Raw genomic sequence first — 216,666 nt, forward strand, 5'->3', positions numbered from 1 at the left:
GCCTGCATGTTTCTTTCACTCACCCTCTGTGTTATACTGGCTTTACCTTAAATTTTTATTGAGAACTCATTCCCGTGAGTTCTTTTTTATTCCCCTGCGACAAAACGCGTGCCATGTCGCTCTAGAAACTTCTCATTACATTCCTCACAAATGAGACTCCCTTCAAATTCGTAATACGTCATACCGAAATACAATTCACCATCACAATCGCTACAATAGTGTTCAAAGTCTTGTCTAGGGGAATCGTGTAAGTTGCCTATGGTGTTTGGGTTTTCTAGCATTCAGCTAACCTCCTCTGAAAGCGTAATATAATGCACCCTCTCCACAACATCGGCATTCACGCCTATATTTCTCAAGCGGTGAACAATTCCTTGAATACGCGCACGTTCCTCATCATGTTTCTCTTTCGCACGATACAGTGCTACCAACTCCCTTCGGGCTAACCGGGCTTCTTTGATCCAGATGCAAAACTGATAGGGATCATTCTTTTGTAGTGCTTCTACTTGTTTTTGTTCGCAGTGTTGTAAGAATTCATCTAGTATTTGTTTCTTTTGTAGGTCTTTTTTTAGAACTGCTTGGTTCATACTACACACTCTCTCCTTTTTCTTTTCAAGATGTAACAGCATTGCCTATGCCTACTACACCTTTTTACAACAAACGTTCCAATTCAGTTAACTTTTTGCATAAAACTCTTCCAGACATGTAGCAAATGCCTTAAACAATTGTGGGATTTTATCTAATGAGTAGTCATTACTGTTGAGCCATACACTAAGTGTTACATCCCCTTCCCTTACCGATAAATTATTATTTCCATATTTCGCGATTAAGGTATTCACCTGCCCTTTCTCACTTACTTCCGGCTCATGATACTCCACTTCATATGGCAAGATAGTAAGTGCAGTTGCCTCACTATTTTCCGGGGCAAACAGCTCGTCCACCGTTGTCTTAAAATATACTGCTAGTTTCTGTGCTTCTTTTAGGGTAAAATCACTCTTACCATGCTCCTTAGCAAAATATGCTCTCGGTGAAATGCGAATCAAATTTGCCGCTGCCACTTGTGTCATACGTTGCTCTTTTCTGGCTATGTATAGGTTTTTGTGCATGGGTATCACCCCTTTTAAAAGTAGTTTCTAGATTCTATGTATAGTTACCTATGTTAACTATAAGGTTAAAAAAAATCAATAAACAACTCATCTATAGAAACTTTAAAGATACTTGAAATCCCCAATAATTTCGCAGTTGTGGGTTGCAGTTTACCATTTTCCATCAGGTTTACTAGAGAATGACTGCAATTTAATAACTCTCCTAATTCTCTCTGTGAAAACCCTTTATTTTTTCTTAATAAATAAAGCTTCTTACCATCAAATTTTCTCATCTTCATCCCCCCTTAGTTACCTCTGCTAACATCATATGATAAAATGGTTTCTTCTGCAAATCTTTTTTTATGTACTTTAATAGTTTTGCTTAAAAAACGTTGCTTCATTTACTTATTTTAGTTATTATAATCATAGAAATGTTTAATTCAGTTAACCGGAGGGTGTTAGTAATGGTAACATTAGGAGACCGTATAAAATTTATTCGCACAAAACAAAATATATCACAACAAGAATTAGCGGATGCTTTACATGTTAATCGTTCTGCAATATCCTTATATGAAACTAATAGAAAAAGTCCTTCGAGAGAAAATACCTATAAAATAGCTACCGTATTAGGTGTGTCGATAGATTATTTATTAGGTTTACAAACCGAACCTTCTTTTCAATCTGAAAGGATTAATTCTGAAACTGCCCAACTTATGAAGCGTCTTGATAATATGCCATCCGAAACAAAGCAAACGATTATAAATTTAATTGATGACTTACTTAAAATACACGAAAAATAAACCATGATTATTGAGTATTAATCATGGTTTTAATTTTATTGACCATATTTATAAACTCTTCATCCTCACTAAAAATTTGTTCCAGTACTAACATCGTTTTAATTTTTTCTTCTACGTTTTGCCATTCCTGTTGAATTTTTCCCCCGTTTACTTTATTCATATTATCTAATCTCCTCTATAAACGATTATCTCAACACCTACTGTAAATTAGCCCCTTTTCTATAATTTTATTACTAATCCTTATACATGTGTCAAGATTAGCCAAAAATCGATTTTAATTTTTTTCGCAAAAACCATTGACAAACTAAAAAAAGAGCTACTTAGCAAATTTATCTAAGTAGCTCTTTTTTTAGTTTATCCACCAGGTTTAATATCCACATAAGAAGATACGTTAATGCCCTTCATTGCGAATCCTTGATTAGTAACAAACGGCATTGCCATTAAAGTCATCATTAGCGACATTATCAATATTGATTTCTTCAAAGCCCTTCCCCCCTACCTCATATTGATAATCCATCATCCATTCAATTATAGCAGAATCTTCTCCCCGCTTATATAACTCTCTTGCACTTAAACTAGAAAAAAAGTAATTGCCTTGACTAAAGAATTGCTTTAGACAATTATGCAAACTTTTATTAGAATTATCTCTCATTGCCTTAAACAATACAATAAAATCTTCGTTTTCTTTTTGATAGAACCTCGAAGCCAATCTTTCTATTCCGTCCAAATTATTAGTTGACTGATTATTTTCTAATTCATAGTATAATTCAACCAATTTCAAATTATAAAGTGCCTCAGTTTCTAATATTTTCTCTCCAATAGCTTTTGATAATTCATAGCTTTCTTTTAATAGCGACAAACATTTCTGTTTATCTTCAAGTAAATAAGACATACCCATTAAATATGTTGCATCAGAAACAGTTTTTGAGCAAAAATTTGAACCTTTTAACACAGCAGCATACTTTCTTGTCAAATCACGATTATTTAATCGTAAGTATACAGGCGCTAAAATCTCATACACTCTGTGAAAGTAACAATGCAAAATAAAATCTTTCCGGCCACCACTTAGATGCTTCAAACTTTGTTCTACTTCTCTGCCCAGTCCAATCATCATAGGAAAATCTTTAGAAAAATAATAATTATAACATTTCATTATATCCATTAGTATCCGCAAACAACAATCGGTTGGTTGTCGTAGTGTTTGTAGGCTGTTAATCAATGATTTACCACCAATCTCATTTACTATATATTTATACAAGATTTCATATACATCTACATACTCCTTAATGCTCCCCCGGTCATCTCGATACTTCTCGATCAGCTTTTTTAACAATTCAATATCCCTAGTAATTGCTGCATATTCAAAGCTTTGTTTAATTAATTCTGTTGTATCAACTTTTAAACAAAAATTACTCATAGTCATTCTAAAGTTCTGATCAGGAAAGCTTAATACTTTTGCCAACTTTAAAAGACCACCAAAATTAATGGTTCCATTTTTCTTAAATTTGGACATGTACTGCGCGCTTACTCCAATAGCCTCAGCAACACTCGCATATGTTAACTCAGGTCTATTGTCAATTAATTCGCAAACTTCAACATGTAGCGACTTCAAAGTAATCTTCCCTCCATCCGGTATAACATAAAAAGCCCTCAGCTTTAACTTTCTCAACCCAGGACACATTCTAAATTTACTAGGTGTGTGTTACACTGACGAGGAACTCGTATGATGCAAATGTTTGTCCTAAAGTAGCTAGGATGAACGGTGTGAGCGGTTTTGTCACGATCACCTCTTACACACGCTCTGCGAGTTTTTATGTTTGAATTTATTTTGTTTTTTATGATTATTCTGTCTAATTGACTAACAGAACCCCCTATACTGTATACAAGATTAATGTTATCACGAACCTATATTCTCTTCCAACCCCTTACAACTTGATAAATATATGTCTCGAGATATTTGTTCTATTTCCATAAAAATATCTTGGAACATTTTCCATTTTCAATGAATATTGGTTCATTTTTATTATATTCTACCGAAATCAAATCCAGAAGCCAGCCATTTTTTGATGATTGTACCCAACCAATTTTGATTCTAATTACAATATTGCAATGAATAAATTCTTATTTTTCTCAATATGTGTCAACCTATTTTTATGGTATTATAATTTTATCCTTACTTGTATCATCCTGATTGGTGTCCCTAACCAATCTCCCCACTAGTCCTAGTGGGGAATTTTATTTTTGGAGTATTTTCGGATTTAAATATGCTATACTGTTTTAAACGGCAATTTTATTTTCATATAGATAATATGTTATTAAAATTAAAGTGGTTCAAGTCAAAGAAAAGGCTCTCAATTTATTTTGGGAGCCTTTTCTTTTGGTAACAAACAAGTTATAATCTACTCAATAAATTGAATTATCAATCTTTATATACGCGGGAGGACTTTTTTATGGTGATCTATAAGGATAAAGAACGAGGAACCTATTTCTTTGTTGTCAGAGTCCGTCAATTTGATGGTACTCAAAAGCAAGTAAAGCGTCGTGGGTTTAAAACGAAAAAGGAAGCACGTGAAGCGGAAGCGAAGATGTTAGTTGAAAAAGAGACGAACTCTAGCTTGACGTTTGCACAAGTGGCGGATAGTTATTTTGATTGGTATTGTCAGAGGAGGAAACAGTCTTCGATTAATGTAATTAAAAATATTATCTATACACATTTACTTAATGAGTTTGGAAAACTGAAAATAGATTTAATTACTGCTAAACACGTTATGAATTATCAAAATAAAATTATTCATACATATTCAGCAGCTACTTTAAAAAGAATCCATACCATACTTTCTTCCATATTTAATTTTTCTATCAAATTCTATGGTTTAACCCAAAATCCAGCTAGAATAGCAGGAAACTTTGAACTCGAATCAAATAAAAGAATGAATTTTTGGGAATTTGAAGAATTTAAACAATTCATTTCTACTGTAGACAATCTACTTTATAAATCTTTCTTTTCAACACTGTACTACAGCGGAGCCAGAAAAGGAGAACTTTTGGCTTTAACTTGGGAAGATGTTAATTTTGAGGAAAAAACAATTGATATAAACAAAACAGATTATAACAGACAGATTACAAAGCCTAAAACAAAAACATCCAATCGAATTATTATGTTACCAACACATGTCATTCATTTGTTGAAAGATCTTAAAAATCATGCTACTGTAAACACACCAATAAAAAATGATTATGTTGTGTTTGGAGAGTTCTATAATAGTATAGCAACAACAACGCTAGATAAAAAATATTCACAGTATATAGAGAAATCAAAAGTCAAAAAAATTCTACTCCATGAATTCAGGCATTCTCATGCATCCTATCTGATTAACAAAGGAGTAAGTCCCCTTGTAGTAGCTCAGAGATTAGGTCATTCAAATGTAGCGACAACATTAAATACTTATAGTCATTTGTATCCATCTAAACAAGCTGAGGCGGTTGCATTTATGGAAAAAGATTTTTCGTAATCTTTACCAATTCGCTACCACCGCCATCAAAACACCTGTTGTTACTTAATTGGCAGAGAAGTTTATCTTCTCCCCTCTTATCTGCCAGAAAGTTTTACTTTCTGCTGGAATTAGCACCGTGCCTTTTGGCGTAATAAACGCCCCATTTCACAATGGTATTACGGTCGGTTGCTGGGCTTCATCGGGCCAAATCCCTCCACCTGCTCTTGATAAGAGTTGTATAATTTTTTGAATTTTTAACTTTATGTTGAAGACTATACCAAGAATAAAAATCACTTGTCAACATTTTATTTGTATAATTCTGGACGGCGATCCGCAAAAACTGGAATTCCTTTACGTACTTCTTTAATTTTCTCGAATTCAAGCTCTCCAAATAAAATTGATTCCTCTTCATTCGCCTCTACTACAACTTCACCCCAAGGGTCCACAATTAAAGAATGACCCGCAAATACATTATTTGGATCCTTTCCCGCTCTATTACATGCAACAACATAACACTGATTTTCAACTGCTCTTGCTTGCAATAGCAAACGCCAATGTGCTAAACGAACTAATGGCCATTCTGCTACAACAAATAATACTTTTGCCCCTTTAGCAGTATGGACACGCATCCACTCTGGAAAACGAATATCATAACAAATTGTTCCAGCGCATTCAACATCATCCAGCTTAAATTCGCCCGTACCATTACCGGCTATTAAATATTTATGTTCATCCATAAGCTGAAATAAATGTACTTTACTATATTCGTTGACTAGCTGTCCTTCATTATTTACAACATACATCGTATTTGTAACGCCTTGCTCTGTTTGCTTTGCTATAGAACCACCAACAATATGTACATCATATTGCTTCGCCCATTCTATTAACTTTTCTTTCGTTTCCACTCCATCCCTATCTGCAATTTCAGAAAGTCTCGTTAAATCATATCCTGTTGTCCATAGTTCTGGTAAGACGATAACATCTGGCCTTTCCTTCATAGCTTCGCTTATTTTATTTTTAGCATTCTCAATATTTTTTTCTACATCTCCAAAAACAATATCCATTTGAATACATGCGACTTTCATTTTTTCAGCCCCATTCTTATTTTTTTCTTTACAAAATACTGGAAAGATTATATCATTTGTCACTAGAATTGTAACAACTTTCAAAAGAGGTGGAAAGTATGAAATTATTTCAACCTTCTGAGATAGTAACATCATTGCCAACACAATTTTTCGCTTCACTTGTTGCAAAAGTTAACAAAGTCGTTGCAGCTGGTCACGATGTTATTAATCTAGGTCAAGGTAATCCAGATCAACCAACACCGCAGCATATCGTAAAAGCTTTACAAGATGCTGCCGAAAAGACCATTCATCATAAATATCCGCCATTTCGCGGACATGAAAGCTTAAAGGAAGCCGTGACTACATTCTATAAACGTGAATACGGCGTCGAATTAAACCCAAAAACTGAAGTTGCTATTTTGTTTGGTGGGAAGGCTGGACTAGTAGAATTACCAATTTGTTTTACAAATCCTGGTGATACAATTCTCGTTCCGGATCCAGGCTATCCAGATTATTTATCTGGGGTTGCCTTAGCAAAGGCACACTTTGAAACCATGCCGCTTATTGCAGAAAATCATTTTTTACCGGATTATAAAAAAATTGACGACTCTATCGCTGAACGGGCAAAGTTAATGTTTTTAAACTATCCAAATAACCCTACAGGTGCTACTGCATCAAAAGATTTTTTTGATACAACCATTCATTTTGCTAATAAACATAATATATTAGTTGTTCACGATTTCGCTTACGGTGCTATCGGATTTGATGGTCAAAAACCTGTTAGTTTCTTGCAAGCAGATGGTGCGAAAGATATAGGAATTGAAATTTACACGTTATCAAAAACTTTCAATATGGCTGGCTGGCGTATTGCTTTTGCAGTTGGAAATGAAAGTGTCATCGAAACCATTAACCTATTGCAAGATCATATGTATGTTAGTATTTTTGGTGCAATTCAAGATGCTGCTCGCGAAGCACTATTAAGTTCACAGTCTTGTGTAGTAGATCTTGTAAATAGTTACGAATCTCGGAGAAACGCTCTTATTTCAGCTTGTCACTCAATTGGTTGGAATGTAGACATTCCAACCGGATCATTCTTTGCATGGCTTCCTGTACCAGAAGGTTATACATCCGAGCAATTTTCTGATATTTTACTAGAAAAAGCACACGTTGCAGTTGCTCCTGGTGTTGGATTTGGTGAACATGGCGAAGGGTATGTCCGTGTTGGTCTCTTGCATACAGAAGATAGATTACGAGAAGCCATTAATCGAATTGATAAATTAAATTTTTTTCAAAAAGTAATTGACAACATGAAAAATATCTGACAAAATTCAGTTATCTTAAAAATTTAAACATTTCTAAATACTTCTTATCAAGAGCAGGTGGAGGGACGAGCCCGACGAAACCCGGCAACCGATCTACAATCGTAGACACGGTGCTAATTCTCGCAGCATTATGCTGACAGATAAGGAGCTGGTTGTAAAAAAACCTCTCCTTAGCTGAGAGGTTTTTTTATTTAACTAGGAGGTTATAACAATGAGCGGAATTATAGCGACGTATTTAATCCATGATGATTCACATAACTTAGAAAAAAAGGCTGAGCAAATTGCACTTGGTTTAACAATTGGCTCTTGGACTCATTTGCCACAATTATTGCAAGAACAATTAAAGCAACATAAAGGCAACGTCATTCATATTGAGGAATTAGCTGAACATGAACATACGAATTCGTATTTACGTAAAAAAGTAAAACGCGGAATTATTAAAATCGAATATCCGTTATTAAACTTCAGTCCAGATTTACCAGCAATTTTAACGACTACATTTGGAAAGCTATCCCTTGATGGCGAAGTAAAATTAATTGACTTAACTTTTTCAGAAGAATTGAAAGAACATTTTCCTGGTCCAAAATTCGGGATAGATGGGATTCGAAACCTTTTACAAGTGCATGATCGTCCCCTTTTAATGAGTATTTTTAAAGGAATGATTGGACGAAATATTGGGTATTTAAAAACGCAATTACGTGATCAAGCAAGTGGTGGTGTAGATATAGTAAAAGATGATGAAATATTATTTGAAAATGCATTAACACCACTTACGAAACGCATTGTATCTGGAAAAGAAGTTTTACAATCCGTATATGAAACATACGGACATAAAACGTTATATGCCGTAAATTTAACAGGACGAACTTTTGATTTAAAAGAAAATGCGAAACGTGCAGTGCAAGCTGGAGCTGATATTCTATTATTTAACGTATTTGCTTACGGACTAGATGTACTGCAATCACTTGCAGAAGATGATGAAATCCCAGTTCCTATTATGGCACACCCTGCTGTAAGTGGTGCTTATTCAGCATCTAAGTTATATGGAATTTCATCTCCATTATTACTCGGAAAGCTACTACGCTATGCTGGGGCTGACTTTTCATTATTCCCATCTCCATACGGAAGTGTTGCGCTAGAAAAAGAGGAAGCTCTTGCTATCTCAAAATATTTAACTGAAGACGATGCATTTTTCAAGAAGAGCTTTTCTGTTCCATCTGCTGGTATTCACCCTGGTTTCGTTCCCTTTATTGTACGAGATTTCGGTAAAGATGTTGTTATTAATGCTGGCGGCGGGATACTTGGACATCCAAATGGGGCGCAAGGCGGTGGTAAAGCATTCCGTACTGCAATTGAGGCTACTTTGCAAAATAAACCACTCCATGAAGTAGATGACATAAATTTGCATAGTGCACTACAAATATGGGGAAATCCCTCTCATGAGGTGAAATTATGAGTATTCAAGTATTTTGTGATTTCGATGGCACGATTACAAATAATGATAACATTATGTCCATTATGGAAAAATTCGCACCACCAGAAGCTGAAGAAGTAAAGAATAGAATTTTATCACAAGAGCTATCTATTCAAGAAGGTGTTTCTCAATTATTTCGATTAATACCTACTCATCTGCACGATGAAATTATTCAATTTTTAATAGAAACTGCTGAACTTCGTAATGGTTTTCATGAATTTATACAATTTGTAAATGAAAATAACATTTCTTTTTACGTTATATCAGGTGGAATGGATTTCTTCGTCTATCCACTCTTACAAGGACTCATTCCAAAAGAGCAAATTTACTGTAATGAAACAGATTTTTCAAATGAATACATTACGGTGAATTGGCCTCATCCTTGTGATCATCATTGTCAAAATCATTGCGGATTATGTAAATCATCTCTCATCCGTAAATTGAGTGATACGAATGACTTCCATATTGTGATTGGAGATTCAATTACTGATTTACAAGCTGCGAAACAAGCAGATAAAGTATTTGCTCGTGACTTCCTTATTACAAAGTGTGCAGAGAATTATATTGCTTATACACCGTTTGAAACATTCCATGATATTCAAAATGAATTAAAACATTTGTTGGAGGTGAAATCATGAAACAACTTTTTCGTCAATGGTATGACTTAAGCGAGATAAAAAAAGAATTAACAACTCGAAATTGGTTCCCAGCAACAAGTGGTAATATTTCTATAAAAGTTAGTCATGAGCCACTTACTTTTCTCATTACAGCAAGCGGTAAAGATAAAACAAAAACCACTCCAGATGATTTTCTATTAGTAGATCATGTAGGAGTTCCTGTTTTAGAGACTGAATTACGCCCTTCAGCAGAAACAATATTGCATACACATATTTATAACAATACGAATGCCGGGTGCGTACTTCATGTTCATACAACTGATAATAATGTCATCACAAATTTATATAGTGATGCAGTTACCCTTCAAAATCAAGAAATTATTAAAGCTCTCGATATTTGGGAAGAAGGTGCAACAATTCACATTCCTATTATCGAAAACCATGCCCATATCCCAACGCTTGGAGAAAACTTTCGAAAGCATATACAAGGTGATTCGGGAGCGGTATTAATCCGTAACCACGGTATTACCGTATGGGGCCGAGATAGCTTTGATGCAAAGAAGAGATTAGAAGCTTATGAGTTTTTATTCCAATTTCATATAAAACTACTATCAATTCAAGGAGGCGTTTCTAATGGCGCAAATTCGTATTCATGAAGTAAATACTCGTATTGAAAATGAAGTGGAAGTATCTAAATTTCTACAAGAGGAAGGCGTTTTATATGAGAAATGGAATATTTCTAAACTTCCTACTCATTTAAATGAAAATTATTCTTTAACAGATGAAAACAAAGCTGAAATATTAGCTGTTTTTTCAAAAGAAATCGCTGATGTTTCAGCACGTCGAGGTTATAAAGCACATGATGTAATTTCACTTTCAAATAGCACACCTAACCTTGACGAATTATTAATTAATTTCCAAAAAGAACATCATCATACAGACGACGAAGTCCGCTTTATCGTCAGTGGTCATGGCATTTTCGCTATTGAAGGCAAAGATGGGAAATTCTTTGATGTTGAACTTGAGCCAGGCGATCTAATATCTGTTCCAGAAAATGCAAGACATTATTTCACCTTGCAAGATGATCGTCAAGTTGTAGCTATTCGTATTTTTGTGACAACTGAAGGCTGGGTTCCAATCTATTAAGGTAGTTAGTTGAATAAAAGGACTTGGATCCCCTTTTCCAAACTTTTATTCACTCTACATATATACATCCTCCTATGGAACAGGCTTATTTCACTTTTGAAATAAGCCTGATTTTTTATTTACTCAAAAGTACCATTTCATCACAAATTTAACGCCTTGATTTTTCAAGTGTATTTTTTGAACATTTATTGAACATTTATTGAAATTTTTCTGAAAATTCTGTTTTGCATGTGATATACTACAATTAACTAAGAAGGAAAATAATATCGCAAACAGAGGGGGATAATCATGAGCTTACTTATCGCACTTATACTTGGAGTTACATGTGGGGCATTTCCTGTTATTTTAGGAGCTATTATGGAAGAGTTAGAAATTGGTGTTTTAGGATTTGTCGCATCTTGTGTAAGCGCTTTATTATTTGGTTTATTCGGCGCTATTCCTGTTTCAATTCTGTGTGCTTTTTATATAATACGCCATGCTCGTACAAAACAATTTGGTCCTAATCACATCGCACAAATTATCCCATTCCCAGTTGAACGATGTCGCCGAGCTTCTAACTTATAATGACTAAATAAATAAAAGTCCTCAAATGAGGACTTTTATTTATTTTCTTCTAGAAATTGAAACAATTCTTGTAGATGTAGGGCATCTTCACCATAGCTAACAGATACATGAAATATACCGTCAATCTCAGCTTGCATATAAAGATCCACTCCATCACGATCATATTTCAATGCCAAATAAAACTCCATTTCTTCTAACATCTTTTTAGAGGTTCGAATTACATAATGCCCCTTCTCATCTCTTCCATATTCAAAGTCTGGTTCAAAATCATATTTTTGTTTAAAAGCTTCTTTTTGTTTTTCATTAATTTGCATACAAGTAGCTCGCTGTACAGTATCAATCATCTCATCAAACTTTTGAAGGTCCACCTCGTTTACCCCCTTATATATTTTTTATATAATACTTGTGTTCCACTATTTTCTTCGCCATCCTTAATTAACTCTTCATACAATTCTTTCGCCAAACTTAAGCCTGGGACTGGTAATTGTAATTTTTCTGCTTCCTCTAAAGCAATCTTCATATCTTTCATAAAATGCTTTACATAAAATCCTGGCTCAAAGTCTCCTTTTAACATTCGAGGAGCTAAATTACTTAATGACCAACTACCTGCTGCCCCTGTTGAAATACTCTCTAACACTTTATCTGGATTCAATCCAGCCTTCTTCGCGTAAGCAACAGCCTCACATACTCCAATCATATTGGAAGCAATCGCAATTTGATTGCACATTTTTGTATGTTGTCCACTCCCAGCTGGTCCTTGTAATTGAATGTTTGTTCCTAACTTTTCAAGTAAAGGTAAGCATCTATCATATATTTCTTTCTCTCCACCTACCATAATTGCGAGTTTTGCTTCTTTCGCACCAACATCCCCTCCTGAGACAGGTGCATCTAACGTATATATATTTTTGCTTTTTGCAACTTCATTAATACGTTTTGCTAAAGTAGGTGTAGATGTCGTAAAGTCAATTGCTATCGTACCTTCTTTTGCATGTTCTATAATTCCTTCTATACCAAAATACACTTCTTCTACATCATGTGGATATCCAACCATTGTCATTACAATATCAACTTGCTTCACTAACTCTTTTGGCGTATCACACCATTGTGCACCATCTTGCACTAAAGAATCTGTTTTTGCTTTCGTTCTATTATATACATATACTTTATGACCATCTTGCATTAAGTGATAAACCATACTTTTTCCCATTACGCCAATACCAATGAAACCTATTGATAAAGTTTTATGTTCCATTTTCTCATCCCCTTTGTTCTAATAAATCATTTACCATCTTTCGGAACTCTTTATTAAAGTCATCATCCATACTATTTTTTACATTTGAAAATAACATAACAAAAATTCCTTTTTCTTTATTAAAATTATTGAAAGTGTTCCAACCAGATAATACACCATGATTATGAAAATAATCTGGATATATATAAAAACTAAATGCATATTTCCGTTCTGCTGAAGGCGAAAACATTGCTTGTATACTTTGTTCAGAAAGAAGTTTTCCATTTATAATTGCTTCGTCTAACTTCTTCATATCTCCAACTGTCGTATACATCTCACCACAACCATATAGCCAATTCATGCCTAACTTCTGCGCTGGTACAAGCTCTTGATTTTTTTTCACATAACCCTTTGTAAAATTTTTATCTCCAGGTACCATATTTCCCATACCGGATTCATGCATATCTGCTTTTACAAATATATTTTCTTTTATGTAATCTCCTAAAGGTTTTTTCGAGATATGTTCTATTATATAAGCAAGAACCATATAATTATAATCTGTATATCTCCAACCTGTTCCTGCAGGAAATTCTAAATTTTGACGTCCAATCCAATTAACTAACTGTAAACGGGAAGCAGCATTCACATTTCCTTTCGCATGTTCAGGTAAACCAGAGGTATGGGTTAACAAATGATATAGTGTAATATTTTTATTCTCCGGAAATGAAGGAATATATTTATTTACATTATCTTGAATATTCAATTTACCTTGTTCTTGCAACTGTAAAATAGATGTGGCAACAACTGTTTTCGTAATAGAACCAATACGATATTTTGTTTGAGGCGTATTTTCTATTTTATTTTGAACATCAGCATACCCATATCCTTTATTCAATATAACACGCTCTTTATCTGTTACCAAAACTGTTCCATTAAATTGCTTTCCGACTAAATATTGATCTAATTTTTGAGATATGCTAGCATAATCAATTTGTTGCTCTTCTTTTTCTTCTATATTCCCTTGTACTTCTGATTCAATAGTAGGATTCACTTTAGTTGTTAATACAGTGTTTTCCTTTATATTGGGGCTAACAAGAAAATAGTATACTCCGCCGCCAACTATAGCAGACAGTGAAGCCATCACCATTACTTTTTTTATCATATTGATCCTCCATAATTCCTTCACTAAAAATTGTCCCCCTATTCTATTATCAAACAATAAAAAAAAATCGCAACAATTTGTTGCGAAAAATTACATTTTTTCTTTTCTATACACACATACTTGATTCTTCCCATTTTTTTTCGCTTCATATAATGCAATGTCCGCTCGTTGCATTAATTCTTCTCTTGTAGTTCCTTGTTCATATAACGCAACTCCAAAGCTAGCTGTTAGCTTCGAAATTCCAGTGAATTGCTTTGTTTCAATGAAGAATCGTAATGACTCCGCAACTTGAAATGCTTCCTTTTCTACTGTATTTGTCACTAATATAATGAATTCTTCTCCTCCCCATCTTGCAAATACATGTTGTTGCTCCACTTTAGATTTCATAAGCTCTGCAAGTTGTATTAATGCCAAATCACCAAAATCATGACCATATGTGTCATTAACCGTTTTAAAATTATCTATATCAAATAAAATGATAGCTATTTTCTCATCACTACGTATTACCTTTTCCCACTCTACCTCTAGTATTTGTTGAAACTTTAAACGATTATAAATCTCTGTCAATGAATCTACCATAGCAAGTCTTTCTTGCTCTTGATAGATTTCATCTAATTCTGTAATTTCCGTGCACTTTACAATAAATCTTGATAAATCTTCTGGCAATGGTGTCGCACGTAATAAAAAAGTGGATACTACCCCTTCATAATTTAGCATCTTAATTCTTCTACCACTTGATAAAGTATCGTCTAACCATGTGATATCATGCGTCGTCGAATAGTATCCACTTTCTCTAATAAAATGTTCAGCAAATACTAAATGTTGCTCACGATAGGCAAACAGATTTTCATATCCAAAAAAAGCTAAAAAATTTGTATTACAATCAACAATCTCATCATCTTCTACTATAAATAATAGATCATTTTGAAAATCAAACATCGTTTGAAGCAATTCCTGCTGCAAACCGACTTGCCTTACTAAAGAAAGTTGATACAAACTCTTATTCACTTCCTCTAACACTGCTTGCGGAGTTACAGGAGCTATTACAATATTACGTATTCCTAATGCAAGTACATCTGTGAATTCTTTTGTTATTTGTTGATCCCAAATGACAATGAATGTACTGTGCGGAGTATACATATTCTTTATATATTTTATTTGAGAATAATCTGTTACATACGTAATGATAATGTGTGGTTTCGTTCTTTGAAATAATAGTTCGCCCTCTTCAAAACTATTTGCTATAAACATACATTTTGGATGGATATTTTCTACCGTTTGTTGATGCTTACATCCATTTTCTATATAAAGGACATTTAACTGCAGATCTTGTAACACATTTTGGAAAACCGTATTCTCTAATAAAAAATGTAGTATGTTCATCACTAGTCTTCACTCACTTCATATATCTTGTTCTACTGAATTCCTCACAAACTTTTTTAAAAGACTGTTCTCCAATAAACTTTAATTTGTGAGAGATACATATTAACAAGCTAATTGAGAATGTTATCTTCGCTTTTCACTCTATAAATTCCTTTTTTAGTGTATGATTGTAGGAATTGTATCGTTTGTATGAATGCCCTAGCTTATTTTTAAAACTTGACAATTAAAATAAAGATATTATATTCTTAAATTCGATAACTTACAAAATGTAAGTAGTGTATATTATTTTTTTGAAAATAATTCGATATACAATTTGGAGGATATACAATGACAAACGACAACTTTTTTAACGTTCTATATGAACGCACATCTACACGTGCATTCAACCCAAATAAAGAAATCTCATCTACAGAATTACATGAGATTTTAAAAGCCGCAGCACAAGCACCTTCCGCTTGGAACTTGCAACACTGGAAATTCCTTGTTTTTCAAGGTGAAGATGTACAAAAACGATTACACCCAATAGCTTATAACCAGCAACAAATTCTTGATGCTTCTGCAGTAGTCGCTATTTTAGGTGATTTAGAAGCTTATAAAAATGTTGAGCCAGTATATGGTCCAATTGTAGAACAAGGATTTATGAAAGAAGAAGCAAAAGAACGCTTAGCTAAAAATATTGAATCTGCATATGCTCGTGAACAATTCCCAAGAGATGCTGCCTTTTCAAATGCATCTTTAGCAGCAATGCAACTTATGCTTGCAGCTAAAGCAACTGGTTGGGATACTTGTGCTATTGGTGGCTTCAATCCACAAGCACTGACAGACGAATTTAACGTTTCATCTCGTTACGTTCCAATTATGCTTATTACAATTGGTGAATCAACTTTAAAAGGACACCCTGCACCTCGTATGAGCGTAGAGCAAGTGAGTGAGTGGGCAAAATAATAAAAAACGAAGGTAACTACATTGCCTTCGTTTTTTTATTCCCTGTCATACTTTTGTAATATTACTACAAATCATTCGACATTTATGATAAGGGAAAAGTATATTCTATTCCCTTATCATAAATAAACTTGACGTTTTGTGTCGAATTTTGTTTAGGTGTTGAAATATACCCGTGTATTTTTGTTACAATTGTGATACAATGATAACAAATAGATAACAAGAGAGGGATTTTCATTGAGTTCATACGGAAGCTTTATCGCACTTTTATGTTACATAGTAACTGTACTGCTTCTATATTTTATTGGTGATGCCGCAAACATCTCCATTTTACAATTCCCAAAAGAAGAAGCATTCCAATTAGAATCAGAAAAACATACTGCACGATCCATTGTACCACTACTCCTAGCTCTTCCTGTATATATCATCGTTTTATATAAAAGTAAAAAAGTGTAAAGGCTACCTATTTCATTTATTTCGGTGGTTTTTACATTTTTTTGTTATATTTCCCCTATTTTAAACATCATTCCATACTAAACACCCAGCTAGTCATTTAAAATGAGAAAATCCCCTAGAAAAAATTCCACTCTCTGTCCAGTCACTCACTACCGAACTTACATAGATTATAAGTGTGAAGGGGGTGATGAGGATTATGTTTGGATCATTTGGATGCTGTGATAACTTTAGAGACTGTCATCATCATGAAAGAGAGTGCAGACATCATGAGAAAGAGAAAGAGAGAGAAGTAGTTAGACCACAACAACCAGCTGTATGTAACGTACTTGCTAGCATTTCAGTTGGAACAGAACTTTCTCTTTTAAGCATTAGAGGTAATGGCACTTTCAACAATGTAATTTTTGAAGGTTTCGCTAACGGTGTTGCTCTTTTCTCTGCTTTAGCTCGTAATAACAAAGACGACAAAGATAACAATAAAGACGATAAGAACAATCAAAATCGAAATACTTTTACTGGTATTTTACGTGTATGCCCAACTGATATCGTTGCTATCGCTATCTAATTCCGTTCCTTATCCTCTATAGTAAGAAAATAAGATTTATTTTTCTCATAGAAAAAACCTGAGACCGATTTCAAATCGACTCAGGTTTTTTTATTGGTTATATGCTTTTAACTAGTTCAACAACTTCTTCAGCAGTTGACATCATTAATGCTTTTTCTGCTAATGTTTCCATTTCTGCTTTTGACAACTTGCTTAGTTGTGTTCTTGCAGGAAGAATAGATGTTGCACTCATACTGAACTCATCTAAACCTAATCCTAATAATAATGGGATAGCAAGTGAATCGCCTGCCATCTCACCACACATACCAGCCCATTTGCCTTCTTTATGAGCAGCATCGATAACCATTTTTACAAGACGTAAAATAGATGGGTTATATGGTTGGTATAAGTATGATACTTGTTCGTTCATACGGTCTGCAGCCATTGTGTATTGGATTAAATCATTTGTTCCGATAGAGAAGAAGTCAACTTCTTTCGCGAATTGATCTGCTAATACTGCTGAAGCTGGGATTTCAACCATCATACCAACTTCAATAGAATCAGAAACAGTTGTACCCGCTTCTACAAGTTTCGCTTTCTCTTCTAATAAAATTGCTTTTGCTTGACGGAACTCATCAAGAGTTGCAATCATTGGGAACATAATTTTTAAGTTACCGTATACGCTAGCACGAAGTAATGCACGAAGTTGTGTACGGAACACATCTTGCTCATCAAGACATAAGCGAATTGCACGGTATCCTAAGAATGGGTTCATTTCTTTTGGTAAATGTAAGTATGGAAGCTCTTTATCTCCACCGATGTCAAGTGTACGAACAACGACTGGTTGACCTTCTTTTACACCTTCAAGAACTGCTTTATACGCTTCGAACTGCTCTTCTTCTGTTGGAAGATTGTCACGACCCATGTATAAGAATTCTGTACGGTATAAGCCAACGCCTTCTCCGCCATTATCGATAATACCTTGTACATCATTTGGTGTTCCGATATTTGCAACAAGCTCAACGTGATGTCCATCACTTGTTACAGTAGCTTGGTCTTTTAATTTTGCCCATTCAGTTTTTTGCTCTTCAAATTTCGCTTTCTTTTCTTCAAACGAACGAAGAGTTTCTTCTGATGGGTTTACAATTACTTCTCCATCTAAACCGTCAATGATAACGATATCGCCGTTTTGGATTTTCTCCATAACAACTTTCGTACCAACAACAGCTGGAATTTCCATAGAACGAGCCATAATTGCAGAGTGAGATGTACGTCCACCGATATCAGTAGTGAAACCTTTTGCATACTTACGGTTTAACTGAGCTGTATCAGATGGTGTTAAATCTTCAGCAATAATGATTACCTCTTCAGAAATTGTACCAGGATTTGAGAAGTTAATTCCTAGTAAATGTGCAAGAACGCGTTTTGTTACGTCACGAATGTCCGCAGCACGTTCTTTCATATATTCATTATCCATGTTTTCAAACATAGAAATAAACATTGATGCAACTTCATCCATTGCAAATTCAGCATTTACTTTTTCGCTATTTACTTTATCTTTTACTGGGTTTACTAGTTCTGGATCATTTAACACTAATAAATGTGCTTCAAAGATCGCAGCTTTGTCAGCACCTAGCTCAGCAAATGCGTGGTCCTTAATAGCTTCTAATTCAGTTTTTGCTTTCTCAAGCGCAGCGTCTAAGCGTGCAATTTCTGCAGCTTCGTTTGTAATTGATTTCTTTTCGATGTTAAATTCAGGATTTTCAAGTCTGAAAGCCTTTGCAATAGCAATCCCACTTGATGCAGCGATCCCTTGAATGTTAAGAGTCATTATTCTCCTAATCCTTCGTTTTTCATAGTTTCTTCGATAGCTGCTAGTGCTTGAGCTGCATCATCACCATTTGCAGTGATTTTAATTTCTGCGTTTTGTTGAATGCCTAAAGACATAACGCCCATGATTGATTTTAAGTTAACGTTCTTTCCGTTATACTCTAAGTTAATGTCAGAACCGAATTTGCTTGCAGTGTTTACAAGTAGAGTTGCTGGACGAGCATGAATTCCTGAGTCGCTAGTTACTTTAAAGATTTTTTCCATGATTATTTATCTCCTTTAAATTACAGTTTTTTTTAGTTGTATAGACGTGAGTACTACATCATCTATTGTATATAATAGGCGATGTTCGGTCAACCACATCGCCTATTATAATTATAAACATTTTGCGTCAAATTCCTACTGAATGTCAATAATAGCGGTTTCGCCCTTCTTAACATTTCCATCTTTTTTCAATTCGACTTGTTGCCCTTGTTGTAAGTTTGTAAATACAATTGGTGTAATGATAGATGGTGCATTTTCTTTTACAAATGCAAGATCTACTTTTAATAATGGTTGGCCTTGCTTCACTTTATCACCTTGTGCTACAAGTGCCTCGAATCCTTCACCATTTAATTTTACAGTATCAATACCAAAGTGGATTAAAATTTCTTTTCCGCCTTCAGATTGAATACCAATCGCATGTTTTGTAGGGAATACATTGACAATTTCACCGTTAACTGGAGAAACTACTGTTCCTTCAGTTGGCTCAATTGCAAATCCGTCTCCCATCATTTTTCCTGAGAATACTTGGTCAGGCACTTCTGTAATTGGTAAGATTTTCCCTTCGATTGGTGATACAATTGTTTCATTTTCATCAACTTTTTGAGGAGTTTCTTCCACTTTTACAGGTTCTTCTTTTTCAACATGAGGTGTACGACCTGACATTATATCATGAATTTGTGATTTTAACGTGTCAGATTTCGGTCCGAAAATAGCTTGAATGTTATTTCCAACTTCAAGTACACCAGCTGCTCCAAGTTCTTTTAAGCGGTCTTTGTTTACATTCTTTTGTTCGTTAACTTGAACACGTAAACGAGTAATACAAGCATCTAAAGAAGCAATGTTTTCTTTACCACCAAGTGCTACTAATACTTCACGAGGAAGTTCGCCTGCCTCTGTTTTTCCTGCACCGTCATTCGCATTTGCCTCTTCACGACCAGGTGTTTTTAGATTCCATTTACGGATTGCAAAGCGGAATCCGAAGTAGTAAATAACTGCTAGTACAAGACCAACAATAATTACCCACCACCATGCTGTACGGCCTGGTAATACACCGAATAATAGGAAGTCAATTAAACCACCAGAGAATGTCATACCAATTTTAACACCTAAAATTTGCATTGTCATAAATGATAGACCAGCAAATACAGCGTGAATTCCGAATAATACTGGCGCTACGAATAAGAATGAAAATTCAAGTGGCTCTGTAATACCTGTTAAGAAAGATGTTAATGCTGCAGAACCTAAAATACCTGCTGCTAATTTTTTATTTTCTGGACGTGCTTCATGGTACATTGCTAAAGCTGCTGCTGGAAGACCGAACATCATGAACGGATACTTACCAGTTGTAAATGTACCTGCTGTTAATTCTACACCGTCTTTTAACTGTGCCATAAAGATTTTTTGGTCACCACGGATTAATTCGCCAGCTGCATTTGTATACTGACCGAATTCGAACCAGAACGGTGAATAGAAAATGTGATGTAGTCCAAATGGAATTAATGAACGTTCAATTAAACCGAATATAAATGCTGCGATTGTTCTATTTGCATCAATCATTTGATGTGAGAACGTGTTTAAGCCACCTTGAATGTATGGCCAAACGAAGCACATGATAATACCTACTATTAAAGAGAATGTTGCAGTTGCGATCGGTACGAAACGCTTACCTGCAAAGAAACCTAAGTATGATGGTAATTCAATGTTGAAGTATTTATTATAGCAATATGCCGCTACTATACCGACGATAATACCACCAAATACCCCTGTTTGTAGCGTTGGAATACCTAATACGTTTGCATACGCTGGATCTGCAAATCCAATTTTTACTGGGTCTGCTCCAGAACTTGTTACTTTCACTAGCTTATCTACTTCTAAGAACACACTCATCGTTTTGTTCATAATTAAGTAGCCGACGAATGCTGCTAAACCAGCTACTCCATCTCCACCAGCTAAACCAATTGCTACCCCAACTGCGAATAATAATGCAAGGTTAGCGAAAATAATATCACCAGATTGTTCCATAATTTTTGCAACCATTACGAACCAATCTGCCTTTAAAGCAGGAATAACATTTGTTAACTGTGGATTTTGAAATGCATTACCAAATCCAAGTAAAATACCTGCTGCCGGTAAAATCGCTACTGGAAGCATTAACGCTTTTCCGACTTTTTGAAGAACACCAAAGATCTTCTTAAACATGGAAACCCTTCCTCTCTTATCTATATTGATACCTTCCGACAAACGCCAAAAAGACATGAGGAAAAAAAGATAGAACGATAGCTATACAAAGGGTAGTATATCCCTTTCTCTAGCTTACATTCCTTACTTTTCTCCACTCATGCCTGATCGAATCAGTAACACGTGTCAAAAATAGGTTTACGTATAAGTTCACTATAATTAAGGCAAACGTTTTCGTTACTCACCTTAATGTGTTTGTCGAAATTTGTATAACTTTGCAATAGTTATTATACATAACTATTGTAAGCGATTCAATCATTTTTTTTAACGTTTTCATTTTAGACAAAAATATATGACTTATTACACATGCTCTGCCTTGACTAAGCGTTGCAAGTGCATCGTTAAATAAATACTTTCAGCTTCATATACAGGTAGTTGCAACTCTTTTTGCATGACCTTAACTAGCTTCCAAGCTACGTTATAGCAAACTGGATACTCCGCCTTTAATAAATCGGCAAAACTTTGCGATTCTTCTACTTTTTCTCCCTTTTTCACCCTCTCAATAGCATATTGAAGATGACGAATAAGGCGTAAATAATGAATGCTCTCTTGATCTAATGTAATTTCTAAGTTTGTCTCAATTAAAGATACAAGTTGTGCAATGAGACGGGAGTTTTGATTAACTGAAGATAAATCAGAATTTGTAAGCGAACTGTAAATGTGAAGTGCAATAAAACCAATTTCTCCTTCTGGCAATGTAATTTGCAAACGAGAATTTAAAAGTTCTACAACACCTTCCGCAATTTCATATTCCTCTGGATAGAGCATTTTTGTTTCAACTAAAAAAGGATTATCAATTGTAAGTCCTTGTTTTAACCTTTTAATTGCAAATGAAATATGATCTGTTAACGCAATATGAATATGTTCATTTAGTGGAGATTTCGCTTTTTCTTGAATGTACAGCATAATATCGTTCATCAATTCAATTAATTTTTCACTAACATGCGGCACTAATAATTTATATTGTTCACGATCACGTTCATTTTTTAAGACAAACATTTTTTCGATTTGTTCTTGCTCCAATACATCTTTCGCTTTTTTCCCAAATCCAATTCCTTTACCAATCACTACTACTTCCTCGTGTTCAGGATGGCTAGCAATGATGACATTATTATTTAAAACTTTTTTAATTTCTAGATAATTATTCATATAACACCACCCTCGTACTTAAATAGCCTACTTTTATGTTACAGAATATTCTTCTTTGTCGTCAATGTAAAACATCTGCCATTTAATAAAAATTCATTTTTTAGACATGTTTATATATGATGCGTATAATGTAAGAGCACCTGTACATAGAAAGGAGATAACAGCATGATTAAAATGTTTGTAAGTGATATCGATGGTACAATGATGCAACACGGAGGTCTTATTGATGAACAAGATGTTGCGGCACTACGCAGCCTCGCCGAGCAAAATGTTATTCTTTGCTTCGCTTCCGGAAGACTTGATAATGAAATTGCAGACTTAATGAAAGCTGTAAATACAAATTTTCATCGTATTAGTGTAAATGGTGTTTTTGTATATACACATGAAAATAAACAACTATTATCTGCAACTTTTGATTCCAGCATACTTCCCGATTTGTTAGCTATGACGAATGAAAATCCTTATTTCCGTTATGTAAGTGATGAGCATAATTATTACATTGAAGAGAAAACACCTTTTATTCAAGAACTTGAACAACAAGTAACAATGACTTCTGTTGAAGAACCAAACTTACTACAGAAGATTGATGATACAATTTTCCCAAATAAAATTTCCGTCGGTGGAACAAAGGAGAGCTTACAACTCCTTCAAAAAAAAATTGATGAAAAATTCCACGGGAAAGTTAGCACTTTCATCTCAGCAGAACAATGTTTAGATGTAATGCCACCGAATGTTAGTAAAGGCTCTGCCATTTCTGTTTTATTAAATGAGTTTCAAATAAAACCTGAGGAAATTGCTTGTATAGGGGATTCTTACAATGATATTCCTATGTTTTCTTTAACTCCTCACAGTTTTGCTATGTCGCAAGCAGATGATGCAGTAAAAAAACACGCTCACTATGTAGTAAATCACGTCAAAGATGCTGTTAACCACGTAATTGCTCATAATAAAAATACGACTCATTCCTTATAAGGATGAGTCGTATTTTTATTTCTTTACATGTTATCCATTTTCATTTCGACTGTACTTCACAAACTGAAATATACTATTTGTTACGTGCGATATTCGTAATAAATTTATAACGATCTCCACGATAAATACATTTCACGTACTCTAGCGGTATCTCACCTTCTGAATATGACCATTGACGCATTACAAGTACAGGCGCCTTTTTAGGAATATGCAGATGTTCAGCTTCATTTTCCGTCGCAACAGAAGCTTCAATTGACTGAGTAGCGCTAACAAGTTTAAAGCCCAGTTTTTTCTCTAAATGTTCATATAAAGATTGTTGCAATATCTCTTCGTTAATATCTTTTACAAGAGCTGGCGACAAATATGTCGTCTCAAAAGCAATCGGTTCATCATCAGCTAAGCGAATACGCCTCACTTCATAAACCGATTCCCCCTCCTGTATTCTCAACCGGTCTGCTATTTTAGCAGTAGCTGGAACTAGGCGGAAACTAAGTAATTGACTACTTGGGTTCATTCCACGAGAAATCATATCTTCTGTGAAGCCCGTCATTCCTTGCAATTTTTGTTCCACTTTCGGAAGTTGGACAAATGTTCCAATTCCACGCTTCCGATATAAATAGCCTTGTTCCACTAAATTATTAATCGCCTGTCTGATTGTCATACGACTCACTTCGAACTTATCACAAAGTTCATTCTCAGATGGGATTTTATCTCCCGGCTTCCATTCGCCGTCCTCAATTAGCTGTTTCACCCACTCTTGAATCTGATAATAGATCGGAAATGGTGAATACTTGTCGATGTTCATCAGCAATCGCCTCACTGCATAAAGATAGAGCTTCTTGATCTGCGATTACGGTTACATTCGGATGACGTTGTAAAACTGTAGCCGGACACTCTTCACTATATTCACCTTGCAATAATTCTTTAACAGCTTCTGCCTTTTTAGAACCCATAGCAACAAGTAGAACTTGTTTCGCTTTCATAATGCTTCCAATTCCCATTGTAATCGCATGAGTTGGCACATCTTCTTCTTTTTCGAAGAAGCGAAGGTTTGCTTGGCGTGTAGATTCTGTTAATTCAACAATGTTCGTTGGAGAATTAAACGGTGTTCCTGGCTCATTAAATCCGATGTGACCGTTTTCACCGATTCCAAGAATCTGTAGGTCAACTGGGTTAGCAGTTAGAATGCCCTCGTAACGTTTGCACTCTTCCTCTAAATCACTTGCCATCCCGTTTGGTACATAAGTTTGTTTAAATGGAAGATGATCAAACAACTGTTCTTGCATGAAATAGTGATAGCTGTTTTTATCTTCATGTGGTAAATTTACGTACTCATCTAAGTTTACAGTGGTTACACGGCTTGTATCAAGTTTATTTTTTCGCATTTCTGCATAAATACCTAATGGAGAGCTTCCTGTAGCCATTCCTAATGTTGGATTTTCTTTTGTTTTTACAACTTCTTCAATTAATTTATAACCTGCTTCGGCTAGTTCTTCTGGAGTTTTTACAACAAGAATATTCATTTAATTACTTCCCTTCCTTCATATGAATTCCTAAACGAACCGTATCATATACATGTAAATCTTCATTCATCACAACAAAGTCTGCATCTTTTCCTACTGCTAATGCACCTTTATTATTTAATCCAAACTCTTCTGCTTGGTTAACTGATGTCATCAGTACTGCATCTTCGATTGAACAACCCGTAAATTCAATTACATTTCGGAAAGCTTGATCCATTTTTAGAATACTACCAGCTAACGTTCCATCTTCTAATCGAGCACTACCATCTTTTACATGTACTGGCTGTCCGCCAAGCTCATATAATCCATCTTCAAGACCTTTTGCGCGCATTGCGTCAGTAATAACACTTACTTTTTTCGGTCCTTTTAACTTATATGCTAATTTCACCATATCAGGGTGAATATGAATACCATCTGTAATTACTTCAACCATTACATCTGGATTTAATAACACATGACCAACAACTCCTGGTTCACGGTGATGTAATCCACGCATTTGATTGTATAAATGTGTCGCATGTGTAATCTTTCTATTTTTTAGTTGCGCATCAATTGCATCTGTATGCCCCATTGTGCCCACTACACCAGTTTCAGCAAGATATTGTTCAAACTCTAATGCTCCCTCTTCTTCTGGTGCATATGTTACTAATTTAATTAAATTCCCACTTGCTTCTTGCCATTGTTTAAATTGCTCAATATTTGCAGGAACGATATGTTCAAGTGGTTGTGCACCTGCACGTTTCTTTGAAACATAAGGTCCTTCTAAGTGAATATATTCGAAATGCGCTCCTTTTTCTTTTGCTTCTTTCGCAGCAGTTAGCGCTGCTTCAATTGCCTCTGGAGCTTGTGTCATTGTTGTCGGGAAGTAAGTTGTAACCCCTTCTTTTAACATTTCTTTACCTAGAGTTACTAACCCATCGCTATTTGCATCCATCGCATCAATATCGTATCCACCATGAATATGAACATCGATCATACCTGGAATTACAATCTTCCCTGTAGCATCAAAAACAGTTTCATTTTCTTGTGGTACATATTGAGCCATCAAACCAATTTCTTTAATGGTTTCTGCGTAACGGATAAATCCGTTTTCCACTATTTCTTGACCTGTGTAAATTTTGGCATTGATGACAATTTGCGTTTTCATTTTCATCGATCCTTTCCCATGAAATACCTACTTGTTATTATTACCTTATTCGCCTAGTTCCATCTTAATATATGCACGAGTAGTTGTCTATACATTCTAATGAAATTTCCTTTTTATTCAACAAAAAAGGAAATTTCTTACGTCCCTTATAATTATAATATATATTATTCATTTTTCCAAAAAGGGACAGTATCCACCCCTAATATAGAAATCACTTCAACAATGGCATTAACCCGCTAGACTCTAACATAACATGTTCACCATCTGTTTCTATTTCTACTGTACGTTTATTCGTTCTATATACCATTATACCGTGCCTTTTTAAGCGTTTTACTACACTTTGATGAGGATGTCCATACGGATTACTACTCCCGTAAGACAGAATAGCAAACTGCGGTTCCACTTTTTTTATAAACGTTTCACTTGTTGAAGTATACGAGCCGTGATGCCCCACTTTTAAAACATCTGCATGTACATCAAATTGTTTTAATATTTCATGTTCTGTCCGTACATCCGCGTCACCCATTAATAAAAAATCCGCTTTTCCATATCGCACCTTTAAAACAATTGAGGATTCATTATTTTCATCTTTTGATTTCCCATTGTTTAATACTTGTATAGAAACATGTGGATCCAGCGGTATATATTGCCCTTCCTTTACTGAAACGAAAGGTATCCCTCTTTTTTTAATATTATTCCGATATGTATGATAAGTAAGAGAACTATATGTTTTTCCGCTATCTAATATAAGCGATACCGGCATTTGCTCTACAATTGGAATTAGCCCCCCTATATGATCCATATCAGGATGAGTACTGACAATTACATCTAAATGATTAATCCCTTTCTCAATTAATTTCTGAATAATAACCTCTCCTGCTTCATAAGGTCCTCCATCAATTAACATTGTTTGTCCGTTTGGCATTATGATAAGTGTTGCATCACCTTGCCCCACTTTTAAAAAGCTCACTTTCATTTTACTAAGATGTTGCCGATGCATATGTAAAGGAGACGTAGTATGAATAGACATCATATACCTTTTAGCTGATGCGCTATTTAAAGAAAAACATAATAAAACAGAAACTAATAATAGAATAATCCGCATACCTCTCATAACTCGTCTCCTTTTTTCATTTAGTATGGCACTGTAAATAATTGATATACAAAAAAAAGCTTAGCAAAATGCTAAGCTTTTATTTCGATATCTCTTGTAAGGAACCGAAGAATAAATCCGCTTCATTCATTTGTTCATTCTCTTCAGAAAGCGGCGGTAAATCATCTAATGTTTTCAATCCAAATGTGTCCAAAAATTCTTTTGTTGTTCCGTATAAAATAGGACGCCCTGGTCCTTCTGCTCTTCCCATTTCTTTTATAAGTAAATGTGAAACCAACGTTTGTAACGCCTTATCGGTTTTAACTCCTCTAATCTCTTCCATTTCAGTCCTTGTGATTGGTTGACGATATGCAACAATCGCTAACGTTTCAAGGGCAGCTTGTGAGAGTGAAGCTGCTGTTGGTGTATCTATTAATTTTTGATAATATGAAGCATGTTCTTTCTTTGTAGCAAAACGATATACTTTTGCATACTGTACAATTTGCAAACCACGGTTTGCACCTTCACATTCTTGTTGCATTTCTTCTAAAATATTAATTACTTCATTCATTTCAATTTCAAGAACTTTCGCTATTTGTTCTGGATAAATCCCTTCATCACCAGAAACAAATAAAAGGCCTTCAATAATTGACTTTTGTTCTTTCCTATCCATTTCACGAGCTCCTTCCTTCTATTTTCCCATAAAAATACACATCAAAAAACCGAATCACAATCAATGCGTTCGGTTCAATATTTCTTCTCTTGTTCCAAACGATACATTAAAACATAGCATGAGATAAAGTGTTTCTATCCCAATTTCATATACTTGCTCTATGCAGATTTATTAGAGCTTGATACGAAAATTTCATCAAAATTATGTTCTTGCTCAATTATGATTTGTTGATTTTTCATAAGTTCCAGAACTGCTAAAAATGTTACAACCATTATTTCACGTTCATCATCAACAAACAAATCATGAAAACTTTGGCGACCACCCTTTATTTTTAACTGCTTTAAAATATCAGTCATTCGCTGTTCAATTGGTATTTCTTGACGAGTAATACGTGTTGTTACAGGTTTTTTTGCCTTTTTACGGCGCATTAATTTTTGAAATGCCGCTAGCATATCATATAACGTAACATCAAGAGGCAAGCTTGTCTCTTCTTCTTGTTGCAACGATGTAAAGTCAATTGGTGGACGTGTATATAGCTGTGCTCTTTCTTGTTCTCTTTCTTTTAACTCAGTAGCAACTTGCTTATATTTCTTATATTCAATTAACCTCTCCATCAATTCTTGACGAGGATCATCTATAAAATCATCACCGTTATCAAGTACATCTTCTTCATGTTTCGGCAACAACATTTTACTTTTAATTTGTAATAACGTTGCGGCCATTACTAAATACTCACTTGCAACATCTAATTGCAGTTCTTTCATCGTATGCACATAAGATAAATATTGCTCTGTAATATCTGCTACAGGAATATTATATATATCAATTTCATAACGATGTATTAAATGTAACAATAGATCTAAAGGCCCTTCAAAAGCCTCTACTTTAAAATTATATTGCACAAAGCATCCCACCACATTTTTTCTATAACAACATAAGTATAGAGCATACTCATGTTCTATCCAACCTTTTTAAGAAATTTAATTAAAAATAGACCGATGCCTATGTCATCATGCCCACCACTTCATATGATAAAAGTGTAGTAAGAACAATGTAGGAGGTCAAAAAACTATGGGTCACGTTGATTGTGGTTTTAGCGGTGGGTTCGCATTACTTGTTGTACTGTTTATTTTGCTAATTATTGTAGGAGCAGCTTGCTTCTGCTAATATGAACAATAACGGCTAGGGGGAAATCTCCTAGTCGTTTATTGTTCATATTTCTATGATACACTTATATGTATAACCGTTAGATAGGGGCGAGAAAACATGTATCCTACCGAATACATACAATTTTTAATTCATTTCCAAGGAGATTACGACTATTTTGAATGCCACGAAATACTAGAAGAGTACTGGAAGACAAAACCAAGAGGAAATCGTGATCATTACTTAGTTGGTCTCATTCAAATTGCAGTTTCTTTATACCACCAAAGACGTGCTAACTGGAATGGTTCCACAAAAATGATGAAAAGCGCAATCACAATTTTAGAAAAAAGCGGTGTGTCTTTACAACGTTTAGGAATTAATCAAGTACAACTTCTTTCCTTGCTCAATGAAAGATTGCAATCTATCCATAAAAAAGAACGTTTTGTACCTTTATTTTTACCCTTATCAGATCCATTGTTAGAGAAGCAGTGCATAGAGTTATGCAAAAAACAAAACCTCTCTTGGAAAGACTTGAATGCTATTCCAAGTGAATATATTATACACAAGCACACTTTGCGTGATCGCACAGAGGTCATTACTGAACGAAACGAACAATTACAAAAAAGAAAGCAGAGATAATAAACTACTTATCCCTGCTTTCACGAATGTATATTTTGTTCTAGCCCTTTACATTTTTCGCAAAAATTTGCTGTTTGCTCATTTCCGCAAATTGTAAACTCAAGAAATTTACTCTTTAACTCTTGAACCATCTTCGTTCCAATCCCCACATGACGGTGAGACGGATTTACACTTAAATGCTGAATTTCTAATACTTGATTCTCTTTTTTTACAATCCCCATTATTCCAACAAAATCTTCATTTTCTTTCCACAAATACAATTGCCAATCATCTTTTGCTTCATATTCTTTCATTGTCAATTGTAATGTTTTCAAATCTTTTTCAGTTGGCATAAACGAAAGAAGCCCCATTGCGATTTTTTCATAACTTTTTTTAAAACGAATTAACATAACCCTTATCCCTTCTCACAAAAGTTACAAACTAGTAATCCCCTCAATCACTCTTTTCATATCACATTCATTTTACAATATTTTCAACAGAGTGAGAAGAGTCTAAAACAACTTGATAATCATACAAAGCGAAAAGAAGAAAGTCAAATCTATGTTTCAGCACTATTCCTTTAATAAATAGAGTGAAAAAAAGAAAATTTTATATAGAATGAAAAGAAACATATCATTCAACATCACTTCATTCATAGTTACCCTAAAGCAGCACAATTCTAGCAAAATTAATATAACAAAAAGTATTTGTGGAAACATATAATGTAATGTATTCTATGTAATTTGTTAAAGGTTTGTTCTCACAAGCAATATATTTTAGCAACAATACTACTTGTATGATGCTGTAGAAGAAGTACTCAATCTCATTAAAAATAAAAAAGAGAGCAAAAGCTCTCTTTTCCCTTACCTTATTCTTCCCAAACTTTAACTTCTTTCATTACATCGCCTTGACGCATTTTTAATACTGTTTCAATACCGCTTGTTGCTTTACCAAATACAGTATGAACGCCATCTAAATGTGGCTGTGGCTCATGAACAACAAAGAATTGGCTACCGCCTGTGTTACGGCCAGCGTGAGCCATAGAAAGTGATCCTACAAGGTGTTTATGAGGGTTTCCATCAGTTTCACATGGAATAGAGTAACCTGGACCACCAGCACCTGTACCTGTTGGGTCTCCACCTTGGCTTACGAAGCCAGGAATAACACGGTGGAATGTAACACCGTCATAAAATCCTTGCTCTGCTAATTTTTTAAAGTTTTCTACTGTTTTTGGCGCTTCTTCTGGGAAAAATTCCAATTCGATTTTTTCACCGTTTTCCATTAATATGTATCCTAAAGTTTTCATATGTATATGTCTCCTTTCAACTATCTCAGCATTATATTACCACATTCATGACTAGAAACAAAAAGAATCCGACAATCTAGATACTTCTTTTTTAAAATGTGGAAAAAGCTAGGTGACAAATAAGAAATATATACTATAATAACTTTGTTGCCCGAAAATTTTAGAAAGAGAAAGGGAGCGGTTTTTCGTGAAAACGAAATTATTAGCTCTGCTATTAGCTGTAACGGTATTTATGATGCCAACAGCTTCATTTGCAGACATCATCGAGGGAGAATCAATTGTTACACTAGGAGAGAACTTATCCGAACAACAAAAACAAGATCTGTTAAAAGAAATGAAAGCACCGAAAGATGCTACAATTATTACTGTATCTAATGCGGAAGAACATAAATTTCTAGAAGGCATTGTTCCAAAAGCACAAATTGGTACGAGAGCAATTTCTTCTTCTATGATTACATACACAAAACCAGGATCTGGTCTTATTGTGCGATCAAAGAACATTAACTGGGTAACAGATGCAATGTACACTAACGCTTTGATTACAGCAGGTGTAAAAGATGCAGAAATTCAAATTACTGCACCTTTTAAAGTTTCAGGAACTGCAGCTTTAACTGGATTAATGAAAGCATATGAAACTGCGTCCAATAAACCAATTCCGGAAGAAGTTAAAAAAGTAGCGAATGAAGAAATGGTACAAACAGCCCAGCTTGGTGATAAAATTGGTGAAGAAAAAGCAGTTCAACTTGTTGCAAAAATTAAAGAAGAAATTGCAAAAGAACAGCCAAAAACAACAGAAGATTTACGTTCATTAATTAAAAAAATTGCTGATCAACTCGGCATTACATTAACAGATGAACAATTAGATAACCTAGTAGCGTTATTTGATAAAATGAAGAATCTTAATATCGATTGGAATCAAGTTGGTAGTCAATTAAACAAAGCAAAAGAACACGTTTCTGCCTTTTTAGGATCTGAAGAAGGACAAAGTTTTCTAGATAAAGTGAAAGATTTCTTCTCAAGTATCATTGATTTTGTTAAATCTTTATTCAAGTAAAAAAGAAGCCCGCCAGTGACGGGCTTCTTTTTTATACAAGTAACGGTAATTTCATAACAGCCTCTTCAACCGAACGCACTATATGATTTGCTTTCTCCTTTACATATGGATGGGCATGATGAAGAGTAAATGAATGCGGGGTTACTTCAAACATAGAAATATCATTGAAGGAATCTCCAATACAAGCAACTTCATTTGCTTCAATTTGCAAATGGTCCATTAGTCGCTTTAGAGCACTCCCCTTACTCACGCCTCTTGGCATAATATCAACATAGCGTTTACCTGATATAAAAACTTCCGCTTCGCCTTGAAACATATCTCGTAGCTCTTGATCTAACGTCACAATTTTCTCTTCTTCTCCAAAAACAAACAATTTTGCAGGGTGTACAGTCTTACCAAACTCTTCTTCTAACGCTTCAATTTCAGCGATATGCACGCCCATATACGCTTCAAAATTATGGTGATGTTCATTTTTCCTTTTTGTATATCGTTGCTCATTTGCACAAACAATATCCGCTAGTCCTTTTTTATGTATATATCGATATATTTCCTGGGCAACCGTATTTTCAAAACTCGATTCATGAAATAAATTCCCATCTGGAAGTAACATTGTCGCTCCATTTAAGCCAGTTGTGTAATATGGGAATGAAAACCTTTTTACAACTTCATCAATTCTGTGTGTAAAGCGGCCAGAGGCAAAACAAATATTTGTCCCTTTCTCAGCTAACCAACACAGCGCACGTTCATCTTCTTTTTGCATATGATTCACATCGTAAACGAGCGTGTCATCTAAATCACTTACAAATAATTTAATCATGTCCTCTTCCCCTTCCATACACAATATCTACTCTAAGTGTACACAAAAAATGTTTGATTTTTGTTAAAAAACAATAAATTTTTACTAAAAAAATAAACGGGTGTATAATCCCGTTTATTTTTGTCTTTTTACATTTTGAGGTCTTACAATACTTGGTCGTACTTTTAAACTAGACATCGTTGGGCGGAGTAAAATTTTTGTTAACGCGCCCCAATCAAATGGTAAAAACGGCCATAAATAAGGTGTTTGTAAACTTTTTATAGACGTTAAAAATAAAATTAATATCGTCATACCAATTACAAATCCCATCTCATGGAAGAGACCTGTTAAAATAATAACAAACAATTTCCCAACCTTATTTCCTAATCCTAATTCATAACTCGGTGTTGCATATGCACCAATCATCGAAACCGCTACATACAAAATTACTTCTGGCACAAACAAACCTACATCAATTGCAATTTGACCAATTAATATGGCGGAAATCAACCCTGCTGCAGACGATAATGGGGTTGGAGTATGAATAGCAGCCATCCTTAAAAACTCAAGTCCGACCTCTGCCATTAACACCTGTAATAGGATTGGTAAATGCGTCATCTTAGTCGGTCCAATAAAAGCAAGATTTGCTGGTAAAAGAGTTGGATCAAATACAAACACTAACCAAAATGGTAATAAAAATAACGAGAATATAACACCTAAAAAGCGCACCCAGCGTAAAAATGTACCGACAGCTGGATTTTGTCTAAACTCTTCTGCATGCTGTAAATGGTGAAAATATGTTGTCGGTGTAATCATGGCACTTGGCGATGTGTCAACAAGTACTAACACATGTCCTTCTAGTAGATGATTTGCTGCTACATCTGGCCTTTCTGTATATCGAATAAGCGGGAATGGGTTATAGCTTTGCTTTACAACAAATTCTTCTACTGTTTTATCCGCCATCGTAATTCCATCTACATCAATGTTATTTAATTCTTGTTTTATAATCTTTACTAAATCTGGATTTGCAACATCTTGAACGTATGTAATACAAATATCCGTTTGTGATCTATCTCCTACTCGAACCATTTCATTTCGAAGTCGTGGATCTCGAATTCTCCTACGAATTAACGCTGTATTTACAACGATATTTTCAACAAATCCATCCCTCGCACCGCGTACTACCTTTTCGGTATCTGGTTCTGTCGGTGTTCGCCCTGGATAACTACGAACATCAATCGCGAACGCTTCCGTTTCACCTTCCACAAATATCACAATGAGCCCTGATAATACTTGGAGCATTACCTCATCCATCGTTTTCACTTTGCTTACTTGTTGATGGATTAAGCGATTCTCTAAAAGCTTCACTGTATCTTCTTCTACATCCCTTATCTCATTTGTATCCACCGCTTCTTCTAAAATAGGGATAATATAATTTGTATCACAAAGTCCGTTTACAAATAACACACCGATTTCTTTATTCAAAATTTGAAATTTACGAATGCCAACATCGTATGTAACGCCTAGTCCAACTGTCTGCTTTAAATAATTTTCATTATCACTTATGAAAGTTGATATAGGGATATCCACTTTTTTAGGCTTCGTCATAAAAACCACTCCTTTCCAAAATTAATTGAATCGCTTTTCTAGTAATAGGTGATCCCCTCTCCCATTCATCATTCCCGCACATCTTACCAATGTCACCGACTCCAACGATGACAGGAACATTCAAGTCATCTAAACAATAAATTGTATCTCCGCTAATTCTGCCAATTTCACCATCTGGAAGTCCAAATTTATCAACACCGTATTCGGTTAAATTTCCGTTCCGATCTACACTTACATCTACACGTGCCCATTCCCAATGATGCGTATTAGACGCTACCGCTAAAATACCGAGCACATCAATTTGTTTATGGGTAGCTACATATTTTAAAGCCTTTTCACCAGATCCTTCTCCAATAAATCCACTGTCATCAAACATGACAAATACAGGGTCATATGGCGTTTGCATAATAAGCTCAACAACTTTTTTCCCTGTCAATTTGGTTGGATTACTTTGTGATGCTGAAATACACCTTCCCCCAAATTCCTTTGTTAAAAGCTCAATTGTCCGCTTTGCATATTCATCTCCATCTGTGACCAAAACAACCCTTCGTCTCATTTGATTTATCCTTTCGGTTTACATATAAGTGCTATAAAAAACGAAAACAATATCGCTGCGGAAATGCCCGCAGACGTTAAACTAAACATGCCAATACCAATTCCTAAATATCCATGTTTTTCTGCTGCATGCATTGCTCCGTGCAATAGTGAATGTCCAAAACTTGTAATAGGGACTGTTGCTCCAGCACCTGCAAACTTTATTAGTTTATCGTACAATCCAAATCCATCTAAAATTGCTCCGATGACTACAAAAGTTGCCATTAAATGAGCTGGTGTTAACTTTGCGAAATCTAACAATAGTTGCCCAATTACACAAATAGCTCCACCTACAAGAAATGCATATATAAAATCCACAATTCACTCTCCTTTAACTCTCTCAAATACGACACCATGTGCAATTGTTGGAATCGTTTCTTTCTGTTGCATCATTATCGGGCTTAATAATGCGCCAGTGGCAACGACAAAAATTCGTTGTAAATTCCCTTTTTGCATCTCGTGTAATAAATGGCCATATGTGACAACTGCTGAACAAGCGCAACCACTACCACCTGCAAATACTTCTTCTTGACTTGATTCATAAATCATTAATCCGCAATCATTGTATATATGTCCAAGATCGTAACCTTCCTCAAGTATAAGTTGTTTTGCAATCGGTGTCCCAACAGCTGATAAATCACCCGTAACAATCAAATCATAGTCATCGGCACTTCTTCTTAAATCTTCAAAATGCTGTTGAATTGTATGAGCTGCTGCTGGAGCCATCGCTGCCCCCATATCCAAAGGATTTGTGATTCCTAAATCTTGCACTTTTCCGATTGTAGCCGCCGTAATTTTAATTGCACTTTTTTCATTGCTAATTAATATAGATCCTGCACCAGTCACAGTTGAATTTGCTGTCCCTGGTTTTTGCCCACCGTACTCTGTTGGATAGCGAAATTGTCTTTCAGCCGTTGCATTATGACTACTTACTGTAGCTAAGACACGATTTGCAAATCCACCGTCTATAAAAGCTGAGCCAACTGCTAAAGTCTCCATAGACGTCGCACAGGCGCTAAACATTCCTAAAAAAGGAATGCCCCACTGACGCGCAACATAATTTGCTGTCACTGTTTGATTTAATAAATCTCCCGCTAAAAAGAAATCAATTTGCGATGTTTTTATATTCCCTTTTTGCACTGCTTGTTGAATTGAGTCTGACATTAATCTTCGTTCGGCGAGCTCCCAATTTTCCTCTCCACAATGCAAGTCATCATATGAAATATCAAAATCTTTTCCAAGAGGGCCCTCAGCTTCTTTCGGACCGACAGCAGTACCCGTTGCATTCACATATATATCGTTTTGAAATACCCACGTTTGTTTTCCGGTCAACCTCATACTAGCCCCTCCTTTAAGACATAAAAATTTTAAAGGTATACCTTATTAACCCAATGATATATGCACCAACAACCCCAAATACAATCACACTTCCTGCCAGTTTAAACATATTTGTCGCAATCCCTAGAACAATCCCTTCACTCTTATGTTCTAAAGCAGCGCTTGCCATAGAATTTGCAAATCCTGTTACCGGTACCGCTGATCCTGCTCCAGCAAATTGACCGATTTTATCATATACACCACACCCCGTTAAAATCGCGGATAATAAAACAAGCGTTGCAACAGTTGGGTTTCCTGCCTCTTGTTCACTGAAGTGAAAATAATGTATATAAAATTTCATCAATACTTCTCCAACTGTACAAATGAGTCCACCTACAAGAAATGCTTTGATACAATTTAGTAAATAGTTTGGCTTTGGATGATACTCCTTCACTTTATTTATGTAATCATCCTTCAACTTCTGACTTGTCATTTATATATTGCCTCCTACTTTACGAAATAAATCCAGTGAAACAACGACCCTATTACTTTCCCAAGTACAAGAGCAACGAGTAAAACAATAATCTTCCCCTCTACCCCTACTCGTTTAGCTAAAATAGGTAGAACATTTAACACCTCTGTTAATGCCGCAGCGAGCATTCCAATGAACGTACCACAAAATAGCCCTAATATAACGAGCCAATATTGCGACGTTTGAAGTGTAATGTTTTTCAAACTGCACCAAGCCCCTGTTAAAGTACCTGCAATGACTGCCCACTCAAAATATTGAATATGCTTTCCACTTCTCGTTAATTGGGCTAAACGGGGGATTATACCAAGTACAGCTAAAAATGCGACATATCCACTACCTACCGCTATCCCTCCAGCTAAACCAATTAAAATAACAAACCCAGACTCAATCATCGGCAAGTTGTTTCATATTATCCTTGTTTTCATTAACGATTACATACTGATCAAGTGACTGTTGGTATTGAAACATCTCAACTTCTAACGGACTCGGCTCTTCATTAATTCGTTTTTGAAATACATGATTAAAGAATAGAACCATCCCTAAACCAAGACCTAAAGAATAAGGAATTTGAAATAAAAGTGGTTGTGCATTGAATTCTCCAGTAATCATGTAATATAACCGTTGATGTACTTGTTGCATACTTACATCTTCATGGAAATAAATGATTGCAAGGGCCGCTCCAATGAACAGTAACAGCCATACAAGCCCGAAAAAAATTGGGTGTGCCTTCTTTTTTTCATATATAATTTCAACAAGAGTTTGTCCGGAACCGAGTAAATTAATTTGTACGTGAGATGCTTTCTGTTGAATAATCTCAATTACTTTCATAACATCAATTACAACATGCGTCTTATCATGCGCTGTTATTTTGTAAACTATCTCATTTTGTAACAACTCAACTACGGAAGAATCTCCGGCAAGTTGAGCAACATCGCCCAGCTTTACTTCATAAGTAGGAGAAACTTTTAAACGATTGCGCATTTTAATATAAATCGTTTGTTCCAACTTTCATTCACCCCTTCACTCTTCCTCGTAGTTGTAGTATGGTTATTGAATTTTTTTCTAATACAATTTTTTCATAAAAAAACATCTGCACCATTTTGGTACAGATGTTTTTTACTTATGCCTTTTTCTTAAATAAGTTTGCAATACTTAATGCAAGCCCTCCCCAAATGACTACTATTCCAATAACCATCATCATAATCGCTGATCCACTCATTATGAAACACCTCGATCTTTCCATTCTTTTTCAAGCTTGGCAGAATCCGAATGAATTTGTGCATCCCATTTTTTCAGGCCAATGATTATTGCAACTATGAGGAATGCTGCTGCTATCGACCAACCATACGTTACAACAAACTCAGTCGGATAATCTCCGTAGTTCTTTTTAATATTTTGGATTGTACCATCAATTAGCATATAGCCTAACATAAGCGGAGTAATAACGAGTAAACTCACTCTCCAAAACGTTCCTAATTTAATATCAGATACAAAGTTTGCATGATTTTGATAAACTGGTAAACGGCGTAAAATGAGCCCTATCGTAACTACTTCCGCAAGTGCAATTGTAATTAATCCGAAATTATTAGCGAAATAGTCGACAACATCTAAGAACATAAGTCCACCACGTGTTGCAAAAACAAGAGAAACTAACACGAGAAGGGTTCCCATAATTCCAATAGTTTTTTCCCGACTTAAACTGAATTTTTCAGATACAGCGGCAAAGCATACTTCCGCGAGTGAAATAAGTGATGTAATTCCAGCAACCGTTAACGATAAGAAAAATAAAACACCAAACAACGGTGACATCGGCAATTCATTAATAATTTTGGGAAATACTACGAACGCAAGCCCAACGCCAGCACTTGCTACTTTATCAACCGGTACTCCCATATTATTTGCCATAAATCCAAGAGCTGCAAAGACCCCAATACCTGCTAATAATTCAAATCCTGAGTTTGCAAATCCAGTAATAAAGGCATTATTTGTTGTATCCGAGTTTTTCGGTAAATAACTAGAATACGTAATCATAATTCCAAATGCTAAAGATAAACTAAAGAATATTTGACCGTAAGCAGCAAGCCATACTTTCCCATCAAAAATACGACTCCAATCTGGTTTAAAGAATGCATCTAGTCCTTGCATAGCACCTTCCATCGTCACTGCACGAACAACGATAATAAGGAACATAACAACTAATAAAGGAATAAATATACGGTTAACAACTTCGATTCCTTTTTTAACTCCTTTAAATGCAACGCCAAGCACAATAATCCAAACGAGAGCTAACGGAATTAATACTTCTGGTACAAGTCCTCCAAATTGTCCTGGCTTATCTGCAACATGTAAGTACTCTTTAAATAAAAATGATTGCGTGTCTTTTCCCCATGCTCCAGTAATTGCAAAGTATGTATACGATATAGACCAAGCAATAATCACTGCATAATATGTTGAAACGATAAATGTTACGCACATTTGCCACCATCCAATAAATTCTGCACGCGGGCTAATACGGAAAAATGTAAGTGGTGCTGAGCCACGATGACGATGACCAAGGGCAAACTCAAACGCTAACAATGAAATACCAGTCGTTAATAATGCAAATAAATACGGTAAAAAGAATGCTCCTCCTCCATTTTCATACGCTGTATAAGGAAAACGCCATATGTTTCCTAATCCAACGGCAGATCCGACCGCTGCGAAAATAAAGCCAGCCCTCGTTCCCCATTGTTGCCTCGTTTCCATGTTTCCTTCCCCCTTTATGACAAGTTCATACTTGGATTATATTTTAAATTGACTAAATTATCAATAAATTCTGTTAATTTTTGCGAAAATTAACATCTCTCTCCTATTAACGGCATAAAAAGATCGAATAGACAATTATTCATCTATTCGATCTTTCATCTGTTTTAATATTTTCTTTTCAAGTCTTGAAACTTGTACTTGCGAAATGCCTATGCGCTCGGCTACTTCTGACTGTGTTTGATCTTTATAGTAACGCAAGTATACAATTAAGCGCTCTCGTTCATCTAGTTCTCTAATCGCTTCTTTTAAAGCAATTTTATCGAACCATTTCGTTTCAGATTGATCTGCAATTTGATCTAAAATAGTGATTGGATCTCCATCGTTTTCATATACAGTTTCATGTATAGATGAAGGGGCCCGGCTCGCTTCTTGTGCTAGAACAACTTCCTCTGGCGTTAGTTCTAGTGCCTCTGCCACTTCATTAATCGTTGGAGCCCTTCCGAATTCTTTGGAAAGCTCATCTCTCATCTTTCGAATTTTGTTTCCTGTTTCTTTTAAAGACCTACTAACTTTCACTGATCCATCATCGCGTAAGAAACGTTGTATTTCACCAATAATCATTGGAACTGCATATGTTGAAAATTTCACGTCGAAAGATAAATCAAATTTATCTACCGATTTCAAGAGCCCAATACATCCAATTTGAAATAGGTCGTCTGGTTCGTATCCTCGATTAAGAAACCGCTGTACAACCGACCAAACGAGGCGCATATTACTTTGAACGATTGTATCTCTCGCTTGTTGATCTCCATCTTGACTTTTTTGAATTAACGCTTTTAGCTCGTGGTCCTTTAACTGAGGTTTCTTCTTCTCATTTTTGACCTCTATGTCCATAGGCTATTCTCCTTAATTGCATAGAGCGTTACTATTTGATAAGTATTTTGTCAAATGGATTGTTGTCCCGAAAGATTCGTTTGAAATAACTTCTACTTCATCCATAAAATTTTCCATGATAGTAAATCCCATTCCGGAACGCTCTAATTCAGGTTTAGTTGTAAAAAGGGGTTGTCTCGCTTCATCTAAGTTAAAGATTCCAATCCCTTCATCTCGAATCGTGAGTTTCACCATTGCTTCTTCCAAAATTACAGAAATATAAACAATACCTTCTGCATTTCCTTCGTATCCATGAATAATTGCATTTGTAACCGCTTCTGACACAACTGTTTTAATCTCCGTTAATTCTTCCATCGTTGGATCTAGTTGTGCAATGAAAGCCGCCACTGTAACGCGAGCGAATGATTCATTTTGACTTAATGCTGAAAATTGAAGGTTCATTTCATTTCTCATCTATGCCACCCCCAACGTCGCGAGCGCGTGCGCTTCACTTTCTTCTAAGCGAACGATTTTGAATAAGCCCGACATTTCAAATAAACGCTTAACAGGCGGTGAAATTGCACAAACAACCATTTCTCCACCTAATCCCTTTACGTGTTTATATCGGCCTAATATAACACCTAGACCAGAACTATCCATAAACGATAAGTTCTCTAGGCTCAAAACAATATGATGAACACCATGTGTCTCAATCATATCTGTTACTTTCGTTCGCAACTCTTCAGCCGTATGATGATCTAATTCACCCTCTAGTCTCACACATAGGACGTCACGTTTTACTTCTAATTGCATGGAAAGACTCACACGATTTCCTCCTTATGCTCAAACTTTACTTATTCACATACATAAAGATTTTCGTGATATAAAATAAGAATCCTTCCTGCTGACAAAAGAAGAACTATTTCGTCATAAAGTGAAACCTTTCAGCATTATTCACTTACATACGAATAGAAAAGCGGCAAAATATTTGCCGCTATTTTGATGTTGAAAACATCCCAAAACTTCTTTTAAATAACTCCCACCAGCTCGCTGCAGCAACATCTTCTTTTGCTATAATTGTTTGTTTTAATAAAACATCTTTATCTTTTTTTATAACAAGGGTGCCAAGCGCGTCACCTTTTTTAATCGGTGCTTTTACTTTCTTTTCAGCAATTACTTCTTGTTTTACCTTGTCCATATTCTCGCCCTTCTTCATAAGAAGAGAAACATTATCTGACGCAACTAAATCTACTTTTTCTTTTTTCCCTTTTCCTACTTGAACTGTCTTAATTTTTTCGCCGCGCGTATACAATTTCTTTGTCATATATTGTCCAAATGCATAGTCAAGAAGCTTTGTCACTTGGTTGTTCCGTTCTTTTGATGTTGGTGCTCCCATGACAACTGAAATGACACGCATACCATTTTTTTCAGCCGATGCTGTTAAACAATATTTCGCTTCTGTCGTAAAACCTGTTTTTACTCCATCTACGCCAGGATAAAAACGTACTAGTTTATTCGTATTAACGAGCCAAAACTTTTTATCCGTATCTTCACGTAAATAATCTTCGTACTTACCTGTGTATTTACGAATAAGTGGATACTTCATCAATTCTCTCGCCATTATAGCCATATCATTTGCTGTCGAATAATGGTCTTTGGCCGGAAGACCTGTTGGGTTTTGAAAATGTGTATTTTTCAGCCCTAAATCTTTCGCCTTTTTGTTCATCATATTTACAAATCCTTCTTCTGAACCTGCGATGTGCTCGGCTACTGCAACAGATGCGTCATTTCCAGATGCAATTGCAATACCCTTTAACATCTCATTTACAGTCATCTCTTCCCCAGGTTCTAAAAAGATTTGCGATCCACCCATTGAAGCTGCATGTTCGCTTGCTCTAACTTTATCGGTCAGTTTTAGTTTTCCTTTTTCAACTTGTTCCATAATTAAAAGCATTGTCATAATCTTTGTCATACTAGCAGGTGGTAATTTTTCATTTGGGTTTTTATCAAATAAAACTTTACCTGTATCTTGCTCAATTACGATTGCTGACGACGCTTGTTCCGCTAACTTCGGCGTTGTTTCTTCTGTTTTCTCCTGCTTCGTTTTTTCAGATTGCGCAAAACTCACTGAAGTTCCAGAAAGCAATAACATGAAACAAACAAGTATTCCAAAAACTCGCTTCATGACTAACCCTCCATTCTATATCAGACCTATTTTTTCCAATTCTCCTTTTTTTAATACCAATTTTTTCTATTATTTTCAGTTGACAAATACATTCGCCCCTTATATTGTATTAAGTGTATTACGCATAGTAGTACACTTAATACATATGAGGAAGGAGACATTGCTCTTGCATATTCAACTTGACCCAAGAAGCAACACTCCGATATGGGAACAAATTGTTCAAAATATAAAAGAACTCGTATTGAAAAACATGTTGGCTCCAAGTGATAAACTTCCTTCTGTACGCGAACTCGCTTCTTTACTCGTTATAAATCCAAATACAGTGAGTAAAGCGTATCAAGAGTTAGAGCGACAAGGAATTATTGAAACGTTACGAGGAAAAGGAACATTTGTATCCCAATCGATTACCCCAACATTAGACGAAAGGAAAATCGCTATGGTTGAAAAGCAATTTCATCAATTACTATTAGAAGCCTCTTATCTTGGTATTACGAAAGATAAAATTCATGATTGGATAGATTCATACTATAAAGAGATTGGAGGGAATACGGATGTTGAAAGTGACAAGCTTGAAGAAAACAATTGATAATCAAACAATTTTAGACGATGTTTCTTTCACATTACAAAAAGGTAGTATCGTCGGATTACTTGGAAGAAATGGTGCGGGGAAAACAACTTTATTACGAACGATGGTCGGCATTTTAGACCCAGATGAGGGAACTGTTACATATGAGGATATCGACATTCATAAGAATCCTGAAACGAAACAAAAAATCGTATATGTCCCGGATTCTACTAACATACTGAACGGTTATACAGTAAAAGAAATCGTGAAGTTTTATAAAGCAGTTTATACCGCATTTGATGAACCATATTTCTACGAACTACTAGAACGTTTCAACTTACCAAACAAACGAATTCGTAGTTATTCAAAAGGAATGAAGGCACTGCTTGCCATCATTTTAGCTGTTGCTGCACAGGCAGAATATATTATTTTAGATGAACCAACAAACGGACTTGATCCTATCGTTAAAAGACAGATTTTACAGTTTCTCGTTGGAGAAGTTGCAGAAAAAGAGATTACCATTTTCATATCTACCCATCATTTAGATGAAGTTGAACAAATTGCAGATACAATCATCATATTAAAAGGACATACCGTATCTTCTATTACATCACTAGACGATGCAAAATCACAATTTGCTAAAATTCAAGTTGCTTATGAACGATCATTACCTCAAAAACTAGAAAACTTAAGCAATATTAAAATATTAAATCAAACGGGAAAAGTATATACGATTTTAATTGAAGGAAATGTAGCTGTAACGCTTGAGAAGTTTTATAAAGAACAACCTATACTCATTGAAGAATTAACAATGTCACTTGAAGATGTCTTCGTTACGACACTGGAGGAGGATGGGTATGTTTCATAAAGCGTTGTGGATGTGGAATTGGAAGTGCGGGAAATATGCTGCGTTGCTTTTTCTCTTCAGTTCACTTTATTGTTTATCTTTTGAATACTATCAAACAGCAGAAGAACAACAGTCTCTCTTTCTCCATCCAGAAAGATTGGGTGAAGAAAAATTCTACTATCATTATTCTTTTTATTCCTCTAATAGCTTTTGGTTAGGTGTTATTACAATTATCCTAGCCTGTATATTAATTGGCTGGGAGCGAAGTAATCAAAATGGAAATTCACTTATGACGTTTCCATTTAAAAGACGTGATATGTTCTTGTCGAAATGGGTTTTCGGTGGATTTTTCATTGTACTATCACTTCTAATCAATTGGGGTCTTATGTATTTTATTTATAAATCTACGATTCACTTTGAATATCAATCTTTCGAACCGTTTCATCGATATTTCCTGTATGCAATTTTTACATATATAGCGATCTATACTGTCTCTTTATGTATCGGTACATTTACTGGCAGTATTATTTCACAAAGCATCTTTAGCATTACTTTTTGCATCATGGGAATGGGAATCTTTTCACTCTTACTTCTTTTCTTTACAGCTCACACTGAGGCAATACAGGGGAATACAAGTTATACGAATTTCAAAAACGTTTATGAATTCAATAGAAAAACCAACATTTCAAGCGCTATATTAAACTTTTCAATTAGTTATAATTACCATCCTACTGCCCAATCAGATGAAGATCATGGAAAAGTAATACAAAGGGGACCCACCTTTCATAGTTACTACTCTGCAAAAGTAATACTTGTTCCTATCTTCTATACTATTTCCAGCTTACTAATTGGTATGTTTCTTTATGCACGATCACCTAATGAACATAATAAGAAAATTTTCCTTTTCCCAAAATACAACTCAATTTGGATATGGGGTACTACCTTTTATGTTGCATTAATAGGTGGGCAAATGTTAAAGCGTTTTGATTTATTATTTAGTTACTATGTTGGGTTCTTTTTATTTGGAATCGTCACTTATTTTATATTATCACGTCTTACAAACTATAAAGTTCTTTAAAGGAGAGATCCTATGTTTCAAAAAGCATTATGGGTGCATACCTACAAGCAAAGTAAATATATTGTTTGGCTATTTTGGTTAGTAAGTTTTTATGTACTATCATATAAATACTATTTAGCATCTGCCGAGCAACTAAAATATTTTCATGAAAATAATGAATGGAAATATATATACCGATACAATTATCACCTTTCACTTCCCGATGCTATCATAGTTCAAGGAACACTCCTTATTGCATTAGCCTGTATCCTTATTGGATGGGAGCGTCAAAATCAATCCAGTGACATTCTATGGTCTATGCCATTTAAACGGAAACATCTCTTCATGACAAAATGGCTTTTTGGTGTGTGTAATATTGTAGCTATCGTTATATTGAATTGGGGACTTTTTGCTATTATGAAAAAGACAACTTTTCATAATAAGTATCAAATATTTTCACCATTTCATACCTACTTCTTATACATGGTTATCGTCTTAATTGCTATCTATACAGTTGCATTATGCATAGGAACAATTGCTGGTAATATGATTTCACAAGGATTCTTCAGTGTCGCTATACTTGGATTCCCTTTTATTTTGCCGACTCTAATTGCCGGCGCTATTTCTATTCATACGGTTGGACTTATTTCTAATCATCCCGTCTATACGGAGGAGAATGTAGATCGTTACGGTTCAGTAATAGAAAAAGCGAGTATTTTAGCGCCCATTCGTGGATTCAATATTAATTTTAATTACGATCCTCAACGTGCTTATACTGATGAACAAGGCGTACGTCATGATGAACCTAATTTTACGTATATTCCTTCAGCAACGAAACTTATCGGTCCAATCGCAAATATACTTATTCTATTACCTTTAGGAATGTACTTATATACAAGATCACCTAATGAACAAAATGGAAACTTTCTATTATATCCGAAGCTCAAAACACTATGTATGATATGTTGTGTAATCTTTATTGGAATGTTTGGAGGAATGGCAGCGGGAGGAAGTCGTTCTATCGTAAATTATTATATTGGTTTTATAGGGACCAGTACGATAGTCTACCTACTATTATCTCGCTTATTAAAATTTAAATTTTCTTGGCGTGTGAAATAACCTCCTTTAAAAGGAGGTTATTTCACATTTTCTCTCCTATCCCCATACACCATCTCTTCTTTCATCCCAAATCCATCACCATTTTGCACAATTTGCTCTGTCGGGGCAACTATACTTTCAGCAATTTTCCATTCCCCACGCTCTTTTACGAATACTTGTAGAAAATAATTCATGCCATCTAGTTGATATGCATTTTCTTTTTTCACATTATAGTGAATCGCAATGTAGTACACTTGAATATTTTCTTTTCCTATTTTTGATACGTATTGCGATAATCTCGGTATATAGAGGGTCGCTTTCTGAAAAGATAGTTGCTTCGCTTTAACAAGCGATGAACTTGTTACATTACGTAATGTGTCCCGATTACGAATATTATCGCTATGGTGGAATAATACTGCGTTTTGCATAGAACGAACCCATAATTTCGAATATAAGACTGTATTATCGTTTTCGATGTACTTCACTTCTTTTCGCACCACTTGGATAGGCGTATCTGCGTACGTGAATGTTTGAAAACAGAAAAAACTACCAAATAAAATGGTAAGTGCAGCAATATATTTCATAATCTTTCCTCCGATCTTTTAATTAAAGTATCGGAGTTTCAAAATATTTTTATTCAAAAGAAAAAGGATAGGAATGCTTTCGCTTCCTATCCTCATTTATTATAATACGCGGCCAAATAGTTCTAAGACCATTTCTATTTCTTGGTCGCTCCAACCTTTAAATCTCTCTTTATAATATTCTTTACGCACAGCTTCAAGTTTTTCAGTTACTTCTCTTCCGTGCTCTGTAATTTCTAAGTACACGATTCGACGATCTGAATTAGAACGTTTTCTTTCTACTAATCCTTTTCGTACGAGACGATCTGTAACAGCTGTAATATGACTGGAGGTTACGTTTACTTCACTCGCAATTTGCGAAGCCATCTGTGGACTGTTTAAAAATAACGCACGTAATACAGAAAATTCATTATATGGCATATGTTCTGCAAAACGTGTATTAATATCATTTTGTAATAAACGTATCATTTTTCGAAATGATGCAGATAAATCTAAAATCAGCGTTTCTCTTTTTTCGTTCAATAGCCTCGTCCCTTTTTTATCATATTTACACATATTATAATCTATAAATACCTATGTTGTATATGCTTTCTTTCCTCAACATTCTCATTTATGTAACTTTTTTCATATAAATTTCTTTTTTGTTCACACATATACATATAAAAAGGATGGTGATGGAAAATGCAGGGTGGAATGAATCCTTATTTACACAACGTACGCACTGCTAATACTGGTAAAGAAGCTACTATTACTGTACAAGGAGAAGGTGTTGTAAAAGCAAAACCGAATGTTGTTATATTAACACTCGGCATTCGAACAGATGATAAAAATGTAAAACAGGCTCAAGAAGAAAATGCAGTGCAATCCAAACAATTGCTGGATGCACTTAAACAGCTTGGTATTGCCGATAAAGATATAGAGACGATTTCTTATACAATTACTCCTCAATACGAATATGTAAATGATAAAGCATTGCTACAAGGATACCGTGTAGAGCATTTGTATGAAATTACCGTTTTAAATGTACAAAAAGCTGGGGAAGTATATGATATAGCCGTTTCAAATGGCGCAAATGTAGCAAAAGGGTTACGTTTCCGAGTATCTCATCCAAATAAATATTATGAGCAAGCTCTCATTCAAGCTCTGCACCAGGCAGTAGAAAAAGCTCGTGCTATTGCGAGTACATATAATTTAAATATTAATCCTGTTCCCCTCTCATTCGTTGAAGAATCTGCCCAATTACCAAGGGAGGTTACGTCTTATGCTACTTTACATGCGCAAGCAGCTCCACCTATTCAATCGGGAGAATTAGAAATTATTTCAACAATACGGGCAATTTTTACGTATTTATAAATAATTTCATTTATAAGTAAACGTTATCATTTTCCTTGTTGTAAAAACATGATGTTCTGATATAATAAAGGACGGTGAGCTCTTACGAAAGAGATATCACGGGTGGGAGAGGGATATGAAAAAGAAGGTTTAACATGAAAGGAATACTTGAAAGAACATTTAAATTAGGTTTACACGAAACATCACCAAAACAAGAAGTTTTAGCTGGAGTTACGTCATTTTTCACGATCGTATATATTATGATTGTAAATGCGTCAATTTTATCCGATGCTGGCATTCCTCTTGAAGCTGGAATTTTAGCAACTGTTTTCAGTTCATTTGTCGGATGTCTACTCATGGCATTTTGGGCAAATGCACCTGCTATTCTTGTCCCTGGTATGGGTGTAAATGCATTCTTCACGTACACAGCTGTGCATACGCTTGGACTAACTTGGCAAGAAGCATTGGCTGCTGTCTTTATCTCTGGTATTATTTTTGCAATTGCCGCTTTTACACCAATCGCTCGCGTGCTATCAGTATCAATTCCAAAGTCATTAAAGGAAGCGATTACTGTCGGCATCGGATTATTTTTAGCGTTTATCGGATTGCAAAAAGGTGGTTTAGTCGTTTCGAACCCAAATACTGCTGTTGCAATGGGTAAATTAAGTAACCCTGTCGTTCTTGCGACCGTGCTTACTCTTATCGTTGCACTTGTACTATTTATTCGTAACGTACGTGGAAACTTTTTATGGACGATTGCAATAGGAACTGGTATTGCATGGCTATTTGGCCTTGTTGATACAAGTCAAATCGGAAATAGTTCATTCTCATTCGCTAATTACGGCGATGTCTTTGGAGCTATGTCATTTGGCAAACTTTCTTCCTTACCGTTTTGGATTGCAACATTCTCCTTAAGCATGGTGCTTATTTTTGAGAACATGGGACTTCTGCACGGTTTATTAGAAGATGACCGTAAATTCCCACGTGCTTACCAAGCCAATGCAATTTCAGCAATGACATGTGGTCTATTTGGCACAAGCCCTACCGTATCAACAGTAGAGAGTGCCGCAGGTATTACTGCAGGCGGAAAGACAGGTCTGACGTCTATCGTTACGGGGTTGTTATTCTTTGCATCATTGTTTGCACTTCCGTTTGTCAAACTAATTCCTGATAGTGCCATTGCACCAATCTTAATTATTATTGGCGGCCTGATGATTACAAGCATTCAGCAAATTCCTCTGAACGATTTTTCAGAAGGATTTCCAGCGTTCTTAATTATCGTCATGATCCCGCTCACATATAGTATCGCTGATGGCATTGCGTTCGGATTTATTGCTTACCCTATCTTAAAAGTTGCTCTTGGAAAGCGTAAAGAAGTCGCACCATCTATGTATATCATTACATGCTTATTCTTAGCTATGTTTGTATTACATGCTATTGGTTAAGAAAAAACACCGGGGAAATCCTCGGTGTTTTTTACTTAAACCATCCTTTTTTATAAAACCAGGCCATCATTCCGCCGCCAATTAATGCCATTAGAAGAAGACAAATAAAATAACTATATTGTCCACCAAGCTCTGGCATATGCGTAAAGTTCATTCCATATACTCCCGCAATAAATGTTAATGGCATGAAAATAGTCGAGAATACAGTTAATGTTTTCATAATGTTATTCATATGATGTGAGTTTAATGAAAAATAACTATCCCGAATATCCGCCGTTAACTCTCGACTTGCCTCAATCATTTCCGTAAGTTTAAGTAAATGATCATGTATATCTTTAAAATAAATCTCATGATCACTTATACCGTAAAAACGAGTGGAATTCAAAATACGATACAATAAATCACGCATTGGAATAATTGTACGTCTTAACTTAGATAAATCTGCCCTAATATCAAATACTTCTTCTAGCACGGCTCCTGCTGTCTCACCTGTTAAATTATCATCAATCGCATTTAAATGGTCTTCAATGTAATATACAGGTGCGAAATAATCATCTACAATTTGATCAGTGATCGTATGTGCTACATGTAAAGGCCCTTTCTTAATCCGCCTCTTCTCACCAAGTGTTTTCCATACTCTTTCAATTGCATTATTATGAGAAAAATGGAAAGAAACAATATAGCGATCACTAACAAACAAATCAATTTCATGTGGTTCTAGCCCATCTTCTCCAAACGCGTGAAGAACTAAAAAGTTATATCCATCATAAAAATCAACTTTTGGCCTCTGTACATATTCTAGACAGTCTTCAATTGCAAGGGGATGGAACTTAAAATGGTCTTGCAAAATATATGTATACTCTTCTTTCGTTGGCTTATATAAATCTAGCCAATACCATACAATATGGTCTTTCTTTGTTTCTTCTAGAGAAACATCATATAATACTTCATCTGTTTTTGTTACTGCACAAATTCTAATCATAATTTCACCCATTATTATTATAAACAAAAAATAGTAAAAAAAGCCAAGGAGAAATCTCCTCAGCTTTTTTTTATTACTTCGTTACGATACCGTGTACTAAAGTTGGTGCATCTACGTGTTCTTTAGAGATCTTCATGTTCTCATAAATTTTCGCTTTTACATCTTCAAGATTTTCGCGGTTTGCGTAAATTGTAACAAGGGATTCACCTTGCTTCACGCCATCGCCTACTTTTTTGCGCAGCATTAGACCAACTGCTAAATCAATTTCAGACTCTTTCGTTGCACGTCCTGCTCCTAAAAGCATTGCTGCTGTTCCGATTTCGTCTGCAACGATTTCTGATACATATCCGTCTTCTTTCGCTTCCACTTCAATTTTAAATTGTGCTTGTGGCAATTTAGAAGGGTCATCAACAACAGATGCGTCGCCGCCTTGCGCTGATAAGAACGTTTTAAATGATTCTAGCGCTTTTCCGTTGTTCATTACTTCAATTAGCTTTTCACGTGCATCTTCTAAAGATGAAGCTTGTCCAGCAAGGTACACCATTTGACTTCCAAGTGTTAAACATAGCTCTTCTAAATCTTTCGGCCCTTTACCTTGTAATGTATCAATTGCTTCTTGTACTTCTAATGCGTTACCGATAGCTTCACCGAGTGGTTGACTCATATCAGAAATAACTGCCATCGTATTACGACCAACGTTATTACCGATGCGTACCATTGCTTCTGCTAAACGTTTTGCATCTTCATCCGTTTTCATAAATGCACCTGCTCCAGTTTTTACATCAAGAACAATTGCATCTGCACCAGCAGCAATTTTTTTACTCATAATCGAACTTGCAATAAGCGGAATTGAGTTTACTGTTGCTGTTACATCACGAAGTGCATATAACTTTTTATCAGCAGGTGTTAAGTTACCACTTTGGCCGATAACAGCGATTTTGTTTTCATTTACAAGACGCATGAATTCATCGTTTTCAATTTCCACATGGAATCCTGGAACTGCTTCTAATTTATCAATTGTACCACCAGTATGTCCTAAACCGCGTCCAGACATTTTCGCTACTGGTACACCTAAAGCAGCTACTAATGGACCTAATACAAGTGTCGTTGTATCACCAACACCACCTGTCGAATGCTTATCTACTTTTACACCTTCAATAGCTGATAAGTCGATTGTATCACCGCTATTTACCATTGCCATCGTTAAATCAGCACGCTCTTGATCGTTCATATCTTGGAAGAAAATTGCCATTGCAAGTGAACTTACTTGATAATCAGGAATATCACCATTTGTATATCCTTCAACAATAAAGTTAATTTCTTCTGTCGTTAATGCATGTCCGTCACGTTTTTTTGCAATTAGGTCCACCATTCTCATTGTGAAGTCACCCCTTCATTTGTTTTACGATTGCTTTTACTAATGCTAAGAAGTTAGCTTTAACACGTTCTGTCGTTTCAATTACTTCATCGTGGTGAAGTGGCTGATCTAAAATACCAGCTGCCATATTTGAAATACAAGAAATACCTAATACTTTCATACCAGCATGACGCGCTACAATTACTTCAGGTACTGTTGACATACCAACTGCATCTCCGCCAAGTGTACGAAGCATACGAATTTCAGCAGGTGTTTCATATACAGGACCTGTCATTCCTACGTATACACCTTCTTGTACTTTAATATTTAAGTCTGCTGCAACTTGTTTCGCCATTTCGCGAAGTTCTACTGTATATGATGTAGACATATCAGGGAAACGTACGCCCATTTCAGAATCATTCGGTCCGATTAATGGATTCGTACCCATGAAGTTAATGTGGTCTGAAATTAACATAAGATCGCCTGGCTCAAATGATGTATTTACACCACCAGCTGCGTTTGTTACAACTACTGTTTCTACACCTAGTTCTTTCATAACACGAACTGGGAATGTTACTTTTTGCATGTCGTATCCTTCATAGAAGTGGAAACGTCCTTGCATTGCTACTACTGTTACACCTTGAAGTGTACCAAATACTAGTTGACCTGCATGGCCTTCTACAGTTGATACTGGGAATTCAGGGATTTCACTGTAAGGTACTGTTACTGCGTTCTCAATTTCGTCTGCTAATACACCTAGTCCTGATCCAAGGATTAGTCCTACTTGTGGTGTCTCTTGAAATTTCTCTTTTAAGTATGAAGCTGATTTTGTAATAAGTTCACGATTCATTTGTTTATCCCCCTATTTCTTTAGCTCGTTTAAGAAGCTTGTTCCGTATTCTGGCATTTTCACACCGAAGTTTTCTGCTACTGTTGCACCAATATCAGCAAATGTTTGACGAAGTGGTAACTCTTGTCCGCCTTCTTTCATGCTTGGGCTATATGCTAATAATGGTACATATTCACGTGTATGGTCAGTACCAGGGTGAATTGGATCATTACCGTGGTCTGCTGTAATTAATAATAGATCATCTTCTTTTAGTTTTGCGAATACTTCTGGAAGACGTGCATCATATTCTTGCAGAGCTTCTCCGTATCCTTGTGGATCACGGCGGTGGCCGAATAATGCATCAAAGTCAACTAAGTTTAAGAAGCTAAGACCTGTAAAGTCCATATTTAATGTATCTACAAGCTTATCCATTCCATCCATGTTAGACTTCGTACGAAGTGATTCAGTTACCCCTTCGCCATCATAAATATCAGAGATTTTACCGATAGCAATTACATCGTAGTCACTATCTTTTAATTCATTCATTACTGTACGACCGAATGGTTTTAATGCATAGTCATGACGGTTTGGTGTACGTGTAAAGTTTCCAGGTTCACCAACGAATGGACGAGCAATAACACGACCTACCATGTATTTCTCATCTAATGTTAATTCACGTGCAATTTTACAAATTTTATATAATTCATCAAGTGGCACTACTTCTTCGTGTGCTGCAATTTGCAATACGCTATCAGCAGAAGTATAAACGATTAAAGAGCCTGTTTCCATTTGCTCTTGACCAAGTTCATCAAGAATCTCAGTTCCAGAAGCTGGCTTATTACCGATAATTTTACGGCCTGTTTTTTCTTCTAATTCATCAAGTAATTCTTTCGGGAATCCTTCTGGGAACACTTGGAATGGTGTATCAATGTAAAGGCCCATGATTTCCCAGTGACCTGTCATTGTATCTTTACCAGTAGATTTCTCTTGCATTTTTGTGTAATATCCAAGTGGTTTCTCTACTTTAGAGATACCTTTCATTTCTCGAATGTTACCAAGACCTAATTTCACCATGTTAGGCATTTGTAACCCATTCATATGTTCAGCAATGTGACCAATTGTGTCAGATCCTAAATCACCAAATTGCTCAGCATCTGGTGCTTCACCGATTCCCACAGAGTCCATTACGACTAGGAATATACGTTTATATTTATTCATAACTGCGACCTCCTATAAGTTCAGTTCTACTTCTTGTAGTATGTTCAAAACGCTATAAAGTGAAACTGTTATCCAAAAGAATTCTCATTGTCAAACAGTACTTCTTTAAATCATTTTCTAACCTATTTCGTTTACTTGAAACGATTCAAAAACATTTCTAGTTTTTTCTAAGTCAGATGTCAGACATCTGATACTGATATCATAACATGTTTACGCTTTCTTTTTAATACATTTTCGTAGAATTTCTCATTTTCTTCACACTTCTATTGTAATCCATTCTGCAACGAAGTGCTAATTTTTTTATGATTTATTTCTTCATATTAAAAATAAAAAGTAGCTCTAAAGAGCTACTTTTTATTTTACTTCTATTGTTTCTTCTTTATGTTCATGCAATTCGCCTTTTCTTACATGTACTTTCACTTTGTAAGCACCGTTCTCTTTGAAAGTATGTTTCGTTTCATACTCTCCTTTATTCCCTTCTTTCGCTGGAATAAATTCGTGTTTTTCAACACCATCTTTCCAAATCTCTAGTTGTACTTCAGCACCAGTTAATGCTTCTTCTTTTTGCTTTAAATGAACTTTCATTGTAGATTCAGCATTTGCCTTTATGTCTCCAGCCATAAGATGGATCATTGTGTCACTTTTATGATCTCCATGTCCTGCACTGTGATCACTATTTTCTTTTTTCGCATCTTCTACTTTCGCATTTCCTACAGCAACTTTCACTTCTGGCATAACGTGCATTTCACGTGCATTTGTATGAGGAATAATATGATATACTCCATCAGTTTCAAATGTTTTCTCGACTGCATAAACACCTTTTCCTTTATGCTTACCATCTAACATCTCGTGTTTCTCGTCGCCATCTTTCCAAATTTCAAACTTTACGTCATCAGCATCCGTTACTCTTTCTTTTCCTTGTGTAACAAGTGCTTGTACTTCTGTTTTTTCACCTGGTTTAATTTCTTTCGGATTTGTTTGGACTGCTACTTTTATAGCTTCAAGTTTCTGTTCTTTTTTCGGTTCTTCTTTGTTTGTATTACAGCCAGCCAACGCTAGCATCGCGATAAATAAAGTTATAATCAGTTTTTTCATCATCATTTCCTCCTTTATACTTTATTTAGTATAGAGGAAATACATTGTAATATTCCAGTCTTCTGCTGAAAACAATATACGAAATGTTTGTGAAGTTTCTGTGAAACGCTCTTCCCCTCTTAATCTATGAAAAAAAGAGCATAGTAACTATGCTCTCGGATGAAACTGTTTATATACATCTTTTAATCTAGTTTTTGAAACGTGCGTATAGATTTGCGTCGTTGAAATATCTGCATGTCCAAGCATTTCTTGTACAGCACGTAAATCTGCTCCATTTTCTAATAAGTGCGTAGCAAACGAGTGACGCAACGTATGAGGTGTAAGCTCTTTTTCAATATTTGCTTCTTTCGCTAATCGTTTTAATATTTTCCAAAATCCTTGTCTTGATAATCGATTACCATGATGGTTTAAAAAGAGTGCATCTACTACTTTTTTCCCCATTAATTCTCTTCTTCCTTTTTCAATATACTTTTGAATCGCTTCCGTTGCTAAACTTCCTAGTGGAATAATTCTTTCTTTATTCCCTTTCCCTATGCAACGAACAAATCCCATCGTTAAATGTACATCTTCTAAATTGAGTGCAATCAATTCTGAAACACGAAGTCCTGTCGCATACAGTAACTCTAGCATCGCCTTATCACGAATCCCAAAAGCACTTGTCATTTTTGGTGTTTGAAGTAACGCCTCTACTTCATCAACTGATAATACTTTTGGTAATTTCCGTTCCCCTTGTGGCGTTTCAATATGTACGGATGGGTCGTGTTCTACCGCTCGTTCACGAAGTAAAAATTGGTGGAACGAACGAATTGATGCGATATGACGCGCCAATGTTTTCGAAGATTTTCCGTTTTCTTTTAAATACTGCAAAAAGTTAACAATGTGTAAACGGGTGACTTCATGAAAAGTTTTCGTCTGTTCCACATTTTGCAAATACTTTACGTAGCTTTTTAAATCCCGTTCATAAGATACTACTGTATTCTTTGCTAATCCTTTTTCGACAACCATATAATGAATAAAATCTTTTAATTGATCTTCCACTCTACACTACTCCCCATTTTCATAGAAAAACATCATTCTATTTACGAAAGCATCCTTTGCCGGTTCTTCATTCCCTGATACTTTTTCTACAGTCTCTTCTTTAGGTTTTTCATAACGATGATAGCTTTCATATTCTTCATTTATCCATAGTATAGCGAAATAAAACAAAATCGTACAACTTGTAAATAATAAAAATACTTTTATTCCATCAAAAGTTAATTTTAAAGCTCGGCGCATTGTAAATTCCTCCAAAATATAAGTTATTACAACATATGCCAAGCTTTCACCAATTTATACCTTATTCAAATAAAAAACCTCTTCCTAGATAAATAGGAAAAGGTTATTTTTCATCCGTTTCATTTTCTTGACAGTTTTTACAAATCCCATGGAATGTTAAACGATGATCTTTCACCTTAAAGCTCCAGTCTCGTTCTACTTTCCTTTCCACTTCACCAAGTAAATCTTCTTGTATTTCTTGTACAGCACCACATTGTGTACAAATCAAATGATGGTGGAAACGCTGCGCACCTTCTTGGCGTAAGTCATAGCGTGAAACACCGTCTCCGAAGTTAATCTTATCGACAACTTTTAACTCAGATAATAGTTCTAAAGTTCGATAGACGGTTGCTAATCCGATCTCTGGCGACTTTTCTTTTACAAGGAGGTAAACATCTTCTGCGCTTAAATGATCTTCTTCATTTTCTAGCAGCACACGAACTGTTGCTTCACGTTGCGGTGTTAATTTGTAGCTCGCTGCATGTAATTGCTTCTTAATTCGTTCAATTCTTTCTTCCATTCGGTACTACTCCCTCCTCGCCACTCTTACACCATTATATCAGAAGAAGGGCTTCTGTCAAAAGAAAAAACAATAAAAACAAATTGATAATTATTCTCAAAAAGTATTTATTTTTTATTAATAGCCTCAACGACTTCTTTCATTAAAACTGGTGATGCGTAAGCCTCCACACTAGAAGCAAGTGCTAACACCACTCCAATTACGAGAAAGAAGCATGTATAACGGATTAATAATGGTAATAGTGGCTCGGTTATTTTTCTAATAAATTGATGCCTAATCATCCGTAAAGAAAAACTTGCAGCAATGGTTGTCATAACGAGAAAGACTGGAATGATAATTAAATTTTGTGGCAAAACAGATACAAATGCTAATAATAGTCCATTCCATCCATGCTGACTTACTAAAAAACCAACTGTAAATCCAACGACAACTCCTTTTACAAATAATAAAATAAAAATAAGTGGTAATCCAATAATTGAAATTCCTAAAATCCAAATAAATCCGATGTATTTTAATTGCGAAAAGTAACTTTCTCGAAACATTTCGCCCGCAATGGCAAATTCTCCTTTAGAGACTTGTCCAAAAAAACGTTGTAAATAAAATGATAAATCTTGTTTTTGATTGATTTGTAAACTATTCACGAGAATGGCTCCGAATATTACTCCCATCAATAATAAAACAGCGTTAAATATATATAATGAAGAGTTTTCCTGTATGTGAGACATTACACGGTCTTGCCAATTTTTTCGCCACATTTTTCTTCCCTCCGTTCACACTCTTATTAAAAATGTATGAAAGAAAGAAAAAAGTATGACGAATTAACATTGAAATTCCGCTCTACTTTGCTAAACTAAAAAGTAGAGAATAGGAGGGATTTCTCTTGAAACCATTATTATTAGATTTTCCAACATTATTTCAAACTGAACGCTTGCAAGTTCGTAAACCATTTCCAGGTGATGGTGCAGAAGTATATGAAGCAATCCAAGCTTCTCTAGAAGACTTAGTACCGTGGATACCAATTAACGCTGAAACAGAAGAGAGTGCTGAAGAAATTGTTCGCGAAGCTCACGGACAGTTTTTACTTCGTGAAACACTTGATTTTCACTTATACGATAAAGTATCTGGTACATTCATCGGAGCAATTACACTAAAGCCTGAAAACTGGGATATTCCAAAGTTTTCACTTCACTTCTGGCTACATAGTGCCTATACAAAACAAGGCTATATGACCGAAGCTGTTAAAGGTGCAATTCAGTTCGCCTTTGATAAACTAGGCGCTAGAAGAATTGAAATTCGTACTGATGCAACAAATATAAATGCATGTAGCTTAGCAGAACGTCTAGAATTCATTCTAGAAGGGACAATGGAAAATGATTTCCTAGCACCAGATGGTAGCTTACGTGATGCACGTGTATATGCAAAAATCAATTAAAAAACACTCGCCTTTGGCGAGTGTTTATTTTTGTAGTTGTAAATATTGTACTGCAAACATCGTCTTCGCATCATGAATACGAAGATCTTTCATAAGAGTAATCGCTTCTTCTAACGATACTTCCATTAATTCCACAAACTCATCTTCATCTAACTCAGCTTTATTTTCTTTTCTTGTCAAACCTGTCGCTTTATATACATATAAAATTTCATCTGCGAATCCTGGAGATGTATAGAAAGAAGTAATGAGCTCCATATTTTCACATACATATCCTGTTTCCTCTTCTAATTCACGAACTGCTGTTACCTCAGGTTTTTCACCAGGTTCTAACTTGCCAGCCGGAATTTCTATAATCGCCTTTTCAAGTGCTTTACGATACTGCTCAACAAGCACAATTTTCCCCTCATCAGTAATAGCAATAATAGCAACTGCACCAGGGTGATTTACAATTTCACGTTTACTCATTGCTCCATTTGGTAATACTACATCATCAACACGAACTTTTATAACTCTACCATCAAAAATTGGCTCAGTTTTTACTGTTCTCTCTGCAAGATTACTCATACTACTTCATCTCCCTGTTCTATTTCCTATTCTTTCCTCATACATTTTACCACATTGAAAGGAGCGTGATAGAAATGAAAGTTTATATTTTACCAAATCGCGTCACTTTAGTCGGAAAAGCATGGCAAATTCGCCATAAGCTAAAGCAATATAGCAAAGAGTATACAACTGTACAAGAGTGGATTACAGCAAATAAAGTGAAACATTAATCATGCTTTTACGGGCAGTTAATGCGAAGCGGAAAGTAAACGTTTGTCAACCTCTTTTCCCTCTCGTACAATAAAGGTAAGGAGGTTGACCTATGAAAAAACGTCAATTAGGAAACTCAGATTTGTTTGTTACAGAAATGGGCCTTGGCTGTATGTCTCTCGGTACATCTGAAACAGAAGCTATGCATATTATCGATGAAGCTATCAATTTAGGAATTAATTTTTTTGATACAGCAGATTTATATGATTACGGATTAAATGAAGAATTTGTTGGAAAAGCCTTGAAGGGAAGAAGAGACCAAATTGTACTTACAACGAAGGTTGGAAATCGTTGGACAGAAGAAAAAAATGGCTGGTCTTGGGATCCTTCTAAAGCTTACATAAAGACTGAAGTAAAGGAAAGTTTACGTAGACTTCAAACTGATTATATTGACCTTTACCAACTTCATGGCGGAACAATTGAAGATCCAATAGATGAAACAATTGAAGCTTTTGAAGAATTGAAAAAGGAAGGTATTATTCGCCATTACGGTATTTCTTCTATACGCCCAAATGTCGTTCGTGAATATGCAAAACGCTCAAACATCGTTAGTGTACTAATGGAATATAACCTTTTAAATCGTCGTCCAGAAGAATGGTTCCCCCTTCTAAATGAACACCAAATTAGCGTCATTGCCCGCGGGCCACTTGCAAAAGGAATTTTAACTGACAATAATGCAAGAAAGATAGAAAGAGTAAAGGAAAAGGATTATCTCTCTTATTCTTACGATGAATTACATGCAACTCTAGCAAGTGTAAAAGAAATGATTGGAGAACGCTCTTTAACAGGAACAGCTATTCAATATTGCTTACATAATAAGACTGTTGCAGCTGTTATACCTGGTGCAAGCTCGCTTCAACAATTACAGGAAAATATACGAGCTAGCCAACAGTTACCTTTAACAAAAGAAGAATATATACAACTTCAAAAGATTGTTAAATATGACACATATGCTTTGCATCGTTAAAAATATCGAATTACCGATAAAACAGAAGACTGCCTCCAGTATTAGGAGACAGTCTTTTTTATAACGTATCATATTTATCAGGATTCGTTCCTACATGTAAATCACGATTCAACGTGTTAATTTGACGTATCTCTTCTTCATTTAGTGCAAAATCAAAAATAGTAAAGTTTTCTTTAATGCGAGATGGTGTAACAGATTTAGGAATCGTCACAATCCCGCTTTGAATATCCCACCTTAATATAACTTGCGCAGGTGTTTTTTCATATTTAGTAGCAATAGCCTGAATAATCGGGTGCTGAAATACTTCTCCGCCTCTCATTAATGGACTCCATGCTTCCATTTGAATCTGCTCACCTTGACAGAAATTACGCAACTCAAATTGCGTCAACATCGGATGAAGTTCCACTTGGTTTACCATCGGCTTCACTTTGCAATTTGGTAATAATAGTTCTAAATGATGTTTATGAAAATTAGAAACACCAATCGCACGCACTTTACCTTCTTCATACAATTTCTCTAAAGCTCGGTACGTATCAACATACTTCCCTCTTACCGGCCAATGTATTAAATATAAATCTACATAGTCCATTTGTAATTTTTTCAAACTCTTTTCAAACGCCTCGAGTGTCTCCTCATATCCTTGATCGTCGTTCCATACTTTTGTTGTAATAAATATATCTTCTCTTGGAATTCCTGATTCACGTATCGCCTCTCCGACACCGCTTTCATTTTCATATACAGTTGCTGTATCAATCGAACGGTATCCAACTTCTAACGCTGTTTTTACTGCTTGCTTTACTTCGTCTCCTTCTTTCGCTTTATATACGCCTAGACCAATCATCGGCATTTTCACGCCATTATGAAGTGTAGTTGTTGGAATATGCACAGTCGTCTCCCTTTCATTGTTACATTTTTTATAAGCCACAATTTTATTTCAACAAGATTCATCCCAAAAGTCAAAACATACGTACAGTTTACATAACACTTTTATATAGCTAAAAAATAGCGTGAACTCATTCATTCACGTTATTTTTTCTCCATTCTTTCGCTTTTTCATCCACATTGCGCACAAACTCATTTTTTCCTTCCGTATATAACGCGCCATCATATGTATACTTTTCGGCTAATTCTTTCTTTAAGGTTGCATATGCCTCTGCTTCTTCACAATGAGCCATCATATAATCACGAAATGCTAAATGCCTTACTATCTCTGGATTTCCTTTTTCAAACACGTGTAAATGATACGAGCGTTTTTCTTCAGTTCCATGAATAAAATATCGGCGTCTTGAAATACCATTTTCCCCTTTTACGATGTAACCAAGCTCTATAAATCGTTCATTCCACCCATCTACTCTTTCGATATTTTCTACTTCCATGATCATATCAATAATAGGTTTAGCTGCCAGTCCGGGAACTGACGTACTTCCAATATGATGAATTTTTACCGTTTCTGGCATCGCTGATTTTAATCTTTTAGCCTCCATTTGAAATTTTTCACTCCAATGGTTTTCATGTGGAACAACGACAATTTTTCTCATTCTAACTCCCCTTTTCTTACAAGCTCGTCAAAAAATGACCAGTGGTATTGCACTGATCATTTTTTATTATTTAAAGTCTTTCCAAGTAAGGTTACTTTCACTTAGCAGTTCTTCAAATGATTTATTCTTTTCACGTTCTTTTTGTTCTTGGCGCTTTCTTTCCAGTTCAGCTGCCTCTTTTTCCTCTTCCCTCACTTGCAACTCTTTCTTCTTACTCTTTAATTGTTGCATGAGTGAATCATTTAATTGATCGCCTAATGTAAGTGTTTCTTTCTTTGGTTGATTCACTTGTGATTGTCTTTGCATTTGTCTTTGTTTCTTTTTCTTCATGCTACTCACCTTTTACTTTTTTCTCCATTATAGTAGATACACAATGAAATCGACAATAAAAAAGGGTCTTTACTCTATTATTCACTTTTTGTAAATATGTTAATTTTTCGAAAAGACTAAATTTTTATGTAACTATAATCCTATTAATCTATTAAAATTATGTCGTATGATGTCAGATTATAAAAAAAGGAGAATTATATTATGTGGAAAAAAATTATTCCTGCCGTTGCTGTTTTAAGCACCATTACTTTTTCAAGCGTATTTGCCGCTCCCCCATCTCAGAATCCAGCTGAACAAAACCGCTACATAGACGTACAAATGCTTGGTATTAATGATCTCCATGGACAACTAGATACTGTTAAAAAAATCAATAATAAAGAAGCTGGTGGCGCTGATTACTTAGCTACTTATTTAAAAGAACATAAAAAACAAAACCCTAATACACTTCTTGTACATGCTGGTGATATCGTCGGAGCTAGTCCACCAGTTTCAGCATTATTACAAGATGAACCGACGATTGAATTTTTAAATGATTTAAAATTTGATGTTGGTACAATCGGAAACCATGAATTTGATGAAGGCATTGATGAAATGAAACGCCTCATTTACGGTGGATATCATGAAAAAACAGGGAATTTCAAAGGGGCTAACTTCCCCTATGTAGCTGCTAACTTCTATAACAAATCAACTGGCCGCTTATTTTTACCACCATTTACTGTAAAAATGGTAGATGGTGTTCCTGTTGGATTCATTGGTGTTGTTACAACTGATACACCAAATGTTGTTATGCCTACGATGCTTAAAAATGTACAAATTACTGATGAAGTAGAAGCAATTAATAAATCAACACAACAATTAAAACGCCTCGGCGTTAAATCGATCGTCGTTCTTGCTCATGTCGGTGGAACAACCGATGAGTCTGGGGTAACAAATGGCGATCTTACTCGAATTGCAAATGAAACAGACCCAGAAGTTGATGTTATTTTCGGTGGACATAGTCATACGTATGTAAATGGTACAGTAAATAATAAACTAATTGTCCAAGCAAATTCATACGGAACGGCTTTCTCAGACGTGGATGTAACAATTGATCGTAAAACAAAGGATATTGTAAAGAAAAAAGCTGAAGTTGTTACAACGTATCATGAAGGTGTAGAACCTGATAAACAAGTAAAGAAAAAACTAGATCAATATAAAGAAAAAATCGCACCACTTGTAAATGAAGTGGTCGGAAAATCTACAGCACCTATCGACCGTAAACAAAATGATGCTGGTGAGTCCACTCTTGGAAATTTAGTTGCCGATGCTCAGCGTCAAACGATGCAAACTCAAATCGCCCTCATGAATCCTGGTGGCATTCGTAATGACTTAGATGCTGGTGATATTACGTGGGGTGAGTTATACGGCATTCAACCTTTTGGAAATCAATTGATTAAAGTAGATTTAACAGGTCAAGACATTCGCGATATTTTAAATCAGCAATGGCAAAAAGGAACAACAAGAATGCTTCAAATTTCAGGTATTCAATATACGTGGGATGCAAATAAAACAAACGGTGAAAAAGTTACAAATATACGTTTAACAAACGGAGAAGAATTATCTCCATCTAAAACGTATAGCGTAGTTGCAAATGCCTTCTTAGCTTCTGGCGGTGACGGATTCGTATCATTTAAAAATGGTAAAAATGCAGAAACTGGTCCAAACGACTTTGAAGCGTTAGTCGATTACGTAAAACAATTAAAAGAACCAATTCAGCCAGTTATTGATGGAAGAATTCAAAAAGTAAATTAAGTGTTTCTCTAATAATAAATTTTATTTTTCACGCCATAAAGGATTTGTACTGATCCTCTATTTTATACGTAATATACATCATAAAAAGGATACTCGTTCTTCCAATGAACATAGTATCCTTTTCTTTAGTTATCAAAATGTGATGTTTTGTCAACTTCATATTGCTGTAAAAATTGTTGCAACGCCTCTTCTACAAGTTTAGACTTTTGAATTCCTTTCGATTCTGATATAAGGTCCAATCTTGCTAATATTTCTGTATTAATAGAAAAGGTTCGTCTCTTTTTCTCTGTACTCTTACTCATAATTGGTGCAATTACTTCGCCTCTTTTTCTTAGTAACTCATAAATGCTTTGTAATTGCTCGTAAATTAATAATTGATAATCTGTTTTCTCATATTGAAGGGCGGTCGCTTCTTGGAGTTGTAAGTGACGTGGTTCTTCTCCATCTCCTACAAAAATACGTTTCTTCTGCTCTCCATCATATTCGTATCCAATCAATCTTAATTTCTTCGATAATGTATACGGGCTTATTTCAAGACGTTTTGCTATAATAGCGATGGATTCACGTCTGTTTAAACCATCTATAATTTCTCCAATCGTCACAATTTCCCTCCTCCCGTGTTGAAATGACACTAGTATGGTATGTTACAATGATTTTCTAACAGTATATGCAAAATGAATAGCCTGTGCGATTCATACGATTTCACAAAAGGAGGTTTTCAATATGCTTTTTCGTAGCTACACCCCTCAGTTCTATAACGAAAACAAACAACTCATTCCTAATAGTATCGCTACGATAGAAAGCGTTATGATAAATAATCGAAAACAAACTCTCCTTATGCGTGGACAAAACGTAGAGCAACCTATTTTATTATGCTGTCACGGCGGACCTGGGATGGCACAAATCGGATTTATTCGCCATTTTCAAAAAGAATTAGAGAAGCAATTTATTGTTATTAATTGGGATCAGCGCGGGGCTGGTAAATCCTTTTCAATGAAAGATTTCGGAGCAAATTTCACAATTGAACAATTCGTTTCCGATGCAAAAGAAGTGATTCAATATGTACTTAAAAGGTTCAACAAACAAAAACTATTTCTCGCTGGTCATTCTTGGGGAAGTATTATTGGGCTTAACATAGCACATCAATATCCAAAGTATATCGAGGCTTACATCGGTATTGGGCAAATTGTACATATGAAACAAAATGAAGAATTGCTATATCAACATTTAATTCATTCTGCAAAAAAACATGATCATAAAAAAGCATTAGCTTCCCTTTTAAAATTAGGCAAACCACCATTTTTAGATACGAGACGTCTCATTATTCAAAGAAAGTGGCTTGGCACATTTGGAGGCGCAATCCAAAACGGATCTTCCTTTTCTTTCATACGAAAAGGTTTCTTTTCTCCTGAGTATACGCTATTAGATTGGTTCAAGTTTCTCGCAGGAAATTTAAAATCTGGCGTTTTATGGGAAGAAATGCTGACAATCGATTTCTTTTCTTCTATCTCAAGTTTATCTATCCCAGTTTATTTTTGTTCTGGTCGCTATGATTATCAAACTCCTTATGCACTCGTTCAGGAATATTGCGATATTATTGAAGCGCCTATAAAAAAGATGATTTGGTTCCCAAATTCAGCACATTCTCCTGATTTAGAAGAACCAGAATTATTCGCTAATTCTTTGCAATCAATTAAACAAGAGCTAGCTTTTCAGCATTAGTAACAAAAGGCTCTTTTACATTTCATAGAAAACATTTTATAATAATATGTCGCAAGTATGTATAAACATCGCAAAATGTTTCATATTTACTTGTCTTAACAGAATAAAAATTTAGGGAGATTACATTTATTATGAACGCTGTACTCGTCGCAGTAGCAATTATGCTATTGCTTAGTTTGTTACGTGTCCAGGTCATTGTCGCCATCATTGTTGGAGCTTTAACAGGCGGAATTATCGGCGGACTCGGTATTTCAGAAACGATTAACACTTTTACAACTGGTCTTGGAAACAGTGCTCCAATCGCTTTAAGTTATGCAATGCTTGGTGGTTTCGCTATTTCCCTTTCCAAAACAGGACTTCCAGATGCTATGATTCAAACTGCATTAAAATGGATTGGCAATGAACAAGACACGAAAAAACAAGTTTATTCTAAAATACTTATTTTATTCATTATTTTAACGATGGCTTGTTTCTCACAAAATGTGATTCCTGTTCACATTGCTTTCATCCCCATCTTAATTCCAGCACTTTTAAAAGTATTAAATGAGCTGAAAGTGGATCGCAGACTTGTCACATGTATTATTACATTTGGATTGATTACTCCTTATATGTGGATCCCTGCAGGATTCGGAAAAATTTATCATGACGTATTACAAACCAACGCTGCGCAAAGCGGCCTTACATTTGATGTCACACTTATTCCAAAAGCAATGACTATTCCAGCAATTGGTATGATTATTGGATTATGTGTAGCGGTATTCATTACGTACCGAAAACCTCGTACGTATGAAACAGAACAAATTCATACTACCGAAAATGAAATCGTTCCCTATACAAAACGTAGCATTACTTTCGGGTTATTATCTATCATTGCTACATTAACTGTTCAATTAACAACAGAATCAATGATTTTTGGTGCTTTAGCAGGTATTATCGTCTTATCGGTTAGTGGCAGTCTACCACTTAAAGAAGCAGATGCGATATTAACAAGCGGAATGCGTATGATGTCCTTTATTGGCTTTGTTATGATTGCTGCCGCTGGATTCGGCGCTGTTCTTCGAAAAACAGGACATGTTGAATCTCTGGTGCAAACGAGTGCACATATAATCGGAAATAACAAACCACTCGCTGCATTTCTTATGCTCGTTATTGGACTTCTCGTTACAATGGGAATTGGTTCATCCTTTTCAACCATCCCTATCTTAACAACCATTTTTGTACCTCTTTGCATTCAGCTTGGATTTAGTCCAATGGCCACAATTGCAATTATCGGTACAGCCGGAGCACTAGGTGACGCAGGATCTCCAGCATCGGATAGTACCCTTGGACCAACATCCGGTTTAAATGCTGATGGTCAGCACCATCATATATGGGATACATGTGTACCCACTTTTCTACATTACAATATACCGTTACTTATATTTGGCTTTATTGCCGCAATTACATTATAAAAAGGTGCGTATAAAACGCACCTTTTACTTTTTTATTTTTCCTTTTAATTGTTGAAAAGCTAATTTTCCATTATCTTTGACATAGCTTTCAATTGCCGGTAGTGATGAACCTATCCATTCATACTCTATGCTCCCATTAGGTCCAACAATTTTTAATTTATCTGGTATATGTATATTTAGAAATCTCGCTGACCGAATTAACTCAATAGCAATCTGATCACTTGAGGTTACAATTCCATCTATATACGGATTGTTTTGCAATAATGTAATAAATTGTTTATTTGTATACCCTTGTACACATTCTTCTCGATAAGAGATTCCTTCATCCCAAACAGCGTCTAAAAACCCTGCTATATAATCTTCCATTTCTTCACTTTCTTCTCCCTCACCGAAATATGCAAGAAAGTGACACCCTTTCTCTTTTAATAAAGAAACAGCTCTCTGTCCACTTTCATAATAATTTCTATGTGATTGTTGCTCATCGATCACAACAAACGGAAATGGAATTTCTCCTACACTTTTAAAAACTGCTCTCGTCAAAATAACACCTGCAATGTTATTTTGCTTCAGCATATGTATGTATCTATCTTTATTCTCTATATTACAAATAATGATTTGATAGCCTTCTTTATATGCTATTTCCTCAATACAATGTAGCAAAGTGATGTTTGATTGGTTACATAAATTATCTACAAGTAATGCAATTATCGTTGAATTCTCTTTAAATAGTGGCTTCGCTGCACTGTTTGGCCTATAACGTAATTCTTCAATTGCTTCCTTTACTTGTTTTACTGTGTCCTCATGAACGTATCCTTTTTCATTAATAACTCGTGAAACGGTTGCGACTGAAACACCTGCCAATTTTGCAACATCACGTATAGTTGCCACATCGTCACCCCTTAATATGGTAATAGATTACAATTTTACGGTAACCTAAATTACACTATCCGTCAAGATTAATAACTCACATTTCTGAAAATTGTTACATCATTTGACTAAATGATACTCCAACTGAATTTCATGTAAAATTGGGATATTATCATATCCAATACGTGGAATTTCTTTCTTTATTTTTCGTGCCTTCTCTACCGCATTCACATATAAATTAGTCATTACAAAATTACGTTTTTGGTAAAATCGTAACGCATTCATATTATCATTTGTTGTAATAAGCCAAACCTCTCTGCACCGCTCTTCTTCTGCAACTTGTAATACACAATCCACAAGTTTCGTCCCTATTCCTTTTCTTTCTTCAAAGCTATCTAGCGATACAATTTCACACATATTTCCGGTCACTTCATACGTTATAATTCCGATTATTCTGTCATCTGAGAGCGCAACAAATCCTGGCAACTCTTCTAACTGATGTCCCTTACCACGTGAAACCATCAATGAACTTCCCCAGTTCTTACACATGAACATTCGGATTGTTTCTTTCATCGCTGGCGTAATTTTTTGTATATGCAGCATTTCCTATTTCTCCCCTTTTATATCATTGTGATACAATATAAGTGTATCACATGTAACGGTATTTGGAGGATGAGGTAAAGTATGAAACGTTTTTTTGCAGCATTGTTTACTATACTAGGTGCAATAACTGCCCTTGGGATTTTCTTTACAAATAAAGTGATGTACTTAAAGAAAAAAACAGAGGAAGAAGTACTCGAAAGAGAAACGAAAAAACATTTTCGTATAGAGGATTTTGATGCTCTTCATAAAGAAGAAATTCATATCCCTTCACAATTCGGATACGACCTTCACGGATATTACATTCCTGCTGGTCATTCCAATAAGTTTATGGTTTTTTGCCACGGTGTAACTGTAAATAAAATAAACTCTGTAAAATATGCAAACTTATTCTTAAAAAGGGGATATAATGTCCTCATTTACGATCATCGTCGTCATGGTAAAACTGGCGGAAAAACAACAAGCTATGGATACTATGAAAAGCATGATTTGAAATCCGTAGTTGACTGGCTAAAAAACCGTTTTGGAACCAATATTACACTTGGTATTCATGGTGAATCTATGGGAGCCGCAACAATTCTTCAATACGCAGGACTTGTAGAAGATGGCGCTGATTTCTATATTGCAGATTGTCCTTTCTCTGATTTTCACGGACAATTACAGCACCGTTTAAAGGTTGAATTCCATTTACCAAAATGGCCTTTATTACCTTTAGCAAACGCATTTTTAAAAGTTCGTGACGGTTATACAATTCGTGAAGTTTCACCAATCGACTGTATAAAAAACATTAACAATCCCGTTCTCTTTATTCATAGTAAAGATGACGACTATATTTTAGCTGATATGACAAAAGCGTTATATGAAGCGAAAGAAAATAATAAGCAACTTTATATTGCAGAACACGGTGCACACGCTTGCTCTTATAACGAAAATAAAGAAGAGTACGAAGCAGCCATCGATCAATTTTTAAACACATATGTGAAAGAAACAAAAAACAGGCTTGCATAAGCCTGTTTTTTTATTGCGCTAAAACGTCTGTAACTTGTTCCATATTTTCAGAAATCCATTGCATTGCATCATCTAACGTTGGAAATTCTGTCGTTTGAAATGTTACTTCATCTTGAAGTAACCAAACATCCTTTACCTCTTGCCCTACACCTGCAATGGACCAATGTAACAAACTATATGGATGATTATCATTCAAAAATGATGCCCACGTGCGCTCATTTGCAATGTTTCGTAATGTATGTAATTGTTTATCCATCTCTCGTCACCTTACTCTAGTCAGTTATGAAAACTATTATAACACTCTCTTCTTTCTCAAACAAAGTGCTCTTTTTTCCCCGCTATTTGCGGGCAGTAAAACTCCCACCTCAAAATTCAGCTGAAACAAAGAAGTTAGGCGGGAGATTAACTGCCCCTAAAAGTCCGATTGGTTCAAATAATAATTAGTGGGGGATGCCTCCCCCACTAATTAAAGTTTCACTTTATATTGCCAAGCACTTCCCTTGATTATATGATGAAATTAAGCGTTTGGGAAGGAGGGATAACGTTGGCAAAAGTACAAATTAAAGTAAATGATAATGGCTCTTTTCGCGTTACAGGGGACGTGGAATTAGTCGACTCACAAGGGAATGTATTCCCAGCAAAACCGGCATTTTCTTTATGCCGTTGTGGTTTATCAAAAAATATGCCTTATTGCGACGCTTCGCATAAAGGTAAATTCGAGTCTGTTGTTAGAGCACCAGAGGCAGAATAATTTTACATGTGACATGCACATTTTTTTGTGCATGTTTTTTCTTTTTAGCAACTCCGTTATATCCCTTCTCCTTACAACATTTCTAATACTTTTATTTCCATTCCAGCCTGCATATATTTTCACACAATTCTTCACATTCGAATATTTTTTACTAGCCTTTTATTTTTTTTGTGCTATAATTTGAGCAAACAGCATCCTTCGGGGTCGGGTGAAATTCCCAACCGGCGGTGATGAAGTGAAAACTTCTAAGTCCGTGACCCGTTTTCAACTCGAAAACGGTGGATCTAGTGAAACTCTAGGGCCGACAGTATAGTCTGGATGGGAGAAGGATATGTTTCTAGTTTTTTATATAGTGAATACACTTTTATTTCAGTATGCATATTTATAAAGATTCATTTTGATTCTTTATATATGTTTAATTTTCTATACTTATTTTTTATACTGAAATAAAAAGAGACAACTAGCGTTTAAAAATTCGATATTTTGCTAGGTTTTTTCCTTATGCAGAAATATCAATTATCGTTAGGTTTCTTTCCTATGCTTTCGTATTCAAACTATATTTCTAGAAATCACGTCTCCCAAACCCCAAGGATATTAAATCCTTGGGGTTTTTTGATTTTTTTAGGAGAGGTGAAGAAAATGACAGATCAAGAATATATGAGGATTGCCCTGCAGTTAGCAGAAGGAACATCAGGACAAACAAGTCCAAATCCTATGGTTGGTGCTGTTGTTGTAAAAGATGGAAACATCGTTGGTATGGGGGCTCATTTACGGGCTGGTGAAGAACACGCAGAAGTTCATGCCCTTCAAATGGCTAGTCAGAACGCCAAAGACGCTACCGTTTATGTAACACTGGAACCGTGTAGCCACTTTGGAAAAACACCACCTTGTTGTGAATTGCTCATCGAAAAAGGAGTTAAGCGTGTTGTAATTGCTACTCTCGATTGTAATCCGCTCGTTTCTGGTAACGGAAAAAGAAGATTAGAGGAAGCTAGAATTGAAGTAACTACCGGTGTTCTTGAAGCAGAAGCAGTTTTATTAAATCGCTACTTTTTTCACTACATGAAAACGAAACGCCCTTTTGTAACAATCAAAACAGCGATGAGCTTAGATGGAAAAACAGCAACTGTAACTGGTGAAAGTAAGTGGATTACAGGTGAAGAAGCACGTGCTGATGTTCACCAATATCGCCATACACATGATGCAATTCTTGTTGGAGTGAATACAGTTATAGCTGATAATCCTCATTTAACAACAAGAATTCCAAATGGTGGGAAACATCCTATTCGCGTTGTTTTAGATACCCATTTACGAACACCACCATCTTCTCATGTTATAACAGATGGTTTAGCACCGACATGGATTATTGTCGGTAAGGATGTAAAGAAAGAGAAGATATCTTCTTATGAATCTAAAAATATAGCTATATTCCAAATGGAAACGAAGCATATAGAAATCGAGGACCTTCTTTCCTTTCTTGGAGAAAAACAAATTCTTTCTCTATTCGTTGAAGGTGGCCAATCGATTCATGCAAGTTTCTTAAAAACAAACAATTTTAATGAAATTGTAACCTATATAAGCCCGAAATTAATTGGTGGGAAAGATGCTCCTACTTTATTTGGAGGAAATGGTTTTTCAAAATTACAAGATGCGCTTTCCTTGAAAATTCAAGAGATGAAACAAATTGGTGATGATATAAAAATCGTTGCGAATGCCCGAAACGAGGTGACGGAATGTTTACAGGAATTGTAGAAGAATTAGGAACGATAGCAAACATGCAACAAAGCGGAGAAGCGATGAAATTAACGATTCATGCAAAGAAAATTTTATCAGATGTTCACTTAGGTGATAGTATCGCGGTTAACGGTATTTGCTTAACTGTAACAAGCTTTACAACTACTTCATTTACAGTTGATGCAATGCCTGAAACGATGCAGTCGACATCACTTCGCATGCTTAAACCGCACTCTAAAGTAAATTTAGAGCGAGCAATGGCTGCAAACGGACGATTCGGTGGACATTTCGTTTCAGGACATATTGATGGCATCGGAACGATTTTAAATAAAAAACAACATTACAATGCCGTCTATTACAAAGTAGCAATTTCTGATGAACTGCTGCGCTATTGTTTGCATAAAGGATCCATTGCTGTTGATGGAACGAGTTTAACGATATTTGATATAGACGAATCTTCCATAACGATTTCACTCATCCCGCACACAGTAAGCGAATCTGTCATTGGAGAAAAAAATGCCGGAGATATCGTAAACATTGAGTGTGACATGATTGGTAAATATATCGAACGCTTTATTACTAAACCTACAAAACGAGTAGGTTCAATGACTGAAAGCTTTTTACAAGAAAACGGATTTCTATAAGGGGGAAGCACAATGTTTCATCGTATTGAAGAAGCTCTAGAAGATTTAAAACAAGGTAAAGTCGTTATCGTATGTGATGATGAAAACCGAGAAAATGAAGGCGATTTTATTGCTTTAGCAGAGTACATTACACCAGAAACAATTAATTTTATGATTACACATGGCCGTGGTCTCGTTTGTGTACCGATTACAGCAGGGTACGCAGAACGTCTACAATTAGAACCAATGGTATCTCATAATACAGATTCACATCATACTGCGTTTACAGTGAGCATTGACCATGTTTCTACAACAACAGGGATTAGCGCTCACGAACGTGCAACTACGATACAAGAATTGTTAAACCCCGCATCAAAAGGCGCTGATTTCAATCGACCTGGACATATCTTTCCATTAATTGCGAAAGAAGGCGGTGTCCTGCGTCGTGCAGGTCATACAGAAGCTGCTGTTGATTTAGCGAAGCTATGCGGTGCCGAACCAGCTGGAGTTATTTGCGAGATTATAAATGAGGACGGCACGATGGCACGTGTACCTGATTTAATAGAATGCGCAAAACAATTTGATATAAAAATGATTACAATAGAAGATTTAATTGCTTACCGCCGCCATCATGAAACACTTGTGACGAGAGAGGTGGAAATTACATTACCTACAGATTTCGGTACTTTCCACGCAATTGGCTATTCTAACTCATTAGATACGAAAGAACATATCGCACTTGTAAAAGGTGATATTTCAATAGGTGAACCGGTACTTGTGCGTGTTCATTCTGAATGCTTAACAGGAGATGTATTCGGTTCACATCGCTGCGATTGCGGACCACAACTCCATGCAGCACTTGCTCAAATTGAGCGTGAAGGAAACGGTGTTCTTCTTTATATGAGACAAGAAGGAAGAGGCATTGGGCTTCTTAATAAGCTTCGTGCTTATAAATTACAAGAAGAAGGATTCGATACTGTAGAAGCAAATGAAAAACTCGGCTTCCCTGCTGATCTTCGTGATTACGGTATCGGAGCACAAATATTAAAAGATTTAGGTTTACAAAGTTTACGATTATTAACGAATAACCCAAGAAAAATTGCTGGCTTACAAGGTTACGATTTAGAAGTAGTCGAGCGTGTACCGTTGCAAATGCCAGCAAAAGAAGAGAATAAATCGTATTTACAAACGAAAGTAAACAAATTAGGACACTTACTAAACTTATAATTAAAGGAGAGATTTATTATGGTATTCGAAGGTCATTTAGTTGGTACAGGATTAAAAGTTGGAGTTGTTGTTGGACGTTTTAACGAATTTATTACAAGTAAGTTACTTGGCGGCGCTTTAGACGGATTAAAGCGTCACGGTGTAGAAGAAAATGATATTGATGTTGCTTGGGTTCCTGGTGCATTTGAAATTCCTTTAATCGCTAAAAAGATGGCTAGTAGCGGAAAGTATGATGCTGTTATTACATTAGGTACTGTAATCCGAGGTGCTACAACTCACTACGATTACGTTTGTAATGAAGTAGCAAAAGGTGTTGCGTCTTTATCACTACAAATGGACATCCCAGTTATTTTCGGCGTATTAACGACAGAAACAATTGAACAAGCGATTGAACGCGCAGGTACGAAAGCTGGTAATAAAGGATATGAATCAGCTGTTGCTGCAATTGAAATGGCTCACTTATCAAAACAATGGGCATAAAAAAAGAGGCTTCGGCCTCTTTTTATTTTTTCACCTTTTTTTGTACATCTTTTATTAATTCATTCATCGTTTTTCCTTCTGTTTTTATATGAAGAGCTTGTGCTGTTCTCCATACATTCTCTCTTTTTTTCGCTTCTTCTATAATAGTAATTTCTTTTCTAACTTCCTTTAAATCTTTTCCTTCCGTTTTCAATCCAAAATGTTCAGCTTTCGTTCGAAAGTGTTGTTCGATTCTTTGTTGCATCTCTTTTTGTTCAGGATTTTCAGCAGCCTTAACTGGATCAGAACTTATTGCTTTTATTAAAATTAAACAAGTCATAATCGCTAATATGTATTTGTACATGTAAAATCCCCCAACCCAATATAAATTACATATTTACTATGTACAACTAGGGCTTGGAAAATTCGTCCACAAAAATTCTTTTTTCCGCTCAAAAACCAATAATATCAAGCGTTCACAACTATTTATTACATTTTATTTACAAAAAAAGCAAACCCTTTTACAAGTTTGCTTTTTCATCTATCTTATAATGCACACTCTTCAATCTCAAATCCTAAATCTGCAATCATACCCCAGTCTGCAGTCGGCTCTTGTCCAGCTGTCGTTAAGTAGTCCCCGACAAAAATAGAATTTGCTGCAAATAAACCGATTGGCTGTACAGAACGTAAATTGATTTCACGTCCTCCTGAAATACGAATTTCTTTTGTCGGGTTTACAAAACGCATCATTGCCAGTACTTTTAAACATTCTACTGGCGTTAACTCTTTTTGCCCTTCAAGAGGTGTTCCCTTTACAGCAACAAGGAAATTACAAGGGATAGAATCTGCATCTATACGTTGTAATTCAAATGCAATTTCAGCACGCTCTTCAATTGTTTCTCCCATGCCAAAAATCGCTCCAGAGCATGGAGAAATGCCCGCTTGTTTCGCTTTTTGAACTGTATCAACACGATCATCATACGTATGAGTTGAACAAATACTATCGTAATTATTTTCATGTGTATTTAAGTTGTGGTTATAACGATGCACGCCCGCTTCCGCTAAACGTCCTGCTTGATCTTCATTTAAGAAACCTAAACAACAACAAATCTTCAAGTCTGTCGTTTCACGAATTTCCTTAACTGCTCCAATTACGTGATTTACCTCTTTATCCGTCGGACGACGACCAGACGCTACAATACAATATGTACCTGCTTTACGGCGTATTGCTTCATGTGCCCCTTCTACAATCTTCTCCTGCGTTAACCATGCATATTTATCAATCGGTGCTTCTGAAATAATAGACTGTGAGCAATATCCACAATCTTCAGGACATAATCCAGATTTCGTATTAATAATCATATTCAATTTTACTTTCTTACCAAAGTGATGATGACGAATGATGTAAGCTGCATTCATAATTTCTAGAACTTCTGTATCATCAGCTTCTAATATCGCTATTGCATCTTCTTTCGTAATCATCTTCTCTTCCACTACGTCGTATGCAAGTTTTTTCCAATCCCTTTTTGTTTGTACTTGTTTCATTTCATCTCTTCCCCTCTTTTGTTATATGCATAAATAAAGCATGATACGTTGCCATTATCCCTTCATTTCCCGTGAAGTCTCTTTCGTATATGCGCAGCATCGCACGAAAGAGTGAGGGACTTTGACAATATGATCCTTCATTGCTATTAGTCGCTCCTACTTTTCGAATAGAATGTAGAAATTCCTTAACTTCTGTAAAACTCTCTATGTAACATGTTTCAGAAACATGCACATCCCCTGTTTCTATCTTGCATATATGAAGCAACTGATCTTTCGAATAAAAACGTTGACCAATGGATGTTTCATTTTTTATATTTCTTTCTTCTTTCGCACGTTGGAACGAAGCATGCAATTCTTGAAATGTTTCATGTCCAAACGTTGAAAAGAGTAATATCCCATCTATAGACAAATGTTGAAATAAATTTCTTAACACTTGTTGTAAATTATTTAACCATTGAAATGTAGCATTTGAAATAATGACATCATATGATTCTTCTAATCGTAATCGCTCAATATCTTCACAGTGAAACGTTACATTTTTTACATTTTGTCTAGTTTGCGCAATTGCAATCATACTTTCAGCAAAATCAACTGCTGTAATATGTGCTTTCGGAAATAACTTTGATAATTGCTCTGTTACATACCCCGTCCCGCACCCCAGTTCTAAAATACGTATTGATGCCGTTTCACTATATCGTTCCTTTAAGATTGAAAGTAATGAATGTGCCATCTTTTTTTGTACATTTGCATATCGATCGTAAGATACGGCTGCCCCATTAAACCGTTTTTGTAGTAACGTTTTGTTGATCATGTCGTATCCCCTCTATAAATTGAATTATCTCATTTGCGCAATATTCAAAATTCGTCACACATAACGCATGCCCTGCATCACTTACTACTTTCAGCTCGCTGCTGCTATTCTCCGTCATACTACGTGCCGCAGACAATGGGCATATTACATCCTGTTCTCCGTGAATAAGTAGTATAGGTACTTTAATTTCTTTTAGTTCTTCTCTCATATCTGTTTCTATTAAATAATCCAAACCTAGTTGTAAAGACTGAATAGAATCACCTTTAAAACGGTTTACAATGTCTTCAAAGTTTTTATTCTCTTTTAGCTCATCTTTCGTAAACATATTTTCATAAAACCGCTTGAGCGTATCTTCTTTCCTTCTCGCCAAATTCCTTTTCAGCCGTTCTACATGCAAAGCATTCCATCCGTTACTGTAGTCGCTCGTATTTGTAAATTTAGCAGTACCACCAATTAATACGATGCCTTTTGCCTGAATCTTTTTATAAGCTTCAACTGCTGCTAACGCTCCTAGTGACCATCCAACTAAAATTACGTTGTCATTATGCGCTACATCTACAATTCGTTCCGCAAATTCACTTCGTTCTTTCACATTACGCCAATCTATGCTTTGAACAGGGTATCCTTTAAAATACGGAAATACTAAATCCCAAATATTCTCTTCCATTCCCCATCCTGGGATAAAAATAATCTTTAGCTCGTTCATACGAAAATCTCCTCTTCTTTCGCAATGTGAATAATTCGGTCAATAGCCCATTTTAAATCATCTATTGTATGTTGCGATGTAACTGCAAAGCGAATTCGAGAGCTATGAACCGGCACAGTTGGCGGACGAATTGCAATAGCCGCAATCCCTGCCTCTTGCAACCTTTTACTAAATCGTAAAGCATGTTCATTTGAACCGACTACAATCGGTACAATATGAGTTGAACTATTCCCAATATCAAAACCAGCATCCCTTAATTTAGTTCTGAAGTATTCTCCGTTTGCTATAAGGTTCTCTCTTCTTTCATTATCTTCTTTTACAATTTCAATTGCTTTTTGCACTGCTCCTAACGTACTTGGTGGTAAAGCTGTAGTAAAAATAAAGCTTCTCATCATATTTTGTAAATACTCTATATAAATTTCATCACCTGTCAAATACGCACCATAACACCCTAAAGCCTTGCTAAACGTCCCCATATGTATATCAATTTTTTGAGCAAGATTTTTTTCTATATGAGATAACCCAGCTCCGCCGATTCCATATATTCCACTCGCATGTGCTTCATCGACTATAATGATTGCCCCGTATTTCTCTTTCAGCTGTACTAAATCTCTCAAATAAGCAGTATCACCATCCATACTAAAAATGGTATCAGTTACGATTAATTTCCGCTTTTCAGGTGACGCTGTTTTCAACAGCTTCTCTAAATGATCCAAATCATTATGACGATACCTTTTATGCTCTGCCCCGCTTAATATGATTCCATCAACAATACTTGCGTGATTTAACTTATCACTAAAAACAATATCGTGCCGAGAGGCTAAAGAAGATATGGCACCTATATTTGCCGTATACCCACTATTTACAATTAAAGCTCTTTCAGTACCTTTCCAGTCACATATGCTTCTCTCAACCTCTTCATATAATGGATGATTTCCTACAACGAGACGAGAGGCAGTCGCTCCAGTTCCACATCTTTTTGTACAGGCAATAGCAGCTTCTTTTAACCTTTCATCTCCAGCTAACCCTAAATAATTATTTGACGCTAAATTTAACATCCTTTTTTTATCTCGAATAAGCCAAGTCTCTTCTGCCTTCTCTGTTACATATAAATTTCGATACTGCCCTTGCTCATGTAATTGTTGTAATTTAGATTGAAGATGCGCCCGCCACGTTTGATTCATTTTGGATAAACTCCTCTAATTTTGAAATCATAATATGTTCTTTTGCAGATTCCAATACTTCTTCTTTCGTAAACTCACCTTCAAAGAATGGTAATAATCCTAAAACTGGTACCCCGCTCAGCTCTTCAATCATCTCTTTATTTTCTTGCACTCTTTCCATTTCACATTCTTTGCAACCTGATAAAATGACACCCGCTACGGTTAAGCCATGCGCCTTTGCGTAAGCAATCGTTAACACTGTATGATTTACTGTTCCTAATGTAGGACGAGCTACTACAATAAGAGGCAACTGTAATTCTTTTGCAAAATCAATTACTAAAGCATCTTCTGTATATGGGACAGCAAGCCCACCTGCTCCTTCTACAAATAAGCTATTAAACTCTTTTAATAGTTCATTATAGCAATCAGTAATTTCTTTTAACTTTACTACTCTTCCAGCTCTTTTCATGGCAAGTCTCGGAGCAAGTGGTTCTTCAATAGAATAAGGGCAAATTTCATTTTCTTGTGTCGGTACACCTGATAGTACTTTTAACCTTGCCGCATCTCCCTCAGGGTTTGATGCAACATGCCCACTTTGTAACGGTTTATATACCCCTACGTTATATCCTAATTCTCTAAATACACCTGCTATAGCACCTGCAACTACTGTTTTTCCAACTTCAGTATCAGTTGCTGTTATGAAAAAACCACTCATTATTCTCCCTCCGTAACATCTGAGATTGCCTTATATAAAATGCGTAACATATCATCAATCTCTTCAAAAGTAGAAGCAAGTGGTGGCATAAATACAATCGTGTTACCTAGCGGTCGTAAAATCATACCCAGCTCTCTTGAGCGTTTACATACTTGAACACCGACTCTTTCTGTCCAGTCAAACGCTTCTTTCGTTTCCTTATTCTTCACAAGCTCAATACCAACCATTAATCCGCACTGACGAATATCACCTACATGTTTATATGCAAAGAGCTTTTCTAATTGCGCTGTCACATAATCCGTTTTACGTGTCACGTCTTCTATTAAATTTGTTTTTTCATATAGTTCTAGATTCGCGATTGCTACGGCACACCCTAACGGATTACCTGTGTAGCTATGTCCATGGAAAAATGTTTTTTGTTCTTCATATTCTCCTAAGAAGGCATTATATATTTCATCTGTTGTTACCGTAACTGCAATTGGTAAATATCCACCTGTTAAACCTTTCCCAGCAGTTAAAATGTCTGGCGTCACATTTTCATGTTCACAAGCAAACATTTTCCCTGTACGCCCAAATCCAGTCGCTACCTCATCTGTAATAAATAATACATTGTACTTAGTACATAAATCGCGCAGTCCTTTTAAATATCCTTTTGGCATTGTAATCATCCCGCCAGCACCTTGCATTAATGGCTCTACAATGATGGCAGCTACTTCTTCATGCTTTTCTTTCAACAATTCTTCCATTTCTTCTAAATGGCTTTTTACAATTTCCTCCTTATTATTTCCGTAAGGAGAACGATATGTATATGGATACGGCATTTTAATCGCATCAAATAAGAGCGAACTATACACTTGGTGAAACAAGTCTATTGCTCCTACCGAAACAGCTCCAATTGTATCACCGTGATATGCTTCTTTTAATGTAACGAATCTTTGTTTCTTTCGTTTCCCTTTATGCTGCCAATATTGGAAAGCCATCTTAATTGCAATTTCAACAGCGGTAGAACCTGAATCAGAATAGAATACCTTCTTCAATCCATCTGGTACAACCTCAATAATTTTTTCTGCTAATAAAATAGATGGAACGTTAGCAAGTCCTAACATAGTAGAATGAGCAATTTTATTTAATTGCTCACGAATTGCTTCATCTAATTCCGGTACTTGATGTCCGTGAACATTTAACCATATAGATGAAACACCATCCCAATATTCATTACCATTTACATCGTATAGCTTTCTTCCCTCTCCACGTTCAATAATGACAGGATCTTCTTCTAAATAATCTTTCATTTGTGTAAATGGGTGCCATACGTAAGCTTTATTTTTCTCCGCTAATTCTTCATATGTATAAGATGATTTTTCAATCGTTCTACTATTTATTGTCACAATTGTCACCCCTAATGTTAACTTGTTTATAAATATAGTTAACATTAAATCCGAATGACTGTCAATTATTTTAAAATCAAATAGTTCTTAAAAAAGAACAACTTATCATACGATAAGTTGTTCTACTTTCCATGCTGTATCTTTCCAATTTCTAAAATAATTTCTTCATCTTTTTTTCCCTCTGTATCGATTCCAAGTTGCTTAGCGTGCTCAATTAATAAATCATGACGCTTCTCAAACCTAGCGGTATTCACTTCTTTCGTAACCTCTTCTTTTGTTTTCCCCTCAGTAGAAACTCCTAGTTTTTCTGCTGCTTTTTCCATTGATTTCTTCTCTTCTATTTCTTTTACTTTCTTCACTTCTGACTGTTGTATTTGCTTTTGTTTCAACTGCTCTGATTCAGCCGCAAAAGCTGTGTAAATTCCAGCACTTCCTCCAATAACTAATAAAGTGGTAAAAAGAATTATTTTTTTCTTCACTCTTTCCTCCCCCTTTCAAATTCATTATAACGTACATTTTTACAGCGTTAAAAACAATTCTCCTTTATTTCCCTAAAAAAATAGTTAATATTTTTATTGACATGTAAGATGAAAATATGATAAAAATTTAACTAACATCATATGAATCGGCGTTGATAGGATTTAGTAGTATTTCGATTTCTGATTTCAGAGAGCTGGTGGTCGGTGCGAACCAGTACAGAGCGAATTATGAATTACCCCCTGGAGCTTCTTTTACGAAACGTGAGGAGTAGTGAAAGACGGTTATAGACCGTTATGTCTAAAGAGTGGTGAAACGACACTGTTTCACAATTTAGGGTGGTACCGCGAATTTTTCGTCCCTGCATATATTGCAGGGGCGTTTTTTATTTTATAAGTGCATATCATATGACCCTTTATTTTGTGACGCATTCATTTCACAAGCTAGGGTGGTACCGCGATTTCTTCGTCCCTGCATAATTATATGCAGGGACGTTTTTTTATCCAATCATTTCCGTATCATATAGAAGGACTAACAATTACCGGTAATTTGTCACAAAATTCTAAATTTTAGAAGGAAATATACAATATTGGCGAATTTTATATAAAAAAGAGCTATTTTACATTACTTAGGAGGGGAAAACAATGGTTTCAAAAATTGAGTCTGTTCTTTTAACAATTTTTATCTTTTTCTGTATTGGTTTTAGTGTTATTCAATTAGAAGTTTCACCACACATCCCAATTTTATTTGGTATCGTTCTTTTATTAGCATTTGGATTCCTGAAGAGAATCTCTTGGTCTACTATGGAGAAAGGGATGATTAGTAGTATTTCAGCTGGTATTCCATCTATATTTATTTTCTTACTTGTAGGCGTATTAATTAGCGTTTGGATCGCAGCTGGAACTATTCCGACTTTAATGGTATACGGCTTCCAGCTTGTATCTCCAAAAATTTTCGTTCCAACTGTTTTTGTTGTTTGTGCAATTGTTGGAACGAGTATCGGTAGTGCTTTTACAACTGCTGCAACTGTAGGACTTGCTTTTATGGGAATGGGTACTGCCCTTGGATACGATCCAGCTCTTATTGCTGGTGCAATTATTTCTGGTGCATTCTTCGGAGATAAAATGTCTCCTTTATCTGATACAACAAACTTAGCGCCTGCTGTAACAGGTGTAGATTTATTTGAACATATTCGTAACATGCTTTGGACAACAGTGCCAGCTTTCATTATTGCATTTATCGCATTTTTCATTTTAGGAAGCGGATCTGGTGGAAACGTTGATTTCTCAGCATTTATTAATACACTAGAAAAAAATGCAACGATTTCTATCGTTACACTTATTCCTATTTTATTACTGTTCCTATTCGCATTTAAAAAGGTACCCGCAGTTCCAACATTACTTGCAGGAATTGTGGTAGGAATTATTATTCTCTTTATTTTTAAACCTAGCACTTCTTTAGCTGATTTAATGAAAATTATGCAAGACGGTTACGTTTCTAAAACTGGTATCAAAGATATTGATAGCTTATTATCTCGCGGTGGCCTGCAAAGTATGATGATGTCAATTGCTCTTATTTTCCTAGCTCTTTGTATGGGAGGATTATTACAAGGAATGGGCATTATAGCGCAGCTGATGAATATTATCTCTAGCTTCGTAAAAACTAGTACACGCTTAATTATTTCTACTGCTTCAACTGCAATTGGTGTAAACTTCTTACTTGGTGAGCAGTACTTATCCATCGTTTTAACAGGACAAGCATTCGCTAATAAATACGATGAAGTCGGTTTAGAACGTCGTAATTTATCACGAGTATTAGAAGATGCTGGTACAGTAATTAATCCACTCGTACCATGGGGTGTCAGTGGCGTATTCTTAACAAACGTTCTTAGCGTTCCAACATTCGATTACTTGCCATACGCAATCTTCTGTTTAGCGTGTCCAGTCGTAACCATTATCGTCGGCTTTACTGGATTCGGCCTTTCATGGAAAAAAGAAAAAGCAGTACCAGTTTCATAATATAACAAAAAGGATTACCAAATCGGTAATCCTTTTTATATTTCTCGACTATCTATTCGCTTTCTTTCTTCTAAATAACATAAGTAATCCCGCTCCAACAAACGCAAGACCAGCTCCAATTGTAGAAGCAATACTTGCACCTGTTTTCGGTAAATCACGTTCATCTTTTTCAGCTTCTTTATTTTCACTTACAGTTGTTGTTGTTTCTTTTGTATTTTGATCATCTGTTGTAGTTTGTCCAGATCCGGTATTATTTCCATCTTGCTTTGGTTCATTACCATTATTACCTTCTTCTGTTGGTGGTGTTGGGTTTTCTCCATTACCTGTTGGCGGTGTCGTCGGATTTTCTCCACCACCTGTTGGCGGTGTCGTTGGATTTCCTTCACCAGTTTCTTTATCATCATTCTTCTTCGTTATATCAATTGCATATTTCGCAAATTCATTTTCAGATGGTCCAACATATGAAATCTTTCCATCTTTCTTTATATACTTTTGTGCATTTGGTGAAGAATCAAATGTTGTATTTAATTTATCTGCAACAATCGGTTTAAATGTCCAATTTTGATCAGCTGCTGGATCAATATCTTTTATTTTTTGCATATACTTCACAATGATTTGACGTGTTTCATCTTGTGATTGGTATACAACTTCCCCTTTACTTACACCTGGGAACGTTTGGCTACTTCCACGATAGTTATTTGTAGCGACGATAAACTCTTGCTTGTCAGCTACTAGCTTACCTTCATATGTCATATTTACAATACGATTAGCATTTGCATTTACAACTTTTCCATCTTTATCGTATTTCGCCGGTTGTGTTACATCAATTTCGTATTTTAAGCCATCTAAAATATCGAAGTTATATGTAGGATAGCCTATATTTACTAACGGCTGTTCTTCTGTTTTCTTTGGATCAATTTGATTAAACTGACCTGCAGACATTTCAAGCCATTCTTTCACTTGTGCCCCATTTACTTTTACAGCATATAACGTATTTGGATACACGTATAAATCTGCAACGTTTTTAATTGCTAACGTTCCAGCTGGAATATCAGTATAATATGTCGCACCGTTTCGGCCACCTGCTTTAAATGGTGCTCCTGCAGATAAAACTGGAATATCTTTAATCTTTTCGTATTCTGGTTTTTTAAGTTCTTGTTCTACATACCATTTTTGCGCATTTGTCACAATTTGTACGGAAGGATCATCTTGTACTAATGAAAAATAACTATTAATTGGTGCTTTCGTTTCACCTACATGTGTATTTACATATTCGATTGTCTTTTCATGTTCATCTTTAATTTCATTAACTAATTTTTGATCAGATTCTACTAATGGATTACCTTTACTATCAGCAATCGGACGAAGTTGCGGCTTAGACTGATCTTTTTGCACTTCCCATTTTCCGTTTACCTTTTTCAATTGCATATCAATAATACCTAAGTTACTACCAAAAACACCCGGCATTACAACTGGAACACCATTAAATACATCCTTCACTTCAGTATGTGAATGTCCCATTAATACTGCATTTACGCCAGGAACTTCTGTCGCTAAATAAAACGATGAATTTTCCATTCCTTCGTTGTATCCACTCTTATCAACACCTGAATGCGCTAGTGCAACTATAATATCCGCACCTTGCGCCTTCATTTCCGGAACTAATTTTTTCGCTGTTTGCACAATATCTTTTGCTTTTACTTGTCCTTCTAAATTCGCTTTATCCCAATTCATAATTTGTGGTGGAACAAATCCCATTACACCAATTTTCACTATTTGTTTTTGGCCTGCTTCATCCACTACTTCTTTCTCTAAAATATGATATGGTCTATCAAAGTAATGCTCGTCATTCTCATCATTACCATCATGGTCATCTCTGTAGACATTCGAGTTAATAACCGGAATTTTTGTTTTACTAGTCACTTGCTTTAAATAATCTAAACCGTAGTTAAATTCATGATTCCCAAGAGAGATGACGTCATACTTCATTAAATTCATTACACGATATAATGGATGTGTATAACTAGGATCCACACGATTCTTCGGATCTTTTATTTTATTCGCTACGTAATCCCCAAGCGGTGTCCCTTGTAATGCATCCCCATCATCAAATAGGACAGAGTTCTTCACTTCTTCACGTGCTTTGTTAACGAGTGTTGCCGTTTGTACGAGACCTACTTTATTATCTGTTTTCGTTTGATAATAATCGTAATTCATTAAGTTAACGTGAATATCTGATGTTTCTAGAATTCGTAATTTAACTGTACTCTCCCCAGTGTTCTCATCTGCATGAGCTGTTGCTGGCATTACTTGCGGTGCTATAACACCAATCGCAAGAGTTGCTCCAGCTAGCATTTTTTTTGACTTTTTCACAAAAAATCCCCCTTATACAATTACCAGAAATAATGAAATGAATCCCTATCTGTCTCTAACCACATACCTTTTTTCTTCTATTAGTGACACAATTTTCATTTCACCCTGCGCTAACGAGTAGTCCCCTTAAACGCCCGATTGATGAAGACTAACAATTAATAGGAAATAAAGCTCCCACTAATTAAAGTTTCACCTTATCTGACATTATCATATATAAAGTTCTTTCCTATCGTCAATATTTTTTGACAAACTTCAACAAATTTTCTGTAAAGTTATTATAAACTTTTCATAAACATATAATATGCCCTTACATTGCTAATACTGCTGAATATGATACAATTACCAATTACAAGGAGGATGAATTTATGAAAAAAGTCATCTTAACAATTGTTTGTCTCCTCCTTCTGATCATTTCTTATTCTTATTTTGAAAAGAACGACGAGACAAAACCAAATGAATCTGAAGAAAAAACAGAAAAAACATCTACTCCAAGTTGGATTGATAAGCAAACAAACGATTCCTTTTATCATCTCGTACTAGGTGATTCGCTCGCCAAAGGATATGGATCAACACAAGGTGGATTTGCTGAATTAGCCTCTAAACAAATAGAAGCACAAATTCATAAACCAATTACTGTAGAAAACCTTGGGATAAACGGTCTTACAACAGATCGTCTCGCTAAAAAAGTTCAATCAGAAGATGTAAAGCAAAAAATTAGAGCAGCAAATATCATTACAATTAATATTGGGGGAAATAATTTATTTCGCTTAAATCGTGATGTCGGTGTTATAGACGGTATTAAAATGTTAAATAAAGAAAAAGCTCATTTTGAAGCGGATGTAAAAAATATTGTAAAGACAGTCCGAGATCAAAATCCGGATGCTTTACTCATTCTTTCTGAACTCTATAACCCGTTACAACTCGATGATTCCATCGCAAGTTATGCAGATATGTTTTTAGACGGCTGGAATGAATCCGTTTATTCCATTGCAAAAGTGAATCAACCATCTATCGTTTTGCCAATTCGTAAATTAATATCGAATGATAAAAAAGAATTGCTCTTTGACCAAGTACACCCAAATGATAAAGGCTATACGATTATTGCCGATTCATTTACAAAAAAAGTATTGGCCTACAAATATTAAAATTCCCATGAAACAATTCTATTTTTATAACATGTCTTTTTTGTTACAATGAGAGTGGAAGGGGGCCTTTATATGGAATCACGCGAGTGGGAACGTATTGTTGATCATCTTCTTTCGCTAGTGCCTCTTTTTTATCGCAAATTTATGCTTCCTGGAGAATTCTCTTCTCAAAGACATATGCCGCCATCACATACACAAGTATTACTGCTTTTGCATGAAAACGGCACATTAGCAGTTTCCGAAATCGGCAAGCGGCTAGCGATTTCACGGCCTAACATGACACCTCTATTAAACAAACTTATTCAAGAAGAACTAATAGAGCGTCATTATAGCGAAAAAGATCGACGGGTCATTTTAATTTCCCTAACAGCTGAAGGGAAATTATTAGTAAATCAGTATCAGCAATTCATTTTAGACAAACTAAAAGAAAATTTCCAAACATTATCTGAGGAAGAGCGCGAAAAGCTCATTCATTCTCTTCAAACCATTCAAAATTTAATTTTGAAAACAAACGTATAAAGCTGCTTCTAAATAGAAGCAGCTTTATGATTCGTAATAGTTACCATAGTATACATTGGAATATGGCCATGTTGTTAAATATGGTTTTTTTTCCTGTGTAGGCTGTTGTTGTGGTATTTGTGGTATTTGTGATAATTGCTGTAATTGTTGTTGCCGATATAATTCGTATTGTCTACTCGTATCATAAACCGGATAATAATTTACATATGGATATACTTGAGGTACGTAATAATAATACATTATCCTCTCCTCCTTTTTCTTAAACATATTCAAAGGAGAAAATGGATGTGACATTGTTTATAATTGTACAAGTGGTTCTCTCACTCGTTTCTTCCTTTTCTTCAAGCGTAACTTACGGTTCTTTTCGTATAAATAATGCACAACGAAATACGAAATGAGACCAAACACAACTCCTAAAATCGTCATTCCAATTAATACATACACTTCACTTTGTAATAAGCTCTTTAATATCGTAAAAATGTGACTTGAAAACAAGTCCGATATCGTAAATGGTTCATGATGAATTTTCTGTACATGAAATGGATAAATCATTTTTCCTAGCGCATACGCAAGCGGAAATAAAAATACTGGGAGAAACGATATTTTCCCAATAATATTGCCAATAACTGCCGCAGGAAAAGATCCCTTTGCTAACCTGACGATTGGATAAAATATTACATATACGAGCGATGCCGTATAAATGACTAACATTTCTAAGCCGAATCCTATAGCAAACCCTAACGATACTTTCTTTGCGCCTTCTGGCGATCGAAGCAACTTATAATATTGAAACTTTAATATTCTCCACATCCGCTGAAAAAACGAATATGTTTTCTTAGTTGTTTTCACCCTCATCATCTCTTTAACTATATTTTTATATGTAGTATGTCCTTACACACTCTGAAAAACAAATTTAGTTTTCTCTTTTATTATAAATGATATCGAAATGGTTAACTAAATATACATATGACATTTTAATATAAAAAAACCTCCCTTTTAGGAAGGCTCTTCTACATTTTTAAATAAACTCACTAATAACGCTTTTTGAGCATGCAATCGATTACCAGCTTGCTCAAAGACGATAGAATGTGGTCCATCTATAATTTCTCCTGTTACTTCTTCTTCACGATGGGCAGGTAAACAGTGTAAGAAACGATATGTTTGCTTCGCATGCTTAGCAAGTTCGTTATTGATTTGGTATGGCTGAAATAAAGTACATTTCTCTTCTTCGCCCTCTTGCCCCATGCTCATCCAAACGTCAGTATAAATGAAATCAGCTTCATTCACCGCTAATTCAGGATCATGCAAAACTTCAATTTCAGCTCCTGTTTCCTTGGCAATCGCTAACGCTTTTTTTACAATCTCTTCATTCGGTTCATATCCTACAGGCGTTGCAACAGTCATATGCATTCCGACTTTTGCACTCGCTAGCAACAATGAATGACATACATTATTTCCGTCACCTACGTAAGCCAATTTTATTCCTTTAAATGTATTTGTTTCTTCATATATCGTCATGAGGTCTGCCAATGCTTGACAAGGATGATGATCATCCGTTAAACCGTTAATAACAGGAATACTTGATTCTTTTGCAAGCTCTTCTACATCCGCGTGGGAGAATGTACGTATCATGATCCCGTCAATATACTGCGATAATACTTTCGCAGTATCTGAAACGGTTTCTCCTCTCCCCATTTGCATCTCTTTCCCACTTAAAAACATACCATGTCCCCCGAGCTGTACCATTCCCGCTTCAAAAGATACGCGAGTACGAGTTGAATGCTTATCAAAAATAAGCCCTAATATTTTGTCTTGTAATAAAGGCTCTTGCTTATTCTTTTTTAAATATATAGCGAACTCAATTATAGAAATAATTTCTTCTTTCGTTAATTCTTCTAGTGTTAAAAGATCTTTCGTATTTAATTTCGGTACTTGTACAGTTGACATGAAACTTCCCCCTTATATGATTGATACGTTTTTTGTACAAACTACTTTTTTTATTATATATACTGCCTGTTCTAACTCTTCATTCGTGACAATGAGTGGCGGTAATAGTCTTATAACATTAGGGCCTGCTTGTAATACGAGAAGTCCTTCGTTTTCTAGTTGTTCTATAAAACTTGCAACTTCATGCTTACACTCAATCCCAATCATAAGCCCCTTACCACGTATATTTTGAATACATTCGACATGCTGTAATTCCTCTTGCAACTTCTCTAATACGTACTCGCCTTTTTCTTGTACTTCTTTTAAAAACGATGGTTTTTTACTCACTTGCAATACTTCTTTCGCTGCAGCCATCGCGATGTAATTCCCGCCAAAAGTTGAACCGTGTGATCCTGCAGTAAACGACGTTCCGAGCTCTTTCCCGCCAATCATCGCTCCGACAGGAATCCCATTCCCAAGTGCCTTTGCAACGGTAACGATATCAGGCTCTATTCCCACTTGTTCATAAGCAAATAGTGTTCCAGTTCTTCCTATCCCCGTTTGTACTTCGTCTATAATAAATAAGGAACCAAACTTATTACATAATGTTTCAATCTCTTTCAAAAAAGATAGATCAGCAGGTATTACTCCTCCCTCTCCTTGAACTACTTCTACCATTACCGCCGCAACTTCTTCATTCATTACTTCCTCTAATGCTTTAATATCGTTAAAAGGGATATGTAAAAAAGATGGAAGTAATGGACCAAATCCTTCTTTTACCTTATCTTGGCCTGTTGCACTCATCGTTCCAAATGTTCTACCGTGAAAAGACTGCTGGCATGTTACGACGAGAGATTTTCCAGTATGCTTACGTGCTAACTTTAAAGCCGCTTCATTTGCCTCTGCCCCACTATTACAGAAAAACACATAATCTAATGCTCTATTTTCTGTTAATAATGACGCAACTTCTTCTTGTAAGCTGTTTGTAAACAGGTTAGATATATGCCATATATCATCAAGTTGCTCTTGTACACCTTTGAGAACAGTAGGGTGACAATGTCCTAAATTACATACGCCAATTCCTGATGTGAAATCTAAATATTCCTTACCGTTATTATCAATAACTTTCGTTCCAGTTCCCTTTACAAACTCAATAGTTCTTCTGCCATACGTTTGAAAAAGATGACTCGTCATGCAATACTCACGCCTTTCGTTACCGTCGTTCCAATACACTCTCCCGTAACCTCAGTAAAATCTTTTGTACCATTCACAATACTTATCTTTTGCACTCCCATTTTTAATGATGCTAGTGCCGCCTGTACTTTCGGAATCATCCCACCTGTAATAACACCTGTTTCTATAAAAGTAGCAATTTCAGATTCATCCGTTTCCTTTACCAAATTCCCTTCATGTAATATTCCATCTACATCCGTAATAAAAATCAGCTCTTTTGCCCCTAACGCAGCCGCAATCCCAGCTGCAGCATTGTCCGCATTTATGTTATAAATTTCATTACCATTTACCCCGATTGGAGCAATAACAGGAATATACCCCATATTTATTAATCCTTTTAATAAGGCTGTTTCTACATAACTTACTTCTCCCACATATCCTATCTCCTCGCTGACAGGTTGAACTTGAAGTAAATTGCCGTCACACCCTGAACAACCTACAGCAAGTAAATTATGCTTTTGTAAATTCATTACGAATTTTTTATTCGTACTTCCGCATAGCACCATTTGAACAACATCCATAACTTCTTTTGGTGTTATCCGTAATCCATCTCTTTTTTCTACGTTGATGTTACAATCTTTTAATTTGGCATCAATTTCTGGTCCACCACCATGAACAATCACTACTTTATACTTCTGTTGCAATTTCTTTATACATTCAAAAAACACATCATTTAATTGATTCAACATACTACCGCCGCATTTCACTACAATATAATCGCTCATCTTCTCTCTCCTTATGTACGATAACAAGCATTTATTTTCACATATTCATAGCTTAAGTCACAGCCCCAAGCTGATCCTGTCTCTTCACCTAAGTGTAAGTACACATTAATGACTATTTCATCTTCTTGTAATCTCTCTTTCATTTCTTCTTCAGAAAATATTTGAGGCTCACTATTTTTTAATACCGATATAGATTGAAGAGTAATGTCAATTGTGTTCGGATTAATAACTACTTCACTTTGTCCAATACTGCTAATAATTCGCCCCCAGTTTGGGTCTTCACCATGTATTGCTGTTTTCACAAGACTCGAACCGACTATTTGCTTTGCAATTTTTTTTGCCTCTTCATTCGTTTGAGCTCCTAGCACATTTACTTCTATTAACTTCGTAGCGCCTTCACCATCTTGCGCAATTTTTTTTGCTAAATCTTCACATACCTTCTGTAAAGTACATACGAAAGTTTCCCAATCTGTATGTTCCATATTTATCGGGCTTGTTTCTGATAATCCACTTGCCATAACGATGACCATATCATTCGTAGAAGTATCTCCATCTACCGTAATTTGATTAAATGTATGATTCGTAATTTGGGATAATGCTGTTTGCAATACGTCACGCTCTATATGAGCATCTGTCGTAATAAAACTAAGCATCGTTGCCATATTCGGATGAATCATCCCTGAACCTTTTGCAACACCCGCAATCGCCACTTTCTTCCCATCAATAATCATTTCATAGCAAGTTTCTTTCGTGATAAGATCCGTCGTTAAAATTGCTTCAGAAAAAGAATATGCTTCACTTTCTTCCTTCGTCGGTATAAGAGTTGCAATCCCCTTTCGGATTATATCCATCGGCAGTGGAACACCAATTACACCTGTTGAAGCTACTGCAACGTAATTTTCTTTCACTCCAAAATGTTCCGCCCCTAACGCGCGCATCTCGTATGCGTCTTGTAATCCTTGCATTCCAGTACAAGCATTTGCATTTCCACTATTAACGATAATTGCTTGTAACTTCCCTTCTGCCGTTATACTATCCTTCGTTACTTGCAAAGGGGCTGCTTGTATTTGATTCGTTGTATACACAGCGGCACATGATGCTGGTACGTCACAAACGATTGCCCCTAAATCCTTTTTCTCCTTTTTCAGACCATTTACAGTACCAATTGCCGAAAAGCCTTTCGGCGTTACAATTGAACCATTTTCTAATTTTGTAATAGACGCTACTTTAATCATCATGTCCCCCTTATAGATAAAGCGGCATATGTTGTAAACCTGTTGTCTCTTCTAGTCCCGCTATTATGTTTGCATTTTGAATCGCTTGCCCAGCCGCGCCTTTCATCATATTGTCTATAACAGAAACGACCGTAACTCTTTCAGTTCTTTCATCGTAAGCTATGCCAATATCACAATAATTTGAGCCTCTCACTTCTTTTGGACTTGGAAATTTCCCTTGCGTACAAATTCGGATGAAAGGCGATTGTTCATACGTTTCTTCATACAATTTTTGAAGTTGCTTTATTTCCATCTTTTGTTTTACTTTTGCATAAAGTGTAATCATAATTCCTCGTGATATCGGTATTAAATGTGTGCTAAATGTAATTGGCTGTGATTCACTATTCCATTCTGTAAGCATTTGCTCAATCTCTGGAACGTGCTGATGCTGGTTTACTTTATAGATATGTAAGTTATCGTATAGCTCAGGAAAATGAGTCATTGTTGTTGGTGTTTTTCCTGCTCCTGATACCCCTGATTTCGCATCAATAATAATCGAATCTTCTTCAATCATGCTACTACGTATTAACGGCGCTATCGCTAGCAATGTGGCTGTAGCAAAACATCCTGGGTTTGCAATTAAATTTGCCTTTTGAATCCCAGTCCTTTTCCATTCACTTAACCCATACACTGCTTTTCTAAGAATTTCTTCTTTCGCTGCTGGCCTTTTATACCACAGTTCATATGACGAAGGATCTATCATACGAAAGTCTCCAGATAGGTCAATTACTTTTAAACCTTCTGCTAATAACTTGGGAGTTAACTCCGCCGATACTCCTGCTGGGGTTGCTAGAAATACGATTTCTGCTTCTTTTCCTATCGTCTCCACATCAATTTCTTGTAACGTATGAAAAAGGACATTTCGAAGATGCGGATATACATTTGTTATACACTCACCAACTTGTGAAAAAGAATGGAGAGATGCTATCGAAAAATATGGATGTTGTTCTAATAAACGAATTAACTCAATGCCCCCATATCCAGTGGCTCCAATAATTGCGACTTTCATAAGTTCCTCCTCATATCGATTCTTTAAATTAAGTATGATTATAATATTGTATATTTATAGAGTCAATTAAATATTTATAAATTTTTAAATCTAAAAAAACTTAATTTTATTAGAAAAATAATATACTCAACCGAATTTTTATACAAAAATAGTGCATAGTAGTTTTTTTATTTCACTTCAAGTACAATAAAACAATACATACGTACATACAGGCGGGGAAAAATATGAACGAAAAATTAATTGAGAAAATGATTATAAAAAGTTTTCAACAATATCAATGCAGTCCAATATCAAAAGAAGATCAGAAAATGCTAGTGAAACATATTCAAACGGTGACTCATTCAAATATTGAAATTGATTTATACGAGGAAATTGAGGATATTGTTTATGATTATGTAACTGGAAAACAATAAAAAATAGGAGATTTCCATATGGAAATCTCCTATTTTTTACTTAATGATTTACCTGCTACACGTTCAAATAAACCTGGGAATAAAGCATAAAGTTTCGGGCCAATTCCCATCCACTTCGGTAAGTTTACTTCACGTTTTTTCGTGTGCATCGACTTTACGATTTGTTCTGCTACGTATGTTGGTTTTAACATGTAACGTCCCATATTCTTTACATATGTACCAGATTGATCCGCTATTTCAAAAAAGTTTGTATCTATCGGACCTGGATTAATTGCTGTAACATAAATATCTGTATTCGCTAATTCCATGCGTAAACTATTCGTAAATCCTAATACGGCATGTTTCGTTGCTGCATAAGCACTCGATTTCGGAGTTGCAATTTTTCCAGCAAGTGAAGCAATATTAATAATATGCCCTTCATTCTTGTTTACCATATAAGGTAGTACCGCTTTCGTACATGCTACTAATCCAAATACATTTACTTGGAACATATCTTTTACTTCACCCATTGACGCATCTTCAAACGTTTTAAAAATACCAAATCCCGCATTGTTTACTAATATATCAATACGTCCCACTTCTTGTAATACCTTTGAAAAAACAGACTGTACTTCCATCTCTTCACTTACATCTAATACATAATAATAGCAAGGCGTATTATAAGTTTCTTTAATTTTGTCTACTAACGCTTGTAGTTTCTCTTCTGTTCGAGCCATTAATACTGGAGTCGCTCCCTGTGCTGCAACTTGCATTGCAACTTGCTCACCAATCCCACTAGAAGCACCTGTAATGACGATTACTTTATTTTGTAAACGTCCTGTCATTGCTGTCACCTACTTTGCATAATAAATCAATTGTTGCGATGACTCATCAATCATCACTTGTTGATTATATGCTAAATAGTCCAATTGTCCAACCGTTTCTGAAATAGTAAGTGGTAATTGTTCTTTATATAATACCGGAAATAGTTTTACACATACTTCAAATGCTGTCATTGGTTTTTCCTTTAATAACTCAAGTACTTTAAAAGCACGTGTTTCTTGCTTTTGTAATCTCGTTTCAATAAGTTGTTTCACATTTAGAACATCTTCCCCATGCCCTGATAAAATGCGTGAAATATTCATTTCGCTTAAACGCTGTAATGTTTGATTATATTGTAGTAATGGGCGTGCCCGTTCTGTTTGCCCTTCATATGGTGGTTCTAGTATTGGATTCGAAGAAATATGACTAATGAGAGCATCGCCACCAATTAATATTCCATCAGATTCTCTATATAAAGAAATATGAGTAGAAGCATGACCTGGTGTTTCAAGCACTGTAAATCCAGGCAAAGAATTAATACGATCTCCTTCTCTCACAGTATGCGCTAACGATCTATTACAAGAATATTTAAGTGTCCTCGTCGTCAATAACGACTCGTCTTTCAAAAATGCTACTGGCACACCAAACTGTAAGGCCGTCTCTCTAAAAAATTCATGATACCGCTTTAAAAACTCTGGATTTTGTGTGATCCAAGGCTCATTCCAAGGATGTCCAATAATATTCGTCTTCTCAGAAAATATATTTAAAAGTCCACAATGATCTGCATGATGATGCGTAATGACTACTGTTTCAATATCTTCTATCGTATGTCCTAATGCACCTAATTGACTTTCTAACGCATTTCTTGCCTCTTCTGTATTCGTCCCTGTATCAATTAATGTTAATGTCTCCCCCTCAACTAAAAACACATTCACAGTTTCCACTGCAAATGGTACAGGAATCTCCATTCGGTGAATCGCCGTCATGCTTAGCCCCCCTGTCTCTTTCCGGTTCAAAAATGAATACTTCTTCAGTTTACAACTTCTATATATATTTGTCATTATTTTCAGATAAAAAGAGGTGTTTCCTATAAAAAAACGAATGTATGTACATTTATAAGAATTTCTAACCAAAATTAAAGGAGGAACATCATGTCTATTCAAAACATTTCCTTTCTCGGTGCAGGCTCTATTGCTGAAGCTATTATTGGTGGCTTGTTACATGCAAATGTTGTTAAATGTGAACAAATTACTGTAAGTAATCGTTCTAACGAGACAAGATTACAAGAGCTACATAAAAAATACGGTGTCAAAGGTACTCATAATAAAAAAGAATTACTTACTGATGCAAATATTCTTTTTCTAGCAATGAAACCAAAGGATGTTGCAGAGGCGCTTATCCCTTTTAAAGAATACATAAATAATAACGTGCTTATTATTTCATTACTAGCAGGTGTTTCTACTCACTCAATTAGAAAACTACTTCAAAAAGACGTTCCAATTATTCGTGCAATGCCAAATACATCCGCAGCCATTTTAAAATCAGCTACCGCTATCTCCCCTTCGAAACATGCAACAGCGGAACATATTCGCACTGCAACATCTTTATTTGAAACGATTGGTCTCGTCTCTGTTGTAGAGGAAGAAGATATGCATGCTGTCACTGCATTATCCGGAAGTGGACCTGCTTATATTTATTACGTAGTGGAAGCTATGGAAGAAGCTGCAAAAAAAATTGGTTTAAAAGAAGATGTTGCAAAATCACTTATTCTTCAAACGATGATTGGTGCTGCTGAAATGCTAAAAGCAAGTGACAAACACCCTTCTATTTTGCGAAAGGAAATTACTTCTCCTGGCGGAACTACCGAAGCAGGTATTGAAGTATTACAAGAACATAAATTTCAACAAGCACTTATTTCTTGTATTACACAGGCAACGGAACGATCACATAATCTTGGAAAAACATTAGAACAACTAACAAAAGAAAAATAAAAAAAGGAGCTCAAGTTTATTTGAGCTCCTTTTTCTATAATTACACTTAGTTATTGTTCTTCCCAAAAATCTCTTCTTGCAGGCGACGACCAGTCGGCGTTGCTGCAAGTCCACCTTCCGCTGTTTCACGAAGTGCTACTGGCATCGTTTGTCCGATTCTAAACATTGCCTCAATTACTTCATCACATGGAATTGTACTCGTTACACCAGCTAATGCTAAATCTGCTGAAATCATCGCATTTGCAGCTCCTGCTGCATTACGTTTTACACAAGGTACTTCTACAAGTCCTGCAACAGGATCACACACTAAACCAAGCATGTTCTTTAATGAAATTGCCATCGCTGTAGCTGCTTGATCTTGTGTTCCACCAGCCATCTCAACTGCAGCTGCAGCCGCCATTCCACTTGCTGAACCAACTTCAGCTTGGCATCCTCCTGCAGCACCAGAAATACAAGCGTTATTCGCAACAACCATACCGAAAGCTCCTGCTGTAAATAAGAATTCAATCATTTCTTCACGTGTAGGCTGCAATTTTTCTCTTAGCGCAAATAGTACACCTGGCACTGTTCCAGCAGACCCTGCTGTTGGTGTTGCACAAATAATTCCCATCGCTGCGTTTACTTCATTTGTTGCAACAGCTTTGCTTACTGCATCCAAAATCGTATCTCCAGATAAGCCTTTTCCACTCTTCATATACGCTTGAACTTTTACAGCATCTCCACCAGTTAAACCAGTTGGTGATTTCACGCCGCGAATACCACGTTCTACTGCTTGTTCCATCACGACTAAGTTCTTTTCCATACCAGCAATTACTTCTTCACGTGAAATACTTCTTGTTTCCATTTCACATTGAATCATAATTTCTGCGATTTTTACATTTTGTTCTTTAGCTTGCGCCACTAGTTCCGCTGCGTTCCGAAACATGGTGTGTCCCCCCTGCAATTAATCCATAATAGTTACTTGACAAATATTTTGTTGCGCTTTTATTTCTTCAATCACTTCATCTGCTAATAATTCATCTGTTTCAATAACCATAAGCGCTCTTCTTCCTTTTTCTTTACGAGAAACACTCATTGTACTAATGTTAATCTCGTTTGTAGCAAGGATTGAAGCTACTGCTGCAATAGCACCAAAGCGATCGTTATTTACAATAAGTAGTGCTGGACTTGTGCCTGATAATTGAAGATCGAATCCGTTTAATTCTACAACTTCAATTTTACCGCCACCAATTGAGCAAGCAACAACTTCAATTTCTTCTTCACCTTTATACAAACGAATTTTCGCTGTATTTGGGTGAGGTGCATTGGCATCTTCTTCAATGAATTCCACTTCAATTCCGCGCTCTTTTGCTATTTCTAGCGCCTCTGGAATACGTAAGTCATCTGTTTCAAATCCTAATATTCCACCGATTAGTGCTACATCCGTACCATGCCCTCGATACGTCTTTGCAAATGATCCATATAACGAAATGCTTACTCTTTCTGGTTCATGACGAAACAGCTGGCGAGCAACTTGCCCCATTCTTGCCGCGCCTGCTGTATGTGAACTTGATGGTCCAATCATAACTGGACCGATAATATCAAATACTGAGCGATACTTCATCATAACTCCCCCTAAACCTCTATGCAAAAATTTATTCTACTATTCTATTAACCTGCTACATCTGTCGCTTTTCCAGTTGTACCACGAATTTGTTCTGCTGTATGAATTGGATAATTTTTAAATAAAAGTAATCCAATATAACCTGAAATAATACCAGTTATAATAATACATAAGAATCTTAGCATTATTTTCATTAAAAAATGATATAAGATAATCCACAATAAAGTCTGGTAGCAATCCAAAGTTTAACACAGAAGCCATTGCAAGGATAGCATAAACAAGCGATATCTTTCCTATTATAATTCTCATGTTACTCTCTCATGGTTTAGTCAACTTCACTTGTTACGATAATAACTAAAAAGCATGTGACTTATCATAAATTATAATCTGCCCTCATTATAGCTTGTTTTTTATAAAACGCTTACTTTTGTTGAATTTTAAAAGTTCTGAATAAAAGTCCATTCCTGCTATTTGTATCACTTGTATGTCATCTGACTTATATAACAGTTTTTCTAAATAATCATTATTTCGTATTTTTATCGTATATATTCAAACCATTCTAATTTTCTGTATCATCCAAGTATAAGTATAAAATAATAACAGTTTTATTTTTAAATTTTTTTAGACATAAAAAAATGGCAACCCACCGTTACCATTTTTTACAAAATTATTATTTTTCTACTGGGAATGATTTCAAATCTGTCGCTATTTCTGTATTAGAAAACAACTCTCTTGCCTCTTTCAATAATTCCTTATATGTATCTCCTTGATAGCGAGAACTAATGTGAGTTAAGATTAATCGCTTCGCATTTGCCTGAAGTGCAATGCTCGCAGCTTGCTTAGATGTGGAATGAAAATAATCATGCGCTTGTTGCTCATCTTCTGCTGCGAAAGTCGCTTCATGGACAAGTACATCTGCATCTTGCGCAAGCTCCCTACTTGCTTCGCAATATCGCGTATCACCTAAGATAGTAATAATTCTTCCTTTTTGAGGTGGGCCGATAAACTCATTTCCATTTAATATCGTGCCATCCTCTAATTCAACTACTTCTCCATCCTTTAAACGTTTAAAGATTGGACCTGGTTTCACACCCATCTCAAGCAACTTATCAACTAAAAGAGCACCTTGTATATCTTTCTCTACAATACGATATCCAAAACATTCTATACCGTGTGACAATCTTTTCGTTTCTACATAAAATTCATTATCTTCAAATACGGTACCTTCTTCTGTTATCTCCACAACTTCAAGTGGATATTTCACATGTGTCGTACTTACCGATAATGCCACTTCAATAAATTGTTTAATTCCTTTCGGTCCATACACCGTTAAAGGCGTAGTTCCTCCTTGAAATGAACGGCTACCTAATAAACCAGGCAATCCAAAAATATGATCGCCATGTAAATGCGTAATAAATATTTTTTCAATGCGGCGCGGACGTACAGATGTATGTAATATTTGATGTTGCGTGGCCTCGCCACAATCAAATAACCAAGTTTGTCCTCGTTCTTCTAACAATTGTAAAGCAATTGCTGAAACGTTCCTTCCTTTTGAAGGAACACCTGCACCAGTTCCTAAAAATACAAATTCCACTTTCTTTCCTCCAGCTCTAAATATACTCTATCTCTCATCTTACGGAATGTTATTTCAAATGGCAAATTGAATTTACATAACCAATCATCTAGACAACTATATAGCACGAACGTTATACTCAAAAAATTTAGCGATCGTTCGTGTTTTGTGTTAAAATGATTATACTACATTTTAAGGGAGCGTTTTATTATGAAAGAAGTATTTCGTTTACAAACTGATTTTTCATCTTCATTTGATCGCTGGGTAAGTTCTTTCGTGTCTGATCACCCAGCACAATTAGAATGGACAACTTTAAAGGAATTAATCCATGAATATACAACATCACATACAAATGATACGTTACCAGCATATATTTCTTCAGCTTTAACATATTACGCCCAACGCGTTTCAACTACAAACAGTTCAGAGATTGTTATTTTTGAAAACCCTACAATCTCGTAATCTATAATAAAAAAGCACTGGTTACAGTGCTTTTTTATTTATACTTATTTAGCAAATGATTATATTCCGTCCAAAAGTCTGTATACATACTTTGATCAAACTCATCTAAAATTATCTTTTCACTTGATTTATTGAATAATTCTTTTGCTTGTAGCGCAAAAGAAACAATTTGTTTTCTATATTCATTTTCATTTACTTCTATATGAAGCCCTTCATAGTATATAGCCTTTTGATCAGTAGAAATAACTTTGACAAAATCCTTTAAAACCACATTTTCACCTATATGGTTTATAGTCCAATGAATTAAAATTGGGCATCCTAACATGAGCATAGTGCCACATCCGTGCAAAATAAGCCCCTCTTCATTTTCAATATCACAAATATATTCTTTATCTAAAGTTCGTAACAGAGCTAAAGCTGATTCACTTATTCCCCATTCCTCATCCATACCTGTTTGTGTAATAATCGTTCCATCCACATTTAAATAAATTTCCCCGTGAGAACATAAATCTTCCTGCTCATTAAACAACCACTTTTGATTCTCAATATTTATAATAAAATTTTGTGGTACCATTACAAATTCCCCTTTTATAAAAATATTTATTTTCCACATTATTTATAATTAATATCATGTATTCCATCCCATATATCTATTATAAATCCATTTAATATTTTAAAAACACAGATAAAAAAGATATTGACACTACGATTTTACAGTGCTAACATTCAACATGTAATTGAATATGGTCTCTGTTAGGTGAGGCTCCTGTATAGAGAAACGCTGCTGCCCAAAAATGTCGAGAGACGCCAATGGGTCAACAGGAACGGTCGGATTAAGGCCCTTCTTAATGTAGCTGGTTATAAAAACCTATGCTATACAGTGCTAAAACTCAACGAGGGAGAGGTGCATGTATTTTGTCATACACAAAAACTGTTTTTATTTATGTCTACTAGCAGTCTTTGTTGTGGACTCTTTTAACTGCGAATTCAGACCTTTACTCGTTTTGAGTAAAGGTCTTTTTACGTCTATATGCACCTTACTATGAAACAAACATAGCATATTCAGAAACTACTAAATTGTACGGAGGTGAGGAACAGTTGGCAATTGATGATTCGGCCCAGATACCCATACGTTTTACATTCATATTTCATCATGTAGGTAGGAAAGAAACTGTTCCTCACCATTTCAAATAGTTAGTTAGGTAACAGATTGTTTCCTCCTTCATGACAGAGGAGGAACTACCGATGTTTAATTTACAAAGACAAGAAACAAAGCATGCTTATGAGCAAGATAGCATGAAAACAAATAACGAATTATTAGTGGAGGTTGCAACACAAGATGTAATCTCTGCGTTAAAACTTCTAGAAACAACACAAGATGGATTATCTAAACAAGAAGTGGCTCGTAGACTTTCTTTATACGGTCCGAACGAAATAGCTCATAATAAAATGGCGCCGTGGTACATTCAATTTCTGCTGGCATTTAAAAATCCATTTATTTTCGTTTTATTAGCTCTTGGAGCACTCTCCTTTTTCACAGATGACATACAAGGAACAATTGTCGTATCTGCAATGGTCCTACTTAGTGCAACGATTCGGTTTTCCCAAGAATTTCGTTCTCAAAAAGCTGCCGATAAGTTAAAGGCTATGGTTCGAACAACTGCGAGCGTATTTAGAATAAATGGATTTGTACATGAAACAAAAAATGTAACGAATTTAAATCGAAATTACACAACAGAAATTCCAATTGAAGAGCTTGTACCTGGCGATATTATTTCCCTTTCAGCTGGTGATATCGTTCCAGCTGATGTGCGTGTTGTATCCGCTAAAGATTTATTTGTTAATCAATCTTCTTTGACAGGGGAAGCACTTCCTATAGAAAAATACGAACACTGCTACCATACAGAAAATAAGCATATCTTACCGAAAAACATGAAAAAAAATTACAATCCACTCGATATGGAAAACCTTTGCTTCATGGGAACAAATATTGTAAGTGGTAGCGCAAAAGCTGTTGTCATCTCAACAAGTACCGATACGTATTTCGGCTCTTTAGCAAATAAGGTAATCGGAAAGCGTGTAGAAACAAGCTTTGATAAAGGTGTAAACAAAGTAAGCTGGCTCTTAATTACATTCATGCTTATTATGGCGCCTATCGTCCTTCTCATTAACGGATTCACAAAGGGAGATTGGCAAGAAGCTTTCTTCTTCGCTATTGCCGTTGCTGTTGGTCTTACACCTGAAATGTTACCAATGATTGTAACTGCTAATTTAGCTAAAGGTGCCGTTAACATGTCTAAACAAAAAGTAATTGTAAAACAGCTAAATTCTATTCAAAACTTAGGTGCTATGAACATTCTTTGTACAGATAAAACCGGAACTTTAACAGAAGATAAAGTTGTCCTTGTTCGTCACTTAGATTCTAGTGGAAATAAATGCAATCGTGTCTTGCAATTTGCCTATTTAAATAGTTTCTATCAAACTGGATTGAAAAACTTAATAGATAAAGCTGTTATTAAGCATACAGAGGAAAACAATACATTTGACCCATCAGCTTTTCAAAAGCTAGATGAAATTCCATTCGATTTCGCCCGCCGGCGTATGTCAGTCATCGTAAAAGATATTTCAGGTGAACATACAATGGTTTGTAAAGGTGCCGTAGAAGAAATTTTATCAATTTGCAACTACACTGAAGTGGATAAAAAAATCGTTACACTCACTGAGGAAATACGCTCAAATGTCAAAAAACTAAGCGAGACATTGAATAGTGAAGGTATGCGGGTTATTGCTGTGGCTTATAAAAAAGATAGAAACATAAATGATAAAGAGTACGCAGTAAAAGACGAAACTGATATGATTCTCGCTGGATATATCGGCTTTTTAGATCCACCGAAACCATCTGCAGCAGCTGCAATTCAAGCATTACAAAAGCATGGTGTACAAGTAAAAATTTTAACTGGCGATAACGAAATTGTTACACGAAAAGTTTGTAAAGAAGTTGGATTAGATATCGGCGAACCAATCCTCGGTTACGAGATTGATTCTTTACCAGATAAAGCATTAGCAAAACTTGCTGAAGAAACGACTGTATTTGCGAAGCTTAATCCAATGCAAAAATCTCGCATTATACACGCATTACAAGGAAACAGACACACTGTAGGTTACATGGGAGACGGCATTAACGATGCTGTAGCATTACGTGAAGCTGATGTCGGAATATCTGTTGATACTGCTACTGATATTGCGAAAGAAGCTTCTGATATTATTCTACTCGAAAAAAGTTTAACTATATTAGAAGCCGGGATTGTAGAAGGACGTACTACATTCGGAAATATTTTAAAATATATTAAGATGACAGCTAGCTCTAACTTCGGTAATGTGTTTAGCGTGTTAGTAGCAAGTGCTTTCATTCCTTTTTTACCGATGCTTGCCATTCATCTTTTAATTCAAAACTTACTTTATGATATTTCACAACTTTCTATTCCATGGGACAAAATGGATAAAGAGTTTCTAGAAAAACCCCGAAAATGGGATACTGCAAACTTACGAAACTTCATTATTTGTATCGGCCCAATTAGTTCCATATTTGATATTATCACATACGTAGTCATGTGGAATGTATTTGGCGCAAATACACCGAGCGAGCAATCATTATTCCAGTCCGGTTGGTTTGTGGTTGGATTGTTAACTCAAACTTTAATTGTTCACATGATACGAACACAGAAGATTCCATTTATTCAAAGCACTGCATCAACACCCGTCGTTTTATTAACCGCTCTTATTATGGCAATCGGGATTTATATTCCATTCTCACCACTTGGTGCAGCCGTTGGTTTACAAGCATTGCCACTTAGCTACTTCCCTTGGTTAGTAGGAATACTATTAGGCTACGCTTTTTTAACACAATTCCTGAAAAAGCTTTATATTAAAAAGTTTCATAGCTGGTTGTAAAAATAAGAATGAGTGGGTATTCCCCGCTCATTCTAAAAGACATAACACATATTTATATATGGAGGTGACCATGATGGTATGGTACGACATTATATTCAGATTAGTTATAGCAATTATTGTAGGAGCTTGCATCGGAATGGAAAGACAATGGAGACATCGAATGGCTGGGTTACGGACAAATGCTCTCGTATCACTTGGTGCCTGTATATTTGTTTTATTATCCGTCATGCTTGATCATGATGCTAGCCCCTCACGCATTGCTGCTCAAGTCGTTAGTGGCATTGGTTTTTTAGGGGGTGGCGTTATTATCCGCGATGGTTTTAGTATTAGAGGGCTAAATACGGCAGCTACTTTATGGTGTGCAGCTGCTGTCGGTACTCTTACAGGCGCCGGTTTCCTCGTTGCAGCTATATTAGGTGCAGCCGGCGTGTTACTAGCAAATATACTTCTTCGCCCAATTGCTCTTTTTATGAATAAAAAATCAAAAGAAGAATCACCTGAACAAACGAACTACTTACTTTCCCTTACTTGTTCAGAAGAAACTGAAGCACATATTCGTTTTTTACTTATGCATATGGTAAGTACAGAAGGGCTCAGTTTAAAAGAGTTGTATAGTGAAGATGTAGATTCTAATCAAAAAGTTTGTATACAGGCTATATTACATTGCAAGACAAATGCAGCTATCTTAATTGAAAAAATAGTAAGTAGAATGCTATTAGAATCTGGCGTTACTGGAGCTGGATGGAAGACTTCTTTAGATTTAGAAGCGAGTTAAATAGGAAAGGTGTCATGATTTTTACTACTTCATGACACCTTCTACATAAATTTATTTTCTAACTTTTGTTGAAACGACTTCTCTTGCTTACGTAGTAGTTGACTACCTCGTTGTAAAAGCAGTGTTCCATACTTATCATTAATTTGATCAATGACAGCAAGTAGCGGTTCTTTTTTTGCATCCTCTTCAAATGAAAACAAATCTAATTGTTTCACCGATTCTGTCTTCCACTCTATTTCAGTAGCTGTAACACCTAGTAAACGAACGGAATCACCATCCCAATGTTGCTTCCATAAACGGGATGCTGCTTGAAAAATATCGCGTTCTTCCCAAATCGCATTTTTCAATTGCTTACTCCGTGTTACTGTTCGTCTATCATGGTATTTAATCATAATTTGAATATTATAGCTGACAAGGGTTCGCTTTTGTAACCTTTTACTCACTGACTTTGATAAACGTTCTAACATATCAAGTAATTCTTTCTCTTCATCCATATCCTTTGAAAAAGTCATCGAGTTACCGACACTTTTATGCTGTCCCATTTGACTCGGATCCACTTCCCTATCATCCATACCTTTTGCACGCCTTTGCAAATCAACACCGTGCTTGCCAATTTTAGCGCGAATGATATGCTCGTCTCCCTTTGCCAACTGTTCAATTGTCTGTATATGAATATCATTTAATTTTTCAGCTGTTTTCTCACCAATTCCATGCATTGCTCCAACTGGACGTGGCCAAATCAGTTCTGGAATATCGCGTTTTCGAAGCACGGTAATACCAAGTGGTTTTTTCATATCTGAAGCGGTCTTTGCTAGGAAAAGATTTGGAGCGATTCCAATACTACACGGAAGCTGCAACTCTGTTAATAGTGCTTGTTGAATCATCTTTGCTATTTCAAGAGGAGAACCAAGTGCGTAGCAATCTGTAATATCTAAATATCCTTCATCTATTGAGACTGGTTGTATCTTTTCTGTAAAACGGGAAAGGACTTGAAACATTTGAAATGAAGCTTCGCGATATAATGTGAAATTAGGACGCCTTACAACTAATTGCGGGCATAACCTTTTCGCTTCCCAAAGGGGCATCGTCGTACGTATTCCGTATTCTCTCGCCTCATAACTACATGTTATGATAATTCCTTTTCTCTCTTTTTCATTTCCAGCAACCGCTAATGGCTTTCCTTGTAATGATGGATCATGAGCAATTTCAACAGATGCGAAAAAGCAATTCATATCTACATGTAAAATTACACGACCATTTTTCGGATACATTTCTCGCATAGTACTCACTCCCTAATCAGAACGTTCGTTCTTTTATTATATCAAATTTTGCACAATAGTTATAATAATTACTTGTTCTTTTTTATAATCCATATAAAGAGGATACACATGTGAAAGAGGCTGATTATGGTGAAATTAACTATATGTTCCTTGTAGTTATATTAATCATCATAATTATTTACTCCTTCCAATTTTCAACATGAATACGTTTGGATTTTTCTCTCGTCTAATATTATATACTGCTATGATTTTTCTTGTATTGGCTTATACGCCTTGTAAAAACAATCGAATCAAAATAAAAAGCGTGTAAATCACAATTGATTTACACGCTTTTTCTATTCTATTACTTCGCTACTTCTTCAATAATTGCAACAACTAATTCTGCTGTTTTTGCTAACTCTTCAACAGGAATCTTCTCGTTTGTTGTATGAATTTCTTCATAACCAACTGCCAAGTTAACTGTTGGGATACCGTGTCCTGCAATTACATTTGCATCACTTCCGCCACCACTTTGGTGAAGAGAAGGTGTACGACCAATTTTTTCAGCTGCACGTTTTGCAACTTCTACAACGTGATCGCCATCAGCAAATTTAAATCCTGGGTACATAACGTTTACTTCAACGTCTGCATGACCACCCATTTCTTTTGCAGTTGTTTCAAATGCTTCTTTCATTTTCGCAACTTGTGCTTCCATTTTCTCATTGATTAAAGAACGAGCTTCTGCAAAGATTTGTACATGATCGCAAACGATATTCGTTTGTGTACCACCTTCAAAACGTCCAATGTTTGCAGTCGTTTCAGAGTCAATGCGACCAAGTGGCATCTTCGCAATTGCTTTCGCTGCGATAGTAATTGCAGATACACCTTTCTCCGGTGCTACACCAGCGTGAGCTGTTTTCCCGCGAATAATTGCGTTCACTTTCGCTTGTGTTGGAGCTGCAACAACGATTTCACCAACTTTTCCATCGCTATCTAATGCGTAGCCATACTTCGCTGTAATACGCTCACGATCTAAAGCTTTTGCACCAACAAGACCTGATTCTTCTCCGACTGTAATAATAAATTCAATTTTACCGTGAGAGATATTTTTCTCTTTTAAAACACGGATTGCTTCGAACATTGATGCTAATCCAGCTTTATCATCCGCGCCCAAAATTGTTGTACCATCTGATACGATATATCCATCTTTAATAGAAGGCTTAATTCCATTACCAGGAACTACTGTATCCATATGAGAAGTAAAGTAGATTGTATCAACACCATCTTTTGTTGCTGGTAAAGTACAAATTAAGTTACCTGCACCATGACCAGTTACAGCCATTGTGTCATCTTCAAATACTTCTACACCTAAATCTGTAAATTTCTTCGTTAATACTTTGCAGATTTCTGCTTCAAATTTCGTTTCAGAATCTACTTGTACTAATTCCATAAATTCATTTACTAAACGTTCTTGATTAATCATAAGACTGCGCCTCCTGCACTACCATTATGTATGTAACACTATTAATTATAACAGAATTTCGCAAAAGTTTCGAAATACAAGACAAAAAACAGATGGTTTACATGTCTAGATAACCATCTGCTTTCTATTACTCATTTAACAATACCCAGCGCATATGATCCTCCCACACGCCATTTACCATTAACATCTTCCTAGACACGCCTTCATATTGAAAGCCTATCTTCGTCACTACTTGTATAGATGCTAAATTACGAGGCATAATCGGAGCTTCTATACGATGTAACTGAAATCCCTCAAAAGCAACTTGAATTGCTTTTCTAAGCGCTTCTGTCGTATACCCTTTGTTTAACTCTGCTTTATCTAATTTATAACCGAGTACACAAGATTGATAAATGCCACGAACGATTAAATTAAATGAAATACACCCAATTATTTTCGTATCATCACCCTTTTTAAAAATCCATAGTCTGATGATTTTCCCTTCTTCGAACTCTTTGCTATCCTTTTGCAACTTTTTCTTTTGATAATCTAGCGTAAAAAAATCATCCGGTCTATACTCTTCCCAAGCTTTTAAAAACTCACGATTTCTGTCGTAATATTGAAGAACTGTTTCAGCATACGACTCATCAATTTCCTTTAAATATAAACGATCTGTTTCGTATATTTTCATCATCGTATCTCCATTCTTCAGCTTGCCCAACTAAAAATTAACAATATACCCTTTTACTATATTCTCTACACACACTCAAATTTCCTGTTATATTTTGCAACCCCTTCCCGAATTTTGTCCTTACTCTCCCCTTGTCCATAATTTCATTTCTCGTTACAATGAAATTGTACTGATTTGCAAGGAGGTATAACGATGCATAAAAAAGCTCAAAAAATTATGGTTTATGTGATGCTAATTTCTATGCTTGTAACAACATTACTTGCTGGCGCGAGTATGTTTTGGTAAAAAGGGCGATGTGTTCGTCCTTTTTTTACTTTTTACACATGACAAAATAAACCATCTCGACATCGAGATGGTTTATTTTATATAAAACACAATCGCTACAATACTAAAGGAAAATGACATTACAAGTGCTATTACAAAACTTGTATATTGTTTCTGCTGAAATGCCCCAATAACAAAAGTGAGATTAAGTAATGCCATACATACAATCGCTACAAGATAAGAACATATATTAAAAGTTGCCAATATGAATGTAATAACAAATAGAAATCCCATAAAAAACTGCATATACGAAAGTTTTGGATTCAAGTACATATAAGCAACCCCTTTATCTAATTTTATCTTTCTATACTTTCATTAACGCATGGTTATGTACACATGTCAAGACAACTTATTACAATAGAAAAAGCCAACCTTTTCGTTGGCTTCTTCATATGCAACGGCTCCTTTTTCTTTTGCCAATTGCTGAAATGATTTTTTCGATTTCACAATCCATACTTTCGTTCCAATTGGAATACGATCAAACAAATATTCCACATCGTTTTTCTTCATTCTTATACATCCTTGTGAAATATACTTTCCAATTGAACTCGGTTGGTTTGTTCCATGTATTCCATATTTACTTCCATCAGTTCCTCTTGCATTAAATCCAATCCACCTGGATCCAAGTGGATTTTTTGGCGATCCACCTGGAATATCCTTCGCAATGTAATACGGATCCTTCGCTTTCATTACAACATCAAAAGTTCCTTCTGGAGTTAATTCATTCGTTTTCCCTGTCGCTACTGGAAAAACCTTTTGAATCTTTCCATCGTCAATGTAAGCTAATTTATTCGTTGCTTTATTTACAATAATAAAAGGATCTCCGGCACGTGGATTATCCCCAAGAGGCCAAATCGGCGATAAAGAAAGACATAATATGATAGAGAGAAGATACGGCATAGATAATTCCTACCTTCTATATAAGTTCTTTTATATTATCCTTTCCCTTAAAGCGACTTTTAATGAGTAAATATTGTTCCATTTCATACACAAGTTGAACAAGTTTCGCACGTATCTCAAATTCTTCGCGTGTAGCTGGCAATGGCATGTCTCTAAATAATTCCCTCATTTCTTGAAGCTGCCTTAAGGAAATAACGCCTGTACTCTCAGGGCTAATAGCATTACCAATGTTTTCAACAACATCTGCAATCATGTCAGCTTGTTCATACGTCCACGATAAAGAAGCTGCTAATGGTATCATTCGCTCTAAAATTTCAAATTGTTGCATACGCATATTAAAATAACGATAGTAATAATCATCTTCTCGCATAAATGCATTCTCAAGTTTTTTAAACGATAAATCTCTTGCTTCATTTAACATATTCTCGGTTTCAATGAGTTCTGCTCCACTCCAACTACTTTCTCGATTTCGTAAATACACAACCATTTCAAACAAAATCGTTTTAAAATTACTCTCTATTTTATCCTGATACTCTTTTAGCTTATTTTCACTACTCGGCATATACATATTTACTAATAACGCCACGCTAATTCCTATTGTTAATATAGCAATTTCATTTCCAACTATAAGCCATGTAATTTGCTTCAATGAATATAGATGCATAACAATAACTGAACTCGTGACAATACCTTCTTGAATTTTAAGCATTACTGCAGTCGGAATAAATGTAAGTAACAATATGCTAATTGCAAGTGGTGTATAGCCGATCGTTTCAAAAATACAAAACGCGAATACCATTGATAATACACACGCTAGAAAACGATGTAACGACACTTGAAGCGATTTGCGCTTCGTATTTTGTACACATAAAATAACTAAAATACCTGCTGAACTATAAAATTCTAATCCTAATAACTGAGCAATAAAAACTGCCGCGCCTGTCCCTATTGCTGTTTTTACTGTACGGTATCCAATTTTGAACATATCATTGCTCCTATATGTATAAACGTATTTACAGCTAGTATAAAAAAAGGATGACACAATGTCATCCTTTTCTACTTATTATTCACATAACCTTTTCATATTACAATATTTTTTGTAAAAATTGTTGCGCACGTTCACTTTTCGGCGCTGCAAAAAATTCTTCTGGCGCACTATCTTCTACAAGCTTTCCTCCGTCCAAGAAAAGAACACGATCTGCCACTTCTTTTGCAAAGCCCATTTCATGTGTAACGATAGCCATCGTCATTCCTGTCGTAACTAACGATTTCATAACTTCTAACACTTCTTTCACCATCTCTGGATCTAGCGCCGATGTCGGTTCATCAAATAACATAACTTCCGGTTCCATCGCTAACGCTCTTGCAATTGCTACACGTTGCTTTTGTCCTCCCGACAAACGATTCGGATACGTATTTTTTTTATCTACTAATCCAACCTTTTCTAAAAGTTTCTCAGCTTTCTTTTCAGCTTCTTGCTTCGTTACCCCTTTTACATTGATAGGGGCATACGTAATATTTTCTAATACAGTCATATGAGGAAATAAGTGAAAATGCTGAAATACCATACCGACATTTTCACGAACATGCATAACATTCGTTTTCGGATTCGTTACTTCTTCCGTTCCAATCCAAATGTGACCATCCGTTGGTGCTTCTAACATATTCATACAACGTAAAAATGTTGATTTTCCTGATCCAGAAGGTCCTATAATTGCAACTACTTCCCCTTTTTCAATCGTTGTTGTAATTCCTTTTAATACTTCGTTTTTACCAAATGATTTATGAAGGTTTTCAATTTTAATCACTTTTCTTCATTCTCCCTTCAATTGCCTTCCCGACTAATGTAAGAATAATGACTAACATATAATAAATCAGTCCAACAAAAAGTAATGGTTCAAGATATTTAAATGTCTCACCGCCTACAATGTAAGCACGACGCATTAAATCAGTCGCGCCTATTACTGTTACTACAGCTGATTCTTTCGTAAGTGTCGCAAATTCGTTCACAAGCGCTGGTAATATATTTTTTAATGCTTGAGGGAAAATAATATTTCTCATCATTTTTCCGTATGGTATCCCTAAAGCCATTGCTGCTTCTGTTTGTCCTTTATCAACTGCTTGAATACCAGCACGAATTACTTCTGACATGTATGCACCTGAATTCAAGCTAAATGCAAGTACAGCTGCTAAGAATGCTGGTATTTCATAACCAATTATTTGCGGGACACCGAAATAAATAATCATTAATTGCAATACAAGTGGTGTACCACGAAAAATTGATGTATAAAAATCTGCTGCTATATTTAATGCTCGTATTCTAGCAATTTTACAAAGTGCTAATAACGTTCCTAAAATAAATCCTGCTAAAGCTGATACCGCTACAATTTTCAAAGTAACTTCTAAACCTTTTAGTATATATGGTATCGAAGGCGTAATCGCCGAAAAATCTAAGTTCATTCTTTTCATTCCCCTCACAGAAAAGTGAAAGGCAGCTTATTTTCCGCTGCCAAACCATTTCTTCACTAATTTATCCATTTCTCCATTTTCTTGCATTTTTTTAATTACTTTATTAAATTCAGCTGTTTTATCACTGTTTTTCGGAAGGGCAATTGCTGCTCCAACTTCTTCTGGCGCTTCTTTAATTTCAATTCCTTGTAAATCTTTCATTTTCTCTAAATAATTTTTAGCAACTGTGTCTTCTATAATTGCAGCGTCAAAACGACCAGCTTTAATTTCTTGTACGATTTCTGGTATACGGTCACGTCCCTCAACTTGGAAATCTACTTGTTTTTTAAATTCTGCCGCTTTCTCTTCTTGAATAGATCCTGTTTGTACCCCTACTTTTTTCCCTTTTAAATCCTCTACAGATTTAATGTTAGAATCCTTTTTAGAAACAACCATATTTTTCGCAACAAAATAAATATCTGTAAAATCAACATTATTTTTACGCTCTGCAGTTGGCGTCATGCCTGCCATTACGAAATCAACTTTTCCTGAACTAAGAGATGCTAATAAACCACCAAAATCCATATCTTTCACTTTCACTTCATACCCAAGTTCTTTTCCGATATATTTAGCAACATCAACATCAAAACCAATAATTTCATCACTTTTTGAAGCTTCCACGTATTCATATGGTTTATAATCTGCTGAAGTCCCCATTACGAGTACTTTCTTATTTCCTTTTGTTTCTTTCGATTCCCCATTACTACAAGCGCTGAATATACTTACAATTAAAATAAGTGCAAACGATATTGATACTAACTTCTTCATCTTTCTTCCCCCTAATAATGTATATTTAAAAGTTTAATAGAATATTTATTCGATGTTTGTATTGTATCAGCACTTTTATTTTTATGCAATATATAAAATAAAAATAAATAATAAAACAATATAAATGCTATTTGTTATGTATAAAACAATGCATAAAATAACATAACTATGCATATCTCTGAAATTTTAATAATAAATAAAAAAGGCGGCACATCCACTTGATTGTGGACGTGCCGCCTTTTCTCTTATTTTTTATAGTTCTTCACAATTCTCTTCAAAATATGATTGTAGTTTCGCAATAACTTGCATCGGTTCATGACCTTCAATTTCATGACGCTCTACCATCGTTACAATTTTTCCATCTTTTAATAAAGCAAATGATGGAGAAGAAGGTGGGTACCCTTCGAAATATTCACGCGCTCTTGCTGTCGCTTCTTTATCTTGACCTGCAAACACCGTTACAAGGTGGTTAGGACGTTTATCATAATGTACGGAATGCGCAGCAGCAGGACGAGCAATACCACCTGCACAACCACATACAGAGTTTACCATTACAAGTGTTGTTCCATTTCTTTTAAACGCTTCTTCTACCGCTTCTGGCGTCGTCAATTCTGTATATCCAGCAGAGACAATCTCTTCACGCGCTTGGCGGACAACATCATTCATAAAAAAGTTAAAATTAATCACTCTTTTCCCTCCTCTAAAACTACCTATTTGTATCTTACCAGTTAATGTTTATGAAATACAAGTAAGTTTACTTGTATTTAAGTATAGAAAAGGTGTTAGAGCAATTGCTCTAACACCTTTTCTTTAATGACCACGATGTTTTTGCTTTGCTTTTTGTACTTTAATTAAACGTCTTCTTTCTTTTTCAGCTTCTCGCTTCTCCTTAGACTGCACTTTCTTTTCTTGTTTATGCAATTCATAAGATAAACTAATCGCCTCTTGCGCCTTAGTAAAACGTTTAACATTTGTTTCTTTTGCTGCTTGTCGTATGATACGCTTTATGTTTTTAGGACGCTGTTTTTCTTTAACTTCTACACCACATTTTGCAAAATGCTGAAAATGCTCTAAAAGTGAACTATTCACAAACATAAACACTTCTTCATCTGACGGTTCTGCTCCAAAAATATACCTTGCTCCATACAATTTCCCTTGTTCTTTACATGTAATGATTCCAACAAAAAATTGGCCATCGTGATATACTGTCAACTCCATTGACAGCCCCTCCTTTAAAAAATTAGAAATACGGGACATCCCGGAGGGGAAGGTTACTGACATGAAATCATGCGTCTGGACTACCAACCAGAGCTGTGTTTTTGTATTTATTTCACTTTTATTATATCTTTTTTTCCATAATCTTCATATATTCAACAATCATTTTTTTATGCGATCCTACAATATAGTCAGGTAGTTCTGTTACTGAAAAGAATTTAAGCTGAACAGCTTCTTCTTTATTCATAACAAAATCCCCTTCGTATTCATCCGTATAATAGGCGGTTGTTACAGATTGAAATTCATCACCGTTTGCTAATTTTGTAAAGTAGTTCGCTCCAGAAAATACATTGATTAGTCGCAAGTTCTTCACTTTTATTCCTGTCTCTTCATATACTTCACGATAAGCTGTTTCTTCTGGTGATTCACTAAGCTCCATTAGCCCGCCAGGTAGCCCCCATTTTCCGTACGGCTCTGTCCGCTGCTGCAATAAAACATATCCATTTTCATTTATAACGAGTACAACAGCACCAACTAAAATTAAAGGGCGATGACCAACTATTTTTCGTAATTCTTCTACATATCCCACCGTATCGCCTCCTTTTTCGTTGTCCACACTATTGTATCATATGTACGAAACGACAAAATGCGTATATTTTTCATTTTTTTAACAAAATATTTATTTTATGTGATTCATCTACTGTAGCTAACATAATGGATTCGACTTCTGTACTCTCCTCTAGAAATTCTCTCGCCCACGCTTCTGTTTTTCCTAATAATGCAAGAACATCTTTCTGAATCCTCCCATCCTTTACTAATACAAAAGAAACTGGAGATTTTCTTCCCGCCACTTTAAGATCAAGCCGCGAAACTGCTTCATATTCTGGATACCGAAATATAGAAACGACACCGTTCGCTTCCCATAATGCTAATTTAATCGTTTGAATATCGCTCACATTTCGCATGCGAAGTTCCGAAAACAAATATTCCACGGTAATTCTCGCCTTTTTCAAATTGCTAAAATCAATGGAACCATTATGTATAAGAATGATAGGTGCTGGCTCTAAAAAGCGTCTCCATCTATCCCATTTCAGCATTAAAACTGAGCTTATAATATGAAGTACAACGAGTATGAACGTTGTAATCATCGAGCCCAGTAACCCTACTTTTTCATCAGACAATGCGTTAGAAATATTCCCACCAAGCAATAACACTAATACAACATCTAAAAAACGAAGTTGTGCGATAGACCTTTGCCCCATTGCTTTCGCAACTAATATTAAAAATATGTATGCTATAATAGCCCGAATAACCCATTCACTATTAGAAAGATGCCGTGCTCCTTCAAAAATATGCATATGCATCACTTTGCACTCCTTACCCGTCTCAAACTGCTATCCTGTTTTAGTTTGCAACGTTTATGAGCATATATGTAAAAAAAGCTGGTTCGTTTAAAAACGAACCAGCTTTTTTTACTTAACTGAAAACATATATTTTTTATAAGTTTTCCGTACCGATAGTATGAGCCCCATCATAATCATATTCGAGAATAAGGAACTTCCCCCATACGATAAGAAAGGTAATGCAATACCTTTTACAGGCATTAATCCAACGATCATACCGATGTTTTGGAATATTTGAACTGTTAATATACCGATCGATCCAGCGCATAATAATGTACCAAATAAATTATCAGCGGAATAACCAATAATAATTGTTCGATATAGTAGTAATAGGAACAAGAAGACAACTAACGCTGCTACGATAAATCCACCTTCTTCGGCAATTGTAGCGAAAATAAAGTCAGTATGCTTCTCTGGGATATAGACGCTTCCTCCCCCAAACCCTTTACCTTCCATTCCTCCACTACCTACAGCTAAAATCGATTGTTGCGTTTGATAACCTTGATCTGCATTTTCAAATGGATTTAACCAACCTACAATACGCGACTGTTGGTGAGGTTTTAGTAAAGTAACTAAATTATTATAGAAAAAATCTTGATACTTAAAGAAAATAAATATTAAAGCAGATAATATGGTCAACGGAATAACTGTACATAATGCTATCAATTTCTTTTGAATACCTGACATAAATAAAATACATGCAATAGCAGCAGCATATAAGAACACCATACCTGTATCAGGTTGACTATATACAACCGCCATAGGTGGAAGTGACACTAGCATAATTTTACCTACTAGCTTTAAATCTGTTTGGAATGTCCTTGCCATATACTGTGCATTATGTTTTACTGCTATACTCGCTACTACAAGTAGCAATGCAATTTTGAAAAACTCAGACGGCTGAATTTGTCCAAATACTGGGAAAACAAACCATCTTTTTGCACCTAATTTTTCAGGTGTAAAACCTGATGGTGGTAATACTTTCAAAAGAATAAGTGAAGCAAACCCAGCAATATAAAGCGGCCAAGATAATTTTTGTAACTGATCTAAATCAATGCTTGCAACAAGAAGTAACAATACAACTCCAATTATGTAGTTAACACCTTGTTTCATAGCAAAGTTTGCAGCTCCATACTGTCCCGTTTGCTGACTGCTATATATAGCAGCTATACTCGTCACACATAGTGCACACAAAATTAAAATTAATTTTACATCTAAACTTTTTAGAAACTCGGTACTTCTTTTCATGACATCCTCCTGAAACATTGTTACGGCAAAAATAAAAAACCAGGAGTCAACATTCTTCATGTTTTGACGACTGATTACACATTATCTATAAAACACTTATATAGAATAACTCTCTTTTTCATACAATACAATATATTATACTACAGTTTCATCAGTAAGATTTGCCAAAAAAATTATTCTTTTCTTATTTTATATCCATATACCATATATCAGCAATGTATTTTCGTAAATTCCTAATACATAATCGTTTATTGTAAGATTACTGGGAAAGGTATTTATACATATAGTAGGATGTAGATGAAGAAATAAGATAATAAAAAGCTCGCATAAGCGAGCTTTTTATTAATATACAGATGTATTATTTTCTGACATGTTTTCCAAAATTTCTTTAACACGTCCTAAGAACTTACCACAAATTAAACCATCAAGTACGCGGTGATCAAGTGATAAACATAAGTTAACCATGTCACGAGCACCGAACATACCGTTATCCATAATTACTGGGCGTTTTACAATTGATTCAACTTGTAAAATAGCCGCTTGTGGGTAATTAATAATACCCATAGATTGAACAGAACCGAATGATCCTGTGTTATTAATTGTAAATGTTCCACCTTGCATTTCGTCTGCTTTTAACGATTTCGTGCGTACTTTTCCTGCAAGTTCTGTAATTTCACGAGCGATACCTTTAATTGTTTTCTCGTCCGCTTGCTTAATTACTGGTACAAATAGTTCTTCCTCTGTTGCAACAGCGATAGAAAGGTTAATATCTTTCTTCTGAACAATTTTATCGCCAGCCCACATTGAATTAATTTGAGGATACTCTTTTAACGCTTGTGCCACTGCTTTTACGAAGAAAGCAAAGAACGTTAAGTTAAAGCCTTCACGCTTCTTAAAGTCACCTTTAATTGAGTTACGGTATGACACAAGGTTTGTCACATCTACTTCAATCATCATCCAAGCATGTGGTGCTTCGTGTTTACTACGTAACATGTTTGCTGCGATTGCTTTACGCACACCTGTGACTGGAATTTCGATATCTCCAGGCATTGTAGGTACAGAAACTGGTTTCGCAGCTTCTACTTTTTGCGCTACTGGTGCTGCTTTTGGTGCTTCTGGGCGAGCTTCTACTACCGCCGCTACAGCTTCATCTTTCTTCGCCGCACCTGCTTGCGGAATATTTCCAGATTCCACTAGCTTTAAAATATCTTTACGAGTGATACGGCCGTTTGCTCCCGTACCCTCTACTAGATCTAAATCAACGTTATGCTCACCCGCAAGTTTTAACACAGCTGGTGAAAAACGTGGTTTTCCATCAGTTGGTTGTTTTACTTTCGGTGCCTTTTCAGGCGTAATTGCTGCTGCCTTTGGTTCTTCTTTCGTTTTTTCCTCAACAGCTGTTGCTGCTACTTCGTCTGCGCCTTCTACTTGAATCACACAAACTACTTCACCTACAGCTAACGTATCACCTTCACCAGCGATTAACTCTTTCACAATACCAGTGAAAGAAGATGGTACTTCAGCATTTACTTTATCAGTCATTACTTCTGCAAGCGGATCATACTTGTTTACGTGATCGCCAACATTAACGAGCCATTTACTAATTGTGCCCTCTGTAACGCTCTCCCCGAGCTGAGGCATTGTAATATTTTCTACAGCCATGTATAGTCCCCCCGATTAAAATTCCGCAAGTTCACGCATTGCTTTTTCAACTTTATCTGGATTTACCATAAAGAATTTTTCCATTGTTGGTGCATATGGCATTGCTGGAACGTCTGGACCTGCAAGACGTGCGATTGGCGCATCTAAATCAAATAGACAGTTTTCAGCAATAATTGCTGCCACTTCACTCATAATGCTTCCTTCTTTATTGTCTTCTGTTACAAGAAGAACTTTACCTGTTTTAGAAGCTGCTTCAATGATTGCTTCTTTATCTAATGGATATACAGTACGTAAATCAAGAATGTGTGCAGAGATGCCATCTTGTGCTAACTTTTCAGCTGCTTGAAGAGCAAAATGAACACATAATCCGTACGTGATAACTGTAATATCATCACCTTCACGTTTTACATCTGCTTTTCCGATTGGTAATACGTAGTCATCCTCCGGCACTTCACCTTTAATTAAACGATATGCACGTTTATGTTCGAAGAATAATACTGGATCTTCATCACGAATGGCTGCTTTTAATAAGCCTTTTGCATCATATGGTGTAGAAGGGATAACGATTTTTAAACCTGGTTGGTTTGCAAACATCGCTTCTACAGATTGTGAATGATACAATGCACCGTGAACACCCCCACCAAATGGTGCACGGATTGTAACTGGACAAGTCCAATCATTATTAGAACGATAACGAATTTTTGCTGCCTCAGAAACAATTTGGTTTACTGCTGGCATGATGAAATCAGCAAACTGCATTTCAGCGATTGGACGCATACCATACATTGCTGCACCAATTGCTACCCCAGCAATTGCAGATTCTGCAAGCGGTGCATCAAGCGCACGATCTTCACCAAATTGATCATACAAACCGTGTGTCGCTTTAAACACGCCACCTTTTTTACCAACATCTTCTCCTAAAACGAATACTTTCTCATCGCGTTCCATTTCTTCGCGCATTGCTAATGTAATAGCATCAATATAAGACATTACAGCCATGAAACGTTCCCCCCTATTCTGCGTATACGTGCTTCAATGCATCTTCAGGTGCTGCATACGGAGCATTTTCTGCATATTCTGTTGCTTCATTTACGATATGCATAATTTCGTCTAACATTTGTTTTTCCGATTCCTCAGTTAACACACCAGCTTCTTTTAAATAAGCCGCGAATGTTATAATTGAATCTTTTTTCTTTGCTTCTTCTACTTCTTCTTTATCACGATAAACACGATCATCATCGTCACTAGAATGTGCTGTTAAACGATATGATACTGTTTCAATTAAAGTTGGGCCTTCACCACGACGACCGCGATCTGCTGCTTCTTTTACAGCTTTATATACTGCAAGCGGATCGTTTCCGTCTATTGTATATCCAGGCATACCATAACCAATTGCACGATCTGATACGTTTTTACATGCTAATTGTTTTTCAACCGGAATAGAGATTGCATATTTGTTATTTTCACACATAAAAATAACAGGTAGTTTGTGTACACCAGCAAAGTTTGCCCCTTCATGGAAGTCACCTTGGTTTGAAGAACCTTCTCCAAATGTAACGAACGTTACTAAATCTTTCTTCTCCATTTTTCCAGCTAGTGCAATACCAACTGCATGTGGTACTTGCGTTGTTACTGGAGATGAACCTGTAACAATACGATTTTTCTTTTGACCGAAGTGACCAGGCATTTGACGACCACCAGAGTTTGGATCTCCAGCTTTCGCGAAAGCAGACAACATAAGCTCTTTAGCTGTCATACCAAATGCTAGTACAACACCCATATCACGATAGTATGGTAATGCATAATCTTTCTCTCTATCAAGAGCGAACGCCGCTCCAACTTGTGCAGCCTCTTGTCCTTGACAAGAAATTACGAATGGAATTTTACCAGCGCGGTTTAATAACCACATACGTTCGTCGATTTTACGTGCAAGTAACATCGTACGGAACATTTCTAATACTTGCTCATCACTTAAGCCAAGCTCTTCATGGCGCTTTTCTTTTACTTCTGCCATTTTTCATAACCTCCTAAATCCACATTTTTATGCGTGTAACGCTCTTCCATCTACAGCAAGTGCTGCTTCACCAATCGCCTCAGATAATGATGGATGCGGATGAATTGTATGTGCTACTTCCCAAGGTGTTGCATCAAGTACTCTTGCAAGACCAGCTTCAGAAATCATATCTGTTACATGCGGTCCAATCATATGAACACCAAGAATGTCATTTGTCTCTTCATCAACTACAAGTTTTACGAAACCATCTGATTCTCCGTATACAAGTGCTTTTCCGATTGCGCGGAATGAGAACTTACCTACTTTTAACTTATAGCCTTTTTCTTTCGCTTCTTGTTCTGTTAAACCGACAGAAGCAACTTCTGGACTGCTATATACGCATTTTGATACCATAGAGTAATCAATTGGTGTAACTTCTTTCCCTGCAATATGTTCTACTGCAGCAATTCCTTCATGAGAAGCAACGTGAGCAAGTTGCAGGCCACCGATTACATCTCCAATTGCATAAATATGCGATTCTTTCGTTTGATAAAACTCATTTGTTTGAATGTATCCTTTTTCCACAACGATATCTGTGTTCTCTAAGCCAATATTTTGCGTATTCGCTTGTCTTCCTACAGATACAAGCATTTTTTCTGCTTTAAATTCTTTATTTTCACCGTTGTGTTCAGCTTGGATTGTTACTCCATTATCTTTTACCAATGTTTCTGGTAATACTTTTGCACCAGTTACCACTTTAATACCTTTTTTCTTGAATAGACGTTGCATTTCTTTTGAAACGTCTTGATCTTCTAGTGGTAATATCGTTTTTGCATACTCTAATACTGTAACTTCTACACCGAAGTCAGCAAGCATAGATGCCCACTCAATACCGATTACACCGCCACCAACGATAATAATCGAACTAGGAAGCGTTTCCATTTTTAGGGCATGATCCGAAGACATTACGTATTCTCCATCTAATTCTAAACCTGGTAATGAATTTGGACGAGAACCTGTTGCAACAAGTACATTTTTTGGAATTAACATTTCATTCTCTTCTCCACTTGCAAGTTCAACTGAAATTGTCCCTGGCATAGGAGAGAAAATAGACGGGCCAAGAATACGACCAATACCTTCAAACACATCAATTTTACCTTGTTTCATTAAATGTTGAACGCCTTTATGAAGCTGCGTTACAATCTTCTCTTTACGCTCTTGTACTTTTGCAAAGTTTAGTTCTACATTGCTTGCAATAACTCCGAACTCTTCGCTTTTTTTAGCAGTTGCATATACTTCCGCACTACGTAAAAGAGCTTTACTAGGAATACATCCTTTGTGTAAACAAGTACCACCAAGATTTTCTTTTTCGACTAGTGCTGTTTTTAACCCTAATTGTGATGCACGAATTGCAGCAACATATCCACCAGTACCGCCGCCAACGATGACTAAATCATATTCTTTTGCCATTATCTCAACCCCTAGCTACCGTTTCTTTTTCACGTACAACGTATTCTTTTGGAGCTTCTTCTTCACGTAATACACGAAGTGCTCCTTCTGCTAACGCTTCTAACTCATCTTCGCCTGGATGTACGATAACATCTGCAATCCAGTCCACTCGCTCTTTTATTTCATCGACAAGAATTTTACTGTATGCCAGTCCACCAGTTAATACGATTGCATCGATTTTCCCGTGAAGTACAGCGCTAGCTCCGCCAATCTCTTTTGCAACTTGATATGCCATTGCTTTATAAATAAGAGTTGCTTCAGGATCACCTTTTTCAACCATTTGCTCTACTTTAATCGCATCATTTGTACCGATTAAACTTACAAGTCCACCTTGTCCGACAAGTTTTTTAATCATTTCATCACGGTAATACTCACCAGAGAAACACATTTCTACTAGTTGCCCTACTGGTACTGTACCAGCGCGCTCTGGACTAAATGGTCCTTCTCCGTTTAAACCGTTATTCACATCGATTACTCTTCCTTTTTTATGAGCACCAACTGTAATACCGCCACCCATATGTGTAACTAATAAATTTAAATCCTCGTATTTGTGATTTAACTGTTCAGCTACTTTACGAGCAACTGCTTTTTGATTTAATGCATGGAAGATACTTTTGCGTTCCATACCAGCAATGCCACTTATACGAGCAACCGGCTCCATCTCATCTACAACGACAGGATCTACAATGAATGCAGGAATGTTTAATCCAGAAGCAATTTCATATGCTAAAATGCCTCCAAGGTTTGAAGCGTGATGACCGCTAAAGCCATTTTTCAAATCTTCTAACATCGCATCGTTTACTGTATACGTACCGCCTTCGATTGGACGAAGTAATCCACCACGCCCACAAACAGCGTTTAATTTTGAAATGTTAATACCATGAGAATGTAGAACTTCTAAAATCGTTTCTTTTCGAAACTCATATTGGTCGATAATTCTCTTATATTTTCCAATCTGTTCTACGTCATGACGAATCGTTTCTTCTAGAACGGGTCTTTCATTATCAAAAACACCAATTTTTGTGGATGTACTACCTGGGTTAATAACAAGAATTCGATTTACAGACAATGTTGCTACCTCCACTAATAAATTCAAAAGGAAGTGGAAACCTCATAAGAGGTAACCACACCTTTTGTAAAAGTTATATATGAATGATTAGCGACGGCTAATAATATCGTGACCGTTGCGTAAGTAAGTGCTACGAGAATTCTTCAAGCTTGCAATGCGCTCTTCAGCTAGACGATCTGCCGCTACATAAGTTGCTATGCCATCGCGTTTTGAAATTTCGATTACTTTTGCAATCGTGTCATAAATAGACTCAACACGTTTTAGTGCACGTTCTCTATTGTATCCATATAATTCGTCTGCTACGTTAATTACGCCACCTGCATTAATTACATAATCTGGTGCGTATACAATACCCATTTCATGAATGATGTCACCGTGACGATCTTCTTTTAATTGGTTATTTGCAGAACCTGCGATTACTTTTGCTTTAAGTTGTGGAATAGTTTCATCATTAACTGTTGCGCCTAATGCACATGGTGCGTAAATATCGCATTCCACACCGTAAATTTCATTTGGTTCAACTGCTGATGCACCGAATTCTTCTACAGCACGTTGTACAGCTTCTTTATTAATATCTGTAACGATTAATTTTGCTCCTTCAGCGTGTAAATGTTTGCATAGATGATATGCTACGTTACCAACGCCTTGAACAGCAATTACTTTTCCTTCTAAATTGTCAGTACCGAAAGCTTCTTTTGCAGCTGCTTTCATACCACGATAAACACCGTATGCAGTTACTGGAGATGGGTTACCAGAAGAACCGAATGATGGTGAGATACCTGTTACAAAGTCAGTTTCTTCGTGGATAATATCCATATCATCTACTGTTGTACCAACATCTTCAGCTGTAATGTATCGTCCGTTTAGTCCTTGGATATAACGTCCTAGTGCACGGAACATTGCTTCGCTCTTATCTTTACGAGGATCACCAATAATTACTGTTTTCGCACCACCTAAGTTTAAACCAGCTGCTGCGTTTTTGTATGTCATCCCTTTTGCAAGACGCAATGCATCTTCAATCGCCGCTTCTTCAGAATCATATGTCCACATTCTTGTTCCACCAAGAGCCGGTCCAAGTGTTGTATCATGAATTGCAATAATTGCTTTTAAACCAGATTCTTTATCTTGACAAAATACCACTTGCTCATAATCATATTTTTCTAAGTATTCGAAGATTTCTAATGTCATTGTCGTTTCCCCCTAATGTTTTACCCTTTTTGGTTTATTTTGAAGCAGTCGCAACTGCCAATGCTAATGAATATACTTTTGTTTCTGCTGAATCAGCACGAGATGTTAAAACAATCGGTGCTTTTGCGCCAGCAATCATTGCTCCTACTTTTGCATCCGCAAAGTATACGAGTGATTTATATAGCACATTTCCAGCTTCAATCGTTGGGACGAGTAAAATATCTGCCTTACCTGCTACATCACTTACTATGCCTTTATGCTCTGCTGCAATTTGTGATACTGCATTATCTAAAGCAAGTGGTCCATCAACGATACAATCTTTAATTTGTCCGCGGCGATTCATTTGTGTTAACATCGCTGCATCAATTGTCGCCTGCATCGCTGGATTCACAACTTCTACTGCTGCAATTGGTGCCACTTTTGGCAAGTCGATTCCTATTGCCCGGGCAACTTCTACAGTATTTTGTATAATAGCAGCTTTTTGTGTTACATCAGGTGCGATGTTCATCGCTGCATCTGTAACGAAAATAAGACGATCATAATTTGGAACTTCAAATGCTGCTACATGTGAAAGTACGCTACCTTTACGTAGGCCCCACTCTTTGTTTAACACAGCCTTCAAAATATTCGCTGTTGGGATGTTACCCTTCATAAGCACGTCTGCCTCACCATTTCTCACAGATTTAACAGAAAGTTCTGCAGCCTCTGCATTAGACATTGCTGCAATCACTTCAACATGTTCTGAAGTTTGTAAACCATGTTCTTGTAGCATCCCCATTATTTTTTCTTGATTTCCATATAGACGAAATTGAGCTAGCTGTAATTTAATTGCTTTCGCTACAGCTTCAATTACTTCATGATCTTCAGCTACTGCTACAGCTACAGTTTTTTTAGGCTGTCCCGCTGCTTGATCAATTAAGTATTCTAACTTCATATTTTGTAATCAACCCTTTCCGTCGTCCCTCGTCTATTTATAAAGCAAATACCGTGCCAACTTTTAAAAGTGGTCTTACCAATAATGAAAACGCATTCAAAATGCAGTAAAATCAATACTTTGGAAAATAACAAAAGATTCTGTCTTATTTTGTCGCTTTTTGTATACCATGCAATAAATTGCACGGTACGCAATTTATTGCATGCTATTTTTTGCATGGTCATACTTTTCTAGCTTATAATATAAATTTCGAACGGAAATTCCTAACGCTTTTGCAGTTTGTGTTTTATTCCCATCAAATCTCTCCAAATATTCATGAATAATATTCCCTTCAAACTCTGTTACTAAATGTTCAAGTGGCTTTTCTTCTAATTCAGGTAATAAATGAGATTGCTTTGACTCCACCTGCTCTTCATTATGTAATGGTGGTAAATGTTGTACATCAATATAGATCTCGTTATAATTCATAAAAATAATCGCTCGTCCTAAAATATTTTCAAGTTCTCTCACATTTCCTGGCCATTCGTATGATTGTAAATATAAAATAGCTGAATCAGTGAGCCCTTCTACATTACGACCATAATCTTGATTAATTTTTTGAATCAACCTGTCCGCAATTTTCGGTATATCTCCTTTACGTTGACGAAGAGATGGAATTTGAATTGGAATTTTATTTAATCGATAATATAAATCCTCCCTAAACTTCCCTTCTAGAATAGCCTTTTCTAAATTCACATGTGTCGCTGCAATTACTCGAACATTAATGGGTATCGCTTTCGTCCCACCAACTTTTACAATTTCTTTTTCCTGCAATACACGAAGGAGTTTCGCTTGTGTATTTGCAGATAACTCCCCTATTTCATCTAAAAAAATACTACCGTTATTCGCTTCCTCAAAGAACCCACGTTTCCCGCCTCTTTTCGCTCCAGAAAACGCCCCTTCCTCATAACCAAATAATTCACTTTCTAACAACGTCTCCGAAATAGCCGCACAGTTTACACGGACGAATTTATTGTATTTTCGATTACTTCCATTATGGATTGCATGTGCAAACAATTCTTTACCAGTCCCAGATTCACCGCGTAACAGTACCGTTGCTGGTGTATTCGCTCCTAGCTTCGCCTGTTCGATAGCTGCCGTTGTTTCATCTGAATTTCCGACAATATCATCAAATGAATATTTTGCTTCTAATGTGCGAATAATTTGCCTTGCTCTATTCAATTCATTTGTTAACTTTTGAATTTCCGACACGTCACGGATAACGCCAACGCTTCCTTTCAATATTCCATCCACAATAACTGGCGCTACGTTTACAATTACATCGCGCTTTTTTTGCCCAATCTTCATATGTATTCCGCGCACCGCACGACGCGTTCGAAGTACTTTCATATGCATACTTTCGCCTTCTACAATATCAGTTGTAGCAGGCTTCCCAATAATATCTTCTTCTGTTAGACCCGTTAATTTCGTATATGCCGGGTTAATGACTAAACCTCTTCCTTTTTCATCCACAACCGAAATCGCTTCTTCAGATGAGTTGATAATTGCCTCTAATAGTGTTTGAATTTCTTTTAAGTCTGTAACTTCTTCCGCTAAATCTACAACTTCTGTTATATCTTTAAAAATTGCAAATGCCCCTTGTACCTCTCCGCCTTCTTTTAATATCGGTATACGCGTTGTAATAATTTTCTTTCCATTCTCTAATGTTAGTTCATAATTTACTTCTATTTGTTTCGTACGTATAATGCGAAGTAATTTACTAGTGGGAATGACTTCTAAAATATATTTTCCTATCGCCTCTTCTTTTTTATATCCGATAATACGCTCCGCACTTTTATTAAAAAGACGAACTTGTCCCTCTCGATCAATTACGATCATGCCGTCATGCGTAGAATTTAAAATTAATTCTCCTTGTTGCGTTTGTTCCTCTAACCGCCCAATTAACCCTTCCTTCTCATGCGCTAATCCTGTAACAATTTTTGCAATATCACCTGGTATAAGAAGAGTGTCTTTTTTCTTTTTTTCCAATAAAACTTTATGTACATCATCTTCACCTGTCATATCAAATATTACATCGATATGCATAGAAAGAAATGGAGTTACACTTTCTCCAATTGCAATTCCATATTCCTTAGCAATTTGTAATCCTTTTGCCAACGGATTTATATCAATAATCCCTATAATTTGAAATATATTCGAACTATGTAACAGATTCAGCAGTGCGCTCCCGCCTTCACCTGCACCAACAATTAATACTTTTTGTTTCATATATTACACTTCCTCTCGAAGTAACTCTGCAAATTTTTTCACACCCTTATCTTACTCGTTCAGCACCCTCTTGACAAACCCCCTTTCCGTATAACATCATTAAAATATACGAAATAATCTGAAAAGGAGAGTTATGTATGCAGCGTTACGTTGCTCTACTATTAGCACTCATCCCTATTTCATTAGCTGTGTTTGGTATAAAGTTAATGAGAGATACTGTATTCGGGATTCTATTTCCACCAATCTCTATACTGTGGTTACAATTTTTAATCGGTGCTCTTTGCTTCGGGCTCGGGTTTTATATCTTCGGTGGCTTCGTCTTGCACCGAGACCGTAAACGAAATAAAGTACAGGCTCGCTTTAGAAGATAGGAAGGCCCCACTATTTATAAATAAAAAAATGAGACCGTTACACGCGGTCTCATTTTTTTATTGGCAACAACGTTCTTGCCGTTTCAGGGTAATCAGTAATAATCGCCGATATATTCATATCAAAATATTTACGCATAAGCGTTTCTTCATTAATTGTATAAGGGCGAACCTCTACACCACTTTCCATCGTTAGTTCAGCAATAGCATCTTGAAGGTAACGATAATTCGGATGTACTGCTGTAGCCCCCATTTTTTTCGCGTATGCCCACGGACTATGCAAACCTTCGCGATATAAAATTGCTGTTTGAATATCAGGAGCCATCATATGACACCGTTTCATGCTGTAGTGATTAAACGAAGAAAATATAACACGATCCTCTAAACTAAATTTCCGTACAAGCGTTATAACTTCTTCCTCTAAACCTCTGTATGGAATTTTATTATTTTTAAGTTCAATATTAAGTAGCAAACTCGTTTGTTCAAGCCATTCTAATACCTCTTCTAAAAGTGGTATTTTACAAAACCCTACTTTATCACCAAATTTATAACTTGCATCTAACTTGCATAAATCCTCATATACATAATTCCGAACCGCACCTTTTCCATTTGTTGTTCGGTCCACCGTTTCATCATGAATGACGACAACTTTTCCATCTTTCGTTAATTGAACATCAAGTTCAATTCCATCCGCTCTAAAAGACTCAGCCGCTTCAAATGAAATCATTGTATTTTCTGGGTACGTTCCAGCCGCACCACGATGTGCAAATATAAGAGTCATCCTCACTCCCCCAATCTTATGCTATACTATACGAAAAAGGAGGTACTTCTATGAAACCATTACAAATTTCTCCAGATACTGCAGTCCGCTTATCAAAAGCACTAGGTGTTCCACTTGAACAACTCATGCATATGCCGCAGCACATTTTAATTCAAAAGCTAGTTGAATTAGAAAAACAAAATAAAGACGAAGAGTAATACAGTCCTGTTTTGCAGGGCTTTTTATATTTTCTATTATATCACGGATGACTTCCTTGCTAAAATCCCTTACCGGATATACTATGATCCCATTTAATCTTTTCTTCAAACATTTAAATGAAGCCCCCTCTTTTAACAAAAGAGGGGGCTTCTCATTACTCGTTTTAGTTACTCAAATTATGCGTTTTTCTTTTCTTTGTTAAAAATCATAAACACTTTATACAATCCTAAAGAAGCTGGAATATTCATAAATGCAAATGCTTCATACGTATAATGAGGAGCTGTTTCCCATAGTAACAAGAAAGTAAATACCCCTAATGCACTAATCATCGCAATTCGTATAACTTCCGATTCATTTTCATCTTTCTTTTTATAAAGAATAACAGCCGCCAAAACAGCTATATAAACAAATAATTTGATAATATACGAATATATAGTAACGATTTTATACTTCGTTGTACTATAATTCGATACGTAATTAGTTACCATGTCATTCTTCTGTTCAAACCATTGCCCAATACGGTACATGGAGAACTGACTTGATACCCATTCTCTAGTTATTTTTTCATTCAAATGTTGCACATAACCCATTACACCAAGTTCACTGAAACGTTGCACTATAACTTCTTGATTGTGCTCATTCAAATCTTTCGTATTCTTTATGTTTTCATCATCAATATAATCTGCATCTGCCTGATTCCACACACCATACGTATCTTTGTTCAGGCCCATTTTCACCCAATGAGTGAATGGAATTTTTTCAATTTCATTATCGGTACTGAGATTTAGCTTTGTCGTTATACCTTTAAAACTTACAATAAGGATTAAACAAAATAAAACACTACTTAACACCTTTACAGAGTATTCCTTACGAAACTTAAAAATATTTTCAATTAAAATCGCTAACGCTACGGTTAATGCTGTCGGTCTTATAATATAAGTACAAGCTGCGAAAACCCCTAATAAAATCCATAAAATAATCTTCATTCTTTTTGTTTCCGCCGTTTTCAAGCACAAATATGTATACATTGTTGCTGAAATAAAAAATATTACCAATGTATGAGTATAGAAAACTGGTGCCTGCCAATATATAAAAATATTTAGCACAGATAACACAATCGATATGTGAGCAACTTTAAAGTTTGTAATTTTCCTTACAATCAATACATTTAAAATAATACTGCCTGTTATACAAGCTATTGGTAATATTTTTATCGCTAAATCTACGCTCCCTATCAATTTAGCAAAATATCCTCCTATTAATACAACATGTGTATTATATGGATAAAATAAAAGCTGTCCCATTTCTAAAAATTGATTATCTCCATTAAACACAGAGACAATTCCTTGTTTAAGGATAGCATAATCCCCAACAACAGGGTTAAATGCTATGGAAGTAATAATTATTTCCATCGTCAAAATGATTATGATACCTAAAGCAATCATAATATTTGTATACGTTCTTTTCATTTTATTAATAACCAATTTATAATACATAAAGAAGAGCACAAATAAAAGCAACGTCAACGCTATAACAGCAGCGACTTTTTTGGGAGTATACTCCTCAGTCGGATAAGGAAATTCACCACTCATCAAAATTGTTTTTGGGATAAAAAATTTACTTACTATCATTGAAAATATAGATAAAAACACCGTCATGACAATGATTGGGTACGCTCGATTTACTATTTTTTTTAAAGTCATTCATCCATTCTCCTATATCTCTAACTTTTCCAAATCAATGATACGTTATAGAGATTATGATGTCAAATCCACTTATTTTCTGTACATATCCGTATTTTCACTGCATTTTTCTATATAAATATGTATTCCTTCAAAATCCTTAAATCGAGGTAAATAAAAAACTCATTGATTTTAAATTTACTATCGAGTATAAATTGCAAGAATTATTAAGCTTTACTATAACTTAAATCCCTTACTGTTCCTACTCTCAGCTTATCCGCAACCATTGCGATAAATTCAGAATTCGTAGGTTTGCTTTTGACATGGATACTGTATAACCATCGCTATATCAAGGCATTGTATATTTCATAACTATCATTAAATGATTCTATTTATTGGTGCCCATCCTCAAATTGATAGGTCAACTTAATAAGAGTTCATCATTTTCTTCTATTTAGATGCTTTGCATCGCAATGAAGTAAAAAGTTTTCTACATTCATTTGAAAGTTATTCATACAACAAAAAACCTCCTAGATATTGGAATCAAAATTTCAATCCAATAAATAGAAGGTTTTTAAATTAACCGCCAATTACCTATGTACTTTATTGCCTACATACGTAATTCGTTGGTTATTAAATTTTATTATGAAATACGCTTAACACCTTGATACTACAGCGTTTACGAAGCCTTATGTTCAAGTCTCAGCTTATCCGCAACCATTGCGATAAACTCAGAGTTCGTAGGTTTTGCTTTTGACATGGATACTGTATAACCGAATAAGGACGAAATAGAATCAATATTCCCACGGCTCCAAGCTACTTCAATCGCGTGACGAATTGCTCGCTCCACACGGCTTGCTGTGGTATTATATTTCTTTGCGATATCTGGATACAATACTTTCGTAATCGATCCTAATAATTCGATATCGTTGTATACCATGGAGATTGCTTCTCGTAAATACATATATCCTTTAATATGAGCGGGTACACCAATTTCATGAATGATACTCGTAATACTCGCATCTAAATTTTTCGGTTTTCCATCTACTGTTGTTGCTGATCGGAATGATGGTAGTGGACGTTTAATCATAGCATTTGCTTTACCACTCACTTGACGAATATGACTCGTTAAATTCTCCATATCAAATGGTTTTAATATGAAATATGAGGCACCTAAGTCAACTGCTTTTTTCGTCACATCTTCTTGCCCGAATGCTGTCAACATAATTACGCTAGGCTGTTTTAACCTTTCAATATGTCGCATTTTTTCCAATACAGCTAAACCATCTAAGTGTGGCATAATAATGTCTAAAACGAGTACATCAGGTTGCTTATCTGTTAATAAGTTTAAACACTCTTGACCATTATAAGCAGTACCGATTACTTCCATATCATCTTGAGCAGCTACATAGCTCTCTAACATTGATACTAGTTCTTTATTATCATCCACAAGACATACTTTAATTTTCTCCACAGCTTTTCCTCCCTTACCGAATCGATTCTCCGACATGTGTATCCTTCTAGGCTACATGAATTGTTCGACAATTGTGTGAAAATTCCCTTTTAAAGTTTCTTACTTTCCGATAAAATCACAAAAAAATATGTTTATCGTTCATTTATTCCCTTTCGCAACACATTCCATCATAGAAATACAACGAAACGTTCAACCCTTTTCTTTTATTTTACAACAAAAAACACCTCTTGCGGAGCTTTTACAAAATTTCAACGAATTTTTCAACAGAAAAAGCGAGCTAATATGTATTAGCTCGCTTTTTTCTCTTGATCATAAATATTAATTCCAGCTTGATGTAACATCCATTCAATATGAACACCATATCCTGATGTTGGATCATTTACAAATACATGTGTAACAGCACCAATTACTTTTCCATTTTGTACAATTGGACTTCCACTCATTCCTTGTACGATACCGCCCGTTTTCGCTAATAGACGTTTATCTGTTACTTTTATTACCATACCCTTTGTAGCTGGGAATTTTTGCTGCACTGTACTAACGACTTCAATATCAAACGCTTCTACTTTATCTTGATCAATAACTGTTAATATTTTTGCCGGTCCTTCTTTTACTTGATGAGATAATGCGATAGGCATTGCTTTATCCATTATACCGTTTTTCATATTCGTATTTAATTTTCCAAAAATACCATATGGACTATTAATTGTAATATTGCCAATCACTTCACGATCTGGTGAAAATCTTGCTAATTTCTCGCCTGGATTCCCATGACTGCCTCTTTCAATTGATGTAACTGTCGAGCGCATAATTTGTCCATCTTCGACTTGAATCGGCTTTTTTGTATCATTATCAGAAATAACATGACCAAGCGCCCCGTATTTCATAGAATCCGGATGAACAAATGTCATCGTTCCAATTCCAGCTGCCGAATCACGGATATACAAGCCAATTCGATAAGACGCTTCACCATTGTCTTTTTGCGGCGTTAGCTTCGTACGAATATATTTTCCATCTCTTAGCAATACAAGATTAAGCGGTTCACCTGTTTCTCCACTATTATGAATAAACGGTGCTACATCACTCATTCTTTCAATGGTTTTACCATTAATTTCAGTAATCATATCTCCAATTTGTACACCTGCTGTTTCACCAGGAGATATTTTACCTTTTTCAGTTTGAATTAAATGATGGCCTACAACAAGTACACCTTTTGTATTTAATTTCACACCAATTGATTGTCCACCTGGAATCACTTTAAAATCTTTTAACACTTTCACATTTACTTTTTTCACTGGAAAACCCGCAAGCTGAAATACCATATCAGCTTCACCATTTTGATGAGAATTTACCATAAGTCCTTGTTTTTGTTCATTCGAACTCACTGTAAATACATGACGATTTGTGGATGAAGCTTTGAAAACTGGTAATGATGTTATTTCTGATTGTTGTCCTTCAAAAACAACAAGTTGTTTCGGTGATGAAATAAACGTTCGAAGCGGTTTAAAACATCCAATAAAAACTAAAGAAACAAGGAGACAAAGACCTATTATTTTTCGAAATTTTTCTAATTTCAACTTGTTCACTCTCCTCGCTCCTACCCCACATTCAGCCTCTTGGCTTCACTTTTTAATCTCTCCTTGCAGTGCTTTATTTATAACCGGAAGAATTAAGAAATCGTCATTTGAGAAAAAAAGCTATCCATTACTGGATAGCCTCTGCTGTCTGTTTAAAATGATGCGCTTGCGTAAGTAATTCTTTCGCATGCTCCGTCGTTAAATCTGTGATTTCCACACCAGAAATCATTCGAGCTATTTCTGTTACTTTATCCTCCATAGTTAAAACAGTAACTGATGTAATTGTCCGATCATTCGCTACTTGTTTTCGAATAAATAAATGCGAATCTGCCATTGAAGCTACTTGAGGTAAGTGCGTAATACAAAGTACTTGCGAGTTTACTGATACTCGATAAATTTTTTCAGCAATAGCCTGTGCGACCCGGCCACTTACACCCGTATCCACTTCATCAAAAATAACAGATGCAACCCCTTGATGCTTAGAAAAAATGCTTTTTAAAGCTAAAATGATACGAGATAACTCTCCGCCAGAAGCAACCTTTGAAAGTGGTTTTAGCGGCTCTCCTGGGTTCGTCGAAATATAAAATTCCACATGATCGTAACCATCCGCCGTAAGTCTTACCGGCGCACCTTCCACAAGGGGCTCTTCTGCATTTCCTTCTCTCTTCATAATTCTCACTTCAAATTTCGTTTTTTCCATATATAATTCTTTTAATTCCTGATGAATTGCATTTGTAAGGTGTTCTGCAAGCTCATGACGCATATTACTTAACAACGTTGCTTCTTTCAGAATAACACTTTCTAATTCCTTCAACTGTTTCTTCGTCGTTTCAATATGAACGTCTTTATTTTCAATTGTAAATATTTCTTGTTCAATTTTATCTGCATACGCTAAAATCTCTTCTACAGTATTTCCATATTTTCTCTTTAGCATACGAATTTCATTCAAACGTGTTTCGATTTCATCTAAACGATTTGGATCATATTCCATCATATCGAGCTTTTCTCTCAGTTGATATGCAACCTCTTCTAATAAGTAATAACTATTTGCAATTGAATCATGATTCTCTTGATACATTTCATCTAAATGTGTAATACTTTCCATTTGTCCCATTGCGCTTCTTACATTATCTAATCCTTGTCCGTCAGCACTCAATGAACGATATGCATCACCTAATGCTTTATAAATCTTTTCAAAATTAGAAATTTGCAATCGTTCCTCAGTTAATTCATTTTCTTCATCCATCTTTAAATCAGCTTTGCGAATTTCTTCATGCTGAAATTGAATTAAATCTAAGCGATGTGCCATCTGTTGTTCATTTTCACTTAACGATTTCAATTGTTTTTTTAATTTTTCATAGTCAGCGTATACGTTTTGATATATGTCTAGTTGTTTAACGATTCGATCCCCATCAAAGTGATCAAGCATAAACAGATGTCGTTCTTCATTCATTAAATCTTGCGTTTCATGCTGTCCATGAATATCAACAAGTGTTTTCCCAATTTCTTTTAATATGCTAAGTGTAACAAGCTTCCCATTTACACGACATACACTCTTCCCGTTCGCAGCAATATCACGCTTTAAAATAATCATGCCATCTTCTATTTCTATATCTAACTCTTCTGCCTTTTCAATACATGGATGCTTATCATCTTCAACATAAAACAGCCCTTCAATCTCAGCCTTTTCTGTTCCATATCGAACAAATTCTGCTGACCCACGGCCACCTACAAGTAAACTAATCGCATCAATAATAATCGATTTTCCGGCCCCTGTTTCACCGCTTAAAACCGTTAAACCTTTTTGAAAAGAAATATTTAATGCTTCAATAATAGCAAAGTTTCTAATCGATAATTCCGATAACAATGCCCCATTCACCTCGTTATAAAATAATCCCTTACTAAAGGATTTTCTCATTTCTTCATTCAAATAATCATGCTATATATTTGTATGTATATACTCTTCTAACCCGCTTCATTGTACCAAACATTTGTTTTACGGGTCAATCCATCTATTTTCTAACTTTATGCAAACAAAATATTATATTACAATTGAAAAATCATATTTTTGACCAATAAAAATATCTTGTTCACTTCCCACTTTACGATGGAAAGCAAACAAGATTTTTTGTTACAACATATTTAAGAAACGATCAGAGACAACACCTGTATCGTCAGGTGTACGGCAAATAATTAAGCAAGTATCATCACCACAGATGGTTCCGATGATCTCATCCCACTCTAAATGATCAATAAGTGCTCCAAGTGAATGAGCGTTACCAGGCAATGTTTTTAGCACAAGCATATGTCCTGCCGTGTCTAATTTTACAAATGAATCCACTAGATTTCGTTTTAATTTTTGTAACGGGTTAAATCGTTGATCTGCTGGCAAGCTATATTTATAGCGCCCATCATGTAATGGCACCTTCACTAAGTGCAGTTCTTTAATATCGCGCGATACTGTTGCTTGCGTTACATTAAATCCCTCATTACGTAAAATATCAACTAATTCATCTTGTGTTTCAATTTCTTTGTTTGCAATAATTTCCCTGATTTTAATATGGCGCTGACCTTTATTCATACATTTGCACCTCACACTATCTCTTACCATAGTTTAAACATTGGTATACTTCACTTATTTATGTTAACTTATAATTCGTTTCTTGTACACAATTGTTTTTACAATCATTATACAATTACAGCAAAAAGAGGAACAACATATGTTATTCCCCTTTCCCTTTTTGTTTTAGAACGTCATGTGCTTCTGTAACAACTTGCTCTATAGAAATCGGAGAATGATTTTCGCCATTCTCACGTTCACCATGCCATTTCAGATGAATTAAAAATTCAATATTACCATCCCCACCCGTAATTGGTGAGAATGTTAAACCTTCCACATCATAGCCCTCTTTTAAAGCAAAATCGACAATCATTTCTACAACAGCTTCATGTACTTTTCTATCACGAACGATACCTTTTTTCCCAACTTGCTCTCTTCCAGCTTCAAACTGCGGTTTAATTAACGCTGCTACATCTCCGTTAGGCATAAGCATTGTTTTTAAAACTGGCAGTATAAGCTTTAATGATATAAATGAAACATCAATACTTGCAAATTGAGGTAAACCACGTTCTAAGTCTGCTGGTGTCACGTAACGGAAGTTTGTTCGTTCCATTACAACAACACGCTCATCCTGACGTAATTTCCACGCTAGTTGATTGTATCCTACATCTAATGCATAAGATAATTTCGCTCCATTTTGAAGCGCGCAATCTGTAAAGCCACCAGTTGATGAACCAATATCTATCATAACTTTATCTTGTAAATCAAGATGAAATGTCTCTAATGCCTTTTCAAGTTTATAACCACCACGACTTACATACGGCATAACTTGTCCCTTCACCGTAATCTCAGTATCTTGCGAGATTTTCTCTCCTGGCTTATCAAGTCTCATCTCATTTGCATATACGAGTCCGGCCATAATGGCGCGCTTTGCTTTCTCACGCGTTTCTATAAGTCCTCGCTCTACTAATAGTACATCTACTCTTTCTTTTTTTACGCTCATTTGTTACGCCCTTTTTTGTTTTGATGGAATCATTGTATGAATACTGTCTACAACAGCATCTGTCGTTAAACCAATTTCTTCTAATAATTTTGTTACACTTCCGTGCTCTATGAAGCGGTCTGGAATACCCATTCGTTCAACTAATGCACTATGGTAACCATTTTCAGATGCAAATTCAACTACTCCTGTTCCAAAACCACCGATTAAACAAGCTTCTTCAATCGTTAAAATCGGTATATTCTTCCCTAGAAGATCATGTAAATATGCTTCATCCATTGGTTTAATAAAGCGAGCATTCACTACTTTCACTGAAACCCCAGCTTTTTCAAGACGCTCAGCTGCTTCCATTGCCATTGGTATTGTCGTACCAAACGTTAAAATAGCTGCTTGTGTACCCTCTTTTAACGTCTCCCACGTACCGATTGGAATCGCCTTTAATTCTTCATCCATATGAACGCCAAGTCCATTACCACGAGCATAACGCAATGCGATTGGTCCATCTTCATATTGCATCGCCGTATAAACTAAATGTTGCCCTTCATTTTCATCTTTCGGCATCATAAGCACCATATTCGGCAAGTGACGTAAGAATGAGATATCAAATACGCCTTGATGCGTTTCACCATCTGCTCCTACTAATCCCGAGCGATCTATTCCGATGAAAACATTTAAATTTTGGCGGCATATATCATGAACAACTTGGTCATATGCTCTTTGTAAAAATGTCGAATAAATTGCTAAGAATGGCTTCATTCCTTGCGTTGCCATACCTGCTGCCATTGTTGTAGCGTGCTGTTCTGCAATACCTACATCAATCATACGATCTGGGAATTCTTTTTGGAATTTCTCAAGTTTTGATCCAACAGGCATTGCAGGTGTAATTGCTACGATACGCTCATCCGCTCTCGCCAGCTTAAGTACTGTTTCACTAACGACAGCACTCCATGCTGGTGCAACTTCTTTTGGCTTAACGAAGTCACCTGATTCAATTTTATAAGGTCCTGTTCCATGCCAAGTTCCAATAACGTCACTCTCAGCCGGTTTATAACCTTTTCCTTTTTTCGTAATAACGTGAACAAGTACTGGGCCTTTTGTTTTCTTTGCATATTGCAACGTTTCGAATAACTTTTCATAATCATGCCCATCGACTGGACCTAAATATGTAAAGCCTAACTCTTCGAAAAAGACACCAGATACTAGTAAATATTTAAGACTATCTTTTATTTTCTCTGCTGTCGCAGCCACTTTCCCGCCAACTGCTGGGATTTTCTTTAATATATACTCTAATTCATCTTTTACCCAGTGATATTTTCCTGCGGTACGTAAACGACCGAGTACATTATGAAGCGCACCAACGTTTGGTGCAATTGACATTTCATTATCATTCAAAATAACAATCATGTCTGTTTTTTCATGTCCAATATGGTTCAATGCCTCTAAGGCCATTCCACCTGTTAAAGCACCATCTCCAATAATTGGTATAACATATTCTTTCGTTTTCTTTAAATCACGTGCCAGAGCCATTCCCATTGCAGCCGATAACGAAGTCGAGCTATGACCAGTTTCCCATACATCATGCTCACTCTCGCAACGTTTCGGGAAACCACATAGACCTTGATATTGCCTTAATGTACCAAACTCTTTCGCGCGTCCAGTTAAAATTTTATGTACATAGGATTGATGTCCTACATCCCATAAAAATTTATCTTGCGGGCTATCAAATAATTTGTGCAGAGCAATTGTGAGTTCTACTACACCTAAATTAGGTGCAATATGTCCACCTGTTTGAGAGAGCTCTTCAATTAAAAACTTACGAATATCCTCACTCAATCCCTCTAGTTCACTGATAGACATATCTTTCAAAAAACTAGGGTTTTGAATTTGCGTTAGATCCACATGGATCACTCACTTTCATTTCATAATCTGTCAACATGTCAAATATTATAAAAAACATTTACACAAAACAAGAAATTCTCTTTTCTACTTTTCGTCTTGTCCCGCTATTAACCAGTCTATTGCGCCTTAATCCTATTATAAACCATATTTCTTTAGGCGATGAAAAAAATAGCCGCTAACACGAAGTGATAACGGCAATGTAATCTACATATATTTTTGCCAATAACAAGAAAAGAAAAACCTTTTCCTACATTTATATCATAAAATGATGAATGACTCAACAAATGAAAACGCTGTTATATTAGTTATTACGTTTTGCAATCAAATCGCAAATAGATAGTAAATATTCATCTTGTAATTGCAAGGAGCTAATTGCACCTTTTGCTTCTGCAATTGTTTCTTCTAAAATATCCTTTGCTCTATCTACAGTAAACAACGTCGTATATGTGCTCTTTTCATTAGAAAGATCGCTACCAATCGGTTTTCCAATCTCTTCTTCGGTGCCTTCGACATCTAAAATATCGTCTCGAATTTGGAAAGCTAGACCGATATATTTAGCAAACGTAAGCAACTTTTCTTCTTGCTCTTCTGTCGCATCAGAAAGTATCGCACCCGCAAGTACAGCAAATTCAAGCAGTTTTCCGGTCTTATGTTTATGGATGTACTCCAATTCATCAATCGTAAGGCGTTTCCCTTCAGCTTCCATATCTGCCACTTGTCCGCCAACCATTCCTTCTGGTCCTGCTGCTTTTGCAAGTTCAAGTACAAGTCTTACTTTTTTTTCTGCAGAAATTTCTTTTTGCTCATATGCCATAATAACTTGAAAAGCATACGTCAATAAGCCATCTCCTGCTAAAACTGCCATCGCTTCACCAAATACTTTGTGATTTGTGGGCTTTCCTCTTCTTAAATCATCATCATCCATACAAGGTAAATCGTCATGAACTAACGAATATGTATGAATCATTTCAAGAGCACAAGCTGCACCTACTCCAAGATTTCTTTCTTTCCCAAACGCTTGTAATGTTGCAAACAAAAGTAACGGGCGGAGACGTTTTCCACCCGCTTCTAAAGAATATGCCATCGCTTCACGAAGTACATTTGGACATTGTAATTCATTTGCATAGCTTACAAGTTTCTCTTCTACGAAAGTTTTACTTTCCTTCAAAAAAGTATCAAAAGCAATCGTCACTATGCTTCATCTCCTAAAGCAGTAAACGGTTCAAGCTCTCCATCTTCCCCAAGAATAACTGCCATTTGTTCTTGTACATTCTTCAACTTCTCATCACAAAGCTTAGATAATTCCATACCCTCTTTAAAATAAGAAATCGCTTCTTCTAAAGGTACGTCACCTTGTTCTAGCTTAGAAACAAGATGCTCAAGTTGCGAAATTGCCTCTTCAAAGCTTAATTTATTTTCCATTATTCAATTCACGCTCCTCTATGCCTGATACGCTACAATCTAGTATTCCATCTTGTAATTGAACTGAAACAGCATCTCCAAGGCTTACATCTTTCACACTTTTTAACACTTGCTTCTCTTCATCATATACAAGCCCATACCCTCTCATCATTACTTTAAGCGGACTTAACGCTTCAAGTTTTTGAGCAGCTCTTACAAAGGCAAATTCTTTCGTTTGAAGTAACGTTTGCATTTCACGTTGTAATTGCTTTTGCAACGTTTCAACAGCTACCTTCGTTTGAATAATTTTTTGAGATGGGTGGTGCTTCTCTAAATAAAATGAAAGTTGCTTTAACTGATTCACCTTTTTATCAATATAGCGCTCTTTCGCTAAAACAAGCTGTTCTAGCGCTCTATCTAATTGCTCTTCCTTTTGCTCATATACTTGTCTTGGATAACGGAACGCATACGATTTTTGCAACACTTGTAGTTTTTCTTCTTTTTTATGTACTAACTCTTTCATTGCTCTTTGCAATCTCAGAGTTCTTTGTAATACCTTTTCTTGTAACTCTATAATATTAGGTGCTGCTAGCTCAGCTGCTGCAGTCGGTGTTGGTGCGCGTAAATCTGCAACAAAATCTGCGATTGTAAAGTCCGTTTCATGGCCTACTGCCGAAATAATAGGAATTTCACTCTTAAAGATTGCTCTTGCAACCATTTCCTCATTGAAAGCCCATAATTCCTCAATAGAACCTCCACCACGACCAACGATTAGTACATCTATCTCTCCCATTTCATTCGCTGTACGAATCGCTTGTACAATCGAGGGAGCCGCTGACTCCCCTTGTACAAGTACCGGAAATACAATAACATTCCCAATTGGATAACGACGTTTAATCGTTGTTATAATATCACGAATCGCTGCTCCTGTTGGCGACGTAATCACACCTATTGTTTTAGCGTAAGGAGGAATTGCTTTTTTATAAACTTGAGAAAAAAGTCCTTCTTCTTCTAAGCGAACTTTTAACTGTTCGTACGCTAAATGTAAATTTCCGACTCCGTCAGGCTGCATGTCTTGAATATAAATTTGATAAGAACCACTCGCCTCGTAAACAGAGATTTTCCCTTTCACGAGTACCTTCATCCCATTTTCAGGTTTGAATTTAATATTACGATTATGACCCGCAAACATAACCGCTGCGATTCTTGCATTTTCATCTTTCAATGTAAAATACATGTGGCCACGGCTATGATTTTTAAAGTTGGAAATTTCACCTTTTAACCAAACAGACTGCAAATGCGGATCATATTCTATTTTTGTTTTTATATAGCGTGTTAACGCTGTAACGGTTAAATATTGCTTCTCCATTTCTCTCTCCTCATAGCCGACTCAAATTATTTACAAACGACACCTGCACGTTTAGCAGATTCAACAGTATTATGAAGAAGCATTGTGATTGTCATTGGACCAACACCCTTTGGCACAGGTGTAATGTAACCCGCAACATCTAACACGTTGTCAAAGTCAACATCACCACAAAGTTTTCCTGTTTCTAAACGGTTAACACCAACGTCAATTACAACCGCTCCTTCTTTAATATAATCCGCTGTTATCATTTTAGGTCGTCCAACAGCTACGATTAAAATATCAGCTAACTTCGATAACTCTTTCATATTTTGCGTCTTAGAATGACAATATGTGACAGTTGCATTTTCATTTAAAAACAATTGCCCCACTGGTTTACCGACAATATTACTTCTTCCAATTACTACTACATGTTTTCCAGAAATATCAAGATTTGTTTCTTTTACTAATTCTACAATACCATGCGGTGTACATGGAAGGAATGTATCTTGTCCCGTCATCATACGTCCCACGCTGATTGGGTGAAATCCGTCTACATCCTTTTCTGGTGAAATTCTTTCAATGATAGCTTTTTCTTCAATATGTTTTGGTAAAGGTAATTGCACCAATATGCCATTAATACGGTCATCGCCATTTAAGCGATCGATTTCAGCAAGCAAACGTTCCTCAGTAATTGTTTCAGGAAGTTCAATTAGCTCTGAGTAAATCCCTACTTGTTCACAGCCTTTTTCTTTTCCTTTCACATAAGAACGAGATGCTGGATCTTCTCCAACTAAAATAACTGCTAACCCTGGTACAATACCTTGCTCTTTCAACTTCACAACTTCTTCTGTTAATTGTGCTCGTTTTTTCTCCGCAACTTCATTTCCTTTGATGATTACTGCTACCATTTTAAGATTCCCCCTTAAAGAATTTACAGTGTATCTTTTATATTAGATAAAACGCCGTTAATAAAACGACGAGATTCCTCATCCCCAAATGTTTTAGCAATTTCAATTGCTTCGTTAATTGTTACGTTGTGTGGAATTTCTTCCATGTATTTCATTTCATACACAGCTACACGTAAAATACTGCGATCAACAATGCTAATACGCTCAAGCTTCCACTTTTTTAAGTTTTGACGAATCGCTTCATCGATTGCTTCTTTATTTTCTACAAAACCTACTACAAGTGACTCTAGAAACTCATTTGTTTCTTCGCCTTCATCTAGCGTGTTTTCCACTGCTACTATCGGTTCTAATTCACCTGTAATATCCATTTGGTATAATGCTTGCATTGCTCTTTCTCTAGCCGTCCTACGTTTCATTGTAACTCTCCTTTATGCTTCAAGTCTTTCCTTATACTTTGTTATATTATTATAATTTATAAGCCGTCAATTCACTTACTCTTACAGTTTTCATTGATTTTCCAACCTTATAATACAATGATAATAACACAATTTATCGTTTCACACACGGGTTACAAGGCTGAAAAATAATAAAAAGATTAACTTCAAGTTCCATATCTTATCACAATGTACGTTTTTTGGAAAAACAACACATTTTCTTGTTTATTTCTTATTTTTTGAAATAGTATAATAATTAGAGGGTTGTAATTTGTGAAGAAATGAAACGATAAAAAAGATGCCTATGTTACTAGGCACCTTTTCATTCTTACACTGGTTCGATTTCTGTTTTTTGTGTTTCGAATGTTACGCCAACGATGTGAACATTCACTTCTTTTGGCTCAAGTCCTGTCATCGTAAAGAGTGCTTGGCGAATATTGTCTTGAATCTTTTGTGCAACAACTGGAATTGCTACACCAAAATACATTACAACATAAAGGTCAACGATAATATCTTCGTTTGCTAATTCAACCTTTACACCTTTACCATGATTTTTCTTACCTAACTTCTCAACAACATCTGTAGCAAAATTACCGCGCATTGCCGCTACACCTTCTACTTCAGCAGCTGCAATACCTGCAATTACTTCAATTACTTCTGGTGCAATTTCTACTTTACCAAGAGTTGTATCTTGACCCATATCTAACATATGTTCAGCCATGAAAAAAAACCTCCTTTAATGTATCACTGCGTCACAAGTTCATGCTCTTCCAAAAATTTCGTATTAAACTCACCTTTTACAAAATCAGGATGATCTAGCAATTGCAAATGGAACGGGATTGTTGTATGTACGCCTTCAATGACAAATTCACTAAGTGCGCGCTTCATTTTTGCAATTGCCTCTTCACGTGTTTTTCCGTGAACAATTAATTTAGCAACCATCGAATCATAGAAAGGTGGGATTGAATATCCCGGATATACAGCTGAATCGACGCGAATACCAAATCCTCCTGGTGGTAAGTACATTTCTACTTTACCTGGAGATGGCATAAATTTTTTGGCAGGGTTTTCCGCATTAATTCGACATTCAATTGCCCAACCATTAAATTGTACTTCTTCTTGCTGTAACGATAACTTTTCTCCTGAAGCAACAAGAATTTGTTCTTTAATTAAGTCCATTCCCGTTACCATTTCAGTAACCGGATGCTCAACCTGAATTCTCGTATTCATCTCCATGAAATAAAAGGTTTTCGTTTTATATTCATAAATAAACTCAACCGTACCAGCACCTGTATAATCAACCGCTACCGCCGCTTTAACTGCCGCTTCACCCATCTGCTTGCGAATATCTTCATCAAGTGCAGGTGATGGACTTTCTTCTAATAGTTTTTGCAAACGGCGCTGAATTGTACAATCACGCTCTCCTAAATGAATGGCATTTCCGTGTGTATCTGCCATTATTTGAATCTCAACATGGCGGAAATCTTCAACGTACTTTTCTAAGTATACACCAGGGTTCCCAAAAGCGGTACTAGCTTCTTGCTGTGTAATTTGAATTCCTTTTATAAGCTCTTCTTCATGGCGTGCAACACGAATACCTTTTCCGCCACCACCTGCAGTCGCTTTAATAATAACTGGATATCCAATTTGATTAGCAAGCTCGATCGCTTCTTCGGTATTTTTAATAATCCCTTGTGAACCTGGTACAATCGGAACCCCTGCTTCTTTCATTGTATCACGAGCAACGTCTTTTGTGCCCATCTTTGAAATAGCTTCTGGACTTGGACCGATAAAAATCAAGTTACATTCACGGCATAACTCTGCGAAATCTGCATTCTCTGCTAAAAATCCGTATCCCGGATGAATAGCATCGCAGCCTGTTAACTTCGCAACGCTAATAATGTTCGTCAAATTTAAATAGCTTTCTTTCGAAATCGTTGGTCCTACACAATACGCCTCGTCTGCAATCTGTACGTGAAGTGACTCTTTATCTGCTTCTGAATAAATTGCAACTGTTTCAATATCCATTTCTTTACAAGCACGAATAATTCGTACAGCAATTTCCCCACGATTGGCTATTAATACTTTTTTTATCATCACAAAGACTCCCTTATTACGCTTTTACAAGAAATAGCGGTTGTCCATACTCAACAAGCTGTCCGTTATTAACAAGAATTTCAACAATTTCGCCCTCTACATCAGCATCAATTTCGTTAAATAACTTCATAGCCTCGACAATACATACGATAGAATCTTTCGATACTCTATCCCCAACACTTACATATGGAGGTGTATCAGGTGAAGAAGAAGAATAGAATGTACCTACCATCGGTGATGTGATTTTATGTAGGTTTTCATCTTGAACAGTTTTATTTTCTTCTTGTTTTGGCGCTTCTGCTTGCGCTGCTGCTACTGTCGTTTCAACTTCAACAGGCGCTACTGGTTGCATAGCTTGTTTTGCTGCAGGTGCTTGCACAGCAACAACTTCATTACCACGCTTTTTCATTTTGATTGTTGTACCGTCTTTTTTGTATTCAAATTCATCAATATTAGAGCTATCAATTAATTTAATTAATTCACGAACTTCTTGAATTTTAAACATGTAAAATCCACTCCCATACTCTTGTTTGTCCCGTTTTTACAGATTCTCGTCACGAAAACTAGATTGACTGTAAAAATACGATGTATTCTATTAGAAAATATATTTCATTAACTAATAGAAATATTTACTATTTCCATCTTACGATAAATTTTTTAAACATTCCAATTTATATTTCTTTATAATAAATCGAAACTCCTGTAAAAATATTATTCCAATAAAAATTTAATACCTAGTAATAATACCAAGTTTCACATGAAATTGGCAAGACCACTTCTTAAAAAACATTCACTACTTTAGCAAAACGTTACACAGCAAACATGCCATTCCCTCTCCACTCTTCACTACACCTATAGTCAATAACATATTTTTACCAAATATTATTTTTTTGTTTACACGCCGTTCATCATTCCTTCATATAAGAATAGTATGTTCAAAGTGTAGAAAATATATTGTGTCGAGGTGTGGAAATATGATATGGCTCATTCTCTTTTTACCTGCTGTAATCGTTTGGGCATGTGTTCTTTGCATCCACGTCAAATCCGGAAAAAGTAATCATCAGTACCATGAACCATTAATCTTTTACTCGCAACGTGTTTCTCCATTCCGAGTTGAACATAGTAAAAATAACTACAAAGACGAAATAGAAAAAAGCTATCGAAAATGATAGCTTTTTTCTATTCACACATTTACTTACATACTCTATTTTACTATTTGCATACCCTTTGCTTAGTAAAAGATAATAATCCGCAGGAAAATCCCTGCGGATTAAAGTTTCACCTATTTCGCTGGTGGATCAAATTTCACACCTACATCTTTTGATCCGCCTTCACTTCTTACAAGTTGAATAATTTTATTTGCTTCTTTCTGTGAATGTTTTGCCGCTTTAACCGTTACTCTAATGTCAGTACCATCAGCTCTTACAAGAGCATCTGGATATCCTCCTTGAGATTTAATTACTGTCTCAAGTAATTCTTGCTTCGTTTCCATTGTCGTAATGGCATCAAAATTTTCTTTTGCTTTATTCTTTTCTGTTGCTGAAGCTTTTGTTGAACTCATCACTTCTTGTAATTTTGCTTTTTGTTCACTACGCTGATCTTCCATTTGCATACGTAAAGCTGTGAAATTCTCATCACTTGATTGAACTGATACATTACCCTCTTTTTTACTTGTCTCTTTTTTTGCATTTTCTTTTTTGTCTGTTTCTTTATTTGTTGTTTCCTTGCTTGTATTTTCTTTTTTCGGAGTTTCTTTAGGCGCTTCGTTTGTTACTGCTTTATCAGTACCTTGTTTTTCTTGTCCAATCTTTTCACCTGTTGCCGGCGATGCTGTATTCATTTTGTCAGGAGTTGTCACGTAATACACAGATAGTACAACAACTAAACTTAACATCGTTAATAACCAAACTGTTTGTTTTTTTAACACTTTATTTCCTCCCTATCAATTTTTCGGTGAAACTGAAACGCGATGGGCCGGTACATCTAGCAGCCTTATCACAGCTTCTTTTACCATTGCTTTAACTTGTATATTATCCACTCCCTTTGCTACGACAAGAACACCACGTACTTTCGGCTTCTCTGTTCGTAAAACAACAGGAGTTTCCTTATCCCCTTCACGTATAATGACAGTCTTTTCATCAAGAGACTCGTCCTCTACTTCTCTCTTACCGCCTGTTTTATCTGTTTCACCTGTTGTTTGTGAGCGTTTCACTGTATTTTTTTCTAAAATTTTTTCTTCAGATGAATCTAAATTCACTTTAATCGTTACGTCTTTTACTCCTGCTATTTCTTCTAAAGCAGTTTTTAATTCTTGTTCATACGCTTTTTCATATTTTTCTACATTTGACATACTATCATTACTTTTTTGTCCGAAAGTTGGTACGTCTTTTTCTTGATTTTGAGTTTTTTGTTCTTTAAATACAGGTACTTCTTCTTTTTTACTTGAAAAGAGACTACTAGAAAACATAAGCAAAATTCCAAGTATGAGTAGGACAAGTAAAAACTTAGGTGTTACCTTTTTACCCTTCTCGTTGCTTTCTTTTTGATCCCCATTCAATAAGTTTCGAAAAAATGAGAACTTCGAATTTTTATCTTTATTGTCCATTTACTCTACCTGTCCTCCCTTCCATTTGAACTTGGATTTGTTTACCCTCTAGTTGCCACCTGCTTGAAAAGAAATCTTTCATTTCTACATTCGTTTCTTCCACTTTTTTTGGAGGCTCTTTCGTGTTAATTTCAATTGGCTTTACTGTTTCGATTGCATCATTTTTACTACGTTCTTTTTCTTTCAACGTCACAACAACAGATTGAATATCTTTCGCTGACTTTACTTCTTCTGTATTTTCTGCTGCGACTATTTGTATTTCAGAGACAGTCATACCATACTTTTTCTCAAACTCTTTTCCTACTTCTTTTTTCATTTTGGTAGCCATCTCTTCTAAACTATATGCACGTGTTAGAGCTTGTATTTCTTTTTTCTTCGAATCTATTGAATTTTTTACAGATCCTTCTGCTACGTACTTTTCTTCATTAAAATTTGCAATTACTTCATTTACATCTGTCTGCAATAGTTTAAAAAGGGGCGTTAAAATTAATACGACTAACAAAAGACTTACAACGAATTTAACGTATTTTTGCAAATTCGAATTTGGAAGAATAAGATGAAGCATTGTTGCTAAGAGCAAAAAAACGATAATATTTCTGATCCACTCTGTAACAAATTGCATACTCTTCACCTCCTACCGCATCATAAGTGTAATATTCCCCGCAGCAATAATAATTGTAATACTTAAAAAGAACATAAATGATACGATAGCTAAGCAAGCAAATACGTAAATGATGCTTCGTCCAATAATGTCTAAACATTGAATAATTGCTCCGCCGCCAACCGGTTGCAATACTGCTGCTGCGAATTTATAAATAAATGCAATACAGAAAATTTGAATCGCTGGAAAAGCAACAATTAAGCATAAAATGACGAGCCCAATAATTCCGACTGTGTTTTTCAATAATCCTGATGCGCTAATAACAGTATCTGCCGCTTCTGTAAACATCCTTCCAACTACTGGAATGAAGTTTCCTGTTACAAATTTAGCAGTTTTCACAGCTATTCCATCAGCAACAGCTGTTGCTGTCCCTTGTACAGATAATACTCCTAAAAAAATTGTTAAAAAGACACCGATAATCCCTACGCTAACGTTTTGCAGAAGCTTGGATAATTTCGTCACTTTATATTGATCACTCATTGTACTTACAATACTTAATATCGTTGCCAGTAATAAAAGTGGTAGAACGATATAATTCATAAGAAGCCCACTCGTATTCATTAAGAAAATGATAACCGGATGAAAAAATGATACAGATACAACCCCGCCCCCAGTTGCTATAAGCGCCAGCAAAATTGGCAATAACGCTAATATGAAATCTACCATTGTTTGTATCGTTTCTCTTGCATATGTCATAACGACATAAAAACTATTTAAAGCAAAAATAATAAGTACCATATACACAACAGCATCAGCAATTTTACTTACGCTACTTTTTGAAAAAGCGGATTGCAGTGATTGCAACAATGCACTAAAGATTGTGAGCATAATAAGTGTGCCAAGCAGTTTTCCATTAGCAGCAAGCTCATGAAATAAATATTTTAATAACCCTATCATCCACTCTTTTAGAGAGAATTCTTTTTCTCCCTTTACAAACTCCATAAAGCTCCCTTTTTGACTCTCTGGCAAATAGCCACCATATTTTGTAACAAGCCCGTCCCAAAATTGCTTCACATCTTCAATTCCGAGCTTATCCAATTGTTGATCAACGACGTTTGTTTCTACAGGAGAAGCTTGTACAACAACCGGTAAAGAAAAGAAAAGGAAGCAAGCAAATAGCAGCTTAGCTCCAAACCTCCTCAACATTCACTCCCCCTTATCCCGTCGGTAAAAATCCGAGAATAGTTTCAATTACAACCGTCAAAATAGGAATCGCCATAACGAGAATTAAGATTTTCCCAGCAAGTTCAATTTTCGAAGCGATGGCACCTTGACCAGCATCTTTTGTAATTTGGGCTCCAAACTCAGCAATATAAGCAATTCCAATAATCTTTAGTAACGTTTCCACGTAGACGTTACTAACTTTCGCTTCACTTGCTACTCTCTCAATCATTTGTAAAATAGAATGAATTTGATCGATTAAAATAAGAAACATCACGCTACCTACGAACACAATAAATAAAGATGTAATACTAGATTTATGCTGATTCAAAACAGCAGCTAAAAACGTAGCAACGAGGCCTAATCCGACAATTTGTATAATTTCGATTCGAACCGCCTCCTTTACTGAAAGAGAAAGACACTTTTAATCTTGTCAAATAGCGTGTTAATTAAAAATGCAACATGAAATAAAATGACGACAAAACCGACAAGGATAACCCAATTTGCAATATCCTCCCGCTTTAATTCTTTTAGTACAGTATGAATGAAAGCTAAAACAATGCCGATTCCGGCGATTTGAAATATTAATCCAACATCAATGGACATCGCCTTTCTCCCCCCCCTATAGCAGTAAAATTACAATAAGTAGCCCTGCTAGTACCCCTAAGCTCTTAATCATTTTTTCGTATTGCAGTTGTAGCGCTTTCGCTTCTCCTTCTTCTCTCTCCAAATGTGTAATACATAAGCGAATATGTTTTTGTTGTGATTCACGATCATGTTGCCCGAGCGTTTCACCAAATTGCTGCAGTATTTCATACTCAGTTTGTTGAAATGCGGTTAACTTCCAGTTCTCTTTCAAACTATCTATCCACGCTTCTCTTACTGTTTGTTCCCCGCTTTGTAATCTTCTGGCGAAACTTTGAAATATCCAATTTAATGGCTTTGGCATTTGTTTAACTAATCGCTCGGCAGCCTCAGATAAAGGTGTGTGTCCATACATAATTTCTGCTTCTAATGATTGAAGTGCTGATTTTAATAATCTAAGTTGCCTCGGCCTCTCACTATATCTTTTAGCGTATGAAAACCCGAAAAAGGTGCTGACCGCAACGATTAACACTGCACCGAATATTTTCACCATACGCCCTCAGCCTTTCTACTTGATAGCACTGGTTTTCCATATTTATCTTTCACCTGCATAACCGTTCCTGGACCCCTCGCTTTTGACAACTCCACAAACCTATCAAATATACCAAGCTCTAGCACTGCCTTTAGCGATGGACGTCTCACAACATCCTCATAGGAAAATCCGTGTGCACTTATAAAAAGCTGAACACCTGCATGCACTGCCTCCATAATTGCTTCACTATCTTCTTTACGGCCAATTTCATCTACGATCAAAATATCAGGACTCATAGAACGAATCATCATCATCATTCCTTCTGCCTTTGGACACGCGTCTAACACATCGACTCGGGTACCAAAATCATATTGCGGGATCCCTTTCACACAGCCAGCAATTTCTGACCGTTCATCAACGATCCCCACTTTACAAGAAGGAATTTCCGAGGCACTTACTCCTTGACTCATGCAACGAGCTACATCTCTTAAAAGTGTCGTTTTTCCCGTTTGCGGAGGGCCAATTACCATCGTGTTTAACCATCTTTTTTCATACAAATATGGCAAAAGCGGTTCAGCAATCCCTATTTTTTGACGAGCAATACGAATATTAAAGGAAGAGACATCACGAATCATTTTCACTGCGCTTTTTTCTGTAATGACTTTTCCCGCTAATCCGATTCTATGCCCCCCGCGAAGTGTCACATACCCACGTTTTAATTCCTCTTCCATCGTATAAATTGAGAATTGACTTAACTTATTCAGTAAGTAAATAGCATCCTCTGCAGTAGTGATATAGTCATAAAAAAACACCTTTCCGTGTGCAATACACTCTAGCGGTCTTCCAATTCGAACACGAATTTCCTCTAAAGCATCGTATTGCTTACATTCTTCAATTAAATACTTCATCGTTTTTGGTAAAACTTCTAATACCTCTTTCATCGGCTTCTCCCCACTATACTCGACTTACTATTTCAGTAATGCGATAAAAATACAGCAAATTCCAAGCGCTAGAAAAAAGAGCTTCAAGAAAGAAATTTCACTTGCTACACTCGCTATCCCAATTGTCATTGTTAAAATTAATACGGTAGGTCCAACAAACGCTAACATACCATTTATAAACAACGCTTTCTTCGCATCATTCACATAAAGCATAAGCAAAGCAGCAAATATCTCCGCACTACCTGAAAATAATCGAAGTGCTCCCATAACAAGCACGGATGTTTCCATTGCCGCTAGCCACTGTTTCATTCTTCCACCTTCTCCCGTAACAGTTACTAACTTCGTATTCTTAAAAAGAATATATTTGTACAACCATATGCAGAGGTTGTCTATTTCAGAAGTAAAAACATAATTTTTCTCTAAAGCCCGAATTATAATTTGAATATTCATATTATTTTATGGTATATTATGGTACATTTAGTTTAAAAGGGGTATACACCATGCAGCACGTTACTTTATTACCACTCGATTTACGCTATACAAATGTGATTTTCGAGCTATCAAGTGATCCACATATAAAAAATGCATTAGGGATAACGGTAGAAAACATCGAAGACACAAAAGCATTTCTTCTTTTCGCAATAGAAGAAGAACATCAAAAGAAATCCTTATCGAGAATGATTGTGAATGAAGAGAATGAAATAATTGGCCTCACCACACTTAAACATATTAATGATGAGAAGAAGCAATCTCACATTGGTAGTTGGCTCGGCTATCCGTATTGGGGAAAAGGCTATAACGAGGCTGCTAAAAAAGAAATCTTTAAAATCGCCTTTTTAGACTTACAACTTTCCTACGTATTTGCTGGTGCTAAAACGAATAATACCCGCTCGTTAAAAGCACAAGAAAAACTACCTTATATTTCATTGCATGTGGAAAACAAGTTTCCAGACGAACACGCTGCACTAGAGAAAGAAGTAAAGTCAACTTGCTCTTTGCATGTCGTGTCACGTGAAAATTTTTTAAACTGGTTGAGATTACAGAATGAGGGGGAAAAATATGAAGAAATTGAAAATTAGTTTAACCGTTGTAGTAGAATTAGCTCTTATTTATCTTTTTTCCTTATTGGTCGGTTGGTCATTTATAGAGACATTTTTCCTTGGTAGTTTAGGGATATTCGGTACAATTTGGCTCATTGCTTTAAATATAAACCAAAATGCCAATATTGATCACACTATATATAAAACAGGTGAAGTAAAACCTTTTCGTATGACATGGAGCCCTTACACAGTAGGTGCTGCTAGTCTTACAGCTTTCAGTTTTATTGTAACAGCTATTTACTATATACCCTATTTCCTATAAAAAAAGCACTCGTGAATTATCACGAGTGCTTTTCTACTATGCACGAGAAACGTATTTACCTTCACCAGTGTTGATGATAAGCATTTCGCCTTCGTTAATGAAGATTGGTACTTGTACAACAAGACCAGTTTCTAATGTAGCTGGTTTTGTTACGTTAGAAGCAGTATCACCTTTAATACCAGGCTCTGTTTCTGTAACTTGTAATTCAACTGTGTTTGGAAGTTCAACACCAAGTACTTCGCCTTGGTAAGTCATGATTGCTACTTCCATGTTTTCTTTTAGGAATTTAAGCTCGCGCTCGATTTGGTTTTCACCAAGCTCGATTTGCTCATAAGTTCCGTTATCCATAAATACGTGAGCCTCACCGCTTGCGTATAAGTATTGCATACGACGGTTTTCGATGTGTGCTTTTTCTACTTTCTCACCTGCACGGAATGTTTTCTCTTGAACAGAACCTGTGCGAATGTTACGTAGTTTAGAACGAACGAATGCAGCACCTTTACCTGGCTTTACGTGTTGGAAATCAAGTACTTGCCAAAGCGCATTGTCCACTGAAATTGTTAAACCTGTACGAAAATCGTTTACTGAAATCATGTAAAAAAATCCTCCTGTGTATTACAAAATAATAAGTTCTTTTGGTGATTTCGTAATTACTTCATTACCTTCACTTGTCACAATGATATCATCTTCAATACGTACGCCGCCAATACCTGGAATATAAATACCTGGTTCTACTGTTACAGCCATACCGGGTTCAAGTACTGTATCAGAACGGAACGCTAAACCTGGTGCTTCATGGATTTCAAGACCTATTCCATGACCAGTAGAGTGTCCAAAGTATTCACCATATCCTTTTTCCGTTATGTAATCACGCGTTAGCGCATCAGCCTCGCGACCTGTTAAACCAGCTTTAATACCGTTCACACCACGTAGTTGTGCTTCTAAAACGATATTATAAATTTCTTTTAATTTATCAGATGGTTCACCGACTGCAATCGTACGAGTAATATCAGAGCAATATCCTTTGTAATAAGCGCCGAAGTCTAATGTAACGAAATCTCCTGTTTCTATCACTTTTTCAGATGCCACGCCGTGCGGTAATGCCGAACGAAGACCTGAAGCAACGATAATATCAAACGAAGAAGATGTTGCTCCTTGTTTTCTCATGAAAAATTCAAGTTCATTTGACACTTCAATTTCAGATACTCCCGGGCGAATGAATGATAGAATATGCTCAAAGGCAGCATCTGCAATCTGTGCAGCTTCCTTTAATATCTTAATCTCTGAATCAGTCTTTATCAAGCGTAACTTTTCTACAAGTCCAGAAGTTGGGATAAATTCAGCATCAATCGCTTCCTTATGCGCTGAATAAGAACTATATGTAAGAGTATCTTGCTCAAAACCAAGCTTTTGAATTCCAAGCTCTTTCACTTGCTTTGCCACTTCATCAATGATTAATCCTGCGTGCTGTACAATCTCATATCCAACCGCTTGTTTACTTGCCTGCTCGACGTAACGGAAATCTGTAATAAATTGAGCACGATCTTTTGAAATAAGAACTACACCTGCTGTTCCTGTGAAGTTAGCCATATATCTACGACTATGTTCATTTGTTAACAAAATACCGTCAATGCCAGCCTCACCAAATGCACTTCGTAATCTTTCAATTTTCTCCATTACTTTATGCCTCCCTCAATTTCTCCATTAATGCAAATAACGCTAACTTATAGCCATAAAAACCAAATCCAACAATTTGTCCTGCACAAACAGCTGCCGTCACAGATTCGTGACGAAACGATTCACGCTGATGAATGTTAGAAATATGTACTTCAATAACAGGAATCGAAATGCTCGCAATGGCATCACGAATCGCATAGCTATAATGCGTAAATGCTCCCGGATTTAAAATGATCCCTTCATATATATCTTCCGCTTCATGAATAATGTCGATAATGGCACCTTCATGATTCGATTGGAAACATTCTAACTCCACTCCCATTGTTTCCGCTTCTTGCTTCATATCTGCTTCAAGTGTCGCTAGCGTGCCCTTTCCATATACATTTACCTCACGAACACCGAGGCGATTTAGGTTAGGCCCGTTTACGAGGAGTAACTTTTTCATATTCTTAAAACTCCTTAATATTAAATATCTATACAATATTTTAACATAGGAGTTACTTATTTGAATAGTTCGTCTTCTCTCGCCCTTCTTGTTCTACTTTATTGCTATTTACTGCGTAAGAAACAGAATATGCTATAAACACACCATACAATATAAAAATACATATTGTCGTTACAATTGTCTCTTTTGGTAAATGGAGCGCACTTTTAATAACAGGAGCCATTAAACCCATCCCCAAAAACAGTAATGCCCACCAAAATAATCCATAAATAATTCCCGCAATAATCCCCTCAAACTTCGCAAAAAATGCTTTATACAAAAAGGCAATCAAAATTGAAAGAAGTCCCATACAAACTATTCCTGACACATTCCCCCATACACCTTCTTTCCAACTTCCAAACGCAAATGGTAAAAGGAAATAATTCGGTCCCGCCTCCGTGAATGAAAATATATGAAGGAAATACCATATCCCGCCCCAAAAGATTCCACCAAACAAACCGATTTGTACAAAATTCCTTGTTCCTAATTGTTCTTGACTCACATCGACACCTCCGCTCAATAGTATGCCCGAAACTATTTTGAAGCATGTTTAAATCCTGCGAAATTTGTCTATAAAAAGAATAAGAAATGTCCGACTCTCATAACATTTTCCCTTGTCATCTACTTGTATTTGCCGATAAAATAAAGGAAACTCGGTGATTGTCTTATTTCAAAACGACAGAACCCAGTATGACAATTGCCTCTTTTTCTACATAAGAGAGAAACAAATACAGGTTGGTGTTAACATGGCAGAAGAGTCAAAACAAATATATGGCGGGCAAGCGGTCATTGAAGGAGTTATGTTTGGCGGTAGAGAATATACTGTTACAGCGGTTCGTCGTAAAGATAAATCGATTGAATTTTATCGATTACCACGCGTTCGTAATAAAGTATTATCTATCCTAAAAAAAATTCCATTTTTACGAGGTATTGCCGCTATTGTGGATGCAAGTGCGAATGGAGCAAAGCATTTAAACTTCGCTTCAGAACGATTTGACGTCCACCCAGAAGATGATGAACAAATTGCAAATAAAAAAGAAGAACAATCAAAATTAACGATGGTATTAGGAGTTGCAGCTGTTGGCGTTTTATCTTTCATATTCGGTAAAGTCATCTTCACAGCAGTTCCTGCACTATTAGCTGAATTAACGAGACCGATTTTCCCATCTCATACTGGGCAAATCATTGTCGAAAGTGTCATTAAGCTCATGCTATTATTGAGCTATATATACTTTATTTCTTTAACCCCACTTATTAAGCGGGTATTTCAGTATCACGGTGCAGAGCATAAGGTAATCAATGCTTATGAGAATAACCTTCCTCTGACTGTAGAAAACGTTCAAAAGCAAACTCGCCTCCATTATAGATGCGGCAGTAGCTTTATTATATTTACAGTCATTATTGGAATGTTCGTTTATTTCCTAGTCCCTACAGATCCTCTTTGGGCACGAGTTATAAACCGAATTTTATTAATTCCAGTTGTACTTGGTATTTCTTTTGAAGTATTGCAATTTACAAATCGATTAAGAGATATTCCCGTATTACGCGTACTTGGATATCCTGGGTTATGGCTACAACTATTAACAACGAAAGAACCAACAGATGACCAAGTGGAAGTAGCAATTGCATCGTTTGAAGAATTATTACGTTTAGAGAACAAACAATAATTATTTAAAAATGGTGTTCAACTCCTTTCCTCATCGTTAATATACTAATTTTAATATACGTTTTTAGGAGGTGTCCCTTATGAACGGTCGTTCGTTTACTTTCGCTATATTTGTGCTTATTATTGGATTGGCAATATTCGGCCTTGTTTCATCTGTTATTACAAATCCCATGGGTGTATTAAGAAATATCGGGTACATGTTACTTGTTGTCGGTATCTTTTACTTGCTATACAAGATGTTTACAAATTCCAGTGGTTCTGCAAATTCGCAAAGCTCATATAAGCGTGCGGCAAAACAATCGAACCGCAAACATGGGAAACAAAATGTAGCACCCCTAGGCAATTCTTTCCTTAAGTCAAATACTTCTAATGACAAAAGTAAAAAAGGGAATTCTTCCACTTTGAAACGAAAAAGAAAACAGTCTCATTTAACTGTCATTGAAGGCAAAAAAAGCAAAAAGAAAGACCGTGCTTCCTTTTAGGAAATACGGTCTTTTTTTATACTTTGAAGCACTTCTTTTAAACTTTTCTCTCTCATACTTTCAATTCGAAGATGATGATTTTCAAATAATAAATTCCGTGTCACATCATTAGGTACAACAACGCATGTTAATCCCGCTGCAACTGCTGCTCTCAATCCATTTAATGAATCTTCAAATACAACAGCTTCAGATGGCTTAATTCCTAATTCTTCTATTGCAACTCGATAAAGAGCTGGATCTGGTTTTACCTTCTCAACATCTTCTCTCGTTTTAATTACTTCAAAATATTCTCGAATCTGTAGCTCTTCTAAAAAATGAATAACCCATTCTCTAGACGAACTAGAAGCTAGTGCGATTTTTAATCCCATTTCTTTCGCTTCTTCTAAATATTCTTTTACCCCGTCACGAGCTTCTGGTATTTTCATTTTCTCTTTATGTAAAGTTGCCACTTTTTCTTTTAATACACTTTTGTTAAACTTCTCTTTTAATTGATCATTTAAATATGCAAAAAGCACCTCATCTGTTGTTCCAATGCATTTCGCAAATTCCTCTAAAGGTAGCTCTCCGCCGTATTCACGAACAGCATCTCTGAAAGAGTGAAACCATATCGTTTCTGTGTCCACAATTAATCCATCAAAATCAAAAATAATTGCTTTCATAATTCTCCCATCCTTTTCGAATTGAAATAAAAAAGGAAACGCCATCCGTTCCCCTTAATTACTTTTCTCTTCATTTGCTTTTTGAACACCACGAAGTGTTTCCACTCGAACCTCATCTTGTTCAAAGTATTGTACTAAATCACCGATACGGTCAATTGATTCCCAACTTAAATGATGTTCAATTCCTTCTACATCATTATAAATTTTACTTTCATCCACACCGATAATGCGCATAAACTGTTCTAACAATTCATGTCGATATACGAGACGTTCTCCGATTTTTTTACCTTTTGATGTTAATACAAGCCCTCTATATTTTTCATAAATTAGATATTCGTCTTTGTCTAATTTTTGTACCATTTTTGTTACAGAGGATGGATGTACACTAAGCGCTTCAGCAATATCAGATACACGGGCATAACCCTTTTCATCAATCAACAAATAAATTTGTTCAATATAATCTTCCATACTAGGGGTAGGCATCGGTTTCCTCCATCCAATTTCATTTTGCTTATTCCGTACGAAGCAATCAATAAAATGATACACCAGAAAGAATAACGTGACAAGGTGGAAACGAGCCTAAATCTACAAAAGTGAAAAGAACCTGTATTCAAATACAAGTTCCTTTCATGTAAAATATTGAATTTCTGCGTCAGGAAAAAAGTGATGAATATATCCTCGAATCGTTTCCTCCAATACTTCTGCATCATCTTTTTTATATACATATTTCCCAATTCCATATCGTCCCCATTTATACTTTCGCTTCTCTTCATCCATTTCAAGCTTCGTATTTGGATAACGCTCTTGAATAACCTTTTTCGCTGGTTTCGTAAAACGATGCTGAATCAATTCAAACGTTAAATTTGGTATCGACATATCTTTCAGCGCATTGTACAGTCGTTCAAATAATTCGCGGTATCCTTCTTCCCATCCCTCATGCATATAAAGTGGTGCAACTATAAAACCAAGTGGATAACCTGCACCTGCTACTTTACGAGCCGCCTCAATTCGCTCTTCAAACGGCGATGTCCCTGGTTCAAAATTTTTAATTACATATCGTGAATTTATACTAAACCTGAAACGAGTTTTCCCATTATGCTTTGCATCTAATAAATGATCAACATGCGAATATTTCGTAACGAAACGTAAACGCCCATATTCACTTTCTCCAATGAATTCAATCGCCCGCTTTAATGCATGTGTTAAATGATCAATCCCAACAATGTCTGATGTACACGCCGCTTCAAATCTTGTTATTTCAGGTGCCCTTTCATCCATATATTGCTTTGCCTTCTCAAATATTTCATCAAGATTGACATACACACGAACGTAAGGCTTACTCCCAAGTGTCGTTTGCAAATAGCAATAATGACAATGTCCCATACACCCTGTGGCGAGCGGAATTGCATATTCAACTGACGGTTTTGACGTATCAAACTTTAGCGTCTTCCTCACTCCAACGACAAGTGTAACCTTTGCATTACGATACTTTTGCAAATCATTTTCTCCTGGTAAATTTCTAATTTAATTATGTGATGTCGTTTCACGAATCTCTAATCCCATCTTCGTAAACTTCTCATAAAGCTCTTTTCCAAGCGGATATTCAAGTGCCTTTGGTTCAAAGTAAACGAGTTTTGGCATAAATGGTTTCATGTGCTTCCCTCCCTCTCGTTAGTATGGGAAACGTTGAAAAGTTAACACTCATTAAAGTTTTCCACTTCAGTAACTTGCGTTGCAAGTTACTGGATGTTATAATTTGGATAACAGCTACCTTGCAACGCAAGTTACCTGAGTAAAAGGTGGTGAAATCATGCACAGCCAAATGTTAAAAGGTGTACTAGAAGGTTGCATCCTATACATCATTTCACAAGAAGAAGTGTACGGATATGAACTGAGCACAAAATTAAATAAACACGGCTTTACATTCGTAAGCGAAGGAAGCATATATCCGTTATTGTTACGTATGCAAAAAGAAAAATTGATTGAAGGAACATTAAAAGCCTCCTCACTTGGTCCAAAGCGAAAATATTATCACGTAACGGATAAAGGATTAGGACAGCTTGAAAAATTTAAACAAAGCTGGGGAATGATTTCTACTACGGTAAATAACTTATTACAGGGGGAGTGATGAGGATGAATGCCCAAGACATGGTTGAATTGAATAATAAAAAACGTGAGCTTCTAACTTCCGAAAACGAAGCTGCTTATGGCGATATGTTAGTATATCTTCGAATATCAAACGTACCTCAGCAACAAATGGAGGAACTTTTACTAGAAATATTAGATCATCTTATCGAAGCACAAGCAGAAAATAAAAGTGCTTACGACATTTTCGGTAATGATTTACAATCTTATTGCGATGAACTTATATCAGCTTTACCAACCCAAACAAAGTTAGAAAAAACTTCTTTAATTGGATTTTCTGTTAGCTTACTTCTTGCTATACAGTTTGGAATCGATGCAATTGTTTCATTTTTTATGTTTCTATTTGAAAAAAACAATACATTATCAAGTCCGCCTTTTAGCATCCTTGGAACTACTTTGTCTGTTTCAATAATTATACTAGGTATACTATTTATTTTATATTTGTTAAAGCGTTACTCCTTTGATCAGAAAATGAATTGGAAAAGAAGAATTCTATTTGGATTCGCATTTGCTATCCCGTTTTGTTCCGCTATATTCTTAAATATTTATTTTAAAAAACAACCTTATCTCATTTATCATCTAACCTTTTGGCAAAATGCCTTAATCGCTATCTTATTTTTTATTTTATATAAATTACTATATAAAAAATCAAATTTTTAACAGCCCTTCAAAAGGCTGTTTTTTCTTCTGTCTAATTTTACAAATTGAAAAATTTCATAAAGAAAATAAGAAAAATGCAAAATAATTAAAGTTAATTGTTGACGTGATGCTTTTATTATCGGTATCATAAATCTTCGTGAGCAATTATTTTTCGTTATACGATTTTTTTATTATTACTGAATTTTTGAGAGGAGAAATTAGATGTCAGTTAAGAAGAAAACGCAAGTACGCACCGGCAAAATGGTACGTGAACTAATGTTAGCAGACGAAGATGTAAATGCTTCGCTAATTATGGTATATAGTGAAAACGGTGTAAACGCAGAAATTAAAATCGAGGGCTTAACGCCGAAATGTAACGAAGAATTATTTTTGAGCGGAAACGTGGATTGGAACAAGAGTGTTATTTATAAAATTGTTGATTTCACTGGAAACGCTGAAGTTGGTAAAGTTACATTAACAGCGATGAACAAAAACAATGTTTCTCTAGAAATTGAACGCGTTATGTGGAGTAAAGAAAATAAAGAAGCTGCTGAGCAAGAAGAAACTGTTGTAGAAGCTACTCCGAAAAAAGAAGTAGTTGTAGAAGCGCCAAAAGCAGTTACACCTGCTCCAAAACCTGTTACGCGAGTAGAAACACCTGCAGCACCTAAACCTACTCCGGTACCAACACCGAAGCCAGTAAGTGTAGAAGCTGCTATGGAATTATCTACTCCAGCACCTGTGAAAAAAGCAGTACCAACTCCAGTTACAAAGCAAGAGTCTGCACCGGTTGCGCCTGCAAAACCGAAGCAATCTGCTTTGACTGAAACAAATACAAAACTACAAGAAAATTATGTGAAACTCGTGAAAAAGACAATTGAAGTTTGTCAAGATTACGAGCTTGGCATCGACATAGATGATTCTATTGAAAGCTTAAAAGAAGAACTACAAAGCCAAGGTATTAGCGTTACATTTGACAAAGAAATTATGGACGTTGTAAGTCGCCTTCGTTCTTTACAAGATAAAGGAATCAAAGTAGAAAAAGTACTTAATTTACTATAAAAAAATAAGAGGTGGCAATTGCCATCTCTTATTTTTTATAATTCCACTCATTACTTTCATACTTTTCTTTCGCTAACGTTTGAACTTCATGTAACTGTTCTTCTGTTAATTCATATGGAACAAGTTCTACATCCAATCCTTTTTCAAAGCCAACTTCAAACGCTTTAATTAACTGTTCTATCGTAAATGTACGGTCTGTTAATTCATTAATTGCTACTGCTTTAGAAGAGAACATACTCTTCATACGTTCCTTCACACGTTCATTTGGGAATAAAAATAGATCATATAGTTCATCTAAATCAATTTCTAATGGAATCGATCCATGCTGTAAAATAACACCTTTTTGACGTGTTTGAGCACTACCAGCAATTTTTCTTCCTTCCACTACAATTTCATACCAAGATGGTGCATCAAAACATACACCTGAACGTGGATTTTTCAAATTTTCACGATCTGCTTCTGTTTTTGGAACTGCATAATATGCTTCTAACCCTAATGCCTTAAAACCATCTAATAAGCCTTGCGAAATAACACGGTATGCTTCTGTAACTGTTTTCGGCATATTCGGATGATCTTCAGACACAATAACACTATACGTTAACTCTTTGTCATGTAGTACACCCCTGCCGCCTGTTTGACGACGAACGAATCCATATTTTTTTTCGTTAACTACATCCATATTAATATCTTTCTCAACACGTTGAAAATATCCAACTGTTAATGTTGGTACTTCCCATTCATAAAAACGAATTGTTGGTGGCATTTTCTTTTCACTTTGCCAATTTAACAAACATTCATCTAACGCCATATTAAATGCTGGTGAACATTGACCAGAGTTAATATAACACCATTTTTCTTTTCCCATCCTGCACCTCATATAACCAATTATTTTTCACATTCTCTAGTCTACCAAATTCGACAAAATTTGTGAAAGAATACGAAATTTCTTCTTATATGCAAATGAATCTGTTGCATAAATACATATGGGCATTATAATATTGAAAGTAGGATAAGAAAAAAGGGAGCGATAGAATCGTGTCAACAACTTGGATTATTTTATTAGCCGTAATCGTAGCATTTATCGGCTACACTGTATGGATGTACTTCTATCAGAAAAAATTAATTAAAACTCTTACAGAAGAAGAATTTCGCGCTGGCTACCGTAAAGCACAGCTTATCGATATTCGTGAAGCAGACGAATATAACGCAGGGCATATTTTAGGTGCACGTAACATTCCGTTATCACAAATTCGCCTTCGCCATAAAGAACTTCGTCAAGATCAACCTGTTTACTTATATTGCCAAAGCGGATTCCGTACAGGTCGTGCAGCGCAATACTTAAAAAAACAAGGCTACAAAGATTTCTACCAATTACAAGGTGGATTTAAATCTTGGACAGGCAAAATTAAAAAGAAATAATAACATACAAAAAACTAGCTGAATAAATCAGCTAGTTTTTTCATTTCATCTTATTCGCAATGTATAATAAATTCTGCTTGATTACCTTTTCATCGTTCTCTTCTACATTCCGATACAGCAGCTGATATTCAATTCCTTTCTCTTTCCATATAAGCGTAGCAAATTCGTCACCACGTTCATAATCATCTTTATTTTTAAAATAAGCAGACGTTCCATTATTCAGTTTCATTTGTTCTTGAAATCGCCTCTCTTCCATAAGATCCGGAAAACTATAAGGAAAGTTCGCGACATTTAACTCAATATACTCATTTCTACCTGGCTCCTTCTGTTTATATTTAATCGTTAAGACAGCGTTCTTTTTCCCAAGCGTTCTTACTTCACCCTTCACATCACTTGTAATGTCGTACGGTAAAAACGTTGGAACTTTAAACTTCACCGGAAAATATTTTGGAAGTTCCTTTAGCGGAATAGGATCCGTAACACGATCCATAGCTCCTCCTGTTGTTCCCACAAAGTGTTTTTCTTCTTGCATCGTTTGCTGAAACGAACACGAACTAAGTACAAAACTAGAAAACACGAAACAAATGATTCTTTTTTTCAATTTGTTTCCGCCCTTTCATACCGCTCTCTTAACGAACGAAGCGTTGATATGCTCTTCATATTCGCTTTGTCATCAAACTCCACCTTTGAAAACTTTCCACGTTATTCTCACACATTTTGACAACACTTTTTGCAAACAAAAAAGACCCCTATCATTCTTACGCCCAAGTGAAAAGGTTACGCGAATAAAAAGAAGTCTTATTAATACCATAGTTTGTGAAAAGCTTTTCAGGTCAAGATTTTTTCTTTCTTATTATTTTCCCTTTATAATAAGGGAAAGAGGTGATACATATGGCCAATATAAAACAAATTGCTAAAACTGCTGGTGTATCGATATCAACTGTTTCTCGTGTTCTGAATAATCACCCTTACGTAAAAGAAGAAAAGCGTAAGCGTGTTCTAGACGCTGTTGAAGAATTAAACTACGCAAAAAATATAAATGCTGTCCATTTAATAAGAGGGAAAACATATACAATTGGCGTTATGCTTCCTTTCATTAACCTCCCCTACTTCAGTACTATTATTGAAGGAATCGGTAACGAAGCATTATTAGCTGGATATCACATTAATTTATGCCAAACAAATTACGATAGCCTTGAAGAAATTCGTGTTCTTGAAATGATGAAAATGAAACAATTTGATGGGATGATTATTTGCTCCCGAACGAGCTCTTGGGAACAAATCGAACCTTTCGCAAAATTTGCCCCTATTATTTCATGTGAAAAAATGAAGCACCCCCTCATTTCATCCATCTACGTAGATCATTATGAAGGTTTCCGTCTCGGTACTGCCTATTTACTAAGTAAAGGCCATGAAAAAATCGGAATTTGTTTAGCAAGAAAAACAAGTGTAAATTCCATGGAGCGCGAAAAAGCGTTCGCCGATACACTTCGTAACGAAGGGAAAACGTTGCATCCTGAATGGATTTTCCACCAATGCTATACAATGCAGGACGGAGCACAAATACTCCATCGTATTTTAAATATGAAAAATCGTCCAACTGCTATTTTTACAGCGAACGATCAAGTTGCAGCTGGTTTATTAACAGAGGCTCGAAAACATAGCATTCGAGTACCTGAAGACCTTGCTATCCTTGGATTTGATAATCATGAAATTTCAAAGGCATTAGAAATTTCCACAATTGAACATCCCGGTCTCGCAATGGGCTCACATGCTTTTTCTTTATTCCATAAGCAGATCCAAAGCGAGCAAATTGTCGGCAGTGCAAAAGAACTTTCATTCCATTTAATTGAGCGAGAGACTGTCTAAAAAGAGCGTTACCTATAACGCTCTTTTTCAGCTCTTCACCTATTGACATTATATTATTTATCTCATATAATGAACCTAACGAACGGTAGGTAGGGGATGAAAATGACAGCAAACCGCATTAAAGCTGTAGCACTTTCTCATTTCGCACGCTACGGCTATGAAGGAACTTCATTGGCAAATATTGCTCAAGAAGTTGGGATTAAAAAACCATCGATTTACGCACACTTTAAAGGAAAAGAAGAGCTATATTTCATATGCTTAGAATCTGCTCTTCAAAAAGATTTGCAGAGCTTCACAGGCGATATCGAAAGCTTTTCCAATTCGTCTACTGAAGAATTGCTTTTAAAATTATTAAAAGGCTATGCAAAACGCTTTGGTGAAAGTGAAGAATCAATGTTTTGGTTACGAACTTCTTATTTTCCGCCTGATGCATTTCGCGAACAAATTATTAATAAAGCAAATGTACACATTGAAAACGTTGGAAAACTTTTATTCCCTGTATTTAAAAGAGCAAGCGAACAAGATGAGCTGCATAACATTGAAGTAAAAGACGCCTTAGAGGCTTTTCTATGCTTACTCGACGGTCTTATGGTTGAACTACTATACGCAGGTTTAAATCGTTTTGAGACACGTTTAGAAGCTTCTTGGAAAGTATTTTGGCGCGGACTTTCAAACTGACGGATTGCTCCTTTGCAATGCGTCGTTTTTAAGCCCTTTACCTAACGACTGGTAGGAAGGAGAAATGACATATGGCATGGATTTATGTAATCATCGCTGGTATTATTGAAATCTTTTGGGTGATTGGACTAAAAAAAGCAGAGGCACCACTTGAATGGGCTGGTGTCGCTCTATTAATTACAATTAGTTTCGTCTTATTATTTAGAGCTTATAAAGATTTACCTGTCGGCACTGTATACGCAGTCTTTACAGGAATCGGAGCTGGTGGAATCGTTCTTACAGAGATTTTCATCTTCGGAGAACCTTTCTCTATCGTAAAAGTCTTATTAATCGGTTTAATCTTCTTCGGAGTAATTGGTTTAAAACGAGTAACAGAAGAAAAAGAAGCGAAGGAGGCCGCATAAAATGGCTTGGGTATTTTTAATTCTAGCTGGTATTTGTGAAATTATTGGTGTACTCTTTATGAAAGTAGCCACTGAAAAGAAAGGCTGGGCACCAAAAGTTATTTTAATCGCTAACTTCGGCGTAAGCTTCTTCTTCTTATCTCTTGCGATGAACACATTACCGATGGGAACTGCTTACGCAATTTGGACTGGAATCGGAACTGCTGGAAGTGCACTTCTAGGCATTCTCATTTTCCGAGAATCAGCGGATTGGCGTCGTCTTGCTTTCTTAAGCTGCATTTTATGCGGCGCTGTTGGCTTAAAACTATTAAGCTAACGTGAGGTGAATGTCATGTGGAAAGAAAAAGGAAAGAAAATATTAGCATGGATCACACTTGGTATCGTCATTCTATTACAAATAAGTTTTCATATAATAGAATGGTTGTTTCATAAAGTAGTATCCATTCTTACCTTCCTTCCTAGCATGGCACTTGAAATTGCATCTATTGCTTGGTCAATTATTGCCTCCATTGCAATCGTCATTATATGGAGTATCGCCAAGCTATGGAATAAGTTATTTAAAAAGGACAGTACTTCTGAAAAAGAGTAACTGTCCTTTTTTGTATTCATTCAGATTTTCTATAAAAGTTAGATGCAATAAGACAAAGAAGACCAACTATGACAATACTTATACCAATTCCTTTATGCAAATTAGGAAACGGTGATGGTATGTCTGAATAAAAATTTGCTAATATGAGACCGATTGAAACGAAAAGTACCCCTATTCTATATAACCATTTTCTTTTGTTCATCATTCTCCCCTCCTAAAATTTTTCATACACTCCTTTCTTTTGGACATACTACCTAAAAAAGGAGTGAATAATATGCAAAATTCTATACATAAGCAAATCCTATTTTTATTTTTCCTATTTCTTATTCTCATCATCGTTTTCAGCTTTATATTACATACTCCGACAGATGTACCAAATAGCGTTTCTTTTTATAAACTACTGCTCTCGTATTGTCGTTATTGAAGAAGGTGCCTTTTTTAAGGCACCTTTTAAAATTCTCTTTTTTCATATATTTTTACTGAAACGAAGATAGATGCTATGAACATGCATATTGAACCAATGAATAACAAGCTGTTATATAGCTGAATTTGTTCTAAGTTGATTTGAAACAAAGCTTCTAAAACAATTATCGGTGCCATGAATATTACTATCGCAATAAAAATAGTTTTCTTATACCCTAGCCAAAAGGATAGCGGTAAAACCAAACTTAAATACACTAAAATAAAGCTAATACTAGCAACTATTGTCGTTTCAATAAATTCAAATAAGTTAACCCCGCTCTTCATTCCCATCGTGAAACAACCGACCGTTACACTTATAAAAAGAATAATAATTGCTACTATATATTTCGCATACACAATTTGTTTTCTCAATATTGGTAAACTATTTACTATAACTTCACTCTCATTTTTACTATCTGCTTCAAACGTTTTTACTGTTGCCCCAATTGTAATAATTACTGACATAATGATGAATAAATTTTCCGTATCTGTTAAGGCCATATAAAAGAAAACAGGATACAGTATGTACCAAATTAAAAATTTCCATTGAATAATGAAATCTTTTAAAATTAGTTGCTTGATCATGTATTACCCCTCCTAATATGAAAATGCTCCTTCTATAACTCTGCCTCCTGAAACATTTTCATTGAGAGAAACATTGATATGACTATACTTACTAACACTCCAATACTAAGAACACCCATTGCTAGTGTAGCCTCTTGAGAGTGAAGTACTTTTAACATAATTGTTTTATCACCAAAAATATTGCACATAAGACCAATCATACCCATTAAAGGAAAAAGCATAATCAAATTCAAGACAGTAATAACTTTATATCCCCCAATGTAATTAGTCGGTATCGTTACTGCACAATAAATCAAAGTTGCTACTATTGCTGAAAATATTGCATACCCAGGCATAACTATATCTCTGTTCAATAAAATATTTCCTAATATTACGACTATAAAAGTTACACTCAAACCAGCCATAATAAATAATGTGCTTGAAATATATTTAGCTATAATTATCTCTTTTCTCGTTATAGGCAAACTCACTAACACTTTTTCTGCTTTACTTTTCTCGTCATAATAAAAAGAAATATATATAATCGTACTACATGTTATAAATACTCCTATTGCAATCCCCATTGGTTCGACGGAATCCTTAAAAATAGATAAAATGGGTATTAAAAAATAGAAAGGAAACATCTTCTTCTGTAAAAAAAACTCCTTCAAAATCAACTGTTGCATATGAATTCTCCTCTCTATAAATCACGCGTTTCATAAATTTTAATTGTAAGAAACATAGAAGCGATATAGGCACTAGCTAGTGTGATTAATCCAACTATAAATATGCCAAAATGTAATGGATTCATAATCCAATCAATGAATGATGCCGTAGCACTTTCTCCGTCACCAATAAACATTCCAACAATAACACCTATTCCAGCGGCTCCACCTGTAAATATTCCACGTACTACTTTTGATTTTGTCCCATAATAACTCGGGAATAATGCTGTAATATAAACTAAAGAATATACAGCACCTCTGACTACTACATACCAAGGAATTTCAATATACAAATTGGGATGATAAGCTCCAATATCACCAATGACAGCGATACCTCTTATAAGAAAAACAACTAGCGTAGTAGAAATCATGCCACCTACAATAAATATTACACCCGAAATATATCTAGCAATAATGATATCCTTTCGTCCAACAGGTAAACTATTTATAATAACATCACTTTTATTTTTTTCATCCATCGCTATTAGTATCATAGAAGATGATATCGTTATGAGTAAGCAACTCATTGGAAATAACAATTCACCATCTGGATCTAATCCAAAGAAAACAAGAGGCATAATAAAATACACTAACCACATAACCCGAAAAAAGAACAAATCTTTATAGATTAGCTGACGCATAGGCACCTCTCCCTTTCGCAGTGTAAACGATAATGTCATCTAATGTAGGCTTTTCTAGTACAACCTCATTTCCAAACCAATCGATAATTCCTTGTTTATCCTTCGCTAAACCTTCGAAACCGAATTTATTTTTTCGTAATCCAACAAATAGTTCTTTTCCTTCTCGATCTAATAAATCATTGCTTCCCTTAACGATTACGTAGTTCTCCATTAATTCATCTTTTTCACCAGTAAATATAATTTCTCCATCGTTGATAAACGTAATATAATCTGCAATACGTTCTAAATCCGTTGTAATGTGGGTTGAGAATAATACAGATACTTCATCTTCCATTACAATTTCTTGCAACATATCAAGTAATTCACTTCGGACAACTGGATCTAATCCTGCTGTCGGCTCATCCATAATGATAAACTCTGCATGATGTGAAAGTGCGATGGCAATCGCAAACTTCATTTTCATCCCTTTAGATAGCTCTTTAATTTTTTTATACTTTGGAACTTGCAATCTGTGCATATACGATTGGTATTGATTTTCGTCCCACTTTTTATATAACGGTGCAATAATACGTTTCATTTGTTCACACGTTAAATCTTCGTAATAATGATTTTCATCATATACAAAACCAATATTTTGTTTTATGTCCTTTTCAGCTTTCTTATTGTCTTTGCCAAAAATTTTTATATCGCCGCTATCTTTTCTAATTAAATTCATAATCATTTTGATCGTTGTACTTTTCCCAGCACCATTTGGTCCGACAAACCCCATAATATATCCTCGTGGTAATGCAAAACTTATATTTTTCACTGCAAAATCTTCATAACTTTTACAAACGTTTTTTAACTCTAACATCTCTCTCATTCCCCCTTATATAAAAACGCAATCATCTGCTGCAATTCTTCAAGTGAAAGCTGCAACACTTTACTTTCTTTTACGATTTCTTCAGCCTTACTTTCCAATAGACGTAGCCGCTGTTCTTTTAATAGTTCATTATTTTTACGTGAAACATAAGTCCCCTTCCCAGCAACAGTTTCTATATATCCTTCTTTTTCAAGCTCCTCGTACGCACGCTTCGTTGTAATTACACTAATTTGCAATTCCTTCGCTAAGCTACGAATAGACGGTAATTGGTCTCCACCCTTTAAACCACCATTTAAAATAAGCTGGCTTAATTGTTTTCTTATTTGCACATAAATAGGGTCTTGGGAAGAATTCGAAATAATAATATTCATGTTTTCCTCCAGTGTGTGTATATACTGTATATACCTTATATATACAGTATATACACAGCATCCTATTTTTGGCAAGAAAAAAAGACCAACATTTTCCTGTTGGTCTTTCGTATATGTATCACTTTTCAAAGCGATCTAACATCTCGTCTCTCATTCCGAAACTTACTACTGCAATTCCTATATACATAAACAGAAGGAATGCCGGATGAACCGTGTTGTACCAGCTGCTGTCAACGATTAAGTAAATCGTTAATGCCACAACAAGAACAAACGCTAAGATAAACATATAAAAGTGTCTTGTACTACCCATGATAAACTCCTCTCTTCTCACTTCACCATTCAACAGTTTATTTTATCGAATAATTCGATATGACTCAAGGTTAACTTTCTGTTATGTAATCAAGTTCCACCTTTACAATGTCCTCACATGCTATTGAAATGATTGTTCCTTGTTTATCAATCGCCGTCACTTCTCTATTATCCATTACACGATTTGCTACTCTTTCTAACACTTTCCCTTGGTCTCGATAGCAAAATTCTTTTACATCTTTAATTGTTTCTCCATTTTCTAAATGGTATACCATTCTATAACATCGATATCCCACACTTTCACCCCCGTCTTGCTCGTTTTTTCACATATACATAAAAATGAGTAATTTTTGCCTCATCACATCTTCTTAATTTCAATAAAATTCTAACAAAAATAAATACTTTTATCAAACCGACTTTTTCAACAAAACTACCTATAAAACTACACCTTTACACCATTAGGAAACAAAAAATATAATTTTTTAACATTTTCTTCACTATTTCTGCACAAATTCTCCATACAAAAGGAGAACCCGCCGCAGCGAGTTCTCCTTTTGTTATTCTAATCAAACTTGTACAGGAGCTGGCTTTGCATAACGTAAAACTGGTTTACGTGCAGCCATCGTTTCGTCTAAACGTTTAATGACTGTCGTATGCGGTGCTTCTTGTACAACTTCTGGATTTTCTTCTACTTCTTTAGCGATTTGAATCATCTTATCAATGAAACCATCTAATGTTTCTTTTGATTCTGTTTCTGTCGGCTCAATCATAATACATTCTTCCACATTTAATGGGAAGTAAATTGTTGGTGGATGGTAACCGAAATCAAGCAGACGTTTTGCAATATCTAATGTACGTACGCCAAGTTTCTTTTGACGACGACCTGATAATACAAATTCATGCTTACAATGTCTATCGAATGGAAGATCGTAGAATGGCGCTAATCTTCTCATCATATAGTTCGCATTTAATACAGCATACTCAGTTACTGCACGCAAGCCATCTGGACCCATAGAGCGAATATACGTGTATGCACGAACGTTAATTCCGAAGTTACCATAGAATGGCTTCACACGACCAATTGCTTCTGGACGGTCGTAGTTGAAGTGATAACCATTTTCCGTTTTTTCTAAAATCGGTTTTGGTAAGTACGGAATTAAATCAGCTTTCACACCTACTGGACCAGAACCTGGGCCACCACCGCCGTGAGGACCTGTAAATGTTTTATGAAGGTTTAAATGCACAACGTCAAATCCCATATCTCCTGGGCGTGCTTGGCTTAATACCGCATTTAAGTTTGCACCATCATAGTATAACTTACCGCCTGCATTATGGACGATTTCTGCCATTTCTAAAATATTTTCTTCGAATAGACCTAATGTATTAGGATTTGTTAACATAAGTGCTGCTGTTTCTTCGTTTACAACACGTTTTAAGTCTTCTAAGTCAACAAGGCCATTTTCATTTGATTTTACTGTAATTGTTTCAAAACCAGCTACAGTTGCAGATGCCGGGTTCGTTCCGTGAGCAGAGTCAGGTACAATTACTTTCGTACGGTTAAAGTCACCATTCGCTTCATGGTATGCACGAATTAACATTAAACCTGTCCATTCTCCGTGTGCACCAGCTGCTGGTTGTAAAGTAACAGTATCCATACCTGTAATTTCAATTAAATGCTCTTGTAAGTCATACATTAATTCCATTGCACCTTGTACTGTCTTTTCATCTTGCAGTGGATGAATATTTGCAAATCCTGCGAAACGAGCTACACTCTCATTAATTTTCGGATTATATTTCATCGTACAAGATCCAAGTGGATAGAATCCAGAATCAACACCGTGGTTACGGTTTGAAAGTGCTGTATAGTGGCGCATAATATCAAGTTCAGATACTTCTGGTAGCTCTGCATCTTCTACTCGAATATAATCGCTCTCAAACACATCTTCTAGTTTCACTTCTTCTACATCTAATTTGGGTAAGCTATATCCTATGCGTCCTTCTTTACTCACTTCAAAGATAAGTGCTTGGTCTTGGTTCTTCATTGGATAGCCCCCATTTCGTTTACAAGTGTGTCAATTTCCTCTTTTGTACGAAGCTCAGTTACTGCTACAAGCATATGGTTTTCATGCTCTTTATAATCACGGCCTAGATCGTAACCACCGATAATATTCTTTTGTAATAATGCATCGTTTACTTCTTTCACTGGACGTTTGCAATCTACAACAAACTCATTGAAGAATGGCCCAGCAAATGTTACTGTGAAGCCTTTCGCCTCAAATTGACGTTTTGCATACTGTGCTTTAGAAATGTTTTGACGTGCCATTTCTTTCACACCTTGTTTGCCAAGTGCCGTCATTGCAACAGAAGCTGCTAATGCATTTAACGCTTGGTTTGAACAAATATTAGACGTCGCTTTATCACGGCGAATATGCTGTTCACGTGCTTGTAACGTTAATACAAATCCACGTTTACCATCTGAATCTACAGTTTGTCCAACAAGACGTCCTGGAATTTTACGCATAAATGCTTTCGTTGTTGCAAAGTAACCACAGTGCGGTCCACCAAACTGCGTTGGAATACCGAATGGTTGTGCATCACCGATTACAATATCAGCACCAAATTTCCCTGGTGGTGTTAATGCGCCTAATGATAATGGATTTGAAGAAACGATAAATAATGATTTTTGTTGATGAACGATTTTTTCAATATCAGCTAATTTTTCAACTTGTCCGAAGAAGTTTGGATATTGAACGATTACACAAGCAACTGTATCATCTACTTCACTTTGTAATACGTCTAAATCTGTTACACCATCTTTATGATTAATTTCAACAACTTCAAGATTTTGACCTTTTGCATACGTTTCAAGTACTGCTCTTGATTCTGGATGAACCGCGCTAGATACAAGAATTTTCTTTTTGCGAGTATGGCCAGCTGCTAACATTGCCGCTTCAGCTAAAGCTGTACCCCCGTCATACATAGAAGAGTTTGCTACATCCATTCCTGTTAATTCACAAATCATTGTTTGGAATTCAAAGATTGCTTGTAATTCCCCTTGTGAAATTTCCGGTTGGTATGGTGTGTAAGCTGTATAAAATTCTGAGCGAGAAATAACATGATCTACAATTACTGGAGCATAATGATCGTATACGCCTGCTCCTAAGAAAGAAGCGTATTCTTTTAAGTTAGCATTTTTACTAGCCATTTGAGATAGCTCTTTTAAAAGCTCTGGCTCTGATTTTGCTTCTTTAATTTTTAAATCCCCTTTAAAACGAACACTCTCTGGAATATCAGAGAATAATTCATCGATCGTTTGAACGCCGATCGTTTGTAACATTTCTTTTTTGTCTTCTTCTGTCATTGGAAGATAACGATGCAACATGAAATCTACCCCTCTCCCCGTTACTTTGAACGTTTGTAAAATGGTGTTGGAACAACTACTGCTTTGACGCGTTTATTACGAATTTCAATTTCTACTTCTGTATCAACTGCTGCGTATTTTACATCAATTAGTGCTAAACCAATGCTTTTCTTTAACGTTGGAGATTGTGTACCACTCGTTACTTCCCCAATTTTTTCTTCACCAATAAATACAGGGTAATGCGTACGAGGAATTCCACGTTCGATTACTTCAATGCCGACTAATTTACGAGGCGCACCGTTTTCTTTTTGCTCTTTTAACGTTGCTTTTCCAAAGAAGTCTGCTTCTTTATTTGTTTTTACCGCAAAGCCAATTCCAGCCTCAATCGGTGTAATATCTTTTGATAATTCTTGTCCATAAAGTGGTAATGTTGCTTCGAATCGAAGTGTATCACGAGCACCTAAACCACATGCTTTTAAGCCCTCTTCTGCTCCAACTTCAAGAAGTTTCCCCCAAAGTTTTGCAGCATCTTCACTCTTACAGTAAATTTCGAATCCATCTTCACCTGTATAACCTGTACGAGATACAAGTGCTGGAATTCCATCTACAAGAATATCGTTTTTAAATTTAAAGAACTTAATTTCTTTCAAATCTTCTGACACAACTTTTTGTAAAATGCCTTCTGCTTTTGGTCCTTGAATTGCAAGCTGTGCAACTTCACTAGAAACATTGACTACTGTCGCATCGCCAATTACATGACTTGCTAACCATTCGTAATCTTTCTCGATATTTGATGCATTGATTACTAATAAATAGTCTTCTTCACCACGTTTGTAGATTAATAAATCATCTACTGTACCACCATTTTCGTAGCACATAGCTGTATATTGTGCGCCCCCTACCTTTAAGGTAGATACGTCATTTGTAACAACACGTTGTAAAAATGCTAAACTATCTACACCTTTTACTTCAACTTCTCCCATATGAGACACATCGAACAAACCTGCAGCTGTACGTACAGCTTCGTGTTCTTCTTTAATGCTTGAAAATTGAACTGGTAATTCCCAACCACCGAAGTCGATTGTTTTCCCACCATACTTCGCGTATACATCAAATAACGGTGTACGTTGTAATGTAATCATGCTCTCTCCCCCTTATGCTTTGACAAATCAATAAAAGTTGCTTCCTTTTTCTAAACATTTTCATTCTGAAAAGATAGGATATACGGAATCTCATTATATTTTTTTATGAAAGCGTAAATAAAAAATCACTTTCTTGGATAAAATACGAAAGATTCCACACATTTCACACCATTATCCTAACATCATTCGCTATATTTCATCAATATTCTAGCATAAAAAATAATTTAGAATTTTTTATTTTAAAACACAATAAATACAGCTTTTGAGATTTAATACTTTATTATTGTCTATCATATAGCCTTTAATAACGATAATTATGCCTTCTTTTGAGGCAAATCATCATACATTAAAAAATAATTACTTTAGTTTATAAAAGGTGGGAGAGTCGTAATGAATGTCGATATTTCCGTAGATCGGACGTGGCAAAACAATTTTTTAAATAGAATTGATGAAGATGGTCCTTGGACAAACTGGGATTTATATCACTTAGCTTATGAAACAGAAAAATCGTTACTTGTTCCTACTTTTGATGGACTACAAGCACCGAAACATTTATCCCATTTCACGCCGCTTCCGCATCAATTAGAAGTCGCTCAAAATGTGATTGAACAAATGAATGGTAAAGCGATTCTAGCAGATGAAGTAGGTCTTGGAAAAACAATCGAAGCTGGACTTATTTTGAAAGAATACATGGTCCGCGGGCTTGTGAAAAAGGTACTTATACTTGTCCCAGCCTCTCTCGTATCACAATGGGCATACGAGCTGAATACAAAGTTTTTCATTCCCGCTGTAGCACAAAAGAAAAGCTACTCGTGGGAACAAGCTGACGTAATCGTATCATCAATTGATACTGCGAAACGTTCACCACATCGCGATATCGTGTTGAACTTAGAATATGACCTTATTATTATCGATGAAGCACATAAACTGAAAAATAATAAAACAAAAAACTATGAATTTGCACAACGATTAAAAAAGAAGTTTTGTTTATTACTAACCGCTACTCCTGTTCAAAATAAGATTGATGAAATTTTTAACCTTGTTTCTTTATTAAAGCCAGGACATTTAGGCAATCAATCCAACTTTGAAGAATATTACGCTTCCAAAAATCGTTCAGCCGAATCAGATGAAGACTTAAAAGCTCTCATTAACAAAGTAATGGTGCGAAATAGACGACATAATACCGGTATCGATTGGCCGAAGAGACATGTACGTACAATTTTTGTTGAGTTTAATGAACAAGAACAAGCTCTATATAATGATATCGAAAATTGGCGAGGGCAAGACGCCTTCACATCTGCTTTCTCATCGTTAACTTTAAAACGGGAAGCGTGCAGTAGTCGTGAGGCTGTTTACTATTCATTGAAAAAGCATGTAGAAAAAAGACAGAAAGAAAATGAACATTATATAAAAGATCCACATATCGATGTGCTAATGGACAAAATTAATCATATTCCTTTCAACTCGAAAGCAACTAAAGCTCTAGAGCTTATAAAAGAAATTGACGATAAAGTCGTCATTTTCACGGAATACCGAGCATCACAGATGTACTTACAATGGTTTTTACAACAACACGGTATTTCTTCTGTCCCATTCCGCGGCGGATTTAAACGCGGGAAGAAAGATTGGATGAAGGAACTTTTCCAAAATCGTGCCCAAGTGTTAATTGCAACGGAAGCTGGCGGAGAAGGCATTAACTTACAGTTTTGTAGCCATATGATCAATTATGATTTGCCATGGAATCCAATGCGTCTTGAGCAAAGAATCGGACGTATTCACCGTCTCGGTCAAAAGAATGATGTTCATATTTATAACTTAGCTACAAAGCATACTGTTGAAGAACATATTCTGAAACTGTTATATGAAAAAATCAACTTATTCGAGCGTGTTATCGGTGAACTCGATGAAATTTTAACGAGAATTAATATGAAAAACATCGACGCGCACATTCAAGAAATTTTCGCGCAATCAAAAAGCGAAGGTGAAATTAGAATTAAGATGGAAAACTTAACATCTATAATCGACTTTGCGAAACGAAATGAAGCTGAGGTGCAAGGCTATGCAGCAACATGAAATTCATAATTACTTATACAATTTCTTTGAGGCGAATAACTGTGAAATTTTAGAACGTTCTCCTCATTTATTAGATGTACAGTTAACAATTGAGATGGATAAATTATTAATGAATCGCCCTTTTTATTGGCACTATCTTGAGAAAACAGGAGGCGTACCGAATCCGATGCGCCTTACTCTTATTACAAATCCAGAAAATGAAGAAAATGATGGTGAGCTTATTCACTACGGTTCACCACGTCTACATCAAATTTTCCAAACGACAAAAGAATTAGGCTCTTACATACGTTTATATGAGGATGTAAGACATAATGGGGCAACACATACACCGCTCCACCCTTGGCTCGGTATTAATATAAAAGTTTCCTATCAATGTGATCGAAAAAAAGACATCCTTCACTCGATTGGCATTCATCTCATTTCTGGAACAATGATGGCAAACTTTCATGAAACATTAACAAACATTAAACTTACACCAAAAATACCTGATTTTTGTTTTACGCTCTCGCCCATCATTAAACCTCAAAGTGGTTTACAACGCATAGAAGACGCTTTAAAAAATATAATTGCAGAAGATGACCATACGTGGGCAAAAGAAGCAAGAGTGCGTTGGAATCATGATCTAGACCTTTTAAACCGTTTTTATGAAGAAAGTGACGAACTTCCTGAGAGCTATGAAATTGAAAAACAAGCTCTGCAAGAACAGTATGAACCACGTATTACAGTGCAAATTATTAACGGTGGCCTTTTTTATGTTACCGCGAATCATTTTCTATCTTGAAGAAGCTCCTTCTGCTTTAGAAGGAGCCTCTTTTGAGCTATTTTCTACCCTACTCGCTATCGCCACTACGCTCTTGCTGCTTTTTCTGTGCCATACGTTTCTGCTGTGCACGATCCTTTGCGCTCACATGATTTGCATCAGTTGGAAGATTTTCTTTCGAACGTCCAATTCCATTGCTCATCTTTCCCACTCCTTTTTGCGTTTTTCAAAATACATGTTTATTTTCAGCTAGAGTTACAATCCTTATACAAAAAATAAGAGCAGCCATTGGCTACTCTTACTCGCTCACATATTTTTGAAACATATCATGGATGCCTTTATTTACTAGGTTCGAGATCTGCTCGTCAGATTTATTCGGATAACGATCACGCAATCTGATAGATGCCTTCACCATTAAATTTTCTAATACAGAACGGCCACCTTCTCCATAAATAATTTCAGCATATTTAACAAGCCTTCCATCCTCTACTGTTGCTGGATTATGATTGAAGAAAAATTTACTCATTGTCTCCACCTCTCTCTTTTGATAACGTTTACATTTATATAGATTATTTATGTTATTTATTTCACAATATTGTATGCATGTATATTTAATTAGTTTCATTATAAAGCAACATATCGATAGTAAATATGTGATTTTCCGTCCATTTTGTGAACAAATTAAAAATGAAAGCGTTTCCTTTATTATATACTAAAAAAACTTACTACGCTAGGGGCAATTTTTTTCAATCTACTAATCCCTCAAAAATTGATATATTTTTTCTTTTCCCATTAAACCTTATACAATTTTCAGAAATTATATTATAAAATATATGTATGACTTAAGGAGGCTTTGTATGAATCAAAATAAAAAAGCTATATTAGATCTTGTCTTTTATCTCGTAATCCCATTCCTCATTTGGAAATTTGCAAAACCTTATATCGATCCTTATTACGCGATGTTACTTTCCTCTGTTCCGGGGATTATTTATACACTGTATACCTTTAAAAAAGAAAAACAGTTTAACGTGACAGGGTTCTTTATTTTAATTACACTCATTTCTAATACAACGGTAGATCTATTATCTGGGTCAGCTGAACGAATGTTGTGGAATGATGCATATTATCACATCGTACTCGGTATTATCGTCATCTGTACAATTTTCATAAAAAAACCACTCATGTTATATTTCGCTGCGGATATTGCAGCGCTGCAAGGACATGACCGCGATAAAAGTCGTGAACTGTATCGTGATAGTCGTATCTATCCAGCACTACAATACTTAACGTTATTTTTCGGCCTACAATTCATATTAAAAAGCTTCTTAAAAATTTATTTCATCTCTGTTTTTGGTGTAGATGGCTACGGTGAAATGAGAGCGATTATGACCGCTGTCGGCTGGGGCATTTCTATTTGTATCGGAATAGGGTTCGTATGGGTGAACAATAAAATACATGCCGTTACGGAAGAACAAGAATCCGTGCAGTAAATAAAAATCCCCTGGTGTATTACGACACTAGGGGATCTTTATTTTGCTAGACATATGACTAAAATTTAACTTGATTTTTTTCTTTTACTTTTTACATTTCGATAAAACAAAGCAGCACTCAGCGGCATAACACCAAACCACTTATTCATAAATGGCTCTTTTTCAGCACGGCGTTGTTCTTTCTTTTGTTTTCGATCTTCTTTTGGAGCATCCATATACGACACAAACTGCTGCGTCACAAAGCGAACATAATCATTAGTAGACATATTATCATCACCTCTACTTCATTAGTATGTCCACTTTTTTATACATTAATCTTTTCCTTTAATTCATTCATAATTTGCTTTACAGACTTATTTGTCGTATCGATATGAATATGAGCCTCTTCATAATAAGCTCGGCGTAATTCAAATTTCGTTACAAATGCATCTATATCTTTCTTTTGAAATAGTGGACGTGTCGTATCTTCACGAAGCCTCTCTGCAATTACATGCGGATCACAATATAAATACACGACAGTTCCGTTCTCTTTCATCCACTTGCGATTTTCCGCTCGTTCAATAATTCCCCCACCAGTTGTAATAATGACATTATGGACTGGTAGCGAACGTAACATTTCGCTTTCATATTCCCGAAAAGCCGTTTCGCCTTCTTCGGCAAAAATATCACGAATTGCCTTCTCTTGCTTCTCTTCGATTTTTTGATCAGTATCTACAACATCCATTTGAAGTTCTTGACTTAATGCTTTTCCAATTGTTGTTTTCCCTGCTCCCATATAGCCGGTTATGTATATAGATTTCATTTTCTGTCCTCTCAATCGTCATTTATTAATTGTTATTATAACGAAAGATGCTACTTTGTTTAATAAAAAAACGTTTTGTTCTTATACTATGAAGAACAAAACGTAACACTCGCTTTTACTTATAAGTACCTCTTCTCACCCACTGCGTTGCAATCCATTTCTCGCCTTTCGTTACAGGTGCCCCTCCATGTAACGTAAGCTCATTTAGTGATTGATCTTGATAAAAATACTCAAAGTATACTGCCATTCCCTTTCTAGGATGTACAGAAAGATTTAATTTCGGGAAGTACGTTTCCCCGCCTTCTTCTACATCATTTAAGTACATTACAAGCGTACTAATACGATTGTTAGCAGCTGATCTACTATGTTCCGCAAAATAATCATAGTGTGCTTTATATTGTTGATCCACTTCATAATTTAAAATGTGCAATCCTTCACCATGCGACGCAGGAACATTCATGATAGATGAAATTCGTTTTTCAATCTTTGAAGTAAGTTCATTGTCTTCCAAAAATGCACCGCTACTTGTTCGAATATCATTTACATCACGTGATGAACCAACTTTAGAACGCTTCATTTTATTTTTAGACATTTCAATTAATTCACCACACTCTTCATCACTTAGTACATTTGCTAATACGACAATAAGAGGTTCTTCGAATTTTGAAATAATGTGTATTTCTCTATCTTCTGTCATAATCGTATTTCCTTTATGATCAAAAATAGTTTGTTCCTTATTTTCACCTATTTGATTGTTGTTTGTCATTTCCCTATTCTCCCTAAAAATAATGATTGGATAGCATGAATATATCACATTCTTTCTACCTTTCTCTTTTTTGAGAAAATTTAAACTTTTAATCATTATATTTATCCATTTCTTCTAAAAAATCAATTCAATTTACAATAGAAATCCCTGGTTTTTCTTCGTATTTTTTACATATTATCCTTCTATCCAATCGACTATTTTTCCATCCTTTTTTCTATACCGAAAGCTCACCGTATAGAAAGCTTCCTGTTTGAGTGTACACTGCAACGCAACGAGAATTAAATCATTTTCAAAGATATAATTTCCACTCACTTCTCCCTTTTCATACTGAAAGAAAAATGCACCTTCTTTTTCTTTTTGCTGTAAGTCTTTTTTTATATCTGTAATAGATCGGTTAAGTAGTTCATCCAGTAAAAACTTTTGTTCTATTTCTATATAAAAATTTTTATCTGTAAACAACATATTTGTTTCGTATATAAAAAAAGAAGTTAATAAAATAAGAAAGATGAGTGTTCCAGGCATTGTAAACCCATTTTGCCCTCTCATACATTCATTTCCATTTCACTATATCGCATAACTACACCTTCATATATTTTTCCGCTAGTATCTTTCACATTTATAATGAGTACATGAGGTGTTAGTTTGTAAGAAACCGTTCCAATATTTTGTAAAACAACTTCCCTCCCGCGCCTATTTACCTTTCTTATAAGACGACTATTCTCTTTTTCATACGATACTTCACTCCCATTACGCGATCGAAATCGTAAAATACTTTCTCCATTTTCAAATGCTAGCTGTTCTCCAGATGATACTTCACGAAACTCCAATTGCATTTGACCTAAAAATACATCCCACTCCCAATCATTTAATCCTTTTGTCTGTTTATTTTCCATTTCAATGAAATGTAGGCGGGGAAAGAGCAAAAAAAATATTGATAATAGAAACAGACATACAATCATTTCTATTAATGAAAAACCAAATTCTAATTTATTTTTTCTCCTACATAAAAGCATTGTTCCATCACTCTGTCTTTCACATCTCTCCACATGGTACAAACTTCATTGCCTCCCCAATATGTGTAATACACAATTCCATTTATATTCTTTTCTATTATTCGCTTTTCTTCATTTCCATACATATATATAATTGCTTCCTTTTTTAATAATCCAGATGCCTTATAACGAATTTGTATATTTTTTCTTTCTTGCATAACTAATACTGTTTGCGGTAGTAGTAACGATACAGCCATCATTAAAATACTTAACGATACAATCATTTCAGCCATTATGGATCCTTTTTGACATTTCACGATACGTAAATCTCCCTCTTCCAAGCTGAAATACAATTTCATATTTATAATTTCGATATGAAATTATAATCGTACCACCTCTATTAATATTCCCACTTGGATTATATGTCATCGGATTTGGAAACGTATGCAAATCAATTTGTATATCTTCTTCATACTCTCTCTTGACGATATAATACTTTGTACCTGACTCTTTTATAGCATACATATTTCTATCTTTATGCCAACGTAATGTATAGTGCTTTTGACGATTTATCGCTAATTGCTGCATATACAAAATATCATTTGAAAACTGTCTCAAAAATTGTTCAACTTTTTGTCGCTCGTATAAGGAATGAACACTAAAATACGTAACTATACTTAATACAGAAATAGCAAATAAAACGAGTAACATTTCTAAAAAAGTAAACCCCTGTTGTTTCACAATGCCCTAATTGATACTGCGCCATCATCTGAAATATGAATAGATTCGCCATTCGGGCACTTATCAGTTGTAATATACTTTTCATCTGTCAGTTCTTTTAACGATGGAATTTTATTATGTTGTAATTGATATACTTGTATTTGTGCTTCTATAGATTTCACGTAAGCTGCACACCCTTTTCCTTGGACCGATGAACGCTGTGTAACTACATTTGGAATAATTAATAGTAATAATATAGTTATGACAACCATTACTAATAGCATCTCTAACAGAGTAAATCCTTCCTCATTCTGCATACAAATGCCCCCTAAATAGAATTCATCATTTGAAACATCGGCATAATCATCGCTAAATACATAAGGACAACGATTCCTCCAATACATATAAATAAAATAGGCTGAATGATAACTAACATATGTTTAATTTTCCGTTCCATCTTTTCCATAATAAGATCGCTATAGTCACCTAATTCAATCGCTAAATTGCCGTTTGCTTGTCCATGCGTAATAACATAAGAAAGTTCTTTCTCGTAATACCCACTTTTAGCAATGATAGATTGTAACCGTTCTCCTCCAATTAATTGTCTTTCAATCCGGCTCGCTTCATATTGAAAGAACGGATGATATCTTTGCTCCATCATTATTGTTAAAGCTTCGCATACTGATAGTCCACCATTTAATAAACCACTCAACTGAGTAGCAAAATAATGTGAATGCTTTAAAATAAGAAATGTTTTGATGAGGGGCATACGAAGCATGATTTTTACCTGGCTAATATGAGGAAGTTTCCTAAAATACAACATATACAAACTACATCCAATAATAACAGTTAAAATAGCGGTTAAAATAATGTAAGGTAGCAGTTTTATTGCACTTAAAATTTGTTCTGTAAGTAGTGGTGTATTAGAACCGAACGAACTATAAACCATTTCAACCTGAGGTAATAAAATGAGGTTGAAAATAAAAAGCATGATTAGTAGAAAAAACATTAAAAACATAGGATACTGCATGATTTTCATCATATCTCTCCTATACTTATCTTTCTTATAAAGAAGTGCACTTCCTTGTTGCAAAGCAAAAGAAATATCACCATGTTGCTCGGCATAAAATAAATAACTTAACATGTCCTGATGAAACTTTAACTGATGAAAAGAATCGTGTAGACTTTTCCCATCTTTTAACCCCTCAATCATGTGCTGCAATTGTACTTTCTTTTCTACAGGTAATTGAAACTGTAAAAATTCTAATGCTTGTAAAAGAGAGTAGCCTTTTTCTAGTAATTCTCCTAAACGTTTCAACAATACTACTTGATCACTTAAACTCCAAGTTTTCTTAAACATAAACATCATCTTCTAAAAAACCTAAAGCATATCCTTTTCTTATTGACGATTCTAAAGTCTCATGTTTGTAAGTAACACATTCTCCATCTGCTTCTTTAAGCGCTTGTTTTAACTCATATCCATATAGCAGCTCATAAATGCTTGCTTGCCTTACTTGCCTCATTGATTTACATAAAGTTGAGCACTTTCCTCTGCAAAACGGACACTTCAATTCGACAAGTCGCTGTGCAGCTACAGCCAATAAAGACTGTTCAATCTCTTGCCTCGTTATACCATAATCCATGAAACGAATGATTGCTCCTTTCGCATCATTCGTATGCAGCGTTGTCATGACTAAATGTCCTGTCAAACTTGCTCTTATAGCTATTTTTGCTGTTTCTTCATCACGGATTTCACCGACTAAAATAATATCTGGATCATGACGTAAAATAGCCTTTAATCCTGTTTCATATGTGAGACCCGCTTTTTCATTTATTTGAATTTGTAATACATCGTCACTTCTTTTTTCAACCGGATCTTCAAGTGTAATGATGCGACGTGTTTTCTTTTTTCTAATTACCTCTAATAATGCATACATTGTCGTTGTCTTCCCAGAACCAGTCGGTCCAGTAAACACGAGTAGCCCCTGTGAATAGCGTAAAAACGAGAGTAGTTTTGCTGCCGTACTTGGAAATAACGAAAGATGTGATAAGGGCTGCACAGATGCTTGTAAATGAAGGCGAATAACGAGACTTTCTTGATATACTGTTGGAAGTGTTGAAAGGCGTAAATACACTTCTTGTCCATCAATTTGCAAATACAACGAACCATTCTGTGGCTTCCGTTTCTCTCCTATGTCCATAGATGCTAAAAATTTAAAATGTGAGACAAGTTTTTCTCCAAACTCCTTTTCAATACAATGTCTCGTCATTAAATCTTTTCCTACACGTAGTTGCACCGCTACATCCTTCTGCCGGGGCACAATATGTAAATCTGACGCTTGTACCCTACACGCTTCTTTTAAAATTGTATTAGCAAAAATTTCAATCCCATTCATCACTTTTCCCTCCTCACTATGTATATAGCATGAAAACATGCACAATAAAAATTTGGAATTTTGTATTTTCACTAGAACGAAAAGGAAAAATATGTTTGTGAAATTATGAACAATTTCTGAATTATTGTCTGAAATTACCTATACTCATGTTTATCTGTATTATAATGTTATTATCTTGGATAAAGTGATAAAGGTGGAGATCCTCATGGAACAAGCTTTAAAAATTACAGGTGTTTTAGCTGACCCAACTCGTTATTACATTTATAAATATATTTCGCAAAAACATAGTTACGTAACTGTACAAGAAATTGCAGATGAATTCGATATTCATCCAAACGTAGCGCGTTTACATTTATCTAAATTAGAAGATGTTCATATGCTTAAATCGGAAACGAAGAAAACTGGAAAAGGCGGAAGACCAAGCAGATTATATGTCTTATCTGAAGATGTTATTCAATTGCAATTTCCATTCCGTGATTATCAATTGTTAGCAAGAATAGCATTTAATTCTTTACTTAGCCTTGGCGCTGCTGGTGAAAAAGCGCTATACGAAACAGGAAAACAATTCGGGGCCGAATTAATGCAACAACATATGCAACGTTTAAATGTGAGTGAAGATGCTTTAACAGTAGAGCAAAAAGTTCAAATTGCAAAAGAAGCTTTCTCAACAGCCGGCTTATCACCTGCATTTGAATTAAGTGCAGATGGAACAAAAATTTTCTATGATGTACACAATTGTCCATTTAAAGAAGTTGCTGTTCATCATCCAACTGAAATTTGTAACATGCACGGAGATATGATGAAAGGCATTTTTGAAATCCTATTCCCTAACATGGAATTAACTCGACATGATAGTCTATTAGATGGATGTAAATCTTGTAATTATAAACTAACAATTTAATTTATCATATAAAAAGAAGCCAATAATAATTGGCTTCTTTTTATATGAACGAATATTTACAATAGTAAGAAAAATAAACTATAATGAAAAGAGGTTTTACTTTTTCTAGAAAAGGAGGGAAATAGCATGGATCGCATGTTTCGCGTTCTCGGCTTTTGGACTGGAATTTTCTCGGTTATGTTTTACGTAGGAGATATGCAACAGGCTGCACTACTATTTTTAGGACAAACAGGTTTCTTCGTACTTTTAAGCTATTTAAAATTAACAGAGCGTATGTATATATACGTATTTGGGGCATATTTAACTGTTTTCTTCATAGGATTTACATACTACACGACATTTTTACTTGTCCCTGGGGCTGGACATTAAAAGATGGCATTTTGCCATCTTTTTTTTAATCCCGCAATTTCCTAGTTGACTTATAGGTTTTATTACCTTATATTCTATATAACAGATTGGAATTAGGGGGAATCAACATGAATACACTGCTTGTCGGAATTAACGTTGCAGTCATGCTCATCTTAGTTGGCGTATTATATTATATGCAACGTAAGCATGTATCTTTTAATAAACGTGTATTTACCGCTTTAGGAGTCGGAATTTTATTCGGTCTTATATTACAATTCATTTATGAGCCAACTTCTAAAGTAATTATTGAATCAAATACTTGGTTTGGCTTAATTGGTAACGGTTATGTGAAATTACTTCAAATGATCGTTATGCCACTTATTTTAGTATCTATTATTTCAGCATTTACAAAATTACAGTTAACGAAAAACCTTGGTAAAATTAGTGGTCTTATTATCGGAATTTTAATTCTTACTACAGGAATCGCTGCAGCTGTCGGTATCGCTGCAAGTGCAGGATTTGATGTATCTGCAACAGGCTTGCAACAAGGTGATGCAGAATCTGCTCGTCTGAAACTAGTTGAAGAAAGATTTACTTCTATTGAAAAGACAACAATTCCAGATAAATTATTAGAGCTATTGCCTACAAATCCGTTTCTTGATTTAACAGGCGCTCGTCCAACATCAACAATTTCTGTCGTAATATTTGCAGCCTTTATCGGCATTGCCTTTATAGGTGTAAAACGAAAATATCCAGAACAAGCAGAGCTATTTAAGAAAATGCTTGATGCTGTATATGCAATCGTAATGCGTATGGTAACATTAATTTTACGCCTTACTCCATACGGCGTATTAGCTCTTATGGCAAAAACAGTTGCTGGTAGTGATATAAATGCTATTTTAAAGCTTGGTAACTTCGTATTAGCCTCTTATGTAGCACTTATCGTAATGTTTATCATTCACTTATTATTAATTGCATTGTCTGGTTTAAATCCAATTCAATATTTGAAAAAAGTGTTCCCTGTACTAACTTTTGCATTCACATCTCGCTCTAGTGCTGGTGCGATGCCATTAAATATTGAAGCTCAAAAAGAAAAGCTTGGTATCTCCGAAGGAATTGCAAACTTCGCAGCTTCATTTGGGGTATCTATCGGACAAAACGGTTGCGCAGGTATTTATCCAGCAATGCTTGCAATGATGGTCGCTCCAACTGTAGGAATTGATCCATTACAACCACAATTTATTTTAACTTTAATCGCTGTTGTTGCTATTAGCTCATTCGGTGTTGCCGGAGTTGGTGGCGGTGCAACATTCGCAGCTTTAATCGTACTATCTACAATGAACTTACCAATCGGTATTGTTGCTCTAGTTATCTCGGTTGAGCCATTAATCGATATGGGTCGTACAGCTCTTAACGTAAGTGGTTCTATGACAGCAGGTCTTATTTCAAGTAAATGGCTTGGTGAATTAGATCAAGATACGTACAATCAAGATGATACAAAAACTGGTGAAATTGCTTCATAATGAAAAAAAGACGCTAACATACAATTGTTAGCGTCTTTTTTATTCCGTTCCCTCTTTATAGATCTTATCTTGAGAATTATCACTCCAAGTATTCTTCTAATTGCTCTTTTAACTCTTCCTCAATCTCATAACAAGATTCATCAGCGAGTTCTCCTACTTTCTTACTACCCAAAATGTTTGATTGAATTGGCATTCCTAAAAAGATTCTTTAACATCCTTAAATTGGAATATTGTGAAATTTAATCATCTCTTTTTCTTCATCTAATATAGCTATAGCAACTGTTGAATAATAACCCACCTCAAAGGGATTCTCTTTTTCTCTTGCAAATCCCATATCTAATTCCATGTTTTTTTCTATGTATAAATGCGAATACTCTTTATACAATTTAAGTGCCATTCGCTCTATTTCCTTCTCCATACATTGAATGTTCTCTTTTAACTCCAACGTAAACTCCTGTTCTTTATATTTCATTTTCGCCTCCTTAAACATAGAAAAAGAGAATACAATAATATATTCTCTTTCCTCAAATATATTTCATTATCTCACAGCCCGTCCTTTTCACAAATAACCATTTTGTTCGCACCATTTATGAAATTGTCCTACGTCTACTCCAACTAACACGATATCCTTTAGCTCTACATCAATAATTTGTTCTCCAATTACAATAGCAAACTGCGATGCTAATTTTGTCTCGTTTTTCTTTACAATTCCAATTCGGTTCCGATGCGGTCCATCTTTTATATATGCTTTTTGTCCTACAATATCAAAGTTCAAGATTCTCACCTCTTTTACTGCGCTCAAATTGGAAATACGATCTCCACCTCGGAAAATTTCCTTTCATTGCACTATTTCTCTATATATATGACGAAACAATAAAAGAGTCCTTCCTTCTTTACAATTATTTTTTCTTTGTTTCATTTTTGTGATTGAAACGTAAAGTTTATAATAAAATACACTTGGAAGCGCTTTCTATGTAATTTTTTATGTTATAATATAAAAGTAGAACTTCGTAAAGAGGGTTAAAAAAATGAATACAAAAATGATTAAAAAAGTAATTGAAGCATTAAAAGTATATGGCTTTCAGGATGTATCATTCTGTGACAAAACGAGGCAATTTTTATTTCATAACGAAACCGATATTATGAGCGGCTATGCAGAAATAACATATAGTAGTCAATTTGAAAAATTCAACGTACAAATTCATCCAATTGAAACACATCACCAAGCAGAGTTACAAGAGGTTGAAAGACATATACAAGCTTGTATAAGAAAAGTGGAATATTTAAACGCACTTCTTACCGGGCAGACAAAACTAGATGATAAAATTATTATTATGTAAAAAAAGAACGTGATTGAATCACGTTCTTTTTTCATTATATGTTCATCTTTTCCTTTAGTTGTAATCCTGTAACAGATTCTAATACATCCATCGATTCTCCAAATGTCATATCAAAAATTGTATTGTTCTCTATGTACGGAAACTGTCTGAAACGCTTTTCTAACACCTTTACAGCATCTGATGTAAAGGTTGCACTATCAATGCCAAATTCTGTTTCAAGAAGAACGATCCAATCTAACACATGAAAACCTAATCCATTGACGAATGCAATAAGTTTTTCTTCTGGGTTTGAAGATAAGAATACTTGGCGTTCCATCTCACTAAAAAGTTCTTCTCCTAAGATTTCAGCTAACTCATCATCATGTTCACGTTCAACAAGTTCTTCGTAGCCGTAATCATCCACAAGCTCTTCTACTTCTTCACTATCCTGACAAAGCAATTGACTAAGAAGTGCCTCTTTCTTAAATTCACTATTTTGTACGACTTCTAAAAAGCTCGTTTCCCATCCATTTTCTAATTTCATATTATGTACTCCTTTATATACGTTTCTTATCATCACTGTACCCAAAAGATCACTTTTATAACCTTTTAGGTAGTTACTATTATTTCACATGATTCATAACATAAGATGCAAACTCAGCTACATCTCCTTCAAAAATATTTATTTCTGGCAAGTGATAGAACGTTGTTTGGAGCGGGTTTCCTGCATGATATACATATATCGTTTTCTCTAGTGCAATCGCCATTCCAAACTCTGTATGGCTCCCGTTTCCGCCATCTAATATAAGTAAAAACACATCCGCTTCTTTTACAGCATTTTTTTCTGCCTGACCAATTTCTCTTAATTGTTCTTGATTCACTGCTCTTTCGTTTTTGGTCCAATCATATGTATGGTGCCATCCTGCATGTTTCAGTTCATTTGCTACGGAACATACAAGATGTTTATTTTGGAAACCTGAGGCGATATAAAAATTCATTTATATACACTCCTTCATTATGTATGGGGAAACTCCTTTTTAGCGTTAATTGTTATAGCTATAATAAAGAACAACTTCAAAAAAAATCCCCATCTTTAAAACTTATTTGCGTTTAAATGATGGGATGCTTCATGGTCTTCTTTTATTTTTTGTTTTTTATAACTTTCATCAGCTAACATTTCTAGTTCAGCTGTTATCTCTGATTTTTCAAGCTCTCTTTCTTGCGAAAATTTCCTTGAAATATAAACAATAACACTACCAACGTACAACACAAAGCATATAATAAGTGCAGTATTTTCATAGAGACTTAGCTCCAACACAGTCACTCCTAATCCATTCGTATTTTCACGCTTCATTAATTGGAATTTCCCTATTAACCCATTTGTTATCCCGCTATTTGAGGGCAGTAAAACCCCCTCCTCAAATTCCAGTGAAAGCAAAGAAGTTAGATGGAGGATGCCCCCAACTGATTAAAGTTTCACTTTATTGTAACATAAAAATATCAATTCTTGGAATCTTTCACCCTACTAAAAGAGGCATGATTGTTTCATCATGCCTCTGAAATATTTTGAATGATTGTTTTAATTGCTTCTTTTCCATTATATTTTTTTAGTGCTGTTTTATACTTCTCATTATTTTGATTCAATTCTTCGACATACTTTATAAGAGATTTTACAGTTACATCTTCTTCATATAATACGGAGGCATACCCTTGCCTTTCAAAGGACTCTGCATTTAATATTTGATCTCCACGGCTTGCAAATTTCGATAATGGAATTAAAACCATCGGCTTTTGTAATGTTAAAAATTCAAAAATTGCGTTGGAGCCCGCGCGTGAAATAACAAAATCTGTTACCGCTAATATATCTGGCAGTTCTCCATGTACATATTCAAATTGTCTATATCCTTCTTTATTTTGTAAACTTTCATCAAGGTTACCTTTTCCGCAAAGGTGAACAATTTGATACTTTTTAAGAAGTTCTGGTAATGCTTCTCGAGCCGTATCATTAATTTTTTTCGCGCCCAAGCTACCTCCCATAATCGTAATAACTGGCTTTTTACGTGAAAAACCTAAAAATGCTAAACCTGTTTCACGATTTCCCTTCAGCACTTCTTCACGTACAGGAGATCCCGTATATATTACTTTTTCTCTCGGTAAATGTTTCGCCGCTTCTTCAAATGTAACAAATATTTTCGAAGCAAAACGAAGCGCAATTTTATTTGCTAGTCCTGGCGTCATATCAGATTCATGTAATAAAACTGGTACTCTATTTAGCCATCCTCCAATTACGACTGGTACGGATACGAAACCGCCTTTTGAAAAAATCACATCTGGTTTTAGTTTTCGAATTCTTACATACGCATCCATAACCCCCTTCATTACAAGAAAAGGATCTTTTATATTTTTTAAATCAAAATAACGACGTAGCTTTCCACTCGAAATACTATAGTAGGGAATGCCTTCCTTTTCTATAATCGTTTTCTCAATACCTTGGTGAGAACCAATATAAGAGATATCCCAGTTGTCTTCCTGTAAATATGGGATAATGGCTAAATTAGGTGTTACATGTCCTGCCGAACCGCCACCTGTAAAGACTATTTTCTTCATACGTCTCCCCCTTCTAGACTATAATACACTAAAATATCTTGCCTCAGGGTGAGAAAATACCATAGCCGTTACGGACGCTTCTGGCTCCATCATGAATCCTTCTGTTAATGAAATACCTATTTCCTCTGGATGAATTAAGCGAAATAGCTTTTCTTGATCTGCAAGTTCTGGACACGCCGGATAACCAAATGACACGCGTATTCCTCTATATTTCGTACGGAAACGTTCTTCCATCGTCAGTTCAGGTGAGTCTGGAATGCCCCAGCGGTCACGAATGAGCATATGTGTTTTTTCAGCAAGTCCTTCTGCTAATTCAAGCGCTAACGATTGAATGGCATGACTACGTAAGTAATCACCTTTCGCCTTCCACTCTTCAGCAATGTCCCGAACTCCTTCCCCAACCGTAACAGATAAGAAAGCAACATAGTCCATCTCATCTCCAATTGGGCGCAAATAATCGCCTAAAGTACGATAGGGAGCCTTTCCTTGTCTAGGGAATGTGAAACGCTCTATAACACGCGTATGATCTTCTGGATCATATATTACAATGTTTTGTCCGTCTCTTTGCGCTGGGAAAAATTGATACACTGCTTTCGGCTTTAACCAAGATTGTCCTTCCTGCAATAATTCATCTATTAAATCATTTAATTCATGTGCTCTCTTATCTCCCTCTTTCAAAAGCTTCTTCACATTTCCTTTTAATCCAAGGTGATGCCCAAGTAGCATTTGTCTATTTAAAAATGGAGCGAGATGAAGAGCCGGAATATCACGTAATACAATTCGTTTTGTTGAATCAGGCACCATAACCTCAGCCTTCGGTAATGGCTCAATTACTGCTGGAATTTCTACTTTCTTCTCCTCTTTTTTTACGATATGAAGATGACGTTCTTTTTTATCCTGTTTCATCTTCTCACGCTCTTCTTCTTTTTGAAGCTTATTAATAATATCGAGCCCCGTCATCGCATCACTCGCATAACAAACGAGCCCTTTATATGATGGTGAAATCCGATTATCTGTAAACTTTCTCGTTAACGCTGCACCACCTACAACAATGGGAACATCAATATTTGCTGCTTTTAAATCTTCAGCAGTCGTTACCATTTGTTGCGCTGATTTTACTAATAAACCTGAAAGGCCTATAATGTCCGGCTTCTTTTCTTGTACTTCTTGAACAATTCGATCCGAACGTACATTAATTCCTAAATTAATAATCTCATATCCGTTATTCGCTAAAATAATTTCAACGAGATTTTTCCCAATATCATGCACATCACCTTTTACAGTTGCTAATAATACTTTCCCTTTTTTTGCACTATCGCTAGATTCCATATGTGGCTCTAAATAACTTACAGCAGCTTTCATACTTTCGGCACTTTGCAATACTTCAGCAACAATAAGTTCATTATTATTAAATAGTCGTCCTACCTCATCCATCCCTGTCATAAGCGGACCGTTAATAATATCAAGAGGTTTTCTTCCTTCTTCAAGTGCAAGACTTAAATCCTCGTGTAATCCTTGTTTCGTACCTTCTACAATATAATTTGCTAGTCGTTCATCTAGCGTTAACGTTTCTTGCACAACGACATCTTTCTTTTTAGCGACTCGGTAAAAGTTTGTAAATTCTTCTAACGTCTCTTTCGTCGTTTCAAACAGTAATGCATCTGCAAGGTGTTTTTCTTCCTCTGGAATCGACGCATAGCGTTCTAATTTTTCCGTATTAACAATCGCGTAATCTAATCCAGCCTTCGTAGCATGATATAAAAAGACGGAATTCAATACTTCACGTCCAGCCGGTGGTAAACCAAATGATATGTTACTTACACCTAAAATCGTTAAACACTCTGGTAACGCTTCTTTAATAAGGCGAATGCCCTCTATAGTCGCTGCCGCTGAACCAATATATTCTTCATCACCTGTCCCTACTGGAAACACAAGTGCATCAAAAATAATATCTGACGGGCGTATCCCATATTTCGTCGTTAATAATTCGTAACTTCTTTTTGCAATTTCTAATTTTCTTTCAGCACTTACTGCCATACCATCTTCATCGATTGTACCAACTACAATTGCAGCACCATACTTACGAAGAAGCGGTGTTACCTTTTCAAAACGCTCTTCTCCATCTTCTAAATTAATAGAGTTGATAACAGCTTTTCCTTGAATATAAGTAAGTGCTCTTGCCATAACATTTTCATCCGTTGAATCAATCATAATCGGTACTTTTAACACTTTCGTAACTTCTGTCAAAAATTTCTCCATATCTTCTATTTCATCACGATCAGGATCTGCCATACAAATATCAATAATATGAGCATTTTTCTTCACTTGCGCTCTTGCCACTTCAGCAGCCTCTTCAAATTTCCCTTCTGCTACTAATCGTTTAAATTTACGTGATCCAATAACATTCGTTCTTTCACCTACAAATAACGGTCTCATAGACTCATCATATTGCAGTGCCTCTAATCCACTAATTCCATGTCCTTCTCTCTCATGATGGTCACGAGGCTTAAGAGATGCTAGTGCTTCTTTCATTGCTTTTATATGTTCTGGTGTCGTGCCACAACAACCACCGATAATATTAACCCATCCTTCTTCAGCAAATCGCTTCACCTTTTCAGCGAGAGAAGATGGAGACTCATGGTAATGTCCATCTTCATCAGGAAGACCTGCATTTGGATAACAAGAAATGTAACACTCCGATAAATCAGATAGTGAACGAATATGGTCCCTCATAAACTCCGGACCAGTCGCACAATTTAACCCAACAGATAATGGTTTCATATGTTCTACTGATAAATAAAAAGCTTCAATTGTTTGCCCAGCCAGAGTCGTTCCCATTGGCTCAATCGTTCCTGAAATCATAATAGGAACCGTTTTTTTCAGTTCTTCAAAAGCAGCTTGAATTCCAATATAAGCTGCTTTCACGTTACGCATATCTTGACTCGTCTCAACGAGTAATACATCAACTTCTCCTTTTAATAATCCTCGTGCCTGCCTTGTATAAGCCTCAATCAATTCTTCAAAAGTCACACCACCAGTAACACTAATTGCTTTCGTTGTTGGTCCCATCGCTCCCGCAACATATACTTCCTTACCGCTTTCTTTAACAGCTTGCTTCGCCAAAAGTGCTGCCTTTTCATTTAGTTCTTCATCTAAATGAGACAGCTCATAATCACTTAGTACAATATTCGTTGCCCCAAATGTATTTGTTTCAATAATATCCGCTCCAGCTTCAATATAAGCTTTATGAATCTTTAAAATAACGTCTGGTCTTGTTTCTACTAAATATTCATTACAGCCCTCGTACTCTTCTCCTCCGAAATCTTCAGCAGTTAAATCCTCTTGCTGAATCATTGTTCCCATTGCACCATCTAATATTAAAATGCTATTTTGTAATTTTTCTTCTATACACTTCATCAATTAATACCTTCTTTCACTTCTTGCTTTTCTCTTACATATTTAACAAGATGTTCTGTAATTTCATATTTTAAAAATGGTGTAATAAGATAAATACCATTAAAATATTTCATCGCTGCGTCGATCAATTCTTGCGAAATGCGAATCCCTTCCTCAATTGCCGCCTCTTTCGTTTCGTGTCCATCCATTCTCTCTCTTATTTCTTCTGGAAGAGTAATACCCGGTACCTCAAAATGAAGAAAATCTGCATTCCGCTTACTTACTAACGGCATAATTCCAATAAAAATAGGTTGTTCCAAATGCTTTGTCGCTTCATACACTTCTTCAATTAACGCGATATCGTAAATTGGCTGAGTTAAAAAATATTCCGCTCCAGCATCTATTTTTCGTTCCATTCGCTTAACCGCTGCTTTTAAGTGCCTCACGTGAGGATTAAATGCGCCGCCTACAGAAAACCTTGTCGCCGGTCCAATTGATTTCCCTAAAATTGAACGTCCATCGTTCATTTCTTTAATCATTTTAATGAGCTCAATAGAGGACAAATCGTATACAGAAGTTGCACCAGGAAAATCACCAACGCGCGCTGGATCACCAGTTAAAGCTAACACTTCTTCCATCCCTAACGCCGATAAACCTAACAAATGAGATTGTAGTCCAATGACGTTATGATCCCTACACGTTAAATGTGTCAATACCGGGATATCATGCTTCGTTAATAACGCACCCATTGCCATATTAGAAATACGAGGCGATGCTAATGAATTATCTGCTAGAGTAATAGCATCTGCTCCCGCTCTTTTTAAAGCTCTTGCTCCTTCAAAAAACCGCTGTGTATCTAACGTTTTCGGTGGATCTAATTCCACTACAACTGTCGTTTGTTTTTTCGCTTTCTCTGCTAGAGTGACGTGAGCCTTCGAACGTTTCTCATGCGTATGAACAACTTTCGGCCTTTGAATGGTGTCTTTTTCTATTACAGGTGTAACATTCGCAACAGCGTGCTTCATACTTTGAATATGTTCTGGAGTCGTACCACAACAACCACCTAATAACCGAATACCTTGCTCAATAAATCTCGGCGTCATCGCCTCAAAATAAGCTGGGCTTCCCTCATATACGTAACGTCCCTCCACATAATTCGGGAGACCTGCATTTGGGTATGCTGATAAATAGCCATTTTGCGGAATCGATATCATTTTGAAAGCCTCCGTCATATGAAGCGGCCCTAGTTGACAATTTAATCCAACAACATTTGCACCGTAATCTATAAGTTGCTTTAATATTTCATTGACATCATTTCCATTTTGAGTCGTACCTGCTTCATGTAACGCTAATTGAGCAACAATTGGAATGTTCGTTTGCTTACGCAATACTTTAACAGCATGAAGTAATTCAAATTCATCGTAAAAAGTTTCTAATAGTAATCCATCAACCTGTTCTTCTAGTAAAGCCCCTGCCTGTTCAAGTAGCATAAACTCCCTTTCCATATCAGTCGTTGTAACGGCTCCGATATGTTTCATACCACCAATTGTTCCTAAAATTGCATTTTTATCTGTCACAGATGCTTTCGCCAGTTTTACTGCCGCTCTATTAATTTCTGTAACTTGATTTTCTAAGCCGTACATACGTAATTTCGCCTCATTTGCTCCATACGTATTCGTTTGAATTACATCTGCTCCAGCAGCTACATATTGTTTATGAATCGATATAATTAAGTCTGGATCAGATACATTCAATTCTTCAAAGCTACTTTGCAAGCCATGTGAATGCAATAACGTCCCAACCGCACCATCACCTATTACAATTCCTTTTGATAATAAATCTAGTAATTTCACGAATCTCCCTCATTTCTATCAATATAAAAACCCCCTCTTCACTTTGAAGAGGGGGACATAATCGTTCCTCCTCTTATTATGCAAAACATTCGTTTTGCAGGTATTAGCACCGTTTCAAACATTTCGTTTGAAGGTTGCCGGGTTTCACAGGGCCTTTCCCTCCACCGCTCTCAATAAGAGTTGTCTTTATTATTTTATTTATGTAGCTAAAAGGAAATGCGTTCCCCTTTTAACAATGTTTGTTAATTTTTTAATAAATTTAGCATGCACAAAAGTAAAAGTCAATGACACTTGCGGAAAAATAAAAATTTTTCAAAATAAATTTGCAATTCAATTATCTTTTGTTGTAAAGTTAAAAACATAATAAAAATTTCATACGAACATTCTTATCTAGAGAGGTAGAGGGACTGGCCCTGTGACGCCTCAGCAACCATTAACATTTTGTTAATAAGGTGCTAATTCCAGCAAATTGTGAAAGATTTGACAGATGAGAAGAAGACTCTATTCAAACCGAAAGCCTTCTTCTTAGAAGGCTTTTTTTATTTTATATTCACTTAATGTTTCAATTTAAAAAGGAGGAATTTTCACATGTCAACAATCGAAACAAAACTAGCACAAATCGGCAATCGCAGTGAAACTACAACTGGAACGGTTAATCCACCAGTTTATTTCTCAACCGCTTATCGTCATGAAGGAATTGGTAAATCTACTGGCTTTGACTATTCACGAACTGGCAATCCAACTCGAGGTCTTTTAGAACAGGCAATCGCAGACTTAGAATATGGCGAACAAGGTTATGCCTGTAGTTCAGGGATGGCGGCTGTTCTCCTCGTCCTTTCTCTATTCCGCTCTGGAGACGAACTTATTGTATCTGAAGATTTATACGGTGGAACGTATCGATTATTTTCTGAACATGAAAAAAAGTGGAATGTTCGATGTAGATACGTAAATACACAGTCTATTAAACAAATTGAGCAAGCTATCACAACTGAAACGAAGGCTATTTTCATAGAAACTCCAACTAATCCATTAATGCAAGTTACTGATATTGCTGCTGTCGCAACTGTAGCGAAAAGGCACGGACTACTTCTTATTGTAGACAACACATTCTACACACCTTATATACAGCAACCATTAACAGAAGGTGCTGACATTGTACTTCACAGCGCAACGAAATATTTAGGGGGACATAACGATGTACTAAGCGGACTTGTCGTTGCAAAAGGAAAGGAACTTTGTGAAGAAATCGCTCATTATCATAATGCATCAGGTGCAGTTTTAAGCCCATTTGACTCATGGTTATTAATTCGCGGTATGAAAACGTTAGCGCTTCGCATGAGACAGCATGAAGAAAATGCGAAAGCAGTTGTTGCATATTTAAATGATGAAGACGGGGTGACAGATGTATTTTATCCTGGAAGAGGCGGCATGATTTCATTTCGCCTTAAAGATGAAGCTTGGATTAATCCATTCTTACAATCTTTATCCTTAATTACATTTGCCGAAAGTCTTGGTGGTGTAGAAAGTTTAATGACTTATCCAGCAACGCAAACACATGCTGATATTCCTGAAGAAATTAGAACAGCAAACGGTGTATGTAATCGTCTTCTTCGATTCTCCGTTGGCATTGAAAATAGTAACGATTTAATTCAAGACTTAAAGCAAGCCATTAAACTTGTAAAAGAAGGTGTAAGAATATGAGTTATTCTATAGATACACTCTTACTACACAACCAATATAAACATGACTCGCAAACAGGAGCTGTGAACGTTCCTATCTATAACACATCAACTTTTCACCAGTTTGATGTAGATACGTTCGGAAAATATGACTATAGCAGGTCAGGAAATCCAACTCGTGAAGCTCTTGAAGATATCATTGCTTTATTAGAAGGTGGAACAAAGGGATTCGCCTTTGCATCAGGCATTGCAGCGATTTCCACTGCATTCCTCCTTCTTTCACAAGGTGATCACGTACTCATTTCAGAAGATGTATACGGAGGAACTTACCGAGTGATAACTGAGGTACTCTCCCGTTACGGTGTTTCACATACATTTGTTGATATGACCAATTTAGAAGAAATAAAACAAAGCATTAAACCAAATACAAAGCTCTTTTATGTAGAAACACCTTCTAATCCACTTTTAAAGGTAACAGATATTCGCGAGGTTTCTAAACTTGCAAAATCTATTGGGGCTCTTACTTTTGTTGATAATACATTTTTGACACCACTATTCCAAAAACCACTTGAACTTGGAGCTGATGTTGTTCTTCATAGTGCCACAAAATTTATTGCTGGGCATAGTGATGTTACTGCCGGATTAGCAGTAGTAAAAGATGCAGAACTCGCTCAAAAGCTTGGATTTTTACAAAATGCATTCGGTGCTATTTTAGGACCTCAAGATTGTTCTCTCGTACTTCGCGGTCTAAAAACATTACATGTACGCCTCGAGCATTCAGCTAAAAATGCCAATAAAATTGCACATTATTTACAAGAGCACACTAAAGTACAAAATGTCTATTATCCGGGATTACAAACACATCTCGGATTTGATATTCAACAATCTCAAGCAACATCAGCTGGAGCAGTCTTATCATTTACTTTGCAGTCAGAAGATGCACTCCGCCAATTTTTATCAAAAGTAAAATTACCTGTTTTTGCAGTTAGTTTAGGAGCTGTAGAGTCAATTCTTTCTTATCCAGCAAAAATGTCACATGCAGCACTGTCGCAAGAAGCTCGTGATGAAAGAGGAATCTCTAATTCATTACTTCGGTTATCAGTCGGTCTTGAAAATGTTAACGATTTAATATCCGATTTTGAAAATGCCCTTTCTTATGTAGAAGAACCTGTAAATGCATAGAGAAAAAAGAAGATATGAGAATAGGTTTTCATATCTTCTTTTTATGCGATTTAGTTATAGTCATTTGAAATTTTTCTTATAGTCCATAAAAAATAAAAGTATATCATCTATTTCTAAATAATTGATTAATTGATATATTAAAAAATAAAAAAGGGGTAAAAATAATGGATACTTGTGCAGATATTTTAATCGTTATCGATTTACAAAATGGCGTATGTTATGGCGGAGAGCATTTATTTGATTTACAGAACTTACTAACAAAAGTAAATAAAAGAATTTCTTCATACAGAAAATTAAATAAACCAATCCTTTTTGTTCAACATTGTGATGATGATTTAGTACCCGAGAAAGAACTTTGGGCTATTCATACCGATCTTGATGTTCAAGAACAAGATTTTTTTGTAAGAAAAACACATGCTAATTCATTTTATAAAACAAACTTAAAAGAAATTTTAGATCAATTATCTGTAAATCGCATTGAATTTTGCGGTGCCCAAACAGAGTACTGTATGGATGCTACGATTAAGTTTGCCCACGGACTGGGATACGAAAACTTTATGATACAGAAAACAACCTCTACGTTGAATAATCCTTTTATGTCCGCAAAAGAGACAATTGATTTTTACGAGAACATATGGAATCACAGATTTTTAACGTTGCTAAAAGATGAATTTTAGAATAAATGACTAATGACTTGATTATCCTAAGATTTATCAGCCGTAATCAAATATTTCATTATCACCATAAAGAAGCGAATTACATTCAGCTTCTTTTCTTTTAACCTGTTTTATATTCTATATATATCATTATAATTCCTTTGTCATATTATTTTAAAAATTTCGTATATTCATTTGAAAGAATAAGAAAATCATGATAAAATTGTGTTACAAATATATCTATATCTTTCAATTTTTAAAACGAATCGAAATTTTCACCCAAAAATGTCATTTTACAAAAACGTGCTAATTTACCTATTTTATTTACATCATGGTCTCTTTTCTTACAATTTCTTTACTTTAGGACTTTTTTTCTGCAACAACTATTTTCTTTTCTTTAAATTTTTGGTATGTATAGTATGGTATAATAGCTCACACGGAGGTGGAAAAGAACATGTTAGAAACCTTTCAAAAAGAATTAGAACTATATGAAAGTAATGCAGAATTATTAAAAGTGCTGGCTCATCCTGTTCGTTTATGTATCGTAAAAGGATTAATTGAGCGCGGTCCAAGCAACGTTTCTACAATGTACACTGGCTTAAACATGCCACAATCTACAATTTCACAGCATTTAGCAAAATTAAAAAGCGCTAAAATCGTTTCTAGTGAAAGAAAAGGATTGGAAATTTATTACAAAGTAGAGAACGAAACAATAATTCAACTCGTTCGCGTATTATTAGGTTAGGGACTAATAATCGAAGAAAAAGAACGTATTCTATATTTTTTATCTCATATCTTTAATATAAATATATATCATGAGAGGAAATATATAATACTACATAAGTCGTATTAAAAAACAAGACACAGTATATACTGTGTCTTGTTTTTTATATTGTTACATACCGCTCCAAATGTAAATGTTGCATATCTTTTGTATGTATAACAACATCAAACGCACTCCCTACTCCTCCATTCAAAATCATAGAACGAACTGCTCGATTTTGTTTTTGTGTTTCAGAAAAAGGATTCATATCTTGATGGCTCGTAAGCTGTTCTAATATCCCTGCAGCTAACAAGAACTCAGATTGTTTCTTATGCCATACTGCACTCATTCCTTGCATACTAAACATCTCCTTTAGCTCGTCCCAATGAATATGAGTAGTAAGATCCATTTCACCTGGATGCGCTAGTGGGTTACGTATTAGCTTATGCTGATAATAACCTCGCAAACTTCCTTCACGGTGTGCTGGATGCATCCATTCTTCTTTTGTGTATCCGTAATCAACTGTAATACATATACCTTTTTGAAACCATTTCGCGATTTCTTTTATATACTCCTCCATCACAATTGGTACTTCAAAACGTTGCCCTTCAGCAATATGAATATTATATTTCAATAAATATCGACCAATTCTTTTATCTAACGGCCTACATACTTCTGAAAGGTTTCCTTCCTCTGTATATGTAATACGCACTTCATACAACATACCATTTCTTTTCTCAATTATTTCAACAGGAAATGCATCAAACAACTCATTCGAAAAGAGAATTCCCTCGAAAGAATCTCCCATTTCACTATAGGAGGTATAGTACGATACATTAGAAAATGAGCCAAGCTGCTCCTGCTGTAATTTCCTATGAAAAGGGCTCACTTCAATCATTGAATAGTTTAAATCAATAAAGGTTTTTGGAGATAATTGCTTCCATTCTTGTAAAACATCATAGGCAAACTTTCCAGTTCCCCCACCAACCTCACAAATATTCGAAGCAACTTCACCATTTTCAACAAGACGAATAAAAAGTTTAGCAAAAGTTTTTGCAAAAACAGAGGATACATTGCTACTTGTAAAAAAATCCCCTTGTCTTCCAATCTTTTCACGTTCTTTCATATAATATCCATGACCTTCTGTATACAATACAAGGTTCATATACGTACTATATGAAATTGAATAATCCTTTTCTTTCCCCATCCATTCTCTTAAAATGAGCTCCATTCCCATAATGACTCCTTATTGTAAAAACGGATTATTTTCTTTTTCAAAACCAATGCTTGTTTCTGGACCATGTCCACATAACACCGCTGTCTCATCTGGTAATACAAATAATTTCTCTTCAATACTTCCAATTAATTCAGCAAAACTTCCACCAGGCAAATCTGTTCTTCCAATGCTCATTTGGAACAATACATCTCCTGAGAATACAGCATTTGCCTCTTTACTATAATAAGAAATACTTCCTGGAGAATGTCCTGGCGTCTCAAAAATTTCAAAATTAAATGATCCAATTGTTAATGTACCTTCTGCATCAATAATATGATCCGCTGGTTTTGCTGTAATACTGCGGTTCATCATAAAAATTTGAGAGCCGTTTACAGTTGCATCTCCTAACCAATCTGCTTCTTCTTTATGTACGTATACAGGAATATGAAAAGCGTCTCTTACCGCATCAACAGCACCGATATGATCAAAGTGAGCATGCGTTAATAAAACAGCCAATGGTTTTAATTGTTCTTCTTGTAAATATGTAACGAGCTTTTCACCTTCGTGCCCAGGGTCAAAGATAATGCACTCTTTTTGATCGTTCATTAAAATATAAGCATTTGTTTGTAATGGGCCTAACGGCATTTGTATCCATTTCATATGAAAATCTCCTCCAGTTATTAAACTTACTTTTAATGATACAACATTTCTTTCTCTTAGGAAAAGAAAGGATGCTATCTCGACAATCATTTTTAAAACATGTACAATATAAAAGAGTAAATATTCCAAAAACTCATAATAAGAAATGGGTAGACAGAGGAGGATATTGCATGGGCCTTGTTATTATTTTTACACTTGTCACTCTGTTAGCTGTATTTGCTACGCTTAGAACACTTCGTGAAAAAAACTTTTTCGCGAGCGGCTTTGCAATTGCAACTGTACTCGTTTTCGGATGGTTTACGATCATGACTGTTCTATATAACGGGTATCCACCAGCAGCTTAATTCGTTTACACTTTATTCTTCATCGAGATTTCACACAAAAAGAGGAAGGGTTCCCCCTTCCTCTTTTCATATTTCAAAACTTATATCATCTTCGCTTCGTATTTGTGCTTTTTTACAAGCCAAGCTCCTCCGATAACACCTGCATCATTACCAAGTGTTGCAATAGCTAACTTCGTGCTCTTTACAGCACGTGAGAAAGCGTATTGCTCGAAATAGCGTTGAATTGGTTCTAATAGCGCATCTCCAGCTTTAGACACGCCTCCACCAATAACAATTTTCTCTGGGTTCAACGTACTAGATAGGTTCGCTACAGCTAACCCTAAATAAGAAGCTACCTTTTCTACTACTTCGCCTGCTAATTCATCACCTTGTCCAAGTGCTTCAAAGACATCTTTTGATGTAATACGTCCTTCTTCAGCTAACATAGAACGCAACATGCTTTCTTTATTAGTCTCTTGTATTTTTTGCATAGCAACACGTACAATACCTGTCGCAGATGCTACTGTTTCTAAGCAACCAGACTTCCCGCAATTACATGGGAAAGCATTTTCTGTAACTACTGTAATATGTCCAATCTCACCAGCAGCACCACTCACGCCGTGTACAATCTCACCATTGGCGATTACACCACCACCAACGCCCGTACCAAGTGTCATGCAGATTAAATCTTTTGCACCTTCACCAGCACCTTTCCACATTTCACCAAGCGCTGCTAAGTTTGCATCATTATCAATAACAACAGGTAATCCTGTTTCTACTTCTAATAAATCTTTTAGCGGATAGTTTTTCCACCCTAAATTAACCGCTTCATAAATCATTCCAGATGCCACATGTACAGGGCCAGGAGCTCCCATACCAATACCAATTAACTTGCTCTTCAATTCGCCTAATTCTTCTAGCTTTTTATCAATTGCTTTCGCAACATCAAGTGTAATATGTTTTCCTTGCTCACCTGTATTTGTAGGGATTTCCCACTTATGTAAAATTTCGCCGTATACATTAATAAATGCTAATTTAATCGTTGTACCACCAAGGTCAACACCAACTAACCATTTCTCTTCCATGTTGCTTACCTACCTTTATCTAATTCTTATTTAGCTCTTTTTGAATTTCTTGCTTCAATAAAAATAAAGCTGTTTGATAGTCTTGTGGATCGATTAGCTGTGATTGATTTAATTCACGCAATTCATCTTGCATTAATTGTAAATCTGCAATTCGATCTCCCGTATAAATAATCGTACCAAATTTCTTTAGCAATTGCTGAATATCATAAATAGATACCATTTCATCACCCTCTATGCTCACTTACTATAAAAATTATAATAAGAAAACGTTCACATATTTTATTATAATCAAGAAGAAAAAGTCTCGTCAATTTTTATTTGTCTATACAAGCTCATTTATAAGCATTGTTCCTTTTTCTGTAATAATTTTTTCTATATTTTTATCAAATGGCTCTACCGGAATGTGTTTTACCATTTGAAAATCATATGCTAATGATAGCGTTTTCCCTTTATAATGCACGAGATAACGATCATAATAGCCCCCGCCGTATCCAATCCGTTCTCCTCGCTCTGTATAAGCTACGCCTGGCACAATTTGAAGATCAATGTCATCCGCACTGACTTCTTCCGTAAGTCCCGGAATCGGTTCACGTAAATTCATATACACCGTTTCTAATTGATCAAAATCACTAATTTTCCGGAAGGACATCGTTCTTGTTCCTTTATTACACTTAGGAACTACAACTTTCTTTCCTTCTTCCCAAGCTTTTTCGATAATAGGATATGTATTCACTTCATTTTCCATTGAAAGAGTAATTCCAATTGTTTTAGCTTCAACCCACTCTTTTTGCGCATACAACGAAAATGCAATCTGTTCTGATAAAGTTGTATACTGTTCTTCTGATAAAGAATTCATGTGTTCTATTATTTGTTTACGCAAACGCACTTTCTCTTCTTTCACACATTCTCCTCCTTACAGTGACACTTTACTCTATGATGATAGTGTATCACTTTTAACATAGGAATCGAATAAAAAAAGAAACAGTAGGAAAATATTCCTACTGCTTACTTTGTTTCACGGTGTAACGTAGACTTCTTGTCACGCTTGCAATACTTTTTAAGCTCGATACGCTCAGCGTTGTTACGTTTATTTTTCTTTGAGATATAGTTACGATCTCCGCATTCTGTACATGCTAGAGTAATATTCACACGCATTCTTATTTCCCTCCAGTACTAATAACTTAAATCAGACTATACTATAATACCACTTTTAAAATAAAAATTCTACACCTTTTGATATTGTCTAATTTTTTCTATAATATTTTTCATGTTTTCCCTTGCTATTACTGGGTTTCTAGCATGTGAATACACTAAAAATTTTGGTTGTTTTGTGTCAGAAACGATATAAGACCACTCTTTTTCAGTATATTTGAACTGTACTCCTTCAAATATGCCTTCTCCCTTCCTTTCAATATCATCCAATAATTTCCTCATAATTTTCCCTTTTTCATTCCATGAACATACCACTTCATCATAAAGTAAATAGAGCGGAGGTGATTGCTCTACTATGCTGAGAAACGTTTTTCCTTGCAATGCTATTAGCTCAAATAATTTTCCAATTCGATATAAAATATCTCGCTTCCACCTTACTTGAAACGACTTCCTTTCATCCTGCGTATAAAACCAAAGATAACATTCTCCTAATTTCAAAGACATTGGGTAAATATTTCCTGTAGATTCGAGTAAGAAATCTGGAATATCTACCTCTTCTAAATCTGTACCCTGGTAAATATTACTATGTTTATCGTATAACTCGAAATGATTTCCTTGCTCAGAAAACATAAGAGCCATATTCGCTTTACTTGATTTCATCAAAGCTTTCACATGATCTTTTTGTTCACTTGCATAAATCCATGTAACTGTACAACCAAGTCTTTGTAGAAAGAGCATAAGTAAATGTTGCAACGTATCATTTCTCTTATTAATAAGAAGATGAAACTTCTGCATCTGTATTTTCTCGATATCAATATGCCCCAATATAACTTCTATATACTCATTCATAGAAACATGAACCAGCTTATTTCGCCCCATCTCTTTCTCATGCACGTAATAAAACAATTCGGACATATATACTTGTTCTATCTCTTTTTGCTGCTTATACGTTAACGGCATGCCAGCTTGACCATACAACTTTATAACAATCTCATTCTCATTCTCCACTTGAATGAAAACCCCACCTGCACATTGCAAATGATGAACACTATATTGAAAAAGTGACTCGTTCATTTCTTTGCATTCCATCGTATGAATCCCTATACCATGAATAGCATGTAAAAATAAATTTTTATAAGAGGTTGTTTCTATATTTTCTTGACTTCCAATTAATATACTTTCTCCTTTTGTAAAAAGAGAGCCATACGCCATCGCAATCTTCACGATAAACTGGGGAGTAATTTCAACATTCCCTCTTCCTACAATGCGGCTTTTTTGTAACCACCCTGCACTCATTTCACTCTCTTGAATACCAGCCGCTCCTACTATCGAATGACTATCAATCGCCTTATAAGGCCATAGTTTTCCTTTTTGCTTAATTATCGTACTTCTCCCGATATGACAGTGATCCGCTACAATGCTTTTTTGAAACAGTGTAACGTCATCTTCAACTATTGTACGCTCTCCTATTGTCGTTTCTAATAGTTCACAATACTTTCCAATATGGGCATTTGCAAAAACAATACTTTTTTGAAGATGAGAATAATTTGAAATGATACTATTTTTTCCAATAATAGAATATGGCTCAATTACAGCTCCTGTACCAATCTTTGCTCCTTCTCCAATGAAAGAGGGGCCATGAATTTTTGTCCCTTTCCCAATCGTCACCCCTTCTCCCATCCATACCATCGGTAATACTTCCGTATAAGGAATAGGTACTTGTAACTTTTTCGTTAACAAATCAAATTGTGCTTGTCGATATTGATTAAATGTGCCGATATCTAACCAATAACCTTCTGACAAATATGCGAATAACACATTTTTGTTTGCCAATAAAGGAAACACATCATGACTGAAATCAAAAAATTGTCTAGGCGGTATGTAAGAAAAGATTTCTGGCTCCATAATATATATGCCTGTATTCACAACATTAGATACTACCTCATTCCAACCCGGCTTTTCTATATATCGTGTAACCTCCTGGTCTTTATTCATTACAACCAATCCAAATGAGAGTGGATTTTCTACTTCTTTCACAAACATTGTTACCATTCTTTTCTTTTGTTCATGAAACCTAATTCCTTCTGATAATTGAAAGTCAGTTAATGCATCCCCGCTTATTACAACAAATGTTTCATCTAAAAATTGTTCTGCTTGTTTAATACTCCCTGCTGTACCAAGTGGAGGAGAGTCTTCAAAATAATACAAGTTAACTCCCCATTTACTACCATCACCAAAATATCGCTTAATCGTAGTACTCATATATTGAACAGTAATTGCAATTTCACGAATACCATGCTGGCGTAATAACTCAATATTGTATTCTAAAACTGGTTTTTCTAATAATGGTAACATCGGCTTTGGAGTATTACATGTTAATGGTCTAAGGCGTCTTCCTTTTCCTCCAGCTAAAATAACCCCCTTCATATACTTCAGCCTCCACTTATATAATGTTCAGTAGCTCCATATACCATATGTATATTCTCTATCCCACATGAACTAGCAGCATAAACTTGATTAGTTAAACGAATCCTCATTTAAAAGACCCTATAATTAAATTTCCCACCTATAAAAACGTACGTTTCAAACGACAAGAAAGCGCTTACTATTAATTGATAAATAATACTTATTAACGAACAACATATATACTAATTTTCCCATTACATTATGATACATCTTATCATCATAAACTAAAGGAAACAACGAGCTTTTTTTGTCATGTTTTGACTAAAAAAAGCAGGTGATTTCTCATCACCTACTTTTATTCCTACTCATTCAATAAATAATGCTTTCCTTTTACTAAATAAAATACATTTTCAGCAATATTTGTAATATGGTCTGCTACACGCTCAATATATCTCGCCACAAATGATAATTGTGTAATTTGCGTAATTGCTTCTGGTTGTTCCGGAACTGAAGATATAAACTCACGAATTGCTTTTCCATATATTTCATCAACGGAATCATCCATTTCAGCAATTTGTTTCGCGAAAGTTAAATTTTCTTGTTCATATGCTTCTAACGCTAAATGCAACATCTTATTTGCAACCGCAAACATTTCATCCAGGTTGTGCAAACTAACAGCCACTTCTTTTTCCCCAAGACGAATTGTAGCCTTTGCAATATTAACAGCATGATCTGCAATACGCTCTAAATCTGTCGCTGTTTTAATCGAAATAAAGATTCTTCTTAAGTCACTTGCTACAGGTTGCTGCTTCGTAATGAGCATAAGCGCAAGATCGTTTATTTCCTCTTCTAAATTATCCATACGGTAATCACCATCAATGACCTCTAACGCTTTCTCTACATCCCTTGTATGCAGACCTTCCATAGCAATCAATAAAGCCGCATTTGCTAATTCGCCAAGCTCAATCACCTTTTGCTGTAACACTTTTAAATCACCTTGAAACTGTTCTCTTACCATTTTTTCTTCCCCCTCAATATTATGTGCCATTATATACAAAGTGAAACTTTAATCACCCCTCATCAATCGGGCTTTTACAGGCCGCCCGCCCACCTAACTTCTTTACTTTTGCTGAATTTTGAGGTGGGGTCTTACTGCCCGCAAATAGCGGGATAAATCTCCTACATAACCTCTTACGCTTGTAATAAACCTTAAGATAAAGAGAAGGTATTACTTCCCTATTAAAGTGAGATAAAAATAAGAAATGCCCTCTGTTAAGAGGGCATTTTCTCTTAGCTTTGCAACGATATCAACCAAAGCGACCTGTAATATAATCTTCTGTACGCTTATCTGAAGGCGTCGTAAATAATTTGTTTGTATCTGTATACTCCACAACTTCCCCGCTTAAGAAGAAAGCGGTTTTGTCTGAAATACGCGCTGCTTGTTGCATATTATGCGTTACGATAACAATACTAAAGTCTTTCTTTAACTCTTGAATTAATTCTTCTACTTTTAATGTTGAAATTGGATCTAGTGCCGATGTTGGCTCATCCATTAAAATAACGTCTGGCTCAATAGCTAAGCAACGTGCGATGCATAGACGCTGTTGCTGTCCACCAGATAAACCGTATGCATTATCGTGCAAACGATCTTTTAACTCATCCCAAATCGCTGCTCCGCGTAAACTTTTCTCAACAATTTCATCTAATGTCTTTTTGTCACGGATACCATGGATTTTTGGACCGTATGCTACATTCTCATAAATAGATTTTGGAAATGGATTTGGCTTTTGGAACACCATTCCTACGTGCGTTCTTAATTCTTCAACTGGATATGATTTATCAAATATATTGCGTTCTCTATATTCAATTACACCTGTAGTTCGAACGATCGGTACTAACTCTACCATGCGATTTAACGTTTTTAAGTACGTTGATTTACCACAGCCACTTGGACCGATAATTGCTGTAACTTCATTCTCATGAATACTTAAATTAATATCTTTTAAAGCATGGTCTTCCCCATACCATAAATTTAAGTTTTTCGTATCAAATACTACTTTCTTTGGCGCAGTCTCGATTTTCTCTTCGTTTTTCACCTGTACATTTACTACTGTTGCTACCATTTGAATTCCCCTTTCATCCACTTCCAACTTATTTTCGATTTCGTAACCATAAAACAAATATATTGATAAATAGCAACAAACCTAACAAAACAATCATCCCAGCTGCTGCTACATACTGAAATTCTTCTTGTGGCCTACTCATCCAATTAAAAATTTGAATTGGTAAAACTGTAAATCTATCAAACATACTAAATGGAACATAATTTGCAAACGCAAGTGCCCCAATAACTAATAGTGGTGCTGCTTCTCCAATTGCTCTTGATATCGCTAACGTACAGCCCGTTATAATCCCCGGGAAAGCATATGGCAATACAATTTGATACATCGTTTGCCACTTCGTAGCACCTAATCCGTAAGAACCCTCTAATAATGCACTTGGTACTGATCGGATTGCTTCTTGACTCGCCACAACAACTGTTGGTAAGACGAGTAAACTCATCGTCAGTGCTGCTGCAACTATACTCTCTCCTAAATGAAGAGCATATACAAAAATAGTTAAACCAAGCAATCCAAATACAACGGATGGTACTCCTGCTAACGTTTGATTATTAATCTCTATTATTTTTTTAAATAGAGATTCCTTCGCATATTGCTCTAAATAAAATGCTGTTCCAACTCCAAATATAAAAGAAACAGGTATAACAATACTCATAAATAATATTGTCCCTGACAAAGCTGCAGCAATACCAGCTTCTTTCGGATTACGTGAAGCGAAATTTGTAAAGAAATCTATTGAAAGATAACTTATACCTTTTTCAACAATTTGAAACAGTAACAAAAACAAAATTACGATTGAAAATAAAATTGCTATATAAAATAACAATTTGTAAATTCGATCTTTTAAAAAGCGTGATGCCATATTTTTTTGTATTTTTTTATGATTCAACATTCGCATATTATGTCATCCTCCTAAAACGGCGCATAATTGACTGCGAAATGATGTTCATAATAAAGGTAAACAAAAATAATGTTGCGCCTACAGCATACATGCTGTAATACGTAATCGTTCCATGCGGAGCATCACCTAAACTTACTTGCACAATATAGGCTGTTAACGTTTGAATAGAATGTGTCGGATCAAGCGATACATTTGGTGTGGATCCTGCCGCAATTACAACAATCATCGTTTCACCAATTGCACGCGAAGCCGCTAATATAATTGCTGCCATAATCCCTGTAAAAGCGGACGGAAACACCACTTGTTTTACCATTTCAAACCGCGTCGCTCCGAGTGCTAATGAAGCTTCTTTCGTCCCTTTCACCACAGCTCTCATCGCGTCTTCAGATAGAGATGCAACTGTAGGCATCATCATAAATCCGATAACGATTCCTGGGCTAATCGCATTAAAAAACTGTAAATCTGGTATAATCCTTTGTAAAAGCGGCGTAACAATTGTTAATGCAAAAAAACCATATACAATTGTCGGGATACCTGCTAATAGCTCTAACATCGGCTTTAATATTTTCCGTGCACTATTTGAAGCATATTCGCTTAAAAATACGGCACACGCTAAACCGATAGGAATTGCTACAAACATAGCGATTGCTGTTACAAGGAACGTTCCACATATAAGTGGTAATATACCGAATTTAGGATTTTCAAAAAACGGTAACCATTCTTTCTCCGTCAAAAAGGAGTACAATGATATTTTTTGAAAAAACATGATTGTTTCATTAGAGAGCGTAAAAACAATTCCAAGTGTCGTAACAATAGAAACGCTAGCAATTATTTTTAGTAACAAAGGCATTATTCGATTGATTCGCTGCGTTTTTTTTCTTTGTTTTGTATTTCTTTCAATCAAATATTGTACAGAAAATGTAATTTGACTTTTGTCATTATGAGCCAAAGATGAAAACCCCTTTCCACCCTGACATTACCTTTTTATTTCTGTTAACATACGCAGCTGTTCATTGTATTTTTCTTTTCTTAATTTTACATACCCGACCTCTTCAGCGAGGTTACCAACATGCTGAATCATAAACTCAACATAGTTTGCTACATTCATTTTATTTCGGATAGATGCATTATTCACATAAGTAAGTAGCGGCCTAGATAACGGCTTATACTTACCTGACTGAATGGTCTCTTTCGTCGGAAATACACCATTCACTTTTATTGCTTTCACCTTATCTCGATTAGCCATATAATAAGCATATCCTACAAAAGCAATGGCATGTTTATCATTCATTACCCCTTGCATAATAACTTGATCATCTTCAGACAAAGAGATTTTTTTTACAATGCGATGATTTTGTAAGATGACATTTTGAAAATAATCATAAGTACCAGAGTCTACGCCTGGTGCATAAAACTTCACTTGTTCACGTGGCCATGTTGAATGAATTTGTGACCATCGCTTCTCTCTTCCATCTTCACTCCACAGTAAACGTAACTCGTCTACTGACATATCGTCTACCCATGTATTGTGCCGATTCACAACGATTGTAAGACCATCGTTAGCGACCTCAAAAGGTGTGAACTGAATAGAGTTTTTCTTCATCTCATTTTTCTCGACTTGTTTCATTACTCTCGAAGCATTATTTATATCTACTTCTCCTTTACTGAAACGATTAAATCCTCCTCCAGTTCCAGAAACACTGATGGAAATTTTCACGTCTGGATGCACCTTTGTATATTCCTCCGCTACTGCTTCTATAATAGGAAAAACCGTTGAGGATCCATCAACTCTCACTTCTCCCATATCATTTAAAGCAAATGCAGTAGACATTTCAAAACAGAGGAACCATATCGATAGTACGAAAATTATAATCGGTGTACGCATCCATTTCACGTGTTCTTCCTCCTAGAAGTAACCGGAAATAACAGGATTACAGATATAAGAATACTGCTAAACTATTAATTCGGTTTTAATTGTTTGTAAAAGTTTTGTAAAGTTCCACAAAAATCAACATACGATAAAGTGAAACTTTAATCAGCCCTCACCAATCGGGCTTTTACGGACAGCCCGACCCCCACCTAACTTCTTTGCTTTCACTGAATTTTGAGATGGGGGTCTTACTGCCCGTTAATAGCGGGATACAATTTTAATCGGTAGTAGTTATTCATTTTCTCTGATAATTTCCCTATAAAACAGTTATCCCCTATCTCATCATATACAAGTATTATTTATAAGGCCGCGTGTTTCCCAATATTGTATACTTGTCCACATTTATTACACGATATGCATAAACCATAAAAAAAAGCACACTATCTTTTCAGATAGTGTGCTTTTTTTAAATTTTTTTATTCATCATCTTGATCTTTATTTTTATTGTTTTTATCATCTTTTGGAGCTTCACCATTTACTTCTTGGTTTTTTAAATCAAAGTAGGCGTCCATAATTTCACGACCAATATATCCATTAATACCAGTCTTATCATCATGTACCCATGGAACAACAACAGAGAATGCTACTTCTGGATCTTCAAGTGGCGCATAACCTACTAATGTTAAGTTATATGTTTCCACACGTTCACCATTTGCCTTTCTACCAATCTCTTTATCTCCGCCATACACAGTTTGCGCGGTACCTGTCTTCCCTGCCGCTTTATATTTTGCACCTGTAAAGTATTTGGTAGCTGTACCACCTGAATCATTATACACTTGTCTAAATCCTTCTTGAACACGTTTAATTTGCGATTCTGGCATATCAACACGATTTAATACTTTCGGTTCCATAGATTGAACAACTTTCCCAACTTCATCTGGTTTCACTGCCGGTTGACGAATTTCTTTTACAACTTGTGGTTGCATACGATATCCACCATTGGCAATCGTCGAAATATATTGCGCTAATTGAAGCGGTGTATACGTATCATACTGTCCAATTGATAAATCTAGTAAGAAACCTGGTTGACTACCTCTCCCCATCTGACCAGCAGATTCATTCGGTAAATCAATTCCTGTTTTTACACCAAGTCCAAACTGTCCGAAATAATAACGCATCGTATCAAATGCTTTTTGAGGTATATCTAACGTACCACCTCTCACATATGGAACACCAGCGATATTCATCGCTGTTTTAAACATATAAACGTTAGAAGACATTTTTAAAGCTGTAAGATCATTAATATATCCCATCGTTTTCCAAGATGACTTCGTAGGTGTACCTTTTAATTTAATTGGTTCATCCAATTGTACTGAACCTGGTTGAATCGCACCAGTTTGATATCCAGTAAGTACTGTTGCACCTTTTACAGTTGACCCCATCGGATAAGAACTTGTCATGGTACCTAATGCAAAGTCATTTACTTTCGTTTGACCATCTTCGTTAACTAATTGTTTCCCAGCCATAGATAAAACTTCACCATTTTTTGGGTTCATCATTACAACGAATGCGCGATCTAAAAGAGGTTCGCTTCCTTTAAATCTCATTAAATTCTTCGTAAGAATATCCTCCACGCGCTTTTGTAATTCCATATCAATCGTTAAATTCAGGTCATTACCACTTTGTCCTTTTGATACATTAATCGTTTCTAAAATATTACCGTTTTTATCTGTAACATTTCTAACTTCTGCTTTCGTACCGTGCAGACTATCTTCATACTGTTGTTCAAGATAACTTTTTCCTACTCGGTCATTTCGATTATAATCACGAACAAGATAGTAATCTAGTCTTTCTCTTGGTAAACCTTCGTCAGAAGTTGTTACACCACCAAGTACACTTCGGAACAAATCACCATCATATGCATATTTTCGTTCCCAATCAACACTTGTATCTACTCCCGGCAATTGCGCTAAATTTTCACTAATAATCGCATATTCTTCATCTGTTGCATTTTTCTTAAGAACTTGAGGTGTCATTGCATATCCGCCATCCATCTTACTCTTAATCGCTAGTATTTCTAGATCTTTTGCGGATAATTGATTAATCTCTTCTTCTGTTACACGACTGCGCTGACGCTCGTCTAATTCTTTATCATCAATTTTTTTATCTTTAAACTCTTGACGATCTTTATTCGTAATTTTTTCTTTAGCTTCCTCTTTATGCATAGCAAGCCAATAATCTTTTTTATCGCGATCTGTTAATTTATCTGTCGGTACTTCAATCAAATCTGCTAGCTTTTTCGCTGTTTCTAAGCGATCCTCTGCAGTTGATCCTTTCATTTTTGTAAATGTAATAGTACGAATGGCTGCATTATCTACTACAGATCGCCCATAACGGTCAAATATTTTCCCACGCGGTACAGGATTACTTATCGTTGAGTTTTCTTTCTTCTCCACTTCATTCTTATATTCTTCACCGCGAACAATTTGTACATATCCGAGCCTTACAATAACCGCGGAGAACATTAAAAACACGCAGAAAAACAGCACGTTTAACCGAAAAGGAACGTGGGTCTTTTTCTTATTTTGCTTCTGCTTCTTGCTCATACAAACCCCCTCTACCAACAGCTATGTAATGTGAAAGGGACACCTTCATACAGGTGTCCTCACTGCTGTCTTACATCTTTTTCTATTCTAGCATAAAACAAACGAGAAGTTAACCTTCTACTATAGATAAAACCTTATCTTCTGAAAAACGCAACAAACAGCTATATTACGCAGTTTTTTGTTTTCCCTAAAATTATAAATGGCAACACTTTTCTAGTTATTTGTGACCAAATTCGTTACCGAAAAAATTCAAAATGAAACCAATAAAAAATAAAAGAGCACAGCGTGTTAATAAAGTGTACCACCACTTTATTAACCGTCCGCCTACTATCGCTAGGCAAACACTTGCTGTAACTCTTTATGTACCCCATTTTACCGTACATAAGGGTCTCCTAGCAACAGTTTGCTTACATTTGGCATTCTGTTGCTTTTTTGTTTAGACAAAGGAGCCTACTATTATGAAGAAACATATTGATGTCATAGCTCAAAAAGAATCCTATCACAACTTATCCACATTTACTGATGTGGAAGAAGTAAACAAAGTAGTTAGAACGTATAGAGACGTTATTCGAACGTCTGTTACACGTGCCGATGTACAAGCTAAGCTGCTTACATTATTGAATATTTTAAAGCACCACAGTTGCAAATATGCAGGCGTTAGTTTCCTATGCAAAAATTCAATTGCTAACATCATAGAAGTTTCCTATAAAACTGTACAACGTCTCATGAAAAAACTTGTGGATTTAGGAATAGTGAATCAAGTGGCAATGAAACGGAAAAAAGATATGCGTCAAACTGCCAATGCGATTATCATTCAACCAATTGT

General features: G+C 35.7%; 246 protein-coding genes, 5 pseudogenes, 6 riboswitches and 1 other annotated feature. Of the genes and pseudogenes, 72 read left to right on the forward strand and 179 right to left on the reverse strand.

From position 1 onward, the window contains the following. Positions 1 to 281 precede the first annotated feature (281 nt). From ATL10_RS11010 to ATL10_RS11020, 3 genes and pseudogenes are all read right to left on the reverse strand, one after another. Positions 282 to 584, reverse strand: a complete 303-nt coding sequence (locus ATL10_RS11010) for a hypothetical protein (protein WP_110496912.1) — start codon at positions 582 to 584, stop codon at positions 282 to 284. A gap of 339 nt (positions 585 to 923) precedes the next feature. Further along, positions 924 to 1,103, reverse strand: a pseudogene (locus tag ATL10_RS11015) (helix-turn-helix transcriptional regulator); the annotation flags it as partial. A 65-nt stretch (positions 1,104 to 1,168) separates the two neighbouring features. Then, positions 1,169 to 1,375 (reverse strand): helix-turn-helix domain-containing protein, encoded by a 207-nt coding sequence (locus ATL10_RS11020; protein WP_110496914.1) that lies wholly within the window; start codon positions 1,373 to 1,375, stop codon positions 1,169 to 1,171. 171 nt (positions 1,376 to 1,546) lie between these two features. Here ATL10_RS11020 and ATL10_RS11025 point away from each other — a divergent pair, with 171 nt between their 5' ends. Next, entirely contained in the window at positions 1,547 to 1,882 is a 336-nt protein-coding gene (locus ATL10_RS11025) for a helix-turn-helix domain-containing protein (protein ID WP_110496916.1), read from the forward strand. Positions 1,883 to 1,889: 7 nt separating this feature from the next. On the opposite strand, the gene ATL10_RS31250 is transcribed toward ATL10_RS11025, so the two are convergent. After that, positions 1,890 to 2,042 (reverse strand): hypothetical protein, encoded by a 153-nt coding sequence (locus ATL10_RS31250; RefSeq protein ID WP_181419323.1) that lies wholly within the window; start codon positions 2,040 to 2,042, stop codon positions 1,890 to 1,892. Between the two features lie 258 nt (positions 2,043 to 2,300). After that, complete coding sequence (locus ATL10_RS11030) at positions 2,301 to 3,494, reverse strand: AimR family lysis-lysogeny pheromone receptor (RefSeq protein ID WP_258375771.1); 1,194 nt, start codon at positions 3,492 to 3,494, stop codon at positions 2,301 to 2,303. An 838-nt stretch (positions 3,495 to 4,332) separates the two neighbouring features. On the opposite strand from ATL10_RS11030, the gene ATL10_RS11035 reads away from it, so the two are divergent. Beyond that, complete coding sequence (locus ATL10_RS11035) at positions 4,333 to 5,394, forward strand: tyrosine-type recombinase/integrase (RefSeq protein WP_110496921.1); 1,062 nt, start codon at positions 4,333 to 4,335, stop codon at positions 5,392 to 5,394. Positions 5,395 to 5,468: 74 nt separating this feature from the next. Continuing rightward, a riboswitch (SAM riboswitch) is annotated at positions 5,469 to 5,610 on the reverse strand. 71 nt (positions 5,611 to 5,681) lie between these two features. Here ATL10_RS11035 and ATL10_RS11040 read toward each other — a convergent pair. Beyond that, positions 5,682 to 6,545 carry a carbon-nitrogen family hydrolase gene (locus ATL10_RS11040; protein WP_016512349.1) on the reverse strand — a complete coding sequence of 288 codons (864 nt, stop codon included), beginning with the start codon at positions 6,543 to 6,545 and terminating at the stop codon, positions 5,682 to 5,684. 14 nt (positions 6,546 to 6,559) lie between these two features. Here ATL10_RS11040 and ATL10_RS11045 point away from each other — a divergent pair, with 14 nt between their 5' ends. The 6 genes from ATL10_RS11045 (at position 6,560) to ATL10_RS11070 (ending at position 11,563) form a co-directional block, all read left to right on the forward strand. Beyond that, positions 6,560 to 7,762, forward strand: a complete 1,203-nt coding sequence (locus ATL10_RS11045; protein WP_110496923.1) for a pyridoxal phosphate-dependent aminotransferase — start codon at positions 6,560 to 6,562, stop codon at positions 7,760 to 7,762. A 41-nt stretch (positions 7,763 to 7,803) separates the two neighbouring features. Continuing rightward, positions 7,804 to 7,909: riboswitch (SAM riboswitch) on the forward strand. 64 nt (positions 7,910 to 7,973) lie between these two features. After that, a complete protein-coding gene (gene mtnW, locus ATL10_RS11050; protein ID WP_110496925.1) occupies positions 7,974 to 9,218 on the forward strand; it encodes a 2,3-diketo-5-methylthiopentyl-1-phosphate enolase in 1,245 nt (414 codons plus the stop codon). Then, a complete protein-coding gene (gene mtnX, locus ATL10_RS11055; protein WP_000027488.1) occupies positions 9,215 to 9,874 on the forward strand; it encodes a 2-hydroxy-3-keto-5-methylthiopentenyl-1-phosphate phosphatase in 660 nt (219 codons plus the stop codon). The genes mtnW and mtnX overlap by 4 nt, the downstream gene beginning before the upstream one ends. Further along, the gene (locus tag ATL10_RS11060; RefSeq protein ID WP_000811341.1) at positions 9,871 to 10,509 is read left to right on the forward strand and encodes a methylthioribulose 1-phosphate dehydratase; all 639 of its coding nucleotides are present in this window, start codon (positions 9,871 to 9,873) and stop codon (positions 10,507 to 10,509) included. The genes mtnX and ATL10_RS11060 overlap by 4 nt, the downstream gene beginning before the upstream one ends. Beyond that, entirely contained in the window at positions 10,487 to 10,999 is a 513-nt protein-coding gene (locus tag ATL10_RS11065) for a 1,2-dihydroxy-3-keto-5-methylthiopentene dioxygenase (protein WP_000057317.1), read from the forward strand. Before ATL10_RS11060 ends, ATL10_RS11065 begins: the two co-directional genes overlap by 23 nt. 288 nt (positions 11,000 to 11,287) lie before the next feature. Continuing rightward, positions 11,288 to 11,563: a hypothetical protein gene (locus ATL10_RS11070; RefSeq protein ID WP_000054659.1), complete on the forward strand. Its 276-nt coding sequence runs from the start codon at positions 11,288 to 11,290 to the stop codon at positions 11,561 to 11,563. 35 nt (positions 11,564 to 11,598) lie between these two features. Here the strand turns inward: ATL10_RS11070 and ATL10_RS11075 are convergent, their stop codons facing one another. The 4 genes from ATL10_RS11075 to ATL10_RS11090 all read right to left on the reverse strand — a co-directional run bounded on the left by ATL10_RS11075 (position 11,599) and on the right by ATL10_RS11090 (position 15,339). Further along, positions 11,599 to 11,931 carry a DUF3909 family protein gene (locus ATL10_RS11075; protein ID WP_000365617.1) on the reverse strand — a complete coding sequence of 111 codons (333 nt, stop codon included), beginning with the start codon at positions 11,929 to 11,931 and terminating at the stop codon, positions 11,599 to 11,601. A 5-nt stretch (positions 11,932 to 11,936) separates the two neighbouring features. Further along, positions 11,937 to 12,815 (reverse strand): NAD(P)-dependent oxidoreductase, encoded by an 879-nt coding sequence (locus tag ATL10_RS11080; RefSeq protein WP_000400437.1) that lies wholly within the window; start codon positions 12,813 to 12,815, stop codon positions 11,937 to 11,939. A gap of 4 nt (positions 12,816 to 12,819) precedes the next feature. Beyond that, positions 12,820 to 13,956, reverse strand: a complete 1,137-nt coding sequence (locus ATL10_RS11085) for a serine hydrolase (protein ID WP_141541671.1) — start codon at positions 13,954 to 13,956, stop codon at positions 12,820 to 12,822. 90 nt (positions 13,957 to 14,046) lie between these two features. Beyond that, on the reverse strand, positions 14,047 to 15,339 hold the full coding sequence (locus ATL10_RS11090) for a GGDEF domain-containing protein (RefSeq protein ID WP_001023187.1): 1,293 nt from the start codon (positions 15,337 to 15,339) through the stop codon (positions 14,047 to 14,049). Between the two features lie 327 nt (positions 15,340 to 15,666). On the opposite strand from ATL10_RS11090, the gene ATL10_RS11095 reads away from it, so the two are divergent. From ATL10_RS11095 to ATL10_RS11105, 3 genes are all read left to right on the forward strand, one after another. Next, complete coding sequence (locus ATL10_RS11095) at positions 15,667 to 16,284, forward strand: nitroreductase family protein (protein ID WP_000180387.1); 618 nt, start codon at positions 15,667 to 15,669, stop codon at positions 16,282 to 16,284. 234 nt (positions 16,285 to 16,518) lie between these two features. Further along, positions 16,519 to 16,737, forward strand: coding sequence for a hypothetical protein (locus ATL10_RS11100; RefSeq protein ID WP_000100485.1), 219 nt, complete (start codon positions 16,519 to 16,521; stop codon positions 16,735 to 16,737). A gap of 196 nt (positions 16,738 to 16,933) precedes the next feature. Beyond that, positions 16,934 to 17,299, forward strand: a complete 366-nt coding sequence (locus tag ATL10_RS11105) for a DUF3915 domain-containing protein (protein ID WP_000468017.1) — start codon at positions 16,934 to 16,936, stop codon at positions 17,297 to 17,299. 97 nt (positions 17,300 to 17,396) lie between these two features. On the opposite strand, the gene ptsP is transcribed toward ATL10_RS11105, so the two are convergent. The 4 genes from ptsP to glcT form a co-directional block, all read right to left on the reverse strand. After that, entirely contained in the window at positions 17,397 to 19,109 is a 1,713-nt protein-coding gene (gene ptsP / locus ATL10_RS11110; protein WP_000174216.1) for a phosphoenolpyruvate--protein phosphotransferase, read from the reverse strand. Then, the gene (gene ptsH, locus ATL10_RS11115; protein WP_000411080.1) at positions 19,109 to 19,372 is read right to left on the reverse strand and encodes a phosphocarrier protein HPr; all 264 of its coding nucleotides are present in this window, start codon (positions 19,370 to 19,372) and stop codon (positions 19,109 to 19,111) included. Before ptsH ends, ptsP begins: the two co-directional genes overlap by 1 nt. 135 nt (positions 19,373 to 19,507) lie before the next feature. Further along, entirely contained in the window at positions 19,508 to 21,571 is a 2,064-nt protein-coding gene (gene ptsG / locus ATL10_RS11120) for a PTS glucose transporter subunit IIABC (protein WP_061659903.1), read from the reverse strand. Positions 21,572 to 21,910: 339 nt separating this feature from the next. Next, the gene (gene glcT / locus ATL10_RS11125) at positions 21,911 to 22,759 is read right to left on the reverse strand and encodes a glucose PTS transporter transcription antiterminator GlcT (protein WP_001067322.1); all 849 of its coding nucleotides are present in this window, start codon (positions 22,757 to 22,759) and stop codon (positions 21,911 to 21,913) included. A 165-nt stretch (positions 22,760 to 22,924) separates the two neighbouring features. On the opposite strand from glcT, the gene ATL10_RS11130 reads away from it, so the two are divergent. After that, on the forward strand, positions 22,925 to 23,731 hold the full coding sequence (locus ATL10_RS11130) for a Cof-type HAD-IIB family hydrolase (protein ID WP_000594250.1): 807 nt from the start codon (positions 22,925 to 22,927) through the stop codon (positions 23,729 to 23,731). A 73-nt stretch (positions 23,732 to 23,804) separates the two neighbouring features. Here the strand turns inward: ATL10_RS11130 and ATL10_RS11135 are convergent, their stop codons facing one another. From ATL10_RS11135 to scpA, 6 genes are all read right to left on the reverse strand, one after another. Further along, positions 23,805 to 24,536, reverse strand: a complete 732-nt coding sequence (locus ATL10_RS11135) for a GntR family transcriptional regulator (RefSeq protein WP_014894892.1) — start codon at positions 24,534 to 24,536, stop codon at positions 23,805 to 23,807. Further along, on the reverse strand, positions 24,466 to 25,254 hold the full coding sequence (gene nagB, locus ATL10_RS11140; RefSeq protein WP_001024208.1) for a glucosamine-6-phosphate deaminase: 789 nt from the start codon (positions 25,252 to 25,254) through the stop codon (positions 24,466 to 24,468). Before nagB ends, ATL10_RS11135 begins: the two co-directional genes overlap by 71 nt. A gap of 4 nt (positions 25,255 to 25,258) precedes the next feature. Next, positions 25,259 to 26,401 (reverse strand): N-acetylglucosamine-6-phosphate deacetylase, encoded by a 1,143-nt coding sequence (nagA, locus tag ATL10_RS11145; RefSeq protein WP_001987227.1) that lies wholly within the window; start codon positions 26,399 to 26,401, stop codon positions 25,259 to 25,261. 211 nt (positions 26,402 to 26,612) lie between these two features. Continuing rightward, positions 26,613 to 27,515: a ComEC/Rec2 family competence protein gene (locus tag ATL10_RS11150; RefSeq protein WP_001214828.1), complete on the reverse strand. Its 903-nt coding sequence runs from the start codon at positions 27,513 to 27,515 to the stop codon at positions 26,613 to 26,615. 79 nt (positions 27,516 to 27,594) lie between these two features. Continuing rightward, positions 27,595 to 28,167, reverse strand: a complete 573-nt coding sequence (gene scpB, locus ATL10_RS11155) for a segregation/condensation protein ScpB (protein WP_000375171.1) — start codon at positions 28,165 to 28,167, stop codon at positions 27,595 to 27,597. Between the two features lie 158 nt (positions 28,168 to 28,325). Then, positions 28,326 to 29,069 carry a segregation/condensation protein A gene (gene scpA / locus ATL10_RS11165; protein WP_001199751.1) on the reverse strand — a complete coding sequence of 248 codons (744 nt, stop codon included), beginning with the start codon at positions 29,067 to 29,069 and terminating at the stop codon, positions 28,326 to 28,328. A gap of 169 nt (positions 29,070 to 29,238) precedes the next feature. Between scpA and ATL10_RS11170 the strand changes: the two genes are divergently transcribed. Beyond that, positions 29,239 to 29,334 carry a YjcZ family sporulation protein gene (locus ATL10_RS11170; RefSeq protein WP_000510194.1) on the forward strand — a complete coding sequence of 32 codons (96 nt, stop codon included), beginning with the start codon at positions 29,239 to 29,241 and terminating at the stop codon, positions 29,332 to 29,334. A 99-nt stretch (positions 29,335 to 29,433) separates the two neighbouring features. After that, the gene (locus tag ATL10_RS11175) at positions 29,434 to 29,952 is read left to right on the forward strand and encodes a DUF309 domain-containing protein (RefSeq protein WP_000283610.1); all 519 of its coding nucleotides are present in this window, start codon (positions 29,434 to 29,436) and stop codon (positions 29,950 to 29,952) included. 20 nt (positions 29,953 to 29,972) lie between these two features. On the opposite strand, the gene ribT is transcribed toward ATL10_RS11175, so the two are convergent. Continuing rightward, a complete protein-coding gene (ribT, locus tag ATL10_RS11180; RefSeq protein WP_090977129.1) occupies positions 29,973 to 30,341 on the reverse strand; it encodes a GNAT family N-acetyltransferase RibT in 369 nt (122 codons plus the stop codon). A 458-nt stretch (positions 30,342 to 30,799) separates the two neighbouring features. After that, complete coding sequence (locus ATL10_RS11185) at positions 30,800 to 31,237, reverse strand: peptidylprolyl isomerase (RefSeq protein ID WP_000853788.1); 438 nt, start codon at positions 31,235 to 31,237, stop codon at positions 30,800 to 30,802. A 187-nt stretch (positions 31,238 to 31,424) separates the two neighbouring features. Between ATL10_RS11185 and ATL10_RS11190 the strand changes: the two genes are divergently transcribed. After that, on the forward strand, positions 31,425 to 32,291 hold the full coding sequence (locus ATL10_RS11190; RefSeq protein WP_000850513.1) for a DUF1002 domain-containing protein: 867 nt from the start codon (positions 31,425 to 31,427) through the stop codon (positions 32,289 to 32,291). A gap of 31 nt (positions 32,292 to 32,322) precedes the next feature. On the opposite strand, the gene ATL10_RS11195 is transcribed toward ATL10_RS11190, so the two are convergent. From ATL10_RS11195 to dacF, 14 genes are all read right to left on the reverse strand, one after another. Beyond that, positions 32,323 to 33,126 carry a Cof-type HAD-IIB family hydrolase gene (locus ATL10_RS11195; protein ID WP_003271593.1) on the reverse strand — a complete coding sequence of 268 codons (804 nt, stop codon included), beginning with the start codon at positions 33,124 to 33,126 and terminating at the stop codon, positions 32,323 to 32,325. A 96-nt stretch (positions 33,127 to 33,222) separates the two neighbouring features. Continuing rightward, positions 33,223 to 34,695, reverse strand: a complete 1,473-nt coding sequence (gene spoVAF, locus ATL10_RS11200) for a spore germination protein SpoVAF (protein ID WP_000165595.1) — start codon at positions 34,693 to 34,695, stop codon at positions 33,223 to 33,225. Next, on the reverse strand, positions 34,682 to 35,251 hold the full coding sequence (spoVAEA, locus tag ATL10_RS11205; protein ID WP_001254416.1) for a stage V sporulation protein SpoVABEA: 570 nt from the start codon (positions 35,249 to 35,251) through the stop codon (positions 34,682 to 34,684). Before spoVAEA ends, spoVAF begins: the two co-directional genes overlap by 14 nt. Positions 35,252 to 35,256: 5 nt before the next feature. After that, positions 35,257 to 35,607 carry a stage V sporulation protein AE gene (gene spoVAE / locus ATL10_RS11210; RefSeq protein ID WP_000345907.1) on the reverse strand — a complete coding sequence of 117 codons (351 nt, stop codon included), beginning with the start codon at positions 35,605 to 35,607 and terminating at the stop codon, positions 35,257 to 35,259. Positions 35,608 to 35,610: 3 nt separating this feature from the next. Beyond that, positions 35,611 to 36,627 (reverse strand): stage V sporulation protein AD, encoded by a 1,017-nt coding sequence (gene spoVAD / locus ATL10_RS11215; RefSeq protein ID WP_110496927.1) that lies wholly within the window; start codon positions 36,625 to 36,627, stop codon positions 35,611 to 35,613. A gap of 13 nt (positions 36,628 to 36,640) precedes the next feature. Next, positions 36,641 to 37,099 carry a stage V sporulation protein AC gene (gene spoVAC / locus ATL10_RS11220; RefSeq protein ID WP_000203808.1) on the reverse strand — a complete coding sequence of 153 codons (459 nt, stop codon included), beginning with the start codon at positions 37,097 to 37,099 and terminating at the stop codon, positions 36,641 to 36,643. A 14-nt stretch (positions 37,100 to 37,113) separates the two neighbouring features. Further along, positions 37,114 to 37,530 (reverse strand): stage V sporulation protein SpoVAB, encoded by a 417-nt coding sequence (gene spoVAB / locus ATL10_RS11225; protein ID WP_000572941.1) that lies wholly within the window; start codon positions 37,528 to 37,530, stop codon positions 37,114 to 37,116. Next, entirely contained in the window at positions 37,523 to 38,143 is a 621-nt protein-coding gene (locus ATL10_RS11230) for a stage V sporulation protein AA (protein ID WP_000438367.1), read from the reverse strand. Before ATL10_RS11230 ends, spoVAB begins: the two co-directional genes overlap by 8 nt. Before the next feature lie 115 nt (positions 38,144 to 38,258). Next, the gene (locus ATL10_RS11235; protein ID WP_000016826.1) at positions 38,259 to 38,357 is read right to left on the reverse strand and encodes a methionine/alanine import family NSS transporter small subunit; all 99 of its coding nucleotides are present in this window, start codon (positions 38,355 to 38,357) and stop codon (positions 38,259 to 38,261) included. Then, positions 38,357 to 39,883, reverse strand: a complete 1,527-nt coding sequence (locus ATL10_RS11240) for a sodium-dependent transporter (protein ID WP_090977125.1) — start codon at positions 39,881 to 39,883, stop codon at positions 38,357 to 38,359. Before ATL10_RS11240 ends, ATL10_RS11235 begins: the two co-directional genes overlap by 1 nt. A 135-nt stretch (positions 39,884 to 40,018) precedes the next feature. After that, positions 40,019 to 40,777, reverse strand: coding sequence for an RNA polymerase sporulation sigma factor SigF (gene sigF / locus ATL10_RS11245; protein ID WP_000350729.1), 759 nt, complete (start codon positions 40,775 to 40,777; stop codon positions 40,019 to 40,021). Positions 40,778 to 40,789: 12 nt separating this feature from the next. After that, positions 40,790 to 41,230 carry an anti-sigma F factor gene (gene spoIIAB, locus ATL10_RS11250; RefSeq protein ID WP_001243398.1) on the reverse strand — a complete coding sequence of 147 codons (441 nt, stop codon included), beginning with the start codon at positions 41,228 to 41,230 and terminating at the stop codon, positions 40,790 to 40,792. Continuing rightward, the gene (spoIIAA, locus tag ATL10_RS11255; protein ID WP_000059135.1) at positions 41,231 to 41,581 is read right to left on the reverse strand and encodes an anti-sigma F factor antagonist; all 351 of its coding nucleotides are present in this window, start codon (positions 41,579 to 41,581) and stop codon (positions 41,231 to 41,233) included. Positions 41,582 to 41,750: 169 nt separating this feature from the next. Next, positions 41,751 to 42,941, reverse strand: a complete 1,191-nt coding sequence (dacF, locus tag ATL10_RS11260; protein ID WP_000831997.1) for a serine-type D-Ala-D-Ala carboxypeptidase DacF — start codon at positions 42,939 to 42,941, stop codon at positions 41,751 to 41,753. A gap of 166 nt (positions 42,942 to 43,107) precedes the next feature. On the opposite strand from dacF, the gene ATL10_RS11270 reads away from it, so the two are divergent. From ATL10_RS11270 to ATL10_RS11285, 4 genes are read left to right on the forward strand one after another with little or no spacing between them, the layout of a single operon-like run. Continuing rightward, on the forward strand, positions 43,108 to 43,527 hold the full coding sequence (locus tag ATL10_RS11270) for a GntR family transcriptional regulator (RefSeq protein ID WP_000548027.1): 420 nt from the start codon (positions 43,108 to 43,110) through the stop codon (positions 43,525 to 43,527). Beyond that, entirely contained in the window at positions 43,493 to 44,374 is an 882-nt protein-coding gene (locus ATL10_RS11275) for an ABC transporter ATP-binding protein (RefSeq protein WP_069604576.1), read from the forward strand. Before ATL10_RS11270 ends, ATL10_RS11275 begins: the two co-directional genes overlap by 35 nt. Next, positions 44,364 to 45,431 (forward strand): ABC transporter permease, encoded by a 1,068-nt coding sequence (locus ATL10_RS11280; RefSeq protein WP_142669951.1) that lies wholly within the window; start codon positions 44,364 to 44,366, stop codon positions 45,429 to 45,431. The genes ATL10_RS11275 and ATL10_RS11280 overlap by 11 nt, the downstream gene beginning before the upstream one ends. 12 nt (positions 45,432 to 45,443) lie before the next feature. Continuing rightward, entirely contained in the window at positions 45,444 to 46,529 is a 1,086-nt protein-coding gene (locus tag ATL10_RS11285; protein WP_069604578.1) for an acetoin ABC transporter permease, read from the forward strand. A 17-nt stretch (positions 46,530 to 46,546) separates the two neighbouring features. Here ATL10_RS11285 and ATL10_RS11290 read toward each other — a convergent pair whose 3' ends face one another. Then, the gene (locus ATL10_RS11290; protein WP_069604579.1) at positions 46,547 to 47,092 is read right to left on the reverse strand and encodes a hypothetical protein; all 546 of its coding nucleotides are present in this window, start codon (positions 47,090 to 47,092) and stop codon (positions 46,547 to 46,549) included. A 99-nt stretch (positions 47,093 to 47,191) separates the two neighbouring features. Beyond that, positions 47,192 to 47,611 (reverse strand): MarR family winged helix-turn-helix transcriptional regulator, encoded by a 420-nt coding sequence (locus ATL10_RS11295; protein ID WP_001003307.1) that lies wholly within the window; start codon positions 47,609 to 47,611, stop codon positions 47,192 to 47,194. A gap of 159 nt (positions 47,612 to 47,770) precedes the next feature. Between ATL10_RS11295 and ATL10_RS11300 the strand changes: the two genes are divergently transcribed. Continuing rightward, complete coding sequence (locus ATL10_RS11300) at positions 47,771 to 48,442, forward strand: SIMPL domain-containing protein (RefSeq protein WP_001161449.1); 672 nt, start codon at positions 47,771 to 47,773, stop codon at positions 48,440 to 48,442. A 134-nt stretch (positions 48,443 to 48,576) separates the two neighbouring features. Next, positions 48,577 to 49,866 carry an NCS2 family permease gene (locus ATL10_RS11305; protein WP_000676248.1) on the forward strand — a complete coding sequence of 430 codons (1,290 nt, stop codon included), beginning with the start codon at positions 48,577 to 48,579 and terminating at the stop codon, positions 49,864 to 49,866. Positions 49,867 to 49,897: 31 nt separating this feature from the next. Here ATL10_RS11305 and corA read toward each other — a convergent pair whose 3' ends face one another. From corA to spoIIM, 9 genes are all read right to left on the reverse strand, one after another. After that, on the reverse strand, positions 49,898 to 50,860 hold the full coding sequence (corA, locus tag ATL10_RS11310) for a magnesium/cobalt transporter CorA (protein ID WP_002026281.1): 963 nt from the start codon (positions 50,858 to 50,860) through the stop codon (positions 49,898 to 49,900). A 61-nt stretch (positions 50,861 to 50,921) separates the two neighbouring features. Continuing rightward, complete coding sequence (locus tag ATL10_RS11315; RefSeq protein ID WP_110496931.1) at positions 50,922 to 52,226, reverse strand: pyrimidine-nucleoside phosphorylase; 1,305 nt, start codon at positions 52,224 to 52,226, stop codon at positions 50,922 to 50,924. Positions 52,227 to 52,233: 7 nt separating this feature from the next. Then, entirely contained in the window at positions 52,234 to 53,055 is an 822-nt protein-coding gene (locus ATL10_RS11320; protein ID WP_001078446.1) for a purine-nucleoside phosphorylase, read from the reverse strand. 12 nt (positions 53,056 to 53,067) lie between these two features. Next, positions 53,068 to 54,252, reverse strand: coding sequence for a phosphopentomutase (gene deoB / locus ATL10_RS11325; protein WP_001046079.1), 1,185 nt, complete (start codon positions 54,250 to 54,252; stop codon positions 53,068 to 53,070). 354 nt (positions 54,253 to 54,606) lie between these two features. Continuing rightward, entirely contained in the window at positions 54,607 to 55,350 is a 744-nt protein-coding gene (locus ATL10_RS11330) for a FixH family protein (RefSeq protein ID WP_002183918.1), read from the reverse strand. 144 nt (positions 55,351 to 55,494) lie between these two features. After that, positions 55,495 to 56,385: a site-specific tyrosine recombinase XerD gene (gene xerD, locus ATL10_RS11335; protein ID WP_000390088.1), complete on the reverse strand. Its 891-nt coding sequence runs from the start codon at positions 56,383 to 56,385 to the stop codon at positions 55,495 to 55,497. Positions 56,386 to 56,391: 6 nt separating this feature from the next. Beyond that, the gene (locus ATL10_RS11340) at positions 56,392 to 56,622 is read right to left on the reverse strand and encodes a YqzK family protein (protein WP_001250432.1); all 231 of its coding nucleotides are present in this window, start codon (positions 56,620 to 56,622) and stop codon (positions 56,392 to 56,394) included. A 103-nt stretch (positions 56,623 to 56,725) separates the two neighbouring features. Further along, on the reverse strand, positions 56,726 to 57,181 hold the full coding sequence (fur, locus tag ATL10_RS11345; protein ID WP_000392657.1) for a ferric iron uptake transcriptional regulator: 456 nt from the start codon (positions 57,179 to 57,181) through the stop codon (positions 56,726 to 56,728). A 107-nt stretch (positions 57,182 to 57,288) separates the two neighbouring features. Then, the gene (gene spoIIM / locus ATL10_RS11350; RefSeq protein WP_013142149.1) at positions 57,289 to 57,906 is read right to left on the reverse strand and encodes a stage II sporulation protein M; all 618 of its coding nucleotides are present in this window, start codon (positions 57,904 to 57,906) and stop codon (positions 57,289 to 57,291) included. Positions 57,907 to 58,061: 155 nt separating this feature from the next. Between spoIIM and ATL10_RS11355 the strand changes: the two genes are divergently transcribed. Then, positions 58,062 to 58,613, forward strand: coding sequence for a GNAT family N-acetyltransferase (locus ATL10_RS11355; RefSeq protein WP_000803479.1), 552 nt, complete (start codon positions 58,062 to 58,064; stop codon positions 58,611 to 58,613). A gap of 24 nt (positions 58,614 to 58,637) precedes the next feature. Here ATL10_RS11355 and ATL10_RS11360 read toward each other — a convergent pair whose 3' ends face one another. Continuing rightward, positions 58,638 to 59,177, reverse strand: coding sequence for an NUDIX hydrolase (locus ATL10_RS11360; RefSeq protein ID WP_000067042.1), 540 nt, complete (start codon positions 59,175 to 59,177; stop codon positions 58,638 to 58,640). A gap of 74 nt (positions 59,178 to 59,251) precedes the next feature. Here ATL10_RS11360 and mciZ point away from each other — a divergent pair, with 74 nt between their 5' ends. Beyond that, positions 59,252 to 59,386: a Z-ring formation inhibitor MciZ gene (gene mciZ, locus ATL10_RS11365; protein ID WP_000870302.1), complete on the forward strand. Its 135-nt coding sequence runs from the start codon at positions 59,252 to 59,254 to the stop codon at positions 59,384 to 59,386. A 92-nt stretch (positions 59,387 to 59,478) separates the two neighbouring features. Further along, positions 59,479 to 60,393 (forward strand): aldo/keto reductase, encoded by a 915-nt coding sequence (locus ATL10_RS11370; protein ID WP_065222906.1) that lies wholly within the window; start codon positions 59,479 to 59,481, stop codon positions 60,391 to 60,393. Positions 60,394 to 60,451: 58 nt separating this feature from the next. On the opposite strand, the gene ATL10_RS11375 is transcribed toward ATL10_RS11370, so the two are convergent. The 3 genes from ATL10_RS11375 to ATL10_RS11385 all read right to left on the reverse strand — a co-directional run bounded on the left by ATL10_RS11375 (position 60,452) and on the right by ATL10_RS11385 (position 62,261). Next, positions 60,452 to 61,279, reverse strand: a complete 828-nt coding sequence (locus ATL10_RS11375; protein ID WP_000547989.1) for an aldo/keto reductase — start codon at positions 61,277 to 61,279, stop codon at positions 60,452 to 60,454. 127 nt (positions 61,280 to 61,406) lie between these two features. After that, entirely contained in the window at positions 61,407 to 61,931 is a 525-nt protein-coding gene (locus tag ATL10_RS11380; protein ID WP_001227186.1) for a GrpB family protein, read from the reverse strand. A 66-nt stretch (positions 61,932 to 61,997) separates the two neighbouring features. Next, positions 61,998 to 62,261 (reverse strand): YqkE family protein, encoded by a 264-nt coding sequence (locus ATL10_RS11385; RefSeq protein WP_000727561.1) that lies wholly within the window; start codon positions 62,259 to 62,261, stop codon positions 61,998 to 62,000. A 201-nt stretch (positions 62,262 to 62,462) separates the two neighbouring features. Between ATL10_RS11385 and ATL10_RS11390 the strand changes: the two genes are divergently transcribed. Beyond that, complete coding sequence (locus ATL10_RS11390) at positions 62,463 to 64,052, forward strand: bifunctional metallophosphatase/5'-nucleotidase (RefSeq protein ID WP_090977121.1); 1,590 nt, start codon at positions 62,463 to 62,465, stop codon at positions 64,050 to 64,052. Between the two features lie 125 nt (positions 64,053 to 64,177). On the opposite strand, the gene ATL10_RS11395 is transcribed toward ATL10_RS11390, so the two are convergent. Next, a complete protein-coding gene (locus ATL10_RS11395; RefSeq protein ID WP_000151933.1) occupies positions 64,178 to 64,654 on the reverse strand; it encodes a ribbon-helix-helix domain-containing protein in 477 nt (158 codons plus the stop codon). A 121-nt stretch (positions 64,655 to 64,775) separates the two neighbouring features. On the opposite strand from ATL10_RS11395, the gene ATL10_RS11400 reads away from it, so the two are divergent. Further along, on the forward strand, positions 64,776 to 65,774 hold the full coding sequence (locus ATL10_RS11400) for an alpha/beta fold hydrolase (RefSeq protein ID WP_000898973.1): 999 nt from the start codon (positions 64,776 to 64,778) through the stop codon (positions 65,772 to 65,774). Between the two features lie 131 nt (positions 65,775 to 65,905). Beyond that, complete coding sequence (locus tag ATL10_RS11405) at positions 65,906 to 67,225, forward strand: Na+/H+ antiporter family protein (RefSeq protein WP_000994810.1); 1,320 nt, start codon at positions 65,906 to 65,908, stop codon at positions 67,223 to 67,225. A 24-nt stretch (positions 67,226 to 67,249) separates the two neighbouring features. Here ATL10_RS11405 and ATL10_RS11410 read toward each other — a convergent pair whose 3' ends face one another. Continuing rightward, positions 67,250 to 68,113 (reverse strand): LacI family DNA-binding transcriptional regulator, encoded by an 864-nt coding sequence (locus ATL10_RS11410; protein ID WP_097945978.1) that lies wholly within the window; start codon positions 68,111 to 68,113, stop codon positions 67,250 to 67,252. Between the two features lie 99 nt (positions 68,114 to 68,212). After that, positions 68,213 to 68,695, reverse strand: coding sequence for a GNAT family N-acetyltransferase (locus tag ATL10_RS11415; protein ID WP_071729727.1), 483 nt, complete (start codon positions 68,693 to 68,695; stop codon positions 68,213 to 68,215). Between the two features lie 81 nt (positions 68,696 to 68,776). On the opposite strand from ATL10_RS11415, the gene ATL10_RS11420 reads away from it, so the two are divergent. Further along, entirely contained in the window at positions 68,777 to 69,700 is a 924-nt protein-coding gene (locus tag ATL10_RS11420) for an alpha/beta hydrolase (RefSeq protein WP_000819228.1), read from the forward strand. A 10-nt stretch (positions 69,701 to 69,710) separates the two neighbouring features. Here ATL10_RS11420 and ATL10_RS11425 read toward each other — a convergent pair whose 3' ends face one another. After that, the gene (locus tag ATL10_RS11425) at positions 69,711 to 69,956 is read right to left on the reverse strand and encodes a DUF2552 family protein (RefSeq protein ID WP_000360796.1); all 246 of its coding nucleotides are present in this window, start codon (positions 69,954 to 69,956) and stop codon (positions 69,711 to 69,713) included. A gap of 288 nt (positions 69,957 to 70,244) precedes the next feature. Between ATL10_RS11425 and ATL10_RS11435 the strand changes: the two genes are divergently transcribed. The 5 genes from ATL10_RS11435 to ribH all read left to right on the forward strand — a co-directional run bounded on the left by ATL10_RS11435 (position 70,245) and on the right by ribH (position 74,515). After that, positions 70,245 to 70,451 (forward strand): CDGSH iron-sulfur domain-containing protein, encoded by a 207-nt coding sequence (locus ATL10_RS11435; RefSeq protein ID WP_001151582.1) that lies wholly within the window; start codon positions 70,245 to 70,247, stop codon positions 70,449 to 70,451. A 190-nt stretch (positions 70,452 to 70,641) separates the two neighbouring features. Continuing rightward, positions 70,642 to 70,785: riboswitch (FMN riboswitch) on the forward strand. Positions 70,786 to 71,090: 305 nt separating this feature from the next. After that, the gene (ribD, locus tag ATL10_RS11440; protein ID WP_110496934.1) at positions 71,091 to 72,203 is read left to right on the forward strand and encodes a bifunctional diaminohydroxyphosphoribosylaminopyrimidine deaminase/5-amino-6-(5-phosphoribosylamino)uracil reductase RibD; all 1,113 of its coding nucleotides are present in this window, start codon (positions 71,091 to 71,093) and stop codon (positions 72,201 to 72,203) included. Continuing rightward, positions 72,185 to 72,829, forward strand: a complete 645-nt coding sequence (gene ribE / locus ATL10_RS11445) for a riboflavin synthase subunit alpha (protein ID WP_110496936.1) — start codon at positions 72,185 to 72,187, stop codon at positions 72,827 to 72,829. Before ribD ends, ribE begins: the two co-directional genes overlap by 19 nt. 12 nt (positions 72,830 to 72,841) lie before the next feature. Beyond that, a complete protein-coding gene (ribBA, locus tag ATL10_RS11450) occupies positions 72,842 to 74,035 on the forward strand; it encodes a bifunctional 3,4-dihydroxy-2-butanone 4-phosphate synthase/GTP cyclohydrolase II (protein WP_090977117.1) in 1,194 nt (397 codons plus the stop codon). Between the two features lie 18 nt (positions 74,036 to 74,053). Further along, a complete protein-coding gene (gene ribH, locus ATL10_RS11455; RefSeq protein WP_000230895.1) occupies positions 74,054 to 74,515 on the forward strand; it encodes a 6,7-dimethyl-8-ribityllumazine synthase in 462 nt (153 codons plus the stop codon). A gap of 22 nt (positions 74,516 to 74,537) precedes the next feature. Here ribH and ATL10_RS11460 read toward each other — a convergent pair whose 3' ends face one another. From ATL10_RS11460 to ATL10_RS11495, 8 genes are all read right to left on the reverse strand, one after another. Then, on the reverse strand, positions 74,538 to 74,858 hold the full coding sequence (locus ATL10_RS11460; RefSeq protein WP_000280032.1) for a hypothetical protein: 321 nt from the start codon (positions 74,856 to 74,858) through the stop codon (positions 74,538 to 74,540). Between the two features lie 182 nt (positions 74,859 to 75,040). Continuing rightward, on the reverse strand, positions 75,041 to 76,039 hold the full coding sequence (gene bioB, locus ATL10_RS11465; RefSeq protein WP_000815858.1) for a biotin synthase: 999 nt from the start codon (positions 76,037 to 76,039) through the stop codon (positions 75,041 to 75,043). A gap of 1 nt (position 76,040) precedes the next feature. Beyond that, positions 76,041 to 76,850: a malonyl-ACP O-methyltransferase BioC gene (gene bioC / locus ATL10_RS11470; protein WP_000608912.1), complete on the reverse strand. Its 810-nt coding sequence runs from the start codon at positions 76,848 to 76,850 to the stop codon at positions 76,041 to 76,043. Then, positions 76,816 to 77,556, reverse strand: a complete 741-nt coding sequence (locus tag ATL10_RS11475; RefSeq protein ID WP_090977115.1) for an alpha/beta fold hydrolase — start codon at positions 77,554 to 77,556, stop codon at positions 76,816 to 76,818. Before ATL10_RS11475 ends, bioC begins: the two co-directional genes overlap by 35 nt. Next, on the reverse strand, positions 77,553 to 78,740 hold the full coding sequence (gene bioF, locus ATL10_RS11480; RefSeq protein WP_001077298.1) for an 8-amino-7-oxononanoate synthase: 1,188 nt from the start codon (positions 78,738 to 78,740) through the stop codon (positions 77,553 to 77,555). Before bioF ends, ATL10_RS11475 begins: the two co-directional genes overlap by 4 nt. Continuing rightward, complete coding sequence (gene bioD / locus ATL10_RS11485) at positions 78,706 to 79,434, reverse strand: dethiobiotin synthase (RefSeq protein WP_097924731.1); 729 nt, start codon at positions 79,432 to 79,434, stop codon at positions 78,706 to 78,708. The genes bioF and bioD overlap by 35 nt, the downstream gene beginning before the upstream one ends. After that, positions 79,434 to 80,867: an adenosylmethionine--8-amino-7-oxononanoate transaminase gene (gene bioA, locus ATL10_RS11490; RefSeq protein ID WP_139213261.1), complete on the reverse strand. Its 1,434-nt coding sequence runs from the start codon at positions 80,865 to 80,867 to the stop codon at positions 79,434 to 79,436. The genes bioD and bioA overlap by 1 nt, the downstream gene beginning before the upstream one ends. Before the next feature lie 77 nt (positions 80,868 to 80,944). Further along, positions 80,945 to 81,301, reverse strand: coding sequence for a hypothetical protein (locus ATL10_RS11495; RefSeq protein ID WP_000726902.1), 357 nt, complete (start codon positions 81,299 to 81,301; stop codon positions 80,945 to 80,947). 143 nt (positions 81,302 to 81,444) lie between these two features. After that, positions 81,445 to 81,665: a binding site (T-box leader), on the forward strand. Positions 81,666 to 81,943: 278 nt separating this feature from the next. Here ATL10_RS11495 and nhaC point away from each other — a divergent pair. Next, the gene (nhaC, locus tag ATL10_RS11505) at positions 81,944 to 83,317 is read left to right on the forward strand and encodes a Na+/H+ antiporter NhaC (RefSeq protein ID WP_000253737.1); all 1,374 of its coding nucleotides are present in this window, start codon (positions 81,944 to 81,946) and stop codon (positions 83,315 to 83,317) included. A gap of 48 nt (positions 83,318 to 83,365) precedes the next feature. Here the strand turns inward: nhaC and cpdB are convergent, their stop codons facing one another. Then, on the reverse strand, positions 83,366 to 85,690 hold the full coding sequence (gene cpdB, locus ATL10_RS11510) for a bifunctional 2',3'-cyclic-nucleotide 2'-phosphodiesterase/3'-nucleotidase (RefSeq protein ID WP_000748639.1): 2,325 nt from the start codon (positions 85,688 to 85,690) through the stop codon (positions 83,366 to 83,368). 365 nt (positions 85,691 to 86,055) lie between these two features. On the opposite strand from cpdB, the gene ATL10_RS11515 reads away from it, so the two are divergent. After that, positions 86,056 to 86,835, forward strand: coding sequence for a GDSL-type esterase/lipase family protein (locus ATL10_RS11515; protein ID WP_065222895.1), 780 nt, complete (start codon positions 86,056 to 86,058; stop codon positions 86,833 to 86,835). 72 nt (positions 86,836 to 86,907) lie between these two features. Continuing rightward, positions 86,908 to 87,354 (forward strand): MarR family winged helix-turn-helix transcriptional regulator, encoded by a 447-nt coding sequence (locus ATL10_RS11520; protein ID WP_000445819.1) that lies wholly within the window; start codon positions 86,908 to 86,910, stop codon positions 87,352 to 87,354. A 24-nt stretch (positions 87,355 to 87,378) separates the two neighbouring features. On the opposite strand, the gene ATL10_RS11525 is transcribed toward ATL10_RS11520, so the two are convergent. The 7 genes from ATL10_RS11525 to argC form a co-directional block, all read right to left on the reverse strand. Then, a complete protein-coding gene (locus tag ATL10_RS11525) occupies positions 87,379 to 87,594 on the reverse strand; it encodes a hypothetical protein (protein WP_000291955.1) in 216 nt (71 codons plus the stop codon). Positions 87,595 to 87,651: 57 nt separating this feature from the next. Next, complete coding sequence (locus ATL10_RS11530) at positions 87,652 to 88,212, reverse strand: DUF2062 domain-containing protein (protein WP_002005691.1); 561 nt, start codon at positions 88,210 to 88,212, stop codon at positions 87,652 to 87,654. Positions 88,213 to 88,350: 138 nt separating this feature from the next. Next, a complete protein-coding gene (argF, locus tag ATL10_RS11535; protein WP_110496938.1) occupies positions 88,351 to 89,301 on the reverse strand; it encodes an ornithine carbamoyltransferase in 951 nt (316 codons plus the stop codon). 12 nt (positions 89,302 to 89,313) lie between these two features. Then, on the reverse strand, positions 89,314 to 90,474 hold the full coding sequence (locus ATL10_RS11540; RefSeq protein ID WP_000200552.1) for an acetylornithine transaminase: 1,161 nt from the start codon (positions 90,472 to 90,474) through the stop codon (positions 89,314 to 89,316). Next, positions 90,471 to 91,238, reverse strand: coding sequence for an acetylglutamate kinase (gene argB, locus ATL10_RS11545; protein WP_001286796.1), 768 nt, complete (start codon positions 91,236 to 91,238; stop codon positions 90,471 to 90,473). Before argB ends, ATL10_RS11540 begins: the two co-directional genes overlap by 4 nt. An 11-nt stretch (positions 91,239 to 91,249) precedes the next feature. Then, a complete protein-coding gene (gene argJ / locus ATL10_RS11550) occupies positions 91,250 to 92,473 on the reverse strand; it encodes a bifunctional glutamate N-acetyltransferase/amino-acid acetyltransferase ArgJ (protein ID WP_000598396.1) in 1,224 nt (407 codons plus the stop codon). 10 nt (positions 92,474 to 92,483) lie between these two features. Further along, positions 92,484 to 93,521, reverse strand: a complete 1,038-nt coding sequence (gene argC, locus ATL10_RS11555; RefSeq protein ID WP_098235771.1) for an N-acetyl-gamma-glutamyl-phosphate reductase — start codon at positions 93,519 to 93,521, stop codon at positions 92,484 to 92,486. A 224-nt stretch (positions 93,522 to 93,745) separates the two neighbouring features. Here argC and ATL10_RS11560 point away from each other — a divergent pair, with 224 nt between their 5' ends. Then, positions 93,746 to 93,934 carry a YqzH family protein gene (locus ATL10_RS11560; RefSeq protein ID WP_110496940.1) on the forward strand — a complete coding sequence of 63 codons (189 nt, stop codon included), beginning with the start codon at positions 93,746 to 93,748 and terminating at the stop codon, positions 93,932 to 93,934. Positions 93,935 to 93,963: 29 nt separating this feature from the next. Here the strand turns inward: ATL10_RS11560 and ATL10_RS11565 are convergent, their stop codons facing one another. After that, positions 93,964 to 94,758, reverse strand: a complete 795-nt coding sequence (locus ATL10_RS11565; protein WP_000147794.1) for an SDR family NAD(P)-dependent oxidoreductase — start codon at positions 94,756 to 94,758, stop codon at positions 93,964 to 93,966. A gap of 9 nt (positions 94,759 to 94,767) precedes the next feature. After that, positions 94,768 to 95,721: an MBL fold metallo-hydrolase gene (locus ATL10_RS11570; RefSeq protein ID WP_110496941.1), complete on the reverse strand. Its 954-nt coding sequence runs from the start codon at positions 95,719 to 95,721 to the stop codon at positions 94,768 to 94,770. 165 nt (positions 95,722 to 95,886) lie between these two features. Between ATL10_RS11570 and proI the strand changes: the two genes are divergently transcribed. Further along, positions 95,887 to 96,726 (forward strand): pyrroline-5-carboxylate reductase ProI, encoded by an 840-nt coding sequence (gene proI / locus ATL10_RS11575; protein ID WP_000027242.1) that lies wholly within the window; start codon positions 95,887 to 95,889, stop codon positions 96,724 to 96,726. 46 nt (positions 96,727 to 96,772) lie between these two features. Here the strand turns inward: proI and sdaAA are convergent, their stop codons facing one another. The 4 genes from sdaAA to rnz form a co-directional block, all read right to left on the reverse strand. Further along, positions 96,773 to 97,651: an L-serine ammonia-lyase, iron-sulfur-dependent, subunit alpha gene (gene sdaAA, locus ATL10_RS11580; protein ID WP_000489461.1), complete on the reverse strand. Its 879-nt coding sequence runs from the start codon at positions 97,649 to 97,651 to the stop codon at positions 96,773 to 96,775. Between the two features lie 18 nt (positions 97,652 to 97,669). After that, complete coding sequence (sdaAB, locus tag ATL10_RS11585) at positions 97,670 to 98,329, reverse strand: L-serine ammonia-lyase, iron-sulfur-dependent subunit beta (protein ID WP_000877449.1); 660 nt, start codon at positions 98,327 to 98,329, stop codon at positions 97,670 to 97,672. A 47-nt stretch (positions 98,330 to 98,376) separates the two neighbouring features. Further along, positions 98,377 to 98,523: a hypothetical protein gene (locus tag ATL10_RS31850; protein WP_000699983.1), complete on the reverse strand. Its 147-nt coding sequence runs from the start codon at positions 98,521 to 98,523 to the stop codon at positions 98,377 to 98,379. Between the two features lie 476 nt (positions 98,524 to 98,999). Next, a complete protein-coding gene (gene rnz, locus ATL10_RS11595; RefSeq protein WP_000397454.1) occupies positions 99,000 to 99,923 on the reverse strand; it encodes a ribonuclease Z in 924 nt (307 codons plus the stop codon). Between the two features lie 189 nt (positions 99,924 to 100,112). Here rnz and ATL10_RS11600 point away from each other — a divergent pair, with 189 nt between their 5' ends. Further along, positions 100,113 to 100,364 carry a DUF3932 family protein gene (locus ATL10_RS11600; protein ID WP_000665709.1) on the forward strand — a complete coding sequence of 84 codons (252 nt, stop codon included), beginning with the start codon at positions 100,113 to 100,115 and terminating at the stop codon, positions 100,362 to 100,364. A 34-nt stretch (positions 100,365 to 100,398) separates the two neighbouring features. Here ATL10_RS11600 and ATL10_RS11605 read toward each other — a convergent pair whose 3' ends face one another. Next, a complete protein-coding gene (locus ATL10_RS11605) occupies positions 100,399 to 100,938 on the reverse strand; it encodes a hypothetical protein (protein ID WP_048563888.1) in 540 nt (179 codons plus the stop codon). Between the two features lie 168 nt (positions 100,939 to 101,106). Continuing rightward, positions 101,107 to 101,274: riboswitch (M-box (ykoK) riboswitch) on the forward strand. A gap of 335 nt (positions 101,275 to 101,609) precedes the next feature. On the opposite strand from ATL10_RS11605, the gene mgtA reads away from it, so the two are divergent. Together mgtA and ATL10_RS11615 are read left to right on the forward strand one after the other, a co-directional pair. Next, positions 101,610 to 104,315 (forward strand): magnesium-translocating P-type ATPase, encoded by a 2,706-nt coding sequence (gene mgtA, locus ATL10_RS11610; protein WP_000482681.1) that lies wholly within the window; start codon positions 101,610 to 101,612, stop codon positions 104,313 to 104,315. Positions 104,316 to 104,388: 73 nt separating this feature from the next. Further along, on the forward strand, positions 104,389 to 105,090 hold the full coding sequence (locus ATL10_RS11615; RefSeq protein WP_000262339.1) for an MgtC/SapB family protein: 702 nt from the start codon (positions 104,389 to 104,391) through the stop codon (positions 105,088 to 105,090). A gap of 41 nt (positions 105,091 to 105,131) precedes the next feature. On the opposite strand, the gene ATL10_RS11620 is transcribed toward ATL10_RS11615, so the two are convergent. The 3 genes from ATL10_RS11620 to ATL10_RS11635 all read right to left on the reverse strand — a co-directional run bounded on the left by ATL10_RS11620 (position 105,132) and on the right by ATL10_RS11635 (position 108,505). Further along, positions 105,132 to 106,370, reverse strand: coding sequence for a DNA polymerase IV (locus tag ATL10_RS11620; RefSeq protein WP_025118230.1), 1,239 nt, complete (start codon positions 106,368 to 106,370; stop codon positions 105,132 to 105,134). Between the two features lie 343 nt (positions 106,371 to 106,713). Further along, positions 106,714 to 107,832 carry a tripeptidase T gene (locus ATL10_RS11630; RefSeq protein WP_000609816.1) on the reverse strand — a complete coding sequence of 373 codons (1,119 nt, stop codon included), beginning with the start codon at positions 107,830 to 107,832 and terminating at the stop codon, positions 106,714 to 106,716. Positions 107,833 to 107,959: 127 nt separating this feature from the next. Then, positions 107,960 to 108,505, reverse strand: a complete 546-nt coding sequence (locus tag ATL10_RS11635; RefSeq protein ID WP_100910393.1) for a GNAT family N-acetyltransferase — start codon at positions 108,503 to 108,505, stop codon at positions 107,960 to 107,962. A gap of 189 nt (positions 108,506 to 108,694) precedes the next feature. On the opposite strand from ATL10_RS11635, the gene prli42 reads away from it, so the two are divergent. Continuing rightward, complete coding sequence (gene prli42, locus ATL10_RS31255; RefSeq protein WP_000549037.1) at positions 108,695 to 108,787, forward strand: stressosome-associated protein Prli42; 93 nt, start codon at positions 108,695 to 108,697, stop codon at positions 108,785 to 108,787. 72 nt (positions 108,788 to 108,859) lie between these two features. On the opposite strand, the gene ATL10_RS11645 is transcribed toward prli42, so the two are convergent. From ATL10_RS11645 to ATL10_RS11745, 19 genes are all read right to left on the reverse strand, one after another. After that, on the reverse strand, positions 108,860 to 109,099 hold the full coding sequence (locus ATL10_RS11645; protein ID WP_000281167.1) for a DUF3894 domain-containing protein: 240 nt from the start codon (positions 109,097 to 109,099) through the stop codon (positions 108,860 to 108,862). Positions 109,100 to 109,165: 66 nt separating this feature from the next. After that, on the reverse strand, positions 109,166 to 109,726 hold the full coding sequence (locus ATL10_RS11650; RefSeq protein WP_001146564.1) for a L,D-transpeptidase: 561 nt from the start codon (positions 109,724 to 109,726) through the stop codon (positions 109,166 to 109,168). Between the two features lie 16 nt (positions 109,727 to 109,742). Continuing rightward, the gene (locus ATL10_RS11655) at positions 109,743 to 110,711 is read right to left on the reverse strand and encodes an aromatic acid exporter family protein (protein WP_000472671.1); all 969 of its coding nucleotides are present in this window, start codon (positions 110,709 to 110,711) and stop codon (positions 109,743 to 109,745) included. A gap of 100 nt (positions 110,712 to 110,811) precedes the next feature. Beyond that, the gene (locus ATL10_RS11660) at positions 110,812 to 111,534 is read right to left on the reverse strand and encodes an amino acid ABC transporter ATP-binding protein (protein ID WP_000590203.1); all 723 of its coding nucleotides are present in this window, start codon (positions 111,532 to 111,534) and stop codon (positions 110,812 to 110,814) included. After that, positions 111,527 to 112,186, reverse strand: a complete 660-nt coding sequence (locus tag ATL10_RS11665; RefSeq protein ID WP_001046915.1) for an amino acid ABC transporter permease — start codon at positions 112,184 to 112,186, stop codon at positions 111,527 to 111,529. Before ATL10_RS11665 ends, ATL10_RS11660 begins: the two co-directional genes overlap by 8 nt. A 36-nt stretch (positions 112,187 to 112,222) precedes the next feature. Next, a complete protein-coding gene (locus tag ATL10_RS11670; RefSeq protein ID WP_000737678.1) occupies positions 112,223 to 113,002 on the reverse strand; it encodes a transporter substrate-binding domain-containing protein in 780 nt (259 codons plus the stop codon). A 252-nt stretch (positions 113,003 to 113,254) separates the two neighbouring features. Then, positions 113,255 to 113,668 (reverse strand): BrxA/BrxB family bacilliredoxin, encoded by a 414-nt coding sequence (locus ATL10_RS11675; protein ID WP_001979317.1) that lies wholly within the window; start codon positions 113,666 to 113,668, stop codon positions 113,255 to 113,257. 144 nt (positions 113,669 to 113,812) lie between these two features. Next, a complete protein-coding gene (locus ATL10_RS11680) occupies positions 113,813 to 114,220 on the reverse strand; it encodes a YjdF family protein (protein ID WP_110496943.1) in 408 nt (135 codons plus the stop codon). Positions 114,221 to 114,341: 121 nt separating this feature from the next. Beyond that, the gene (locus tag ATL10_RS11685) at positions 114,342 to 114,806 is read right to left on the reverse strand and encodes an NUDIX hydrolase (RefSeq protein ID WP_053563679.1); all 465 of its coding nucleotides are present in this window, start codon (positions 114,804 to 114,806) and stop codon (positions 114,342 to 114,344) included. A gap of 70 nt (positions 114,807 to 114,876) precedes the next feature. Further along, positions 114,877 to 115,581: a DUF421 domain-containing protein gene (locus tag ATL10_RS11690; RefSeq protein WP_000550963.1), complete on the reverse strand. Its 705-nt coding sequence runs from the start codon at positions 115,579 to 115,581 to the stop codon at positions 114,877 to 114,879. A gap of 108 nt (positions 115,582 to 115,689) precedes the next feature. Next, on the reverse strand, positions 115,690 to 116,868 hold the full coding sequence (locus ATL10_RS11695; RefSeq protein WP_000831181.1) for an FtsW/RodA/SpoVE family cell cycle protein: 1,179 nt from the start codon (positions 116,866 to 116,868) through the stop codon (positions 115,690 to 115,692). 342 nt (positions 116,869 to 117,210) lie between these two features. After that, on the reverse strand, positions 117,211 to 118,530 hold the full coding sequence (locus ATL10_RS11705; RefSeq protein WP_000257642.1) for a dihydrolipoamide acetyltransferase family protein: 1,320 nt from the start codon (positions 118,528 to 118,530) through the stop codon (positions 117,211 to 117,213). A 15-nt stretch (positions 118,531 to 118,545) separates the two neighbouring features. Next, positions 118,546 to 119,529 carry a 3-methyl-2-oxobutanoate dehydrogenase subunit beta gene (gene bfmBAB, locus ATL10_RS11710; protein ID WP_000290071.1) on the reverse strand — a complete coding sequence of 328 codons (984 nt, stop codon included), beginning with the start codon at positions 119,527 to 119,529 and terminating at the stop codon, positions 118,546 to 118,548. A 13-nt stretch (positions 119,530 to 119,542) separates the two neighbouring features. Then, on the reverse strand, positions 119,543 to 120,544 hold the full coding sequence (gene bfmBAA, locus ATL10_RS11715) for a 3-methyl-2-oxobutanoate dehydrogenase subunit alpha (protein WP_000852551.1): 1,002 nt from the start codon (positions 120,542 to 120,544) through the stop codon (positions 119,543 to 119,545). 27 nt (positions 120,545 to 120,571) lie between these two features. Next, positions 120,572 to 121,993 (reverse strand): dihydrolipoyl dehydrogenase, encoded by a 1,422-nt coding sequence (gene lpdA, locus ATL10_RS11720; RefSeq protein ID WP_001051295.1) that lies wholly within the window; start codon positions 121,991 to 121,993, stop codon positions 120,572 to 120,574. Between the two features lie 4 nt (positions 121,994 to 121,997). Beyond that, positions 121,998 to 123,101, reverse strand: a complete 1,104-nt coding sequence (gene buk / locus ATL10_RS11725; RefSeq protein ID WP_000115781.1) for a butyrate kinase — start codon at positions 123,099 to 123,101, stop codon at positions 121,998 to 122,000. 87 nt (positions 123,102 to 123,188) lie between these two features. Beyond that, positions 123,189 to 124,289, reverse strand: a complete 1,101-nt coding sequence (locus tag ATL10_RS11730; protein WP_000171355.1) for a leucine dehydrogenase — start codon at positions 124,287 to 124,289, stop codon at positions 123,189 to 123,191. A gap of 34 nt (positions 124,290 to 124,323) precedes the next feature. Further along, the gene (gene yqiS, locus ATL10_RS11735) at positions 124,324 to 125,223 is read right to left on the reverse strand and encodes a phosphate butyryltransferase (RefSeq protein WP_053563676.1); all 900 of its coding nucleotides are present in this window, start codon (positions 125,221 to 125,223) and stop codon (positions 124,324 to 124,326) included. 195 nt (positions 125,224 to 125,418) lie between these two features. Continuing rightward, positions 125,419 to 127,491 (reverse strand): sigma-54 interaction domain-containing protein, encoded by a 2,073-nt coding sequence (locus ATL10_RS11745; protein WP_023522991.1) that lies wholly within the window; start codon positions 127,489 to 127,491, stop codon positions 125,419 to 125,421. Between the two features lie 137 nt (positions 127,492 to 127,628). Here ATL10_RS11745 and ATL10_RS11750 point away from each other — a divergent pair, with 137 nt between their 5' ends. Beyond that, the gene (locus tag ATL10_RS11750) at positions 127,629 to 127,862 is read left to right on the forward strand and encodes a DUF2627 domain-containing protein (RefSeq protein ID WP_001190211.1); all 234 of its coding nucleotides are present in this window, start codon (positions 127,629 to 127,631) and stop codon (positions 127,860 to 127,862) included. A 49-nt stretch (positions 127,863 to 127,911) separates the two neighbouring features. Here ATL10_RS11750 and ATL10_RS11755 read toward each other — a convergent pair whose 3' ends face one another. Continuing rightward, positions 127,912 to 128,640 carry a glycerophosphodiester phosphodiesterase gene (locus ATL10_RS11755; RefSeq protein ID WP_000172580.1) on the reverse strand — a complete coding sequence of 243 codons (729 nt, stop codon included), beginning with the start codon at positions 128,638 to 128,640 and terminating at the stop codon, positions 127,912 to 127,914. A 50-nt stretch (positions 128,641 to 128,690) separates the two neighbouring features. Between ATL10_RS11755 and ATL10_RS11760 the strand changes: the two genes are divergently transcribed. Beyond that, the gene (locus tag ATL10_RS11760) at positions 128,691 to 128,837 is read left to right on the forward strand and encodes a YycC family protein (RefSeq protein ID WP_000803575.1); all 147 of its coding nucleotides are present in this window, start codon (positions 128,691 to 128,693) and stop codon (positions 128,835 to 128,837) included. Positions 128,838 to 129,014: 177 nt separating this feature from the next. Here the strand turns inward: ATL10_RS11760 and ATL10_RS11765 are convergent, their stop codons facing one another. From ATL10_RS11765 to accB, 16 genes and pseudogenes are all read right to left on the reverse strand, one after another. Next, entirely contained in the window at positions 129,015 to 130,541 is a 1,527-nt protein-coding gene (locus ATL10_RS11765) for a glycosyltransferase family protein (protein WP_090977093.1), read from the reverse strand. Positions 130,542 to 130,747: 206 nt separating this feature from the next. Beyond that, a pseudogene (locus tag ATL10_RS32350) lies at positions 130,748 to 130,860 on the reverse strand (hypothetical protein); the annotation flags it as partial. A gap of 339 nt (positions 130,861 to 131,199) precedes the next feature. Beyond that, entirely contained in the window at positions 131,200 to 131,994 is a 795-nt protein-coding gene (spo0A, locus tag ATL10_RS11775) for a sporulation transcription factor Spo0A (protein WP_011110369.1), read from the reverse strand. 287 nt (positions 131,995 to 132,281) lie between these two features. After that, positions 132,282 to 133,580 (reverse strand): SpoIVB peptidase, encoded by a 1,299-nt coding sequence (spoIVB, locus tag ATL10_RS11785; RefSeq protein WP_002094138.1) that lies wholly within the window; start codon positions 133,578 to 133,580, stop codon positions 132,282 to 132,284. Between the two features lie 118 nt (positions 133,581 to 133,698). Beyond that, on the reverse strand, positions 133,699 to 135,438 hold the full coding sequence (gene recN / locus ATL10_RS11790; protein WP_000947734.1) for a DNA repair protein RecN: 1,740 nt from the start codon (positions 135,436 to 135,438) through the stop codon (positions 133,699 to 133,701). A gap of 264 nt (positions 135,439 to 135,702) precedes the next feature. Then, positions 135,703 to 136,152 carry an arginine repressor ArgR gene (gene argR, locus ATL10_RS11795; RefSeq protein WP_001032580.1) on the reverse strand — a complete coding sequence of 150 codons (450 nt, stop codon included), beginning with the start codon at positions 136,150 to 136,152 and terminating at the stop codon, positions 135,703 to 135,705. A 142-nt stretch (positions 136,153 to 136,294) separates the two neighbouring features. Then, positions 136,295 to 137,134 (reverse strand): TlyA family RNA methyltransferase, encoded by an 840-nt coding sequence (locus ATL10_RS11800; RefSeq protein WP_000111872.1) that lies wholly within the window; start codon positions 137,132 to 137,134, stop codon positions 136,295 to 136,297. A 3-nt stretch (positions 137,135 to 137,137) separates the two neighbouring features. Then, positions 137,138 to 139,030 (reverse strand): 1-deoxy-D-xylulose-5-phosphate synthase, encoded by a 1,893-nt coding sequence (gene dxs, locus ATL10_RS11805; protein ID WP_110496945.1) that lies wholly within the window; start codon positions 139,028 to 139,030, stop codon positions 137,138 to 137,140. A gap of 301 nt (positions 139,031 to 139,331) precedes the next feature. Then, positions 139,332 to 140,222 (reverse strand): (2E,6E)-farnesyl diphosphate synthase, encoded by an 891-nt coding sequence (gene ispA, locus ATL10_RS11810; protein ID WP_000150374.1) that lies wholly within the window; start codon positions 140,220 to 140,222, stop codon positions 139,332 to 139,334. Beyond that, entirely contained in the window at positions 140,222 to 140,452 is a 231-nt protein-coding gene (xseB, locus tag ATL10_RS11815; RefSeq protein WP_000428423.1) for an exodeoxyribonuclease VII small subunit, read from the reverse strand. Before xseB ends, ispA begins: the two co-directional genes overlap by 1 nt. Beyond that, entirely contained in the window at positions 140,442 to 141,800 is a 1,359-nt protein-coding gene (gene xseA, locus ATL10_RS11820; RefSeq protein WP_000415244.1) for an exodeoxyribonuclease VII large subunit, read from the reverse strand. Before xseA ends, xseB begins: the two co-directional genes overlap by 11 nt. 26 nt (positions 141,801 to 141,826) lie before the next feature. Then, positions 141,827 to 142,687 carry a bifunctional methylenetetrahydrofolate dehydrogenase/methenyltetrahydrofolate cyclohydrolase FolD gene (folD, locus tag ATL10_RS11825; protein WP_000226732.1) on the reverse strand — a complete coding sequence of 287 codons (861 nt, stop codon included), beginning with the start codon at positions 142,685 to 142,687 and terminating at the stop codon, positions 141,827 to 141,829. A 23-nt stretch (positions 142,688 to 142,710) separates the two neighbouring features. Next, complete coding sequence (nusB, locus tag ATL10_RS11830; RefSeq protein ID WP_090977086.1) at positions 142,711 to 143,103, reverse strand: N utilization substance protein NusB; 393 nt, start codon at positions 143,101 to 143,103, stop codon at positions 142,711 to 142,713. Positions 143,104 to 143,449: 346 nt separating this feature from the next. Beyond that, the gene (locus tag ATL10_RS11835; RefSeq protein ID WP_000807630.1) at positions 143,450 to 143,842 is read right to left on the reverse strand and encodes an Asp23/Gls24 family envelope stress response protein; all 393 of its coding nucleotides are present in this window, start codon (positions 143,840 to 143,842) and stop codon (positions 143,450 to 143,452) included. 23 nt (positions 143,843 to 143,865) lie between these two features. Beyond that, positions 143,866 to 145,218, reverse strand: coding sequence for an acetyl-CoA carboxylase biotin carboxylase subunit (gene accC, locus ATL10_RS11840; RefSeq protein ID WP_000592870.1), 1,353 nt, complete (start codon positions 145,216 to 145,218; stop codon positions 143,866 to 143,868). A gap of 16 nt (positions 145,219 to 145,234) precedes the next feature. Further along, on the reverse strand, positions 145,235 to 145,723 hold the full coding sequence (gene accB, locus ATL10_RS11845) for an acetyl-CoA carboxylase biotin carboxyl carrier protein (protein WP_000472864.1): 489 nt from the start codon (positions 145,721 to 145,723) through the stop codon (positions 145,235 to 145,237). Positions 145,724 to 146,192: 469 nt separating this feature from the next. Here accB and ATL10_RS11850 point away from each other — a divergent pair, with 469 nt between their 5' ends. After that, a complete protein-coding gene (locus ATL10_RS11850) occupies positions 146,193 to 146,387 on the forward strand; it encodes a hypothetical protein (RefSeq protein ID WP_002000935.1) in 195 nt (64 codons plus the stop codon). 113 nt (positions 146,388 to 146,500) lie between these two features. Here ATL10_RS11850 and ATL10_RS11855 read toward each other — a convergent pair whose 3' ends face one another. Genes ATL10_RS11855 through ATL10_RS11895 form a run of 9 tightly spaced genes read right to left on the reverse strand, consistent with a single transcriptional unit; the run spans position 146,501 to position 152,012 of the window. Next, entirely contained in the window at positions 146,501 to 147,145 is a 645-nt protein-coding gene (locus tag ATL10_RS11855; RefSeq protein ID WP_000914710.1) for a SpoIIIAH-like family protein, read from the reverse strand. A gap of 15 nt (positions 147,146 to 147,160) precedes the next feature. Beyond that, a complete protein-coding gene (gene spoIIIAG, locus ATL10_RS11860; RefSeq protein ID WP_000368890.1) occupies positions 147,161 to 147,823 on the reverse strand; it encodes a stage III sporulation protein AG in 663 nt (220 codons plus the stop codon). Further along, positions 147,813 to 148,445 carry a stage III sporulation protein AF gene (gene spoIIIAF / locus ATL10_RS11865; protein WP_001161037.1) on the reverse strand — a complete coding sequence of 211 codons (633 nt, stop codon included), beginning with the start codon at positions 148,443 to 148,445 and terminating at the stop codon, positions 147,813 to 147,815. Before spoIIIAF ends, spoIIIAG begins: the two co-directional genes overlap by 11 nt. A 12-nt stretch (positions 148,446 to 148,457) precedes the next feature. Then, positions 148,458 to 149,630 (reverse strand): stage III sporulation protein AE, encoded by a 1,173-nt coding sequence (gene spoIIIAE, locus ATL10_RS11870; protein WP_000946113.1) that lies wholly within the window; start codon positions 149,628 to 149,630, stop codon positions 148,458 to 148,460. 10 nt (positions 149,631 to 149,640) lie between these two features. Continuing rightward, complete coding sequence (gene spoIIIAD / locus ATL10_RS11875; RefSeq protein ID WP_077393170.1) at positions 149,641 to 150,024, reverse strand: stage III sporulation protein AD; 384 nt, start codon at positions 150,022 to 150,024, stop codon at positions 149,641 to 149,643. Positions 150,025 to 150,047: 23 nt separating this feature from the next. Further along, on the reverse strand, positions 150,048 to 150,251 hold the full coding sequence (gene spoIIIAC / locus ATL10_RS11880; protein ID WP_000020914.1) for a stage III sporulation protein AC: 204 nt from the start codon (positions 150,249 to 150,251) through the stop codon (positions 150,048 to 150,050). Between the two features lie 16 nt (positions 150,252 to 150,267). Continuing rightward, positions 150,268 to 150,783 carry a stage III sporulation protein SpoIIIAB gene (gene spoIIIAB, locus ATL10_RS11885; RefSeq protein WP_000238703.1) on the reverse strand — a complete coding sequence of 172 codons (516 nt, stop codon included), beginning with the start codon at positions 150,781 to 150,783 and terminating at the stop codon, positions 150,268 to 150,270. Next, positions 150,777 to 151,703 (reverse strand): stage III sporulation protein AA, encoded by a 927-nt coding sequence (spoIIIAA, locus tag ATL10_RS11890; protein ID WP_000665907.1) that lies wholly within the window; start codon positions 151,701 to 151,703, stop codon positions 150,777 to 150,779. The genes spoIIIAB and spoIIIAA overlap by 7 nt, the downstream gene beginning before the upstream one ends. A gap of 27 nt (positions 151,704 to 151,730) precedes the next feature. Then, a complete protein-coding gene (locus ATL10_RS11895) occupies positions 151,731 to 152,012 on the reverse strand; it encodes a YqhV family protein (RefSeq protein WP_000816050.1) in 282 nt (93 codons plus the stop codon). Positions 152,013 to 152,203: 191 nt separating this feature from the next. Here ATL10_RS11895 and ATL10_RS11900 point away from each other — a divergent pair, with 191 nt between their 5' ends. Beyond that, entirely contained in the window at positions 152,204 to 152,782 is a 579-nt protein-coding gene (locus ATL10_RS11900) for a GNAT family N-acetyltransferase (RefSeq protein ID WP_016512323.1), read from the forward strand. After that, positions 152,763 to 153,065: a hypothetical protein gene (locus ATL10_RS11905; RefSeq protein WP_016512322.1), complete on the forward strand. Its 303-nt coding sequence runs from the start codon at positions 152,763 to 152,765 to the stop codon at positions 153,063 to 153,065. Before ATL10_RS11900 ends, ATL10_RS11905 begins: the two co-directional genes overlap by 20 nt. Positions 153,066 to 153,101: 36 nt before the next feature. Here ATL10_RS11905 and efp read toward each other — a convergent pair whose 3' ends face one another. The 4 genes from efp to ATL10_RS11925 are packed head-to-tail and all read right to left on the reverse strand — an operon-like array spanning position 153,102 to position 155,728. Continuing rightward, the gene (gene efp / locus ATL10_RS11910) at positions 153,102 to 153,659 is read right to left on the reverse strand and encodes an elongation factor P (protein WP_016512321.1); all 558 of its coding nucleotides are present in this window, start codon (positions 153,657 to 153,659) and stop codon (positions 153,102 to 153,104) included. A 21-nt stretch (positions 153,660 to 153,680) separates the two neighbouring features. Then, positions 153,681 to 154,742, reverse strand: coding sequence for a Xaa-Pro dipeptidase (gene pepQ / locus ATL10_RS11915; RefSeq protein WP_000411057.1), 1,062 nt, complete (start codon positions 154,740 to 154,742; stop codon positions 153,681 to 153,683). A 4-nt stretch (positions 154,743 to 154,746) separates the two neighbouring features. Continuing rightward, complete coding sequence (aroQ, locus tag ATL10_RS11920; protein WP_000735140.1) at positions 154,747 to 155,187, reverse strand: type II 3-dehydroquinate dehydratase; 441 nt, start codon at positions 155,185 to 155,187, stop codon at positions 154,747 to 154,749. Between the two features lie 52 nt (positions 155,188 to 155,239). Further along, entirely contained in the window at positions 155,240 to 155,728 is a 489-nt protein-coding gene (locus tag ATL10_RS11925; RefSeq protein ID WP_000076886.1) for a YqhR family membrane protein, read from the reverse strand. Between the two features lie 244 nt (positions 155,729 to 155,972). On the opposite strand from ATL10_RS11925, the gene ATL10_RS11930 reads away from it, so the two are divergent. Together ATL10_RS11930 and ATL10_RS11935 are read left to right on the forward strand one after the other, a co-directional pair. Continuing rightward, positions 155,973 to 156,893 (forward strand): DUF1385 domain-containing protein, encoded by a 921-nt coding sequence (locus ATL10_RS11930; protein WP_000807120.1) that lies wholly within the window; start codon positions 155,973 to 155,975, stop codon positions 156,891 to 156,893. 79 nt (positions 156,894 to 156,972) lie between these two features. Beyond that, on the forward strand, positions 156,973 to 157,374 hold the full coding sequence (locus tag ATL10_RS11935; RefSeq protein WP_001014464.1) for an SA1362 family protein: 402 nt from the start codon (positions 156,973 to 156,975) through the stop codon (positions 157,372 to 157,374). Here the strand turns inward: ATL10_RS11935 and ATL10_RS11940 are convergent. From ATL10_RS11940 to splB, 3 genes and pseudogenes are all read right to left on the reverse strand, one after another. After that, positions 157,371 to 158,033 carry an HAD family hydrolase gene (locus ATL10_RS11940; protein WP_033657528.1) on the reverse strand — a complete coding sequence of 221 codons (663 nt, stop codon included), beginning with the start codon at positions 158,031 to 158,033 and terminating at the stop codon, positions 157,371 to 157,373. The two genes, ATL10_RS11935 and ATL10_RS11940, sit on opposite strands and share 4 nt — an antisense overlap. Positions 158,034 to 158,087: 54 nt before the next feature. Further along, positions 158,088 to 158,516 (reverse strand): transcriptional regulator MntR, encoded by a 429-nt coding sequence (mntR, locus tag ATL10_RS11945; protein ID WP_001143080.1) that lies wholly within the window; start codon positions 158,514 to 158,516, stop codon positions 158,088 to 158,090. Between the two features lie 144 nt (positions 158,517 to 158,660). Then, positions 158,661 to 159,686 (reverse strand): annotated as a pseudogene (gene splB, locus ATL10_RS11950) (spore photoproduct lyase). Between the two features lie 157 nt (positions 159,687 to 159,843). On the opposite strand from splB, the gene ATL10_RS11955 reads away from it, so the two are divergent. From ATL10_RS11955 to ATL10_RS11965, 3 genes are all read left to right on the forward strand, one after another. Beyond that, positions 159,844 to 160,161, forward strand: a complete 318-nt coding sequence (locus tag ATL10_RS11955; RefSeq protein WP_098360866.1) for a PadR family transcriptional regulator — start codon at positions 159,844 to 159,846, stop codon at positions 160,159 to 160,161. A gap of 5 nt (positions 160,162 to 160,166) precedes the next feature. Continuing rightward, entirely contained in the window at positions 160,167 to 160,838 is a 672-nt protein-coding gene (locus tag ATL10_RS11960; RefSeq protein WP_142669952.1) for a DUF1129 family protein, read from the forward strand. Positions 160,839 to 161,039: 201 nt separating this feature from the next. After that, on the forward strand, positions 161,040 to 161,879 hold the full coding sequence (locus tag ATL10_RS11965) for a hypothetical protein (protein ID WP_053563664.1): 840 nt from the start codon (positions 161,040 to 161,042) through the stop codon (positions 161,877 to 161,879). Positions 161,880 to 161,907: 28 nt separating this feature from the next. Here ATL10_RS11965 and ATL10_RS11970 read toward each other — a convergent pair whose 3' ends face one another. Continuing rightward, positions 161,908 to 162,744 carry a lipoate--protein ligase family protein gene (locus ATL10_RS11970; RefSeq protein ID WP_000514081.1) on the reverse strand — a complete coding sequence of 279 codons (837 nt, stop codon included), beginning with the start codon at positions 162,742 to 162,744 and terminating at the stop codon, positions 161,908 to 161,910. A gap of 170 nt (positions 162,745 to 162,914) precedes the next feature. On the opposite strand from ATL10_RS11970, the gene ATL10_RS11975 reads away from it, so the two are divergent. Further along, complete coding sequence (locus ATL10_RS11975) at positions 162,915 to 163,298, forward strand: rhodanese-like domain-containing protein (protein WP_000108653.1); 384 nt, start codon at positions 162,915 to 162,917, stop codon at positions 163,296 to 163,298. A 40-nt stretch (positions 163,299 to 163,338) separates the two neighbouring features. Here the strand turns inward: ATL10_RS11975 and ATL10_RS11980 are convergent, their stop codons facing one another. After that, positions 163,339 to 163,875, reverse strand: coding sequence for a hypothetical protein (locus ATL10_RS11980; protein WP_033689861.1), 537 nt, complete (start codon positions 163,873 to 163,875; stop codon positions 163,339 to 163,341). A gap of 314 nt (positions 163,876 to 164,189) precedes the next feature. Between ATL10_RS11980 and ATL10_RS11985 the strand changes: the two genes are divergently transcribed. The 5 genes from ATL10_RS11985 (at position 164,190) to ATL10_RS12005 (ending at position 166,838) form a co-directional block, all read left to right on the forward strand. Then, positions 164,190 to 165,167 (forward strand): LacI family DNA-binding transcriptional regulator, encoded by a 978-nt coding sequence (locus ATL10_RS11985; RefSeq protein WP_098398756.1) that lies wholly within the window; start codon positions 164,190 to 164,192, stop codon positions 165,165 to 165,167. A gap of 96 nt (positions 165,168 to 165,263) precedes the next feature. Then, positions 165,264 to 165,845, forward strand: a complete 582-nt coding sequence (locus tag ATL10_RS11990; RefSeq protein ID WP_139213259.1) for a TetR/AcrR family transcriptional regulator — start codon at positions 165,264 to 165,266, stop codon at positions 165,843 to 165,845. 71 nt (positions 165,846 to 165,916) lie between these two features. After that, complete coding sequence (locus tag ATL10_RS11995; protein ID WP_000312339.1) at positions 165,917 to 166,249, forward strand: DMT family transporter; 333 nt, start codon at positions 165,917 to 165,919, stop codon at positions 166,247 to 166,249. Position 166,250: 1 nt separating this feature from the next. Beyond that, positions 166,251 to 166,565 carry a DMT family transporter gene (locus tag ATL10_RS12000; protein ID WP_000312623.1) on the forward strand — a complete coding sequence of 105 codons (315 nt, stop codon included), beginning with the start codon at positions 166,251 to 166,253 and terminating at the stop codon, positions 166,563 to 166,565. A 15-nt stretch (positions 166,566 to 166,580) separates the two neighbouring features. Beyond that, the gene (locus ATL10_RS12005) at positions 166,581 to 166,838 is read left to right on the forward strand and encodes a DUF3975 family protein (protein ID WP_000265371.1); all 258 of its coding nucleotides are present in this window, start codon (positions 166,581 to 166,583) and stop codon (positions 166,836 to 166,838) included. 16 nt (positions 166,839 to 166,854) lie between these two features. Here ATL10_RS12005 and ATL10_RS12010 read toward each other — a convergent pair whose 3' ends face one another. From ATL10_RS12010 to gcvT, 11 genes are all read right to left on the reverse strand, one after another. Further along, positions 166,855 to 167,040 carry a hypothetical protein gene (locus tag ATL10_RS12010; protein ID WP_042969072.1) on the reverse strand — a complete coding sequence of 62 codons (186 nt, stop codon included), beginning with the start codon at positions 167,038 to 167,040 and terminating at the stop codon, positions 166,855 to 166,857. A 248-nt stretch (positions 167,041 to 167,288) separates the two neighbouring features. Continuing rightward, a complete protein-coding gene (locus ATL10_RS12020; RefSeq protein ID WP_080476022.1) occupies positions 167,289 to 167,882 on the reverse strand; it encodes an ABC-2 transporter permease in 594 nt (197 codons plus the stop codon). 35 nt (positions 167,883 to 167,917) lie between these two features. Beyond that, complete coding sequence (locus ATL10_RS12025; RefSeq protein ID WP_090977076.1) at positions 167,918 to 168,550, reverse strand: ABC-2 transporter permease; 633 nt, start codon at positions 168,548 to 168,550, stop codon at positions 167,918 to 167,920. A gap of 14 nt (positions 168,551 to 168,564) precedes the next feature. After that, positions 168,565 to 169,230: an ABC-2 transporter permease gene (locus tag ATL10_RS12030; RefSeq protein ID WP_078400978.1), complete on the reverse strand. Its 666-nt coding sequence runs from the start codon at positions 169,228 to 169,230 to the stop codon at positions 168,565 to 168,567. Beyond that, positions 169,211 to 170,083: an ABC transporter ATP-binding protein gene (locus ATL10_RS12035; RefSeq protein ID WP_065222868.1), complete on the reverse strand. Its 873-nt coding sequence runs from the start codon at positions 170,081 to 170,083 to the stop codon at positions 169,211 to 169,213. The genes ATL10_RS12030 and ATL10_RS12035 overlap by 20 nt, the downstream gene beginning before the upstream one ends. A 5-nt stretch (positions 170,084 to 170,088) precedes the next feature. Next, complete coding sequence (locus ATL10_RS12040) at positions 170,089 to 170,463, reverse strand: GntR family transcriptional regulator (RefSeq protein ID WP_001021350.1); 375 nt, start codon at positions 170,461 to 170,463, stop codon at positions 170,089 to 170,091. Positions 170,464 to 170,581: 118 nt separating this feature from the next. Continuing rightward, complete coding sequence (locus ATL10_RS12045; protein WP_000535933.1) at positions 170,582 to 170,773, reverse strand: hypothetical protein; 192 nt, start codon at positions 170,771 to 170,773, stop codon at positions 170,582 to 170,584. Between the two features lie 70 nt (positions 170,774 to 170,843). Next, on the reverse strand, positions 170,844 to 171,047 hold the full coding sequence (locus tag ATL10_RS12050) for a DUF3929 family protein (RefSeq protein ID WP_000262496.1): 204 nt from the start codon (positions 171,045 to 171,047) through the stop codon (positions 170,844 to 170,846). Between the two features lie 291 nt (positions 171,048 to 171,338). Beyond that, on the reverse strand, positions 171,339 to 172,814 hold the full coding sequence (gene gcvPB / locus ATL10_RS12060; protein WP_000795702.1) for an aminomethyl-transferring glycine dehydrogenase subunit 2: 1,476 nt from the start codon (positions 172,812 to 172,814) through the stop codon (positions 171,339 to 171,341). Continuing rightward, the gene (gcvPA, locus tag ATL10_RS12065; protein ID WP_000903240.1) at positions 172,811 to 174,154 is read right to left on the reverse strand and encodes an aminomethyl-transferring glycine dehydrogenase subunit 1; all 1,344 of its coding nucleotides are present in this window, start codon (positions 174,152 to 174,154) and stop codon (positions 172,811 to 172,813) included. Before gcvPA ends, gcvPB begins: the two co-directional genes overlap by 4 nt. 20 nt (positions 174,155 to 174,174) lie before the next feature. Further along, a complete protein-coding gene (gene gcvT / locus ATL10_RS12070; protein ID WP_110496950.1) occupies positions 174,175 to 175,275 on the reverse strand; it encodes a glycine cleavage system aminomethyltransferase GcvT in 1,101 nt (366 codons plus the stop codon). A gap of 390 nt (positions 175,276 to 175,665) precedes the next feature. Here gcvT and ATL10_RS12075 point away from each other — a divergent pair, with 390 nt between their 5' ends. Next, the gene (locus ATL10_RS12075; RefSeq protein WP_001100040.1) at positions 175,666 to 177,348 is read left to right on the forward strand and encodes a DEAD/DEAH box helicase; all 1,683 of its coding nucleotides are present in this window, start codon (positions 175,666 to 175,668) and stop codon (positions 177,346 to 177,348) included. Further along, positions 177,335 to 178,129, forward strand: a complete 795-nt coding sequence (locus tag ATL10_RS12080; protein ID WP_001183963.1) for a YqhG family protein — start codon at positions 177,335 to 177,337, stop codon at positions 178,127 to 178,129. The genes ATL10_RS12075 and ATL10_RS12080 overlap by 14 nt, the downstream gene beginning before the upstream one ends. Before the next feature lie 49 nt (positions 178,130 to 178,178). Here the strand turns inward: ATL10_RS12080 and ATL10_RS31855 are convergent, their stop codons facing one another. Both ATL10_RS31855 and ATL10_RS12090 read right to left on the reverse strand, forming a co-directional pair. Beyond that, positions 178,179 to 178,310 carry a hypothetical protein gene (locus ATL10_RS31855; RefSeq protein WP_000064665.1) on the reverse strand — a complete coding sequence of 44 codons (132 nt, stop codon included), beginning with the start codon at positions 178,308 to 178,310 and terminating at the stop codon, positions 178,179 to 178,181. A gap of 96 nt (positions 178,311 to 178,406) precedes the next feature. Next, positions 178,407 to 178,634, reverse strand: a complete 228-nt coding sequence (locus tag ATL10_RS12090; protein WP_000032702.1) for a hypothetical protein — start codon at positions 178,632 to 178,634, stop codon at positions 178,407 to 178,409. A 73-nt stretch (positions 178,635 to 178,707) separates the two neighbouring features. Between ATL10_RS12090 and ATL10_RS12095 the strand changes: the two genes are divergently transcribed. Both ATL10_RS12095 and ATL10_RS12100 read left to right on the forward strand, forming a co-directional pair. After that, entirely contained in the window at positions 178,708 to 178,824 is a 117-nt protein-coding gene (locus tag ATL10_RS12095; RefSeq protein ID WP_001987222.1) for a hypothetical protein, read from the forward strand. A 141-nt stretch (positions 178,825 to 178,965) separates the two neighbouring features. Next, the gene (locus ATL10_RS12100; protein WP_001073111.1) at positions 178,966 to 179,598 is read left to right on the forward strand and encodes a VC0807 family protein; all 633 of its coding nucleotides are present in this window, start codon (positions 178,966 to 178,968) and stop codon (positions 179,596 to 179,598) included. A 65-nt stretch (positions 179,599 to 179,663) separates the two neighbouring features. Here the strand turns inward: ATL10_RS12100 and ATL10_RS12105 are convergent, their stop codons facing one another. From ATL10_RS12105 to comGA, 10 genes are all read right to left on the reverse strand, one after another. Beyond that, positions 179,664 to 179,864 (reverse strand): YqzE family protein, encoded by a 201-nt coding sequence (locus tag ATL10_RS12105; protein ID WP_000106083.1) that lies wholly within the window; start codon positions 179,862 to 179,864, stop codon positions 179,664 to 179,666. Between the two features lie 38 nt (positions 179,865 to 179,902). Next, entirely contained in the window at positions 179,903 to 180,400 is a 498-nt protein-coding gene (locus ATL10_RS12110) for a shikimate kinase (RefSeq protein WP_000836660.1), read from the reverse strand. A 115-nt stretch (positions 180,401 to 180,515) separates the two neighbouring features. After that, on the reverse strand, positions 180,516 to 181,166 hold the full coding sequence (locus tag ATL10_RS12115; RefSeq protein ID WP_139213258.1) for a 2OG-Fe(II) oxygenase: 651 nt from the start codon (positions 181,164 to 181,166) through the stop codon (positions 180,516 to 180,518). A 174-nt stretch (positions 181,167 to 181,340) separates the two neighbouring features. Next, complete coding sequence (gene comGG, locus ATL10_RS12120; RefSeq protein WP_023523011.1) at positions 181,341 to 181,712, reverse strand: competence type IV pilus minor pilin ComGG; 372 nt, start codon at positions 181,710 to 181,712, stop codon at positions 181,341 to 181,343. Next, on the reverse strand, positions 181,709 to 182,179 hold the full coding sequence (gene comGF, locus ATL10_RS12125) for a competence type IV pilus minor pilin ComGF (protein ID WP_141548224.1): 471 nt from the start codon (positions 182,177 to 182,179) through the stop codon (positions 181,709 to 181,711). Before comGF ends, comGG begins: the two co-directional genes overlap by 4 nt. Further along, positions 182,149 to 182,451 carry a hypothetical protein gene (locus tag ATL10_RS12130; protein ID WP_000829462.1) on the reverse strand — a complete coding sequence of 101 codons (303 nt, stop codon included), beginning with the start codon at positions 182,449 to 182,451 and terminating at the stop codon, positions 182,149 to 182,151. Before ATL10_RS12130 ends, comGF begins: the two co-directional genes overlap by 31 nt. Continuing rightward, positions 182,444 to 182,899 (reverse strand): competence type IV pilus minor pilin ComGD, encoded by a 456-nt coding sequence (comGD, locus tag ATL10_RS12135; RefSeq protein WP_000813141.1) that lies wholly within the window; start codon positions 182,897 to 182,899, stop codon positions 182,444 to 182,446. The genes ATL10_RS12130 and comGD overlap by 8 nt, the downstream gene beginning before the upstream one ends. Next, entirely contained in the window at positions 182,896 to 183,195 is a 300-nt protein-coding gene (gene comGC / locus ATL10_RS12140; RefSeq protein ID WP_001178687.1) for a competence type IV pilus major pilin ComGC, read from the reverse strand. Before comGC ends, comGD begins: the two co-directional genes overlap by 4 nt. An 11-nt stretch (positions 183,196 to 183,206) precedes the next feature. After that, a complete protein-coding gene (gene comGB / locus ATL10_RS12145; RefSeq protein ID WP_090977070.1) occupies positions 183,207 to 184,238 on the reverse strand; it encodes a competence type IV pilus assembly protein ComGB in 1,032 nt (343 codons plus the stop codon). Next, the gene (gene comGA / locus ATL10_RS12150; protein ID WP_001013187.1) at positions 184,231 to 185,274 is read right to left on the reverse strand and encodes a competence type IV pilus ATPase ComGA; all 1,044 of its coding nucleotides are present in this window, start codon (positions 185,272 to 185,274) and stop codon (positions 184,231 to 184,233) included. Before comGA ends, comGB begins: the two co-directional genes overlap by 8 nt. A gap of 205 nt (positions 185,275 to 185,479) precedes the next feature. On the opposite strand from comGA, the gene ATL10_RS12155 reads away from it, so the two are divergent. The 3 genes from ATL10_RS12155 (at position 185,480) to ATL10_RS12165 (ending at position 188,046) form a co-directional block, all read left to right on the forward strand. Continuing rightward, a complete protein-coding gene (locus tag ATL10_RS12155) occupies positions 185,480 to 186,175 on the forward strand; it encodes a helix-turn-helix transcriptional regulator (RefSeq protein ID WP_000434107.1) in 696 nt (231 codons plus the stop codon). 126 nt (positions 186,176 to 186,301) lie between these two features. Then, positions 186,302 to 186,544: a DUF2626 domain-containing protein gene (locus ATL10_RS12160; RefSeq protein WP_000375619.1), complete on the forward strand. Its 243-nt coding sequence runs from the start codon at positions 186,302 to 186,304 to the stop codon at positions 186,542 to 186,544. A 107-nt stretch (positions 186,545 to 186,651) separates the two neighbouring features. Next, complete coding sequence (locus tag ATL10_RS12165) at positions 186,652 to 188,046, forward strand: L-cystine transporter (RefSeq protein ID WP_001094344.1); 1,395 nt, start codon at positions 186,652 to 186,654, stop codon at positions 188,044 to 188,046. A gap of 79 nt (positions 188,047 to 188,125) precedes the next feature. On the opposite strand, the pseudogene ATL10_RS31860 reads toward ATL10_RS12165, so the two are convergent. After that, positions 188,126 to 188,518, reverse strand: a pseudogene (locus tag ATL10_RS31860) (hypothetical protein). Between the two features lie 87 nt (positions 188,519 to 188,605). Next, the gene (locus tag ATL10_RS12175) at positions 188,606 to 188,821 is read right to left on the reverse strand and encodes a DUF3912 family protein (RefSeq protein ID WP_001008326.1); all 216 of its coding nucleotides are present in this window, start codon (positions 188,819 to 188,821) and stop codon (positions 188,606 to 188,608) included. 253 nt (positions 188,822 to 189,074) lie between these two features. On the opposite strand from ATL10_RS12175, the gene ATL10_RS12180 reads away from it, so the two are divergent. After that, on the forward strand, positions 189,075 to 189,386 hold the full coding sequence (locus ATL10_RS12180) for a hypothetical protein (protein WP_001093240.1): 312 nt from the start codon (positions 189,075 to 189,077) through the stop codon (positions 189,384 to 189,386). Positions 189,387 to 189,420: 34 nt separating this feature from the next. On the opposite strand, the gene ATL10_RS12185 is transcribed toward ATL10_RS12180, so the two are convergent. The 6 genes from ATL10_RS12185 to ATL10_RS12215 all read right to left on the reverse strand — a co-directional run bounded on the left by ATL10_RS12185 (position 189,421) and on the right by ATL10_RS12215 (position 197,221). Next, positions 189,421 to 189,909: a hypothetical protein gene (locus tag ATL10_RS12185; RefSeq protein WP_141541665.1), complete on the reverse strand. Its 489-nt coding sequence runs from the start codon at positions 189,907 to 189,909 to the stop codon at positions 189,421 to 189,423. A 79-nt stretch (positions 189,910 to 189,988) separates the two neighbouring features. Beyond that, positions 189,989 to 190,363, reverse strand: a complete 375-nt coding sequence (locus tag ATL10_RS12190) for a nucleoside 2-deoxyribosyltransferase (protein ID WP_001012331.1) — start codon at positions 190,361 to 190,363, stop codon at positions 189,989 to 189,991. A 95-nt stretch (positions 190,364 to 190,458) separates the two neighbouring features. Beyond that, positions 190,459 to 190,719 (reverse strand): DUF3966 domain-containing protein, encoded by a 261-nt coding sequence (locus tag ATL10_RS12195; RefSeq protein ID WP_000817964.1) that lies wholly within the window; start codon positions 190,717 to 190,719, stop codon positions 190,459 to 190,461. Positions 190,720 to 190,913: 194 nt separating this feature from the next. Further along, positions 190,914 to 191,972, reverse strand: coding sequence for an undecaprenyldiphospho-muramoylpentapeptide beta-N-acetylglucosaminyltransferase (gene murG, locus ATL10_RS12205; protein WP_089171761.1), 1,059 nt, complete (start codon positions 191,970 to 191,972; stop codon positions 190,914 to 190,916). 18 nt (positions 191,973 to 191,990) lie between these two features. After that, positions 191,991 to 195,389, reverse strand: coding sequence for a methionine synthase (gene metH / locus ATL10_RS12210; RefSeq protein ID WP_098235761.1), 3,399 nt, complete (start codon positions 195,387 to 195,389; stop codon positions 191,991 to 191,993). Continuing rightward, positions 195,389 to 197,221: a bifunctional homocysteine S-methyltransferase/methylenetetrahydrofolate reductase gene (locus ATL10_RS12215; protein WP_000770353.1), complete on the reverse strand. Its 1,833-nt coding sequence runs from the start codon at positions 197,219 to 197,221 to the stop codon at positions 195,389 to 195,391. Before ATL10_RS12215 ends, metH begins: the two co-directional genes overlap by 1 nt. Positions 197,222 to 197,291: 70 nt before the next feature. Beyond that, positions 197,292 to 197,401, reverse strand: a riboswitch (SAM riboswitch). Between the two features lie 203 nt (positions 197,402 to 197,604). Continuing rightward, positions 197,605 to 197,715, forward strand: a riboswitch (SAM riboswitch). A gap of 94 nt (positions 197,716 to 197,809) precedes the next feature. On the opposite strand from ATL10_RS12215, the gene metI reads away from it, so the two are divergent. From metI to ATL10_RS12235, 4 genes are all read left to right on the forward strand, one after another. Beyond that, entirely contained in the window at positions 197,810 to 198,922 is a 1,113-nt protein-coding gene (metI, locus tag ATL10_RS12220; RefSeq protein ID WP_000103889.1) for a cystathionine gamma-synthase/O-acetylhomoserine thiolyase, read from the forward strand. Then, the gene (metC, locus tag ATL10_RS12225; RefSeq protein ID WP_090977063.1) at positions 198,919 to 200,082 is read left to right on the forward strand and encodes a cystathionine beta-lyase; all 1,164 of its coding nucleotides are present in this window, start codon (positions 198,919 to 198,921) and stop codon (positions 200,080 to 200,082) included. The genes metI and metC overlap by 4 nt, the downstream gene beginning before the upstream one ends. Positions 200,083 to 200,246: 164 nt before the next feature. Next, positions 200,247 to 200,759, forward strand: a complete 513-nt coding sequence (locus tag ATL10_RS12230) for a cysteine hydrolase family protein (RefSeq protein ID WP_069356200.1) — start codon at positions 200,247 to 200,249, stop codon at positions 200,757 to 200,759. A 433-nt stretch (positions 200,760 to 201,192) separates the two neighbouring features. Next, entirely contained in the window at positions 201,193 to 201,483 is a 291-nt protein-coding gene (locus ATL10_RS12235; protein WP_000894377.1) for an ArsR/SmtB family transcription factor, read from the forward strand. 142 nt (positions 201,484 to 201,625) lie between these two features. Here the strand turns inward: ATL10_RS12235 and ATL10_RS12240 are convergent, their stop codons facing one another. Continuing rightward, positions 201,626 to 202,738, reverse strand: coding sequence for a class I SAM-dependent methyltransferase (locus ATL10_RS12240; protein ID WP_065229363.1), 1,113 nt, complete (start codon positions 202,736 to 202,738; stop codon positions 201,626 to 201,628). A gap of 9 nt (positions 202,739 to 202,747) precedes the next feature. Further along, on the reverse strand, positions 202,748 to 203,377 hold the full coding sequence (locus ATL10_RS12245) for an MBL fold metallo-hydrolase (RefSeq protein ID WP_000871225.1): 630 nt from the start codon (positions 203,375 to 203,377) through the stop codon (positions 202,748 to 202,750). A gap of 170 nt (positions 203,378 to 203,547) precedes the next feature. On the opposite strand from ATL10_RS12245, the gene ATL10_RS12250 reads away from it, so the two are divergent. Next, complete coding sequence (locus ATL10_RS12250; RefSeq protein ID WP_000524852.1) at positions 203,548 to 203,721, forward strand: DUF2759 domain-containing protein; 174 nt, start codon at positions 203,548 to 203,550, stop codon at positions 203,719 to 203,721. A gap of 80 nt (positions 203,722 to 203,801) precedes the next feature. Here the strand turns inward: ATL10_RS12250 and glcK are convergent, their stop codons facing one another. The 11 genes from glcK to ATL10_RS12305 form a co-directional block, all read right to left on the reverse strand. Next, positions 203,802 to 204,785, reverse strand: coding sequence for a glucokinase (glcK, locus tag ATL10_RS12255; protein WP_000391701.1), 984 nt, complete (start codon positions 204,783 to 204,785; stop codon positions 203,802 to 203,804). Positions 204,786 to 204,804: 19 nt separating this feature from the next. Then, positions 204,805 to 205,005, reverse strand: a complete 201-nt coding sequence (locus ATL10_RS12260) for a YqgQ family protein (RefSeq protein WP_000253699.1) — start codon at positions 205,003 to 205,005, stop codon at positions 204,805 to 204,807. Positions 205,006 to 205,107: 102 nt separating this feature from the next. Then, complete coding sequence (locus ATL10_RS12265; RefSeq protein WP_000656861.1) at positions 205,108 to 205,686, reverse strand: 5-formyltetrahydrofolate cyclo-ligase; 579 nt, start codon at positions 205,684 to 205,686, stop codon at positions 205,108 to 205,110. Between the two features lie 104 nt (positions 205,687 to 205,790). Continuing rightward, a complete protein-coding gene (gene rpmG / locus ATL10_RS12270) occupies positions 205,791 to 205,940 on the reverse strand; it encodes a 50S ribosomal protein L33 (RefSeq protein ID WP_001265616.1) in 150 nt (49 codons plus the stop codon). A 69-nt stretch (positions 205,941 to 206,009) separates the two neighbouring features. Beyond that, positions 206,010 to 208,364: a sugar phosphate nucleotidyltransferase gene (locus ATL10_RS12275; protein ID WP_110496952.1), complete on the reverse strand. Its 2,355-nt coding sequence runs from the start codon at positions 208,362 to 208,364 to the stop codon at positions 206,010 to 206,012. A gap of 340 nt (positions 208,365 to 208,704) precedes the next feature. Continuing rightward, positions 208,705 to 209,361, reverse strand: coding sequence for a phosphate signaling complex protein PhoU (gene phoU / locus ATL10_RS12280; protein ID WP_000251246.1), 657 nt, complete (start codon positions 209,359 to 209,361; stop codon positions 208,705 to 208,707). 289 nt (positions 209,362 to 209,650) lie between these two features. After that, on the reverse strand, positions 209,651 to 210,466 hold the full coding sequence (pstB, locus tag ATL10_RS12285; RefSeq protein ID WP_000226681.1) for a phosphate ABC transporter ATP-binding protein: 816 nt from the start codon (positions 210,464 to 210,466) through the stop codon (positions 209,651 to 209,653). 28 nt (positions 210,467 to 210,494) lie between these two features. Then, on the reverse strand, positions 210,495 to 211,361 hold the full coding sequence (gene pstA / locus ATL10_RS12290; protein ID WP_110496954.1) for a phosphate ABC transporter permease PstA: 867 nt from the start codon (positions 211,359 to 211,361) through the stop codon (positions 210,495 to 210,497). Between the two features lies 1 nt (position 211,362). Next, positions 211,363 to 212,313 (reverse strand): phosphate ABC transporter permease subunit PstC, encoded by a 951-nt coding sequence (pstC, locus tag ATL10_RS12295; RefSeq protein WP_053563644.1) that lies wholly within the window; start codon positions 212,311 to 212,313, stop codon positions 211,363 to 211,365. Between the two features lie 27 nt (positions 212,314 to 212,340). Further along, on the reverse strand, positions 212,341 to 213,249 hold the full coding sequence (locus ATL10_RS12300) for a PstS family phosphate ABC transporter substrate-binding protein (RefSeq protein ID WP_202441590.1): 909 nt from the start codon (positions 213,247 to 213,249) through the stop codon (positions 212,341 to 212,343). A 461-nt stretch (positions 213,250 to 213,710) separates the two neighbouring features. Then, on the reverse strand, positions 213,711 to 215,840 hold the full coding sequence (locus tag ATL10_RS12305; protein WP_071713588.1) for a peptidoglycan D,D-transpeptidase FtsI family protein: 2,130 nt from the start codon (positions 215,838 to 215,840) through the stop codon (positions 213,711 to 213,713). A gap of 458 nt (positions 215,841 to 216,298) precedes the next feature. Between ATL10_RS12305 and ATL10_RS12310 the strand changes: the two are divergent. Continuing rightward, positions 216,299 to 216,666 (forward strand): annotated as a pseudogene (locus ATL10_RS12310) (cytosolic protein); the annotation flags it as partial.

The organism is Bacillus sp. 196mf, assembly GCF_003217275.1.
In the GTDB taxonomy this organism is placed as follows: Bacteria; Bacillota; Bacilli; order Bacillales; family Bacillaceae_G; genus Bacillus_A; species Bacillus_A thuringiensis_S.

Excerpts from the sequence above, each read along its gene's own strand:
- ATL10_RS11010 (WP_110496912.1), bottom strand. The coding sequence starts at position 584 with ATGAACCAAGCAGTTCTAAAAAAAGACCTACAAAAGAAACAAATACTA.
- ATL10_RS11020 (WP_110496914.1), bottom strand. The coding sequence starts at position 1,375 with ATGAGAAAATTTGATGGTAAGAAGCTTTATTTATTAAGAAAAAATAAA.
- ATL10_RS11025 (WP_110496916.1), top strand. The coding sequence starts at position 1,547 with ATGGTAACATTAGGAGACCGTATAAAATTTATTCGCACAAAACAAAAT.
- ATL10_RS31250 (WP_181419323.1), bottom strand. The coding sequence starts at position 2,042 with ATGAATAAAGTAAACGGGGGAAAAATTCAACAGGAATGGCAAAACGTA.
- ATL10_RS11035 (WP_110496921.1), top strand. The coding sequence starts at position 4,333 with ATGGTGATCTATAAGGATAAAGAACGAGGAACCTATTTCTTTGTTGTC.
- ATL10_RS11045 (WP_110496923.1), top strand. The coding sequence starts at position 6,560 with ATGAAATTATTTCAACCTTCTGAGATAGTAACATCATTGCCAACACAA.
- mtnW (WP_110496925.1), top strand. The coding sequence starts at position 7,974 with ATGAGCGGAATTATAGCGACGTATTTAATCCATGATGATTCACATAAC.
- mtnX (WP_000027488.1), top strand. The coding sequence starts at position 9,215 with ATGAGTATTCAAGTATTTTGTGATTTCGATGGCACGATTACAAATAAT.
- ATL10_RS11060 (WP_000811341.1), top strand. The coding sequence starts at position 9,871 with ATGAAACAACTTTTTCGTCAATGGTATGACTTAAGCGAGATAAAAAAA.
- ATL10_RS11065 (WP_000057317.1), top strand. The coding sequence starts at position 10,487 with ATGGCGCAAATTCGTATTCATGAAGTAAATACTCGTATTGAAAATGAA.
- ATL10_RS11070 (WP_000054659.1), top strand. The coding sequence starts at position 11,288 with ATGAGCTTACTTATCGCACTTATACTTGGAGTTACATGTGGGGCATTT.
- ATL10_RS11080 (WP_000400437.1), bottom strand. The coding sequence starts at position 12,815 with ATGGAACATAAAACTTTATCAATAGGTTTCATTGGTATTGGCGTAATG.
- ATL10_RS11085 (WP_141541671.1), bottom strand. The coding sequence starts at position 13,956 with ATGATAAAAAAAGTAATGGTGATGGCTTCACTGTCTGCTATAGTTGGC.
- ATL10_RS11090 (WP_001023187.1), bottom strand. The coding sequence starts at position 15,339 with ATGAACATACTACATTTTTTATTAGAGAATACGGTTTTCCAAAATGTG.
- ATL10_RS11095 (WP_000180387.1), top strand. The coding sequence starts at position 15,667 with ATGACAAACGACAACTTTTTTAACGTTCTATATGAACGCACATCTACA.
- ATL10_RS11105 (WP_000468017.1), top strand. The coding sequence starts at position 16,934 with ATGTTTGGATCATTTGGATGCTGTGATAACTTTAGAGACTGTCATCAT.
- ptsP (WP_000174216.1), bottom strand. The coding sequence starts at position 19,109 with ATGACTCTTAACATTCAAGGGATCGCTGCATCAAGTGGGATTGCTATT.
- ptsH (WP_000411080.1), bottom strand. The coding sequence starts at position 19,372 with ATGGAAAAAATCTTTAAAGTAACTAGCGACTCAGGAATTCATGCTCGT.
- ptsG (WP_061659903.1), bottom strand. The coding sequence starts at position 21,571 with ATGTTTAAGAAGATCTTTGGTGTTCTTCAAAAAGTCGGAAAAGCGTTA.
- glcT (WP_001067322.1), bottom strand. The coding sequence starts at position 22,759 with ATGAATAATTATCTAGAAATTAAAAAAGTTTTAAATAATAATGTCATC.
- ATL10_RS11130 (WP_000594250.1), top strand. The coding sequence starts at position 22,925 with ATGATTAAAATGTTTGTAAGTGATATCGATGGTACAATGATGCAACAC.
- ATL10_RS11135 (WP_014894892.1), bottom strand. The coding sequence starts at position 24,536 with ATGAACATCGACAAGTATTCACCATTTCCGATCTATTATCAGATTCAA.
- nagB (WP_001024208.1), bottom strand. The coding sequence starts at position 25,254 with ATGAATATTCTTGTTGTAAAAACTCCAGAAGAACTAGCCGAAGCAGGT.
- nagA (WP_001987227.1), bottom strand. The coding sequence starts at position 26,401 with ATGAAAACGCAAATTGTCATCAATGCCAAAATTTACACAGGTCAAGAA.
- ATL10_RS11150 (WP_001214828.1), bottom strand. The coding sequence starts at position 27,515 with ATGAGAGGTATGCGGATTATTCTATTATTAGTTTCTGTTTTATTATGT.
- scpB (WP_000375171.1), bottom strand. The coding sequence starts at position 28,167 with ATGGATAGGAAAGAACAAAAGTCAATTATTGAAGGCCTTTTATTTGTT.
- ATL10_RS11170 (WP_000510194.1), top strand. The coding sequence starts at position 29,239 with ATGGGTCACGTTGATTGTGGTTTTAGCGGTGGGTTCGCATTACTTGTT.
- ATL10_RS11175 (WP_000283610.1), top strand. The coding sequence starts at position 29,434 with ATGTATCCTACCGAATACATACAATTTTTAATTCATTTCCAAGGAGAT.
- ribT (WP_090977129.1), bottom strand. The coding sequence starts at position 30,341 with ATGTTAATTCGTTTTAAAAAAAGTTATGAAAAAATCGCAATGGGGCTT.
- ATL10_RS11185 (WP_000853788.1), bottom strand. The coding sequence starts at position 31,237 with ATGAAAACTTTAGGATACATATTAATGGAAAACGGTGAAAAAATCGAA.
- ATL10_RS11195 (WP_003271593.1), bottom strand. The coding sequence starts at position 33,126 with ATGGAAGGGGAAGAGGACATGATTAAATTATTTGTAAGTGATTTAGAT.
- spoVAF (WP_000165595.1), bottom strand. The coding sequence starts at position 34,695 with ATGACGAAGCCTAAAAAAGTGGATATCCCTATATCAACTTTCATAAGT.
- spoVAEA (WP_001254416.1), bottom strand. The coding sequence starts at position 35,251 with ATGAGACGAAGGGTTGTTTTGGTCACAGATGGAGATGAATATGCAAAG.
- spoVAD (WP_110496927.1), bottom strand. The coding sequence starts at position 36,627 with ATGAGGTTGACCGGAAAACAAACGTGGGTATTTCAAAACGATATATAT.
- spoVAC (WP_000203808.1), bottom strand. The coding sequence starts at position 37,099 with ATGACAAGTCAGAAGTTGAAGGATGATTACATAAATAAAGTGAAGGAG.
- spoVAB (WP_000572941.1), bottom strand. The coding sequence starts at position 37,530 with ATGATTGAGTCTGGGTTTGTTATTTTAATTGGTTTAGCTGGAGGGATA.
- ATL10_RS11235 (WP_000016826.1), bottom strand. The coding sequence starts at position 38,357 with ATGAGTGGATCAGCGATTATGATGATGGTTATTGGAATAGTAGTCATT.
- ATL10_RS11240 (WP_090977125.1), bottom strand. The coding sequence starts at position 39,883 with ATGGAAACGAGGCAACAATGGGGAACGAGGGCTGGCTTTATTTTCGCA.
- sigF (WP_000350729.1), bottom strand. The coding sequence starts at position 40,777 with ATGGACATAGAGGTCAAAAATGAGAAGAAGAAACCTCAGTTAAAGGAC.
- spoIIAB (WP_001243398.1), bottom strand. The coding sequence starts at position 41,230 with ATGAGAAATGAAATGAACCTTCAATTTTCAGCATTAAGTCAAAATGAA.
- dacF (WP_000831997.1), bottom strand. The coding sequence starts at position 42,941 with ATGAAGCGAGTTTTTGGAATACTTGTTTGTTTCATGTTATTGCTTTCT.
- ATL10_RS11275 (WP_069604576.1), top strand. The coding sequence starts at position 43,493 with ATGTTGAAAGTGACAAGCTTGAAGAAAACAATTGATAATCAAACAATT.
- ATL10_RS11280 (WP_142669951.1), top strand. The coding sequence starts at position 44,364 with ATGTTTCATAAAGCGTTGTGGATGTGGAATTGGAAGTGCGGGAAATAT.
- ATL10_RS11285 (WP_069604578.1), top strand. The coding sequence starts at position 45,444 with ATGTTTCAAAAAGCATTATGGGTGCATACCTACAAGCAAAGTAAATAT.
- ATL10_RS11290 (WP_069604579.1), bottom strand. The coding sequence starts at position 47,092 with ATGAAATATATTGCTGCACTTACCATTTTATTTGGTAGTTTTTTCTGT.
- ATL10_RS11300 (WP_001161449.1), top strand. The coding sequence starts at position 47,771 with ATGCAGGGTGGAATGAATCCTTATTTACACAACGTACGCACTGCTAAT.
- ATL10_RS11305 (WP_000676248.1), top strand. The coding sequence starts at position 48,577 with ATGAAAGGAATACTTGAAAGAACATTTAAATTAGGTTTACACGAAACA.
- corA (WP_002026281.1), bottom strand. The coding sequence starts at position 50,860 with ATGGGTGAAATTATGATTAGAATTTGTGCAGTAACAAAAACAGATGAA.
- ATL10_RS11315 (WP_110496931.1), bottom strand. The coding sequence starts at position 52,226 with ATGAGAATGGTGGACCTAATTGCAAAAAAACGTGACGGACATGCATTA.
- ATL10_RS11320 (WP_001078446.1), bottom strand. The coding sequence starts at position 53,055 with ATGAATCGTGAACTTATTACAAAATCAGCTTCATACTTAAAAGAGAAA.
- deoB (WP_001046079.1), bottom strand. The coding sequence starts at position 54,252 with ATGAATAAATATAAACGTATATTCCTAGTCGTAATGGACTCTGTGGGA.
- ATL10_RS11330 (WP_002183918.1), bottom strand. The coding sequence starts at position 55,350 with ATGATGAAAAAACTGATTATAACTTTATTTATCGCGATGCTAGCGTTG.
- ATL10_RS11340 (WP_001250432.1), bottom strand. The coding sequence starts at position 56,622 with ATGCGCCGAGCTTTAAAATTAACTTTTGATGGAATAAAAGTATTTTTA.
- fur (WP_000392657.1), bottom strand. The coding sequence starts at position 57,181 with ATGGAAGAAAGAATTGAACGAATTAAGAAGCAATTACATGCAGCGAGC.
- spoIIM (WP_013142149.1), bottom strand. The coding sequence starts at position 57,906 with ATGTCTCACATACAGGAAAACTCTTCATTATATATATTTAACGCTGTT.
- ATL10_RS11360 (WP_000067042.1), bottom strand. The coding sequence starts at position 59,177 with ATGAGTAATCTTGCAGAGAGAACAGTAAAAACTGAGCCAATTTTTGAT.
- mciZ (WP_000870302.1), top strand. The coding sequence starts at position 59,252 with ATGAAAGTTTATATTTTACCAAATCGCGTCACTTTAGTCGGAAAAGCA.
- ATL10_RS11370 (WP_065222906.1), top strand. The coding sequence starts at position 59,479 with ATGAAAAAACGTCAATTAGGAAACTCAGATTTGTTTGTTACAGAAATG.
- ATL10_RS11380 (WP_001227186.1), bottom strand. The coding sequence starts at position 61,931 with ATGAGAAAAATTGTCGTTGTTCCACATGAAAACCATTGGAGTGAAAAA.
- ATL10_RS11385 (WP_000727561.1), bottom strand. The coding sequence starts at position 62,261 with ATGAAGAAAAAGAAACAAAGACAAATGCAAAGACAATCACAAGTGAAT.
- ATL10_RS11390 (WP_090977121.1), top strand. The coding sequence starts at position 62,463 with ATGTGGAAAAAAATTATTCCTGCCGTTGCTGTTTTAAGCACCATTACT.
- ATL10_RS11400 (WP_000898973.1), top strand. The coding sequence starts at position 64,776 with ATGCTTTTTCGTAGCTACACCCCTCAGTTCTATAACGAAAACAAACAA.
- ATL10_RS11405 (WP_000994810.1), top strand. The coding sequence starts at position 65,906 with ATGAACGCTGTACTCGTCGCAGTAGCAATTATGCTATTGCTTAGTTTG.
- ATL10_RS11415 (WP_071729727.1), bottom strand. The coding sequence starts at position 68,695 with ATGCTGCATATACAAAAAATTACGCCAGCGATGAAAGAAACAATCCGA.
- ATL10_RS11420 (WP_000819228.1), top strand. The coding sequence starts at position 68,777 with ATGAAACGTTTTTTTGCAGCATTGTTTACTATACTAGGTGCAATAACT.
- ATL10_RS11425 (WP_000360796.1), bottom strand. The coding sequence starts at position 69,956 with ATGGATAAACAATTACATACATTACGAAACATTGCAAATGAGCGCACG.
- ribD (WP_110496934.1), top strand. The coding sequence starts at position 71,091 with ATGACAGATCAAGAATATATGAGGATTGCCCTGCAGTTAGCAGAAGGA.
- ribE (WP_110496936.1), top strand. The coding sequence starts at position 72,185 with ATGTTTACAGGAATTGTAGAAGAATTAGGAACGATAGCAAACATGCAA.
- ribBA (WP_090977117.1), top strand. The coding sequence starts at position 72,842 with ATGTTTCATCGTATTGAAGAAGCTCTAGAAGATTTAAAACAAGGTAAA.
- ribH (WP_000230895.1), top strand. The coding sequence starts at position 74,054 with ATGGTATTCGAAGGTCATTTAGTTGGTACAGGATTAAAAGTTGGAGTT.
- ATL10_RS11460 (WP_000280032.1), bottom strand. The coding sequence starts at position 74,858 with ATGTACAAATACATATTAGCGATTATGACTTGTTTAATTTTAATAAAA.
- bioB (WP_000815858.1), bottom strand. The coding sequence starts at position 76,039 with ATGAAACAAGTACAAACAAAAAGGGATTGGAAAAAACTTGCATACGAC.
- bioC (WP_000608912.1), bottom strand. The coding sequence starts at position 76,850 with ATGATCAACAAAACGTTACTACAAAAACGGTTTAATGGGGCAGCCGTA.
- ATL10_RS11475 (WP_090977115.1), bottom strand. The coding sequence starts at position 77,556 with ATGAACGAGCTAAAGATTATTTTTATCCCAGGATGGGGAATGGAAGAG.
- bioF (WP_001077298.1), bottom strand. The coding sequence starts at position 78,740 with ATGAATCAAACGTGGCGGGCGCATCTTCAATCTAAATTACAACAATTA.
- bioD (WP_097924731.1), bottom strand. The coding sequence starts at position 79,434 with ATGAGTGGTTTTTTCATAACAGCAACTGATACTGAAGTTGGAAAAACA.
- bioA (WP_139213261.1), bottom strand. The coding sequence starts at position 80,867 with ATGTTAACTATATTTATAAACAAGTTAACATTAGGGGTGACAATTGTG.
- nhaC (WP_000253737.1), top strand. The coding sequence starts at position 81,944 with ATGGTTTCAAAAATTGAGTCTGTTCTTTTAACAATTTTTATCTTTTTC.
- ATL10_RS11515 (WP_065222895.1), top strand. The coding sequence starts at position 86,056 with ATGAAAAAAGTCATCTTAACAATTGTTTGTCTCCTCCTTCTGATCATT.
- ATL10_RS11520 (WP_000445819.1), top strand. The coding sequence starts at position 86,908 with ATGGAATCACGCGAGTGGGAACGTATTGTTGATCATCTTCTTTCGCTA.
- ATL10_RS11525 (WP_000291955.1), bottom strand. The coding sequence starts at position 87,594 with ATGTATTATTATTACGTACCTCAAGTATATCCATATGTAAATTATTAT.
- ATL10_RS11530 (WP_002005691.1), bottom strand. The coding sequence starts at position 88,212 with ATGATGAGGGTGAAAACAACTAAGAAAACATATTCGTTTTTTCAGCGG.
- argF (WP_110496938.1), bottom strand. The coding sequence starts at position 89,301 with ATGTCAACTGTACAAGTACCGAAATTAAATACGAAAGATCTTTTAACA.
- ATL10_RS11540 (WP_000200552.1), bottom strand. The coding sequence starts at position 90,474 with ATGACGAGTCATCTTTTTCAAACGTATGGCAGAAGAACTATTGAGTTT.
- argB (WP_001286796.1), bottom strand. The coding sequence starts at position 91,238 with ATGAGCGATTATATTGTAGTGAAATGCGGCGGTAGTATGTTGAATCAA.
- argJ (WP_000598396.1), bottom strand. The coding sequence starts at position 92,473 with ATGATTAAAGTAGCGTCTATTACAAAATTAGAAAATGGTTCAATTGTA.
- argC (WP_098235771.1), bottom strand. The coding sequence starts at position 93,521 with ATGAAAGTCGCAATTATTGGAGCCACTGGATATGGGGGCATTGAGTTA.
- ATL10_RS11560 (WP_110496940.1), top strand. The coding sequence starts at position 93,746 with ATGAACGAAAAATTAATTGAGAAAATGATTATAAAAAGTTTTCAACAA.
- ATL10_RS11565 (WP_000147794.1), bottom strand. The coding sequence starts at position 94,758 with ATGACAGGACGTTTACAAAATAAAGTAATCGTCATTACAGGTGCTTCT.
- ATL10_RS11570 (WP_110496941.1), bottom strand. The coding sequence starts at position 95,721 with ATGACGGCGATTCACCGAATGGAGATTCCTGTACCATTTGCAGTGGAA.
- proI (WP_000027242.1), top strand. The coding sequence starts at position 95,887 with ATGTCTATTCAAAACATTTCCTTTCTCGGTGCAGGCTCTATTGCTGAA.
- sdaAA (WP_000489461.1), bottom strand. The coding sequence starts at position 97,651 with ATGTTTCGGAACGCAGCGGAACTAGTGGCGCAAGCTAAAGAACAAAAT.
- sdaAB (WP_000877449.1), bottom strand. The coding sequence starts at position 98,329 with ATGAAGTATCGCTCAGTATTTGATATTATCGGTCCAGTTATGATTGGA.
- ATL10_RS31850 (WP_000699983.1), bottom strand. The coding sequence starts at position 98,523 with ATGAAAATAATGCTAAGATTCTTATGTATTATTATAACTGGTATTATT.
- ATL10_RS11600 (WP_000665709.1), top strand. The coding sequence starts at position 100,113 with ATGAAAGAAGTATTTCGTTTACAAACTGATTTTTCATCTTCATTTGAT.
- ATL10_RS11605 (WP_048563888.1), bottom strand. The coding sequence starts at position 100,938 with ATGGTACCACAAAATTTTATTATAAATATTGAGAATCAAAAGTGGTTG.
- mgtA (WP_000482681.1), top strand. The coding sequence starts at position 101,610 with ATGTTTAATTTACAAAGACAAGAAACAAAGCATGCTTATGAGCAAGAT.
- ATL10_RS11615 (WP_000262339.1), top strand. The coding sequence starts at position 104,389 with ATGGTATGGTACGACATTATATTCAGATTAGTTATAGCAATTATTGTA.
- ATL10_RS11620 (WP_025118230.1), bottom strand. The coding sequence starts at position 106,370 with ATGCGAGAAATGTATCCGAAAAATGGTCGTGTAATTTTACATGTAGAT.
- ATL10_RS11630 (WP_000609816.1), bottom strand. The coding sequence starts at position 107,832 with ATGATTAATCAAGAACGTTTAGTAAATGAATTTATGGAATTAGTACAA.
- ATL10_RS11635 (WP_100910393.1), bottom strand. The coding sequence starts at position 108,505 with ATGATGAAAATATACGAAACAGATCGTTTATATTTAAAGGAAATTGAT.
- prli42 (WP_000549037.1), top strand. The coding sequence starts at position 108,695 with ATGCATAAAAAAGCTCAAAAAATTATGGTTTATGTGATGCTAATTTCT.
- ATL10_RS11645 (WP_000281167.1), bottom strand. The coding sequence starts at position 109,099 with ATGTACTTGAATCCAAAACTTTCGTATATGCAGTTTTTTATGGGATTT.
- ATL10_RS11650 (WP_001146564.1), bottom strand. The coding sequence starts at position 109,726 with ATGCCGTATCTTCTCTCTATCATATTATGTCTTTCTTTATCGCCGATT.
- ATL10_RS11655 (WP_000472671.1), bottom strand. The coding sequence starts at position 110,711 with ATGTTCAAAATTGGATACCGTACAGTAAAAACAGCAATAGGGACAGGC.
- ATL10_RS11665 (WP_001046915.1), bottom strand. The coding sequence starts at position 112,186 with ATGAACTTAGATTTTTCGGCGATTACGCCTTCGATACCATATATACTA.
- ATL10_RS11670 (WP_000737678.1), bottom strand. The coding sequence starts at position 113,002 with ATGAAGAAGTTAGTATCAATATCGTTTGCACTTATTTTAATTGTAAGT.
- ATL10_RS11675 (WP_001979317.1), bottom strand. The coding sequence starts at position 113,668 with ATGAATGATGTTGTCCGCCAAGCGCGTGAAGAGATTGTCTCTGCTGGA.
- ATL10_RS11680 (WP_110496943.1), bottom strand. The coding sequence starts at position 114,220 with ATGGAGTTGACAGTATATCACGATGGCCAATTTTTTGTTGGAATCATT.
- ATL10_RS11690 (WP_000550963.1), bottom strand. The coding sequence starts at position 115,581 with ATGCATATGCATATTTTTGAAGGAGCACGGCATCTTTCTAATAGTGAA.
- ATL10_RS11695 (WP_000831181.1), bottom strand. The coding sequence starts at position 116,868 with ATGAAAAGAAGTACCGAGTTTCTAAAAAGTTTAGATGTAAAATTAATT.
- ATL10_RS11705 (WP_000257642.1), bottom strand. The coding sequence starts at position 118,530 with ATGGCTGTAGAAAATATTACAATGCCTCAGCTCGGGGAGAGCGTTACA.
- bfmBAB (WP_000290071.1), bottom strand. The coding sequence starts at position 119,529 with ATGGCTGTAATGTCTTATATTGATGCTATTACATTAGCAATGCGCGAA.
- bfmBAA (WP_000852551.1), bottom strand. The coding sequence starts at position 120,544 with ATGGCAGAAGTAAAAGAAAAGCGCCATGAAGAGCTTGGCTTAAGTGAT.
- lpdA (WP_001051295.1), bottom strand. The coding sequence starts at position 121,993 with ATGGCAAAAGAATATGATTTAGTCATCGTTGGCGGCGGTACTGGTGGA.
- ATL10_RS11730 (WP_000171355.1), bottom strand. The coding sequence starts at position 124,289 with ATGACATTAGAAATCTTCGAATACTTAGAAAAATATGATTATGAGCAA.
- yqiS (WP_053563676.1), bottom strand. The coding sequence starts at position 125,223 with ATGAAGTTAGAATACTTAATTGATCAAGCAGCGGGACAGCCTAAAAAA.
- ATL10_RS11745 (WP_023522991.1), bottom strand. The coding sequence starts at position 127,491 with ATGAAACAAAAAGTATTAATTGTTGGTGCAGGTGAAGGCGGGAGCGCA.
- ATL10_RS11750 (WP_001190211.1), top strand. The coding sequence starts at position 127,629 with ATGCAGCGTTACGTTGCTCTACTATTAGCACTCATCCCTATTTCATTA.
- ATL10_RS11755 (WP_000172580.1), bottom strand. The coding sequence starts at position 128,640 with ATGACTCTTATATTTGCACATCGTGGTGCGGCTGGAACGTACCCAGAA.
- ATL10_RS11760 (WP_000803575.1), top strand. The coding sequence starts at position 128,691 with ATGAAACCATTACAAATTTCTCCAGATACTGCAGTCCGCTTATCAAAA.
- ATL10_RS11765 (WP_090977093.1), bottom strand. The coding sequence starts at position 130,541 with ATGACTTTAAAAAAAATAGTAAATCGAGCGTACCCAATCATTGTCATG.
- argR (WP_001032580.1), bottom strand. The coding sequence starts at position 136,152 with ATGAATAAAGGTCAGCGCCATATTAAAATCAGGGAAATTATTGCAAAC.
- ATL10_RS11800 (WP_000111872.1), bottom strand. The coding sequence starts at position 137,134 with ATGAGCGTAAAAAAAGAAAGAGTAGATGTACTATTAGTAGAGCGAGGA.
- xseB (WP_000428423.1), bottom strand. The coding sequence starts at position 140,452 with ATGGAAAATAAATTAAGCTTTGAAGAGGCAATTTCGCAACTTGAGCAT.
- xseA (WP_000415244.1), bottom strand. The coding sequence starts at position 141,800 with ATGGAGAAGCAATATTTAACCGTTACAGCGTTAACACGCTATATAAAA.
- folD (WP_000226732.1), bottom strand. The coding sequence starts at position 142,687 with ATGGTAGCAGTAATCATCAAAGGAAATGAAGTTGCGGAGAAAAAACGA.
- nusB (WP_090977086.1), bottom strand. The coding sequence starts at position 143,103 with ATGAAACGTAGGACGGCTAGAGAAAGAGCAATGCAAGCATTATACCAA.
- ATL10_RS11835 (WP_000807630.1), bottom strand. The coding sequence starts at position 143,842 with ATGGCTGAACATATGTTAGATATGGGTCAAGATACAACTCTTGGTAAA.
- accC (WP_000592870.1), bottom strand. The coding sequence starts at position 145,218 with ATGATAAAAAAAGTATTAATAGCCAATCGTGGGGAAATTGCTGTACGA.
- accB (WP_000472864.1), bottom strand. The coding sequence starts at position 145,723 with ATGTTTAAAATTCAAGAAGTTCGTGAATTAATTAAATTAATTGATAGC.
- ATL10_RS11850 (WP_002000935.1), top strand. The coding sequence starts at position 146,193 with ATGATATGGCTCATTCTCTTTTTACCTGCTGTAATCGTTTGGGCATGT.
- spoIIIAG (WP_000368890.1), bottom strand. The coding sequence starts at position 147,823 with ATGGACAATAAAGATAAAAATTCGAAGTTCTCATTTTTTCGAAACTTA.
- spoIIIAF (WP_001161037.1), bottom strand. The coding sequence starts at position 148,445 with ATGCAATTTGTTACAGAGTGGATCAGAAATATTATCGTTTTTTTGCTC.
- spoIIIAE (WP_000946113.1), bottom strand. The coding sequence starts at position 149,630 with ATGTTGAGGAGGTTTGGAGCTAAGCTGCTATTTGCTTGCTTCCTTTTC.
- spoIIIAC (WP_000020914.1), bottom strand. The coding sequence starts at position 150,251 with ATGTCCATTGATGTTGGATTAATATTTCAAATCGCCGGAATCGGCATT.
- spoIIIAB (WP_000238703.1), bottom strand. The coding sequence starts at position 150,783 with ATGGTGAAAATATTCGGTGCAGTGTTAATCGTTGCGGTCAGCACCTTT.
- spoIIIAA (WP_000665907.1), bottom strand. The coding sequence starts at position 151,703 with ATGAAAGAGGTATTAGAAGTTTTACCAAAAACGATGAAGTATTTAATT.
- ATL10_RS11895 (WP_000816050.1), bottom strand. The coding sequence starts at position 152,012 with ATGAAACAGTGGCTAGCGGCAATGGAAACATCCGTGCTTGTTATGGGA.
- ATL10_RS11900 (WP_016512323.1), top strand. The coding sequence starts at position 152,204 with ATGCAGCACGTTACTTTATTACCACTCGATTTACGCTATACAAATGTG.
- ATL10_RS11905 (WP_016512322.1), top strand. The coding sequence starts at position 152,763 with ATGAAGAAATTGAAAATTAGTTTAACCGTTGTAGTAGAATTAGCTCTT.
- efp (WP_016512321.1), bottom strand. The coding sequence starts at position 153,659 with ATGATTTCAGTAAACGATTTTCGTACAGGTTTAACAATTTCAGTGGAC.
- pepQ (WP_000411057.1), bottom strand. The coding sequence starts at position 154,742 with ATGGAGAAAATTGAAAGATTACGAAGTGCATTTGGTGAGGCTGGCATT.
- aroQ (WP_000735140.1), bottom strand. The coding sequence starts at position 155,187 with ATGAAAAAGTTACTCCTCGTAAACGGGCCTAACCTAAATCGCCTCGGT.
- ATL10_RS11930 (WP_000807120.1), top strand. The coding sequence starts at position 155,973 with ATGGCAGAAGAGTCAAAACAAATATATGGCGGGCAAGCGGTCATTGAA.
- ATL10_RS11935 (WP_001014464.1), top strand. The coding sequence starts at position 156,973 with ATGAACGGTCGTTCGTTTACTTTCGCTATATTTGTGCTTATTATTGGA.
- ATL10_RS11940 (WP_033657528.1), bottom strand. The coding sequence starts at position 158,033 with ATGAAAGCAATTATTTTTGATTTTGATGGATTAATTGTGGACACAGAA.
- mntR (WP_001143080.1), bottom strand. The coding sequence starts at position 158,516 with ATGCCTACCCCTAGTATGGAAGATTATATTGAACAAATTTATTTGTTG.
- ATL10_RS11955 (WP_098360866.1), top strand. The coding sequence starts at position 159,844 with ATGCACAGCCAAATGTTAAAAGGTGTACTAGAAGGTTGCATCCTATAC.
- ATL10_RS11960 (WP_142669952.1), top strand. The coding sequence starts at position 160,167 with ATGAATGCCCAAGACATGGTTGAATTGAATAATAAAAAACGTGAGCTT.
- ATL10_RS11965 (WP_053563664.1), top strand. The coding sequence starts at position 161,040 with ATGTCAGTTAAGAAGAAAACGCAAGTACGCACCGGCAAAATGGTACGT.
- ATL10_RS11970 (WP_000514081.1), bottom strand. The coding sequence starts at position 162,744 with ATGGGAAAAGAAAAATGGTGTTATATTAACTCTGGTCAATGTTCACCA.
- ATL10_RS11985 (WP_098398756.1), top strand. The coding sequence starts at position 164,190 with ATGGCCAATATAAAACAAATTGCTAAAACTGCTGGTGTATCGATATCA.
- ATL10_RS11990 (WP_139213259.1), top strand. The coding sequence starts at position 165,264 with ATGAAAATGACAGCAAACCGCATTAAAGCTGTAGCACTTTCTCATTTC.
- ATL10_RS11995 (WP_000312339.1), top strand. The coding sequence starts at position 165,917 with ATGGCATGGATTTATGTAATCATCGCTGGTATTATTGAAATCTTTTGG.
- ATL10_RS12000 (WP_000312623.1), top strand. The coding sequence starts at position 166,251 with ATGGCTTGGGTATTTTTAATTCTAGCTGGTATTTGTGAAATTATTGGT.
- ATL10_RS12005 (WP_000265371.1), top strand. The coding sequence starts at position 166,581 with ATGTGGAAAGAAAAAGGAAAGAAAATATTAGCATGGATCACACTTGGT.
- ATL10_RS12010 (WP_042969072.1), bottom strand. The coding sequence starts at position 167,040 with ATGAACAAAAGAAAATGGTTATATAGAATAGGGGTACTTTTCGTTTCA.
- ATL10_RS12025 (WP_090977076.1), bottom strand. The coding sequence starts at position 168,550 with ATGCAACAGTTGATTTTGAAGGAGTTTTTTTTACAGAAGAAGATGTTT.
- ATL10_RS12030 (WP_078400978.1), bottom strand. The coding sequence starts at position 169,230 with ATGCGTCAGCTAATCTATAAAGATTTGTTCTTTTTTCGGGTTATGTGG.
- ATL10_RS12035 (WP_065222868.1), bottom strand. The coding sequence starts at position 170,083 with ATGTTAGAGTTAAAAAACGTTTGTAAAAGTTATGAAGATTTTGCAGTG.
- ATL10_RS12040 (WP_001021350.1), bottom strand. The coding sequence starts at position 170,463 with ATGAATATTATTATTTCGAATTCTTCCCAAGACCCTATTTATGTGCAA.
- ATL10_RS12045 (WP_000535933.1), bottom strand. The coding sequence starts at position 170,773 with ATGGGTAGTACAAGACACTTTTATATGTTTATCTTAGCGTTTGTTCTT.
- ATL10_RS12050 (WP_000262496.1), bottom strand. The coding sequence starts at position 171,047 with ATGGTATACCATTTAGAAAATGGAGAAACAATTAAAGATGTAAAAGAA.
- gcvPB (WP_000795702.1), bottom strand. The coding sequence starts at position 172,814 with ATGAAGAACCAAGACCAAGCACTTATCTTTGAAGTGAGTAAAGAAGGA.
- gcvPA (WP_000903240.1), bottom strand. The coding sequence starts at position 174,154 with ATGTTGCATCGTTATCTTCCAATGACAGAAGAAGACAAAAAAGAAATG.
- gcvT (WP_110496950.1), bottom strand. The coding sequence starts at position 175,275 with ATGATTACATTACAACGTACACCGTTATTTGATGTATACGCGAAGTAT.
- ATL10_RS12075 (WP_001100040.1), top strand. The coding sequence starts at position 175,666 with ATGAATGTCGATATTTCCGTAGATCGGACGTGGCAAAACAATTTTTTA.
- ATL10_RS12080 (WP_001183963.1), top strand. The coding sequence starts at position 177,335 with ATGCAGCAACATGAAATTCATAATTACTTATACAATTTCTTTGAGGCG.
- ATL10_RS31855 (WP_000064665.1), bottom strand. The coding sequence starts at position 178,310 with ATGAGCAATGGAATTGGACGTTCGAAAGAAAATCTTCCAACTGATGCA.
- ATL10_RS12090 (WP_000032702.1), bottom strand. The coding sequence starts at position 178,634 with ATGAGTAAATTTTTCTTCAATCATAATCCAGCAACAGTAGAGGATGGA.
- ATL10_RS12095 (WP_001987222.1), top strand. The coding sequence starts at position 178,708 with ATGCATGTATATTTAATTAGTTTCATTATAAAGCAACATATCGATAGT.
- ATL10_RS12100 (WP_001073111.1), top strand. The coding sequence starts at position 178,966 with ATGAATCAAAATAAAAAAGCTATATTAGATCTTGTCTTTTATCTCGTA.
- ATL10_RS12105 (WP_000106083.1), bottom strand. The coding sequence starts at position 179,864 with ATGTCTACTAATGATTATGTTCGCTTTGTGACGCAGCAGTTTGTGTCG.
- ATL10_RS12110 (WP_000836660.1), bottom strand. The coding sequence starts at position 180,400 with ATGAAATCTATATACATAACCGGCTATATGGGAGCAGGGAAAACAACA.
- ATL10_RS12115 (WP_139213258.1), bottom strand. The coding sequence starts at position 181,166 with ATGACAAACAACAATCAAATAGGTGAAAATAAGGAACAAACTATTTTT.
- comGG (WP_023523011.1), bottom strand. The coding sequence starts at position 181,712 with ATGAGAGGGCAAAATGGGTTTACAATGCCTGGAACACTCATCTTTCTT.
- comGF (WP_141548224.1), bottom strand. The coding sequence starts at position 182,179 with ATGCTTTTATGTAGGAGAAAAAATAAATTAGAATTTGGTTTTTCATTA.
- ATL10_RS12130 (WP_000829462.1), bottom strand. The coding sequence starts at position 182,451 with ATGGCTGAAATGATTGTATCGTTAAGTATTTTAATGATGGCTGTATCG.
- comGC (WP_001178687.1), bottom strand. The coding sequence starts at position 183,195 with ATGCAGAATGAGGAAGGATTTACTCTGTTAGAGATGCTATTAGTAATG.
- comGB (WP_090977070.1), bottom strand. The coding sequence starts at position 184,238 with ATGTTTAAGAAAACTTGGAGTTTAAGTGATCAAGTAGTATTGTTGAAA.
- comGA (WP_001013187.1), bottom strand. The coding sequence starts at position 185,274 with ATGAATGGGATTGAAATTTTTGCTAATACAATTTTAAAAGAAGCGTGT.
- ATL10_RS12155 (WP_000434107.1), top strand. The coding sequence starts at position 185,480 with ATGGAACAAGCTTTAAAAATTACAGGTGTTTTAGCTGACCCAACTCGT.
- ATL10_RS12160 (WP_000375619.1), top strand. The coding sequence starts at position 186,302 with ATGGATCGCATGTTTCGCGTTCTCGGCTTTTGGACTGGAATTTTCTCG.
- ATL10_RS12165 (WP_001094344.1), top strand. The coding sequence starts at position 186,652 with ATGAATACACTGCTTGTCGGAATTAACGTTGCAGTCATGCTCATCTTA.
- ATL10_RS12180 (WP_001093240.1), top strand. The coding sequence starts at position 189,075 with ATGAATACAAAAATGATTAAAAAAGTAATTGAAGCATTAAAAGTATAT.
- ATL10_RS12185 (WP_141541665.1), bottom strand. The coding sequence starts at position 189,909 with ATGAAATTAGAAAATGGATGGGAAACGAGCTTTTTAGAAGTCGTACAA.
- ATL10_RS12190 (WP_001012331.1), bottom strand. The coding sequence starts at position 190,363 with ATGAATTTTTATATCGCCTCAGGTTTCCAAAATAAACATCTTGTATGT.
- ATL10_RS12195 (WP_000817964.1), bottom strand. The coding sequence starts at position 190,719 with ATGAAGCGTGAAAATACGAATGGATTAGGAGTGACTGTGTTGGAGCTA.
- murG (WP_089171761.1), bottom strand. The coding sequence starts at position 191,972 with ATGAAGAAAATAGTCTTTACAGGTGGCGGTTCGGCAGGACATGTAACA.
- metH (WP_098235761.1), bottom strand. The coding sequence starts at position 195,389 with ATGAAGTGTATAGAAGAAAAATTACAAAATAGCATTTTAATATTAGAT.
- metI (WP_000103889.1), top strand. The coding sequence starts at position 197,810 with ATGTCAACAATCGAAACAAAACTAGCACAAATCGGCAATCGCAGTGAA.
- metC (WP_090977063.1), top strand. The coding sequence starts at position 198,919 with ATGAGTTATTCTATAGATACACTCTTACTACACAACCAATATAAACAT.
- ATL10_RS12230 (WP_069356200.1), top strand. The coding sequence starts at position 200,247 with ATGGATACTTGTGCAGATATTTTAATCGTTATCGATTTACAAAATGGC.
- ATL10_RS12235 (WP_000894377.1), top strand. The coding sequence starts at position 201,193 with ATGTTAGAAACCTTTCAAAAAGAATTAGAACTATATGAAAGTAATGCA.
- ATL10_RS12240 (WP_065229363.1), bottom strand. The coding sequence starts at position 202,738 with ATGGGAATGGAGCTCATTTTAAGAGAATGGATGGGGAAAGAAAAGGAT.
- ATL10_RS12245 (WP_000871225.1), bottom strand. The coding sequence starts at position 203,377 with ATGAAATGGATACAAATGCCGTTAGGCCCATTACAAACAAATGCTTAT.
- ATL10_RS12250 (WP_000524852.1), top strand. The coding sequence starts at position 203,548 with ATGGGCCTTGTTATTATTTTTACACTTGTCACTCTGTTAGCTGTATTT.
- glcK (WP_000391701.1), bottom strand. The coding sequence starts at position 204,785 with ATGGAAGAGAAATGGTTAGTTGGTGTTGACCTTGGTGGTACAACGATT.
- ATL10_RS12260 (WP_000253699.1), bottom strand. The coding sequence starts at position 205,005 with ATGGTATCTATTTATGATATTCAGCAATTGCTAAAGAAATTTGGTACG.
- rpmG (WP_001265616.1), bottom strand. The coding sequence starts at position 205,940 with ATGCGTGTGAATATTACTCTAGCATGTACAGAATGCGGAGATCGTAAC.
- ATL10_RS12275 (WP_110496952.1), bottom strand. The coding sequence starts at position 208,364 with ATGAAGGGGGTTATTTTAGCTGGAGGAAAAGGAAGACGCCTTAGACCA.
- phoU (WP_000251246.1), bottom strand. The coding sequence starts at position 209,361 with ATGGTAAGAGAACAGTTTCAAGGTGATTTAAAAGTGTTACAGCAAAAG.
- pstB (WP_000226681.1), bottom strand. The coding sequence starts at position 210,466 with ATGGTAGCAACAGTAGTAAATGTACAGGTGAAAAACGAAGAGAAAATC.
- pstA (WP_110496954.1), bottom strand. The coding sequence starts at position 211,361 with ATGCGAATGTTGAATCATAAAAAAATACAAAAAAATATGGCATCACGC.
- ATL10_RS12300 (WP_202441590.1), bottom strand. The coding sequence starts at position 213,249 with ATGCGTACACCGATTATAATTTTCGTACTATCGATATGGTTCCTCTGT.
- ATL10_RS12305 (WP_071713588.1), bottom strand. The coding sequence starts at position 215,840 with ATGAGCAAGAAGCAGAAGCAAAATAAGAAAAAGACCCACGTTCCTTTT.